This is a genomic window from Paenibacillus sp. SEL3 (assembly GCF_054602585.1).
Genome location: NZ_CM137725.1, coordinates 1,903,871 through 2,090,000 on the forward strand (window position 1 = coordinate 1,903,871; position 186,130 = coordinate 2,090,000).

Sequence of the window (186,130 nt, forward strand, 5' to 3'; positions counted from 1 at the left end):
GACCGGATACGCTAGACTACACAGCACTAATATGAGCAACATGCCCAACGACGCCAAAAATTTACCCACGATCATTTCCGTCACACTCACAGGTGAGGTAAGCAGCAGTTCATCCGTACCTTGCCTGAATTCCTCCGCAACCAGCCTCATCGTGAGTAATGGGACGACGAACACCAGCATGGACAAGGTGTCGCCGAGTACCAGCCGATAGTCCAGAATGCTAGGCTGATACATCACAAAATTGGTATAAAAAAGTAACCCCGTCAGCAGCATGTACACTGCAAGCGCAAAATACGTTGTTGGTGTCCACAGATAGGCTTGCAGCTCTTTTTGACAGACCGCGAACAAACGCCTCATGACCGATTACCTCCTGTATGCTTATCTTCTTCAGTCTTATCGTTGCTGGACGCAGCTTCTCCATGCTCCACCGTGATGGCCGTAGGTGCTGCATCCTCCGAGGAATGTAGGTCTTGTACTGCTGGATCGCCGACCTGACCTTCTTCCGTCTCGCGGGTCGTTAACTGCTGGAAGATATTTTCCAAGCTAAGGCTTTCTTTTTTCATCTCTAAAATCGGAAGCTTCGCATCAGACAGCACATAAAATAGTTCTTCGCGAAAATCCTCACCGGAGGCTCCTGTGAGTAGCAATCCGGTCAGTTCTGGCTCTGCGGCAGTCAGCTTCGTGTTCGCTGGAGGCTGCGTGGTCGCCATAGATTCAACCTCTACTTTTCCCCAAGTACGCAGGACATCCAGCACCTGCTCACGCTTGCCTTTAACCTCCACCTTCACCTTAAATCCATCTTCCATCGAACCGCCGAGCGCGTCAGGGCGCCCATCCATGACCAGTTTCCCTTCATGGATGATGAGAACACGATTGCACAAAGCATCTACCTCAGGCAATATATGCGTGCTGAGCAATACCGTATGATTTTCGCCAATCTCCTGAATGAGCTGACGAATCTCCAAAATTTGATTGGGGTCCAACCCCGAGGTCGGTTCATCTAGCACCAGTAAATCCGGGTTATGAATAATCGCACCTGCCAGTCCCAAGCGCTGTTTATACCCTTTTGACAAACTGCGGACTAATTGTTTTTCCCGCCCATTCAGTCCCAGCCTGGACATCATCTCTGAAATACGCAGCTTCTGCTCTCTCGCAGGCACATCCCGAATACTAGCTACAAACTTTAAATAGGATCTTACGGACATATCCTCATATAAAGGGGGCGTCTCCGGCAAATAACCGATTTTGGAACGAGCTTGTCTGCCCTTATCCTGAATCGGGATACCATCAATCGTAATCACTCCCTCGTTGGGTTGAAGATACCCTGTAATCATGCGCATCGTTGTCGTTTTACCCGCGCCATTCGGCCCCAGGAAACCAACAATTTCACCGCGCTGCATTTCAAAATCCAGCTTATGTACACCCCGGTTGCCCTCATACCACTTGCTTACCTGCTGCACTTTGAGCACATGTTCCACCCTTTCCTTTATCGTAATCTTCTCCCTGCTGCTCCCCTACTTCCCTCCCACCTAAAATGTTGCATGAGTAGCGGAGCGGTCTCCTCCCTGCTGTTCCCCCCCAAAAATGTTGCATGGGAAGCAGGTAGCAGCGAAGCGGAGGATTTGGAGCTGGAGAAGCGCCAGCGTTCGCCTTTGCCTTGGGATTTTCACCTTTATATGTCTTATTTGATCATAGAAAAATCCCACGGCAACAGCGATCGGAAGCCCAAAGCCTTCGCGAAGCGGTCTCCTCCCTGCTGTTACCCTCCCCCAAAATGTTGCATGGGAAGCAGGTAGCAGCGAAGCGAAGGATTTGAAGCTGGAGAAGCGCTAGCGTTCGCCTTTGCTGTAGGATTCTTACCTTTATATGTCTTATCTAATCAAAGAAGAATCCTACTGCAACAGCGATCGGAAGCTCAAAGCCTTCACGGAGCGGTCTCCTCGCACTTCATGCTACACTTTTAAATTCTAATGATACCCCCCCACATATAACTCCAGCTTAACGTCACTTAAATAGAAGCTTAAAATAATGTGTCTAAAATGTGAACATGGAAATGCGCATCTGCCCTCGTAAACTTGTACGGTTCGCCACGGCGTGGATTCGCATCTACTATCATTACAACGTGTGAAGGGAGTGTATAAAAAACGATGACCGTACTATTTACCAATCTAGTTAATAACGGCGACTTCGAGACTGGATCTACCCTTTTTTGGAACGCTGCAAATGTGACCGTCACTAACTTATCCGTAAAAAAGACAAACTTTTATAGTGCGATCCTGACAGGAGGCGCAGTAGATGCATCTCTTTCCCAGGTCGTTTTTGCTGCACCAGGCGAAAGCTATACATTAAGCCTCTCAGCTGCAAAAATAGGAAGCCTGTCCAGTCCTCAAGTTAACATTTTTCTGTATTACTATGACGCAACCTTTAGCTTCCTTAGCACGGGGCTGACTACCTATTTGAGCGCAGGCACATTGCCAGACGCTGTGAACGGAACATGGCAAAGCCTGTATGAAGTAACAGCTCCTGTTCCAGCCAACGCAGCCTTTGCCTTTTTGGTTATTAGTAAAAATGCCTTGGCTAACACTGCTGATGTAGCCATTGATTCTATTGCTCTTGTTAAAGCAAGTGCAGCTGGAGCTGTGGGCCCAGCCGGACCTGCCGGGCCTACGGGTGCTACAGGGCCTGCGGGTGCCACAGGCGCTACAGGCGTTAGCGGACCTGTCGGACCTACGGGTGCCACGGGTGACACTGGTGTTACCGGACCTGTTGGGCCTACGGGTGCCACGGGCGACACCGGTGTTACCGGACCTGTTGGGCCTACGGGTGCCACGGGCGATACAGGTGCTACTGGACCTGTCGGACCTACAGGCGCCACGGGTGATACAGGTGCTACTGGACCTGTCGGACCTACAGGCGCCACGGGTGACACTGGTGTTACCGGACCTGTCGGGCCTACGGGTGCCACGGGCGACACCGGTGTTACCGGACCTGTTGGGCCTACGGGTGCCACGGGCGATACAGGTGCTACTGGACCTGTCGGACCTACAGGCGCCACGGGTGATACAGGTGCTACTGGACCTGTCGGACCTACAGGCGCCACGGGTGACACAGGTGTTACCGGACCTGTCGGGTCTACGGGTGCCACCGGCTTTACCGGACCTGCTGGACCTATCGGGCCTGTCGGACCTATTGGCGACACAGGCGCTACGGGACCCGCTGGACCAACAGGGCCGACTGGACCTACCGGACCGTTTGGCCTTGGATTTACTGGCCCGATTGGACCAACAGGAGACACTGGTCCACAAGGACCGATTGGACCTACCGGACCTACGGGGCCGACTGGACCTACAGGGCCTACCGGACTCTAACGTTCTTTTTTCTACCACATTATATTTAAGCGACGTACCATACCTTATCGACAAAGCCGCACAGCCCGTTTAGGCTTTGTCATCCTTGCCCTGCCGCGATTGCGGCAGGGCTTCTATAATCAGACCTCTTGATAAATAAAGCTTTATGTTCGACCTGAATCCTTAGAAGGTTCCCAAAGGAGTGGTACTCAATTGATCAGTATCAGCCTGTGCATGATCGTCAAAAATGATCAAAATACTATTGGCCGTTGCCTGGAATCGATCCATCCTATTATGGATGAAATCAACATCGTGGACACGGGTTCACAGGATCAGACCATTGACATATGTCGCAACTTTACAGATCGAATTTTTCCATTTGAATGGGTAGATCATTTTGCCCTTGCACGTAACTATTCGTTTGAACAAGCTACGCAGGAATACATTCTCTGGCTGGATGCCGATGATATTTTGAAGGAACAGGACGCCGTCAAGCTGCTTGAGCTGAAGCAAACCCTTGATTCCTCAGCCACACCAATCGTGGATTCCGTGTCTATGAATTATCATTATGCCTTTGATGATCACGGCAATGTCACCCTACATTTTCGTCGAAACCGCTTAGTTAGAAGGTCAGCCGGGTTCCGTTGGCACGGAGCCGTGCATGAGTACCTCGCCGTAAACGGGAATATTCAACATGCCGATATCGCCATAACTCACACTAGAACACACACGGTCTCTCCAGGACGAAACCTGCGAATCTATGAGAAATTGCTCGCCCAAGGTCATGCCTTCTCTCCTCGTGACCTCTACTATTACGCTAACGAGTTAAGAGACAATAAAAGATATGAGCAGGCTGTGCAGGGTTACCAGGATTTTCTGGATACTGGACAATGCTGGGCAGAGGACGCGATTAGTGCATGTAGCAAAATGGCTGATTGTCTACAACAGCTTGGCAAGCTGGAGCAAAGCATTACGGCGGCTCTCCATAGTTTGACCTTCGATACGCCCAGGGCTGATCTGTGCTGTCGGATGGGTCATTATTTTTTGCATAAAAATGAGATCTCCAAAGCTATTTACTGGTACGACATGGCTACCACTCTGAATCCTCCCGACACGATGGGCCCGGTACAAGACGCGTACCAAACGTGGTTTCCTCATATCCAGCTATGCATTTGCCATTTTCGGATGAAGGATTACACACGTGCGAATTGGCACAACGAGCAAGCTGCCATTTACATTCCCAACGACCCGTACGTCCTGCATAATCGACAGTTCTTCAGCTCAATCCTGAATCCTCCCCAATAAAAATGTCCCCCACACTCACCCCTTAATCTTTAAGTAAGTCAAAGGAGGAGCAAGCGGAATGCAACAATCGAATCGGTACAAAATAGCTGTCTATGCCATTAGCAAAAATGAAGCCCGATTCGCCAAACGCTGGATGCACACCATGCGTGAAGCCGATGTTGTCATTGTAGCGGACACCGGCTCTACAGACGATACTGTTTCCCTGCTACACGAAGCGGGTGCAGAGGTGCATCGTATAGAGGTAACTCCTTGGCGTTTTGACAAAGCTCGCAATGAGTCCCTACGGCTGGTCCCTGATGATATAGATATTTGTGTCTGTACGGATCTGGACGAAGTCTGGGAGGAGGGTTGGCGGTCGCGGCTGGAACGCAACTGGAAGGAAGGAACTACCCGGATGCTATATGCCTTTACACATGGACAGCCTGGGCAAGATACCGTTTATACATGGTTCTGGAAAGAAAAAATACACACTCGTCACGGGTACCGCTGGGTACGCCCAGTTCACGAGGTGCTTGAATATATCGGAGAGGGTAAAGAACGCAACATCCGATCAGACCAGCTCCGCTTGTATCATGATCCCGATCCGCACAAGTCCCGCAGCCAATACCTTCCACTGCTGGAGCAGTCTGTGCGCGAGTTTCCCGAGGATGACCGCAACATGCATTACTTGGGGCGGGAATATATGTATCATGGCCGTTGGGACGAGTGCATTGCTACGCTGCAACAACATCTTGCCATGCCGCAGGCACGCTGGGCAGATGAACGCAGTGCTTCGATGCGCTTTATTTCTAGAGCCTATAAAGCAAGTGAACAATGGCAAGAGGCAACACGTTGGTTATACCGGGCTATTGCGGAAGCACCGTATTTACGTGAACCTTACACGGAAATGGCTCAGCTGGCCTATCATACGCGGAACTGGCCCGCCGTCTATCATATGGTTGAAGAAGCGCTGCAAATTTCTACACGACCGGATACGTACATGCAAGAGGATTTTTGCTGGGACGCCACGCTGTATGATCTTGGTGCCCTCGCTTGCTACGAGTTAGGCCTTTTACACAAAGCATGTGAATTTGCGAAAGAAGCAACAGAACGCTCCCCGGAAGATTCTCGCCTCAGTCATAATTATGCGCTAATTCAATCCAGGCTTCCATAGAAACCCACACCCCGTCCTGTTGGTTGAATAACTTGGTATTAGAGCTTGTGGTTGGCAAAGGAGGTTATTGAGATCAAAGTTCTATTTACTTTTTATATACCCAGCGGCGGCGTAGAAACCTTGAATCGCCAGCGTTGTAAAGCGCTCATTCAGGACGGGATCGAATGTCATCTTCTCTATTATCAGCAGGGTACAGGGATGCAGAACCTGCACGGCGATATTCCAGTGTTCACGACTTCCTCTGAAGAAGAAATTCGAAAGCTGGTGGAGACTCATCGCTACGATGCAATTATCGTCTCTTCGGACTACCCTATGCTCCCCAGATTGCGAATGTTGGGCTATCAGGGGATATTGATCTATGAATCGCAGGGCTTTGGCCCTCACGAAGAAGCGGCTTGGGTTGTTGCAGATGCAGTTCCGTATCTTCAAAATTACGCCGATGCAGTGCTCCTACCAGATACGACTCATTTAGTGAATCTTTTCTCCACCATGTGTCCATGGCTTAATCGCTATGTGTTTCCAAACGTGCTGGATACCAGCGTATTTAATTATGTACCTAACACTCCTCCAGCTAATCCGGTTATTGCCTGGGTTGGACGGCTAGAGCCCAACAAGAACTGGAGGCATTTTGTCGATATTTCTTACTGGATGCTGCAAAACCGTGCGGATCTTCGAATCTGGATGTTTTATGATGAAACATTGTCACAGCCGGAGGATAAAATACAATTCGAAAAAATGCTTACTCAGCTTGGCATGTCCTCCATTATCGAACGTTTTAAAAGCGTACCTCATGCCAATATGCCCCTGTATTACTCCATGATTGGCGACTCAGGCGGCTACTTGCTATCGACCTCATTGGTGGAGGGATTCGGCTATGCAGTTGCTGAGGCGATGGCCTGTCGTTGCCCGGTATTAAGCTCTGATTCAGACGGAGTACGAGCATTCATTGACCACAACGAAACCGGTAAATTTTATCAGCAGGGAGACATCTTGCAGGCGATACTGCAAGGACTAGACCTGATGAACAACGTACCTCAACGCGAATCTATTCGCAAGAAAGGACTGGCGCGAATCGTTAACCTGTTGGCACCGGATAAATATGTGCGTTCCTTCAGACAGATGATGAACACGCTAGGTGTGAGGTAATTAAAAAAATAGCTGACGACAACCCTTTTTATATACGGGGCATCGTCAGCTTTATCTTGCCTTTTTTATTATTGAATATTGGAATCTACCTGATCTTCCATATTGGACATTTCCAATTTCTCGTCATTCGTTGAAATCTTCCTCTGTTAAATCCATATTTACGCTCGCAGCGGTTCGACTGCCGTCGGCCGCAGCAAAAATCAACTGAGAAGGCATGAAGTACGATGAATCCCCGGCAGCATATACACCAGGTATGGAGGTTCTCCCCGCTTCATCCGTCTTGACCCCGCCCGACTCCGTTCTTTCACAGCCCAAATGTTCTCCAAACGGTGCACTTTGTACAAACTGGGGAGTCACGAAGCCGCCGATCCTCGGGACTTGAGTGCCATCCGTAAAGCGCACGTGCTCAAGCTTTCCATTGTGACCGATGAACGCCGCAACAGGTTGCTCTATTACTACTATCCCCTTGGATTGAAGCCGTTCTTTTTGCTCGTCCGACAGGGATGCATGACCGTTCGTACAGACGATCAAATCCTTGCTCCAATTAAGGAGTAGTTTGGCTGTATGAAATATAGCCGCCGATTCAGAGACGAGGACCAGCGGTTGATCCCGCAGCTCCCAGCCGTCGCAATAAGGGCAATTAAACAAACTTTTCCCGTATAACGGATAAAAACCTTCGATCTCAGGGAATATCTCCTTTACGCCCGTCGCTAATATCAATTTTCGCGCTTGAACGCGGAGGCCTGACGAATCAAGCACCTCAAATCCGGATACGTTTTTCATAATCGAAACAACCTCGGTTTGCAGATGATGGACAGACGGATAACGCAGCACTTCCTCATAAGCTACACGGCGGAACTCGGCTGGCGTTACGCCGTCTCTTGTAATAAAACCATGCGACGCATGCGTAACCGCATTTCTGGGCCGATTATTATCAATCAAGGCCACACTTCTCCTTGCCCTGCCCAGCACGAGGGCTGCATTCAACCCAGCAGGCCCTCCGCCAATAATAGCGCAATCGTATAGCATAACACCCAACTCCTTTTAAAAGATATTAAAGACTCTTTATGTCTTCGATATAACCAAAAAAACACCGTTTTACATAACTGGCAACCACCCTCTTTCTATATAAAATCGCTCACTTTACACTTGTGCTTGCTTTTGCGCCAAATCGACCAATTTCGTATTTTTTAGATGTCGTTCCATTTTCTCCTCTGCTTCCCTCATTACAGCTTGAATCAGGCACTCAGAACCGTGGACGAAATCACATTCAAACAAAGAATTCGTACCTTCAATGGCATGGATAATATCCAAAAAGGTAATGTCATCTTTATGACGGGATAGGCGATAGCCTCCATTGGCTCCAGAAACGGATTCGATCATTCCAGCCTTCACAAGCCTCGTCAAAATTTTTGAAAGATAAGTTGGTGAAACATTTTGGGATTCAGCCAGTTGCTGAACACCTACCGGCTTAACCGACGAATCAGTAACGAGCATGAGCATAGTGTGCAGAGCATAATTCGTTGCTTTTGTAAATTTCATAACTACACCTCAATCAAAGACTTATTGTATCTACTATATCGCCGAATCTGCGAGTGTGTCAAGATCATCTAGGATTCACGCTGTTGTCAACCCTTCTTTTGGTTACGCTCTAACCGTTGTATACTGTTCATCAGAAACAGCTAAGAAAGGGGGCTCGTTGTGCGTATTTTTGATATTCTTCGTATATTGGTTGCTGAACAGATGGTCAAAGGAGAACACTTGGCAAATGCATTGAAGGTATCTTCTCGAACGATACGAACGGATTTAAAGGAATTGGGTGCGCTGTTGTCAAAGCATGGAGCAGCAGTTAAACCCCTTAAAGGAACAGGCTACAAGTTAGAGATTCGGGACGAACAAGCATTTCATCATCTGCTGAAGCAATTAAAGGATGATGAAAATAATGGGCCCTATCCATTAGCGAGTTCTTCTGAAGCTAGAAATCGTTTTTTAATGAAAAAGCTATTGCTTACCAATGCATATGTCAAACTTGATGATTTAGCCGAGATCCTGTATGTTAGTCGATCCACTTTACAGAATGACCTCAAAGAACTGCGCAAGCTGCTGGCAACTTACGGACTATCTCTGGAGAATAAACCCTATCATGGTATTCGAGTCAAAGGGAATGAGGCCAAGCTGCGTTATTGCATTTCCGACTATATATTCAGTAGGACAGATGAAATAGGCGAGCAGCAGATGTCCCACCCTCCTCTGATCTCTAACGAAGAGATGGAATTCATAAGAGAAGTGATTCTGGATCGTATTGAGATCCATGATATTCAGTTATCGGACATTGCCCTGAACAATCTGGTCATTCATATTGCTATAGCATGTAAGCGAATTCGTGAAGAAAGGTATGTGTCGTATTATCCGCAAGAGATGAAAAAAATCGAAGCGCAAAAAGAGTTTAGGGTGGCGACTGAGATCGTATCCGCCTTGGAACAAAACATGAAGCCCTCCTTTCCACTTGTTGAAGTTGCGTACATTGCTGTTCACCTGTTGGGTGTAAGGACCGTCGTTAGTGTCCGTATGGATGAGATGGAGATTAAAAAGATCATTGATAAAGATATCTACGAACTGACTATCGAAATACTAGACCAAATTGATCAGCAGTTGAAGATGAACATTCATAACGATCAAGAATTGCTGATTGCATTTTGCCTTCACCTCAAACCAGTGATCAACCGTTATCAATACGGAATGAATTTGCGTAATCCTATGCTGGATGAAATCAAAGCCAATTACCCGCTTGCCTTTGAAGCAGGTATCATTGCTGCGGAGGTCATCAAGCAGCGGCTTCATATACACATCGAGGAAAATGAAATTGGATATTTAGCCATTCATATCGGAGTCGCGATGGAAAGAAAGAAAATGGAGGGCGCACCCAAAAGATGTATGATCGTATGTGCTTCTGGACTCGGCAGTGCTAAGCTGCTGTATTACAAGCTTCAATCGGTCTTCGGTTCCAGGTTGGATATCGTGGGAACCACTGAACTTTATAAGCTGAAACAAATGCCGTTGGATACACTGGACTTTGTCATTAGCACGATCCCCATTTCAGAACCGCTTTCTATCCCCATGATCCATGTGAATACATTTTTGGGCAGTTCCGATATTACGAAAATTGAGCAAGCCATTTCTGAAGCCAGACTTCCTGCTGTGCAGTATGTACGAAAAAAATTGGTCTTCCTTCAGCAGAAGTTTGAGAACAAACTCCAAGTGCTTAAATTTATAGCCGGAAAAATACACGAAGCAGATCTTATAAAAGGCCCCCTGCTGCAATCGGTGATAGAGCGTGAAGCCGTTTCCCCCACTTCATTTGGCAACTTGGTCGCGATCCCGCATCCGATGGAACCTTTCGCAGATTCTACGTTCTGGGCCATCTGTACATTACAAAAAGCAATCGATTGGGATGGTAAGCCGGTACAGTTTATTTGTATGCTCTGTGTACAGCGCACCAAATCAGAAGATTTACAGACTATGTATCATATTTTGCTTGAAATTTTAAATAATGAACAGCTCGTCCAGCAGCTTATTCGCTGCAAAACGTATACAGAATTCATAGAAGTGTTGCATAAAAATAGTTGAACATAAGGAGTATGAAGAACGATTGATTTCCGTTAAGAAGAGGAAATAATGTGTGTTATGTTGAAAGCGATTCCAAATTATAATAGCCATACGAACGAGATGATTGAAAGGAGAGAGGATCACGTGAATCATGATGAATCTACAGAACACGACGTGAACATGGAGGACATGGATGATACAGAGATTGTATTCCAAATTATATTATACGCAGGGAATGCACGCAGCTCCGCCATGGAGGCGATTGAGCTTGCAAAGGCGGGGAAATTTCGTGAAGCCAAAGAAGAATTAGCCTCAGCAAAAAAAGAACTGGTGTCCTCCCACAAGATTCAAACCAGAATCATCCGTAAGGAAGCAGCGGGTGAAAAAACAGAGATGTCTGTCATGATGGTACATGCTCAAGATCATTTGATGAATGCACTCACCATTCGCGATATGGCCTCAGAGTTTGTAGACCTGTATGAACGCATGGATCAATTCGTACCGAAATCGTAGAGGGAGGGACGCTATCCCATGGCATTCAAAGACAAACTGGTTGACGGCCTCACATCGGTAGCAAATGCAATCAACAATTTTAAATATATTATAGCGATCAAATCAGCTTTTATCACATTGATGCCCGTTATTATTGTCGGTGCCTTTGCTGTACTGATTTCCAATATGGTCATGGACCCAGTCAATGGTTTGGCCCATTTTAGGCCATTCTCATTCCTGGCTGAGTACAAACCGATTTTCTCAGGCATTAACTATGCCAGCTTGAATATCCTTACCATTCTGGCTGTTTTCATGATTGGTCTGGAGCTAGGAAAAATTAATGGTGAGAAAAATCTTTTCCCCGGTTTGCTTGCTTTAATCTGTTTTATCTCTGTGACACCAACCACGATAGAGTTGATGGTTAACGGTGACATGCAAAAAGTAACAGACGTCATAGCCCGTCAATTTACGGATACCAAGAGCTTGTTTTTAGGGATTTTCATAAGCATCCTGTCCGTCGAGCTATACAGCAAACTGGGTAAGTCCGACAAGCTAAAAATCAAAATGCCTGAAAGTGTTCCCAGCAATGTGGCCGTTTCATTCTCCGCACTCATTCCTACCATTATTACGGTGACTGTCTTCTCCATGTTTGGATTCTTTTTTCATAAGTTTACGGGACTCTATCTGTACGATGCTGTCTATAATGTGGTGCAAAAACCTCTGGAGGCCGTAGTACAGGGACTGCCAGGTATACTGGTGCTGATGCTGGTTGCGCAAATCTTCTGGGTGATCGGTATTCACGGAAACCAAATGGTAAAGCCCATTCGTGAACCCCTGCTGCTTGGCGCGATTACTGTCAACATGACTGCTTATGAGCAAGGACTGCCCATTCCGAACATTATTACGATGCCTTTCTGGGACGTATACATGAGTATTGGTGGTTCAGGGATTACGCTGGCCCTCTTGATTTGTATTATGATCGCTTCCAAGCGTGAAGATATGAAGGAAATAACAAAGCTTTCGCTCGGCCCAGGTCTGTTTAATATTAATGAGCCTGTCATTTTCGGACTTCCGATTATGTTGAATCCATTGATGGCTATCCCTTTCATTATTACTCCGCTCATCACAGGAACGATTGGTTACTTCTCGACATTACTTGGATTTGCAGGTAAAGCCGTCGTCATGGTTCCATGGACTACTCCGCCTATTATTAATGCCTACCTGTCTACAGGTGGAAGCATTGGAGCCGTCGTCACTCAGATCGTTTGCATTGTGGTAGCGATTATCATTTATTTCCCGTTCGTCAAAATTGCCAACAAGCGAACGACTGAATAATGCGCTACTATAGAAATACACTAATTAATTGAAAACGCATTCTTTATACAATGAAAAGGAGAAACATGTCATGGCTAAACATACGATACAAATTCCATCGAATTTCATCATGGGTGCAGCGGCTTCCGCCTGGCAGACAGAGGGATGGAGCGGTAAAAAAGAAGGTCAGGACTCATTCCTGGACCAATGGTACAAAAATGACCGCTATGTCTGGCACAATGGATATGGACCCGCGGTTGCAACCGACTTTTATAATCGCTATACCGAAGATATTGCGCTGATGAAGCAGATTGGCTTAACCCATTATCGTACTTCTATTAATTGGTCCCGCTTCTTAACGGATTATGAGAATGTAGTGGTGGATGAAACGTATGCGGATTATATGGACCGGGTCATTGATGAGCTGATTGCGAGTGGAGTCGAGCCGATGATTTGTCTGGAACACTATGAGGTCCCTGCCTATCTGCTGGATAAATATGAGGGCTGGTCTTCCAAGCATGTAGTGGAGTTATTTGTAAAATATGCGGAAAAAGTGTTTGAACGGTACGGCGATCGGGTCAAGCACTGGTTTACGTTTAATGAGCCCATTGTTGTACAGACTCGCGTCTATCTGGATGCCCTTCGCTATCCCTATGAACAAAATACGCGGAAGTGGATGCAATGGAACTATAACAAAACGCTGGCTACCGCAAAGTGCGTACAGCTTTTCAAAGCAAAAAACTATAGTCAGCACGGGGCTAAAATAGGCGTTATTCTGAATCCTGAAGTCACTTATGCCCGATCAAGCGCCCCTCATGACCAGTATGCGGCACATGTGTATGATTTATTTTACAATCGAGTATTTCTGGACCCGCTTATTAAAGGCGAATACCCGCAAGAATTGTTCGATCTCATGGGCAAGCATGATATTGCATTTGAAGCTACAACGGAAGAACTGACCGTAATTAAGGAAAATACCGTTGACTACGTCGGAATCAATCTCTATTATCCCCATCGGGTCAAAGCGCAGAGTAAAGCGTGGAACGAAAACACCCCCTTCCACCCCTCTTACTACTATGAGCATTTTGATCTTCCGGGTAAAAGAATGAACAAGTCACGGGGCTGGGAAATTTATCCTAAAATCATTTACGATATGGGAATGCGCATTAAGAACGAATATCACAATATCGAGTGGTTTGTCGCAGAAAATGGTATGGGCATTGAGAATGAAGTTGCTTTCAAAAATGAGGAACACATTATTCAGGACGACTATCGTATTGACTTTATAACTGAGCATTTATACTACACATTACAAGCTGTAGAAGCAGGCTCCAACTGTACAGGTTATATGCTGTGGGCCTTTACAGACAACGTTTCTCCCATGAATGCTTTTAAAAATCGCTACGGACTGGTGGAAATTAACCTAGACAATGATCGAAGTCGGCATTTGAAGAAATCCGGCTACTGGTATCAAGCCGCTATCAAGGAACGCTCGTTTGTTGCTGATCTGGATGAAGAGTATAAGTAGTTAAAAATGAATTTCTGGAGGCGCTCAACGATGAAAAAAATTATTCTGGCATGTGCTGCAGGTATGTCCACATCTATTTTGGTTTCTAAAATGAAAAAAGAAGCAGCAGCAAGATCCATAGAGCTGAACATCGAAGCCATCCCCGAAAGCACCATTAAGGAAGAACTGGAAGGTATTACAGATTCTGTGATTGCTATTTTGCTCGGACCTCAAGTACGGATGCGTAAAAAGGCAGTCACCGAAATTGCTGCTCCCTATAGCATTCCTGTAGATGTCATTGACACGTTGGCTTATGGTAGAGGAAACGGTGCAGCTGTCCTAGATCAAGCCTTGAAGCTGGCTGGCGAGAACATCTAATTGCTATTCAAATGAAAAAGAGGCTGAGAATTCCCTCAGTCTCTTTCTTGAGTTGCGCGCTCTTTATCACGACATATCTTCTTTGCCTGAGCCCATACTACTCACATACGTTTCCTGTAAACCGGCAGAAATGCCATATAGCGGTTCCCAACGAAGCCAATGTCTGGCGACTGCGTTACTAAGACAGCTATGGTGAATGTCTCCAGCTCGCGCTGGTGAATACACAGGGCGGACAGACGAACCATGCAGCTTCAGTAAATCGTAGGCCAGTCGATTGATGGACGTCGTTCGTCCCGTACTTACATGTACTGTGCGTTGGTCCGCTGCATGGATAGCCGCCATATTCGCTCGGACTACATCCTTGACGTACACAAAGTCACGAGTTTGTGTCCCATCACCGTGAATGAGCAAGGGGCTTCCTTTTTTCAGCCGCTCCATAAAAAGAGCGACAACACCACCCTCTCCCTTCGCGGCCTGACCGGGACCGTACACATTTCCATAACGCAAAATCGTGTAGTTCAACCCGTACAGCCGATAAAAAAGTCGAATATACGATTCTGCGGTCAGCTTGGACAGTCCGTAGCCTGAAATGGGCTCCACGGGATCGTCTTCCTGTATACATTGCTTTTGCAGCTCTCCGTATACGCCAGATGTGGAAGCAAATATGAATTTTGACACACCGGCTTCATGACAAGCCTGCAACAAATGAATCGTCCCCAGCACGTTCACATCCGCGTCCTCATCGGGTTGATGGATGGATTGCTGCACATCAGCCTGTGCGGCCAAGTGAAACACAATATCCGGGCTTTCCCGAATCAGCAACGTCCTAGCTTCAGAGCTGCGAATATCCGCAATATGCATGACCGCGCGCGGGTCCACATTTGCCATATTTCCGGTCGTCAGATTATCCAGCACATGTACTCTGATGTCCGAATCAGCAAGCGCACGTACCAGCTGAGAACCAATAAATCCAGCTCCCCCGGTGACCAAAGCCTTCACTAGCTCACCCTCCTTTTGAACCGAAGCATATGACTTCCCTTCGCATCATGTTATGCGACTCCCTATAGCTTGGCGCAGGCACACGCACAGTCCGAAGACAATCTATAATGTGTCTCTAGAATCTCAGCACCTCAGACATACAGTCTCACATTTTCCAGCATATAACGCCACATCCCATCCTGACCGTTCCATATATCCTCAGGCGGCAGCTCCACTGAAACCAGCCGCTCCAATCCCCAATCCAGCTCCGTCACACCATCAGTCCCTGTATAATCCACGTATAACAAGCGAAAATCATGTGTAATCCTCTGCAATAACACATCATGTAGTTCCACCGCTTGCTCCCGACTGCCCCCGAGACGAATCAGTAGCAGACGGGACGCAAGCGTGAATTGATCCAGTAGACGTGCGATGCGGCGATCAAGCGTCGTTTTGAATGCAGGATAGGAAGTCAGCTGCTCCGATGTATTCTCGCTAACCGGAAAATGGTGTGCCGCCGTAATCTCATAGTTTGCATCCTCGACCATGAAGTTATGCTCGCCGTAATCGTGCCCCGTGACACGCAGACTATCAACATCCATAAAACCGGCAAAACGGGCGTCCAGCAAGCGACTGATCTGTGACAAGTTACCGGAAATCATCCAGTCCAGCGGACCCGCATAGGGACGCAGTCCGTTTTTATCCAGCTGAATGGAAGGCAAGCAATGTCCACCCAGACTGAATACAGCATCATAATCCCCCTGCAACCGTTCAAGCACGACGCCCTCCCCTTTCCGAAGACAAGGTCATCCCTTTAAAAAGAGTACGCCAATGCGGATCACTCTTGTAATTCCATACATCGGCAAAAGGCATTTCCACCGCGCATACATGCGGAAGCTGCCAATCCACCTCCGTCAACTCCGTTACGCCGGAACAATTCACTACCAACAAACAAAATTCATTCGCTACCATGCCTGACAAAATACGTTCCAGTTCCTCTACTTCTTCATAGGTTCCCAGCATACGGACGAACAAGCTGCGCTTCGCCATCTGTGTTTTTGCAAAAAAACGTTCAATACGACGGTCTATCTTTTCCTTGAACTCGGGATAGGTCACCAGATCTGAGGACGTATTGCGCTCCTGCGGAAAATCATGTACCGAGATCACATTATAAGCGATATCTCTGACCATATAATTCAGTTGGCTCGTACCAACGACACTCAAATTGGGCAATTCCATAAATCCGGCAAACCGATTTTCAAGCAAGCGGTTCACATCGGACAGCGTGTCAGACATCATCCAATCCAGTACCCCGGCAAACGGCCGCAAACGGTTCTTTTCCAATTGAATGGCAGGTGTACAGTTTTGCCCCAGACTGAAGACCGCTTCATATTCCCCTGCCAGCTGTGCGAGTCTCATAGCCGTGCCTCCTTTTTTAATACGACCCTTCTCTCAGTTCCTACTCTATCCTTCTTCTGTAGTCGAAAAAGGGACTTCAGGCCGTAGTTTGTTCCACTCTACATTACATGCACAGCACGGCGAAAAGGGTTGGACACCGATACGATTTTTGTCAAAGAGGCGTACAACTATCCAGTCCAAACCCGTCTATTTTTCATATCATGTTAAGGCTGGTAACCTAACGGAATTCAAGGAGGCATCATCATATGTCCGTGTTTCTTTTAACCGTCGACCACCATTTCGCTTACCCCAGCGCCCATATACAAAGCTGCCATATGACCTTATTCAATCGTGAAAAGAGAGCCGTCGATGTGTTGCTGGAAATGGGAAATGACAGTGGTGTTTTCCGTCGGCAGCTCCTTCGATTGAGCCCTTCTCCCGAAGCTGGCTCCGTGCTAGAACTCAAGGATATGGAGGCAGCCCAAAATCCGTTTTATCTGCGAGTGATCACGAATATTTACAATCCAGAAACGCTGTTTATCCTGGCTGAATTTTTGGAAAATGGGAACGTTGTCGCTAAGCGTACAGCCAGTCATTTTACCGTGACACCCTAATGAACGGGCAGAGGAGGAAGAAGGTATGTTGAAATATTCAGTTCAAAACAAAGCTGAGCCAGGCACATATGCACTGCCTTTTCAGGTCACCGAACAGGAGAGCGTGCTCTCTACATTGATCATTCCTGCAAGTGAAGCTGAAGGACGTATTGTCATTGAAGTCTCTTTGGCATGGGAAAATCCGCTGCTCAACTGGGATATCGGGGAGCTGGATATTCGATTGCGTCGCAACGATGAGCGGGGACCTATGCTGGACTGGTTGCAGGATTCCTGTTATCAGGAGGGATTTGCCGAGTTAATCTATGAGGAAACGGGAACACAGGGAGAGCCTTATGTATACTGCCTGACCGTACAATCAGCCGACCGCCGTGCTGTTGTTACAGGACCACTCATGGTTCGAGGCTCTGTGTATGTAGATTCGATGGACGAAAACCCGGATGGACAATGAGCTGAAATAACTAAAGGCAGGTGGGAGTTTTAAGCCCAACCTGCCTTTTATAGGGTCTGTATTCTCATGGCGCGGATTGCTTCAGACATTCTAAAATGTCAGCGTCCGGCAGCGTATAATCTTCTGGCAACGAAGTGTTAATTCGGTTCCATATTGCGTAATCGACCTTCAAATCCGGGTGTGACTGCTGGATTTCAAAAATACGGTTGTACAAGTCTCCAACGACAGGAAAAGTCATGCTCTCCCTCCTAACTATTGAATCAACGTATTCAACGTACTTGATTCAGCGCTTGCCCATAAATATTCACGAGTCGTTCAATCATAACATCCAGAGACCAATGCGCGATCCCCCATGCTTTGGCACGATTTCCCATGACTATCCGCACTTTATCCTGAGCCAGCAAATGCTGCAAATGAGCTGCCAGTGCCTCCACATCGCCAACCGGGGAGACCAGTCCGGTGTATTCATGCTTCACCATTTCCGGCAGTCCGCCTGCATCCGATACCACTGCCGGAAGCCCCATAATCTGCGCCTCCATGACCGAAAACGGCTGATTGTCCTGTATGCTTGGATGAACAAAAAGGTCCGCCAGTTGTAAAAGAGCAGGTACATCTTCACGATGCCCCAGAAAAACCACGTCTTCTTCCAGCCCTAGCTCCTTCGCCTGTGTTTGAAGCTCTTCCCTTTTATCTCCCTCCCCGACAATCCAGCAAACCCAATCCGTACGACTTGCTTTCAGCAAGCCAAGAGCACTCATTAAATAATGCAGTCCTTTGATATAGACCAGCCGTGAAGGACAAATGATAACTTTTTTCCCCTCAGGTCGTATCATGTCCGTTCCCCGGGCGTGGACTTCCCAGAAGTGCTCGGTATCCAATCCGTATTGGAAAGTAGCAATCTGCTGCTCAGGCACTTCGAACTCACGCACAAGCGTCTGTTTCATCCATTCTGTAGACGTAATGGTAATATCCGCGGATAGAGCGCCATAGTGCTCTAGCGCCCAATAATACTTCCACATCAGCGTCTCACGGTAACCCTCCTCATGATCCCGCTCCAAAGCCATCATAACTTCACGAGCCAGCGAGCCATGAATATTCGCTACCAACGCGCTATCTTTGCGTTTGACCCGACTTAGCGCACGCGTCGCAATGACATCTTGCGTGTGAATCACATCATACTGCTCGACCCCGAAATACGCCGCTGCCAGCTCCATACAGTATCGATCCTTTTCCACCGTCTGCACCCATGAATCCAAATGTAATACAGGGACAGCCGATTCATTCAGCTTCGTATCCAGCAGGGGCAGCAGTTGATCCTTCAGTAGCTCCCTATCTTCAAAAACAATATGGTATTTAGGTGTATCCGGTCCGTTCCCCATCAAGTCTACCGTGTGGCCCAGTAGCTCCAGTCTCCGTTTAATTTGCATCATAAAGGGCCATACGCCACCCAAATGAGGAATCGGCCAGTACGTAGCCAACAAAATTTTCAAAACAGCCTCACCTCCTCTGTCTCGTACGCTGAGCTACATTCCGTTGCTTCCGTAAATTTGCTGGAAACCCGATAACGCATCTGTCCAGACCGCAAAAAAACCATTATTCGGCACGATCGTTACATCAATAAAATTACCGATTGTAACGACTGGAACCGGACTAATCCCGTTAGGATTAAAGGAGCTGTCTGTTACTCTGAGGTTCGTAAATGTACTTCCTCCGTCCGTTGATTCGGCCACAAATACGTCTAATAAAGAGGTCGTTATTTGATTGGTATAATATACGATCTTGATCACGCCGGTCACAGGCGAAACATCAATAGCCGGGAAAAAATGCTGTGCCCCTGCACTGGCCCCTGTCACCGATTGCGGTGCAGTCCAGCTTAATCCACCATTCACCGACCTGGCAAGCAGCACATCCGCATACCCTGCCCGATTATCCTGCCAGACCGCATAAAGTGTTCCCTGATTCGGGCTCGTAGAGCGATCCACGGCAATGTTAGCTGCCGGCAGCACATTGAAACCAAAGCCGGCCACGGGCAACGGACTCGGAACCGGGACCACAGAAGATACAGGTAGCGAGGAACTAAATGCTGTCCCTCCATTGAAGGACACAATGACCTGATATTGGTTAACCGGATTTGTGACAATGTACCCGACATAAATCACCCCTGTAATGCTCACAGTGATTTCCCCCCGCGTAATCTGATTGGAGCCAGCGGTGAGCACCACGGGTGTCCCCCATGTGATCCCTCCATCCTGCGAACGTTGGAAGAACATGACTGATCCGCCGAAAAAGTCAGGATTGTACTGATGCGTATAACATAAATAGATATTTCCGGTATAGGAGCTGACCTGAGAAGTATCGAATTTCACGCTGACCTCAACATTATTGACAAATGTCCCATACCCTCGCTGGGCAATCACAGGCGGATCAAATGTATTGCCGTTGTCTCTCGACACATAAGTGGCGATGGTACCGCTCAAACCGTCTGCGGTAAATACGTGACAGGCTATGACAAACAAGTTGGGAAAACCGTAGCTGACGCTATGGGATTCCGCCCCTACATAGCCGGCTGGTAGCGGTAAAATCTGCTGTGTGAAAGAGGCACCGCCGTTACCTGAACGGTATACCGCCGTCAACGGCGGTCCTGTCGTAAAATCGATAGCCGCAGACACAATGGTACCGTCGAGCAGGTTGAAAGCTACACTCGGCTCCTGGGCCAGCCTTCCGTTAGGCGTAAGCTGTACGTTCGGCATCAGGCTCCACCTCCTGGCACACCGGCAAATATCGTCAAACTGCCTGTGCGCGTATCTGTCCAGACGGAAATATAGCTGTTCGGCGGTACATTGGCGACATCAATATAATCGCCGATCAGCTCTGATTCGCCTCCACCGACATTCGGGTTAAAGGAGGTCGTCGTGAGACGACTGTTCGTAAAGGTGTTACCTCCATCGGACGACTCTGCGGCGAACACATCCAGATTAAAGCCGTCCACGCGATTGGTATAGTACACGACAACGACCAGTCCCGTCTTGGGCGACACTGAAATTGCAGGGAAAAAATTTTGCGAGCCGGGCGGGCTGTCTGTCACAATGACCGGAGCACTCCAGGTACCGCCAAAATCGCTTGATTTGGACAACAAAATATTGCTGTATCCCTGACCAAAGTCCTGCCACACGGCATATAGCGTATTTGTTGTGGAAGGCACACCCGAGCAGTCCGCGGCCAAGCTGGGGAAATTCAATATCCGAAAGTCATAACCAGGAACGGGCAAAGGATTGGGCACAAGCGTTATATTGGATACGAGAATATCCCCGCTGAAGGTTGCCCCGCCATCAAAGGAGCGTCGGATAAAAAAAGCTGGTGTTTGCGGTCCCGTACGAATCCAACTGACATATACGCTTCCATATTTGTCGACCGCAGGCTCAGGCCGCTCCGTTGAGGATTGGATATTGGAGAGCATTAACGGTCGGTCCCAAGTTAGTCCTCCATCGGTGGAACGCTGGTAGAAGGCCGCAGATTGAGCATTAAAATCCACATTATATTGGCGGTTATACGTGACATAGACGTGCCCGAGATAGGGACTTGCCCCCGCATTATCCGTCGTAATATTAGTCCAGTCATTATTAATGTAATCTCCATAGCCCGGGTTAATGACCACGGGAGGAGCAAAAGAGGCTCCATCGTCCGTAGAGCGATAGATCACGATAGCCCCGTTTTCATTGCCCGGAAATACATGCGCGGATACGATAAAAATATTGGGGAACAGATAGGCTACCATTCCTGCCTCGGCTCCTGTATAACCCGGCGGAATCGGCAATAAAGTATCCGTCCAGTTCGCTCCGGCATCCAATGAGCGATACAGTCCAATCAAGGGAGGCCCACTGCTAAAATCAACAGCTACAGCTATAACAATATTCGGATTCAGTAAATTAACAGCAACACTAGGCTCAAATTTGGGCAGGCCGCTGGGTGTCACCTGAAAATTCAAAGGCATCGCGAGCATTCCCTTCATTATATAAATAGATACGCCTGAAGTATTTCTATCAAAATGTACTTTTTTCAGCACAGCCTAGAGACAACCATACAAGCTTTCTTTTCAATAGATTCATAGTATAAAAGCATCCCTTCAAGGGTTATCCAATATTCTGTTTTTTTGAGAGGATGATTCGATTGGCTTTTACAACCGGTTATATGACGAACACTAGAGATTTTGGTACTGCCTGCTCCAATGTTGTTGTGAACTTGGTCAATGAGGACACAGTAAATGCGGCAACCGTGACCATCCAAATTTTTTTCTCGCTGGTACCGGATACCAAGACACCACTGTATGTGACATCGGTTAACTTGCCTGCAAACTCCATTGCCCGCCGTACCTTCTTTATACAAGGGGTTCTTGCCTATGAGGTACAATACAACGTGGCCTCCGCTGCTCCAGCGAATGTCGTGCTCTCCAACTTTGGACTGGATCAGTTTGGTAATGTTGTACAGGAGCACCGTGTTCTCCAGTCCGAGCTGACCACAATCCCTGCACTGTCCCCTGTTATTTAAAAGCCACCCTGTTCCAGTGCCTGATGCAATCTGTGGGTGTAATACACGTAATTCCATTCTGGCGGTACGGACTGAACCCCTCGTCCGCTGCCGATGGTGGAATGGTCATCTGTATAGTAGGAAAAGGCATGTGTATCCTGTAACGGGCGCAACAAATCCGTGAGATACAGTAGATCCGTCACGGCAATATAAGGTTTGACACCGAAGCATACAACAAAGCGAGTCGTGGTTTCACCAATAGCCTGAACCAGTGCTTCCTGGATCGAATAATGCTGCCGTGATGTTACGATTAACCGAGGGTCGAGCATCATCGACAGGAAAGCGCTAGCTTCCTGTTCTGGCGTTAAATCCAGCAGCCGTACCACGCAATTGCTGTAGTGCTGCTCCAGCAGATTATCCAGCAATGATTCAGCTTGAGCCATATCCGTGACAGGCATTAAAATCGTCATTTCAAGTGGGATGCCCCGGCGTGCTCTCGCCTCATACTTGGCGATTTGGAATGCGCGCCGCCAGCGTCGGTGCTCCTTTTGGCTGTGTAGGCCGGCCGATACACTAAATGTGGAATTCACCCGGTAATCCATCAGGATCTCCGGGATGAATTTCATATTGCACGTCTCGGTCAGCCGCAGCCAGTAATCATAATCCTCAACGGGTTGCAGCCGATAGCCGCCAATCTGGAGGGCATATTTGCTTTTGTACATAAATGAAACCCCAACAATGCTGGCGTTCAGCAATTCGTGATGTGGCTGACTTTGGTACCGGATCAACGCCTGTTGATGCTGCTCGTCATACAACGGGTTCCCATATGCGTCAACCTGGCGGAAGGTAGAAAACACAAGACCGAGTGAGTCTGGCCCCTGCTTCAGCTCTTGCCGCAATCGTTCAATAAAGGAAGCATTATAAACATTGTCGCTGGAGACCCAGGTCACATACTTGATCCCAGGATCTTTAAACAACTCATCGAATCCCCGGTTTAGGGCGTGGGATACTCCTTGGTTCTGAGGGAGTGTAACCAACTGAACGCGCGGGTCTCCCATTGCTGCATAGAGCGCTGGCCCCACCATTTCCGGCGCTCCGTCAATAACAATGATGAAGCGAAATCCCCTGTAGCTCTGGGCTAGTACGGATGAGATTGCAGCTTGCAGATAGCCGATATCCTGTTTGTACAGTGGCATAACAATCCCCGTATCTACCATATCAATCCCCCCTGACAGACTTTCGGCTTCATGAGGATAAACCACTCAATACCTGACTGAAGCGATCTCGATAACGTGCTTGGGTGATGTTGTACTCCCGCTCCACAGCGGGCCAATATTTTTTGGTTCCCATTTCATCATGCCAACGGTAGTTAACCAAGGACTCGTTCAGAAAAGGAAATGGATATCCCGCCAGTATCACTCGGTACCACATATCCAGATCATGTGTGTACGGCAGCAATTCATCAAACAAACCGATATGTGCAAACAGCTCCTTTTTAAACATAACCGTGCATCCATTGACCGGATTTCCTTGTTGAAAAAAACGGTAAAACTCCGTCATAGACGGAAACACGGCGGCTGCCTGGTAGCTTGTGACTTGGCTATATTGATTGATGAAATTGAAGTTGGTATGGGAGATGTACGCACCGTTTTCCACCATAAAAGAAACCTGATTATTAATTTTGTCCCTATGATAGGTATCGTCGGAGCTGAGCCATGCAATATATTCGCCGCTGGCATGTCGGATACCATGATTCAGAGCGCTGGCTGTTCCACCATTGGATTTACCTAAATAATGTATATAAGGAAGATAGGCCTGAAGCATATCAACATGTTCCGTGGAGCCGTCATCGACGACAATAATCTCGAGTGGGCCATAAGTTTGCTCTAGTGCACTTTGCAAAGCCTGATCCACATATGCACAGTTATAAAAGGGAATGACGATCGTTACTTTCGGTCTCATATCGTTCCTTCCTTTCCGGCTCGGCGGTATTGAATCATATCCTCCAGAGATTGCCTCAGCTGTATGGTCGGCTTCCAGCCCATGTCCTCCAGCTCTTTCGCACGGTATGCCTCGGTAGATGCTGACTCTGCCACATCCCCCCATTGTATGGGAATAGATGTTTTGGCCAGCGCAACCATACGTTCCACGATATTGCCCAGTTCCACAATGCGGCCTGTGCAGACCGAGTACACTCGGCCTGGCACACCCTGTTCCAATAGCACACCGTATGCGCGAACGGCATCACGAACGTCGAGAAAATCACGTTGCGCATGTCGGGAAGATACCCGGAACGGGACAGTTTCAGTTGCGGACTGCCCCTCCCTACGTTCCGTCTGAACGATATACCCCGCGAGTAATGCACAAAATCCGGTAGATGGACCCGGACCGATCAAGTTGCAAGGCTCTGCCAGCATGACGGATTGTTCGAACAGCGCGCCCCACGAGAGCGCGACTGCCTCTTGAAGGCTTTTGCTAAGGCTGTATGGATGTGTTGGATGATACGGAGCCTGCAAAGCCGTCTTTAGCCGAGAACCCGCCACGACAATTCTGGCTTTGGGGAAAGGTCGCAGTACATCGAGCAGATACAGGGTGGACAGTACATTGGATTCCATGTATAGCAGGGGACTCTCCCAAGATTCAGGGACGGAATTTTTACCACCCAGGTGAAGCACATAATCCGGAGCAATCTGTCTAATTACTTCGCCCAGACGTTTCTTGTCGAGCAAGTCACACACATAAGGCGTAATACAGTTGCGAGTCTCCGCCTCTGGGCTGTTATTTTCATCATCGCGAGCCAGTAAGATCAGTTCTGAGACGGAAGCGGCAGTGCGAGTCAGCGCCGCTACCTCCCAGCCGAGCTTTGCAAAATGGCGGCAGGCATGCATCCCGGTATAGCCCGCCGCTCCGGTAATGACTATGACAGGCCGACGTTGTTCCGCTGTGCTTCCGTCCATTCCAGCAGCTCCTTCAGCATGATGCTGTAGTGAGGAACATCGTAGAGCAGATCGGCCCGGGTAGAACGAAGCGTCCGGTCCTGCACCGGCTCATCTTTCGGCACGATCCGAATATCCTCCCTATTCCAGATGTCTTTGAACAGCAGCAGCAAATCGTGCTTGCTGATCGGTTCAGGGTGAACCAGATGAATGAGTCCGTCCAGCGGCTCATTCATCTGCACCTGTATCGCCTTTGCTAATTCCAGCGTCGTAACCCCGTTCCAAAAGACCCGGCGATACCCGTTAACGTCTCCGCTCTGCTGCAAGAACCAGTGCAGCAGACCAATGCCACTGGGCCGAATTTCCGGCCCGATAATGGAGGTACGGATAGTCAGATGCCCTGCGGCCTTTACTTCTCCGAGTATTTTCGTCAAAGCATAGGCACTTGTCCCATCGGGTTGATCCGTCTCCTTATATAAACCAGGTACCCGATTTCCCTCGAATACGCAATCCGTGCTGATATGAACCAATCGGGCACCGATACTGTCCGCTGTCCGCCGGAGAAGATGTGGCAGCAACCCATTAATTTGGTATGCTGCAATTTGATCCTCCCCGGCATGCTGATTCAGTACACCTACCGCGTTAATAATAACGTCTGGCCGTACACTCCGTACCAGCTGCTCCACCATAAAGCTGTCCTTTACATCCAGCAGCAGACCACCTTTATTTTCGGGATCACGGGTGGTGTAGAACACGTTATACCCGCTCTGGTTTTGGAAATACTTCACCAGAACATGGCCCGCCATGCCGTTACCACCCAAAATAAGCAGCTTCATTTGATGAACCCCCCGCTTTGGAGAATGCTGCGAATCTCCTCTTTCGACATCAAATTAAACTCCGAACTAAAGCTGCTGAATGACACGGGAGGGCACTGATTATAGCGGTCCTTTAATTGAGGAATATTCAGCGTTGGGAGAATGACCAAATATTGCTCGTCATAGACTACCGTCGTCAGGCTTTCAAAATCGCTCATCAAAATCTCATGAATTTTCTCACCGGGACGCACACCTTTTTCTACAATTTCTACGTTTTCCACACCTGAATCCTCAATGAGCACCTCAGCCAAGTCCAAAATACGGCAGGTTGGCATGGTCATGATAAAAATTTCCCCGCCTACACTTTCCACCGAGGCTTTGAACAGGAGACTGATCGCATCACGCAAGGTTAGGAAGAAGCGCGTCATGTTCATATCTGTGATCGAAACCTTGCCCTTTTGGCGAATCTGGCTTTGGAACAGATGCACCACGCTTCCGTTTGTGCCCAAAACATTACCGCCGCGCACCGTCACGAAACGTGTATCGCTATTCAGCAGATTGGCGTAAACAATCAGTTTTTCTCCTATTGCCTTCGTCATGCCGTAAAAATTGGACGGATTCGCGGCCTTGTCGGTCGATATATAAATGACTTTCTTGACCTGATTAACGACAGCGGCCTCGATTACGTTTTGAGTGCCTACGACATTGGTTTTGAGTGCCTCGTAGGGCTGATCCTCACAGACGGGCACGTGCTTGAGCGCTGCCAAATGAAATACATAGTCCACTCCTTGACAAGCGGTAGTCAGCGCATCCTTATCCCGAATATCTCCAATACAGAAGCTGAGTCGTTCATCCTCAAACTGCCTGTTCATGGCAACCTGACTGGATTCTCCGCGTGAAAAGATAATGACCTCTTTGGGGTTACGCGGCAGTAACTGGGCAACCAGCTCATGCCCCCAGGAGCCGGTACCGCCGGTAACCAAGATACGTTGGTTTTCAAACATGCCGTTTCCCTCCAAGCAGAAATTTAACTACCTTATCCGACACATCTTCCACCAGATAGCCCGCGGGACATTGCCACTTATGGGTCATCCCGGTCATTATGGCTACCGCGTTTGCTATAACCTCGCCATCAAGGCCGGACACGATATTGCTGCCGCAATCTACCGTTTCCGGCCGTTCAGTCGTCCGGCGCATCGTAACCGTCGGCACCCCCATGACACAGCATTCTTCCTGTACGGTACCACTGTCCGTCAAAGCGCAGCGGGCATGCCGCTCCAGCAGAACGAAGTCAAAAAAACCGAACGGTTCGTGAAATTCCACTAGCGGATCAAGCTGGATCGGCGGATGGCTTGCGATCCGGGCGGCAGTCCGGGGATGAATACTGCAAATGACCCGCTGCCCGAACTGCTGGGCTACCCGGTTAAGACCATCTAAAATAGCCAGCAAATGCGGTGGATGGTCGACATTTTCGGCTCTGTGGGCAGTGACCAGGAAATATTCTCCCGGCGACAGTCCCAACTTTTTCAAAATCCCACTACCGGTTACCTCTTTCTCATAGTGCTGCATTACTTCGTAGATCGGATTTCCAGTCAGTATGATTCGTTGGCTTGGGAAGCCTTCGCGTAGTAGGTGCTGCTTGCTTTGCTCCGTATAAGGCATATTAATGGTAGATATCGCATCAATGACACGCCGGTTCTTCTCCTCCGGCACATCCAGATCATAACAGCGGTTCCCCGCCTCCATATGCACGACCGGATAACCCATACGTTCCGCAAGTAAGGCACATAGAGCGCTGTTCGTATCACCGAGCAATAGCACATGATCGGGGCGTTCCTTGTTTAAAATATCCTCCATCTGCGAGTACATGGCGGACAACTGTTTGCCCAGTGTCCCCGCTTTCTCCTGAAGTACATAATCCGGGGCACGCAGTCCCAGTTCGCGAAAGAACTGCCCGCTCAGGCTTTCGGTGTAATTTTGGCCCGTATGCACAAGCACATGTTCATCTGCATGGCGGTCTAGCTTCGGAATGATCAGGCTGAGCCGTATAATCTCCGGTCTTGTGCCGAGCACGGTCAATATTTTCATGGTTTTGGAACCCACCTTTGCTGTCGTTGTTTCATTGAATTGTGGCGTTCAATGAAGGATAGCCATCCAGCAGACTGGCTGTGCTCCAGCTTAACGTTCATCTCAAAGGTCCGGCGTAGGTTCACCCGGACCGTTGTTTTGTATGCTGTCCAGCCTTGAGTGTGACTCGCTTCGGTTTGTGCGCGTTGTGTCGCCGTGACCGGTGCTTGATTTTCCGCTTGAGCTTCTGTCTGGACTTGGTTTTCGGATAAAGTCCCTTCGACAACGGGAACCCGTGAATTTTCTTAAGGCGACTCTTGCCGCCGCTTCTCTTATACCTGCGATTCCGAAGTCTGGTACGCTTGCGGCCCTTTGGCCATCTCGCCCGAATACTACGCTTGCCGCGGGGCAATTCGGGTGGTGAATCAGGTAGAGGGGGTGCTGGTTGTGGCAAGCCCTGAATGGCTGCATATTCGATTGGCGGCAGACCCAGCACAGGCAGCTGACACACCACCGATTCAGGAAATTCTCGAATCGTGCTGGTATAACCCTCCGGTATAGCGGTAACCTGGCGCAGCCCTTCGCCTTCCCTCGTCCATACAGGTCCACCCGGCTGCTGAATCAACGGGAACCAATGCGGATGATGACATACCCATTGACTGACCATGAGGTGCATACTGCTTCGGTAGGAATCAGGTCCGTATACACGTGTAGCTGCACTGTTGTTACGGACACCAATCCGTTCCAATTCCTCGGGATGATCGAGCAGATAACCCACTTTTTGCGCCAGCATGTCGCTGTTGCCCGGCTCTACCAAAAAATCTGTATTTCCGGTAGCCTCCATCAATTCCACAAGTCCACCCTGCGCAAAGGCTACTACGGGCTTACCGTAAACTAGCCCTTCCAGGGCTGTCAGACCAAAGCCTTCTTCCACCATACTTGGGATCACAACAATATCCATTGCGCTATAGGCCGTTGACACGGATTCCTCGAATGAATTGAACTGGAAGCGGCGGCTATAACGAGATTGGCGGATTAAAGAGACACATTTTACGTAATATTCCGAGTCCACCGAGCTGCCGATGATCCAGAAACGACACCGCGAATTGGTTTCGCACAGCTTTAGAGCCATTTGGACAAAAGGTAACAGCCCTTTGGCTTCGTAGATAAAGGAAGAAATATAACCAATGCAAATATGAAAATCCCGCAGCCCCAGTTTTTCACGTTTCCTTTTCCGTTCCAGCACATGCTCTCTGGGAGACGGCATATCCATATCCCGGCAGGGAGACAACACCGTATGCGGACGTGTCAGTCCCCCACCATGCAAAGGACGCATTACAGCTTGAGAAATGCCGATGACCCATTGGCTATAGCGCTCAATGATAGAAACAGAAACTGGCGTATGCGCATTCTGGTTAATGACCTCGGTAATTTTCCAGATCACCGGAATATTAAGCTCATGGGCAGCCATTGCAGGCATGACGTTCACACAGGTATTAACCAGCACCACATCAGGCCGAGCATGCCGAAGCATCTGGAACAACGGCGCATATGCCACATGGGTCCGCAAATTCTCCGCATCCTGCGCCAATCCCTCATATGGGGTATACATGCCATGCAGCATGAACAAATTCTGTGTCAGAACGGTGATTCCGCGCTTGCGGGCCATTGAGGTCAGCCGCCCTTCACCAGGCGTTACGAGAATACAATCGAAGTACGTACGCATATCTAGACAAAATTGCAATAGCAGCTTCTCTGCCCCCGTAATACTGCGGACGTTGCTAACATGGCTGAATAACATCATTTTCGGCTTGATCGGAGTTCACCTCCTTTAAAATAGCAACCACCGGACGTGTGAATCACCTTATGGAAATATGACCGACAACAGTTGGTCAATCCGGTGACCATACGTGTGCTCCCGCAGGGTTCGTTCCAGAGCACGCAGAGCAATCTCACGACGCTCCTTTTCATGCGTCAAATAAAACTCAACCTTCTCCAGCAGTTCCTGCTGAGAACTGTAAGTTTCAATCTCTTCCCCTGGCTTGTAAAAACGAGCCAGATCATCTCTTGTATCCGTCAGTTGCAACGTGCCACTGGCGGAAATTTCAAACGTACGCGGATTGGGCGAAGCCCCCGGAATTTTCAGTGAGTTGTTGTTCACCGAATCATCCTGATGGGAACGATGAAGATTAATTACGATTTTGCTGCCGTTGTACGAATCATTGGTCTCGCCCGGAGACATCCAGCGACCCAGCTCAATTTTGTCACCATACGACTGATAATCTGGGAGACGATCCCACCAGATTCCGTTGATTTTAATGTTACGAGCCATGAGTTGCGGCATAATCGGATTAAAGAAATAGATGCGGTTCCAGTAGGCTGAGCCTGTAAACCCAATCTCACGTCGTACCGAAGCGGGCGAGCTGAGGGGGAAATAGTGAGTCAGAAATGCTCCAAAGGGCAAATAGTGCACAGACGTGCAACCCAACTGACGGTACAGCTCCAGGCAGTTCATTTCTAACGTGAACACATAATCATAATTCGTAACGATTTTGGTCGTCGTGTCGGTGTAATATGGATCGTCCGTTAGCCAGATGGCGGTGGGGATGCCCAACTGGCGTACCGCAGTAACCTGCTCCAACGGAAGATCCATTCCATCCAGTGCCAGCATCAGATTCGGACGGAGCTGAGCGGCAATATCTCCTACCGGCTGACGTGGGTCTGTTACGGTAACCTGAGCCGTCATGCTCTGCAATGTGGTAATGACCGCCTCATCCAGCGGAGAATACGGAAGGCCTTTGCCTGAGACGACATACAGTACATGGATTTGTCGAAAAGGGAAAACTGCTTTCATCCGCGCAACAATTGCGTTAGCACGGCCGCGCAGATATCCTTCGTCGTATCCGTCATGCAATCCCGCAGTTCTCCCCTTTTCCCAGGAGGCTGCCGCCGTCTGGTGAACAGCCGGGTCATACGGTCCTGTCGTAGATATCGTCATCACTTTCACTCCTCACTGTTTATGGTGTTTACTTTAGGCCATCGCCTTGTCCAGCAGTTCTTCCATGCGATTGGAGTACATATGCTTTTGCATAGTCGTGTACAATGCGCGCCAGGCCATGCGTTCGCGTTCCCAATCATGCTTGAGATAGTAGTCCAGCTTCACTTTCAATTCATCTGCTCCAGAGAAAGTTTCAATATCATAGCCTGGTCGGTAATAACGGCTCAAATCCTTCCGAACATCCGTCATTTGAAGCGTGCCGCAAGCAGAAATTTCATATGTCCGAGGATTGATGGACTCCGCTGAAAGCTGGTGTGTATTCCGATTATCCAGTCCGGGGTCTGTCGGGCGGTGCATATTGATGACAATTTTGGAGCCGTTATAATATTGAGCGGTCTCTTCCGGTTCCATAAAACCCGGACGGATAAAGCGTTCCAGCACATCCCGCCGGTTCAGCCGATCCCAGTGCCCACCTACGATCAGCACTCTTTTGTCCGCCAAGAAGGGAGCTAGGTGGTCGAATAGCTTCACACGGTTCCAGAAGGCATTTCCAATGAAGCAAATATCATGCTGATGCTCCCGCTCTACCCGCCGAGGATAAAAGATACGAGCTGACGCAGCCAGCGGCAAATAGTGAACCCTCGTTACTCCCTGATCGCGATAAAACGGCAGGCAAGAAATTTCGTGCGTAAATACGACATCGTAGGATTGACAGATCAACGCCGTATCCTCCGTAAAGTAAGGATCATCTACAAACCATATGGCCGTCCGAATGCCTAGGGCTCGTATTTGCTGTACCTGCTCCAGATGATCCGCCGGAAAAACATGCAGCCCGTTCATGACCAGCACGAGGTCTGGACGTTGAGCCTCGGCGTCAGCTAGCATCGTAGCAGGCGTACCGATGGCGCATGAGCTGCATATTTGGCCTAATGCTTCTTGCACACCTGTGTCTATAGCTGCGAAACCTTGCGGAATATACAACACTTTCAAATGACGAACAGCAGGCTGTATGGCCACGACCTGTGACAGAGCAGCCGTGCAACCGCCCATTCTGCGTCCTTCCCGATAGCCGCATCGGTACGCTTCGCGTTCATTTCCGCTTTGTTGATCGTTCACATCCTTCACCCTGTCCTGTTGTAGGATAAACTTCTGTCACTCCTAAACTATATGCGGAGGGGTCAAACGCATCATGGACGACTGCCACTGCCCGGACAAAATTGGCGTTTGCCCGTCCAACTGCCGAACCGCAAATAACCCCGAAGCTGTGTAGCTTCGGGGGGTTAGCTGTCATGGATGTTCTGCATAGTTTACTGAGCCTTGTAAGCGACCTGGTGTCCATCTTCATAACCTTTGGCAAAGCCTGAATTGAAACCCTCGTTGTAAGCTGCATCATACCCCTGCTGAAATGCCTGCGGATCATGCTCCAATGCAACAGTCCCGGGCTGTGGATTCTCCGCAGAAGGGACTGCCACCGGGTTAGCTTGAGGTTTTTTTCGCCGCCGCAAAAGAGGATGTCTTCTACGTGCAGAATGATGTCCTCTTTTACGGCGTCTTAGAGCAAGCAGACGTCTTCTTCTCCGTTTTAATCTGCGAATGCTGGAACGCCGGGCATCTTTACGTCTTTTGCGGGCTTTTTCCCGAGTGGCGCGTTCCCACCTTGTGCTCATTTTCATTCCTCCTTTGCTTTCTCGTGGTGGTTTCATTTTTCTGAACAGGCACATGGAGCCACGGCTTCGTCGGTTTTCCATATACCTGTCGTCTTAATGGAATACCCGCCAACATTTGCGTGATTTCGCCCTGGTAGTTGCTGAGTATACGAATGGTTTCTTCCAGACGGGTAGCCGACATATCCGCATGGGGCGTCAAGTCCGCAAGACTGGTCAGCATCCGGGCAACGGCGTGCTGGCTGGCAGCAATAGACTCCATTATATCCAGCTTGATCTCACGTTCACGCCTCATGCTCATTAGTTCATATCCCCCGAGCCCATGCCTCCCATCATCCCTTCCATGCCGCCACCCTGCTGCTCATCCTGATCCAGCAATGCTTTGAGATTGCTGCAAAGACCAGTCTGAAGCCGCGTTAATCCCTCCAGCATTTCCACCATTTGCTCGTGAATCTCCAAAGGTCGCCCCAGCTGTTCTTCATCGGTGTCAAAGGCGTGGGGCGCCAGATGGTTCAGCGCCCAATTACGCACTTTTTCTGCTTCGACCGCCTTGGCCTCCAGGATCATAGACACATTCCGCTGCATTTTGGAGGCTGCGTCCAGCATGTGAATCATTGCTTGTTCCCTACTCATGTGTTCACTCCCTGCCCTCGGTTGTTACGTTACTCCTCTTCCGGGTATGCCGTTTCCTTCACGACACGAACGAGCATTTCAGCCATTGCTTCCTGAAGATCGGCAATGCCGTTCAGATAGGCCACAATGCTTTTGTTTACTTGTCCCGAGCTGTCGAGAATGCCCGGAATTCCGTCAAAACGCGGCTCCTCATCTGGCAGTTCATGTATGATCTGCGCCATGCGCACAACCACCTGCCGTTCCGCATCCAACAACCTTGACATCTGCTGCTGCGAGTGCGAAATGTGGATCAGCAAATCATCTAACTCGTTATGCATAAGCCCCTCCTTTATGTGCTCCGCCGTGCGGAACGCACGAATTACCTACGGGCTTTCCGCTACTACAGCGTATGCCGCAGCGAGTAGTCGGTTCCGCCTAAAAGCGCCTATTCAGATCATTACAGATGCCCGTGCAGCACCGGTGGAGCAATAATAGGCTGCTTCTCCGGCAATGCCGACAATTCTTCGGAGGACAAAAATTGAATTGGATAGTCCTCAGCCCGCCAACTCATCACAGCGTAGAGGGTAAGGAATGGTCTTTTCCAACCGTTGCCGATTTGGTACAGTTGCCCACCTTCAGCATACAGTAACTCGATCCATCGCCTACGTTGGGCCGGGATATGAAGTGTGGGAAGCATGGACATGTTCCCCAGCTCAGGAGCCGCCAGCACAGGCAAGGGTTCCTCTGGCGACTCAGCTACAGGTGCATCAGTGCTGCCGGAAACTGTGACCTCCGGCTTCCCTACCAAGGGAAGTGCCAACAAGTCCAGCTGAGACAATCTGACAGGGCGCACGTTTTCACCTCCCGCAGCACTGACTCCATGCAAATACCGCCTTCTTCCCGACTCTAACCGAAATACTACACCGGACGGTCCCTGAACAACCGCTCCGATGGGGTAAAAGCTTGCCGCTGATACGTGTGTTTCCTTACCTGTTGAGATCTGGCCGTCCGTCTCCGCTGTACTGAATTTCAGGTTGTGGAACAGCTTATCCGCGTCCCCCCACTTTTGTACAAAAAAGGATCGGTTCCGGCTGCTTTCCTCCATTGAACCGCTTGTTTCGGTCGTTAGAGGAAAACCATACACCGTATCCCGATCTCTTTCTTCATAATGGATAAAAGCATCTCCGGCAATTGCCATACGTATCCCCAACAAACGCACACGCAGTAGCCAATCTGCATGGGCCTCCTCAATACTGTGGCAGCCTTCGTCCCAGTAGCCCGTTTTTTTCAGTGTCTCTCTGCGCAGCAATAAACAAAATCCAGCCAAGCTTTCGGTCTCTCGCCATGCATCCGGTTTGGGAACATTGAAGGTCATGGCAAATTGACGTGCTCCATTTTCGTTCATATCAGGAACCTCGATCTGCTGTTCTTTGAATGGACCATTCGTTACAGGCCCAACAACACCCATACACGGATCGCTGTGTAAACACCCTAACAACCGATCCAACCAGCCGGGGGTCACCATGGAGTTTTGATCCAGTACCACAATAGTAGTGCCTTTTGCCATCATCAGCCCCTGATTCAGGCTACCTATCATTTGCACATCCTTTTTTAACAGCGCATAACGCACAGCGATGCTTTTACGGAGCAAATAGGTGGATGTCCCGTCCGTCGAGCCGCAGTCCACTACAATAATTTCGTGAGGATGGCTCGTATTCTCCTCAATACGGTGAATGCATGCACGGAGCTGTTGAAGCTGATTGCAGGACGGAATGATAATACTGACGCCTTCAAATACTTTGCCGAACGAAGCCTGACCCAACCTGTTACCTTGCTCCTGGCCCCTTTTATATCCTGACCAATAGCCTTTCTTTCCGAGCCGCTTGCTGTGTTTCCTTTGCATATTCAGGCGTTTCATGCCGTTCACTCCTCCGGGTGGCATTATGCCTATACTATATGCCTGGCCCGGTAGGATGGTGTTTCATTGAGATCAAGGTAGAAGTCCTTTCATTTTCAATCCAGCTTCCTGAAGGGAATCGAAGGTTCCTGCGTCGCTCCAATAACGCCGTAAAATATCATATTCCAGCTTGCCTTCAGCGGCATAACAGTTGTTAACATCCGTGATCTCAAGCTCACCACGTGCCGAAGGTGTAATTTGCCGGATTTTATCGAACACGGCAGTATCGTACATATAGATACCCGTAACGCAATATTTGGATTGGGGATGCTGCGGCTTTTCTTCAATCCGCGTAATGCTCTCCGGGCGCTCAGGATCAAACACGGGTACCCCGTAACGACGGGCATCTGCCACCTTTTTCAACAACACTCTGGCGCTCCCCGGGGGCTGTTGCTTGAATCGTTCGATCACAGGTCCCAAGTCTTCCTTGAACAAATTATCACCTAACAAAACAGTGAATTTCTCTTCTGCCTGCATATAGCTTCTTGCCAGTTCGAGTGCTTCTGCAATGCCGCCCGCCTTTTCTTGAATCCGGTATGTCAGTTGGACACCATAATCACTGCCACTGCCCAAAAAATCGGTATACAGTCCGGCCGATTGTTTACCAATAATAATAAGCATATCCGTGATCCCGGCCTGTCGCAGCCTCTCGATACCATATACGATCATGGGATACTTGCCGACCGGAAGCAGATGCTTGTTGAGTAATGTAGTCAACGGATGAAGGCGCGATCCGGTTCCTCCTGCGAGAATAACCCCTTTCATATCTTCCTTCCTCCTTCGACAGCATGTTCAGTGCATACAACCCCAGCGTTTCCAGTTTCGATGAACATTCTGGGATCTATGCTCCATTTCTCTATAAACAAACGATAGTTCCGCTCGATCAGCTCTTCAATCCAGGAAGTTTCCGAGCGTGAGAAGCTCGCATTCCCCTCGTGATAGACAAAACAGTCGTTGCACATGAGTAGCTTGTAGCCATGCACGCGTGCGCGCAGACAATAATCGTCATCCTCATAATGTCCGGGGCTGAACCGTTCATCCAGCAATCCGATCCGTTCCATCAGATCACGCCGGAATAACAAACAAAACCCGACCAACCGCTTAACCTCCTGCCATCTGGAGGGATTACTTGCATTATTCTGCTCCGCATATCTCAGACAGCTGGCCAAATCTCCTTCTAATCCGTGAATCTGCTGAATACCGCTGACGCAATTCGTCACCGGCCCCACTAATCCCACGATGCTTTCGCTCTGCAATGCAGCTAACATATTCGATAGCCATCGCCGCGTAACCGTCACATCATTGTTTAAAATAACGAACTGGTCACCTGAAGCCAGCCGGAGCCCCGTGTTACATGCTGCTGGAAAGCCTTTGTTTTCAGGAAGACGTATACTGATCAGCCGCTCGGATGCACAAAAATCATCCGTTCCGTCATTCGAAGCGTTGTCCACAACAATGATTTCATACGGTACATCTATCGTATGTGTCCGAATCGCCTCAATGCACGGCTTTAACAGATGCAGGCCGTTATAAGTCGGAATAATGATGCTCGTCAGACTCATAGCTTATTCCTCCCTTTGGCAACGTCTACCCGTGTTGGAACAGGCCCGAGCGGGGAGTACCCGGCTACCTGAAACACCGCCGTCAGTGCCTCTGCATGGTCACCGACGATCAACTGTTCCATAGCGTTCCCTTTGCCAACATTGAAGGTCCGCTTACGGTTCGTTTTAATGACATCAACAGCATGTACTGCCGCCACGATCATGCCATACAGAATTGCCATGGCGTGGGCTTTTGGCGGTACGGCAAGCACGGCTGAGCCAAGCTGATCCAGTAAACGCCGAGATAATGCATGCGGTACCGCGGTCAATGAGCTTGCTCCCAAATCCGGTCTGCGCAGTACGCGATTCAGGAATGCTTTGCACCGTGTCACGCTGTCTTGCTGGGCATAGGGGGGCAAATGTCTGCCCAGATCATTAAGCGCGACATCCGTTCCCTGATCCACCGCGTGGAGAAAAGGCAGCAAATCAGATGCTGGAATCGGCAAATCTCCGTCCACGAACAGCACAATATCAGCCTGCGTCATACGCGCGCCTACTGCACGGCCAACATCATGCCCCAGTCGATCGGGCACGTTGACGAGAGTCACATTAGGATGATGTTTGGCTACGATGGAGCGCGTGCCGTCCGTGCAGCCGTTCAATACGACAATGATATCCGTAAGCGGAAGTTTTTCCAGCTCGCTCAGCACCCGTTCAATCGTAGCCTCTTCATTACAGGCGCTGACCACGGCCGCTGCGGTTCCCTGTAATACAATATCTCCCGGAACTTCGCGTTCCACAGGCGGAGTCACTTTGGTCATTCCTGTTGCCCGAGGTGTGGGCTTTCTCACCCTACGGCTATGCATTGAAGTCGTCGTTCCTCGTTTTCGCTGAACACGTCTGATCCCCCAGCTCGGTTCTTCACGCTTCCCTCTGCGATACGGTCTACTCACAGTTTCACCTCGTCTCTGATCCGTTTGCGCTCCAAATCCGTAAAGCCCGCACGCGTTCCCAGATGCGATGTAAGCCAGGCAATGGCATCCAGATGATCCTGAACAATTACACCTGCCAGCGGGTCCTTGCCGTTCTGTTTTTTACGTGTCGCATTTATTTTACCGACAGCTATTCCATATACAGTCACCACTCGTAACCCGGAAGCGATGGACATAGCTTGAAATAAAGGAGGTTTCTCCAAGGGCTTTGGACCTATTTTATTTAGAGCCTTTTGACTAATGGCGTGTGGAATGCCAGTCATAGATGCCCCCCCTAAATCAGCACGATTCGACAAGATATTCAATACATGCTTTGCCTCCACTACAGGATGTACGGGCGTATGATTCACAGGTCCATGGTAATCATTCAGCACCACATCCGCTCCTGCACATATGGCGTGTATAAACGGCCGGAGTCTAACGCAGGGAATGACGATATCCCCATCCAGGAAAAGCAGGATCTGTCCGGATGCCGCCTCCGCTCCAACACGACGGCCAACATCATGTCCGAGCGGTTCCGGGAAAGAAAGTACACGAGCTCCCGCCGCTGCTGCCACCTTCGCCGTTCTATCGTGTGATCCGTTCTCAACGACGATAACCTCTGTATGTGGATGGACACGGCGCGCCTCGCGAATCACAGCTCCGATTGTTTTTTGCTCATTCATGGCCGGAATAATGACAGATACGAAAAACTTTCCCACTGATGACGGTCCAGATGGTCGCTCTTCGCCGATCTGTGCCCCTCTCTCCGTGTCGAGTACCTCCCTCATGGCAGGGGTCTTATGCATGTTCGGCATTCGTAACGGCAGCCACATCTTAGAATGATAGTATGCGCCGGAATGCCGCCTCCGTTTGATCTTGTATCCAGCTCTTCCCTGCTTCTTCATGCTCCCGTCTCACCTCCCTTCCTGCTGTATAGATGGACAGCATGATTAGGACAGTTCAACATAACCTATGCGGTCCAAAAGCCGTGTGTAACGGCAAGCGTGGAGTCTTTTCGACATAGCAATTTTCGACTTTATTTTACATAACTTATTAATCCTATTAAATAAGTGAGTTATTAGGGTCTAAAGATTCATTTTGGATAAATTTGTGACATAGATCTTCTCGTCTGTCATTCTCTGTGCTAATATCAGAGCCAGATGATGGGAGTTCAAAAAATCAACATTAGTTTTTTTTGCATAAGTCATTCTTTTCCATTATCCACCATTATTCTATTTTCTTTATATACGACAGGAAAGGAGGAGTTTGTCACCTTTTTAGGCCACATGCTTCATACTGCAGTACCCTCTTTTCACGTACGCTTCATGAAAAACACTTCGGTATTTCTCTTCATGTTCCATTTTCTTCTATTCCAGACGACAACACGACCTACATAAATGGCGCAATGCCTTATTCAAGACAGGATGATTCATCCTGACATTAATCGAGGAGAGTGAATTTTTAATGAAAAAAGTATGGGTTTCGCTTCTTGGAGGAGCTATGTTGTTAGGGTCTGTCGCGTCTGGTGCATCAGCGGAGAGTTCCGTTTCGGGGCCAACTCAGCTTACACCGACCTTTCACGCCGAGCAATGGAAAGCCCCTTCCTCGGTATCGGGTGACGACATTGTATGGAGCTATTTGAATCGGCAAAAGAAATCGTTATTGGGTGCGGACGACTCTAGTGTACGTGAACAATTCCGAATCGTTGATCGCACAAGCGACAAGTCCGGTGTGAGCCATTATCGGCTGAAACAGTATGTAAACGGGATTCCCGTATATGGAGCTGAACAGACTATTCATGTGGGCAAATCTGGTGAGGTCACCTCTTACTTAGGAGCGGTGGTTACTGAGGATCAGCAAGCTGAAGCTACACAAGGTACAACTCCAAAAATCAGCGCTTCTGAAGCGGTCTACACTGCATATAAAGAAGCAGCTGCACGGATTGAAGCCCTCCCTACCTCCGACGATACGATTTCTAAAGATGCTGAGGAACAAAGCAGTGTAAGCAAAGACACTTACGCCGAAGCAGCTAACAACGAAAAAACGCTATCCATTGATAAAGACGAGCTGAGTCTTGATAAAGCGTCTGCCTTGAAAGATAGCAAAATTGAAGCGGTGGAGACAGAAAAAAGTTCCATTGCCAAAATCGCTAATCTGCAGCCAGAAGTAGATCCTAAAGCCGATCTGTACTTCTATCCTAAAGGGGATGACCTGCAGCTGGTTTATGTAACAGAAGTCAATGTTTTAGAACCTGCCCCACTGCGTACTCGCTACATTATTGATGCCAATGATGGCAGCATCGTATTCCAGTATGACATCATTAATGAAGCGACAGGCACAGGTAAAGGTGTGCTTGGTGATAGCAAATCATTCAACACGACGGCTTCCGGTAGTAGCTACCAGTTAAAAGATACAACACGCGGTAATGGTATCGTGACTTACACGGCCTCCAACCGCCAAAGCATCCCAGGTACCCTTCTGACCGATGCCGATAATGTATGGAATGATCCAGCCGGCGTGGATGCCCATGCATATGCTGCCAAAACATATGATTACTATAAGTCTAAATTTGGACGCAACAGCATTGACGGACGCGGACTGCAACTCCGTTCGACAGTCCATTACGGTAGCCGCTACAACAACGCCTTCTGGAATGGCTCCCAAATGACTTATGGAGACGGGGATGGTAGCACATTTATCGCCTTCAGCGGGGACCCCGATGTAGTGGGACATGAACTTACGCACGGTGTCACAGAGTATACTTCGAATTTGGAATATTACGGAGAGTCCGGTGCATTGAATGAAGCTTTCTCGGACGTTATCGGCAATGACATTCAGCGTAAAAACTGGCTTGTAGGCGATGATATTTATACGCCAAACATTGCAGGCGATGCCCTTCGCTCTATGTCAAATCCTACGCTGTATGATCAACCAGATCACTATTCCGACTTGTATAAAGGCAGCTCCGATAACGGTGGCGTTCATACGAACAGCGGCATTATTAATAAAGCCTACTATTTATTGGCACAAGGTGGTACTTTCCATGGGGTAGCTGTAAATGGAATTGGCCGCGATGCAGCGGTCCAAATTTACTATAGTGCCTTTACGAACTACCTGACTTCTTCTTCTGACTTCTCCAACGCACGCGCTGCTGTGATCCAAGCGGCAAAAGATCTGTACGGTGCGAACTCGGCACAAGCAACTGCAGCTGCCAAATCTTTTGATGCTGTAGGTGTAAACTAAATCATATACGCTATAATCCTCATATTCTCGTCCATAGACCGTTGCCGTTGTGCAACTGTCATGTGGCCCTACTCATACAATGGACGAAAAAATAGGGGTGCAGTGTACAAGTCTGCGCCCCTTCCCCCCTTATTTATGGCGTCCCCTCAAAGGGGCGCCCTTTTCATATTCATAGAGTCCCTCCGATCATTTTCGACTAAATAAGACAAATAAACCGTAAATCAGGGACTAAAGATTCATTTTGGGGTATTTTGTAAAATTAATCTTCTCGTTCGACAACCTCTGTGCTAATATCAGAGCCGAGACGATGAAATTGCAAAAAAAATAAACCTTAATATTTTACATAAGGTCATTTTTATCCAGCCTCTTCACGTTTCAAAGGAGCAACAAGACTTACATATATGACGCTAGGCTTCTGCAAACAGGGTGTTTTTTACCCCAACATTAATTAAGGAGAGTGAGTATGAATTGAAAAAAGTATGGGTTTCACTTCTAGGAGGAGCTATGTTATTAGGAGCCATTGCGCCTGGAGCCTCCGCAGCTGAAAATTCTGTTCCCGATCCGACTCAGTTTACGCCAACATTCCAAACGGTGAACTGGAAGTCTCCTTCAACGGTAACAGGCGACAATCTGGTCTGGAGCTTTTTAAATCGACAACAAAAAACATTATTGAGTCTGGACGATACTCACATCGGTTCCCATGTGCGCGAGCAATTTCGTATCGTGGATCGTACCAGTGACAAATTTGGTACAAAGCATTATCGGTTAAAACAATATGTAGACGGAATTCCCGTATTTGGAGCCGAACAGACCATCCATGTGAACAAGTCTGGTCAAATCACCTCTTATTTGGGAGCTGTCATTTCAGAAGATCAACAAGCCGATGCTAAAGAAAATACAACTCCAAAAATCAGTGCTACTGAGGCTGTATATACCGCTTATGAAGATGCAGCTATACGGGTTCAATCTCTCACTTCCTCCGTCCCAATCGTTCCTGAACCTTACGAGGGTACAAGTAGTGTAAGTAAAGACACTTACGGAACAGCATCTAACAATGAACTTTCAATCTCTGTTGATAAGGACTCCTTGGATTTGGATAAAGCAGCTGAACTGGAGAACAGTACATTGGAAGTGGTAGAGCCTGCATCCTCTATTCCCAAGATTGCCAATCTGGAACCAAGCGTGGACCCTACAGCAGAACTGTACATCTATCCCGATGGAGACTCCACACGTCTCGTCTATGTAACCGAAGTTAATACTCTACAGCCCACTCTGCTGCGCACACGTTACTTTATTGACGCTAATGACGGAAAAATCGTATTCAAGTATGACATTCTTAACGAAGTAATCGGCACAGGGCGCGGTGTATTCGGCGATACCAAAACATTTGAAACCACAGCCTCGGGCAAGAAGTATCAACTAAAGGATACGACTCGTGGTAAAGGAATCCTAACTTATAACGTCCACAACACCGAGACGCTCCCCGGCACCCTGTATACAGATTCCGATAACGCATGGGAAGATCCTGCTGCGGTGGATGCCCACGCTTACGCTATTCGCACTTACGATTATTACAAGGATAGATTTGGACGCGACAGCATTGACGGGCATGGCATGGCCATCGCTTCGGCAGTCCATTACGGCGCAAAGAACTACAATAATGCCCACTGGGGTGGCACTCACATGCTTTACGGAGACGGAGACGGCACGTTATTTGCCCCTTTTAGCAGCGACCTTGAAATTGTTGCCCATGAGCTGACACACGGTGTGACCGAGCATTCATCAGGGCTCGTGTATTTCGCTGAATCTGGTGCATTAAGTGAAGCCATCTCAGATATTATAGGCAACGACATTGAGCGTACCAATTGGGATTTCGGCAAAGTCGCTTATACCCCTAATATTAAGGGCGATGCCATTCGCTCCCTTTCCGATCCTGTCAAATACGGTCAAGTCGATCACTACAGCAATCTCTATCCTGATCCTAACAACGAGGATTATGGTGGAGCCCATATTAATAGCGGTATTATTAATAAAGCCTACTATCTACTGGCACAAGGTGGCACTTTTCATGGTGTCAAGGTAGATGGAATCGGACGTGATGCAGCCGTATATATTTATTATAATGCCTTCACCAATTATCTGACTTCCACGTCTAACTTCTCCACCGCACGTGCTGCTGTTATCCAAACAGCCAAAGACAGTTATGGTGAAAATTCAATAGCCGTAACCTCTGCTATTAAGTCTTTTGATGCCGTAGGTGTGAAATAAGTGTAATAATATAAACTTCCCCGATATTACAAGTCTACCCCCTTCTCTCTTATGTATACGGCGTCCCACTATGGGACGCCTTTTTTCTAGTATAAAGTTGATTATGGACACTTATATTCCTGGCTTCTTATTATTGCCCCATCGCAATCCAAAGGACCAACCCTTCACATATCGGTCCCGAGTGTATGCGTTCCACAGTAAGTACTACCGAATGCCTCTGACGTTGTGTGACGGATACCATCACTCCCGGTATACTCGCATTGGCAGTGATTACATATTGTGTATCTATAAATGGCTTCTCAAATACAACGCTCACTTCGCCCCTATCTGCCCGTGCGGGTAGGTGAAAAGAAATGCTCCCATATTGTGGTGAAGCTATATGATCGTCAGAAGCCTCGTCACTGGTCGCTGATCCATCGTGAATGGCATTCAAGTCTAATTCTTCTTTCTCCGTATCGAAGGCTAGATCGATATCTTGCTCAGGCAAGATCACACGCTGCTTTGGGCGGTGTCTTCCTTCCGCAATGTGAATACTGGTTATGGAACATTCCAGTAATGAATCTTGCTCTGCCTGATCTTCCGTCGTAATAGACGGTTTATCGTTATCCATCCTGCATTCCGTATCTGACTCAGGCACAGACAACAGCAGTACAGATGCTCGATTCATCTGCATCGCTTCCTCTAGCGTTTTGGGAAGCTTATGCTTCTTCCACGCCGCTTCCTCTACAGCTTGAACGGAGGTATCCTTCTCTACAGGGGCAGGAACCGTTGCCGTCCCGCGCTGGCTCTGTCTAGGACTGCCGGAAGTCGAAGCCGCTTTTTCCTTGTTAACACGGCGGGAGGGAACCGCATTGGAAGGGTTACGTCGCGCTGTTCTTTTATCCTTAGGGCTATGGTTCGTACGATGGTTCATGGTGACCGCTCCTTTGGCACAGGAGTGAACCAGCGGTCGCTCCGCTTCATTCACCCGGCTGGGTATCATGGCTAATGCCTATAAGATAACCTATGCGCGTAACAGCGCCTGCGTCACTCCGTTGCGCAGTCCGTTATGATTTGTGCCCAGCGTTGTGCTGAGTGCTGCCACAAAAATCGTCTCCGTACCTCGCCAAGTCCGGCTTCTCCCATCCGTCGTCGCAAGTCAGGTTGCTGGAGCAGCCTGATGATGGCATCGGCCATTTCCTGCTCACCGTGAGACGGATACACAAGCCAGCCTGTCTCGCCGTGTTGTACTACCTCTGGAATACCGCCGATTCGTGAAGCGACCACCGGCACTCCTGCCGCCATAGCTTCCAGATTGACCAGCCCGAAGGCCTCATCCTTCACTGAAGGAACAACAGTCACATCGGCTAGCTGATATAGCGAGGCCAATGCTGGATGCGGAACATAGTCTAGGAATTGCACATGCTTCCCCAACCTTAGTTTACGCACCTGCCGATGCAACGACGCCGTATACGGCGTGAGGCGGTCATGCCCGTAATAGGCACTACCTGCAATGAGCAGCAGTACGCCCGGGCAGGCGCGGACGACATGCCGCAGGGCCTTGAGCAGCCGGTGAACGCCCTTCCCTGGCATCAGTCTGCCCGCAAATAATACGATTTGGCGGCCTGACCAGCCGAAATCGTCCAATCGCGCCGACCTGGCCGCTTCTGCTGCTGGAGTCCACCGTGGCAGGAAATCGCCAGGATGGATACCCAGCTTGTTTACGACGATGCGTTTCCTGACTGCTTCGGAACAGTCAGAAGCTACGATTGCTCCCAAATACGCACTGTTCACAATAATGCGATCCATTGATGCCAGTAGCCTACCCATGTCCTTCCGTTCAAGGTGAGGCTCCCGGATGAACGTGGTCGAATGCAAGGTCAGCACAACTCGGCTATTGGGCAAAGCCTCGCGAATGGCATACGCAACTGCCGGGCGGTTGTGTACATCTACTACCGCTGGTGACCATCTCTTTAAATCGGCAATCACCTCAGAAATATAACCTGCTCCCCGCGTAAAACGCATACAGGGAATTCCGTCGACATCGCCATGATCCGATGCCTCTGCTCCCTTTATGCCATAGATCTGCGCCTGAAGCTCATGACTAGCCAGCGGTACCATGCGGGCAATTACCCGCTCCACAGAACTGCTGCGGGGCGAAGGTATAACAAAGGAGCCCGGTGTAACAACTGCTACCTTCGGCCTCTGCATCACCACACCTACTTTCTGACCTTATTCCAACACTCTGCAACACTCATCTTGTATCATATCGTCTGCCTCCCTGAAAGGTGCCTCGCTTCTAACTTTGGGCTTACCGCAAGGCTAGCGTCCATGCCTGGCCGATCTTTGATACATATGATGGACTACAATCACAGTATGATCAGTTGGAGTGCTACAAGGAGGGCGGACATACTCATGTTGCATGTCGGCGTCATGCTCAACCCGGCAACCTACCGGGGCATTCCCGCCATGAGGACGCGATATGAATCCATCGCCAATTACGAGGACGCCGGGTTAAGCTACGAGCTCATCCCCTGCTTTCTTCGTCTGGAGGATATTCATATAGCGACCGGAACATGCCGGGCTTTTGTTAAACACGGCAACGAGTATCGGCAAATGACTCTTCCGTTGCCGCCGGTCATCCACAATCGGACTCTCTATCGGCAAAATGAAAATGCTAGAGATATCAACAAGCTTGTACAAAAGGGATACTATATTTTTAATGAACAAAACCGTTTCCCCAAAGACCATATACATGCAATTCTGCAGGAAGACCCTCTGCTACGCATCCACCTCCCCAAAACCTTGCAAGGCAACCTTTCCTCCATCCATACCTTAATGGAGGAAACCGGAGATGTTGTCATTAAACCCAGTAGCGGTAGCGTGGGTAGAGGAATTATGCGTCTGCGGCATTCCCGCGGAGGCTGGACTTTGCAATGTGCACATCCTTCTATACCTGAGCGTTGGTCCACACTACGTTTGCATGTCGGAGAACTCCCGTTATTTCTACACAAACGACTGCTGCATGTGCCTCATATCGTACAGGAAACCATACCGCTTGCTTTGTACAACAATCGTCCGTTTGATATCCGTGTGACGGTTCAGCGCGGATATGGCGGTATCTGGGGTGTGACAGGCATGTTCGCTAAAATTGCTCCTTCCCACACCTTTGTCTCCAATGTGGCACAGGGGGGGACGGCCCGTTCCTTACTGGAGGTGTTATCACAAACAGAGACGGTTCAGACTTCGAACGCAGTCCGGTTAATGAATGAACTAGAGCGGCTCTCGTTACAAATCGTGCACCGACTGGCACAAACCCTTCCTCGTCTCGCCGATGTCGGTCTGGATCTGGGAATTACCCGTGAAGGCAAGATTGTTTTTATCGAATGCAACGGTCGTGACCAGCGCTATGGCTTCAGCCAGGCTGGCATGCACAATGTCTGGAAAGAAACATACACTCAGCCGATGGCTTACGCTCGTTGGCTTCTCGAACGGATGCCTTCGTCAGATACCGAACGTTCACCAGGCCGTCCACTGTATTGATTTACGTCACATTCTGTGTCAATATAGTTCAGAGCGGCCGGACAGGTTCCGGCCAAGACGGCTCGGAAATGAACAAGGGGGATCTGTAATGGCAAAACAGTGGCTGCGGCTCATGACGGAGCTATCATCGCGCAAGTGGGTGTGCCGGATTGTGGGCTCCTTCGCGCAAAGCGGTGCAAGCCGACTTTTTATCCCCACCTTTATACGTACGTACCAGATCCAGACGCATGAGGCTGAACAGGAATGGAAGGAATACCGTTCTCTGAACGCCTATTTTACACGCAAATTAAAAGCGGGCATGCGCCCGATTGATACGAACGCCGAGGTGATGACCAGTCCGGTGGATGCACGGATTACTTTCACTGGCCCAATTACGTCCGGCACTCTTTTGAATGTCAAAGGGCAGGACTATACGCTGGAAGAGCTTCTTAACCGCTCTCCGCGTCTTGAAAAATACACACACGGCTATGCTTTTGTACTCTATCTCAGCCCGACGGATTATCATCGCATTCATGCACCAGTATCCGGTACGCTGGTAGAAAAAGAGCATCTGCGCGGCAAGGTATACCCAGTGAATGACTTCGGCTTGCAGCATATGCGAGCAGTTCTTAGCCGCAATGAACGACAGATTACGTACATCGCCCACGAATACGGTGAGGTGGCGGTCGTTAAGGTTGGCGCAATGAATGTGAGTAGCATCAAATATACGGATGATAAAGCCGTCTCATGGACAAAAGGAGACGATCTCGCCTATTTCGAATTTGGGTCAACCGTCGTTTTGCTAACTGAGAACGGTACGTTTGAGCCAGACCCCGCATTGAAGCTGGGGGATGTGGTGAAAATGGGACAACGTCTGGGTTGCTTTCGACATGATCCCAAAGCATAAGTGAATATATCATAACAGGATTATAGCTACACATATGAGCATTGGGATCGAATGATATAAATTGCTCATATAAAAAAGGACCCGGCGTAATGGCTCGGGTCCTTTTTTTGGAATTTATCCTTTATATTTGTCATGCGTTACTCCCATTATGCCTAAATCCGAAACAGCTTGTCCACCGTCTATAACATTACCGGATCTCAGACGGACTTTTCCCCGTGTATTGCTTGAATTGGCGGCTGAAAAAAAAGATGTCACGATACCCCAAAGCCTCTGCCACCTCGGTCACATTCATTCCCGCATGCAGCAGTAGATGCTGTGCACGCTCAATCCGCATGCTGATAATATGAGATTGCGCGGAAACACCTAGCAGCTCCTTGAATTTAATCGAAAAATAACGCGGTGACAGCCCTGCCCGTGCAGCTAAATCCTCGACGCGATGAGGAAGTCCCGGATGCTGACGCACGTAGTTGGCCGTTTCCCGAATGACCTCGGTGAGCTGGTTACTGGCCTGTTGCTCCTGCGGCTCCTTACGGTCCGCACGCAGCAGATGAATCATCAGTTGTTTTAGAATCAGCTTGCCTTCCTCGTCAGCTCCGTAAGCACGCTCCAGGCGCAGTCGAACGTACCTGGCAAGCATATGCTCTACCTCGAACGTTTCCTCCAGCATACGGTAGCTTGCAGGGACTAGCTCTGGTTGTTCGATGAGATCAAAATGAATATAGGTAAGTATGAGCGGCTTTTGCGGGTTATGTGTGGCACGGGTATCATCCCCCGGCTTGAACAGGAAGCAACTCCCCTTGCTCACCGGATACGATGTTCCGTTTAAGACCACTGTTCCTTCTCCGCTCCATACATAGAATAAATCATAGTTTGGCATCGGCTTCTCGCGTACCTGCCATTTCCAGCCCGGCTCGCACACAATTTTGGCGAAGGCCGACAACAGGATAAACGATGACGCAGATGTATCCAGCAAAATCTGCACCTCCTCTTGTTAATCTTTGGTTGTCCTCTATCCCGTTAATTTATAATATAAGCTCAGCGCCTTCATTAAGCAAAAAAATGCGTTTTTATGCTCCCAGATGCTTTTGCGTGACGCTTACCGTGTGTGATGCTATAATATGTAATCAAAATGACTTGGAAGGATGAAACGGGAATGAATCCACTGGCAGCGCAGTTAAACCAAAACATTCAGACAGGCAACGAGCATGTATATCAAATGCTTTCTCTTTTAGGGAAAGAAATTTATTTCCCAAAAGAGGGGATTTTGAGTCAATCCGCAGAAGCCGGGAAGCTTGCTAAAAAGTACAACGCCACGATTGGTATTGCTACGGAAGGTAACGGTCCTATGCATTTGGAGGTCATTCAGGAGAAGCTGTCCGCTTACAATCCCAAGGATTTATACCCTTACGCACCCCCTGCGGGCAAACCTGAACTTCGTAGTGTATGGCGTGACAAAATGCTGAAGGAAAACCCTTCATTGGCTGGAAAAGGTTATGGCCTTCCCGTAGTTACGAACGCGCTGACCCATGGTTTGAGCATCGTTGCCGACCTGTTCACGGATGAAGGGGACGCTGTCATTTACCCAGACAAAAACTGGGAAAACTATGAGCTGACTTTCGGTATTCGCCGTCATGGACGTTTGGTGAATTTCCCGTTGTTCACAGAGGATCAACGTTTTAATAGTGAAGGATTACGCGAGGCGCTACTGGCACAGAAAGAATACGGCAAAGCAATCGTTGTGCTGAACTTCCCGAATAACCCGACGGGCTACACACCGGGAGTCGAAGAGGGTAAAGCGATTGTTGCTGCCATTCAGGAAGCCGCAGAAGCAGGCATCAATGTCGTAGTTGTGACGGATGACGCTTATTTTGGTCTGTTCTTCGAGGACTCCCTGCATGAATCACTATTCGGTCAGTTAGCTGGACTTCATCCGAGAATTCTACCCGTCAAAATTGACGGAGCTACCAAAGAAGAATTCGTTTGGGGCTTCCGTGTCGGATTTATTACCTTTGCTTCGGAACATCAGGATGTACTGAGCGCACTGGAACAAAAAACATTAGGGATTATTCGGGCAACGATTTCGAGCGGTCCTCACCCATCTCAAACCTTCGTCCTGGATGCCCTCAAATCACCCGATTTTGCACAACAGAAAAATGAAAAGTTCCAAATTATGAAGGGGCGGGCTAATAAAGTCAAAGCGTTGCTCGATAGTGGAAAATACGGAGATGTATGGAGCTACTATCCTTTCAATTCGGGTTATTTTATGTGCCTTAAGCTGAACGGCTTGTCCGCTGAACGACTGCGCACACATTTGCTGGAACAATATGGGGTAGGAACAATTGCGCTGGGTGAATATGATCTCCGAATCGCATTCTCATGTATCGAGGAAGAGTATCTGGAAGACCTGTATGACATTGTTTACCGTGGCGCACAAGATTTGTTGAACGCATAATATGTAACAGATTCAATATAGCATCATTAGCGGTATGCCGGATGTTGTGGCATACCGCTTTTTAATGGGCTGAACCATTGTAAGTCACACTTCGAAACAAACTATCCTTCAGCAGCGAGCATTGATTCTTGTGCGAGTGGCAGCAGGATGACTACCTCCGTTCCGACTCCGGGCTCACTCTCATAGTGTATACTTCCGTTCATGGCTTCAATGATTCGAAAGGAGACGACCGTTCCCAGTCCCGTTCCTACCTCTTTGGTTGAAAAAAACAAAGTACCCACTCGCTCCAGATGCTCCTGACTCATGCCTTTTCCTGTATCCCTAATATGCAGACATGCCTTCTCTTCCTGAATCGCCAGCTTTATGTATACCCTGCCTCCATCATCCGCAGCTTCGATCGCATTTTTCGTCACATGTATTAACGCCTGTAACAGCTGATTACGATCCATATGTACGTATATTTCATTCCTTAGCTCAGTATACAGTCTTACGCCTTGCTTGGTCGCCATCGGTTTCAAAAGCAAAACAATCTGTTGAACCATGCCAGACAGATCCATCAGCTCTGTGTTCCCAATCTGCGGTCTGGATAAGTTCAGATAGTCGCTAATAATTCTTTCAGCCCGATCGACCTCTGCTAGTGCCAAAGCAATATATCTGCGATTTTTCCCTTCTAGCCCTGACTGAACCATTTGCAAGAACCCTTTAATAACGGTCAATGGATTCCGTACTTCATGAGCCATAGAGGCAGCCAGTTCACCTAACGTATTCAGATGCTCAGCATATTTAATCTTTCTTCTCATTTCTTCCCGTTCCAAACTAAACTCCATCCAGAAAGAGGAGGCTCCAATGCTTAGGAATTGAATCATACCGAACCAGAGTATTGCCCGGATCAGCTCGATCTCATCCTTATCTAGCCTTCCATTGACCCAGGAATGTATTAACAGAAATATAAACATGGCAATACTGGTCCATATACTCATTAGCATATTCATGCCCACCCGAAGCAATATACTATTGAGCTGCATAAACTTTTTTCTCACCAAGAGAGGCCCCAAATAACACAACATCATGCTGGGAAAACTCACCACTATAGACTCAGGATCTATATACATACGAGCCATCACCATCAACGTTATATTCAGAAGCCCTGCCTTAGGACCAAAATATAAAACAGAAAGGATCAGAGGAACATATCGAAGATCCCAAAATAGTCCATACCAAATATACGAAAACATAAGGCAAAGCACAGAAGACACACCCAGCACCCCTCCCATAAGCAACGGGGTATGTTTCATATGCCGATGATCTGACAAAGCGCTATATACCAATAACGGTACAAACACAAGAAATATGTTCACGAGCAGCTTATCTATCAGCATCTCGTCTTTCCCACTTTCCAAGTGATAATGATTACGTACTTCTTCTATTCTCGACAATACGTGTCTTTTCCTCTCTCCTCCCCTACATCTGATGAAAAATATAAGGCGATTCAGCAACATACCTGAGCAATGGCCCACGCAATCTGAAAATCCACTTCATAAGATACGATGTATCCTTTATCACAATGACCGAGAGGAGAATGAGCATGGGAGCAGAAGAAACAAGAGGCGGTTACGGTGGTTACGGCGCATTCACAAGCACAGGAACAATTCTGGTACTGTTCATTTTATTAGTTATCATCAGCAAAACGATCTTTATATAAGCTGACGGATATCTGCACCCACGGCTATGATAGCAGTACAAAAAAAGGCTAATTCGCAAGCAGCAAGTGCTGCCTGCGAATTAGCCTTTACTTTATTCACATAGATACAAATCACACTTCTTCTTCATCCTGACCGTCCAAACGCCATTTTTTGGCTTGAGCGCCTCGTAGCAGGAACACTACTGCAACTCCCCCAAGCAACGTGAGCAGTGTAGACAGTAGATCTTCCGTTCCCTTTGCCAGAAAAGGAAGCCACAGAACCACAGCAGCCGGCAACGTCAACCGAACAACAAAGTCGAGAAAAGACGCACGACGACTATGCGCAGGAATCGGATACAACTGAAGCCATAACGAATCCTTGTGATACTGCCTTAGTGAAGTGACCTGTACACCAATGAGGAATATGAAAAATAAATATACTGCAATACCAATCCAACTAGCATGGGTGATATATATAATTAACAACCCCAGAATCCCGAGCCGAATGACAATACCTGCTGGCTCTGTGCGCAGGAACGTCTTAAACAGCAGATAACGATACGCTCCCCTTCTGTTCCAAGGTATGTTACCTCCCAACCAGGATAGCCAACGGCGCGGCGTCACTCTCTGCGTAAGGGCGGGCACATCGACAAACCAGCCCAAAGTGCGCATCACCCGAGCAGCCTGCATACCCTCTGTACGAATCAGCTTTTCCCAAGCCACTAGCAGCTTGACCGGAAAACGCAGAACAAGCACGTACACCACACCGACCAATATGATAAATGGTACGCTGTGTAGTGGAGGCTGCCATAGCCATGCGGCTACCATCAGCACAGCCAACACCCACCGAAGCAGACGATAGCCTATACTCCCGCCAATCGATACCATACGAAGCTCTTGCCAGCCGCCGTAGCTGAATAGCAGCTTTAATAGCACGAACAGTAGCAGGGTCAGTAGCAACGGCTTAGGCGCGGAATCACTGCGAATATACAGCGGCCACACTATAATAGACAGCAATAGCAAACCGAATATTTTATACACCACACCCCGAATCCGGCTGGCCTTAAAATAATAGTGCATTGCGTGCTCCTGTGGACGGAGAAAAACAATATCCGCTGCGTTTAAATACGTACGAAAGCTCGCATGAGCAATCGGAATAGCCACAATAAGCATGATCCAGCGGATGGGCAAATCCGGTGGAGTATGCATTAGTAGCGACGTGTACCATGCGGCAAAGGCAATCAGTGCAAAGCCGAACACCACCGCCAGACCGCTCTGAATGACATAGCCCAGATAAGGCAACACCTGTCCCCAGAACGCTACACGTCTTTCTTTATGCAGACGTTGCAAATCCATGCTCATTCCCTGCCCTGTACCAGCTCATAAAATGCATCTTCCAGCGGCATGCCCGGCTTACCCGCCTGTGCTGTCACTTCGTCCAGCGTACCCTGCGCAATGATGGCACCCTGATGAAGTACAATGAAACGATCGCAATAATTTTCAATCGTGGACAAAATATGAGAACTGAGTAGAATGGACGAACCCGAACGCTTCATCTCTAACATAAAGTCAAGCAGGGAACGAATACCAAGCGGGTCCAAACCCAAAAAAGGTTCATCTATGACATACAACGGCGGTCCCGCTAAAAATGCACACATAATCATCACTTTCTGGCGCATCCCTTTAGACAGGTGCATCGACATACTTCCACTTTTATCCCGCATACGGAACAAGTCCAGCATTTGATCACTGCGTGTGCGGAAATCTGCTTCGCTAACTCCGTACGCTCTGGCCGTGAATTCCATATGCTCCATCACCGTCATTTCAGGATACAGCTCTGGAGATTCAGGTACAAAAGCAATGGCTCCCTGATATTCCTCGGGATTTTCATCCTGCTTATGCCCCTGCACACGAATTTCTCCGGCCTGCGGTGTCATCAGGCCCAAAATATGCTTCATGGTCGTACTTTTCCCGGCCCCGTTCAGACCAATCAGTCCTACCATTTCGCCCGGTTTCACATCCAGCGAAATCTGATGCAACACCGGGCGCTTGGCGCTATATCCGCCGGTCAGTCCGTTAATTTGCAACACAGGCTGTTGTTCCATGGCTCCCCCTCTTCTCCCTTACTCGTTCGGTTTTGATCCTTTTTCCTTCAGCCATCTTGGTGCACCCTTGTTTTTGCGATCACGCTCGCGCTGTGCTTTTCCTGCTTTGGACAAGGCTGCACCTTTGCTCTTGCCTGGAGCTGAACCGTTCGCGGAATTCCTGCCAGGACGTCCGTTTTCGGCACGAACAGGTGCCTTTCGGTCCTCCGCCGATGCTCCGTTAGATAAGGATCTAGCCTCGGAGGGTCTTACAGGTGCACGCTTGGCATCCGCCGGACGCGGCACAACTACTCGACCTCCATGCAACGCACGCTCTGCGATGTCAATGCCCAGTTCACGGGAGAACTTACGCATGATGAACGTTTCACGGTCAGTGACAACCGATGCCACCAATCCTTTGCGTCCCATCCGTCCTGTCCGTCCTGCACGGTGAACATAAGCTTGACTATCCGTAGCCGGATCAAAATGAATAACCATTTCAAGGCCCTCAATATCCAGACCACGGGCTGCCACATCCGAAGCGACCAGCACTTTGAGCTTGTCCTCACGGAATCGGGCCAACACATTGCTACGCGTGACTTTATCCGCATCTCCATACAAGGATGCCGTAGTCAGCCCCATATGCTTGAGCTTGGCCTCAATCTCCCCGATGGCATTGGTTGTATTCACGAACACCAGCGCTTTTCTCGGATTAAAATGACGTACCAGACGGCGCAGCATATCCACCTTATCCCGTTCTTCAGATACAAAGTAATAGTGTTCCAGTCCACTGGCCGTCTTCTGGTCGGGATCAATCCCAATTTCTACGTATTCACGCATCTCCCGTTTCGCCAGCGACTGAATCTCGTCGTTCAGCGTTGCGGACAAGAATACCAATTGACGATCGCGTTGGGCGGTGCCCAATATATTGGTTACATCGCCTGCTCCGCCGAGCTGGAACATCTGATCCACCTCATCGATAACAATGGCTGTAATATTGTGCATTTTCAACTTTTTTGAAGCGATGAGTTCCCGTACACGTCCTGGTGTGCCCACGACAAGCTGTGGATGATCCTTGAGCTTTTCGATTTGACGTTTGATAGCCGCCCCACCAATCAGACCGAGTACACGGATTCCGCGATGCTCACCGTAGCGCTGACCCTCACGTACAATTTGCATGGCCAGTTCCTGGCTTGGAGCTAGTATCAGCTTTTGCGTAGCCTTTTTCTGCGGATCAATCGCTTGCAACAGCGGCAGCAAATAAGCCAGTGTCTTGCCTGTGCCAGTTTGTGAGCGCGCCAATACATGCTTTCCCTTCATTATTTCCGGTATAGCCTCTGCCTGAACTGGCGAAGGCTGTGTAATTTCATGCTCAGTCAGTTTGTCCAACAGATCTTGTTCAACGCCGAGCGATTCAAAATTCAATGTCATGAAAAGGTCCAACCCCTATACGTAAATTCGTTACTCTCCATTATATGCGAAAATAGCCCTGTTACCAAATCACAAAAATAAAAGATGTCCCTCACCATAGCTAATGGCTTACGGGACATCTTTTATTTCTTATTCATCACCCCATGACCCAGCCTGTCGGTCAGTCTGGGAGCTAACTGATACAGCTTGAGAAAAGGAGATACCCACCGTGGCAGATTAACCTCCTCCTTGCGAAGCTCCATCGCTCTTACGATATGCCGTGCTACCTTATCTGGTTGTAGCATAAACCAGCTTACATTTCGAACATATCCTCCTGAAGGATCTGCCAACTCAAAAAACGGTGTGTCGATCGGCCCCGGATTAATCGTCGTTACAGTCACTCCACTCCCGCGCAGCTCTTGCCGGAGCGCATTGCTGAAACCGAGCAAAGCATGCTTCGTCGCCGTGTAAGAAGACGATTTGGCTGTCCCGATTTTCCCGGCCATTGATGCTACATTGACAATCTGTCCAAGGCCCCGCTCTGTCATTTGTGGCAGAAACGCCTTGATGCAGCGAACAACACCCATGTAGTTCACGTCCATCATTTGTTCAAACTCCGTCAGGTCGGTTTCATTAAAATACTCAAACTTTCCGTAGCCTGCATTGTTAAGTAATATATCGACCCGTCCGTACTGTCCCAATACTCGTGCTGCAACAGCCTCTACCTGCTCCTGGCGGGTGACGTCCAGTTGGATAAGCTCATGTCTGCCGCTGATTCCCGCAGATACTTGCTTCAGTCGCTCCTGCGAGCGTGCTGTTAAAATAGGAATCGCGCCCTTTTCGCTTAACAACTGAGCGCAAAGGGCGCCAATCCCACTAGATGCACCTGTAATCACAACTATCTTGTCCTGTAGTATACTCACGCTCATCCCTCCACATTAAAGAAACTTGCTCCTTTAATATTAAGAGATCATCACCTGAATATCCAGCTCACCGATTCCTTCCACCGTGAGCGGAATATAAAGGGCACGCTGAGGCACAAAAGTGGTCAAGTTTTCTGATTTCATGACCTGCGGAGGCGTAATATCCACGACAATTCCCTGACTGGACAAAATCGTACTGGCATTACCACTAATCATATTGCCCAATTCTGAAATTGCGCTTTTTCCCATCTCATCAATTTCAGTCAACACAAATCCGCCCATCATCGCTGATACCATACGTAGCGCCACCTGTTCATTCAGGCCGAACACAATATTTCCGCTAAGCTGTCCGGTCATCCCGATCATAATCCAGATGTGGTCGTCCACCAGCTCGACATTTTTCACACCAAGATTTCCGGATGAAGGAGATACTTGGATCAATTGTTCAATGACCCGTCGCGCCGACTCCAAAAAAGGATTTATCACTTCTGCCTTCACGATCAAAGCGCCCCTTTACGATGGGCTTTTAGACACACAACAAAAGTCCCATTTAAATTAGAATTTTTTAATTAAATATTACTGTAAAACGAATCGATCCTCATTAAAATGCTCTCTATATCACTTATCGACAGCTACCCGGTAATTTTTTATAGCTAAACCACAAAAAATGTGAATAATGTCCTATATCTTTACTTCTTACCGGTTTTAGATTGATTATTTTTGAAGGATATCAGGACTTTAGTCTTTATTTCCCAATATACCACACTTTAAGGTGCTCTGCTTCGATTCATTGCCCTTCCTGCTCGAATAACCTATAATTTAATGAAATAAAGCATAACGACGGTTTTACATATGAACCTATGGATTGGCTAAAAATATTCATTCTATACAGCTGCGATAAGATTAAGAAAAGAGAGGAGGAACTTCATGAACATCAGTCAACTCGAAACACTTATCATGATTTCCAAAACGATGAGCTTCCGCAAAGCCGGAGAACTTCTCAATTTGACGCAGCCGGCGGTGTCCGCCCAAATTAAAAGTCTAGAGGATGAGTTCAAAACCATCCTGATTGACCGCAACCAGCCTGTCACCCTGACCGACCGGGGAGCTGTTTTTTTGGAACATGCCGAGCGCATATTAGAGGTTGTTGAGGAATTAAGACAAAAATTGTACGATCTAAACGAAACACCACAGGGTCACATTGCGCTGGGTACCACAACATCCATCGCTATTCAAATTTTACCGCGCGTGCTTTCCTACTTTCAGGATCAGTTCCCTCTCATCAAAACCTCCATTCAATCCATGGCTTCCTCCATGATTTATCAGCAGGTGGAGAACGGACTTATTGATGTTGGCATCGGCTATCTGATCGAACGTAATCCTAATTTAAGCACTTCGGTTCTGTATTACGATTCCTTTGAGCTAGTCGTGTCTCCTACTCATCCGCTGGCTTCACAACCACATGCTACCATTGAAGCCCTTCGGGAAATTCCGCTGATTCTGCTCTCTCCTGATACGGTGGGACGAAAATTCGTAGACGATGTATTTAAAAAGCACCAAATCGTGCCTCATGTCGTGATTGAGTTGTCCAGCAGTGAGGAAGTCAAACGGATGGTCGAAATTAATCTCGGTGCGGCCATTATTTCCAGACTATCGGTCACTTCTGAACTGCGTGCAGGCACATTAAAAATGATCCATATTCCTGAGCTGGAAGTTAGTCATCCGGTAGGAGTGATTTATAAATCCGGCCGATATCTAAACTCAGCCATGCAGCAATTTTTAAGTGATCTGAAGGGGATGCCGGAGACGAATTTCACCAGTTCTGAATAACGTAATTCGCTATGAACAACATACGCAATATAAACCCTGATTACGAAAGGAAGACAGGCTATGAAATTTGATCTGCACACCCATCATTTCCGCTGCGGTCATGCAGACGGAAACATTCGAGATTACATTGAAGCAGGCATTCAGTCGGGCTTACAAGCGATTGGTATTTCGGACCATTCCCCTTTCCTGGGCAGCGAACAGGATCAGGCTTTTCCTAAAATTTATATGGCCAAATCACAGCTTGCTGAATACGTAGAAGAGGTACAACAGCTTAAAAAAGAATACGAAGGCCGTATTGACGTGCTCCTCGGATTGGAAACGGATTATTTTCCTGATTTTGCTGAATTATATCGTTCCACTCTGGCTCCTTATCCATTTGATTATCTCATTGGGTCGATTCACAATGTCGAAGGGGACAGCATTTTTAACCGTAACCGTTGGAACAAATTAAGCGACGCTCGTAAAATCGAGGTCAAACAAGCCTACTATGCGCTCATTCAGGAATCTGCGCGAAGCGGCATGTTTCAGATTTTAGGCCATATTGACGCAATGAAGGGGAACTTTCCAGCCTTTTCAGACATTCCTGCTGATGAAGCCATTGATGAAACCTTGCAGGTAATTGCGGAATCCAATGTGGCGATTGAAATTAACACTTCGGGTAAAACCAAACTGAGTGGCGGATGGTACCCGTCTGCTTCTATTTTAGAAAGAGCGCACCATTTTGGTGTGGAGGTTACTTTTGGTTCGGATGCCCATAAACCTTCGCGGGTAGGCGATGACTGGGAAGAAGTAAAGGCAATGCTGAAGGATATCGGCTTCCGGGAATGGGTCTATTTTAAAGAAAAACGTAAAATTTCTGTGGCGCTTTAAAATTCAAGGTGGGAATTGCCTCTCCGCAAATCATTTGATCTTACGAACGCTGCTGCAATGGAATTGTTGGGGATTGTAATTTATAAGGTAATAATTCCATTGCAAAGGCGAATGCTTAGCAAGATTATGACATCTATGTGTGAGGAGAATTACATATGCACTTGGAAGATCCTATGGACAAATTTAAAAAGCTAAAGCATGACATCACGCGATTTATGCTAATCTATAAATTTGCGCTCGACGAAATGGAAACCAAGATTGAAATATTAAAGCAGGAATTTCAGGCATTACACGATTACAGCCCTATTGAGCATACCAAATCACGCCTTAAATCTCCTGAGAGCATCATGAATAAAATGATTCGTAAACATAGTGAGTTATCGCTGGATGCTATCAAAGATCATATCAAGGATATCGCCGGCTTGCGTATTACTTGCTCTTTTATTTCTGATATTTATGATGTCAGTAACATGCTTCAGAGACAAAGTGACTTGAAGGTGCTGGAAATTAAGGATTACATCAAGAACCCCAAGCCGAACGGTTACCAGAGCCTGCATTTGCTGGTTCAAGTTCCTGTATTCATGTCGGATTGTGAGGAGCTAGTCTGCGTAGAGGTGCAAATTCGAACCATTGCGATGGATTTCTGGGCCAGCCTGGAGCATAAAATATTTTATAAGTACAACCAGTCCGTTCCCGAAAGTCTGACACGTGAATTAAAGAACGCAGCAGACTCCGCTAATGCGCTAGATCTCCAAATGGAGCGACTGCATCGTGAAATTAAGGAGATTAAAGACGCTAGAGGTGAAGAGGACTCCATGGAGGAGCTTCGGAAGATTATGATTAATAATCAGCAAATTACGGTGCCGGCCAATTTCTTGAAGCTTCTAGGAGAGTAGGATTAGGCAGTGCTCCACCGCTATGCGAATGATTGGTTCAACGAATCGCATGTTTGTTCAAAAATGAAAGAATAGAATCATTGATTAAGATCGGCTTCTCTCTAAGCATGTGCGGTCGATGACTACAACTGGAGCAATTAGATAACGTGAGTCTTGAACCCATGAGCATAATTCTAAAAGCTGCTCTTCTGTGACGAAATCGTCATGTTCTCCCGCGATAAATAATGCAGGGCACGTAATGCTACTTAACTCACTACGTGTCAATTGCGGATATTGGCGCCAATCCTGTGCGCTCTGACGCATAATCAAATTCATCTGCCCCCTCAGGACAGGCGACTCCACTACAGCCTATGGTTGTAACGGTGGCGAACATTTGAGGGTGCTTCACCGCACAGTATAAAGCCCCATTGCCTCGCAGCTGTACCCATTTTTCGTAATACATTTCTAAATCCTGAATCTCTACGTATGGCATATGATCCTCCTCTTTTTCATTACGTCCTGTATCTTTTACATTCATTAGTCCGTCTATCTTAATATAAATGAAAACCATTTCAGAAGGAGTGATGTAAATATGAAAAAGGTACTTGTTTTGGGTGGAACCCGTTTTTTTGGCAAGAGACTGGTGGAACGTCTGCTGGAGAGTTCCGAGAACTCCGTTACCATCCTCACACGAGGCCAAACAAGCGATTCGTTCGGTGACCGCGTTCAGCGGATCTGTGCAGATCGTACCGACCAGCAAGCGCTCGCTAAGGCAGTAGGCGAGCAAGTGTGGGACGTTGTTTATGATAATATTTGCTTTTCTCCTGATGAAGCCAGCGAAGCCTGCCGCATTTTTGATGCTACAGCCAAAAGGTATATTGTGACCTCCAGCCTATCCGTCTATGATTCGAGCCCGGAAGTGCTGACAGAGAGCATCTTTGACCCTCAGGCTTACCCGGTTCGCAAGGGCGGGAAGGACGATTTTACATATCAGGAGGCTAAACGGCAGGCAGAAGCAGTTTTTATGCAGCAAGCTACATTTCCTGTAGTTGCTGTTCGTTTTCCGATTGTATTGGGGACAGACGATTATACGAAAAGACTTCATTTTCATATCGAACATGTTCGTGAAGGAATAGAATTCGGAGTACCTAATGCCGCAGCACAAATCTCATTTATTCGTTCCGATGAAGCCGCAGATTTTCTGTTTTGGCTTGGTCACACTCCTTTTACAGGTCCTGTAAATGCTTGCTCCAACGGTACAGTGAGGATTGGGGAGATCATTTCGATCATTGAGCAGGTAACTGGAAAACAAGCTGTGATGAAAGAAAAAACAGCAGACGAGCACATGTCTCCATTTGGTATTACACAATCGTGGTACATGGATACGTCCAAAGCCCAGTCAGAGGGGTACTCATTTCTCTCCCTAAATGAATGGCTTCCGGAGCTGATAACCAGCCTGACCCGTTCCTAAAAACCATAAAAAAAAGGGGACCCGAAGCTTCGGGTCCCAGCAATATATATATGATTCAAAGGGGGTCATGTTTATGTTGTACCCACTCTATGTTAAAGTAACTTTGCAGTTATATTTCATTTTGTAACAAATTGAAATATAACTGAGCACAGCCAAGGCAAGAAGGCTACTCGCTTCCGCAGAAATAGAGAAGGCACTACTATAGGATAACAAAAAAAGAGGACCCGAATGATCGGGTCCCAGCAACATATATTATTCAAAAGGGGGTCATGTCTGTATTGTACCCGTCCTGTGTTAGAGTTGTTTTGCAGTTATATTTCATCTTTGTAACAAAATATTCCAATGTTATTTCTACGCATAATCCCCTTGGGTCAGCGAAAATACCAATACACTCGGCACCTCTCCTGAGGGATCATAGGCACCAATGGTACGCAGCAGACGCATCTTATTTTTAATAAGCACGCGCATGGAAGCCTGATTATCCGCTTGGCAACGACTTTCGATCCGCTGGAGCTTCAAAGATCCGAAACCAAAATTCAGCATTTCTCCTACCACTTCTGTAGCCAGCCCCTGTCCCCAAAAAGGACGATCCAGAATATAGCCCAATTGCGCCTCACCCGTTCTTTCATTCCATTGCTGAAAAGAGACGATACCGAGCAACGGTGAAGAGGTAAGCTCATTGGATTCACTAAGTAGATTGCTTTCTTCTGTATTTCTCGGATGCCATTCCACCGCAAAATGCAGGGAATCTAGTGAATCGGAAGAAATTTTAATTTGCGCAACCAGACGCCGCATTCGTGCATAGACTGGCTTGCGAATTCGATTCACATATTGGATCACCAATGGATCGGATAGGATCCGTTCCAGCGCGGGATAATCCTCCGTTCTTAGCTGGCGCAATCGGACTCGACGGGTGTAAAGCTCTGGTAGCCCAAGACGAAGCATTTCTCTGGTCAGCACAATGTTCCCTCCTGCGGATGGATTGGCTTTTAGAAATGAATGTTTCCATACTTAATCCATGTCCTGAATCCCGCGGTAAATTCCTGTACGCAGCTCTCGAATATAATACGGCAAAGAAGGCACATCAGCTTCCTCCGCTTGTTTTACCGCCAGTTCTATATCATAAGGTACACGTACAAAATGAATGGAGAAGGACGTAGGCTGCTCCTCTCCCATCTCCCCCTCTAAAATGCAGTAGGAAGCCTGCGTAACATCCAACGGATTCCCGACACTGCCGACGTTAAAAAGTGTTTTCCCCTGAAAATGCTGGATAAAAGCATTGTGCACATCACCATATCCCACAACATCCGGAGCAAAAGCAACTTTTCCATTTTCTTCTGCTAACGGATCGAACATGGCAAGCCGTTTTTCCGGCTCATCCCATGGCTGCACACGGTGATACACACTTTGCGGCGAGGCATGCACCAGACGGATACGGCGTCCGCTCATTCTGAAATCATAATGAAACGGTAACTGTGCCAAATACTGCACTCGTTCTGCCCCCAAGCGCTCGGCTTGCCAGCTAAAATTGAGATCATCCGTAATACTGACCAGCTCATCCCAATTCCCCCGCACTACCACTTCACAACGTTGACGGACAGCATCCAGTACCTCGCTCGGGCTAGGCCCTTTGCCGATCAGATCCCCCAAACAAAACACACGGCTAATGCCTCGGGAAGCAATATCCTCCAGCACCGCCTCACAGGCAGGCCAATTGCCATGAATATCTGAAATGACAGCAATACGATCCATCTGAACCTCACTCCTTTGTCCGAAACGACTACATCTCTACACTACATTCAAGCCATCTTTATGTAGTTCCAAACTATATGACGAAGATGAAAAAAAATCATGGCCTATTGGCCAGATTTTAGCGTAATGACACTAAGCTCCGGCCTGCACAGCACGCGAATCGGCAAATGTGTCATGCCAATGCCTCGGCTAACATATAGCGGCATTCTCTCCGTTCCCACATGAAATAATCCCTGGATGTACTTGCGTCCACCCGGAGGCGGCATTGGCGCTCCAATGACCGGCAAGCGTACCTGTCCTCCATGCGTATGCCCCGACAATTGAAGATCAAAGGACATTTGCGCCGCCACATCTGCATAGTCCGGCTCATGCATCAGCAGGAGCTTGCACATCTCATCAGGTAGTCCGTGGATGGCACGCTGCGGATTGGGCTTGCCCATAATGTTATCCTCTAAACCGACCATGGCTACACGCTGCCCCGCGCGCTCTACAATCGCATGCTCGTTTCTCAGCAACGTAAACCCGGTTTTCGGATACAATTCCTGTACTCCGGCGGGTAAGCCTCTATAATCATGATTGCCCAGAATAGCAAACTTACCAAGGGTAGCGTGCATGGAAGCCATAACTGGAACAGCAGCCTTCATGGATACTGCATAGTCATCCACAATATCGCCTGTAAAACAGAGCAAATCTGGCTTCAGACCTGCTATCCGGTCCGCAAGCTCGCGTAGATCCTGCTCATCCATATGAAAACCCAAGTGCACATCACTAAAATGTACGACCCTGATTCCGTCAAAAGCAGACGGAAGACGAGGGATAGACAAGTTGAAGCGTGTAATTTCCAAATGATTAGGCTCCCATAAGGAAGCATATCCTCCAGCCAGAAGCGCGGTTCCGGCTGTGGCTAAAGCCGCTTTTTTCAAAAAATGGCGGCGCGAAGGATTGGCTGGTTCATTTGAAACGGAACGCCGCGAAGAACCGGGAGGGATAGCGGCCCCCTGATGCGGGCCATCCTGACTCTCGCGGCGGGTGTGCGGCGTCTTCTCCATATGCGTTCCCCCTTGCGATCTATTCCTTGATCTTACTTATTCGAATTCTTACCGTCCAAAAGCTTTAGCGATGGGTGGACAACCACTGCTCCGCATAGTCTACCAAATCACGTTGCCTCGCGAAAAAACATGAAGCCTCCCCAATGTTCACCCGCGTAAAAGCTGAGGGACAGTCCCGTTCAAAATCAAGTCCCAGCTTCTCAAAGTCATCTGAGGTAATATTAAAATCCTGAAAAGATACCCACGCTTTTGCTCCATCCACCATCATAGGAGCTTGATGAGTGATCACTTCACGTCCATTGTAGGCTGTTCGATATTCCGCCAAATGCAAGGACGTGTTGCTGTCATGTCCGCAGCCCAACAGCACTACATAGGCATCTGCCTCGTACAGCTTCGCCAAGGGCGAATGCTCACCCAGTCCAAAGTCGAGCTCATGAGCTGCCAGTAATTCCGAAGCTGTGGGTCCACGTGCCGCCAGAGAAACATGCGGATGCCCGCTGCGCTTGGTTCCCGGCAGGCCCCGGAACGTTTCTACAATGATGCCCATCCCTCCGGTCAGCGTCCAGGCCGGATCATAAGCGGGCATTTCCTCGCGCACCAGTTCCCACCATGACTCACCCAGAGGCGGGTTCATCCAAGTCGAGGGATCAGTCAAGTCATGTGACTGTGTCGGCATCACCAGCGTCCCTTCCGGGCCAACTGCTTCGGTTAGTGCGGCAAGAATGACCGAGGCCCCGCCTGGAACAAAGCGTCCAAAGCTGCGCATCGACGAGTGAACAAGCAATGTCATGCCGCTCCGAACCCCCAGATCCTCTAATCCCTTCAATACATCCGACCTAGTGACAGGTCGATTCGTTATCGGTTGCACAGTCACCTGTCCAGCCTCCTTTTCTCCAAAAACGATACACAATACCATAATTATACCATAACTGCTATCCCGCGCTCCTTCCTCCATGTTACCCTCCATCATTCCTGAGCGCAAAAAACAGGCTTTCTCCAGTTTGAGAAAAAGCCTGTTTGGGCATAACCTATTCGCTGTCTAGTGCTATACAGTCAGCCAGCGCTTGAACATATGCTTGGTCGTTTCCTTGTTCATTTCGGCAATAGAAGTGGTCAACGGAATACCTTTCGGACAAGAGCGTACGCAGTTTTGCGAGTTCCCGCACCCTTCCAGCCCGTCGTCTGTCATCAACGCCTCTAGCCGCTCTTCCTGATTCATTTCCCCTGTCGGATGGCTGTTAAACAGGCGAACCTGAGATATCGCCGCAGGTCCGATGAACGTCGTCTTCTCGTTGACGTTCGGACAAGCTTCCAGACAGACACCACAGGTCATGCACTTGGACAGCTCATACGCCCACTGACGCTTTTTCTCAGCCATTCTAGGACCAGGGCCCAGATCGTAGGTACCGTCAATCGGAATCCACGCTTTGACCTTCTTGAGCGCATTAAACATCCGGCTGCGGTCGATGACCAAATCCCGAACTACCGGGAATGTGTTCATCGGCGCGATCGTAATCGGCTGCTCCAGCTTATCGACGAGCGCTGCACAGGCCTGACGCGGCTTGCCGTTAATCACCATGGAGCATGCTCCGCATACTTCCTCCAGGCAATTCGACTCCCAGCACACCGGAGCCGTCTCTTTACCGTGGCTGTCCACCGGATTACGCTGAATTTCCATCAGCGCGCTAATCACATTCATTCCCGGACGATAAGCCAATTCGAATTCTTCCGTATAGGGACTGGCTTTAGGATCAGCTTGACGGGTCACAACGAACTTCACTGTTTTATTCGACTTCACTGCTTGCTCCGACATCTAATACACTCCCTTCCGTTATTTGTTCTTGGAATAATCCCGAATGCGTGGCTTGATCAGCGAAACATCCACCGCTTCATACGAGATTTGTGGTCCTTCCGGTGTCCAGTCCGCAATCGTCGTTTTCAGGAAATCCTCATCGTTGCGATCCGGGAAATCTGGTTTGTAATGGGCCCCACGGCTTTCGTTGCGCAGCAGCGCACCTTTGGTCATCGCTTCAGCCAGCTCCATCATATTCCACAGTTGCCGTGTAAACGCCGCACCCGCATTGTTCCAGCGCGAAGCGTCATTGATGTTAATGTTAGAATAACGCTCCTTCAGCTCCTTGATCTTGTGGATCGTAGCTTCCAGCTTGTCATTATAACGAACCACAGTCATGTTGTTCGTCATCCACTCGCCCAGCTCTTTATGAAGAACATAGGCATTTTCTTTTCCGTCCATATGCAAAATACGCTCATACTTCTCCGTCTGCTGATTGACTGCGGCATCAAATACGGAGGACGCTGTATCCTGTGCAGATTTTCTCAAGCCTTTGATATATTCCACAGCCTTAGGTCCAGCCACCATCCCGCCGTAAATGGCTGACAGCAACGAGTTCGCACCCAAACGGTTCGCTCCGTGGTATTGGAATTCACACTCACCAGCCGCGAACAGGCCTGGTATATTGGTCATCTGATTGTAATCGACCCACATGCCGCCCATTGAATAATGAACAGCCGGGAATATTTTCATCGGAATTTTGCGCGGATCATCACCGACGAATTTTTCATAAATTTCAATAATGCCGCCCAGTTTTACATCCAGCTCTTTCGGGTCCTTGTGGGACAGATCGAGGTAGACCATATTCTCGCCATTAATACCCAGTCCATCATCAACGCATACACTGAATATTTCACGTGTCGCAATATCGCGAGGGACCAAATTTCCGTAAGCTGGATACTTTTCTTCGAGGAAATACCATGGCTTACCATCCTTATACGTCCAAATACGACCGCCCTCTCCCCGTGCCGACTCGGACATGAGACGCAACTTGTCATCACCGGGTATAGCCGTCGGATGAATCTGGATAAACTCACCGTTCGCATAGCGTACGCCTTGCTGATACACCGCACCGGCAGCTGTGCCCGTATTAATGACGGAATTCGTGGTTTTACCGAAAATAATCCCGGGCCCACCAGATGCCAAAATAACTGCATCCGCCGCAAAAGTCTTCACTTCCATCGTACGCAAATCCTGCCCGCAAATCCCTCGACAGATGCCTTCATCATCCAGTACAGCCTGTAAAAACTCCCAGTTTTCATACTTGGTCACCAAACCCGCAGATTCCCAGCGCCGTACCTGCTCATCGAGAGCGTACAGAAGCTGCTGTCCTGTCGTCGCACCAGCAAAGGCGGTCCGATGATGCTGGGTACCGCCGAAGCGGCGGAAGTCCAGCAGTCCTTCCGGTGTCCGGTTAAACATGACGCCCATGCGGTCCATGAGATGAATGATCCCCGGAGCCGCTTCGCACATCGCTTTTACCGGAGGCTGGTTGGCCAGAAAATCCCCGCCATAGACCGAATCATCAAAGTGAATCCAGGGGGAGTCTCCCTCACCCTTGGTATTTACCGCACCATTGATGCCACCTTGAGCACAAACGGAGTGGGACCTTTTGACCGGAACCAAAGAAAATAAATGAACGTGAACTCCCGCCTCTGCCGCCTTGATCGTAGCCATTAGACCTGCCAGACCGCCGCCCACGACAATAATGTTGGATGCTGCCATTTCTGCTCACTCCTTTTTTTCAGGATTTTTAACCAAATCCCCTTTTACGTTTGAAAATAGAATTTCAACACAATGTATAATGGATATGACTCATTTACAGTAGTTGTTTAAAAGTACTGCATTGCACCAAGGCAGTTGCTGTTTCCTGAAATTCCGCGCTGCGGAATGCAAGCAGGGAGGCGATGAAGCCGATAGACACCACCACGAACAGGGTCATACAGATATAAGAAGATACTTTTTGCGCACGTGGTCCCACAGTAATCCCCCAACTGACCATAAATGCCCACAGTCCGTTAGCAAAGTGAAAGGATGCCGAAACGACACTGATTAGATACAAAATGAAATAAACCGGGTTCGTCACGATGCCATGCATGACCCCGCCTAGCTCCTCATGAGTTACATTACCCAGAGCCACCTGAAAGCGTGTGTCGTATACGTGCCAGATAATAAATACAAACGTAATGACGCCGGAAATACGCTGGAACAGAAAGCGCCAGTTACGTGAATAGCCGAACCTTTTGACATTCGGATCAGCTTGATAAGCGATATACAAGCCATAAATTCCGTGGAACAGTAATGGCAAGTAGATGAATAACGTTTCTAGTACAATAACCAGCGGCAAACCATTCAGGAAGGCCACGCTGCGATTAAATCCTTCCTTGCCACCCTCCACCGCTGTGAAGTTCGTCACCAAATGCTCAACAAAAAATAGAGCCAACGGAATGACGCCAAGAAGCGAATGCAGCTTTCTGGAATAAAATCCTCTCATCTAGGTCATGCTCCCTTCTCCCAATAATAGCGTTTTCAATAGTAATATAACATATAAAATGACAGTTCCCGACAGGAAATGTCCAACAAGGTGTCCCTTATTAGGAAAAACAAAAGTGTGAACATCTTGTGTCGCTTTCATGTTACTCCTTTTCGGCTTATAATGGAATTGCAATATACGTATTAATTATTATGTCTTTTTTGCATAAGAGAGGAAGTGGATGATTTGTTTGAGGATTTGAACGCTTTTGCCGTCATTGTCGAGCAGTCCAGCCTGAATAAAGCCTCCAAACTGCTGAATCTGTCCCAACCCGCCCTGTCCCGCAAAATTGCCAAGCTAGAGGAAGAGCTGGGTGTAAATCTCTTTGATCGTCGGGGCAAACGACTCGAAATTACGTCCACCGGCCGATTTGTTTATACATTCGCACTAGAGCAACGGCAACGACAGCTTCGCTTCTTACAAAAGCTCTCCCAGCACAAAAATGAAGCCCAGAGTATGCTTACACTCGGCGCAAGTCTCACGACACTCCAGACAACGCTGCCTACCCTTGTCGAAGCTTTTATGAGCAAGCATCCTCAAACCGAGCTGAAGCTGCTCACCGGTAAAACCCATGAAATCGTCGCCTTTGTACGTGACAAAAAAGCAGACGCCGGTATTGTCGGGTCTGCCATTCATGAAGTCGGACTGCGTTGCATTCCGCTATTTGACGATCATTTGGAGCTCGTTGTTCCCATTGGACATGAATTAACCGTTAAGACAGGAACGGCCTCGATGAAAGATCTGCAAGGATTGCCGATGATTATTTTCTCCAAAGGAACCTGGTACCGCAGTCTGACGGATGACTTGTTCCAGCGTAGCGGCATCATGCCGGATATCCGCATGGAAATCGACTCCTTCGAGGCGATTGTACGCCTGCTTCCAACCTGTAAGGCTTCCGCCTTGCTACCCAAATCCTATTTGCGTAGCGAACTGCTGCGGGATAATGGACTCACTGCATTGTACTTGCCCGATTTGAAGGAGACACGCCGAACGACCTCCCTCATTTACTCGGAGACGACCGATCTCGGTCCGACAGCACGACGCTGGATTAGCGAGACACGTGCGTCGTTTGCAGGCTACCGTATGGTGTAAAGGGTTTAGCCCTCTTCATTAACATTAACAACCTCATCCTCAAAGCGGCCGATATTATCATTCGAGCCGATGATGACCATAATATCGTCGGCTTTTAATCGATCCATAGCCGTCGGTGCGATCAGGATACCATTCGCCGTATGAAGCGCCACGACGCTACAACCAAAGCGGGTACGGGCATTTAGCTCTGCTAGCGTTTTGCCATTCAGACATGCAGGTACATTGAGTTCCACAATACTATATTCCTTAGACAACTCCAAATAATCGAGCAAATTAGGCGTGACTAGCTGGTGAGCCACCCGGATACCCATATCCCGTTCTGGATAAATAATCCGGTCCACACCGAGCTTTTCTAACGCACGCCCGTGCAGCACAGATATGGCTTTGGCTACGACTTTTTTCACACCCAGCTCCTTCAGCAAAATGGCGGTGAGGATGCTTACCTGAATGTCATCACCAATAGCAACAATGCCACAATCGAAATTACGGATGCCCAGTGATCGCAACGAGTCTTCATCGGTAGCGTCCGCCACGACAGTATGTGTCAACATCTCACTCATACTGTCCACAACATCCTCATTCCGGTCAATGCCTAGCACCTCGCACCCCATATCCACCAATTGCAAAGCCAGGCTTGAGCCAAACCGCCCCAAGCCAATAACTACAAACTGCTGCGTCTTCATATCTACTCGAAAACTCCCTTATCCTATAATCATTTTACCTTCCGGATGACGATATAATTCTTTACCCTTTTTCGGCCCCAGTGCATAAGCTAGCGTGAGTGGCCCCAGTCTACCTGCAAACATCGTCAGGGTAATCACCAGCTTGCCTATGACTGTCAAATCAGGTGTAAGCCCCATCGACAGCCCCACCGTACCAAACGCAGATACCGTCTCGAACAAGATCATCAGAAAATGATGATCTTCGGTTGCCGACAAAATCATCGTCACCCCGATCACGAACAGCAACCCCAGCAGTGTAATGGTCAAAGCCTTGTAAATTCGTCCCTGCGCAAGTCGGTACTTGAACAGTACAATATCTTCTCGCCCCCGCAGCATCGAAATCACCGCTCCAATGAGCAGGGCGAATGTTGTGGTCTTAATCCCGCCTCCAGTAGAGCCAGGAGAAGCCCCGATAAACATGAATATGATGATAAAAAACTGCGTAGCCTGCCGCAAGCCTGCAATGTCCAAGGTATTGGCACCTGCGGTACGGGGAGTAACGGACTGGAATAAAGATCCCAATAGCTTACCACCCCAATCAAGCGAGCCGAGAGTCTTCGGATTCGTAAACTCAAATACAAAAATCACGAGCGTGCCGACTACAATCATAGCGCCCGTCATGCTGAGTACCACCTTGGTATGCAAGGACAGTCTCTTGCGCTTGCGATATTCTGCCAGGTCTGACATCACTACAAAACCAATGCCGCCTGAAATAATCAAAAACATGGCTGTAAAATTAACAATCGGATCATATACATAACCTGTCAAGCTGCGAAATTCACCGAATAAATCAAAACCAGCATTGTTAAACATGGAGATGGCATGCCAGATTCCAAAATAAATCGCCCTGCCTACGGGCATATCAAAGGACCAGCGAACCGAGAATATCGTAGCGCATACGCCTTCAATAACCAGTGAGTACAGTAATACCTTACGGATTAACCCGACAATTCCCTCTACAGAAGTCTGATTCATCGCTTCCTGCAAAATGAGACGCTCCCGCAGGGAAATCCGACGCTTGAACACCAGTGCAATCAAGGTAGCCATGGTCATAAAGCCTAGGCCGCCGATCTGAATGAGCGCCACGATAACAACTTGACCAAAGGTTGTAAAAAAGGTCCCCGTATCCTTTACGACAAGCCCTGTAACACAGGTCGCGGAAGCGGCAGTAAACAAAGCGTCTACAAACGCAAGTGGCTTTCCTGTTGTATTGGAGATCGGCAGCATTAACAATAAACTACCTATTAGAATGATAATGGCAAAGCCCGCAACGAATATCTGCGGTGGAGAAAGCCGGAGCCAGCTTGCATTGGGATTCATCTATTCATCACTTCTCTCCTAATCCTTAAAACTATAAAAACAGTGATTTAATACGGTGTAAGCTCGCTACGCGTTCCATTTGATCTTCCGATCGTCGTTGCCCCTGAATTTTTTGATTTTTCCAAACCTTAGTTAACTATAATTAGCATTCCCTGAATACAGGAAGAATGCATGTCAAGCACTACTCGGTCCCCTGTGCTATTGGCGGGCAGTAGCGAAGGGGGCAGAATTGTTCTGAAGAAGCGAAGCGTTTGCCTTTATCTCCGGATTTTAACCATTAAAGGGGGTATACAATCAAAAAATCCGGGGATAACAGCAATCGGAAGAATAATCTGCACCCGCAGCGGTCTATCTAACCAATCCAAACACTTTTATACGCACAAAAAAAGACACCGGAAAACCGAGTGCCTGACTTGGTTCCTGCTCATAGCCTACGAGGTTAGCTGACGGATTCGGGCAGCACAGTATGCCCTATTTACACTTCCGATCCACCAGTGATCGGCTGTAAAATTCACCCCAGTAACATGGTTCCCCCGTTTTCCCATAGAAATTCGGCTCAACTGTATATCATTACCTATGTATTTTATAGGCATTGCCTCAAGATTATAATCCTTCTATATCCAGATCACAAAACCGATTTCGTCGAAAAAACGTGAAATTGGCTTTATTTTGCGAATGGGCATCGTTTAATCGCAGCTTATCTTATTTTATTGGAACTTTAAAGTGCTTTCACTCTATTTTCATGAATATCGCTGGTCTGTTGGCGGGAACCTGTGCAGTATGATATCTTTAATGGATGTTCTTATTTACAGATTAAGGAGGAAACTCATGAATCCTATCGGGAAACCGGTCGTGCTCACGGCCAACTTCAAAAAATTAGGCTTGCTGGGCGGGATTGGCCTGATTTGCTTTTTTATCTTTCAATTGCTTATTCCCTCGCTTAGCAATCCGAGTCCAGAATCAGTAATGAATGCAAAGGTCATCAGCAAACAAGAAGCGGTCATACACGCATTGGACTTCGCCCGCTCCGAGCTGGGATATACTGAATCACAGCCAGAGGAGCCTCTGGTGACCTATCAGGCCGAAACAGATTTGTACGGTTATTTATCTAGAGAAAAACTGCTTCAACAGTACGACCGTACATGGAAGAAAAATTACCCTTACGAAACCTTTCGGGTCGATCTGCCTGAATCCTCAGCGAAGAGCAAGCTGCAAATTCATGTAGATTTATCCACTGGGAAGGTCGTTAGTTTTAAACGGATCACCTCCAGCACCAATTACACGCAGGCTGATATTTCTACGGATGAACAAGCACGTAACAGGCTTGTACGTGTGGCTGAGGACGGCATGACGCTTGAAGCCAAGGAGCAGGCGGCCGCTGTATGGGTGAAGCGCTTTGGCTTTAAGCCGTCGGACTTGAAGCTCGCGACCACTGAACAAGAAGGCGGATTAAAGTATACCGTAGACGATAAAAAAATTGGCGCCTCGGTACTTACACTGGCTTTTACTTTTGAAGACGGTGATGTTCGCTCCTTCACTCAAAGCTTTTCGGCCCCGTCATCCTATACCGATTATATCGAAAAGCAAACATTTTGGGCGAATTGGATGACCTATGCGGGTTATGCCCTATTTAGCTTTGTGCTGGGTGTACTTGCCATTGTGTATGCGTCACTCACCCGACGACATACTTCATTTGTACGCGGCATTGTTCTATCCGTTATATACTTTATTGCTAGTATAGCTGGGACCATGAACATGCTGCCTTTATTGCAAGCAGAAGCAGGCGGTAAGGGCATGCTTATATTTCTTATGGTTTTCCAGATTGGTGTTACCTTCTTCATGGCTGTAGCGCTCTACTTCTCCTTGGTCGGCGGTGACGGACTTATGCGTCAGGTTGGACTGAATGCATGGCCGCGTGCAAAAGAGCCGGGCTACGGGCTGTATGTGCTTCGCAGTATGTATGTTGGCTACTTGTGGGCCTTTATTTTACTCGGGGTACAATCCATCTTGTTCTTTATACTGGAGCGGACATTTAATACATTCTCCACCACAGATGCCACGCAATCCCCTTACAATATGGCTTATCCATGGCTACTGCCGATTATGGCCTGGATGGCAGGTATTGGAGAAGAGACTGTCTACCGTCTGTTTGGTATTCCGATGGTCAAAAAAATAGTGAAAAATACTTTTGTTGCTTGTCTGATCACCACGCTGATTTGGGCACTGGGACATACACTTTATCCGATCTATCCAGTGATTTCCAGACCTATTGAGCTGACTTTTCTTGGTTTGCTGTTCAGTTTTGTGTTCCTGCGTTACGGCTTTATTGCCGCTATGTTCAGCCACGTTATTTTTGACAGCATTCTAATGGGACTTAGTGTGATGAGTCTGGGAGACACTGTGAATGTGAGCGCTGGTCTATTCTGGATCTTACTTCCAGCCATCGTGGGTTACATCATTTATTGGTTTAGTCCTAAAAAACCAAATCGAATGATGTTTGAACCTATACAAAAAGAGGAGCCGTATTCTACGACTCCTCCTCCCGAAGGGCAGCTATAATCTGACGCGCAAGCTTATCCCCAATAGAGAGAGGCCGGAAGTCTTCGACACTGGCCTCTCTTATTTTTTTGAGCGATCCAAAATGCTTAAGCAGTAACTTACGCCGTTTCTCGCCGATGCCTGGAATAGAGTCCAGCCGGGAAGTTACCATAGATTTGCCGCGTTGCTCGCGGTGGAACGTAATGGCAAAACGGTGAACCTCGTCCTGAATCCGTTGCAGCAGATAAAATTCTTCGCTATTGCGTGCAAGTGTCACGGCCTCAGAGGACTCTCCCACTAATAGTTGGGAAGTTCTATGTTTGGCATCCTTCACCAGACCACACACAGGAATGAACAAACCCAGCTCATTTTGCAATACATCGGTCGCCGCCTTAATTTGTCCACGTCCACCATCGACAACGATCAAGTCGGGACGTTCCAAATTTTCCTTAAGCACACGTTCATATCTACGTCGGATAACCTCACGCATTGTTTCATAATCATCGGGTCCCTGCACAGAACGGATTTTATATTTACGATACTCCTTCTTGGCAGGTTTGCCATCAATAAACACGATCATGGCTGAGACTGGATCGGAACCCTGGATGTTGGAGTTATCAAATGCCTCCACCCGGTGCAAGCTATCCAGCCCAATGGCACGTCCGAGATTGCTTGCAGCTTTGGATGTTCGTTCCTCATCCCGCTCGATCAGCTTAAACTTCTCATCCAAAGCTACACGTGCATTTTCCGTCGCCATGCCTGTCATTTGCTTTTTCAGTCCACGCTGCGGTACAAGTACCTTTACATCCAACCATTCAGCCAGAGCGAGAGCCGCCGTACTCGGGTCCTCCAGTCCACCGGATAGTTGAGTTTCTATTTCCTTTATCTCGGCATCTTGGTCACCAGCTTGATCTTGATTCGTTGCCGCTGCATAAGTTGCCCGTTCTTCAGCCACCAGCAGTGAGTCAGCAGAATGCTCTGTCTCCGTTTGTATCGCATTCTCATCTGTCTGTCCGGTAACATCGGCTGTAGCTGCACTGTGGAGTGCAGTTTCAGCCGCAACCGGTTGATCGACATTGACCTGTTCCGCCTGCATCAGCTTAGGAGAATCCGGCAGCAATATTTCCTGCGGCACTGCTGGGTTGTCACTATAATATTGCGTCACATAGGACATAAAATCACTGTAAGCCTCACCGTAGAAAGGAAAAGTCGACATATGGCGCTCGATCATTTTACCTTTGCGGACATATAGGATCTGTACACACATCCAGCCCTTATCTACTGAAAAACCGAATACATCTCGATCTTTCGCATCCGATGTGGTGATTTTCTGCTTTTCCATCATCGCGTCGATGCTGATAATCTGATCTCGCAACTCCTTGGCCCGCTCAAAGTACAATTCCTCTGCGGCCTCCTGCATTTTATGCTGAAGATCCTTTTTAATTTCCTCATGTCCCCCGCTCAAAAAGGAACCAATTTCCTGACCAATCTGGTCATACGTTTCCTTCTCGACCTCTTTCACACAAGGCCCCAAACATTGATGCATGTGATAATACAGACACACTTCCTTGGGCATCACACCACACTTGCGTAACGGATACATACGGTCCAGCAACTTCTTCGTCTGATGTGCCGCGTAGGAATTGGGGTACGGTCCAAAATATTTTGCTTTATCTTTCAGAACGCGACGGGTCACCTCCAGCTTGGGGTGTGCCTCGTTCGTAATTTTCAAATACGGAAAGGTTTTATCATCCTTCAATAGCACGTTATAGCGTGGCTGGTACTTTTTAATGAGATTGCACTCCAAAATGAGCGCCTCCATATTACTGCCTGTAACGATATATTCAAAATCACGGATATCGGAAACCAGTCGCTGCGTCTTGCCGTTATGGCTACCTGTAAAATAGGAACGGACCCGGTTTTTCAACACTTTGGCCTTGCCGACATAAATAATGGTGCCTTCGCTATTCTTCATCAGATAACAGCCTGATGCATCCGGCAGTAACGCTAATTTGTGCCGTATGTTCTCCAGCGCCTTTTCCTGATTCTGCAAGTCCTCCGCATAAGGTTTCATTTGCCCGGTTCCTCCTTCCATTCTTAATGACTACTCAACTAACTACTTATAATATATAGGAATAATACACAAAAACGCCCCCGGTATTTACAACCGGAGGCATTGACCTTTCATGGCCGCTCCACCAAGCCCCCGCGGGAGCATGGGTCACATGCGATGATTATTGGTGCTTAGTAAGCATGCTTTTCAGCGCTTCTTTGGAGTTCAGACCTACCACTTTATCAACAGGCTGTCCGTCTTTGAAAACGATCAGGGTCGGAATACTCATCACGCCGAAACGGGAAGCAGACTCTGGATTTTCATCCACGTTCACCTTCGCGATTTTGACGCTGTCGCCAACTTCTGTGGACAGATCCTCCAGAATAGGAGCGATCATTTTGCAAGGACCGCACCATGGCGCCCAAAAATCAACCAAAACGGTTCCTGTGCCTTCGACTTCTGCGTTGAAGGATTGATCGGACACGTTAACAATTGCCATTGTATGTTCCTCCTTTATAGAAAAGTCAAGATTATTATAACCTGTAATGTCTGTTTCGACACCTTTTAATTATATCACAATAGTCTTTTAATTGTAAGATATCGAAATAGCAGACGGATAAACGCTTACCCCCGCTGATTTTTTCCCTTTACGGTAATGACATCTACAAAAGGACGAATCCGGTCCATCAAGCGTTGTCCTTTATACATTTCCTCTCCATCCTTGCTCGTAAAGCTGAGATGCTTCTCCAGTCCCTGCAAAGAATAATTGGAAGTATAAAAAGTAGGTTTGCGGTTCATTCGGTAATTCAAAATAGAGCCCATCACGTGGTCCCGTACCCACGGGCTTAAATTTTCGGCACCAATATCGTCAAATACAAGCAGATCACAATTTTTGAGCATTTCGGTCGTTTCCTTAAGCTTCTGCCCATCCTGGATCATGGACTTTAAGTCCTCCACAAAATCAGGCATATACACGATCACACCGTTCAGACCCGACAGGGCCAACTCGTGCAATAAATAGCCCATCAAAAAAGTTTTACCCGTACCAAACGTACCTTCCAGATACAGTCCTTTTTTGGATAGACCCTGACTTTTCGTTTCTTCAATGTAACGGAATAGCTGTGTGACGGCAGGCATGCGTTGTGAATCTTTACGCGCAATTTCAAGGGCGTTATATCCCTCCAGAAGTGCGCGTTCATCCACATAGAAGCTTTTAATTCGCTCACGCACCCGTTGCTCATGTTGGGAAGCAATCTGCTTCGCACATGGGGTCCGAATGTCTACAATTTCAGCAGTTCCATTCGGATATTCCACGCCCAGCTTGCAAAAGTGGCCCTGAAAATCGTTAGGACACCGTTCCAGTCCCGGACAATTGTCGCAATTTCGACGATCTCGGGCATACTGAAAGAGCATGCTCATGTTGAGTCGCAATTGTGTTTCGTCCACATCAGGATGCGCAGCACAAAACTCCTGCACGAGCGGATCATTTAGAACCTGATCGGCTACATTGCGAGTGCGCTGGCGAAACGAAGGGTTCTGCATCTGCTGCAGCAAATCGCCCAGTGATTCCAAGAACGCTCCTCCTTTCTTAAAAAGTGCAGAGTTATGGATACCTTAAAATCTACCTACACCTTTTTCTGTTTACCGGATTGCATTCGTTCGGCCAGACGCAGCAGTTCATCCAATTCTTCCTCAGATACAGACTCCTCGGAAGGTTGATCTTGAACGATTGGAATGGATGGCTTGGCTGGCCCGTTATTTTTGGCATACGCGCGGGATCGGCCGCCGGAAGGAGAAGCAGAGGACTGTTTTCCTTTTACCTTAGCTTGATCCCTTATATATTGAACGGCTTTCTCGTAAGTGTTTACCTGCTTAAGCAGCATATTGGAAGCAACGGCCTCGACAAAGTTGCGGTTAATCCGCTGATCGCTCCCGGATACGAGCAGTGACATCAAATAATGGATCAGCACGTTGATGACTTCGCCTGGCAGCTTATAGCTGATATCAATTTTCTCGAATATATCCAGCAGGTTACCGGGAACCGTGCCGGGGAAAAAGGTTTGCAGCAAACGACGATAAGGCTCGTTGCGCAACATCATATTATATTGGTGAATGTCACACTTGGCTGTGAATTGTGGGGGAACCTCCACATAAAATTCCATTTCCACAGCTTGCTCTGCAGGCGGCTCTTCAGATGTGGAAGCTTCCCTTTGGCGCAAAGCAACTACCTTGGCGGCTTGAACCTGCTGCTCCTCCTGACGCTTGCGATCCTGTCTGGAGTGCTGGCTAGCCCGAAGCTGAAGCTCGTCGAGCAACAAGTCGCCTGCTTCGGTAAAAATACCATCCTCATCCAGCAAGCGGCTAATATCCTGTACAGAAAGATCAAATTTGCGAACAACGTAATTGACCATGCCTAACTGCTCGTGCTCAAACCGAAGACGCTCCACGTGCTTACGATTGGCAGATTCACGCGGAAAACGGAGAATAATATCTGCATAATTCAATGCTTCCTCCGATTCTGACGCAAGTGGTCCAGTCTGACGGCTAGTAGACACCTCGGACAACGCCTGCTCCAATTCATAATCTATAACATGGGTATTCAGTTCAAATAACTCATAAAATGGAATCGAAATATTCTCTTTATTATAGGAAGATTGCGACCATTCGCTAGATTCTCTGCTCCACAATGATTCTCTCAGAGAAAGCACTGCAAACTTACCGATTTTGTCTCTCAACAAAAGGGTGAGATGCTGTGTTCTGAAAAATTCAGCAGGTGCGAGCGGCGGCTGCATCTCATATTCATACATATAGTCGTCCGTTTCGGGTGCATACAGCCTGGACGTCTGTAACAGACCGACGGCCTCCAGTTTGGAGGTCTGTTCAATCAAATACTTGCGTCCCTTCTCACTCGGCTCCAGTCCCAGTGTCAGAAAAAGGCGACGCTGCTGTTCCAACGGCGAATAACCGATTTGTCCGACTGGCACATGCTGGAACAACAGTCGATACAGACTGACCGCAAATGCGCCTACCATCGGCTGATAGACGCTTCCCAGCATCAATTCATCCAGTGCGCTCAAGCCAAATTCCCGATAAACGCAGTAGCGGTGGTTCTCAGTATAGTGCAGCAGGTTTTTCATCCGCATTCCAACATTCTTCCTTTCCTGACATAACGGTCTCCAAGATGTTTTTCTATTCTATCATACTTGCCTTCTGGTGGGACCAACAAAATAAGGGCAATTGTTCTCCTTTTTGGCAGCCGTATTCGTCTGAGTTCTACTTTTTTCGAGAATACTAACTATTTTATGACTTTGTGACCTGCATCATGGTAAAAATAAAATTCTTCACACTTCTTTCATTGGTGAAAAGCTTTACTTTGAGCTACAATATAATGGTTAAGTATCACGTATTGGATACAGGAATGATATTAGGAAGTACACATATTTCGGCTAAGCCGATTACCATTTACAGATCGTAAAGGAGTGTAGATCGTGAGTCAACATCAACCTCAACAAACCCCAGCAACACCTAACGAAGTAGCCTCCACACTGGAAGGCTGGTATGCGCTTCACGATTTTCGGTCCATCAACTGGACAGCATGGAAGACAGCAGACGATGAAGAGCGCGCCGGAGCACTGGACGAGCTTCAAGAGTTTATGAAGGAATGGAACGTTACCGAGGAAGCGGGTCTGGGCAGCTCAGCTGTCTATACTGTAGTCGGACAAAAGGCTGATTTTGTCATGATGCACCTGCGCGAAACGCTGGAAGACCTCAATAAACTGGAAAATGATTTTAACAAAACAACCTTCGCCAAATATACAACTAAAACCTACTCTTATGTGAGTGTGGTGGAACTGAGCAATTATTTGAGCAAAGATGAAGATCCTATGCAAAATCCACAAATTGTCGCACGCTTGAAGCCTGTATTAAACAAGGCCCGTTATATTTGTTTCTATCCAATGAACAAAAAACGTGATCTAGATGACAACTGGTACATGCTTTCAATGGACGAGCGTCGCACCTTGATGCGCAGCCACGGTTTAATTGGACGCAGCTATGCTGGCAAAGTAAAGCAAATCATTTCCGGTTCTGTCGGCTTTGACGATTGGGAATGGGGCGTAACACTGTTCTCCGATGACGCACTTCAGTTCAAGAAGCTAATCTACGAAATGCGTTTTGATGAAGTCAGTGCCCGTTACGGTGAATTCGGCTCCTTCTATGTCGGCAGCGTGTTGAATGAAGAGACATTTGAAGACATGTTGAAGCTGTAAAGCACAACCGTTAGTACCATATCGCAGCATACAATTAAGGATTCCGCGAACTCCCACTTTCGGGACGACGGAATCCTTTTTTTATTGCATCACAGGCTCACCACGACGGACGAATCCTCACTTTTCGCCAGCTTTCTTTTCTCCAAAGCGATCTGAATAAAGATAACAAGCAGCAGACCACTTAATAGGATCAAAAAGCCGCCAAGCTCAGGAATAAAATACTTCAGGCTCCCACCTTTGAAGCCCATCCCTCTCAAAAACTTGAAATGCCAGGTCAATGGAAGAATATTACTAATATATTACAGCGATGTAGGCAGCATAGCTACTGGCAATTGAGCGCCGCTCAGTAAAAACGAAGGCAGTATAATTAGCATGAGGCGTGGGGAAGCTTTTCCCGGATTCGCCGCATTCCACCCTAAAGCCATCGCAAACAAACTCAACGTAATCGTGTACAGGAGAAATGGGATACTGAGCTGCCATACATTCGCTTCAAAGCGCAGTCCGCCAATTTGCTTAAGTAAACCAATGGACAGGTAAAAGGAAACACATCCTACTAACGCATACGGCAACACCCTAAGAATCAAACCATACGAAAACTGAAGCTCCTCTTTTAATCTTCCTTGCTCCCGCAATCGCGGGACAATTGTCAGTACAGTAGCACCCATCAGTGAAATCATGACCGTATTAATGAACCCCATAACTGAGGTCATCAAAGTAGCATTGGTAGGATTATATAACAGGCGCTGCTGAAGCAGCATATTGGAAGTAAGCCCTGTAACCTGGCTGTCACTCATTCCCATACCCTTTAATCCACCACCAGCCAGCATCGCATTTTCCGTCGCCATGATCTCTGTGACTGCCGAGCGTAGATTTCCAGTAGCCTGACCTACCGTATTATCTACATAGAAACCGATGTTGCTCTGAACTCCTTTGATCCTATTTTCCTCCAACCCAGCTGGAAGGTAAATCACCGCAAAAAACTTTTCATTATATAAAAGTAAATTCGGATCGGCTTCATTCTCTTGCACATGGCGTACATCAATATACTGCGATGCATCCAATTTATTAATAAGCTGTCGGCTATAACTGCTATGATCTAAATCGACTACAGCTACAGAGGCATCGTTAAGCTGATTATTTTTAAAAACAAATCCAAAGGCTACAGCTACTACGATAGGAACGAGCAGCATGATAAAAACCATCTTACCACTGATCATCAGCTTCCATTCTTCTATAAACGCCTTCATTTCGTCACAACCTCTACCGTCATTCCAGGTAATAATTCAGATGTTCGCTGGACATCCACCCGCACTTGGAAAGAGCTTATATCCGACAGACCTTTGTCCCGACTCATTCTCATGTTGGTATACTGAGGGGCAGAAGTAATGTACCTCACCTTGCCTTGGACATCTTTATCTAAAGCTACGACGTGCGTATTCACATTTCCCCCAGCTTTAAACTGTGACATGGAATCCTCGCCCACATAAATATCGTAGTATAGCTGATTGGTTTCAATAACGACGCCCGTTGCCCCCGTAGAAACGATCTCTCCCATTTTAGGTACAATACGCGACACCTTACCATCTGCGGATGCCTTCAGCACCATACGTCCGCGCTGCAATTCCAAAGTTTTGAGTTGAACACTTAATGCCTGCTTTTGTTGAGCCAGAAGATCCACATTGTATTCGCTATTCTTAACATCTTTTCGTGTTTGCGAGGTTTGAGTCAAGGCTTCCTTGGCTTTTTCTGTTTTGATACGAGCCTGCTGGCGTTCCTCAGCCGTTGCGCCTGCCTCCATTTTATCCAAAGCGGTTTGCTGCTGAGCGATCCCATTTTTAGCAATATCCGATTGTTTGCTAGCCGCTATAATCTGGTTTTTGGCAATTTCAACCTGATCTGTAGCTGTATCTAACGCGATTTGGGCATTATCCAGTTGGTTTTTGGCGTTATCCAGTTCTGCTTTAGTTCCAGCTCCAGCATCATATAACGCTTTGATACGGTTGTAATTCACATTAGCCAAGTCCAGAGCCTGTTGTCTGGATGATACTGTTTTTTGCGCGATTTCCGCATTCCTTTTGGCTGTCTCTACTCCTGTCAGAGCTGCGTCCAACGATTGCTGTGCTGCTTCAATAGCCAGCTTTTGTCTTAGAATATCCTCCGCACGTGTTCCTTGATTTAATAAGGACTCTCCTGCTTGCGCGGCTTGAATGTCCAATTGTCCCTGTTTTTCTGAAGTTGAAATTTTCTCCGACTGATTTTGCAGCCCGTCTTTAGCCTGTTTTATTTTCACATCAGCCTGTGCGATATCCGTTTTTAATTTCTCAATTTGCAAATCAAGGTCTACAGGATCGAGGGTCATGAGCACATCCCCTTTTTTCACCTGTTGTTCTTCCTTCACCTCAATCGTGTTTACTCTTCCCCCTACGCCCTGAAAAGCAACATTTACGGTATCTGCCGTAAGCAGTGTGTTTTTTTGTTGGGCTGCCATACTCACAGCATCCTTGCCGCTCATTGCCATCAGCGTACCTCCGGTACCTAATGCAACAACAAGTAGCACGTACACAATGACCTTTTTATTCATTGCAATAAACTCTCCTTCATGATGATTTAGCCAATGATAGTTAAAAAATAATAGTCAAAAACAAATAAGGAATCTGATAGTACGGCATCTAACTATTTAAGCCGGGAAATTTGATTACTCCCGTTTTATCCGTTCAAGTCCTGAGGAAAACTTATTTAATAACGTAGCAAATAGAATATGATCTTCCTTTGTAAATTCATTCATTAAATCCGAAAAAAGCTGGATGAACATCGGAATTTTTTCCGTCATTAACTGTTTTCCTTCATCAGTCAAGGAGATCGCGGTCATACGTCGATCCGTCAGCGTACTTCTTCGGATGATGCCGTCCCGTTCCAGCTTATCAATTACGCTGGTTACTGTTGAACGAGTAACCCCTGAATATTCAGCCAGCTCTGATGGAGTCAATGCACGTTCATGTAAAAACAATGGCATTAAAATTTTCAGGTTGCCTACAGATAGCCCATATTCCGAGAGTCTGGAAGACACTCCATTGTACACTTCATGTGCTGCCTGCACGAAAAGTACCCACGTATTCAACGATTGGGAGTCCACATTTGGAAACTTTTCAGTCAATAAATGTATTCTACTGGGATCGGCATTGATTTTAAAATCAGAATTCAATGTGAAGCTCCCCCTCTGTAATTAGTAATCATACTATACGACGTCAAATAGTTATGGGTCAATATCTTTTTTTGTCCACCTAAATAAAAAAGGTCTCCAAGCTCTTTTCAAGGAGTCATGGAAACCTTCTGGCCTTAGAAAAACCGTCCTTTTTTCAGTACCAGTGGAATTCCGCCAATGATGAACAGATAGCGGAGATCCACAATTTTTTTCAATTGTGCGGCCACCCAACCTTTTATTTTGCGCTTACCCACCACAGCGACGGCTTCGCCTTTTCCAAGAGAAGCAACCGTCCCTTTGTTGGAAAATACGAACTTGTGCAGTTCCTTTTTGCGAAGAGTAGCGGCCAGATTCTTGGCACAAAGGACCCCTTGCTGCATCGCAATTTGGGCCGTCGGTGGATAAGGGCGTCCTTCGGGATTAAACATCAAGGAGCTGTCCCCGATAATAAAAATGTCATCATGTTCCGGTGCACGCAGAAAATCGTCGATTTTCACCCTTCCGCGCATCACTTCGAATCCAGCTTTCTCGATTAATCCGTTCCCACGGATTCCTCCCGTCCAGACCACGGTGCAGGCTTCGATTTTCTCACCCTCACCAACGATTACACCATCCTGTAAGCATTCCTTAATCGGAATTCCAATGCGGAAGGTGACCCCTTTTCGCTTAAGGACATCCATCGCATACTCCACCAGCTCAGGATCGAACCCTGGCAGTGCCGTTGGAGCCGCCTCGACGTTAATGATTTGAATTCGGTTAAAATCGATGTCATACGCTCTAGCCAGCTGTGGCAAACGATCCGCTAACTCCGCTACAAACTCAATACCGCTAAAACCAGCGCCCCCTACGACGAAATTGAGGCGACCTGGTTTACCGTCGTTTTTATACAAGGCCAGCTGGTATTCAATATGCTCACGAATCAGGCGAACCGAGTTAATACTGCGAATCGTCAGCGCGAACTTATCCATTCCCGGAATACCGAATGTTTCTGGCTCCCCGCCTAGTCCAATGACCAAATAATCATAGGAGAGCGAACCATCCTCCAGCAAGATTTTTTTCTCCTTCGGTATGATTTCCTTAACCGTTCCTTTGACTAAATCCACCTTGAACTCATCGATCAGTTGGGCAATCGGAATCCTTGAATGCTCAATCGTATCCGTACCTGCCGCAGGCATATGAAGATGTGTCGTAATATAGTGGTAATCATGACGGTTGATCAGCGTGACATCCGCCTCATTGTGCTTGAGCTCCTTTTGCAATTGCTGAGCCGTCAATATACCGCCATATCCGGCGCCCACAATGACAATTTTGGGAATACTGCTCATGCTTCTACCCCTTCCGATATACATAATTATTCAAAGCTGTTCTCTCAAAACGGTTAATTTACACTCACAAAAAAGTCTTCATCAAATATTAATAGCTTTAACTTTGCAAGCGGAACCTGGCAGTTTATAATGATAAACAGTGAATCATGCGTTCGGCGGCTATCTGAACCTCTATGCGGCTGATTCAATAATTACAAATTCCATACTATCCCTTTCGGAGGTGTTTTTAGAGTGACAACTCAATCCACAGGCGCGGAGATCCGCGATCTGATCATTATTGGAGGCGGTCCAGCCGGTATTTTCGCCGCTTTTTACGGAGGAATGCGTCAGGCATCCGTCACCTTAATTGAAAGTATGCCCCAACTGGGCGGCCAGCTTGCAGCCCTTTATCCTGAAAAATATATTTATGACGTTGCTGGCTTTCCTAAAGTAACTGCACAGGAACTGGTCAACAATTTGGTTCAACAAATGAACCACTTTAATCCAGAAGTGCAGCTAGAAGAGAAAGTCGTATCGTTAGAGAAAAAAGAAGAACGCCACTTCATCGTAAAAACAGACAAAGGTGGCGAGTATCATGGTAAGGCGGTTATTATTACCGCTGGTGTTGGTGCTTTCGAGCCGCGCAGACTGGAGCTTCCAGGTGCCGAACATTTTGAAAAAACGAACCTGCATTACTTTGTTAGCGACCTGAGCAAATTTGCAGGCCGAAAAGTGCTAATCAGTGGTGGCGGTGACTCTGCCGTAGACTGGGCACTCATGCTGGAACCAATTGCAGAACAGGTTACATTGATTCACCGCCGCGACAAATTCCGTGCGCATGAACACAGTGTCGAAAACCTCCTCGCATCCAAAGTAAATGTTATTACACCAACGGAAATTACAGAATTGCATGGAGAAGACACGATTACGAAAGTCACTCTTGCTCATGTAAAAACCAAAGAAACACAGGAAATCGAAGTGGACGATGTGATCGTTAACTTTGGATTTGTATCCACACTTGGCCCGATTGCTGAATGGGGAATTGAAATCGAAAGTAATTCCATCGTGGTCGATTCTCGCCAGGAAACCAATATTCCCGGCATTTTCGCCGCAGGGGATATTACAACCTATCCAGGCAAGCTCAAGCTGATTGCGGTCGGCTTTGGTGAAGCCCCTACGGCAGTCAACAACGCCAAGGTCTATGTAGATCCAGATGCCAAGTTGTCTCCTGGTCACAGCAGTAACATGAAAATGTAGTTTAGTTTAGACTATGACAAAAAAGGGTATTTTACTCCAAATTTGAATGTTTGGAGTGAAATACCCTTTTTTACGGTGTGCCTATTCGTTGCAGTGATTGTCCGTAAAGCCATTCGAACCCTGAATGACTTTACAGTCGCAGTACGAGAGCTTGTCCGGTCTAATGAAGGACTACGGCTGTATTCATCTCTAGATTTCTTTTGTGAATTTCAGCCAGCAACAGTGCAATGAAGTCACATTCAAGTTTAAGCTCGATTGCCATCTGATAGGAATCCAAAAGCATCTCATCCGTCAGCATAGCCATCCTCGACACAACCTTTCCTTTTATTTCAAAATCTATTCTATCAAAATACCAAAAACGGAACAAGCGTTCTGTTATCCACAGCCAATTGTGGAAATCCTGTGTATAAATTGTTGGTAAGTGTCGTTAACCCTTATATGTGACAGGGGATAATGTGGACAATATTTATACACAGAATTTTGAAGCTTGAACACAAAAAAAATATTTTTATTATTTATACAAATATATTATATTTAGCGTCTTGTTAATAGATTAAATTGGGATTTTATTGAAGAAAACAGAAATTTATTGAGGTCTTGTATTAACCTCTAAAATCCATACCCTTCCATTCTGATCAAGCCCGTAATCAAATCCTAGTTGTCCAATCCCAGGAAACCTTTTTTCCAGCACAGGAATACAGCGCTGTGTAAGTTCAATGATCTCTCGCCGCTTTCGCGTAGCAAGCCGCCGGGGATATATCATTCGAAGCGCATCTGTTCCCTTCAGCAAAGTTCCCCCTCTGCACAGATTCGTAATGACCAGTCCGGGACGAGCATGACGTGCAACTACCGCACGAAAATCCCATCTCTGCCCTTCCTTCACAACTTTGACTCGATAGTCGACAGGTCTACCTTGAATACTTGCCAGTTGGATCCCTTGTTGAATGAGATATGGGCGTTGGATTCGGAGCTTATGGATTCCGATTACAAGTGCTCTAAAATGACTGAACCGGTGCGTGTGCTCCATACGCGTGCAGGTGTATCCCCTACGCTCCTTTGCCACACGCATGACTCCGATTCCTCCGCCTCCTTTTACAGGTTTTATAAACACAAAAGCATGCCGCCGCAGCATCATGCGCAATTGATCTTCACTATATAGACAGGTTTCCGGTATATAAACGGCGGTATGTGGATGGTGGAGCAGCGCCTTCGTCTTTAGCCATTTGCTTGCAAGTTGTCTCATCTAACCCTCTCCTTTCGCCGTCAGGTATACTTATACATACTCAACAGGAATATTCTATTCTTGGATGATTGTCCGCGGCATGTGTCTATTTCGACAAGATCATGGCGAACGGTAGCATGCACCGAATATCACTGGTACAATGACAATAATCTACTACCATTTGCACGGAACAGCGGAAATTACCGCCAAATCGTTTTTCAACAAGGAGGTCAACTCATGAATAGCAAAATTGGCATCATGGACATTGGCTCAAACTCCATACGTCTGGTGATCTATGAAATGACAGAGACAGGAGCCTATCGCATTGTGCAGGAATGCAAAGAAGCTGCCCGACTGAGCGAAAAGGTTGGGGCCAACGGCCGTATGGAACGGGAGGCGATTCGAAGCATCGCTCCATTGTTGCGCCAATTTATGGCGGTATGCCATATGCACGGGGTTGTCCGTATGCGTGCAGCAGCAACAGCAGCCATCCGCAATGCCACGAATTCGGACGAAATCGTCCAATGGATTGCGGAGGAGACAAATTTAACACTGGAAATACTGAGCGGAGAGCAAGAAGGCTATGCCGGTTTTCTGGGTGTAGTGAACACTATGAATGTGAGTGATGGAATCATCATTGACATCGGGGGTGGCAGTACCGAAATTACGCTGTTCCGCGATCGAAAGCGACTGCATACGGTGTCATTTCCCTTTGGCGCCGTCAATATGAACTGGCGCTTTGGACGTGAGGTCAAGAATGGCGAATGGTCTCCTCAGCAGATTGAGGAAATGGAGAGCTTTGTCCGTTCTTCACTGCAAAATCATGATTGGATCTTCTCCAATCCGGATCTGCCATTCATCGGGCTAGGTGGGACCCTGCGTACTTTGGCTAAAATCAATCAGAAGCGGCAGGATTACTCACTTCCTGTGACGCACCATTACGAAATGACGATAGAAGATGTCGATTACTTCTATGGCAGTCTGCCCCATCTTCCCTATGAAAAACGCAAAAAAACAGCCGGCCTGTCCAAGGACAGAGCCGACATCATTGTACCGGGTCTTATTATATTGAAAACGATATTTGAAGCTGCTCAAGGCTCCGCGTATCTGGTCAGTGGAGCGGGTCTGCGAGACGGCCTATTTCATGAGCTGGTCAACGCTGAACAGCCCGTGGTAGCTAATCCGCTTATCACATCCATTCGCAATATCCTTTCGTTTGCTGTCCCGGTTAGCGAAGCGCATGTCAAGCGGGTTAACGAGTACGCCGTCCGGCTCTATGACACATTAGCTAGCGGAACCTCAGCTGCTATGGACAAACGTTTGTTACTGACCGCAGCAACTCTTTACAAAACGGGAGCTGCCTTGAATTACTATCATTTTCGCCAGAATTCCGTGTTCTGGATCTTACATGCAGGCATTGGCGGTCTATCCCATAGGGAAACGGTACTAGCCGCGTTGATCGCGGATTACCATCCCAAGAACCGGACCCCCCGTTTGCTACGCACACATGCGGATATTTTGGAGCCTTCCGACGAGGAACGTGTACATCGGCTCGGCTCGCTGCTCCAGCTCGCGATTGGCATGGATCGGAGTGAGTCCGGAATGATTACCAGCATCAATCCTACTACAGGGGATGACGCAATGCATCTTCGTTTGGAAAGCAAGAGTGAACCCATATTAGAACAACGAGAACTAGAATCCGTTGCGAAAGATTTCCAAAAGGCGTGGAACCTCACATTGTCGTGGTCCATTCTACCTTCTTCCAATTTCTAACCTTCATCGCTTCAGATTGGCTCCTGATGGGAGCCTCTTTGTCGTTTCTGGACACAAATTGATAGCTGCCATTAGGCAAAAGCTGGCGCGCCTTCACATTATCCCTTAACGATAAATGCAGAATATCTGCCAGCATTTCTTTGATCCCGTCATCATAAATCGGGCACATCAGTTCAATTCGGCGGGTCAAATTGCGCGTCATCCAATCCGCACTGGACAGAAATAACTCGGATTTCCCTCCATTTTCAAAATAAAACAATCTGGAATGCTCCAGAAAGCGGTCTACAATACTGATGACACGTATATTCTCGCTGAATCCTTCCACACCGGGACGCAAACAGCAGACCCCTCTGATGATAAGATCAATCTTCACACCTGCTTGGGAAGCCGCATATAGTTCATCGATCATCTCCTGATTGGATAAGGAGTTGATCTTGGCAATAATCCGGGCGGGCTTACCTGCCAATGCTTGCTCTGCTTCCCTACGGATGAGTTCAAACAGCTTGTTCTTCATTCCCGTTGGAGCCACCGTAAAAGCTTGCAAAGTCTTGAGCGCAGAGAATCCCGTGATTTCATTAAACAGTTCGGAGGCATCCTCACCAAGTACTGGATCCGACGTAAACAATCCGATATCCGTATACACACGCGCCGTGCTTTCATTATAATTGCCTGTACCTACATGCACATATCGTTTGAGTGCGTTGCGCTCATGGCGTATGACAAGAATGATTTTGGCGTGCGTCTTCAAGCCAACCAACCCATACACTACGTGACAGCCTGCTTTTTCAAGCGTACGCGCCCAGGCAATATTACGTTCCTCGTCAAAACGGGCTTTCAGCTCCACCACCACTGTTACCTGCTTGCCCGATTCGGCCGCACGTGCCAATGCCGGAATCAGCTTCGATTCCCCGTTGACACGGTACAGGGTCATTTTGATTGCCATCACATCTGGGTCCTCTGATGCCTCAATGATAAAATCAGTTACCGCATCGAATGATTCATACGGGTGGTACACGAGCACGTCCCGTTTGCGAAGTACGTTGAAAATATCCTCTTGCGGGGGCAGTTCTTCCGGATACAGTGGTTTGATTGCCGGAAATTTCAAATGTGAATACCCCTCCAAATGATCGGCAAAAGACGATAAAAATGTCAGATCCAACGGCCCGTCCACCTCAAACACATGGTCGAACAGCTTGAATTCGCGTTGAAGCTCCATCAGGGCATAGGGATGAATCCCTTTTTCTACTTCCAGTCTTACTGGCGCGCCCCGTCGTCTTCGACGCAGCTCTTTTTCAATCTCTTCGAGCAAATCTTCGATTTCTTCTTCATTAATGGATAAATCGGAGTTACGTGTCACACGAAAAGCATGAACGGCCTCTGGGATATACCCAGTGAACAGCGTTTGGATATGATGCTTGATCAGTTCCTCAATTAAAATAAATGATTTCTTCTTGCTATTGGAACGTAACGGCACTGTAACCACACGTGGAATATTCGAAGGCACCTGCACAATGGCAAAAAGCGGTTTATCCTCCTCCGTATCCCCCGGACGTCTCAAAACGACCGCTAAATATACGTATTTATTGTGAACGAGTGGAAAAGGACGGCTCTGATCGACCGCCATCGGCGTGAGCACCGGAAATATAATTTCATGAAAATATGCATCCAGCGACTTGCGCTGTGTCGTATTTAAGTCTTCATATTCGAGCAGTAAAAGACCTTTTTTCGTCAAGAGGCGAGAAATATCACGATAGGTCCGGTATTGTTCCGATACCATCGAGACAGTACGCTTGATCAGGCGTTTGTACAAACCGGAGGGGGTATATCCCGTAAAATCCTTTTGCATAAAACCCGCCTTGATTTTCTCGCGCGTCTCTGCAACACGAACAGCCATAAACTCATCCAAATTGCTAGATACAATCGCCAAAAATTTGGCTCTCTCCAGCAACGGTGTATCTGCATCCTGAGCTTCCTGAAGCACACGGCGATTAAATTCAATCCAGCTTAAATCTCGGTTAAAGTAACGTTCTGACCCGGCTTTATCCTTATTCTGACTCTCTATCAACATATGGCCTCCATCAATTCATGCAGTATAGTTACCCTTTATTGTACTATTAGATGAAACGCACTAGCATCACAGTAGTGTAAACGCAATGTAAAATGTGTGTAAACACAAACTGGATATTTGAAAAGGTCATTCGGATGCTTTACAAAAATAGCATTAAGCGGTACAGTGTTTACGTCTGTTTCATAGAGTAGATTGAAGAACCGTTTCTTTTTCAGTTGTTTATGTTCGTTATGATGTGTAGTAACCACTTAGAAGCCACATTCAATTGCTGATTTTCAAATGGCATGATATAGGGAGGATTTACGTTATGGAACCCAAGAAAACGCCACGCGTACTGCAAAAAAACATCGAATTTTTCACCGCAGCGCTGTCTCAACACCTCGTTACGGTCTGGCAAGAGGACCCTACAGGTGTATACTGTGAGATTGGCTGTGGATATATCGAGTTATTCAGTAGCGAGATGATTCGGGTGCGCAATCAAGATGGAACCCCAAGCCATTATGACCGCAATATTACCATGTTTCAGCTAATCACAAAGGATCAGCCGATATAATTATTATATGCTATGCCTGCGCTGTTCTTCCAGATTAGAATTGCTTTATGTTTACAACTACCGATTTTCATATCTGCTGAATCTTGCAGTTTTTTCAAAAAGCGCCTCAGAGCGCTTTTTTTGTCGACCTTTTTTGAACATCGTTTCGAAAAGCAGTATGATAAGGGAGCATATTACCTAAATTTAAAGGGGAATCAACCGATGGAGCATACAACATCAGATGAGCGCATCCTGGTTATGACCGCGGTTGAAGGCGAACGGGAAGCTGTACTGCGGGGCCTGAAAGGCGACACCCGTTTTGTGGTCGAGCTAGCTGGCGTGGGCGCACCGTCCGCGGCGGCTTCAACCGCGCTAGCACTGGCGGCGGCTGGTGACTACCGTCTGGTCATCAGCGCCGGAATTGGTGGCGGCTTCGCGGAGGTCGCTGCATTGGGGAGCGTCGTTGTTGCTGACGCGATCATTGCCGCCGACCTGGGGGCCGAGACGGCAGAGGGCTTCAGCAGCGTGGACGAGCTGGGGTTCGGCTCAAGCCGAATTGCCGTGAACGTTGCCATCGCGCAGCGATTGGTTCAGGCGTTGCGTGCCGCCGGACAGACGGCTGTCGCGGGGCCGATCCTGACCGTCTCTACGGCCACCGGTACGGCGGCAACAGCGGAACGGCTGGCCAAACGCGTTCCTGGAGCTGCTGCCGAAGCGATGGAAGGCTACGGCGTGGCCGTGGCGGCAAATAGGCTAGAACTGCCGACGATGGAAATCCGCACGATTTCCAATGCTGTCGGTCCACGTGACCGTGCAGCTTGGCGAATCAAAGAGGCTTTGCAAGCGTTGGAAGCCGCATTTTCTACATTAACGGAGGTTATATAGATGCAAATTGCTTTTTCACCTTGTCCCAACGACACTTTTGTCTTCCATGCCCTGGCGCATGGTTTGATTCCGGGCGCACCCGCGCTGGACATTACATTCGCCGATATCGACATCACCAACAATCTGGCGATCACACCAGACGGACTGGATATTATGAAAATTTCGTATGCTGCACTCCCTTGGGTACTGGATGAATATGCCCTGCTGCCTTGCGGGGGCGCACTGGGCCGGGGTTGTGGGCCACTCGTGCTGACCAAGGAAGGTTCCACCGTCGAAGGCCCGGAAGCCCTGTCCGGCAAGCGTGTAGCCGTTCCGAGTGAACGTTCCACTGCCTATCTGCTGTTCCGCCTGTGGGCAGCCAAGCATGTGCCTGGGGGTGTCGGCGAGATCGTCGTGATGCCGTTCGACCAAATTATGCCTGCTGTCCGTGACGGGAAGATAGATGCCGGACTAGTTATTCATGAAGCACGGTTCACGTATCCGTCCTACGGGCTTAGTAAGCAAGTCGATCTGGGGAACTGGTGGGAAGAAGATACAGGGCTGCCGATCCCGCTCGGAGCTATTATTGCCCGCCGTACGCTGGATCTGGATGCGATCACAAACTGGATACGCGCCTCTGTCGAATACGCTTGGCAGCATCCCGAAGCTTCGCGTGAATATGTATTGTCTCATGCACAGGAGCTTTCACCCGATGTTGCCCAATCGCATATCGACCTGTACGTTAACGATTTTACCGCCAATCTGGGCGACAGCGGATATGCCGCCATCGAAGCTTTGCTCGGTCGTGCCGCGCAGGAAGGGCTGGTACCTTCGTTTGATTTAACCCAACTGCGTCCTACATCCACAACAACACGTTAAAAGGGATAGACATGCCTTGCATGTTTTCCTACTGAATAGAGTAGTTTAAACATATAAAACCTCCCGAACGAGCACATGGCCTAGCCATGCGCCCCATTCGGGAGGTTTTATCATTTCATATGGCGAATCTTCATTCGACTCGCTTGATCCCTATCCTTAGTTCTGTTCCTGCTCGACAACCTCGGTCTTAAATACGTTATCCAGTTTGGTACCCAATCTTTTGACCAGCGGCACCTTGATATCCCGGCTCAGCTCCTTGAAAAAAGCGTCCATGTCACAATTAATCTTATCCAACACGACCTTCACGGTACCCTCTTCCAAGATCTGCTCATTCAGATCCTCCGGTACGGTAACCGAGATATCATACTTCTTGCTTAACGTTTTAATGTAGCGGGTAAAGATTTCGATAAGCTCCTCATTGTTGAACTTCTCAACTGCAACTTGCCCTTTGTTGGTAAATTTCAAATTCACTCTCACGTTAGCATTTCCCCTTTTCCTTTTGACCATTTATTTTGGATAAACGTTGAACCTTTCAGAGGCTCTTCAAAGAAAGGGCCTTACCGGTCGTTTTAGACTCTTGTCCTTTGATATACTAAGTATAACACATTAAGGCCGTTTTCATTTCCCAACTTGTCGTTTTATGATAAAAAATGATAAAATTTGCGCATTTTCAGCATAAATTCTTTCTTTTCATGCCAATCATTAGGAATATCCCCTACACAAATACACAAAAAAACGCCTATCTCGCAAAAGAAAGACGTTTCCGTATAGATGCCTAAGTGGTATGCATTTACAGAGGTTTCGTACATTCCCAACCATGTGAACGATACTCACGCACAGCGTCTCGTATATCCTCAATATCATCAGAATGCAGCAAAACGGCAGGTAGAATAACCCAATATTCATTCTCCGCTAGATCAATAAATACGTCCTCGACATCGTAATATTGCATATCGCCAAATGCCGTGTCTCTGATCTTCTGTCCAACTAAAGGTGTAAACGGAGAATCAAATGTTTTCATCACCTTCGTATATTCCTTCACGCCCGTTGCCGAGATTTGCTGTGAAATAATGACGCTCAATGCTGTTACCTCCCTGACCTAATAATGCTCATTATACCCTTCTCTCAGACCCTCTACAAAACCTTGCGTAAAAAAAATCATAAAAATCAATAGACCGATGCCAATAGCAACGGAGCTGATTACAATAATGAAGATGCCCTGCGTGTTTCTTTGTTCCATTCGTTTCGTCAAAATTCCAAAAACCAAACCTAAGACACCCAACAATCCTCCAAAGACAAAAAAACTAAATATGAACCCCAAACCTGCAAAAATCCAGCCAAAGAAAGCGAGCAGCCATCCCTGCTGCTGCGGCTCGCTCTGTTTCATCTGCCAGCGTTCCCTCGCTGTAGGTGTGTATCTGTCCATTCCTTAACTCCCCCGCTTCATCTGCAAAACCCAACATCGGAATACATTAGGTTCCCCCTATTGCTGACCGGTGAGTTTAAAAGTGCCGCCTTCCCGCTTCCCAAGCGGATAATTTTGAACCGTCATTTCCACCCTCGTATTCTTATCCCATACCGGAAGCTTGTCAGATGTACCGTACTCTTTCATAGCTATGTTTATGACTTCCTCCGCCTTCTTCGTCAATACAGCTGAGGACATATTATATTTACCATAACCTTGATAAGCACCGCCAAAACCAAGATTAGGTTGATTGTTCACATTCAGTAGCACACCCTTCAACGTGCCATCCTCTGTTACATCAAAAGTCACTTTTTCCAATACAAAATCATCGGTAACGACAGATGTCTGCTCTAACATATGCGTTATAGCTGACAGGTTAGCTGTTAATCTAACTCGTCCCAGTAGCGCCTCTGTATCGTTGTGTTGCTTCGTTAACGCTTGTGTTGTTTTATTTAGTGAAGCGTTCGCACTAGTTAAAGTATTGACCTTCGTATTCAGATTATAATTCCACACCGCCAAGGCTATACATCCTAGTACAGCTACTCCTGAAATGACTGTTGCTACACTTGCGAGCTTACGAACAGAATGTGCTTGCGGCTCCACAGACTGAGCATGACTGCTTAATTCTCCCATACCAAACTTCCTCTCTACTTATATAGTCATATTTTACTATTCCCTCCTCTGATAATCTAGTATATTTTTCCTAATTCCATATTTCTATGCATTTGTACAGGAATTCGTTTCATCAGCCCTGGAGTTTCGGTTCTTTCGTTTTCTAGGAGATGCTGTATTTACCAGATACACACTGCCTGCAATCAGCACCAGCCCCACAACAAACGTCAAAGTAAGCGATTCCTTGAGCATTACCATACTAAAGACTGTGGACAACACCGGAATCATAAACGTATATGAGCCGACGGTTCCTGCATCTCCATTGTCGATCAGTTTAAAATAAATTATCCAGCCCATCGCAATCACGAATATCGAAATAAACAATAGAATTGCGATAAAGGAGGTCGTCCAGTGAATATCGCTCCATTTCTCGGTCGTAAATCCAATCCCATTGAGTATAATCCCTCCCAATACGAGCTGCATCGTCACCGCCCAAATGGAGTCCAGCTGCTGACTTTTTTTCTTCATATAAATCGTTCCGAGCGCCCAGCACAATCCTGAAGCTAGCCCCAACACAATACCCAGTACCGATAAATGCCCTGCCATTCCACCAGAGCTAATCACGATCACCCCGCCAAAACCCAGTACCAGTCCAATGACCTTCAGGGGAAACATGCGCTCCCCTAACCACATCCAGGAGAATAATCCCAACAGGATCGGCTGAAGGAATACTAAAGTGGAAAATAACCCAGCAGGCAAATAACGCAGCCCTACCGTCTGCAAGCCATAGTAGCCTGCAATATTAAATATGGACAGCACAAGATAAGTCCACGCATTCTGTCTAAAACGCAAGGTTTCCCGGTGACGTATAGCGAACAATAGCAGAATCACACCACCCAGCAGGGTACGGATTCCTGAAAAAAATATCGGCGGCGTATCTGGCAAAGCCAGCTTGGTCAACGGCCAGTTGATCCCCCATACCATCACTAATATCAAGACAAGCCACAACGTAGCTTTAGGTGTTAATTTTTTCATAGATGTCTTCTCTCCCTTAGATTTTTCATCGCTCATTGCTACCGACTAAAATCTGAATAGCCGTTTGCAAAGTTTTGCTTTACTAGCGTATACTGTGGTCACTAATAAATAAAATGAATGTTTTCAATAAGGGAGATAACTTTTCACTTATGACCATTACTCAGATTATGATCTTCGTTCGTGTAGCTGAAACGCTAAACTTCACCCAAACTGCCCATGAGCTGCATATGACGCAGCCCGCGGTCAGCCATGCCATCGCCAGCATCGAAAACGAGCTGGGTGTCCAGCTATTGCTGCGCGACCGAAAAAAAGGAGTGCTGCTGACAAATATCGGGCACAAGGTACTGCTGCAATTCCGTATGATGCTGCAAAGCATGGAAAAGGTACAGCAGCAGGTGGCTGCTGAAAAAGGTCTAGACGTGGGCACGATCACGATCGGTGCCTTTCCTTCTGCCTCAGCCTATTTTCTGCCCCCGATTATTCATCATATTCGTCAGCATTATCCGAACCTTGTTTTCGATCTACATGAAGGCTCCACGAATGAAGTCAAGGAGTGGGTGCATACCAGAGAAATCGAAGTCGGTATCATCCTGTTACCAGACCCTCAGGTAGATATCATCCCATTATGTCAGGATGACATGGTTATTCTCCTGCCAGACGGTCACCCTCTACAATCGCACAATAAAATTGCCATCCGTGACTTGAATGAGCAGGATATGATCTTTTGTAAAGGTGGACATGAGGTCGCCATTATGGAAGGTTTTGAACGGGAACAAAGTCAGTTGCAGGCACAATTCATTACTCACAATGTCAGCACCTTGGTCAGCATGGTTCGACAAGGACTGGGTATGGGCATTGTTTCTTCACTCGCCTTGTCCACGTTCCCCCATGATCTGACCGTCAAGGAGACTTCACCTCTGATCACACGTCAAATCGGTATCGCTGTACCATCCCTGCACAATGCTTCTCTGGCTGTACAGTTATTTGTGCGTACTGCGCAGGAGCTGTTTACGGATATGAAGCAGTAGAAGCATTGGATTATGAACATAAGGAGGTCTATTCATATGCAGAGAAATCAAATCATTCGACCAAATAGCTAAATTTCTAACCTATAAGCTTATACATCACATATAATGCATTAATTACATTGGTATATTATCCCATCCCAGCGGGTAACCTATATGCTGAATACCTGCAATTTTCAAACTAGGAGGGTTTTGCATGGATCATCTCGTTATTTTGATCAGAAGTTTTTCTGCATTCGTTATCCTCATGCTAATTGGGAGAATATTGGGGAAGCAAACCCTTTCCAATATGAACTTTCACGAATTCGTAACGGCAGTTATATTAGGAGCTATGGCTGCTAATTTTGCATTTAACCAAAAAATAGAAGTTGTCCACCTATTAATAGCCCTGTCTGTTTTTACAATTACTTCTTATGTTTTATCCAAGTTTTTTTTGAAATTCAGAAACTTTAAGATGTGGACAGAGGGAGCACCCACCGTTCTCATAGAAGGAGGGTTCATTCTCGAAGATAACCTAAAAAAAATAATATGACATTGGATTCTTTAAACCAACAACTTCGCCAGAAAGAAATTTTTAATATAGAAGAAGTGCAGTACGCCCTCCTTGAGATTAACGGAAAACTATCTGTTCAAAAGAAAAAGGAACTGCAAGCCGTGACATTAAAAGACCTGCAGTTGAATGCAGGTAATGCCACACAGTTCCCAATTGAGCTTGTAATCGACGGACAGCTTTTGCATGGCAATTTAAACTCCAATCATATTCCCGAATCATGGCTGCTGTCTCAACTGAAGGCCCGCGACAAAAAGTTAGAGGACGTATTCTATGCCGTTAAAGGCAGCAACGGCCAACTCTATGTGGATGAATATAAGGATAAAATCCAGCATCCAATTGATGTGGAGTAGTATTGACTTTCGGTCAATAGTTACCTGAGATTCAACGTAATCAGATAATTGTATTTGGCAGCGTGCTTAAGCTCATCCAAAATGATACCGTACACCGTGTCCTTATAGATACCGGCAGGCAAACCAAACCAGATGTTGCGATATCGTTCCACCGCACCCAACTCTCCCATCAAGGCGCGCTGTAGACCTTCTGTATAAGATTGCACCCTCTCATATTGCTCACTACTGATGCCTGCAATTTCCTGTCCTGTCAAAGCCCGATACATCTCTCTGAACATTTTATTGTGACCGCGCTCATCATTACGGATGCTTTCAATAATAGCCACCTGCTCTTGTGAGGGTGCCAAATTGATCAATTCATCGTAGAACAACTCATCGTTACGCTCCCCTTGTACCGCTTCCTTTATCATTTGTACTGCTTTCGGAAATCCTGTGTTCCAGATCGGTACAAAATCGGCCCGCATATAGTATGAATTTCCCCAGTAAGAAGGTACTTGATACAAGTTTATTCCTCCTAATGTTAGTTTTTAGAAAGTATATGCGCATCTGCCCATGTCGGTTCCTAACATTAGGAGAATATACTGATGATAGCTATCCTTCAATGTCGGATCAAACCTCCAGCTATATCATCCCAACGCCAAGAAACCTCATGTCCATGGAGATGCAGCCCCCCAAACCACTCATCGATCCCTTGAACTGCAATGCGGTCCGCTGATCCATTCAGTACCTCTTTACCCAACTCTGTCAGAATTACCTTTCGGTTCAGAAAATCCGGAATTTGTCTAAAACCCAAGCCAGCCTCATCCCCGTCAATCATCAGCAAAGGATGTTCGCCTTGCGCCAAAGCACGAATAAATTTCCAGTATTCAAGATCACCCATGCCAAGCACATGCAGAACGTCAGTTACCTGACGAAACAATTCCAATGACGTATCCACTCCATGATGAACAGCCTGAAGCGTGGTCTGTTCCACAACGCCAAGACCATTCCGTTCCGAGGGCAACCGCTTGAGATGCGCTGTGAAGGCTTCATAGGCAAAAGTCAGGCCGGATGCTGCCAATTCTGTCTTCTTGTTTTCCAGCAGATTAGCCATTTGTACAGGATCAGGAGAAGCATACGCCTGCCAAAGCTCGCTTCCGAGTTCCATTTCTTGCCGCCCAATAGTCCGCCAGGTACCGGATAATGTCTGAAGCTGTGCCGGAGTGAGCTGTCCCAAGCCATGAAAGCGTTCGATTCCCGGAAACTCCCCAATGCAGAGCAGGCTCAGCTTCGTGCGGCCCAGTTTCTGTCTTTTGAACCAGTGGAGCAGATAGGCGAGCATGCTCTGATCAAACAGGTCATGCTCAAACCACAATACGACTTCATCATACTTAATAAACTCACGAAGTTTCTGCTCCTGTTCCTCACAACCCGTAATATATTCGCTGGTCGGAATACCCATCGATTCTTCTAGGACCCTGGCCCGCAATGCCCGTTCTTTCGCCCCCGCTGGATTTAAAAATATCGGTCCTGCCGGATATACCTCTCTCCATACAAGCACATCACCCTGTACAACACCCTGCTTCAACATCTCGCCTACAACATCACCGTTAACAATATGTAGCATGTTTTGCCCTCCCTCATACAAATGATTGAACACAGAAACGAGATCAGCTACCGGGAGTGTACCTTTCAGCTTTCGACGAGCATCGTGCAGCCGCTTCTTAAGCGTCGGGACCGGAGTGCCCAGATAATCGGAAATTTCCTGAAGAGAATAGCCGTAAAAATAAAACAGCAGCAGAGGCACGCGCAGCTTGGCAGACAGTGCCTTCACCGATTGTTGCAGAACTTGGCTCTCCTCCCTACGCTCCGCAATTTCTGCTACACCCGGTACTCCTCCCGATATCTGCATAGCCTCATCCAGAGGAAGCATCGAATGATGCTTGCGCCGCAGCATCCGCTGGCACTGTCTTACGACAATGGTCTTGAACCAGCCTGGAAAAGTGGACGCGTTCTGCAGCTTCTCCAGATTCTGATAAGCTTCTATGAGCGCATCCTGCACGGCATCTTCCGCGAGATGGACATCCTTCAGCATGTCATAGGACACCGCATAGGCCATCCCGCGAAAATGCAGCATCAGCTGCCCAAACGCTTCTGCATCTCCTAGCCGCGCCTTTTCAACCCACTCCCTCATACGTCCCTAGCCTCTTTTCTTTCGTGTTCTTATTCTTAAGTGCCAACTCCGTGGAGGAAGGTTACAAACCAGCTAGTTTCCAACAGAAATATATCATCCTTTATTTTTTACGAGGTTAAGTTCAATATGACTTCGACCATGTAGCCATAGCAGTTCATCCAGTAAAAACGTCAATCCATCCTTACTACGCAAACGCTCGATCAGTTCTGTAACGACTTCCATAATCCCACGCTGTACATTCTTCGCTAGTTGGAGGCCCCCACTTTCCCCATCCACATAAAGATGTGGATGGTCCGGTTGTTCTACCTTTCGTACATGTCGCAGACACAATATCCCATGTTCAAGATAAAAGAAATAACTACGATCATACAGAACTCCCTCAATTAATTCATACATATGAGGATCATCATCAGGTCCATATGTCATGGTAGCCCTTTTTAAACTAACTGGATTGTTCATATATTCTTTCACTCCCTCAGAATTTAAATTGTAAGTTCCTATACTGAAATTCTAGTGAAGTAAAACTCTAATTAAAATAATGTGAATTTTTTATTTGATAAGTCCTGAATGTTTGTATGCAATACTGTAATTTATGTATAAGAAGTCGTTCATTAAATACATTCGCAATATGGTATATATACCAAGTTAACTTCTATTTTGTTAATGAGGTACTTATACTATATGTTTTGAATTCTTATAATCAAATTGGAGAGTGATACAATGAATTTTATAAAATCTATTTATACAAAACAAAACGTAAATAGCTCAGTACTCTTTTTTGCATTTTTAGTTCTATATAGTGTTTTTTCTAAGATTGAAATTAAACCCGTAGCTCTTTTGCTTTTTACAGTTGCATTTGCCTTTTTTAATGCCCTGAGTAAATTTGTCCAATCCACACGTAGTGATAATGATCCTAAGTAAGTAATCTCTACATATTAAAAAAGACCTCCAGGACGAATATAGTACGTGACTATACCGTTCTGGAGGTCTTGATTTACATTTTCGAATTGTTAACACCCCATCATGCAGGTTTGCAGACAATTCATTTCATTGTACCCTTTTAAACTACCTTAACAAGGCTCTTCGTTCGGTTTCCCGGCATCTGTAGCTGTACGGAAGCTTGAACCGCAGCCGCATGTAGCTACGGCATTCGGGTTATGAATCGTGAAGCCGCCTGACATTCCAGACTCTTCAAAGTCGATTTCCAGACCGTCCAGGTAGCGGATGCTTTCCTTTTCCACTACAATCTTCATATCCTGTACGTTCATATATATATCCTGATCCGTCTCGTTGTCGTCAAAGCCCATTGCATACGAGAATCCGGTGCAACCACCTGGCGTAACACCCAGACGTAAAAACATATTCGGCGTTTCCTGCTGCTCCAGCATATCCTTCAAACGCTCAGCAGCGGAATCGGTGATGTTAATCATAGCTCCATCCTCCTCTTTTACTTCATGTTCTCCTTCAGTATACTCCACTATTTGCAGGTGCTCAAGTCATGGAATGTCCTTCCCTTACAGGCTTCAAGACCTGTTTTTCTATTCGTTTGTATTGAACACCGGTGGTGTGAGGTTTATAATAGGTGAAGAGTGTGTAAAAGAAACTGTCGGAAATTTGTCATTTCAAAGGCGATATTTTGAGATATTCATCATTGTAGCCTGGCATTGTAACATTTTTCACATATCGTATATCCGCGCTGCCGGATTTTACCGACGGAACGGGACATCCTGTGCGCATCAAGCGCTTGTGCCGCTGATTTGGCGGACAGCCTCGCACAGAGCAACTTGAAGGAGGAATAGGCATGTCCACATTAGTTACACCTTTTACAGACCGCAGAATGGCGGAAATTGTAGAAAAGGTACAGAACGGGATTCGTTTGAACCTCGAAGATGGTATATATTTGTATGAAACTGACGATATCCTCACACTGGGTCAGTTGGCTAACGAAGCTAATTTACGCAAGAACGGAAAAAAGGTTTATTTTATCGAAAACATGAGCCTGTACTTCACCAATGTATGCGAAGCGCGCTGCGCGTTCTGCAATTTCCGCAAGGATCAGGGGGAGGACGGCTCTTATACGTTGTCCGGGCAGGAAATGATTGATTATGTAGAGCAACACATCCATCCGGGGGTAAGAGAATTTCATATCGTCGGTGGTCATAATAATCATGTGCCTTTCCAATACTATGTAGACTCATTGAAGGCGCTGAATGAAAAATATCCCCACGTTACACTGAAAGCCTACACAGCAGCGGAAATTGACTTTTTCACACGCATAAGCGGCTTGAGTATTAAAGAAGTGCTTGAGGAGCTGCAAAAGGCTGGACTTCAATCCCTGACTGGTGGTGGCGCAGAAATCTTGTCCGACGAATATCGCAAGAAGATGCGTGTTACCAAAGCCAACGTGGACCGCTATCTCGAAGTACATCGCACGGCCCACAATCTCGGTATGAAAACTCATACGACTATGCTGTACGGTTCGGTCGAATCGTATCAGGATCGTATTGAACATATGCTGCAAATTCGCGAATTGCAGGACGAAACGAACGGATTTATGGTATTTATTCCACTGTCCATGCAGCCGAAAAGCAAAAACGCCAACATTATGCGTCGTAACTCCGCTTACGAAGATCTCAAAACCATTGCGATCAGCCGCCTGATGCTGGACAATATCGACCATGTCAAAGCTTACTTCATTAATATTGGCCCGCAATTGACGCAGGTCGCTCTCACCTTTGGCGCATCAGACGTCCATGGCACGATTGTGCGCGAGCAGATCAGCCATGCCGCAGGTGCGTTGACCCCTGCCGGATTGACCCGTAAAGAGCTGATCTGGCTGGTCAAAGGTGCAGGACGCATACCTGTAGAACGAGACACCTTCTATAACGAAATTGAAGTTTTCGAATAAATGTAATATCGGATTCAGATTTCCCGCGAGCATATCATCCCCATTACTCACATCATGCAGCATCATGCTGCCCCGGAATACGCTGGTCTGTCTGCCACAGGCAGGCCCGATTCTCGGGTTTTATAACAACAAAAACTTGTGTTAGATCGACGAGACACCAGACCATTTGCCGGGGACACGGTAGCGAAAGGAAGGCGGATTTTGATGAAAAATTTCGTTATTCTGGGGGGCGGCTATGGCGGCCTTACCATTGCCAAAGAATTGCTGGATAAACACATTCCCGACGATGTTCAAGTTATTTTAGTGGATCGAATGCCCTTTCAGGGCTTGAAAACAGAGTACTATGCCCTCGCAGCAGGTACGGTTTCTGATTTTGATTTGCGGGTGCATTTTCCAGATGAGCAACGTCTTATTCGCAAATACGGAGAGGTCACCTCGATGGATCTGGAGAATAAAATGGTCCATTTTCAAGACGGTGAACCCTTGCCCTATGATCAGCTTGTCATTGCGTTGGGTTGTACCGACCGCTTTCACAATACACCGGGGGCTGAAGAACACAGCTGTACGATCCAGTCGTTTAACCATACCCGCCAAACCTATCTGCGCTTGAACGAAATCAAGCCATATGGACATGTCCATATTGTAGGCGGCGGTCTTAGCGGTGTTGAGATTGCAGCGGAGTTACGTGAAAGCCGCACGGATTTGAATATTACCATTATGGATCGGGGCGAGCGGGTGCTGTCAGCATTCCCGCAACGTTTGTCTGCCTATGTACATGCTTGGTTCAAGGAGCATCAGGTTAATGCCCTGAACCATGTTGCGGTTTCTCGTATTGAGCCGGGGGCTATTTATAACCGTGACGAGCAAATTGTAACGGATGCAGTGGTATGGACGGCCGGGATTCAGCCAGTAAAAATCGTGCAGGATTTAGCTGTCCCTAAAGACCCTCAGGGTCGTATCGTGCTCAACGATTACTACCAAATACCAGATCATCCAGAGGTATATGTGGTCGGAGACTGTGCGAGCCTTCCCTACTCTCCAAGCGCTCAGGCAGCAGAGGTGCAAGGGGAACAAATCGCACATATTGTACGTGATCTATGGAAAGGTCAAACGCCTCACCCGCATCCTTTAAAGCTGCGCGGTACATTAGGCGCACTTGGCAAGAAGGCCGGGTTCGGCTATGGCTTTATGGGCAGCACTTCATTGCGCGGCCGTGTACCACGCCTGCTTAAAAGCGGTGTGCTCTGGAAGTCCAAACGCCATTTTGGCTGATCATGCTAAACAAACAAAGAAGACCCGCTCCCAAAGCAGGTCTTCTTTGTATATTGCGTGTATGGGCTAACAGAGCATTATATTTCAATCCAAGTCTAGGTTATCCCATGCTTCAGCTTCCTTAATTTTGTTCATAATCACTTCGTACAGAAGCTCTGCTGAATCTGCGGATACAATCTCACCATTGACCATCGCATAGGGTTCCGCGTTACACTGACCGCAATTACTTAGGCAGCCGTATTCAATCACATCATAATCTGGATTCTGTTCCAGCTTGGACATGATTTCATCAGTGCCCCAATGCATATTACTGGTGCAAAACTCAATAATAGGTCTTAACATTTTTTCACCTGCTTTGGATGACGGGCATTTTAATTTGGCCCGCTTTGTAATATAATAATAAAGGTATAGGAAAGGAGTTGAATTCTAATGAGCGAAACACAAAGCGTTCAAATGTATGATGAAGTAGCAGATGTACTGGATAAGCTCCGTCCGTTCCTGCAACGCGATGGCGGCGACGTTGAGCTGGTTGACGTTGAAGACGGCATCGTTAAGCTGAAGCTGGTAGGCGCTTGCGGCAGTTGCCCAAGTTCCACAATCACGCTGAAAGCAGGGATTGAACGCGCTCTTCTCGAAGAAGTCGACGGCGTCCAAGAAGTGGTACAAGTATTTTAATGCTTGATGCATAATGATCATGAGAGTCTTGACTTCGGTAACGAAGCTCAAGACTCTTTTTTGTGTTACAGCGTCTGAGAGATCACTCAAGCTTATATGGTTGGCCGAATGGGGTCCAATCCTCCCGATACATCCATAATATTGCCTGTTATAAAATCCGAATGCTCCTCACACAAATAGGCGATCACTCGCGCAATGTCCTCTCCGCTCCCCGGACGCCCACGCGGTGTCTCTTTATCCTGCATGCCGATGACATCGGCGATTGACATTTCCTTATTTGCTCCTCGAATATCCCCTGGACAGATCATATTGACCGTGATGCCATAAGGAGCCTCCTCCACAGCCAGTGACTTCGTAAAAGACACCAGCCCCACCTTGGCGGCTGCGTAGACGGCGCGATGCGGCCAAGCCCTCGCTTCTCCAGCATGACCAAAGCCAAAATGAATAATACGTCCCCATTGCTGGCTACGCATGTGAGGCAATACCAAATGATCCAGCAACATGGTACCGACCAGATTCCCTTGTATCATGGTATGAATCTCAGCTACACTGTAATCCGCAAACAGGCGGCGTTCCCGGATGAACGGTCCAGCATTGTTCACCATAATATCGACTCCGCCTAGCCGATCCTGGACTTCACCAATCAGCCTCGTGATATCTTTCTGAACAGTGATATCCCCTTGTAAAGACAGGCAGCGTACTCCCTTAGACTCAATCACCCGCTTAAGCGCTTCGGCTTCTGCTTGGCTATGCACATAATTCAGCGCAATATTACAGCCTTCATTCGCCAGACGCAGAGCGGTCGTTTTACCTAAACCTTTGGCACTACCCGTTATGAATGCGACTTTATCTCTCAACAATTTTCCTCCTGTTCACAGAGAACGGTCACCCCCAAGTATAAAATATTTAAGCTTCCCCTACAACTCTATCCAAAAGAAACCCCAGTCCTCTTGTTCAAGAGAATCTGGGGTTTGCGTGCAATGTGTTCTCGTTCCCTACTTAAAATGCCGGGATAATTGCGCCTTGGTATTTATCTTCAATGAATTTTTTAGTTTCTGGGGATTGCAAAGCTTTAAGCAGCTTCTGAATCGCTTCAGAATCTTTATTATCAGGACGAGCTACCAGAACGTTAGCATATGGAGAATCTTTATCTTCCAGTGCCAGTGCATCTTTCGTCGGGTTCAGCTTAGCTTCCAGAGCGTAGTTCGTGTTGATCAACGCAATGTCCACTTCAGGCAACTGACGTGGCAGCATAGCCGCTTCCAGCTCCTTGAATTTCAGGTTTTTCTTATTTTCAGTAATATCTTTTACGGTAGCTTCAATGTTGCTTGCGTCTTTCAGCTTGATCAGACCTTGTTTTTCCAACAACAACAATGCACGGCCTCCGTTTGTTGCATCGTTCGGAATGGCTACCGTTGCGCCATCTGGGAGTTCATCAAGCTTTTTATATTTTTGGGAGTAGATGCCGAAAGGCTCCAGGTGAACCGCGCCCACAGAAACCAAATTCATTTTGCGCTCTTTGTTCATAACATTCAAGTAAGGTACATGTTGATAGAAGTTAGCATCCAACTGCTTGTCAAACAATTGAACGTTCGGCTGTACATAGTCGTTAAACTGAACGACTTGAAGACGAACCCCTTCCTTTTCCAACTGAGGTTTGATTGCTTCCAAAATTTCCGCATGCGGCACAGGAGAAGCTCCAACTTTCAGCTCCACTTCACGTGGTGATCCGCCTGTATTTTCGGCCGCATTATTTGTATCCGATGTTGTGCTCTTTGTGCCGCAAGCAGCCAGCACCGCAATTAATGTCAAGCTTAATACAGCCAATACCCATTTCTTCATGTTATTACCCCTCCAATAATTTGTAATATTCAGGAGCAGACGTCCTGATCAATAAGGATATCTATATGTTTTCCCTATTTTCGAGTATAATGCCGCACGAGACGGTCTCCCGCCATTTGCAGCAATTGAACCAATACGACCATCAGCACGACCGCAACGATCATTACAGCCGTTTCATAACGATAATAGCCGTAGTTGATAGCCAGTGTACCCAGTCCACCGCCCCCGATCATCCCGGACATTGCCGTGTAGGATACGAGTGTAACGACGGTAATGGTTAATGCGGCTAGCAGTCCCGGAAGTGCCTCACGTAACAGCACACGCCGGATAATTTGTCCTGTCGAGGCCCCCATTGCTTGTGCGGCTTCAATGACACCCTTGTCCACTTCACGCAGAGACGTTTCGACAAGACGTGCGAAGAATGGGGCAGCCCCGATAACCAATGGTGGGATGGTTCCCAACACCCCGGTCGAGGTACCTACCAGCGATCGTGTAAAAGGAATAAGTGCAACGATCAAAATGATAAATGGCACGGAACGTAAAATGTTAACGATGAATGATAATACAATGTATATCACCTTCATCAGAGTCAACGAGGAGCGGCTCGCCAGAAACAATAATATGCCGAGCGGCAAACCAATAATGAGGGTGAACAATGCGGATGCACCGAGCATCTGAAGGGTTTCCATAGTAGAATTCCCTAGCTCTTCCCAACTCACTTGTGAAAAATCAAGTTCGCTCATTGTCCGATCACCTCCACATCAAGTCCTTGCCCAGACACTTCGCGCAGCGTATGCTCTATATCCTCATGATTTCCTTCAAAACGAACGATTAGCTGACCATAGGGTACATTTTTAATCGTAGATATGGTTCCCTGCAAGATCGCAAAATCAACCCCAGTGCTTCGAGCCGTACGCGACAGAATCGCATCATATGTTTTGCTGCCCAAGAAGGAGATACGTACCACCTGCGCCGACTCGCCCTCACCTGCTGCCGCAATCGCTGCTTGCAACTCCTCGGGATGTTCTGACTCCCGCTGGATAAAGTCCTTGGTTACCTGGTGCTGCGGCTTCAAAAATACTTCCGCCACCGGACCTTGCTCCACGATGTCGCCCTGATGAATGACGCCAACTTTATCACAAATGCTTTGAATGACATGCATTTCATGTGTAATCAACACGATGGTTAAATTAAAACGCTGATTAATATCCAGCAGCAATTTCAGGATAGACCCCGTCGTCTGCGGATCAAGCGCCGAAGTCGCTTCGTCACACAGCAATACATGAGGATCACTAGCCAGCGCCCGTGCAATTCCTACCCGCTGTTTCTGTCCACCTGAGAGCTGTGACGGATATTTTCCACTGTGTTCTTCGAGACCCACCAATTCCAGCAGTTCACGAACCTTCTGGTCCAACTTCTGCTTGGGCGTGTTTACCAGCCGCAACGGAAATGCAATATTGTCATATACCGTCGCCGAAGACAACAAATTAAAATGCTGAAAAATCATTCCGATTTTTCGGCGCTGCATTTGTAACTGGGATTGACTCACAGTAGTGAGGTTTACCCCGTCTACCCATACTTCACCTGAAGTAGGGCGTTCCAATAAATTAATACAGCGGATCAATGTACTTTTCCCTGCCCCGGAGTGACCAATCACTCCGAATATTTCTCCACGCTGTATAGAAAGATTCAACCCAGACAGCGCATTAACGCGTCGGTTGCCTTTGCCATAATGCTTGGTTAACTGCTTAAGCTCTATCAACGTGCTGCGACCCCCTTCACTTCTTCCTTACCCTTTTTACCAGTTGTCATCTCTCAGGATTGTATAAAATCGCTATTTATTTATACAAAAAAGAGCCCCTTTCACAGAATGAAAAGGGCCCCACCTTGCGATCCTTTTCTCATCTGCCAAAATCGCTATAACTCTAGCGGTTTTGTAGGAATTAGCACCATCATGTTCCCTCCCAGTGTATTACACCGGGAAAGAACGGGTTGCCGGGCTTCATCGGGCCAGTCCCTCCACCTCTCTGGATAAGAAAAATATGTTAAACTCCAGCTTTAGCTGTCCGTTAAGTTTATATAAAAAAACATAATTCAAGCATTTTTCTGAAACTAGGTTTCAGTATAGATAGTTTACATTGCTTTGTCAAAGGATATTTTCTATCATATTTTTGGGCGTACTGCCCGGTTCTCCCATTGTTTCGCAGTATAAGTAAAGGCGATTGACAACGACCGACACACCATTTCCAAGCCCTGCTGCAAATCTTCCAAATGGTGATCGAGGTCCTCCAATTGGATTTTTCCATACAAAGCTCGGTGTCGTTGCCAGAGATCATCCTGCATTTCCGTATTCATATAGTGTATCTCCGTATTCCGCCGCTTACGCAGCCGATTGATGGCATCGTTGTATGTATCCTTGATATCATTTAAATTATCGGTCAATACAGGATGCATTTTGAGATACTTGAGTTGCCGCAACACGGTAAAATACGAATAATGCGCCTTATACTGCCCTGTTTTTAAATCATACAGATCATTCAGCCAGTTGCCCAGCTTATCCAAAATGGAAAATACCCTCACAAACCCATCCTTATAAAAGAAAACATACAATGCATAGTCGGATTTTTCATCCTCACTCATATCTTCAGCATATCCGGCTTTCACTTTCATACGGAAAAAGGCGGCAGCATGATGGCTCTGCTCCAGTTCATCCAGAGATGACATTAGACCACGTGTCAAAATATCCGCCTTCCGAAAATCGTGGGTCGGATCTCCACCAGCCTGAATTTGCCGCTCCAGCAGGTTTAACATATCTGACATGCTATTCATGGCATCCAGCAAGATGCCCTTGTTCACACGTGGCGGCTCACCCAGTAGCTTGCGTATCATGCTTACGCCTCCTTATAAATGTAAAATCCGGCTGTAGGTTTAATTAGGGCGTCAAGCGAAATAACTCGTCCATCGTTGATCTACAAGCTTAACAATATCCTCACGCGGTAACACCTCATCCGGATACCCCGGCTTCATACGCGCATCCACTACAATCGGCAGCTTATAGTTCAGATGATGCAAACGCACTTCGCTGTCCGCGTACATATCCGTAGCCGGGTTAAAGCGAGTGAATACCGTCCATAGGAACGAGGCTTGAGAGCGAACGACTTCTTTGGCATCGTCCACAATGAAAACGAGCGGCCACTCTTGCTCACCCGCAGCTAATCGCTCCAAAACACGTGCCGCCAGCTCAGGATCTTGCTCAAAAGACGCACCCGATACGACGAGGCAACCTCCGCAATAGGGTTCAATTTCACGAATCCCCGGCAGATCGCTTCCCTCATAAGCACGAGGCAATTCACGTACAGGCTCACCTATTCCCATCAGGATCGCCTTACTGCCATGATTCAGCTTGCGGCCTGTGTAATCGAGTGTATCGTGTGACGTGTGATTGAAAATAAATAAATCCCTTGCTGGATTAAATCGCTCCAGAATGGTTTCCAGCAGCAGGTTAAAGTCAGATAAATCAATGACTCGATCTGTCAGCATCAGGAACTTGGTCAATGACAATTGACCTTGACCCAAAATGGTAAAACCGGATACAAGCGCTTCACGGGAGTAGCTTTCACGTACGACTGCCGCTGCCAGCGCATGTACGCCCGTTTCCGCATACGCCCACAGGGACTTGACGGAAGGCATCACAAGCGGATAGGCAGGCGACAGCAGACGTTGCAAAAACTCACCGAGGTAGTAGTCTTCTTGCCGAGGCTTACCTACAATGGTTGCCGGATAAATGGCATCCTTGCGGTGATGCATATGTTTGACATGAAATACAGGGAAATCATGCTGTAATGAATAATATCCAAAATGATCGCCAAACGGGCCTTCCGGACGGCGTTCATGAGGTGGCACATAACCGCTGATTGCAAATTCTGCTTCTGCTGGAATCCGATGACCCCCAAGCGGGTCCTCTGTCATGGGCAGCTTGCCTCCCATAATAAGCGAAGCCAGCAACAGCTCAGGCAAGTTTTCCGGTGCTGGAGCAATGGCAGACGCAATCAGAGCAGGCGGGCCACCGATGATAATCGTCGTAGGCAACGGCTCATTACGCAGCTCCGCTTCATGATAATGGAAACCGCCGCCTTTATGAATTTGCCAGTGAATGCCCGTCGTCTGATCATCATAAATCTGAATGCGGTACATCCCCAGATTATGATCCTTGGGCTGACCTGGCTTCTCGGTATACACGAGTGGAAGGGTAATAAACGGTCCTCCATCCTCATGCCAACTGGTCACTTTAGGCAGTGGTGCCAGCGGAGCCTCTGTACGGCGAACTCCCAATACAGGAGCCTCGCTATGAGATACTGTTTTTAGGCCTACTTTTAGCATGTCCTTAATCAGGCCACGTTCATTCCACAATGCTTTGGGTGTAGGTGGAAACAATGTTTTGGTTGCTCCTACAATCGCATCCATCAGTTGCTCTGGGCGCGGGCCAAAAGCCATGTCCACACGGCGATTCGTGCCAAACAGATTACTGGCTACAGGAAACGGAGTTCCTTTTACATTCGTGAACAGCAGTGCCGGCCCTTCTTCCTCAATGACTCTTCGATGAATCTCAGCCAGCTCCAAGTAAGGATCGACAGGTGCCTCTATAATTTTAAGATGATTTTCTTTACGCAGTGCTTCAATAAATTGGCGCAAATTCTGGTAGATCAACTGGACGATTCCTCCTAAGCAAATCAAGCCCTCGAGAAACTCGTGGGCCTGGTTTGTTTCTTATATGCTATTATACGTGTTTAAACGCCACTTGGGCAAAAATCCGCTTCACTATGATCTATGAAATGCTTAGGTACGTTGTGCTTGGGTCGGAACAAGCTTGCGATCCGGTGACAATTGCCATACACGATAGCTCAGATAAGCCAAGATGGAGAACAACGATGCAATCACCAGCATATGCCCCAGCACGATAAACATGTAGATTTCAGGTCTGTTGACGTACAGCAAGATAATTCCAATCACCACTTGAAGCAGGATTAACAAGACCGATACAACACCCAATATACGGATGTCCCGGTGATTCGGGTGATAACGGTATGCGTAGTGACCCACAGCCAAGATAATGACGAACAGCAGACCGGCTGAAATCTGATGAAGCAACAGTGGAGATATGAAGCCTCCAATATTTACAACCTTCTGGATGACCGAGTGACTAAGCAACGCCCCTGAATAGACAGCAATATAGGTATAGATCGTCGATAGCCATATAAAATTACGAAAGCCCCGACTGACAGGCCCAGGAATCAGACGCGGAGTGTGGCGTGAGTCCGCATGCTCCTGCCAGGCCCCCAGCGTCATCATAGTCGCACTGGCAAAAGCGATAAGCGCAAAGCCAAAATGCAGTCCCATGACCGCAGCTGATTGGGAGAATATGACAGCCAACGCCCCCATTGCACCTTGTATGATCACAAACAAGAGCGTGAGCAGCGAGAATAGCTGTAAATCCTTTCGATGCTTCATAAACAGCAAAAAGCCAACAAATGAGGCGATAGAAAGAATCCCGGCCATGGCACTGACGGAGCGGTGAGAGAACTCAATAAGGGATGCGATCGTATGTGCCGGAACCAGCTTACCATTGCATAGCGGGAATTCCCGGCCACAGCCCAGACCCGAATCCGTCCGCGTCACAACACCTCCACCGAAGGTAGCCAAAAACATGACAATACATGTTACGAGTGCCAGCCATTTTAATATTCTAATTTTGTTATTCAAATTCACCCGTATCCTTCCAAATATAATATTTATTCACTTTATATGTTGTGAAATGATCACTTATAGTAATTATAACTGATATATCGTTCCTTGACATACGAGCTTTGTTGACAAAATGTGAACGTGTTCGTGAGAAAGCCGCCCCCTTGAAAGGAAGCGGCTTTCTGAATGTCTTGATGTTTAAAATTCAATTTGGAACCTTCATGTATGCATGTACAGCATTCATTATTTTGCCAAGCTCGCATGGACTTCAACAGCCCGATCCAAAAATTGCTCAATCTCCTCGCGGGATTTGCGCAGTCTGTTCACCAGACGTACCAGTTCTCGCCCTTCACTGTAAGCGATAAAGCTAGGAATCCCCAATACATTCTGCTCTTGACTGACGCTTTCGGCCTGTTCTACATCAATCTCAATTAATGTAAGCTTATCTGCATATTGTTGTTCCACATCAGGCATGAACGGATCAATGAAATGACAATCCCCACACCAGTCCGCCTTAAATACAGCCACCGTTACGCCCGGAGTGGATATTGCCTTATTAAAGTCTTCATGAGAGACGATTTTTTGCATGGATGATTCCTCCTTAAATTCTTTTTATACTGAAAAGATTGCACTTTCTATTGTAACGCCAAGTGAAGCTTTTGCACACTCCCCCATTCTGCTCACATGCCGATTGGAAGCCCTCTCATTGAGGCATACTAAAGATATACTTAAGAATCCACCACATAAACGACGACATCCTAACAGCATACCCAACTTACTTGGCAGGATACGGGGATGCTTGCAGTTGGAAAGGAGGTTATTTAGTCATGTCTCTTACCGAATGGCTCCATACGGCATCTCGACAGCTTCAGGGAGGGCTAAAGTTACTGGGTTCCGTTCCCCGTGTTGCTGAGGAAGCTTGGGAAGGCAAACGGGCAGCCTGGACCGAATCCCGCAAATTACGCTACCCCTTGCGTGAACTAGCGTGGGATTATCATACAGCACAGGCCGCTATGAATGAAGCTGAAGCGTTAATGTTGGTGAACGGACCCGCTACGCGTCCCTCTTCTCTGAATATGCCCTTATGCGAAACAGACTGTGAGCTGCTGGAGCGGATCAAGAACGATACAGCACAGGAGAATCGCAGCAACGTTACCCGCACTGCTGCTTACCTTGAATGCTATCGTGGCTACCCGGAGTTACACTGGGCATTACTGGCCCACCTGGTTTCTCGTAATGGCGGCTATCATATGACCGATCTGAAAGGGGGACTGATTGACAACCTATTCGGCGAGCAGGAAAAGGAATGGCTGTATCGGCTACTGGAGCGCTGTAACGCCCTTATTTTTCAAGACGCTTATCCGCAGTTGCAACTTTACATGCACAGCCGTCATTTAGGTCGGAGTTGCTTTCATTTGTTGCCTTATTTTCACGTTTCGCCATTCATGAAGCCCTTTTGGGAACGTTTCTGGGCATGGCGTGATAGCTCTCTGTTGACTGTGGCGCTCATCATTAATGAACAAAACTATATTGAAGGACGTGTGGTAAAAGATCCGTATTTTCAAAAATTTGTGACACACAAGCCGGGCTTTTATTTGCATGACTGGCTCCAGCTTAATCAGGTTATATTTCCACTTGGGCTAAACGGTGGGCTTGCTGGACTAGTGATGGAGCGTTTCGGCCATTTGGACGAGCGGATCGGCTTTGGCAAAAGTCTCTATGCTATGCTCTTCGGCCATCAGCAGGTGCTGGACCAGGCATCAGCATTCGCTAACAGTGTGCCGCATACGGGTTCACGCAGCGACTATTGGCCTGGACTATTCACCCCGAATGAACAAAAAGCGTTGCACTCTCCAGATGAAAGTGCAACGCTTTTAGCACATGAATGGCTACCGCCAGGACAACGTCTGTACAGCCCGGAGCTGAACGCCGTCTGGTCCGATACAACTTATGATCCAATCCCCCGGTATGACTGGTTTCAGGACGGCTCCACACTTGGGCATCTAAGCGAACCAAGGCGACCGCTGTTATTTGCCATGCGCCACGAGCATCGCCATGGCATACAAAAAACAGCAATGGCCCACGTTGCCCATAACAGCTTGCAACCTTTCCACTGAAAGACTGGAGAGCTCTTTTAGCCTCGCTGTCCTGTGGACTCACGCTGTAGGCGCATTAACGGACGTAGTACCTTTTGCAACATACGTGGGTAGTTGCCCAGCTCGTCCCTGCGCAATACGCGCAATACAACCAGCAACACCAAGTAGCATACCAGTACAGTCGCTCCGGCAATGCAGCATGCGATGAAGAAGGCTACACGCGCAGGCATCAGATGCACCAGCAGAATACAGGCTTCATTTACACCGTATCCGATAGCTCCTGAGACGACGACTGCGGTTAAGAAACCTGCCCAGCGACGGCCCATGATGGAAAAGGAGACGATCCCTTTAAGCACACGCAAATTCAGCAACGTGATCACGAGGAAACATAATCCGGTTGCGGCAATGATCCCGTAAATCCCAAGCCAACCAGCCAGCAGCCAGCTCGCTGCAAACTTGACGACGATCCCGACCATGACATTAACCATTGAAATACGCGGCTTGCCCATACCGATCAATATCGAATTAGAAGTCATCATCGTAATCTGGAATATCGTTCCGAGTGTCAGAACAGCGATGATACCACTGCCTCCAAGCGAGCTGAACAGTAAACCATTAATAGAATAGGCGGTCACACATAAAGCCAGCACAATCGGCATTCCAGTCAAAATAGAGATACGCAAAGCCAGCGTCATCTGATTTTGTAAATGCTGCTCATCCTTACGAGCAAATGCCGCTGAAATGATCGGAATGAGCGATTGGCTGAGCGCAATGGCCAAAATCGGCGGAATTCCCGCCACACTCTGTGCCCGAGAGCCTAGATAACCCAACTGAGTAGTCGCCTGATCCAACCCCACTTGACCAGACAGCAGTCTCACCACAATCGAGGTATCAATAAAGTTGACCGCCGGAACGGTCAGAGACGACAATACAATCGGAATGGAAAGCTTAAAAATATCTTTGTAAATGCGCATCATCGGTAGCGCGGAGCTTTCCTCTTGGAATTGATCTTGACGATCCTGTCGATCCTGACGACGCAATTTTACCGTGTAGTACAACATGACCGCCAGAGCGCCAAGACTTCCCATGACACCCCCAAAGGAGGCCCCAGCTGCAACCTCGCGATCTCCATAACCCAGCTTCAAAATAATAAAAGCGAGTATAATAGCGGTCGCTACCCGTGCAACCTGCTCCACGATTTGTGAAATACCGCCTGCGGTCATATTACCGCGCCCTTGGAAGTATCCACGCATCATAGCAATGGCAGGGAACAGCAGTAATGCTGGTGCCAAAGCCTGAATGGCCAAAGCGGATTGCGGAACCCCTGCTACATGCTCGGCAAAATAAGGCGCTCCAAAATACAGCAGCGCTGTAATGATAATGCCTGCCGCAGCCGCGAATATTAAAGCTGCACGATACACACGTCGCGCTTCCGAAGGCCGATCCAGTGCATAACGTTCTGAAACCATTTTGCTCAACGTGCTTGGAATGCCGGCCGTAGCCACCGTGAGCAGCATCAAGTAAGCGTTGTTCGCAATGGTAAACGAGGCGTTCCCGACGGAACCGAGCAGATGCTCCAGTGGAACACGCTGTACCAGACCAAGCACTCTGGCCACCAAGGCGGCAGCGGCTAAAATAAGCGTACCTTTAAGGAATGTTTCTTTATTGGACAAAATGCGTTCCCTTCTTTCTTGCTGTTCACACGCATGCAAAAGCCCCGCACAAACTGTCATGGCCTGAGCCATCACCGGTGCGGAGCCGCATGTCGATTCTGTCTCTGCAAATCATAATAAATGATAACGAATCTCGGGTTATAACACCCAAATTAAGAATACAATAATCATGGCAAGCTGCAAAATCACTTTCATCACGGTGCTGGTAAAAAGGCCTAACACAGAGCCAAAGCCCACTTTAATAGCTCGGTCCAGCGGGGCTTTGCTTATCAGCTCACCTAGCACAGCGCCAATAAATGGTCCCAAAATCAGGCCAAATGCCGGAATAACAAAGGGGCCAATAATAATCCCGATAGTACTCAGTATCGCTGACAGGCGCGAGCCACCAAATCGCTTAACTCCCCACGCATTCACAGCATAATCCGCAACAAAAAGGGCAACGACGATTAGTGTTTGTATAATCCAAAACAGTGCATTGTATGGAGCAAACGAGAAAAACCAGCCGTATACAAAAAATGCAAAATAGATGGCGAGCGCCCCCGGCAATACGGGATATACCGCCCCGGCCATGCCCACAATGAATAGCACAATAACAACAATCCAGCCTACAACGTCCATGGGCCTCCTCCTTCTCGTCCATTCATCCTGCTAGCTGCATCATTCGTTTTATTACACAAGCACATAATCACGGATCACTTCTACAATGCCGTCGTCATTGTTCGAAGCCACGACCACATCAGCGGCTTCTTTAACCGTATCCTGAGCATTCCCCATGGCTACGCCCAGTCCAACCGCTTGAATCACAGCCAGGTCATTCAGACTGTCGCCAACGGCAACCACCTGCTCCAGAGTAATGCCAAGCAGGTCGCACACTTCAGCGATTCCACTGGCCTTGGATATACCAGCTGGGTTAATTTCCAGATTCGTCATTGAAGAATTGGAGATTTCAAGTCCACCCATGTCCTGAAGCTTCAGCAAAATTTGGTGGCGAATTTCGTCATTTTCCGTATTATAACCGAATTTAAGCCATTCCTGTGTGTCCAATGTATTCGGCCAACGATCTCTGTTATATAATTCCTCCGTTGAGTAAGCCCAGAACCAGGAGCCTGTTTCTACAGCAATCTGGTGCATCTTACGAACGAGCTCCTTATCAAGTAAATAACGACGCCACAACTCGTGGGGTGATTTCCACACCTCACTGCCGTTTACGGTTACCATTGGCGTCTCCAGGCCGAGTTGCTGACCGTAAGGCAGAGCATGCATCGCTGCACGTCCGGTGGACAAGCATACATGGATCCCTTCCTGTATCGCCTTGTTAATCCAGTTAATCGTTTCCAAGGAAATTTCATGATTATCATTCAGTAAAGTTCCATCCATGTCGAGCGCAAGCAGTTTGTATTTATATTGGTTCTCTCCCATAGTGTCTCTTCCTCCTGTATGTCCCTTATGTCCAACGACATTTTACCATGAAAAAGAGAAGCCCACAAAAAAATTCAAGTCCTCACTTTGCTGCCAGAGGCTTTTTAGGAGTACCATCTAGCCCATATACTTCGTCATACGCATCAAATATTTTACGCGCAACCGGTCCCGCGCTCGTCGCACCAAAGCCCCCTTCAGGAATGATGACCGCTACTGCCAGCTTCGGATTTTGACGGGGAGCAAAAGCGATGAACACCCCGTTATCTTTAACCGTACGTCCCACCACCTGCTCGGAAGTCCCCGTTTTACGGGCATAATCGTAGGGAAATCCGTTAAAAGCTTTAACATCCGTAGCCATACCCCGAATCACTGTATTCCAGTACGTATCTGAAAAAGCGACCTCATTCAGTACCTTCGGCTTAAATTCACGTACAAGATTCCCCTGATCATCTACAATTTTGCTGACCAAATGAGGTTGCATACGCTTGCCCTTTGTTGCCAGTACAGTCGTATACTGGGCTAGTTGCATGGCTGTATACTTTCCCTGCTGACCAAAGGATGCCTGTACCAAACGTGTCAACGCACTTTCCTTTTTGCTCGTATACTCGAGTCTGCCTGCCCACTCGCCCGGCAGATCAACTTCAGTCGGTACGCCTAATCCAAATTCCTTCATATACTTGTCCCATACGTCAATTCCCTGATGCACCCCTGCATTACTTCCGTATTTGCCATATAGCGGCTTGCCGATCATATCCACCATAAACGTATTTGACGAGACCTCAATTGCCCTGCTAGGTGTCAAAGAACCATACACATGTCCGCTAGAGTTCCCAACCCGGCTGGAGCGATTTTTGCCGTAGTACGCACTTCCCGTATCCAGATAAGTTTGTCCGGGAGAAAAAAAGTTTTCCTTCAACCCGATCAGCACGGTCAGTGGTTTAATGGTTGAACCCAGAAGAACCGAGGATTCTGGATGTGGACCCGCTTTTCCGCTAGGTACAGATTTAATGGTCCCATTTCCCATTTTATGCTGGATTTCGTCATATACCGAAGGCGAGGTACTCCCACTTTTCCATACATTAGAGTCATAATCCGGCATACTGGCCATTGCTACGATATTTCCGGTCTCTACCTCCATCGCTACAGCGAAGCCAGTGGTCGCGTCTTGATGAAGCTTCCCCGATACGGCATGAGTATGAAGCCAGCGAAGCTGATCCATAATGGCCTGTTCGGTTTTCTGCTGAATTTCCTTGTTGAGGGTGGAATATAGATGATGTCCTTTTTCCGGTGGAGTAATGGATTCAATGCCCTCCGGCATGCTGCGCGGATTGACCTCTACCGTTTTATATCCGTTTTTTCCTCTCAGCTCGTCCTGATACTGAAGCTCCAAGCCATCATATCCAACCGTTTCACTTTCCGAATACACCTGTTCCGGTCTTAGGACCTCCGAATTCGCTTCATAGAGCTCTTTATATTTGGGTCGGTTCGTTCGAGCTCCTTTGAACTTGTACATATATCCAATCGTTTGTACCGCCACCCGATCCGGGTCATAATGGCGTACACTTTCTTCTACAACCTCTACACCAGGGAATTCTGTCCGATGCTCCAGAAAATAAGCGATTTCCTCCCGACTCAAGTCGGATTTGACCAATCGCGGGGTAAATCCCCTAAATTGATTATAGTCCGGGTCCAGTCGCTTTTTTATTTCCTCTGCATTAAGTTGCTCCCCTTCGGTATGACCCAGTTCGTTTAATTTGGCAGCAAGTTTGGTAGCAAAAGCATCGAGCTCAGGGAGCAGCTTTCCCCCCGGCTTGCGGTCTTTCTCCGTACGTTTGCTATAATCCTTAGATAAAGTTACATACAAGGACTGTACTGAAGTCGAATACGCCAGCTTAACCGTACCTGTAGAGTCATAAATCGTGCCGCGACTCGGGGCTAACGGGACATTTTTCGTATTTACGGATTGCTGCTGCCCTTTCAGCTCCTCCGATTGTACAAACTGCAATACAGCCAGTCTGGTAATGATCAGGGCAAACAGCACAAAAGCACCAAAAAACAGTAGGTTGGTTCGTAAAACCGTCTGTTTTTTTCGCGACCCTTCATTCTCTTCAACATTTTTCTTTTTAAATGAAAACTTTTTATCCAAACTTCCTCTGTCCATATTAGCTGGTCATTACTCCTTTCAGTTAGGTTTTTATATTCCTGATCCTACCATATCCAAAGCAATAAACGATGAATTCCCAGATGACAATTTTGTAAGAAAACGTAGAAAAAGCATAAAAAGCTTCCCGCAGCCTAAAGGCTAAGAGAAGCTTTCATGAAATGATATCGTATAAAATGATTATGGCTGTTTGGTAGTGTTAGGATCGGTTGCTGTGGCATCCTTTTTCTTAGGTACCCCATCCAATCCATAAACTTCATCGTAGGCATCAAAGATTTTACGTGCCACAGGTCCGGCGCTCCAAGCCCCGAAGCCTCCTTCCGGTATGACAACGGCTACGGCCAGCTTAGGATTCTGACGTGGTGCAAAGGCGATAAATACTCCATTATCTTTCAATTCTCTGCCTACACTTTGCTGCGATGTCCCCGTTTTGCGAGCAAAGTCGTAAGGGAAACCTTTAAATGCGCTGACATCTGTTGCCATCCCGCGTATGACTTCATTCCAGTAGGCATCCGGAAATTTTACTTCATTTAGTACTTTCGGCTTAAACGTTTGAACTACATTGCCGTTGGTATCTTTAATTTGACTGACCAAATGCGGCTCCATCCGTTTACCCTTGGTAGCCAATACTGCTGTATATTGTGCAAGCTGAAGCGTTGTATATTTACCCTGCTGACCAAAAGAAGCATATGCAAGTTTAGATAATGAAGACTCTTTCGAATTATGAGCATACTCTCTGCGTCCAGACCATTCACTTGGTAAATCTACACCCGTAGAAACACCTAGTCCAAATTCCTTCATGTAGCGGTCCCATACATTCACACCTTGATCTTCCTTGGCATTATTAATGTATTTGTTGTACAATCTTTTGCCCACCATATCGACCATAAATGCATTGGAGGAATGCCGAATGGCAGAAGCTGGGTCCAACCCGCCGTACACATGACCCGAGGAATTCCGAACTCGTGACGAATTATTACGCCCAAAGTAAGCCGCTCCTGTATCCTGGTAATACGATGAGGTACTGAATAGATTTTCCTCCAGTCCTACTAACACAGAAAGCGGCTTAATGGTGGAGCCAAGTAGGACAACCGACTCTGGATGTTGACCTGATTGGCCCGATCCAAAGGAGCGAATAGTACCATTCAAGTATACATTTTGTATTTTTTTATAATTATCGCTAGATATATTTCCGGTCTGCCAGTAATTAGCATCATAATCCGGCATACTAGCCATCGCCACCACATTTCCTGTATCCACTTCCATAGCCACAGCAAAGCCTGTTTTAGCATAAGGATGGGTCTTGCCAGATACAGCGTGTGAATGGAGCCATCTCAATTGATCCATAATAGCATCTTCCGTTTTAACCTGAATTTCTTTGTTAATCGTAGAATATACATTATTTCCTTTTTGCGGAGGAGTAACAGAATCTACACCTTCCGGCATATTGCGTGGATCAATCGGAACCGTTTTATAGCCATTTTTCCCTCGTAACTGTTCCTGATATTGATATTCCAGTCCATCAAAGCCAACAGATTCGTTATCCATATAAATGAGGCCCGGATCATTTTCAGCTGACATGGATTTTTGAATATTCTTATATTTATCCAACGTTTCACGCGCACTTTTATAGCTTTTAATGTAGCCAACCGTTTGGACAGCTACCGTATCTGGATCGTAATGACGTACCGTTTCCTCTACGACATCTATGCCCGGGAACTCACTCTTATGCTGCATAAAATAGGCCACTTCATCTTTGTTAAGATTCGTTTTAATCAGACGCGGCGTAAAACCGCTAAATCGCTGATAGTTACGGTCCATAGCGTCCATAATTTGCTCTGCCGTCATTTTCGGCTCATCTTTATTCCCATATTCAGCAAAGCGATTCGCCAGCTTCTGTGTCATTTTCTCCAGCTCAGGCAATAGCTTTTTGTCATTATCACGCTTTTCTTCCATACCATCACTGTAGTTCTTGGAGAGCGTGATATACAGCGATTGTACAGGTGTAGAATACGCTAGTCTGTTCTGCCCGGTGGAATCATAAATCGTTCCGCGAATCGGCGTAAGTGGTACATTTTTGGTAACATTACTGGCCTCCTGCTGCTTGAGCTGAGGTCCATCCACGAATTGAAGTATCGCCAATCTTACAATGATGACTGTAAATATAATGAACGAGCTGAAAAAGAACAGATTGATCCGAAAGCTGAATCTTTTTCGATCAGACGTCCCATTGTCTGTTCCCTGCTCGTTGTCTATCTTTCTCATGTGCCCTTTTCCACTCCTTATTAAATCACTTTATCCTTGATATGTGTTTGGGCAAAACCAGGCGGATTAAACCAGTCCCCACTTTGCGCCCAGGTCGGGTCTAGCGGTACCCACTGATTCTGTCCGCTCAAATATACCTCATTCCAGGCATGGGACCCGTATCCTCCCTGTCCGTTGTACCCAAGGCCTGTCACCACCTTGACCTGTAGCCCCTGCGAACGAGCCATCATTGAGTACAGGCGGGCATAATCAATGCACACTCCTTTACGTGTATCAAACGTATCTCTAGGAGTCTGTTCATGCCAGTCACCACGTTGCTCATAGGCTTCCACCTTACTGTAATCATAGCTAATACGGGTGCCTACCCATTCATACAACGCTCTAGCTTTTTGCTCGTCACCGCTAGCCCCTTCTGTAATCTTGGCCGCTGCCTGAACGATATCGCTTGGAATGTCCCGGTCGATTATTTCATATTTGCGCTGCATGATGCCATTCAGTTCCTTGGTAACAGCCTGCGTAAATACGGGCAGCTTATCCTTAATCAGAGTCCCGGACAACGGTTCAATAACCGATTGCGCACCTTGCTTATAAATCGGTGAAGCTTGTACGTAGCTGCTAAACCCGCTGTCTGGGTACAGACTAACGCCTATGAACAGCAGGGCTATGATCATCATGGCGCGAGCTCCACCAATAAGGGTACCTATTCCGGCCCCTGCCACCCTGCTGAAAAAGCCCGATTTTTTTGGATGCTCATGGAGGGAGGAATCTGATTTTCCACCTACCATCAACACATAAATGGCACGCAGTATAAACTGGGCAATAGCATAACTGAGCATGAACAATACGGCGAATCGCAGCAGCGGAAAACCCTCTATCCCCGCCACAAGCGTATAATAAAATTGCTCAATCCCGCTTAGTTTTCGCTGTGGCAAATGCTCCATGTAAGCTGCCAGCCATTGTTGCACCTTCGGTGAAAGCCACATGGCTAATCCTAGCGAGCACAAAATACCCGCTACAGTCAGTATGCCATCCACAATAAGACTAAACAGCGCCCCTACAGATCTGGAAGCTCCTCGTCTCCAGCCCTGAATCAACGACAGCAGTACAATGACAATTAAAAACACCGTCACGCCATTCCAATGAAGAATAGGCTCCAGCCAGGATGGTTTCATTGTGTTCCTCCTGTCTCTACGGCGACTGTGGCGACTGTGTTACAGCCGAGCCTTTCGCACCTTCGATATATTTCTTGACGGTATCGCCCATACTCCACTCGCCCAGCGACATCCCCTGAAACCATACCTTGACCTTGTCACCATCAAATGGACCTTTCACTTCCAAGTTGGAGCTGGTTACCGAAAACGTACCATCCGCGTTGGATGTGTATTGGGCATCCCGTCCCTCTTTGATCATCATGTTCAAGGCCTCGCTCTGAACCTTGTTAATCGCATCATCCTTTGCCTGAGTAACGACCTTGCCGACCTGTTCAAAGGAAATGCCACTGTAGATAAGCAAGCCTGCAATTACGACGATGACAATCAGCCATTTTATGAGAGTTCTTACAACCTTCAATATGACTAACAATAGGACAAGCCCAATTAATATATACAGCCAATTATCTTGAACAATCTGCCAATTATGTTCCAAAAACTCTCTCCAGACGCCCTTATCCATTTCGCTACACTCCCGTTTTCAACTACATGATTCGAATTGCAAAATTGTCTCTGTAATTATACATGATTACGCAATGTCCTGTCAGCTTAGGTCTTATACATACCTTGTCTTTCAATTCTTGTCCATACAAAGTGGTCTATGTTCGTCTAATCCAGCGTACAACTTAGGAAGGGCCAATACGAAGTAACATGAAAGTTTACATTAGGGAAAGGGGGTCATTCACATGAAAACAGCCCTCTGGCTGTATCTCTTTTTGTTCATTGCCTTTTTTGATCTGCATGCGCAATATCCTATTTTGACGCCATTCGCCATCTCTCTGGGGGCAGCTCCTACCTTTATCGGTTGGATGATGGGGATTTACTCTCTGACTCACCTGCCTGGCAATTTGATGGCAGGTCCCAAAGTCGACAAACACGGCAGTCGCCGATATATTATGTTCAGCCTGACAGCTGCAGGCCTGATCCTGATCATTCAATCGTACATCCATACACCGTGGGAATTACTTTTTCTGCGTGCGATTAGTGGCTATGTGTTGGCTTTTTTATCTCCAGCCTGTCTGGCCATGCTGGCGCAACTGTCTGATCATCCGGTTACGCAGGGTAAATATATGTCGGGGCATGGTGTCGTCCATACGTTGGCCTCTGTTCTGTCTCCAGCCGCAGGCGCATTTATCGTAGCCAGTTTTGGCTTTAGCGAGACATTTAGTTCCCTTGGCATCATTCTCGTAATCACGGGGCTTATGGCTTATTTCACCTTACCCAAAAAAGCACCCGCTCCGCAGGCCCAATTATCTGATGGTCATACGACACCTGCTCCACTCTCGGCAGCACAGACGCGGTTACCATTCAATTGGCGCTACCTGCTTTTACCTTTTGTTTTGGCGTGCGCACAAGGCATTTTATTTTATGAGATCCCATTACGAAATAACGGTTCTGCGTCCATGATGTCCACCGGATTGCTTTTTTCCATCATCAGTTTGGGAGCACTCTGTACGCTTAGTTTGCTTTTTCTGAACAAATATTCACCGATGGTCAGGCTACTTTGTGGCATTATTCTGATGTCTTTAAGCTTCTATGCACTCGCCACCACGCCCGAAGCGACAATAGGCATCATCCTGTTTATTTTGGGAACAGCCAAAGGCATCATTTTTCCAGCGCTGGCCTCTCTCTTCATACGAATTGGAGGTGCTCGATTGGGCAAAACCTTTGCCCTGCAATCCATTGCAACGTCAATCGGCTCCTTTGCCGGGCCTGTACTGGCGGGTCAGCTTCCGGATCACATATCCCCTTTTTTTATCGCATTTCTGATTCTGATGGCTGGCCTGCTATTCGTTCCCGTTAAGCACATATCTCCGACGCCGCCACTGTCTGCCACAGGACCTTATCATTCCTAGCTAGTCTGAGGCAGTGGGTATGCTAAAATGCTATCTTTAAAGCCCAAAATGCCGTTCCAGAGGGCAGATGCACAGTACACTATACCCCTATCCACATAGACTATTTTGACTGAACATTCACTAATAAAGGGAGGTGCAGCCTGTGAGCCACTGTCATCCTGTAAGCCCTTGCCCTGTTTTTGGAACTTCAACTGGCACCATTCTTGTTCTTTATATTCTGCTCGTCATCATTCTCCGTACTTGCTGGTTTTAATGTCTAAATTGCCCTAACATGTTGTCCCTTGTACCCATGCCTGCCACTTCTGGCAGGCTATTTTGTTATTTTTTGCATGAGAACCCTATTTGGAGCTACACTATACTCATATTCTTCATTTCCCGGGGAATTTCGAGCATATGTATCAGACAAGGGGTGAGCTTAAATGGCGATAACCGTGATCGTCGAAGGGAAAAATGACCGCAGCAAACTTCGCCGATTACTTGACCCGGAGGTTCACATTTTATGCACCTTCGGCACACTAAACTCTATAAAACTGGAATCCCTCCACAAGCGAGCCAAGCACGACGAAATATATTTATTTATGGACAATGACAGCTCAGGGAAAAAAATAAGGGGTGTGCTTGCAGACTCTTTTCCAGATGCCTACCATATGTATACCCGCAAAGGATACGCTGGCGTAGAAGGGACTCCAGACGAATATGTGATCGCTCAATTGGAAAAAGCAGGATTGGAAGAATACATTATATACCCGCCACCTGTTCTTTAGTCTTGAATAACAAAAAAGGCTGTCCTCAGGCCGCTTTCATGCCTGTTGGACAGCTATATGGTGTACTATAAAATGCCTCTAAAATGACATTAGAATTTATGAACCGTATCGACGATCATCAGCAAGAAGCTGAGTGTCAGATGGTTAATGGAAAAGAAAAATACTTTTTTGGCCCAGGAATCCGTTTCTTCTTCCTTAATCGTAAAACCTTTAAAGGCATAGAATGCCCACAGCACGGACAGTAACACGGACACGATCATAAAAATCATACCGGCATATCCATAAGCATACATAAGGATGGGTACCGGAATCAGCAATACAATATAAGGAATCATCTGAATCTTTGTCCGATGGATACCTTTTACGACTGGCAACAACGGAAATCCTGCTGCGCGATATTCCTCAACTCTGCGAATAGCAAGTGCCCAGAAGTGAGGCGGCTGCCATAAGAACAGGAGAGCGAATAAAAGCCAAGCGCCCATATCAATACGACCCGAAGCGGCCACATAACCAATTACAGGAGGCATTGCACCAGAAATACCGCCGATGGATGTACTCCATGTAGATGAACGTTTTAACCAAAGTGTATAAATACCGACGTAGACGAACATACCAAGTAATCCCAGTAATCCTGCCTTTACACCAGAGAAGAAGAATAGAACAGCTAACCCGACAACACCCAAAATAATAGCGTATGACAACACCGTTGTAGGGGTCAGACGCCCTGTTGGCAGTGAGCGATTACGTGTACGTTCCATTTTCAAATCCAGCTCACGGTCAAAATAGTTGTTAAAAACACATGAAGATGCCATAACCAGCATTGTACCTAAAAGTGTAAGAATTAGCTTTATATAGTCAACGTCCCATTGCGATGCTAACCAAAAACCACCAAAGGCTGCAACCAGATTGGTACGAAGGATGCCTGGCTTGGTAACTGTAATAAAATCTTTCCAAGTGCCCGCTTTGCCGGGTGGTTTAGATTTTACAGAATAGGTAGCCGCATCCGAAGAAGTCTTATAACTTATATTATCCATTGTGAGTAACTCCCCCTTAGAGATGTATGAATTCGGGAGTAAGTTGAACTCCGATATAAATTTTATCATATACCTACCCTAAAAAGTTTGACAGAAAACGCACAAAACGTTCACAATTCCGATGGCAAATCGCCCCTGCTGATCGTTTACAGTAAATTTGGGTAGTAATAAGTACAGGAAACAATACAAAAGGAGCGACAGATATGGATACAGCCACACACTTTGTCATGGGAATCGGATTGGCCGGTCTGGCCTACACTGACCCTGTCGTCGCCGGAGATCCAAAGTTGGCCGCAGTGGTGCTGCTCGCTACAGTTGTAGGGTCACAAGCTCCGGATTTTGACACTTTGCTTCGGTTGAAAAATAATGCAGCCTACATTCGCAATCACCGTGGACTGTCGCATTCAATTCCCTTCTGGTTGATATGGATCTTGTCCATAACAGGGCTAATTTGCCTGATCTTCAGAGATGTGCCCCCAGGTCATGTAGCATTATGGGTAACGATTGCCGTCTGCCTGCATGTATTCACAGATTTATTTAATACGTACGGAACACAGGCATTCCGGCCGTTTACAAACAAGTGGATATCTTGGAATATCATCCATATTTTCGATCCCTTTATTTTTGGCACCCATGTTGCTGCGATTATGCTGTGGATCACCGGATTGATTCCACCCGCTCCCTTATTTATTACGCTGTACGTCATTATTGGCCTGTATTACATTTGGCGAACCTGGAGTCATTTTATAACCAGAAAAGCGGTACGTAATATGGACAACGAGCGTCAGGAGGGCGACAATTATTATATCATTCCCACCGTATCATGGAACCGGTGGCATGTGGTAAAAGCTCATCAGAATGGAAGTTATGACATTGGCGGATTAAATGGCTCGCACTTATTTTGGACGAAACACGCAATTCCATCCACACATCCTGCCGTAGAAGCATCCAAATCCTATCGCGATGTGCAGGCATTTCGCTATTTCTCCTCCTTTGCTGTTGCCGAGGTGGAAGAACTGGAATGGGGCTACATTGTGCGATGGGGAGACGTGAGGTATCGACACCGGAGGCAATATCCATTCGTGGCTGTGGTCGCGATGGATAAGCAGTTCGGGCTGATCAACAGTTATATCGGATGGCTCAGTGACGAAAAGATGCAAAAACGCCTTTCCCTGCATACGAATTAAAACTGCTTACAAGCTAACAACCAGCCTTATGAACAAGAGACAGCAAGTTCCCCCTTAATCTGGGAGCTTGCTGTTTTTTTGGCCATTCGCGCCAAAAATCACATCTCATGAAAGCGCCCTCTTGACGAAGCGGACTTGCGTGATTCACAATGGTCATAAGCCATGCGTAAAAAAAATCCGGAGCATGATCGCTCCGGATTTTCTTCATGACAGTTGCTCATAATACAGCTTCCAAGATGGAGTGTTTATGTGTATTACTGCAAACGGCTGCTGCCCGACAAGGATTGTTCTGCTTGTTGGACTAGCTTTTTCGTAATATATCCCCCAAGAGAACCTGTTTCGCGGGAAACAACATTACCGAAGTAACCGTCCTGAGGGATGGTGATGCCAAGTTCTTGAGCTGCCTCATATTTTAATTGTTGTAAAGCGGCGTTGGCCTGCGGTACTTGCAGGTTGTTTGAACGACGTCTGCTCATATTTGAATCTCCTTTCAGTTCTTTGTGAGTGAGGTTCATTGCAAGCTTGCAAGATTATTATGGCTCGCTTACAACTACTTATTCCTGAAATTCAACATTCGAACACTGGAGGTTTTTACCAATGAGCAAAGGTTTATCCCTATGGTTCGCCGTTTCATCCATTGTCCTGCTGACCGCAGCCGCTATATCCATCAGTTATTCCGCATGGCTTGCCATTCTACTGGGGCTATTATCTGTCGGCAATATTGGCTGGGGTTTCGTGGTCAAAGCCCGACAACGCCGCTCCTAATCCAATCCTATAAAAGGCCTAATTCGTTTCGCCTCAATATGCTTTAGCGTAGACGTGGCAGAAAGCCCATGCGCTCTTTGACCGCAGACAGCGTGACTTCAGCAGCTTCTTGAGCACGCTCTGCGGATTGGGCCAAAATATGTCCAATTTCACCGGATTCCCGGATATCGCGATAGCGCTGCTGAATCGGTTCAAGCATAGCCACAACCGTCTCTGCCAGTTCTTTTTTAAATGTCCCGTACATTTGGCCTTCATAACGATCCTGCACTTCTTGGAGCGACAAACCGGAACACTGGCTGTAAATGCTCATTAGATTACTAATTTCAGGTTTATTGGCCAGATCATATATAACCTCACTGCCAGAATCGGTCGTAGCGCGGCTGATTTTCTTGCGTATGACTTTCGGTTCGTCCAGTAGCGCAATAAAACTGCCTGCATTCGGATTACTCTTGCTCATTTTTTTGGATGCATCATCCAGGGACATAATTCTTGCCCCTACTTCAGGGATATACGGCTCGGGAATTGTAAAATAATCTCCATAACGATGATTAAAGCGGCCAGCCAAATCCCGTGTCAGTTCCAGATGCTGTTTCTGATCTTCGCCCACCGGGACGAGATCCGCGTTGTAGAGCAAAATGTCAGCTGCCATCAACGACGGATATACGAACAACCCTGCTCCTACGGAATCCTTGCCAGCAGCCTTGTCCTTAAACTGAGTCATACGTTCCAGCTCGCCCATATTCGTCAGTGTTGTCATCAACCATCCCAGCTCAGCGTGCTGAGGAACATGGGATTGTAAAAAGACGTTGGATTTCTCTGGGTTAATACCCGCTGCAATAAATAATGCCGCTACCGCCTCCGACTGCTCGCGTAATTGAGCTGGTTCCTGCGGTACGGTAATCGCATGAAGATCTGGAACCATAAAGTAACATTGGTGATCCTCTTGCAATTTGACAAAGTTTTTCATTGCACCAATGTAGTTGCCCAAAGTAAGTTGTCCGCTAGGCTGAATACCTGAAAGTACAGTTTTCATATTCTTCCTCCTCCGATTATTTCAATATTTTAGAACGCAAAAAGGCCCCGCATCCTCAAGGGACGCGAGACCGTGGTACCACCCTTATTCATTGCCGTCAGCCTTTGCTTGTCGGAGCTATGCCCCATGACTGATTGCAATCTTAAAGCTCCGTTAACGGGGAGCAATCGGCCGTCATACTGAGGACTGTAAAATCCTGTTCTGTGCGGCACTCCAAGGTCCATTCAGCAATGCAGGCTCACCGGTTCCCATCCACCACCGGCTTTCTGAAGAGCTTATGCGAAAGCTTACTTGTCCTCATCATCGCGTTATCCATGTCATTACTTTCTAAACTACATTAATGATAATTCCGCATAATGTTATTGTCAAATGACGATTGTGCCCTACGATCAAAAATCTGTTATCATAATGACACGAAGCTTCAACCGATTATAGTGGACAAAGGAGCATGGATATGAAACAAGTGACCAAAGAACACTGGAACGGTTACGACACGTATGTTTTACATAGTGGTGAACTGGAAGTTACGATGATCCCTCGCCTCGGGAATAATATTATCTCAGTGCGTGATCTGAAGCTCGACAGGGATATCGTACGTCGGCCCGGTGAGGAAGAATTGGCTTTTTATTTACAAAAGCCTTATCATTTTGGCTTGCCCATTTTGATTCCTCCTGGCCGAATTCGCAAAGGACAATTTGAGTTTGACGGTGTTCCTTACCAGTTCGACCGAAATACAGCCAATGACAACCATATACACGGTCTGCATCGTAATCAATCCTGGCGCTGCAGTGATATTGAAGAGGATGAAGAAGGTTGCAGTGTCACTACCGAGCTTTTGACAGAAAGTGATCCGCACTGGATGGAACAATTCCCCATTCCTTTGCGTCTGGAGATGACGTATCGCTTGCAGGGTGCTATATTAAGTCAAACGCTGCGCGTAACCAATTTGGGTGAAAAAGCAGCCCCATTTGGCTTGGGATATCACACTTGGTTTATGGTGGACGGAGAACCTGAGCGCTGGCGCCTAAAGCTACCTGTGAACGGCGTATATGAGCAGGATGCTGAACAGCTACCTACAGGTATGATTACTTCGTTGAATGACTTGGAACAGCTCTCTTCGGGTCTTTCACTGAAAGGAACAAATCTAGACACGCTGCTGCGGGCAACGGAAGGCCCTGCTGTAGCTCTTTTGACTCGTGATGATGGTTATCAAATCCGCTACACAGCAGATGAGCAATACTTTAAGTATTGGGTGTTATACACCAAAGGTGAATGCGATCAGTATCTTTGCATTGAGCCTTATACCTGGCTGTCAGATGCTCCTAATTTACCTGATCCTGTTGAAGGAGGCGGGCTGATCCGTCTGGAGCCTAAGCAATCCATCGATCTCAAAACTCAGATTCATATCATATATCCGTAATTTCCCTCTAGTCACTTTCCTTCCTTCGGCGCATATTTTCATAACTCTGTCGCATACTAACCTCATCACAGCCGAAGGAGGTGACTACACATGAATGAAGCTAATCAAGGCAGAAGTCGTCGCAGTAACAACCTTGTTGTTCCTCAAGCCAACAACGCACTGCAACAATTGAAATATGAAGCTGCACAAGAGCTGGGCATCACCATTCCGGCAGACGGTTACTACGGTGACATGCCATCCCGTGAAGCTGGTTCTCTGGGAGGCTATATCACTAAACGCTTGGTACAGCTGGCCGAACAGCAATTATCAGGACGTTCAGGTCAATAAGCGTCATTATTCCACATGAGCATTCCGTTCATCGTAATTTACCAAAATGCGTTATAACGGGCATATAACATAGGCGGTCTTCCCAAGGAAGGCCGCCTTTTCTCTTTTTTAAATTAGGATTTTGCAAAATTCTCATATTGATGATTATTCCGAATTAGCCGCTCGGTATGTAGGCTTGTTGTAGCGGATCATGAGATTCGCCATGTTGTAGTTGGACTCCAGTGTTGCATCTACCAAAATCGTTCCTTGTCTGATGGCGAAATCAAAAGCAATCTCACCATGAGTCCAGCTACGCTTATGATTTAGCGTTTCTAGGGCCATACGCCGAAAATCCTCCCGATGCTTTGCTGATAACCCCGGTTCTACTGCTGCTAACGTGCCACCTTTACCTGCAAGCGGATTATGGCGAATCCCAAACTTCCCAACTACATTGTTACGTATTTGTACAAATACGATGCCTGACGACAAACCCGCCAGTTCATTATCCAGTTCTTTTAAAACGATATCCATCTGCCTTGCCAACGACAATTGACCTACTTCATCCATTACAAAAACCCTCCTATGTACCTTATTCAAAAATAATTAATAGGTCTTACGGCTCAATTATATGCGAAGATTTTTAACCTTACAATCAAAACCAACATAATTGGGTATTTATAACTATTTTCTAAGTATATCCATCATTTTAAATTTCGCCAACAGGTAATGTTAATTACACTTCGACATTTTGCGACTTTGTTCATCATCTTCTGCAAAAATTACAAAAAAGGCCTCCCTTATAGGAGACCTTTCAAAAGTGTAAATCCGTTATTTTGTCATTTGTAAAAATTGCTCAATATCCTGAACAGTAACTTGCGCAGCATTACGCCAGAAGTCAGCCTGTGTTAAATCGGTACCTAAGTGCTTGGAAGCCAATTCTTCGACTGTCATGCGACCTGTATCACGCAGCAAGGCATCATATTGGTCGGCGAAGCCGTCAGGGTTTTCCTTCGCAAAAGCGTAAATTCCTGCACTGAACATATACCCGAATGTGTACGGGAAGTTGTAGAAAGGAGTGTCCGTAATATAGAAATGCAGCTTGGATGCCCAAAAATGAGGATGAGCCTCATCCAGGATACCACTAAACGCTTCACGCTGCGCTTGTTCCATCAACTCGCTTAATTGTTGTGCTCCTACGACTCCTTTTTTCCGCAACTCGTAAAAACGGGTTTCAAATAGGAAACGGGCATGAATGTTCATAAAGAAGGCTACACCACGCTGAATTTTATCCTCCAGCAAAGCTACCTTCTCCTGACCCTCGGCAGCTTCCAGCAAAGCATCTGATACAATAAGTTCTGCCAGCGTCGACGCCGTCTCAGCTACGTTCATGGCATAATTCTGATTCAATGGGTGCAATTCATTCATCACATGCTGGTGATAACCGTGTCCGAGCTCATGGGCCAGTGTCGAAACGTTGGATGGCGATCCGGCATAGGTCATAAAAATACGGGTCTCTTTGCTTAGACGCAGAGATGTACAGAAACCACCCGGACGTTTGCCAGGACGATCCTCTGCTTCAATCCAACTTTTCTCAAAAGCCATTTGGGCAAAGTCAGCCATTCTCGAGCTAAACTTACCAAATTGCTCAACAATCGTTACAGCAGCATCGTCGTAAGGGATTTTAGTGGTTGATGTTCCCAGCGGAGCTTCAACGTCATGCCAGGACAGCTTCTCTAAGCCCAGCAGCTTTGCTTTCCGCTCCAAGTATTTAACTACAATAGGCTTCGTTTCATTAATAACCTGCCACATCGTATCCAGCGTTTGTGCGGACATACGGCTGATTTCCAGCGGTTCCTTAAGCACATCTGTCCAGCCTCGTTTTTCATATAGCTTCAGACGGAAGCCTGCCAAATGATTCAATGTATCCGCGCAATAGTCCTCTACCTGAGTCCATGCCTCTTCCCAACGTGCAAACACATCTTTACGTACGCTGCGATCTGCTTCATCCAGCTTATTAGCCGCCTGACCTACAGACAGGTTTACGATCTCGCCATTTTCCGGTACAGGGATCGTCATATTTTTGACAATGGTATCATAGAAGTCGCCCCATCCATGGTAGCCATCCACTGCCAGATCCAATGCAAGGCTTTCCAGCTCAGGAGCCATTTTTTCACGTGCTTCGTTCCGATATTCGTTCAGGACAAAAGAAATCGGCTGGATAGCTTCGCGCTCCATCCATTTCTGCCAAATGTCTTCACTGGTTTGTGCCAGCAAGTTCTGGAAAGATACTAAAGCACTTTTCCCTTGGGCATACAGCGTGTTGACACGCGCTCCCAGTTGAACAGCCAGCTTGTCGTGCTGGTTTTGAGCAGTTAGACAAGAGACAAAGGAACCCGCCTGCGACGCGCCATTAAACAGCTCCTGGATGCTACTCAATACACTATCCAGACGCTCGGTATCCAATACCGTTTGTGGTACTTTAGCTGCTTTAAGCTGGGACTGCAGCTGTTGGACCTTGCTTTCCAATTCTTCCAAAAATGCATGGAATGAGGCAGAGGAAGACCCTCCGCTAAAAATAGATTCCAGATCCCATGTTTGCTTTAACGGTGTTTTCATAATAGTTCCACCTTTCTTTTTTGGCGAATTCATGTGGTTTCATATACAATAAAGCTACATCGTGATAGTAAATCACTACAATTGGGAGGAAAACAGAATGAGACCCTTACAAATTTCGCCGGAAACGGCTGTGAAATTATCCGAAAAGCTCGGTATTCCGCTGGAACACCTTATGCATACACCCCAGCACATTTTGATGCAAAAGCTGGCCGAACTGGCTAAAGAAGAAACCGCTGACCCGAACGGCGGAGAATCGGACAAATCATGATCCCTTTTCATAAAACCTGGCCTTATGACATCGTCATGGGAGACGTTTATGTACAGTCTTGTCCGTTTTGCGACCAGGATAATGTATTGCTGCCCCTGAAGCCTAAAGAACTTAAGCTCATACACGAAGGTATGAAAAAGCTGCTTGTGTTTCCATGTTGCCATAACAAGGTTACTTTAGTGGATTGTGATGACGATTATTTGCTGTCAGATACCACATTGCGTCATCATTAATTCATGAGTTGTAAGAGAATATAACCCGTTTTACAAACAAGGTGTGAACCATGAGCCTAAATCGGCCATAGTGCACACCTTTATTTCTTCAGGAGGAGCTTGCGTCTTGCATTTCCTCCGGCAGTTGGAAATTTTTAGCCATCATTTGTTCTCGCAGTACAGACCACTGTTCGCGGGAAGCCCGGATCATGGCTGCATCCATAATCTTTTTGTCATTAATGACACGCGAAAACCAGCGTACCGCTTCGTTAAAGTTCCCTGTACGTCGATGCAATTCACCAATCAGATACAGCAGTTTGGCATTATTCGCCCCGACACCCTCCAGTTCATAAACCCGAACGTAAGAATCCAGACTAAATTTGAGAAAGCGAAGCTCCTGCTCCTCATTTCCCTGGTATCTGTACATCCATGCGATATGCTGTAATAGACTGGCTACTACGCGTTCCTTTTCTCCGATGACCTGGGCACAGAGTAAACCCAGTTTATACGTTTCTAATGCCTCTTCCCAGCTACGATGCCCGCCATATTCGCGAGACTGCCAGCGATTACCGATTTTATCTCTAAAAATCTTGGTTTGCTGATCGCTTAACTGAACGGTAGAGTGCTCTGTCGAGGTAAACCCACAATGAGGACAGACCCTTACGACATAAAAATCCGGATTTTCATTCTTATAATAAGCGCAAAAATCTGAATCTGTACGAATGGCCTTCTTTAGGCTTGGTCTGACACGAGATGTCTGAAATTCTTCTTCACAATGTGTGCAGGTGATTTTAATCTGATATAACGGTTCAAGTTCCAATGTTTTTACAACCCTCTCCAAAATTCGGCAATCCCCGCAAGCTTACGGGGTATTTACAAAATGATGCGCAGGACCAGACAAACGGTTAAGTATGATGGAACGAAGCGGCTCCTCAATGCCCGTATCCGTTAACGCACCTGCCATACAAGACAACCATGCCTCTGCTCGCTCCTCCGTAACGGGAAACTTCATATGTCTCGCACGTAACATCGGATGACCATATGCATCAGAAAAAAGGGACGGTCCTCCAAAAAACTGGCTCAGGAACATAAACTGCTTTTCCTTAACCGGTTCCATGTCTTTAGGAAACAGGGGACTTAACAACGGATCTTTATAAACTCTCGGGTAGAAGGCCTCAATAATAGCACGAATACCTTCCGCGCCCCCAAGGTTGTCATAAATGCTCAGGCTAGGGTTCACTTTTCCTCCAACTTTCTGTGCTATGGTAATAAATATACACCCGTATTATAACAAAAAACAAAAAATGACGCTAAAAATAAGCGTCATTTTATCAATTTAACATATGAAGAGGATGTGCTTCGTTGCACATAGCTTCGTCATTCTATAAATACAATTAATAACTCCGCCAATCCTCTTCACCGGAATGGACGAGAGAGGCACGAATAACATACACAAAAGCACATACGAACAGACCGGCAACGATACTCATCCTGATCACTCCATCCTTAAGGTTATGGATCGTTGTTTTCCTATTTTAACATACTATTTACAAAAATACAGCAACAAATGTAACCGTTTTCTTTGTTTTTTTTGTACTCTTTGTCCATCCCCGACATAGGTATAATAGTACAACTCCAAAGGAGGGGCCTCTATGTCGCTATACCGTCGTTACTCGCTTCCTCTGCTCATCCTTTCACTGCTATTCCTATTTATACTTATGGCTGTATACCCGCAATCTTCTCTGAATGCCGGGCTTCGGGGGCTTGCCATCTGGTGGGACGTGCTGTTTCCATCTTTATTCCCGTTTTTCGTTATTTCCGAGCTTCTCCTCGGTTTCGGAATTGTTCATTTCATAGGTGCGCTGTTGGATCCGCTGATGCAGCCTCTATTCCGTGTACCTGGCTGTGGAGGTTTTGTCGCTGCGGTCAGCTGTGCATCCGGTTACCCGATTGGAGCTAAACTAACAGCCAAGCTGTGGGAGCAAAAATGGATCACACGCATTGAAGGAGAGCGTTTGGTCGCATTTACGACTTCCTCTGATCCGATATTCTTGATCGGTGCGGTTTCCGTTGGCTTCTTCCATCAACCAGAAATTGCACTCGTACTGGGCGCGGCTCATTATGGTGGTGTGCTCATCATCGGGCTACTTATGCGCTTCCACGGTTCTCGTTCAGGGGAAACAGATACTCGCAGCGACCGCCCTCAACCTACTCCAAAAGCCTGGTCGAAGTCCACAAATACAAAAGCTGCTGGTCGCAATAGACAGCCTGGACCCCTACGCCAAGCATTATATGCCATGCATACAGCTCGTTTGGAAGATGGTCGTCCATTGGGTGAGTTACTCCGTCAGGCGATTACTTCCTCCCTACGCCTTATTATTGTCGTAGGAGGGCTAGTTGTATTCTTCTGCGTCATTTTAGAAGCTTTGACGAACTCCGGTTTAATGAGCGGGCTTCATCTGCTTACGGCAAACCTCTTGACTGCATGTGGTCTTCCTCCTACGTTAACGGAGTCCATCGTAGGTGGTATTTTCGAAGTCACTTTAGGAGCGCAGGCCGCAGGTAAAGCCACGGCAGCGATACCATTCAAGGTAGCCGCAGCCGCTTTTGTGCTCTCCTGGGGCGGGCTATCGGTTCATGCGCAGGTTGCAAGTATTTTAAATATGACGGATCTTCGTTATATGCCATTTTTGTTGGCCCGGGCTGCGCACGGCTTCATCTCGGCACTGCTCGCTCTCGTGTTATGGCAGCCTCTGATGGGACAGGGAAGCTCTCCAGTCTTTTTTCCAATATACGACATCGTATGGTCCCCTGGCTTCTCGTCCGCCATGCTGTTGCAAAGTCTGCTGTTTCTTGGCTTTATACTGGCTGGAATGCTTAGTCTCTCATGGTTGAGTGTGGGTACCCGTCGCTTATACGTACGTTTGAGAAGAACACACAGGCAATGAACGATTGTGTTCTTGCTCATAATTGATTATGATCGATATATACCCATGACAAAGGAGCTTTTCATCTTGAGATATTATGTTCTGGATCGCGGGGATCAGCACTCCATGGACTTGAGTCAGCAATTTCACCGTCTTGCCCAAGAAAAGAATTTCAAGCTGGATGCCGAATCGCCGGAAATCGTCGTGTCTATTGGAGGCGATGGTACAATGCTTCATGCGTTTCATACCTTCATCGACCGCATTCCGGATATTGCCTTTGTTGGTGTACATACCGGTCATCTAGGCTTTTACGCCGATTGGCGTGCGGACGAGCTGGAGGAGCTAATCCACCTGATGAGCCAAAGCGGATCTGAGGGACCGCTTAACCCGAGAATCGTTAAGTATCCACTGATTGAGTTGGAAATTCACAAGAAATCAGGCAATGCTTCTTTTATTGCCTTGAATGAGTTTACGTTAAAAGGGGTGGATGGCACTGTCGTTGCCCAAGTAGATATTAACGATATCACCTTTGAAATGTTTCGCGGTGACGGTATATGTGTTTCTACCCCCTCAGGGACGACCGCCTATAATAAAGCACTTGGCGGAGCTATGGTTCATCCCACCATTGAAGCATTGCAATTGACTGAGATCGCTTCCATTAATAACCGCGTGTATCGGACACTAGGATCGCCATTGCTACTGCCCAAACATCATCATTGTGATATTTTTTCACGGAAAGATCAGCGTCTTTTATTGACAGTAGATCACCTGAACTTTCCTGTGGATGACTTAATCTCTGTTCGATGTCAGGTCGCAAGTCAGAAGATCAGCTTCGCTCGTTACCGTCCTTTCCCATTTTGGGATCGAGTACGCAACGCCTTTCTTAATTAGAACCTATAAAAGAGCCGACTCTGGCTCTTTTTTTACAAACAAAACGGTTCCTGAAAATTCAGGAACCGTTTTGTTGTGGAGCAGTAAATGTTTTATTCTTTTTACTACCCTCAGTTTTTTCGGCTTTAGCAGCTGGATGGGTCTGACGCTGGCCCTCAGGTTCACGTGAGACACGAACTTGCCGTCCCTCCCGATTTTCCTTTGGTTGACGCTCATAGCGTGGTCCACGCGATTCCTTTTTATCGAAATTCCCTTGCTGATTGCGCTGTCTACGCGGTTCTCGAGTTTGCTGCCCTTCACCCGGATTGCGTCCATCCTTTGCTTCACGTGGTTCTCTTGGCTGGCGCGAATCACGTGCTTCACGTGGCTCACGTTGCCGATTTCCTTCACGTCCTTCTCTGGATGAACGACTTTCGCGAGCTTCACGCGGCTGTCGCTCACGTACTTCCTGGGCATCCTTCGGTTCCCGACGTTGCAACTCGCGTGGTTCTCGGAATTCTCGAGGCTGCTCCACTAGCGATTCCTCCGTAGCTGTGGAATCCTGTTGTGGTTGCGGCCACTCCTGTTCTCCAGCTATATGTTGCAATACTTCTTGCTGCTCTTCGGTTTCTAACGTTCCCGCTTGTTCCCTTTGAGCATCTACCAACTGCTGAATATCTGGAGCAACGATTTCATCATTGACGCCGTTTTTATTAACCACTTCACGGCTTTTTTGCAGCACAAAATAGGCACAGCCAAAATTGCAGTATTCATTAATGTAATCGTCCAGTACCCCTATAGATGTATCCTTATTTGCTTTGGGATGGCCGTCTCGATAAAAGCCCTTCAGACGCAGCTGATTGTAACCCCAATCACCAATAATGTAATCATAGCGATCCAGCACTTCACTATACCGATCACGAAACGCTTCGGGATTCCATCCGTTCTTGTGATCCTGCAACAATTCATAGTTTTTACCACCGATTTGAAACAAGCTATTCTGACCGCCTTTCCCGGATCAAGCCTGCGAAAGGGCGCTTTCTTCCTTATGCTGAGCGGCTGACTTCACCTGCTCATGCGCTTGGTAGGAGCTGCGGACCAACGGTCCAGATTCGACGTGGCTGAATCCCCGCTGTAATCCCTCTTCCTTTAACTTCGCAAAATCTTCCGGTGGATAATATTTTTGCACATATAAATGTTTCTCGGACGGCTGCAAATACTGACCAATTGTCAGAATGTCACAATCGACTTTACGCAGATCATCCATGGCTTGTAAGATCTCGTCCCACTCTTCTCCGACACCTAGCATGATGCTTGATTTCGTTGGAATAGCCGGATTTAATTGCTTCGCACGTTGAAGCAGCTCCAGAGAGCGACGGTATTTCGCTTTAGCCCGAACCTTGTCGGACATGCGCTCCACCGTTTCAATATTATGATTCAGAATATCTGGTTTGGCATCCATGACGATTCGCAGCGATTCAATATCGCCCATAAAATCGGGAATCAATACTTCTACACTGCACAAAGGTAACCGGCCGCGAATCGCACGAACCGTTTCTGCAAATATAGTAGCGCCCCCATCTTTTAAATCGTCGCGAGCCACACTGGTTACGACACAGTGCTTCAAATTCATGTTCCCAGCCGCTTCCGCGACGCGATCAGGCTCCTGCAAGTCAAGTTCCGTAGGCAATCCCGTATTTACTGCGCAAAAACGACACGCACGCGTACAAATATCACCCAAAATCATAAATGTAGCTGTCCTATTGGCCCAGCATTCATATATATTAGGGCATCGTGCCTCCTCACATACGGTATGTAATGTCTTGGAACGCATCATGCTCTTGATTTCTTGATAGTTATCGCCTGTCGTAAGTTTAATACGAATCCAGTCGGGCTTAGCTTCCTTCTCTTTTCTAGACAATGGCATAGACCTTCTTTCTGATAAGCTTAAGCTGTCATTGTCATACATTATAACATGAAAGCCATGGAAAAACCTCCATTCATTGTTCCCTTTTTGATATGACATTGATGCCGAAAAAAGTAAACTTTTTATATGGATAAAAGCGGCGGATATGGCTCAATCTAAACAAAAGCGCCCTATTCACGCTATTGAATAGGGTCTAGAATTTACTGGGCGGTTAAGCCCTTCTATAGGAGGTCGGTTCACGTGCCTTACCCTACGCGGACAGCCCGCGCTGTTCGTCTGTTATCGCTGCTGATATGCGCTGCTACACTGACAACGGCCTGTCCGCTTCCTGCCCATGCCTTTGCCAATCACTTACAATCCTCGTCCGCCGGAAGCAGCCTGACAGTTAATGTAGATGCTGAACATGCACAGTCTTCAATGTATATTTCCAGGCTTGCTTTATATCGTTCCATCGAAGCCCTGACAGGAGTCCCTTGGTACAGGCTGGCCGCCATCGACCAGTATGAACGTACACTTACGGTGGCTCATCCCAAAGATCGCAAGCATGCAGAACGGACCATAGGTATTTTCGTTACGGGACCGATCTGGTCCGGCTTGATGAACCCTGATTCGGAGGATCAAAATCCACGTTCCATAGAACTATTTTCCGGGCTGGGACAAGACGGTTCGGGTGATGGAATTGCTGACCGTAATAATGACAAGGATCTGCTGTTCAGCATCGCATCTTATCTCGGAAAGTATGGAAACAACGAGGATGAATTTGGTATTGCTGTTTGGGAATATTACCATAACAGCCGCGCAGTTCAAAGAGTTCAGCAGTTTGCCAAGCTGTATCGGACGTATGGCAAGCTGGATCTGGTCAGTCAAGCTTTCCCCCTTCCTTTAGGCAGCATTTATAGCTACCGCAGCACATGGGGAAGCCGTCGCAGCTGGGGGGGCTACCGTATACATGAAGGAACTGACCTGTTTGCTGGCTACGGAGTTCCAGTTCGCAGTACCTGCTACGGTGTAGTTGAAATGAAGGGCTGGAATCCCTTTGGAGGATGGCGCATCGGAATCCGAGATCTCAACAACCGCTATCACTACTATGCGCACCTTTCCGGCTTTGACAAAACCGTTCACAACGGAGACGTCGTTACACCTGGCCAGACGGTTGGCTGGGTCGGAAGCTCGGGCTATGGAAAACCTGGTACCCAAGGCAAGTTTCCACCGCATCTGCACTATGGTATATATCGGGACAATGGCTGGGCAGATTGGTCCTTTGACCCGTATCCATTATTAAGACAGTGGGAGCAGTCCGAACGCAAAGCGCTCAAAACAGGAAAGACAAAAGGGACCTCCTCATAGGGTCCCTTTTATTTTTCCAGAGCAACTCACGTCACTCCATTCTGCTCTATGGCGTTGGGGGCTGACTAGAGGAGTTTGGGTCTTCCTGTACCTCTGGAACACTTACTATGCTGGAATCTATAGCGCCGCTACTCTCTATGGAATGGGGAGGCAACGCCAACTGCGGAGCGGCTGCACCATTTTTACCTACTGGTTTTCCCTGATTGTCATAGTAGTACATCGGAACGTTGCCCACCACCAGCAAATAAGAAACGGGGATTTCCGTCTCCACAATCTGAGGTTGCATCTCAAACGGTATAACCACAGACACTTCCGTCGTAATCCGAATATACACTTCAACCAAGATCATGTTTATGCCCGCATCCTGTTGCCGCGTATTTAAATCCACCTTGATCGCTCCATGCGGCTCCACCTTTAGAGGAATCTTGGGGCCATAAGCTGCCAACAATGGACTGCCCAATGCCTGACCAATCGGAACGCTCTCATCAAAATGGCTCATGCTGTCCATCGTTGCCTTAACTGCTTTGAGCGTGTCTGACGTAATTTTCATATGCTCTGCATAATTCAGAACAAAGCCGGAGGTTCTTCCTTGTGCATCCGTTCTCCATTCGATCAAATTATCAGCTGTCTTCCCCTGCTCTACCTGTGCTGTAATTGCTGAATTAATAGCCTCCGTCGCCATTTGTTTGACCCGCACTTTTGCCAGATGCATCATAGGCGGCTTCAAATGCTGCTCCACATAAGCAGCCACCTGTATGATTCCTACCAGCAGCGCCAGTACCACAATCAAAAATACTCTACGTCTGCCGCGTCGCCTTCTGTTGGGCGCGCTGTGCCATTGCGGTCTTCTCATCATCCGATCCCCCCGCAGCGTTGAACTTACCCTACAAGGATATGCAAGGAAGGGACGAAAAAGAAGCCGCCCGTCCGGCAGCTCCTCTAGATGGAACAAATATATAATTGCAAATATAAGGTGCACTCATTATTTGAAAATATGGTCAATCTTTTCGATATCAGCCTGACTCAATTGGACATTTAGCGTCTTCAGATTCGCCAGCACCTGCTCCGGCCCCTTCGCCCCTGGAATGAGGGCATCAATCGAATCGCGGGTCAAATACCATGCGAGCACTACGTGAGCAACCTCTGCATTCAACGCATTGGCAATCTCCCGTACCTGCTCCACTTTGTCCAAATTAAGAGCAAATGTATCTCCCTGAAACAGTGGATTATTCGCTCTAATGTCCGTGAAGGTCATGTCTTTCGTATACTTACCACCCAGCAATCCTGAAGCTAGCGGGAAATAAGGCACAAACGAAATGCCATTTTCCTTAGTATAAGGCAGCAGATCCTTCTCAGCTTCCCGTTGAAACAAATTATATTGGGATTGGAGCACATCTACATAACCGTCGCTATTCGCATCCTTAAGTTGTTCAATGGAAAAGTTAGATACGCCAATAGCCTTGATTTTGCCTTCGTCCTTAAGCTTCTTCAGTTCTCCGACTGCTTCTGCCTTCGGCGTAGCTTCATCGGGGAAATGGATATAGAACAGATCGATATAATCGGTCTGCAATCTTTTCAGACTAGATTCGACGGATTCTCGTAAAAAAGCAGGCGAGTTGTCAAAAACAATCTCTCCGTTCACAAATTTGTGTGCACCCTTCGTGGCAATAACAGCTTTATCACGCTGACCACGCTCTTTCAATACCTCACCAATTAATCGTTCCGAGTGCTCAGGTCCATAAATAAAAGCCGTATCCAGAAAGTTGATGCCATTGTCCAAAGCTGTGCGAACGACTTCTTTGCCCGTTTCATTGTTCAAATCGGAAAAGAGATTATGTCCTCCCACCTTATTTGCACCCAAACCGATTGGTTTTACATATAAATCTGTTTTACCAAGACGCACTTGCTCTGCCAATTCACGTCATCTCCTTTTCGAAAGTTACTTCCATTTTATTATTAAATTCCAAAAAAGGCAAAGTGCGTACCTGGCTGCTGAGCCCCATCCTATTTTCTTTTTCGCTTCATACTACGAATGGTCGTTTTCGTTGCCTGATCCACCCGGTATGATTCTGTAATTTTCTGCAGAGCTTTATTGAAAGTAAAATCATCCAATGTATTATGACTTAAATACGCCATCGTTGCCTCAGGCAGCTTGATATAACAGATCGATATCGCCCATGCTACCGCCATTTGTACATAATAATCCTCACGATGGGTCTGATCTAGCAGAGCAAACACCCGGTTCATATACTGTTCCTCAATATAAAAATTCAGAAGCATAACTACACCAAACCGAATTTCATATTCTTTCTTGGAGAGCAAGTAGGGTTGAATAAACTCCCACACCCGTTCTTTATGATGTTTGGTGATTTTCAATCCGGCACAGAAACTATCACATACGGACCAATTATCAATTTTAGGAACAAACTTGGCGGTATAACTCAAAACTTCCTCTATATCAGTTTTTACAGAACCAATCACCATGCCTTGCAGCATGACTTCTTCGAAGTGATCACTTTCAGCAGTCTCCAGATAGAGACGCCAATCCCCTTTGGCGATATTTTGAGCTAGCTTACGCAGCATTGGCAGACGTACACCCAGCACATTATTAATCGTCGGAAGCAATGCAGCCGTGAATTTCTGAAAATCCGCATCCACATATGACAGTATTTGTTCTCTGATTGTTTTCTCCATCGTTTCCACTCCCTGATTTTTAACGAAATGAAATACTCCACAAATAAATGGAGGCCACCGAACCATAAGGCGAATAGACTCGGCGGTACTCCTCGAATTGCTGCTTGGTCAATGTATCCAGATGGTACAACTTCATCATTCCCCGTCGAATAGCCATATCACCCCAACTGACGACATCTGGACGCTCCATGCAATTCATCAGCATCATTTCAGCCGTCCAAGGTCCTATCCCTTGCAGCGAGGACAATTTCTCGATCACCTGTGCATCGGAAAGCTCATATAATTTCTGTAAATCCAACAGGCCCTGCTCGATCGACTGGGCTATATTAAGGATACATGTGGCCTTTTTCATGGTGATGCCACAGCTTTGAATATCTAAAGCCGTCTGAACAGCTATATTTTGTGGAATGATCACGCCTAACTTCTCCTGCATCCTTGCCCATATGGTCTGAACCGCCTTGGCCGATATAAGCTGTCCCACAATTGCATGAACGAGCGCCGCAAACAGGTCAGGAATGATCACCCGTTCTACCTTGCCCATTTGCGTCATCGCTGCACCAAGTACGGTGTCTACGTTTTTTAGATAATTGATTTCCTTGTCCCCATAATCAAAGTTTTTGGTCATTACGGTTTGCATTCGTTCTCCCGCTGCCCCCTTATATGGTTCACTCTTGGTTCAATGGCATAGACTTCTGTTCCATCAAGGTTCGAATCCTTCTTTGCTCACGTAGAGCTGTTCTTTCGGGAAAACATGGAGAAAACGTTCATAAACCGTCTTATAGGCAGCAGGATGATACCATTCTTCCAGCCCCAATGACTCGTACAGCGCACCTATTTTTAAGCTACGCGTTCGTCTCCCCCCACTGCCATCTCCCATAAAATAATCATCAATACAGACACGGTTGACCAGAGGCACGAGCTTGTCTGCAAAATGTTCACTGCTTGGAAGCATCGGAGCAATCGTAGCTTGCGTCGGTACACCTGCCTCCTTTAAGAGATGCAGCGTTTGGAGACGAGCCTGGATGGGAGGAGCTTCCGGGGTAAAATGTTTGCGTATATCTTCTCGATCTGTTTCTACAGTCATACTTACACGAACACGATCCCCCAATCGGAGCAGTAAATCGGTATCCCGCCGTACCAGTGGACTGCGCGTCTGTAAAAAGAGAAAATCTGGTGGCTCATCCACCATCACCTCCAGCAGAGACCGGGTCACCTCTTCCTTGTACTCAGCAGGCTGATAAGGATCTGTGCTTGACGACATGAAAATCGTGACTTTACCTTTGGATTTGGCTCTACGAAGTTCCTTGCGAAGAATATCTGCCGCCTGATTTTTAATATCAACCCATGTCCCCCACGCTTCCTTCCGAAATGTGGAGACTGGCAATTGGCGTACATAGCAATACGAGCAACCAAAGGTACAACCTGTATACGGGTTCAACGAGTGTGTATACCCTGACAAGAAGCCGGTCCCTTTATTCAGAAGTGTCTTTGGGGATTTGTAATACTCATTTTTCATACTGAACCAACGCCACTCTTTCCTTTTCGAGCTGCAAAAGCTTAACCTTCATGTCCAAACCACCACGATATCCGGTCATAGCTCCATTTTTACCAATGACCCGATGACAAGGGACCGTAACCAAAATCGGATTAGCACCGATGGCGGCCCCCACCGCACGAACAGAGGCTGGTTTTTGAATAGCGTTGGCAATATCTGAATAGGATAGTGTTTCCCCATACGGAATATCACACAACGCATTCCAAACCGCCAGCTGGAATGCAGTCCCCTGAAAGTCAAAGGGCAATGTAAATTGGGTGCGCTCCCCTTGGAAATATTCAATCAGCTCCTTGGCATAGGGCTGTAAAGCGGCATCCTCTTCAACTAAAGGGCTACCGGGAAATCGACTTCCTGCCCATGAAAACAATTCCTCTACAGGATGATTGGGCGAGCCCACATAACATAATCCTTCCGATGTAGCTGCAATATATAAATTCCAATCCTCATGTGTCAACAATGACCAATAGATCGTTTTATTTATTTGATGTGCCATGCTGTGTACCTCCATTTTATGTTGCTTTCGATTTGAGTTGGCGATATTGCAATGGGGTGTAGCCTGTATTCTTTTTAAATAACGTAATAAAGTAAGGTGCATTGGACAGACCTACGTTCTCCCCCACTTCCGCAACAGATATATCTGAGCAGATGAGCAGCTCCTTCGCTTGTTCCAACCTGGTCTGCTGTATATATTCCATCGGGGTTAGATGCATGACCCGCTTGAAGGTACGATGTAAATGATACGGACTTCCATGACTTATCTCAGCTAGGATGTGCAATGTTAAGTCCTTCATATAGTTAGAATTCACGTATTCTGTAACCCGTGCGATCCATTCATGATCAGGCAATCGTTGTCCTGTCGGTTTACACCTTTTGCATGGACGGAAATGCTCAGCCAATGCCTGTTCCGCTGTTTTAAATATACGGATGTTCTCTCTTTTGGGAGGTCTGGATTTGCAGGAGGGGCGACAAAATATTCCCGTTGTCTTCACAGCGTACAAAAATATCCCGTCATAAGACTTGTCGTTTTCTACGATAGCTCTCCACTTGTCGTCAGTTATGGATAAATCGGATGTACTCATTCAAATCCCCTCTCTGATGCAAATGTGGCTCCCCACATACCATGGCAGGATTATTCAAAATCCCTCTGTCTAAATTATAAACTAAATAGTGAACATATGTACCCTTCTTGGAATGTAAAGGCAAGATAACGAAAAAAAGATGACTCCCCGCGGAGCCACCTTTGATCTTACTTATCTATCTTATTTAGGCTTAAAGCTTGCTCGGTTTAGCGGTGATCGTCAACTCATCTGAAAGAGGCTGATATTCCTTTGACCAGTACTCGGTATTTGAAATACCTGCCTTCTCCGGGTCAAACACCGGGTCAAGCCCTTGCCTCCGCTGCTGTTCGTAATCCTTAAGCACCAGAAGAGCAGGCTTGGCCAACAGAATCATAGCAATCAGATTCACCCAAAGCATAATGCCGACACCCATATCCCCCAGTGTCCACGCCAGAGCCGATTCCTTGACGACCGTTCCATAGAACGTCGAACCCAGAATAACCAGCTTTAACAGGAACATAGGCCATTTGGCTTTACGATCGGCAATCAGGTAGGCCATATTCGTTTCAGCGATATAATAATAGGCGATAATGGTGGTAAAGGCGAAAAAGAACAATGTAATGGACAAAAGACTCGACCCAAAACCCGGAAATACCGATTCGATGGCAGCCTGTGTATATTGAGTTCCTTCTTCAACACCCGGAAGATGCTGCACAATATAGCCCCCACCTGGTCCCTTCACATTGTACATCCCTGTAAACAAGACCATGAAAGCCGTAGACGTACAGACTAAAAAGGTATCTACATATACAGAAAATGCTTGAACCAGTCCTTGCTTTGCGGGATGAGACACTTCTGCGGCGGCGGCTGGATGGGCACCAGAGCCTTGTCCTGCTTCATTCGAATAAATGCCTCGTTTTACCCCCCAGGCAATGGCTGTCCCTGCTATACCACCGAACACTGAATCGATACCGAAGGCACTGCGAAAAATAAGGGCAAATACATCGGGAAGCGCAGTAATGTTCGTCATCATAATATAGAAAGAGACAAGGATGTAGCCAAGTGCCATAAAGGGTATGACTACCTGTGCCACATTGGCAATTCTTTTTACACCACCAAATATGATAAGCGCCAGCAACACGACAACTACTATCCCGGAAACCTTCATATCCATACCAAACGAACTATGAAAAGCTACCGCAATCGAATTCGATTGAGTTCCCGGCAACAGTAAACACATAGCGACCAACGCTACAACTGCGAAAATAACCGCAAACCATTTTAAGCCTGTCCCTTTTTCAATATAAAAGGCTGGACCGCCCCGGTACTGACCATCGCGCTTTACCTTATATACCTGAGCCAGTGTGGATTCCACAAACGCAGTAGCTGATCCGATAAAAGCCATGATCCACATCCAAAATATCGCCCCGGGTCCACCCATACCGACTGCCAATGCAATCCCCGCAATATTTCCCGTCCCTACACGCCCTGATAAAGCCATCGTAAAGGCCTGAAAGGAGGATACACCTGCCTCGGAACTTTTCCCTTTAAATACGAGACGAATCATCTCTTTGAAATGCCTGATTTGTAGGAATCGAGTCATGATCGAAAATAATAGCCCCACGCCCAAACAGATATATACCACAGGATTGCTCCAAATGACGCCGTTTACTGCCTCTGCCCACTGCTCTAACATTCCTTGTATTTCCCCCTGATCAATCAATTAATTTTCTTATCTATGTTTTCAGAAAATTTGCATAATTACAAAAAAATTATAGATTAGTTTTTACCCCCATACAAGTTAATTTAATTGACATATTGTCAATTACAAGTGGGCTTACCAGCTACATAAAATGACGACAAAAAAGCTCTGATGATCCGGGAATATGGATCATCAGAGCCTTGTCCTTAAGACATTTAGGCAATGCTTTCTTTCTCATTCAGAGCGCTAGACAGTTTCAACAGCGGGGCCTGCTCCGTTACCTCTCCTTGAGCGATTGGAAGGACTTCAGTATATTCGGAAGAATTCGTAATGATAACTGGCGTAATCGTAGGATAACCCTCTGCCCTGATTTGCTCAACATCAAACTCAAGCAGTAGGTCCCCAGCTTTCACCTGATCGCCTTCTTTGATATGGGACGTAAAATGTTTACCGTCCAGCTTGACCGTATCTACTCCGACGTGAATCAGAACTTCTGCGCCATGATGCGAAACAACTGCAAGCGCATGTTTTTTCTTGAACGCCACGGTGATGGTTCCATCGAACGGGGCTACGACTCTGCCCGTTGTCGGTTGGATGGCGATACCTTTACCCATAGCTTCCGAAGCAAATGCTGGATCGGGAACCTCCGACAGAGCGACCACCGTTCCTTCAATCGGGCTTAGTACCTCTTCATTAGAAACTGCAACTGTAGATGTCGATTCTTTAGCCGAATTGTTAGTAGTTTCCTCTTCTTCAACTGGATCTTCAAAACCTAAAATATAAGTCAAGATGGCCGACACCAGGAATGAAACGGTAATCCCTAAAATCAATCCCGGGAAGCCTTGTCCACCAGGACCGTAAAAGATCGGCAAGGTCAGCAAGCCAGGTGCGCCAGAGGCAAATGCTTGCGTCCCAGCTTGGCCAATAATGGCACCACCGACAGCACCGCCGATAACACCGGCAATAAACGGGCGCTTCAGCGGCAGCGTAACCCCATAGACCGCTGGCTCTGTGATTCCGAACAACGCAGTAAGTGTAGCAGAACCTGCTAGCGTTTTCAGCTTTTTATTTTTCGTTTTCAGCATGACACCAAACGCTGCGCCGGTTTGAGCAAAGATGGAAGCCGCAGCGGAAGGCTTGATCCCGTCTCTGCCATTAACAGCAATATTATTAATGAATACAGGTACAAGACCCCAGTGAACACCGAAAATAACGAGCAACTGCCAGCAAGCACCAAGAATTGCTCCAGCCAGCAGCGGACTAAAGCTGAACGCAGCAACGAGCGCGGTAGCGATTGCGTTGCCCACATACACCCCAACTGGACCAAAAACCATCAGGGTCAGAGGAAGCATAATTACAAGTAGAATCAAAGGTGTAATAAAGTTTTTGACACTCTCATGGATCACGCGATTGCACCATTTTTCCAGCTTACTCATGACGATAACGGCTAAAATAATCGGAATAACGGTAGATGAATAACTCATCATCACAATAGGAATACCGAAAAAGTCTGTAGGTGTACCTTCTGTTTTCAACGTGACAATGGTCGGGTAAAGCAGCCCTCCGGCGATGGTCAGAGCAACGAAGATATTACCTCCAAATTTCCGTGCCGTTGTAACCGCTAACAAGAGCGGCAGGAAATAAAACAAGCTGTCAGCCGCAGCATACAAAATCATATAGGTAGTGTCTTTCGGAACCAACCAGCCGAGGTTACTCGCAATCAGCAGTAGACCTTTCAAAATACCGGACCCCGCCATAACTCCGAGCAACGGTGCAAAAATACTGGAAATTACGTCGATTACAGCGCCAAACCCTTTCTTGCCTTTAGCTGAATGATCTTCTTTTCCAGTTTCATTTAAAATGTTGGATACTTGGCCGATGGCATTATACACTTCTGGTACTTTGTTGCCGACCACAACCTGGAACTGGCCACCGCTCTGCTTGACCGTAATAATTCCATCAGTTTTCTCCAGCTTTGCCTTGTCTGCTTTCGCCTCATCTTTTAGTACAAAACGCAGGCGCGTGGCGCAGTGTACGAGCGATACTACATTTTTTTCGCCGCCTACCAGGTGCACAATTTCTTTAGCCAGTTGTTCATAACTCATGATGGACACCTCCATGTTCTAAGGGGCTTTTTACCATATTTAGGCACACAAAAAACCTAAGCCTTGAAAAATGGTGGGCACTTGAGTCCCGCAATTTTTCATGACTTAGGTTTTGCCTGCATAACCAGTAACAATCCCAGTTAAAAATTATTAAATTCCTGTTACTCACATAATACATTTAATCTACCATATTTGTCAACAAAAACATTTTAAATATATTTTTGATTCTTTTTTACTAAAAAAGTTCAACTTATCTGTTCACCACTCGTTCAATATGCACAGTCAAATACAGCTTTTCTTCGTTCGTCAATTCGTGATTGTATTCTTTTTTTACAAAGGTTCCGATTTTCTCAGTACAAGCAGCTGCTTCCTTGTGCTTTTCCTTAATCATGTCATACAAATGGTCATAGTTATTTTCATAGTGATTTCCCTTAAATACGCGCTGGGCAAAAAATTTCAGATGCGTAATAAAGCGGAAATAACTCAAAGAATCCTCGTCAAAATCAACCTTAAAATGGTACTTTGCGATATTGATAATTTGCTGGATAAACTTCGTGATACTCATGGTTGTAATGACTTCCTCGTTCATTTCAGCATTCACGATGTGAAGGGCAATATAAGCTGCTTCATCTACAGGCAGTTCAATATCGAGCTTTTGTTTGATTTGTTCCAGCGTTTTCAGACCTATCGCAAATTCTTCTTTGTATAGCTGTTTGATTTCCCACAACAACGCGTTTTTGATTTCCAATCCTTCCCGGTATCTTTCAACAGCGAAATTGATATGATCGGTCAGCGAAACATAAATATTTTCGTTCAGCTTTCTATTCAGATTATGCTTGGCGTCATTTATGACTTCCTCTACAATCATGATCAAATCAAGCGGTACCTCACGTAACAGCATTTTAAAGTTATCGGACGTCTGTTTGTTTTTCAGAGCAAATACCTTCTGAATTCTGGTTTCGTCTACTTTGTCTCCAGGCTTTTTCTTAAAAGCAATCCCCCGCCCCATCACCACGAGTTCGGTACCGTCCGTCTGGTAGACGCTGATTACATTGTTGTTGATGACCTTTGCTATGTTCATCTTGATCCCCCGTTCCATATGCCAGCAAGAGCCACACTTGCTCCATCCTATTTATTGTAAACAGAAAAAAACCGAAGCACGCCAAATAAACAAGACTGTAACATCTTCTTATTTGTGGCTTAGGTTTTGCCTGCTACGCAGTAACAATCCTAAAAATGATGGAATTGCGTCAAGTATAGCCCGAAGAGGAACGATTGTCAACGCTTTCAATGAAGAAACGAAGATCGGAAATCCCCGTGGGCCCGGGATGTCCGATCCTATTACTTGTGGTACGATTATTCGCCCAGATTTTCTCCGTCGGAATGAATTACGTTTTTGTACCAGTGGAAGCTTTTCTTTTTAATCCGTTTCAACGAACCTTCGCCTTCGTTGTCGCGGTCCACATAAATATAACCGTAACGTTTTTTCATCTCTCCTGAGGAAGCGCTGACAATGTCAATAGGTCCCCAACTTGTGTAACCGATAATTTCGACTCCGTCTTGAAGAGCCTCACCCATTTCGGCAATATGCCGCTTGAGATAGTCGATCCGGTAATCGTCGTTAACTTCTCCTTCAGGCGAAACCACATCATTGGCACCAAAACCGTTTTCCACTACGAACAGAGGCTTTTGGTAACGATCATGCAATTGGTTGGCTGTGATGCGAAATCCTTTGGGATCGATCGTCCAGCCCCATTCGGACTTATCCAAATATGGATTGGCTACGGAGCCGAATACATTACCACTGGTCATATTCTTGACGATTTCCGGGTCTGTGCTGGTCGTCCGGCTTGAATAATAGCTGAATCCGATATAGTCAACGGTGTGATCTTTCAGAATGGCTGCGTCGCCTGATTCCATCTCAATGTTTAATCCATGATCCTTAAAGAAGCGCTTCGCATAACCAGGATATTCGCCGCGTGACTGAACATCAATGAAGAAGTAGGACTCGCGGTCTTTTTCCATGCCCTGATATACATCTTCGGGATTACACGTATACGGATAGAAGCTGCCGGCAGCAAGCATACAGCCAATCTTCGCATCTGGGATAATCTCGTGACACGCTTTTACAGCCAGCGCACTTGCAACAAGCTGATGATGTGCAGCCTGGTACTGAATTTGTTTAACGTTTTCACCTTCTTGAAAAACAAGACCGGCGCCGAGAAACGGCAAATGGAGAAGCATGTTAATCTCGTTAAATGTCATCCAGTACTTCACTTTATCCTTATAGCGGGTGAATACTGTTTTGGCATAGGTTTCAAACAGACCTACCAGCTTCCGGCTCCGCCAGCTTCCATACTTCTCGACCAGATCCACTGGCACGTCAAAATGAGCGAGAGTAACGACTGGCTGAATGCCATGTTTATGCAACTCGTCGAACAAATCATCGTAGAATTGCAAACCTGCTTCATTAGGAGTAACGTCTTCTCCTGTTGGAAAAATACGAGCCCAGGCAATGGAAACACGCAGCGCCTTAAATCCCATTTCTGCAAATAGCGCGATATCCTCACGATAGTGATGATAGAAATCAATGGCTTGGTGGGAAGGATAGAATTCGCTTTCAAGTGGAGTCAGTGAAGGAACATTCCCTTTCATTATGCTTCTTCTCTTCTCTCCGGTAGGCAGCAGATCCACCAGACTCAATCCTTTACCGTCCTCCAAATAAGCACCCTCGGCCTGATTGGCAGCAAGAGCACCGCCCCATAAAAAGTCTTTAGGAAAAATATAACTGGACATAAACATTCTCCTTCCAAATGTGTAATAAAAGGGGTAGCGAAGGGTGACAGACAATAAAAAAAACCCAAACCAGCCTGTGTACACTTACAGTGTAAACAAGCCAATTCAGGTTATGCCCTATCGGTAACATCCCATGAAAAGGTTATACGTATTTGTTTGAAACTCTAACAAAGATTTGGGAACCTGTCAAATTCATTTGATAAATAACACGCAGCCCCTGTGGGTTATATCATACAACAGCATTAATTCAAATGCCTATTGGGTAATGAATTGAACCATGAAGGAAACCCCAGATAAACGACTTTACGAAAGATACCTGGCTGTTCGTCTTTGTCTGGAAGGGCACGTGTTTTCGAAGATCGCTGATCTACTCAGTCGCTATTTTAAGATATTTTGTTGCAAGAAATTTAGGAAATCCCTTTGCATAGAGCCAAGAGGAATAATTTTTTTGATTATCTTGAACCTCCAATGCTGTCCTTTAATGTTAAATGACCATATTGCAGAAGACAGATATATGGAATGATATTTTTGTTCTTGTAAATCAGCTACTTCAAATTCAACTTTCTGTACTACTTTAGTGGGAAATAGATTGAGGAAAAGGATAATAATTTTATCATTATTTAGGAGTAATATAGCTCGACTTGTCCAAGCCGAAAGGCTTTGAGGAGTTTGTTAATGAATATCATAATCAAATACCTTTCTATTTGGATGTTCAAATGAAATAACATTTTAAAGAGTATCTTCCGAAATATTCAAAACTCGAATTGTTTCCAGTTGTTAATCCGTTTCATAAACTGGCCGACATGAAGCTTAGTCTTATAAAACCTCTAAAAAAACACGTTATTCGCCACATTGGATTTAAGCCACAGCCATAGCCCCTCTACTGGATTTAGGTTGGGACTATAGGGCGGAAGAAAGACCAGGTGCAGGTGTAGATGTTCCTATCTCATTTGACAATATAATTAGTCTCATTTAATGTTATGAACCACATCTGGTGCCTCTTTTATCTGATATAACAAAGGAGGATAACCATTTCGAAATACCAGAACATCAGGCACATGTAACCAAAATTTTTTCTCTAATTTTTTTGTTTTATATGGGATGGGGACTTCAACGGGTTGAACATAGTAATATAATGTTGAAATATCCATCTCTAGAAAATAATAAAATAAACACTCATTCAATGAGTGGTACTCGACAGTACGCTTCATCTTTCTACTGTGAAAACTTCCGATGATGTGAGGCCTTTGCCAGCTGATTTTATTATCTACTCTCCGTTTTGGTGAGAATTCTTGGTCTTCTTGTAGCCAGTTTTTATTATTCTACATTATAGATTCCATGTAGAAAACCTCCCTTCCTGGTAATCAATATTACCAACCTCCAAAGCGTAAATCACTCGGCTATAATACAATGCTAAGTTTGACTTCTGGCCCACAGTCCGTTATCAGATACGGTTGCTCGACAAGAAACACCGTGCTGAAAATGCGGTTTTCCTCTTTAGGAATATATCCCCTTCTCCTTTCGGGTAACAAATTAATTAGCTGATCTAGTTTTTATCTTTTCATAAATAAAATTAAGAATAGAGATTTTCACATGTAACCTCTAAAAAAGCGACACTACATATTTTCTGCAGCGTCGTCTCGTTAGTGTTATTTTTAATTGTTGTTTCAAAGTGTCTTATGGCAGTTATTAACCACATATAGCTTGAATTAAAAACGTCCTCAGAATATCTAAAGTAATTTAACGATACGGATTCAATTCAGACAATAATCTTTCTTATCTTTTAATAATTCATGCCTTTTATTTTCTTATAGAGCACAGTGTAAATGTATCCGGTAGATATATTTTTAGCTTCGCGGTATTGATCAATTTCTGTCATGAAGAACAAGTCCTTGTACTTCTCCGAGTATTCTACGAATCGTGTAGGTCCCGCCATAGCTCTAATGAACTTCTTTGCCCATTAGACGTCCTTGCATTTTTTTCAGCCGCTCCAGAGCTCCTTCTTCATCAATGGCCATGTCGTACATTTGGTGGGCAAGCTGGAACCCTTGATCACTGACCAGGGCTTGTTTCCATGGACGGGATATAATGGAGTGGGACAGATGTCTCGTTGAACGCGGTGCCTGCATGATCATCTCCGCAAGCTCCCATGCGCGAGGAAGAAGCTTTTCCCGGGGCAGGACTTCACTAACGATGCCCAGGTCCAAGGCGGTTTGACCATTGATATTCTTGCCGGTGTATGCGTAATATGCTGCTTTCTTGAAACCGATCATGTTCTGCAGTGTGAGCAGCATTCCATCTCCGGGAGGTGTGCCTCCCAGATAATGAGGATCAAAAAAGTCCGCGTCTTCAGCACAAATGGTAATATCGCAGAGAGTTGCGAGTTCACAGTGCGTTCCCGGCCCGTTGATCGCCCCGATGGTGGGGATGTCAATGCAGAATATCAAATTTTCAAGCAGTCTCAGCGATTCATGATACTGTTCGAGCTTCTTTTGCTTCGGCCAGTCCATAAATTTTGTATTCCAGACCTCAGGGTCCCCTATTACCCATTTATCCCCTGTTCCTGAAATAATCATTACCTCGTTCTCAGGGTCGCGGCCAATATCTGACCATGCATGGGACCATGCCGTATGGGCTTCCCAAGAATGCTTGTACGGCCCTCCGTCGGTATGCAACCGTACTTCGATGATTCCGTCACGGCGGGTCATTAATAGAAATTCCTTGTATTTCTCCGAGTACTCTTCAAATTTGGTTGGTCCAATCATACGTCTCTCTGTCATTTCAATTCCTCCTGGTTTTGTTGAGATATTATCTATTACTTTCAAGCCAATCTCTGGCGAAAGCAGCGTAAGCCGCAGCCCCTTTGTACAGCACCTCATCCGAGAACATCGTCTTTGGATGATGCACAGGGTAACCATAGCCTTCCTCGGTATTGCCTGCGTTAAGAAATACTGAGGTACTTGGCACCGCTTGTGAGACAAATGCGAAGTCTTCCGATCCCATTAATTTCCCGCCGGGTATCAATTGGGTTATACCGATTAAGGAACTGGCGCCAAAAGTGTTTGCAATCGTAGTTCTCATTTGACGGTTAAGCCCGCTGTCCGTTTTCACCTCAGGACATCCCCTGGTATAGATCACATCCACCTTTGCCTGAAAAGTTTCTCCGATACCTGCAGAAATGTCGTGGATACGGGTTTCCATTTTGTCCCGCAATGCGGCGTTAAATGTGCGTACGCTTCCTTTCATTCTGGCCGTATCGGGAATCACGTTGTTTGTACTTCCGCCTTCCATCACGCCAATGGTAAGGACGGCACTCTCAACTGGCGGAATTTCACGGCTGAGAATACCCTGCAGCGCCAGATGAAGATGAGCAGCCACATTTAACGGATCGACCGCGGCACTCGGCATTGCTCCATGTGCACCCCTTCCGCGGATGATGATTTCGAACCAATCAGAGGAAGCTGAGATAGCTCCACCGGCCTCAGGCACTACAAATTGCCCGATAGGAATTGGCATTCCGGTCAACACATGAAGCATCATGGCTGCATCCACCTTAGGATTATCAAGAATCCCATTCTCAAGCATCATCTTTGCCCCGTGCAGAGTCTCTTCACCCGGCTGAAACATAAGCTTAACCGTCCCGCGAAGCTGCTCTTCGTTGGCCTTCAGGATCTCCGCAGCTCCGAGCAGCATGGAAGTATGCAAGTCATGACCGCATGCATGCATGTTTCCGTTCAACGACGCAAAAGAAAGCTCCGTTTCTTCTTGAATGGGCAGCCCATCCATATCCGCACGGATAAGGATCACCTTCCCGGCATGTTGTCCGCCGATCGTAACCATTAGACCTGACTCTCCTACGGGAGTAGGCTCAAGCCCCATCGACTCCAACACCTCTTTTACGTAGGCAGTTGTCCTCGGCAAACTTAAATCAAGTTCCGGAACCGCATGAAGATGATGCCTGTGCTTGACCAATTTGTCCTGCAGCTGGTGGGCCATACTCAAAAAATCTCCAGCTTCTTCAATCACAATAAACATCTCCCAAAGCACAAATTGAATGAACGTAAGAACAGAGTAAACATTCCCCCCTTCATATTTTAAGACTTTTTAAGAACGCTTTTATCGTACTTTTAAATCCATTCGCTGTCAAGAGAAAATAAGACATTTTAAGAACATTATTTTAGAGGCTGCCGGAACATTGAAATATCACATTTATTGTGATATAACTCTTTTGATTGAACTGTTTATGAAAGGAATCTATCATGAAAATCAAGCTGGGTATTATCACGCCTGAGACCCATATGGACTATTTCCGCGCCATTGAAGAAGAAATGCGGCCCTTATGTCAGTTCAGGTTTCTTACAATCAGTAACTTCCGGGAAACAACAGACATCTATCTCAAAAACTTAGATTCGGTGGATGGATTTGTGATCAGTGGCAGGATGCTTTACGAGTCAATCGATAAGGAATGCCTGGATGAAAAAGTACCTGTTCACATTTTGCAGGATGATGAAAACCTGCTTTACAGGGAACTTTTCCGGCTGCTGGTTACAGAACCTGGGCTTGATATATCCCGGATCTATGTGGATTATGCGTATATAATCAAGTCTTTCAGCGAATTCCAGCAATACCTGACTCATGAGGGAAAGCCCATTGACAGCGGTGATCTGCTCGAACGGGTGGAGACAATGCTGGAGAACCATATCACTCTATGGGAAGACAAGAAAATAGACTTGTCCATCACCGCGTTCGGCCACTTTGTTCCAGAACTCAAAAAGCACGGAGTCAGATATATCTTAATCCGGCCCACTTTGGAAAACGTTAAAGAGACCATAAGAGAGATCATCAACGAGATTACTATCCTCAAGCTTAAGAGTCAGAGGGCAGTTGTCGCATGCTTATCGACCAGAACGGCGGATCCGCTATCTGAAGAGCAGCTTCATGAGCTAAAGGTCCTTGTCGGCAGGTTTCTGCGCAGCGTGAATCTGGCAGACACGGCCCAAATTTCGGAAGGCTTTGTCAGACTATACACCACCTACGGAAATTTCATGAAAATCACCACTAACGCGCATAACTGCACCCTACTGGAGTATCTGGAAGAGCGCATAAGCGACAAGGTGAAGATCGGGTGGGGCTCGGGACATGAATATTTTCAAGCTAACATTAACGCCACCAAAGCTCACAGACAGGCGGAAGCCTTTACGGGCAGCTGCAGCTTTTTTATAAACGAGGATCAGAAGGTTATCGGCCCAATGCGGAGCATGAATGTCATACAGTTCTCTGAACAGGGGGACCCGGAAATCATCGCGTTAGCCAAAACTATCGGAATAAACAACATCAACTTGCAAAAAATCATGTCCTATGCAGAAATCATGAGAACAAATAAATTATCCTCTGAGGATGTTGCTGGCTGCCTGTCCATGACCGTCAGAGGTGCAAACCGTATCCTTAACAAAATTGAAGAAAGTAAATACGTACAAACGGTATTTGAAAAACGAGACAACAGTAAAGGGCGACCCAAAAAATACTACGAACTGTTGTTTCTTGACAAAGAAGGGCGCAAATTAAGCAGATGACACTCATTGTTACGCTTGCCATTTCGACTTTAAATTAATGGCAAAAAAGGCACATTTTCAAAACTGAAAACGTGCCTTTTTTTTTGAGCTTGATTTACCAAGCCAAATCACTTCCTGGCCGGACGACCAGCTCTGCATATGCTGCCCCCTCATCTGCGAACAGCCTAAAAACATTATTTAACTCGAATTTGTTTCTTTAACAACATGATTTGTCCGATATGATATGCATTATGAATACTTAAATTAGAAACAACTCCCCACCAAGGAGCATTAAAATATTCTGAAAGTTGTTTTGTGAGCTTTGATTCATCTGTTTCTTCTAAAATAACTCTCCAATTGCTAAATACATTCTCAAGTCTATTTAATGTTTCCTTCCAGCCTAAATCATTCAATTGATCTTGAGTCAAAGAAAATGTCTCATCATTGTTAATAGCATTATTTAATATAAATTCTCCTGCCTTAAAACGCTCAAGCCATGTTTCATTCCAATAAATAAGATGATTCACTATAGACCATATGGTTTGTTTATTGTCATTCTCAGTAACTGCTTCCGTTGCTGTTAGATCATCCAGTATATCCGCAAGAGGAATGAACCAACTCTTTTCGTTATAACATGCAGTTAATTGATCTATTAAAATTGATTTATAGGTCATCAAATGCTCCTCATCTCTTAATCGATTTAGGGTTCTTTCGGATAACGTTCCTATATTCACGACTCAGCGAATGCCGGACCCAGGACGAAAGTCCGCAGCATGAATATTATGTTAGATGTAACGGCCTACTTTGAATTACCTTCAGTCGTTCTTACAAAAAAAGAACACCAAGCCACTTCTACTTGGGTTTTCGGGGACTGACTGTCTCATTTAGATGGTATAAACAGTCTCATTCGATAATATAATTAGTCTCAATTGATGTTATAACCCACAGCCCCGTGTTCACTCTCTTAGTTTCGTTGTCTCATGGCCTCAAATAACAGCACCGTAGAAGCCATCGCCGCGTTCAGTGATTCCGCTTGCCCCTGCATCGGAATGAATATCGACTCATCCACCATGCGCGCGGTAGCATCAGAAATACCTTGGCCTTCGTTTCCGATCACAAGCCAAGTGGAAACACGCAAATCTATGGTATAGCATGACAAGCTCGCATCCAACGAGGTGCTGAGCAAGCGGGCACCTTTACTTTTGGCCTGCGGCAAAAGCTCCTCCAGACTGCCTTCAATCACCGGCAGGTGAAACAACGATCCCATCGTGGAGCGAATCGTTTTGGGATTGTACAGGTCGGCGCAGCCATGACCCAATATTACGCCTGCGGCTCCAGCAGCGTCCGCGCTGCGGATGATGGTGCCTACATTGCCGGGGTCCTGCACCCCGTCCAGCACCATTACCAGTGCATCCGGCTGCTCCAGCAATGCCGGGAATGCGCTGCGCTCCTCCTTACGCACGATGGCAAAGACCGACTGCGGCGTCTTCGTATCGGTGCATTTTGCAATGACCGCCGCTGACACGGGAACCCATTCCACCGGCTGGTCGACTGGATCCAGGCCATTCAGCTCGGCGGGAATGCCCTTGTCCAAATCATAGGCGACGGTTTCGACAGCCGCGTCCGAACGCAGCGCTTCCTGCACCAGATGAATACCCTCGACAATATATTTATGCTGCCGTGTGCGATGCTTTTTCTCCAGCAGTTGCGCCCACTCTTTTACACGCGCATTATTCGGTGAAATGATTTCCATTCGTTTAACCTTCCGTTTCTTTGTCCGTTTCAATAAAAATAAATAATGTATCACTTCACTTGTACTCGAACATCAAACCCTCATTAGGCTGCAAATGCCAGCTCCAGCTTGGTCAGATCATCCTTGTGGCCCACAATAACCAGTACATCACCCGGCTCCAGACGATCTTCGGCATAAGGTGAAATATTCATTTCCTGATTTCTGCGAATTGCCATCACATTGCAGCCGAAGCGTGCACGTATGTCTAGCTCCTTCAGGTTTTTGCCAATCATGGAATCGGCGGCTCGCATCTCCAAAATACTGTAGTCCTTGGACAGCTCGATATAATCCAAAATGTTGGGAGATGTCAAATGATGGGCTACCCGTAACCCCATATCCCGTTCAGGATAAACGACCTTATCTGCACCTATCTTTTGCAGCACTTTCCCATGCAGTTCATTTTGTGCCTTGACCACAAGAGCTGGTACGCCCATGTCCTTGAGAATCAATGTCGTCAGAATACTGGCCTGTATATCTTTACCAATCGCAACTACGATGACGTCAAAATTACGGATACCCAACGCTCGCAGCGCTTCCTCATCCGTCGAGTCGGCAGACACCGCATGCGTCACAGTATTCGACATTTCCTGTGTACGCTGCTCGTCCGAGTCAATAGCCAGCACATCAAAACCCATCTCACTCAGCGCACTGGCAACACTGGAACCAAAACGGCCCATACCAATGACCGCATACTGTTTTTTTGCCATTCCTTCTTTACCTCCCGATCACCATACTGTCCGTCATAGTATAGCATATCATGCTACAAACATAAATTTTGACATACTTATGCCAAATGCTTCTCCATGTATACTGGACAACAGCCCAAGCCATAATACATTCGATCACTACTACAACATACGGGAGGTACACATGCCCATCACAATGGATTTACGACAAGCAATTGTTCACAAAGTACACGGCAAATCAGAAGCTGATCTTACGGATATGATCATTGGGTCAGTGGACGGACCTGAGGCCGCTCTGCCTGGACTGGGTGTCATTCTTGAAATCGCTTGGAAGCATATGAGCCCAAACCAACAGCACGATTTCGTCCATTTGGCACATGAACAAATCGATAAAATCAAACCTGTACCCTTAACCTAGCTCTAGCTATTTAAGTTCTTGTTCCAATTTAATTGTGCTCATTATTTTACCCGTATTTGAAAATGAGAATAGTCCACTCGCATTCACATCGAGTGGACTATTCGTTGTATACATCAAATGACTGAGACCAAACTGTTCTGCTTACTCAATCTTATGGGGCCATTTCCAAAAACTTAGCTGTCGGATTTTTCTCCATAGCCGTACGCATGGCATACTCGTTTTCGAACAAGGCGACATAATTGCCCTTCTTATCCTTTACCAGCGTAGAGTTAATACGGAACTTGCTCGGGTCAATCTGCTCATCCACAATCCAACGTGCAAATTGGAATGGCATACGCTGAAGCTGTACATCAACCCCATACTCACCCTTCATGCGGTACTCAAATACTTCAAATTGCAGTTGGCCGACAACACCTAATAGCGTATCGTCAAAGCTTACCGTACGGAAAACCTGAATCATACCTTCCTCGGTCAACTGGTCAATACCCTTCAGATACTGTTTGTGCTTCAAGGCATTTTTCACCGTGACCTTGGCAAAAATCTCAGGCGAGAAGGTCGGCAGTTCATCAAACACAACCTCGCTACCTTGGCTGAGTGAATCACCAATACGGAAAATACCCGGGTCAAACAATCCTATAATATCGCCAGGAAAAGCCTCCTCGACAATATCACGGTCCTGTGCCAGGAACTGCTGTGGCTGAGACAGCTTAATCTCCTTGCCCATCCGTACATGCTTAACACTCATCCCGCGTTGAAATTTACCAGACACAATACGCAAAAATGCAATACGGTCACGGTGAGCCGGGTTCATGTTCGCCTGAATTTTAAATACATAGCCAGTAAACTTTTCGTTTGTTGGTTCAATTTCCCCAGCTGTACTACGGCGCGGCTCCGGTTTAGGAGCAAGCTGAAGGAAGTTTTCCAAAAATGTTTGTACACCAAAATTATTAATCGCACTGCCGAAGAATACCGGTGTTAATTCTCCGCGCTGTACTTTCTCCATGTCAAAAGGGTCACCCGCGACATCAAGCAACTCCAAGTCTTGGCATAATTGGTCATGCAAATATTCGCCCGCCATCTCACGAATGATCGGATCATTGTAATCTTCCACTTTTTGTACTTTAATCGTGGAATGGTCATCACCCTGAAACAGCTCGACCTGGTTTTTGACACGGTCATAGACACCGCACAGCTCGCGTCCTGTACCAATCGGCCAATTCATAGGCACCGAACGGATGCCAAGTACCTGCTCCAACTCCTCCATCAAATCAAAAGGACTGCGTCCCTCACGATCCAGTTTGTTAATGAAGGTGAAAATCGGAATTCCACGCTTCGCACAAACTTGAAACAGCTTAATCGTTTGCGCTTCCACACCTTTCGCTACGTCAATCAGCATGACTGCACTATCTGCTGCTGTTAATGTACGATACGTGTCTTCACTGAAATCCTGGTGACCTGGCGTGTCCAGAATGTTGATGCGGTGACCATTATAATCAAATTGCATCACTGAGGATGTTACAGAGATCCCCCGCTGTTTTTCAATCTCCATCCAGTCACTCGTGGCGTGTTTGCTTGCTTTACGCGCTTTAACTGAACCAGCAAGACGAATCGCGCCCCCGAACAGCAGCAGCTTTTCCGTTAGTGTCGTTTTACCCGCATCCGGGTGAGAAATAATCGCAAACGTACGCCGTTTGTCGACTTCCTGTTGAAGTATATCTGTTGTTTTACTCATTTCACATATCCCTTCATGATCAAATCCATTGCATTCCTGCTCAAGCTATTCATAAAAAGGCCATGATGCACGCCTGTTTTCATAAAATCATCGGCTCTATCGGCTCATTGCCGTTAGCCCCATTATTCGGCGTACCCCGTTACCATATTCATTATAAATACGATCTATTTACATGTTTTAGCCTGCCTTTAACTTATAATCAGTTGCAAACTGAAAACCTGAGACTAAGCTATTATAGCACACTCCGAACGCAAAGCATCCCCTTACGTCCTAAACAGGACATAGGGGGATGCAGGACAAAACGGGATTACTGAACGCCGCCTACTCGCCAGATGACATTATCTTCATCCTGACCGCTAACCGGCCACCACTTGAAGCCATCCTGCTCCAATAGCTTGTGAGCACCTTCCGGTCCCCATGAGCCTGCAGCATAGGTTTCCAGCGTATCCGGGGTCTGCTGCCATGCTTTGGCGATTCGATCGACGAATCCCCATGCCGTGGCAACCTCATCCCAACGCGTGAAGTACGTCGAATCACCCTCAATCGCATCCATCAGCAACCGTTCATAAGCCTCCGGTGAGTTGATGCCCACCATACAGCTTTGGCAAAAATCCATAGCCAATGGCTCAATATCTGATTCCGAGCCAGGTTTCTTGGCATTAATTTTAATGTAAATGCCCTCCATTGGATTGACCCGAATTACGAGCAAGTTCGGTTCCAGCTTATGCTTTTGACCGAGGTACACGTTCGTTGGCATGCTCTTAAATTCCACAACAATCTCCGTTGTTTTTACAGGGAGACGTTTGCCCGTACGAATATAGAACGGTACGCCAGCCCAACGGAAATTATCAACAAACACGCGTGAAGCAAAATAAGTCTCTGTGTTTGACTGCGGATCAACCTTGTCTTCTTGGCGATATCCCGGCAACTGCTGACCGCGATAACTGCCTTCGATGTATTGACCACGCACCACATTGGTTTTCACATCGTCAGACGTTTCAAAAGGGCGCAGCGAACGCAGCACTTTCACCTTTTCATCACGGATATCCTCAGGCAACAAACGACTAGGTGGCTCCATCGCAATCATCGTTAGCATTTGAAGCATATGGTTCTGTCCCATATCCCGCAAGGCGCCGGAATGATCGTAGTAACCTCCGCGTTCCTCCACCCCTACCGTTTCACTAAGCGTAATTTGCACATTGGCAATATGCTTATTATTCCACAGTGGTTCAAAGAAGGCGTTCGCGAAGCGGATCACCTCAATATTTTGTACCATTTCCTTGCCAAGATAGTGATCAATCCGATAAATTTCTTCTTCGGCAAATACTTCTCGTATTTCAACGTTCAATTCTTGTGCAGATTCGAGGTTATAACCGAATGGCTTCTCAATGACAAGACGATTCCACCCTTTGCCATCCATCATGCCGCCATCTTTCAAACTCTTAGACACGCTTCCGAATAATTCAGGAGCCAAGGCCAAATAAAACAACCGATTTCCCGGTATGTTAAACTTGCTTTCTATAGACTCCGTCTGCTGTCTCAACTCATGGAACCCTTCGACATTGTTGATATCAAGCGATTTATATTCAAAATGCTCGGCAAATGCCTGCCAATCTTGATCATTTTCTGCTTTGTAGCGACTAAACTCCTGTATGGAAGCGTACAGGTCATTACGGAATTCTTCCTCTGTGCGAGGACGCCTTGCTACACCAATAACGGCAAAATCCTCAGCAAGCTTGCCTTCGCGGTACAAGCTGTAAATAGCAGGAAAAAGCTTGCGACGAGCCAAATCGCCCGTAGCGCCAAAAATAAACAGAACTGCGCCTTGCGTCACAACAGATTCTTTAGCAGGTATGTCAGCCATGTAGTACCTCATTCTTCCCATGTCAAGATTCCGCAATCCACAATCCCCGAAATCCGCATGTAGTATTGTGTATATTTATACAAGATCATACTTGATTTTCGAAAAACATGGAACTAAAGATTTGATGATATTTTAGCATATCCTACATGGATAAGCTATCCGATGAATCATCAATTTACCTTATAAGTCAGTATTCAATCGTGATGAGCGGAAAACCGAGCGTTATACGTGTATCCTGTTGCTCCTTATCTTCATGTACAGCCATCTGCATCTGGACCTGATGCTCACCGCTTTGAATCATTAACGGCAGCTCTGGAGCTTCATAGGATATAGCCACAGTAGTCGCATCCGTATATCTTTCTTTGGCCTGCATGGAGATGTTCCCTGTTAAGCTCGCTTCTGTCAGTTTCAACAGTTGATCTTTGGATTCCTTTGTATGCAGCGAACGCTGAAGGGCCGTGTTCCACTGCGCTTGAATCCCCATAGACTTTAATTGCTCAGCACAGAGTTTATGAAGCTGAATCAACTGCTCACGTCCTGCATCGTTGCTCTCCAGTTGAACGACTACATACCATTGCCCAGTTTGCCGTTCCATTACATTTAAGCGGATTTTTAGATCCTCACTATTACGAACAGAACGATAAACCGTGTGTCCATTTTCCACGAGTTTGTTTACTGTGGGTATATTCAGTTGATCAGCTATCTGTGCCGCCATATCTGCCGGCTCTTCATGGTTAGAAATCCAATCACCTTGCCACTTCACAACCAGCTTATCCAGCGTACCCGGGGCCTGGTCCGAGATGGTTAACAATGAGCGTAAAGCCGTTTCTGCCTCGCGGGAATCATATCGGTTTGTCTGAAGGGTTCCGTAACGCCAGCCAGCCAGTATCAGCACCGTTCCTAATACCAAAATCGTAATAATCCCTTTTTTAATCAACTCTGCTTTTAGCATTATCGTTCCTCCCGCTCCACAACCATCCGATTCCCACACCTACGCTCTGGATACTTTCTTTTTCGGCTGGTTTGAAATCTATGAATCTATCAATAGCATTCCCGTTGTCAGAGGTTTTATACACACAGCAATACGGCAAAGCAATTCTAAAATATTCATCTGCCTATTGGGTGTTCGACCATACATCGTAGGCACCGTAAGAATAGACTATGATCACAATGCATCTTACACCAAAAGAGGTGAAATCATGTTTCCGATTTATCCTGTAAATGAAGCCAGTGTGGCACCTCATGGTGGACGTCTGGTCTGTGCCGTTATGCGTGATGGTACACGACACATCGGCATCTTAAGTGGGTGTAGCAAAGGCAAGCTGATGTTGAACGGATATCCACCCTCCTTTCCTGGCAGTCTCTATGCCGGGAGCTACAGTAACAAAGGAAAACAAACCCCTAAAAAGATTTCCTCTAAAAAGAAAAAAAGGATTCCTAAAAACAAAGTTCGTACCTCTGCCAAACTAAATGCATTAATTAAGCCGCCCAATGCACCTCTGAGTCCATCCTTTCCTTATGACGCAGGCGGATTTGCTGGAAATGGCTATAGTAGTTATGGAAATGGCAGAGCAGGCTATCGCGGTGGGTACGGCGGATATGGATACGGTGCAGGGCTTGCACTAGATCTGGCTTTAATCGCCTTTTTATTCCTCCTGATCTAAACACCTTGTTATAGAACACAAAAAACCGGAGAGCTATTATCGTCTCCGGTTCTTTGTATTCGTTTATTCTACATTCTACTCTGCTAATCCGTTCTTATAGGCATAGATCGCCGCCTGTGTACGGTCTTCCACTCCTAATTTAGCGAGAAGGTTCGTGACATGGAATTTTACCGTCTTAATCCCAATAATCAGCTCATCTGCGATGTCCTGGTTAGACTTCCCTTGTGCCAACAGGCGGAGCACCTCCATCTCACGATCAGTCAGCTCCGTATGCGCGGGCGCTTCAGCCTGTGGCTGGCGGAATCGATTCATCATCTTGGAGGCCACCTGTGACTCTAGTACGGACTGTCCACGTGCAGCTGCACGGATCGCATCCGCTATTTCGGAAGCGCGAGACGTTTTAAGCAAATAGCTGAATGCCCCTGCCTCAATGACCGGATACATTTTCTCATCGTCCAAATAACTCGTCAGCACAATCACCTTTGTCTCTGGAAGCAGACGAGTTACTTGGCGTGTCGTTTCGATGCCATCCATGCCATCCATGACCAGATCCATCAAAATCACATTTGGCTTGTATTCAGAAGCCAACCGTATGCCTTCTTCTCCGCTTCCGGCCTCGCCGACCACTTCAATACCTTCTTCCGTCCCCAGCACCGCCGCAAGACCAATCCGTACCATTTCATGGTCGTCTACCAGCAGTACGCTAATCGGTAATTCCGTTTCCATGATCATCGTTCCTTCCGCTTTCATCATTAATAACTGGCACGGACACCTCAATCCGTGTACCTTTTCCAGGAGCCGTTATATACTGAATAGCCCCTCCAATTTCACTGACCCGCTCCTGCATGGTGGATAATCCATATGAAGTCTGCTTTTTCTCATCCAGTTCAAAACCAATACCGTTATCCCGAATCGTCAGCCTGATGGAATCCGGGCGTTGCACGATACGAATTTCCATGCGGGTTGCTTTGGCATGGCGCAATGTATTAGACATCGCTTCCTGAACAATACGAAACAAGTGGTTCTCAATGCCTTTAACCAACTGTACTCCGCTTTCAATCTCAAAATCAATCTCCATCGGTACCTTTGCCTGCAACTCCTGTACCAAATCACGCAACCCCTGCTCAAGCCTTTTCCCTTCCAGATAGACAGGCCGTAGATGAAGTAGTAACGCCCGCATTTCAGATTGTGCCACAGAAGACATTTCTTCAATTAGTGCAACTTGACGCTGTGCTTTATCAAAATCCTTATCCAGCGTCCTCCCCACAGCCGTCGCGGTCATTGAAATAGCAAATAATTGCTGTGATACGGCATCATGCAACTCTCTGGCCAGCCGCTGCCGCTCCTCCACAATCGCAGTCATCCGTGCCTGTTCCGCCAACTGAGCATTATCCGTGGATAAGCGTTGTAAAGACGTAACTTGTTCCTGCCATTTACGTCCAATCCGTTCCAGCTGCTCTCCCAGTCTACCAAGTTCATCATGCCCTAGGGGCGGCAACTCACGTGCAGGGGTTCCCTTTTCCCACATCAGCAACGTCTCTCTCAACATTTCCAGTCTGCTTTTGAAGCGGTAGCTCTCATAAAATCCGTACATTGCCCCTGTACCAATCAACACCAGTATAACGGCTCCTGCAACTTTCAATATCATTCCCCAGGTTGCAAACGACTTCACATATCCATATGTATACAGCATATAAAAGACAACTACGCCTACAACAACACACAGGAGGATACCTTGACCCATACTGCGGGTTACCATGTTGGACGTTTTTTTATGATTCATCCCGGCTCCTCCTGATTCAATAAAATCGGACGCGGACATCGCCCGCCAAGTACGAAACGACAAACTTCACTTTATATTCACTCTGCTCAAAATGGGGAGACTTCCAAACCAGTCGATTGAGCATCCCCGCCTCATGATCCCGGTCAAACTGAATCTGTCCGAACAGGACGAACATCTCCACCTCTACACCGTAATTATCCGGTAGGGTGATATCAATGTCACCGAAGATCCCTTGTAAAAATATGACGGACTCACGTTCCTCTGGTAGAGCCAACGTCAGATCGGCATCCACATCGCCAACCACATGCCATATGCTTGTGCTACGCAGGCTCCACGGCACTTCATCCCATTTATGATTCGATATAAAATTGTGCTTGAATATGGAGCTTTGACCTTTATGCAGCTTCCTTGAACGTGAATAGAATATAGCTAATGATGCTAGTGTAACTACCACAAACAGGAACAAATGATCCAGCACTAGCAATCCAGCACCAATCGCGAGCATCGTGTAACCCTTTTTGATTTTGGAATTGCGGATCTTATATATTCCGGCCAACATTAGAATCAGTGCAACCACGGAGAGGAACCCAATCCACTGACCGAATAAAATGATAATCCCGATGCCAATCCCTGCCAGTGCCAAGGCTGATTTTCTTCTCTCCATGCTGCACCCCCTTTTTGTTTATACAGGACGGAAAAGCCATAGTGGCGCAACATTCCGCCATATGGCTTTCCCGAACCATACAGATTAGGCACGATCATCGACCAATGTCCATTCCATACAGCATATCATAATGTCTTGTTTCCGAGTAGTCAGTCCTTCTTCATATCGACTGGTTTAGCACCTGTCTGAATTTTGGACTTAAGCTGTTGAAGCTGCTCATCCACTTTAAACTGTTTTTCAGCCTCAGCCGGATTAGTATATGCTTCTCCTGGAGCTTGACGGTATGGAGCACGCAGTACGTCAGCTTCAGCTTCCATTTGCATAATTTTTTCTTCCATACGGTGGAAGCCCAATGAAGCAGATCCACTTTCAATCGTATGCAAACTATTGATTTGAGACATTTGCTTTTTGGCTTTCGCCATTTGAGCACGGGATACTAACTCATTGCGCTTGTTGCGCATTTTATAGAACTCATCTTTCATGTCGTGAAGCTGTTGTACTAATTCTTTTGCTTGAAGCTCAGCTTGTGTATGCAAGTCGCGGTATTCGTCCTGCTTTTGCACAAAATAAATCTTCTCTCCCAACAGCTTGCGCGCTACTTCTTCCTGACCATTTCGCAATGCGGATTCGGCTTGCTTCTCACGCTCATTGGATACACGTACCGCTTCCTCTAAACGCTGTTTCATACGTCGTTCATTCGCCATTTGCTTGGCAACCGTTACCTCAGCCTCGTGAATTTCCGCCTCCATATCGCGCAGATATTGATTCAACATAATAATCGGATCTTCCACTTTATCCAACACTTCATTCACCGATGCTCTTGTCATATCCTTCATTCTTTTAAAGATCCCCATTATTTACGATCTCCCTTCTCAAATTGCTCTACTTTTTTGCGTAACTCTGCCAATTCTTTTTTCATTGCCTTTTTCTCAATATCTTCCATCATGGAATCCAAGTCATTGTTCTGACCTGTGTTAAATTTGGATGAGTTGCGGGCATCTTGACCAAAAAACGGGTTCGAATTGCCATATGCACCGCCCTGGTTGTAACCAGTTCCCTGCCCATACTGCGATCTTGTATTGTGACTGCCATAATAGCGTGGATCCTGTTGATGGTAGGGCCCGCTGTTAGGGCCAAATCCTCCATCGAAAGGAGATCTCGGCTCCTTGGAGATAACCAGTGCCGCAATCACATAAATCATAAATGTGGTTCCTGCTGTAATAAAGAAACTGATCACAACCAGAATACGAATCCATGTTGAGTCCATTCCTGTTGCGTCAGAAAGACCGCCACATACACCTGTTATTACTCTATCCCGGCTTGATCTGTAAATTCGGGTCATTATCAAATTACTCCTTCCCGCTGTTGTTCAGCTTGCTTTTCAGTCTCGCCCACTCTTGTTCGAGCAGCGATCCACCGCCTTGGGCATCCTGTGCATGGTCGCCCTCACCCCGACGTAAATCACGCAGACTCATCGTTTCTGCTTCCATATCGGCTACCCGGTCTTCCAAGCGGTTGAACATTCGGGGAACATTTCGTCCGCCGTATGTACCAGCCCGTTCGTTCATTTGCTGCTGGAGTCTCAACGTCTGTACCCGTGCCGCATAATACTGACGCTTGCTGTGTACCGTTTGATATTCTGTCTTTAACGTATCTAGCTGTTGTTCTAGCTCACGTAGTGATTCACGGCTCTGCTCCCACAGTTCTCTATACTGCTCTTCTTTTTCTGCATATAGCATTTTCTCCTGTAGGGCCAGCTTCGCAATATGTTCTTCATCAGCCTTCAAAGCCAGTAGCGCCTGTTCCTCCCGTTTGGTCTGCATGGACAATGCATGATCCAACTGCTGCTTCATCTGTCTTGTATGCATCGCATACTGTTGATGGAGTTTTTCCGCTTCGGCAATTTCCTGGCGGGTATTATACAAGAACTGGTCAATCAGTTGCACTGGGTCTTGGCTTTGTTCCAAATGCTCATTGAAGGTTGCTACTGTGATATCGCGCATTCTTCGAAAAACACTCATTTGCGTCTGCTCCTTTCACAATTCGTATCCCCATAATCAAAACTTCGTTACTGCAATATTTCTTCATTCGCTAAACTGCTAAAATCAGTAACGTCTTCTGCGGTCACTCAGCAGGGAAACACCAAATATGATCAACCCGATTGCCAGTAGTGGTCCCAGAAGCCAGGACAGTTTGCCGAGCAAAATCAGTACCCCAAGTACAAGTACGATCCAGCCGAAGAGCGCATTTCCTTTTTTCACACCGTAGTAGCCTAGCATAACCATAGCTATCGGAATTAAGTAACCAATCAGATGTCCTAAAAAGTGACCGAAAAACGGAGTAAACTTACCGAGCAGCATAATCGAACCCAACACGATCAGTACAATGGCTAACCCATTCCCTTTGTTAACTCTCATCATCTCTCACCGCCTTTCACTGTGTCTTGCTTATGTCCTTATTGTACGCTGAACAAGCGTTTGACAAAACGGACCCCAGACGGTTTTTGAACCTAGACCTAAGTCGGGGATGAGTATAGACCTGCGGCTATCCTCCTTTATGCTGTTCTGCTGCACGGGCTATCGAATGTTGCTCACCCGCTTGCTTGGAACGTAGTGAAAGGACGAGACAAGCCAGTAACGCTATAGCTGCAACCATATAAGGCAGATTAATATGAACATCGAACAACAGTCCTGCAATTAATGGTCCAATCACATTACCCAAGCTGGTATAGGATGAGTTCATGCCTGCCACAAAGCCTTGCTCATCTCCGGCCTGCCGCGATAGAGAAGTACTTACTGCCGGGCGAAGGATATCCATAGCCAGAAAAATGATGAAGGTCGTCAGCATAATCATCATGTACTGTTCAGCAAATAGGGTTAGGAAGATGAACAGGCCCCCAATAGCCAAGCAGAGATGAATTACTTTTTTCTCTCCAAAACGATTAATGATCCATCCAAATATAGTTGCTTGGACAACTGCTCCCAAAATGGAGCCTGTCGTTATGATGATGGCAATATCCATCGGTGTGAAACCATATTTATGGTCAACAAACAGTCCAAATACGGTTTCGAAGTTCGCTAACCCAAAAGCAACGACAAATACAATGAGTAAACCCATGAAATATGGAGATTGATATGACTTGGCAAATTGCTGCAAAAGATTTTCTTTTTGACGTGGAAGCTCTCTATTATATTGTTGCTTTTCCTTGCTTAAAGACTCAGGCAGCACTAACAGAGACAAGATAGCTGCTATTCCCGCAGCTCCAGCTGCCGCAAAGAAGGGAATGCGTATTCCATATGTGGCAAGCAATCCGCCAATCCCTGGCCCGATTATGAAGCCTGTGTTGATCGCCGCATTGATCATGCCCATTCCCTTGCCTCTTTCTTCGAACGAGGTCACGTCAGCGACATAGGCCATTATAGAAGGAGTCAGCAACGCTGCCCCTGCTCCACCCATGATTCGTGCTATGAACAGGGTAGGAATGGAATGAGCCAGTCCAAAAACAAGCTCTGATAACATGAAGATGAACATCCCAGAAACAATCAATTTTTTACGTCCATAACGATCAGACAACTTTCCTGACAATGGTGATAATAAAAGCTGAGTCAACGCAAAAGCTGCAACCATCAGTCCCATCGAAGAACCATTCATCCCTAGCTCACTTATAAATTTAGGTAATACAGGGACAACTAAGCCAATCCCCATGAACGCCAAAAAAATGTTAAGCATCAATAACAGCATTGCTCCTCGATTTCTTGTGAGTATAGACATATTTCCACCCTTCCTTTTCCGTATCTCTTTATTCGATATCAGGTAAACTTCATTATCCCTTTTCAAAAAACAATTGAAACTAAAAATGTTTTCTTAGTTTTCATATAAAAAAGTGGCCTCTTCAAATATGCAGCATATTGTTGAGGCTATTTTTTAATTCTCGACCAAACCGAACAACAAAATATCTACAATAGAATAAGTAGCTTCCTCTACCGTCACACTGTTATCCAGAAAGAAACGCTGATCAAGCGTTAAATTTACAGATTCAATAATAAGCTTCATGATCAGAGCCTCATTTTTGTTCACAATAATTCCTTCTCGGATGCCTTCCTGAATTAATGTTCTAATCGGAGACCAATCATTTAAATCGGCATGTACCCTTTTCCATTGTTCAGGATAATACTTTTTCATCTGGTCCAATATCCTTAAATCGTAAAACTTATAATACAGAGGCATGACCCTAATCGACTGCTTAATCTTGTCTAACAAAGATAACTCATTATTTTGGATAATCTGCTCCGTTTTTCGAATCATATCATCATTTGTACGCTCAATAAGTGTTTCTAAAATAAGCGTCTTAGACGAAAAGTTTTCATACAACGTACGCTTGCTAATAGCGAGTCTTTTCGCAAGATCATCCATCGTAAATTTCAATCCATTTTCATGAACTTCATCTACAAAAGCCTCCAATATTCTTTCCTGCATATTCTTCCTCATTTCTTTCGCGCTCGGTAAACTAGAAAAGTTTTTTCAGTACCATCATCTTACGATAAGATCAAAGCGCTGGTCAAATCCATGTTAACCTTGTTGCCAAAATCATGAATATATAATAAAAAGGATGATAAAATGCCTTTAAGCATTTTATCACCCTTTTGTGTATGGGCGAGAGGACTAGAACCTCCACGGTTTCCCACTCGATACCGAATATAATATTGATAATACCTTGTTTAATGAAGGGAGATAAGCGCTGCTCGTCGATTTCGACCCGCAAGGTAATCTGTCAATGTACTTTGGTATTGAGCAGCGGGATCAACTTCCGTAGCTATGGTCTGCGACAGGACTAACTCAGTTGCTCAGTATCAAGGAATTTAGAACACTTGTACAACTTCTTTAATATCATCAATTTCCTCAAGAATTGCGCGCTCAATAGCAACCTTTAACGTAATCGTAGCACTTGGGCAACCATTGCAAGCTCCCAAAAATCTTAATTTTGCTATACCGTTCTCAACTTCGACCAGTTCAGCATCTCCACCGTCACGCAGTAAGAAAGGACGTAGTTTGAGAAGAACTTCCGATACTTCATCGAATAAAACTCCATTTTCATCCATTATGTCAATTCCTCCCATTTTCTTTACCAACCGTCATTCATACCTTTTTTCACCCTAGATCGTCTGAGTGATCCTTTGCTTTTTGCCTAAGAGTGACCTCTTGATCCGAAAGTTCCCTTATAAGCGTAAGAATAGAGTCTAAAGGTATCATCACACCACAACTTGCGCTCAATCCTGACAGCATATTGAAGCAGAACTGAAGTTTTCGTATCTCTCGGGTAATTTGAGCTAGTTCTGAATCGTCCGAATTATTTTTCTTCATTACTAGCACCTCTTTAAAGAATGATAAAGGTTTGATCTATTAAATTAATGAATCAACCGATGCTTCCTTCCATCTCAAATTGAATCAACCGATTCATTTCAACGGCATATTCCATTGGCAATTCTTTGGTAAACGGTTCAATAAAGCCCATTACAATCATTTGTGTAGCATCTTGTTCTGTAAGCCCGCGGCTCATTAAGTAAAACAATTGTTCCTCGGACACTTTGGATACTGTTGCCTCGTGCTCCAAAGTAATCTGATCGTTTTTAATTTCATTGTACGGAATCGTATCTGATGTTGACATGTTGTCCAATATCAACGTATCGCACTTAATATTGGACTTGGACCCTGCGGAATCGCGGCTGAAGCTGGACAACCCTCGGTAGTTTACTTTTCCGCCCTGCTTGCTGATGGATTTGGATATAATCGTAGATGTTGTCTCGGGAGCAAGGTGAATTACCTTCGCGCCAGCATCTTGATGCTGATCTTTACCGGCTACGGCAATAGACAGGATGGACCCCTTGGCTCCCCGTCCTTTCAATAATACTGCCGGATACTTCATTGTTACCTTGGAGCCGATGTTGCCGTCCACCCATTCCATTGTGGCATTTTCTTCTGCCACAGCCCTTTGGGTTACCAAGTTGTAGATATTAGGAGCCCAATTCTGAATGGTCGTGTAACGGACACGGGAATCTTTCCGGCAAATAATTTCAATAACTCCACTATGCAGAGAACTGGTACTATAAATAGGTGCTGTACATCCTTCAACATAATGGACAAAGCTGCCCTCTTCGGCAATAATTAATGTCCGCTCGAATTGACCCATATTTTCAGAATTAATACGGAAATAACCTTGTATAGGAACCTCGCACTGAACCCCCTTCGGAATGTATACAAAGCTACCGCCTGACCAAACCGCACTATTAAGCGCCGCAAATTTATTGTCGGCGGGAGGGATGATCGTCCCAAAATGTTGCTTAAACACTTCGGGGTATTGCTTTAATGCACTATCCGTATCAAGGAAAATAACGCCCTGATCCTCCAGTTCTTTCCGCATGCTGTGATAAACTACTTCCGACTCATATTGAGCGGATACGCCCGCCAGGAACTTTTGCTCCGCTTCAGGGATTCCCAGCTTGTCAAAGGTTGCTTTGATCTCGGAAGGAACCTCCTCCCAGGTCTTTCCCTGTTTTTCAGAAGGGCGAACGTAATACTGGATGTCATCAAGATTTAGCTCGGTCAAATCCGCTCCCCATTCAGGCATCGGCATTTTGTAGAATTGATTCAAAGCTTTCAACCGAAAATTGAGCATCCACTCCGGCTCTTCCTTGATCCGGGAAATTTCCCGGACAATCTCTTCCGTCAGACCTTTTCCAGATTGAAAAATAGACTGGTGCTTGTCGCGAAACCCATATTTATATTCGCCCATATCTGGTGCTTTTTTAGCCATTGGTATCACTCCTTTTTAACCTTTCAAGATTCATTTTGATTTGCTATGATCTGCCGAGCTTGCTTTCCACTAAATCTTTTAGGCGACTGCGAACACCTTCCAGCGGGATCTCCGAAATGACAGGAGCGAGAAATCCGAAAATAACAAGATGTTCGGCTTCACTCCGTGATATCCCGCGCGACATCAGATAATAGATTTGCTCTGCATTTACTTGCCCCACGGATGCAGCATGACCCGCGGTTACATCATCCTCATCTATCAGCAGGATCGGATTGGCATCGCCGCGAGCTTTAGGACTTAACATAAGCACGCGTTCTGTTTGCTGACCATCACAATGGGTTGCACCTTTTTCAATCTTTGTAATGCCGTTGATAATGGCCGTAGCTTCTTCAAGCATGACTGCACGCGTAATCATCTGGCTTACCGAGCTTCTGCCAAAATGCTGAGCTTGAGTTGTATAGCTCGATTTTTGATTGCCCGTGCCAATAGCAATCACCTTATTGTCGGAGACCGCCCCGTTGCCTTGTAGCAAAGTCTTGGTATCGCTCACGGTATAACCATTGTTCATCTCACCGATAATCCATTCCACACCCCCATCAGCAAGAACGACCGCCCGTCGCTGGGTGAAATCTGTTGTAGTTACAGCAAGTTGATGAACCGAAGCTACTTGCACCTTTGAGCCCGCCCCCGCGAAGACCTCTGTCACACCGTTATGCAATACCTTGACATCATCACCACTCGATACACAATTATCCACATAAGTGATCTTGCTGTTGCTCCCTGCCACAATTAAGACGTGAGGAGCAAAACACACACCGCTTGTATCGTTAAGAAAGATCGCTTGAATAGGTGCTTCAACCTCTACACCGTCTGGGACATATAGAAAAACGCCACCACTCCATAAGGCACTGTGTGCAGCAGATAAACGATGTTCTTCTGGCTTTACTGCCTGAAAGAGATAACGTTGAACCAGCTCCTCATGCTCTTTTGCCGCAGTATGCAGATCCGTTAAAATGACTCCCTGGGCGGCTAAGCTCTCGGACAATTTCGTATACACTACATCCGAGTTGAACTGAACGATTAGTCCGCCTTTCACCGGAGAAGCAACCAAACCTCGAACAACCTCCGGCGCTTCCTCCAAACTAGACCACGCATTCTCAGCTTTGTAATCTCCACTTTCGTAGATATCCCATTTTTCAAGATTGATTTTCTCCACTTTAGGCAACTCCAGCGTCCCTGCCAGTTCGAGGGCGTGAACGCGGCGTTCAATCAGCCAACGAGGTTCATCCTTAGCGCTTGACCATGCGCGTAAATCGTCCACATTCATTGAAACTCTAGCTTGTATATCCACGTGCTGTTCCTCCTCTCCGGCTTTTAAGCTTCCCTTACCGTCTCATCCGTAATCCCAAGTTCCTCCTTCACCCAATCGTACCCTTCAGCCTCCAAACGGTGGGCAAGCTCCGGACCGCCAGATTTAACTATCCGGCCTTGCATCATGACATGCACAAAATCCGGGGTAATATAATTCAACAGTCGTTGATAATGGGTGATGATTAAAAAGCCTCTATCCGGGCTGCGCATCTCATTTACGCCATTGGCCACAATACGCAGTGCATCAATATCAAGCCCTGAGTCCACTTCATCCAGGATCACAAACTTGGGTTCAAGTAGCATCATTTGCAAAATCTCATTCCGCTTTTTTTCACCGCCAGAGAATCCCTCATTCAAATAACGATGCACAAATTCCGGGTTCATCTCCAGCCCCTTCATTTTGCTCTCCATTTCACGGATAAAACGGATTAAGGATATCTCATCGCCTTCTTCACGCCGTGCATTGATGGCACTTCTGAGAAAATCCGAGTTGGTCACGCCAGCAATTTCACTTGGGTATTGCATTGCGAGGAACAAGCCTGCCTGGGCACGCTCATCCACCTCCATCTCCAGAAGGTCTTCATTGTCCAATGTCACCTTACCGCCAGTAACCTCATATTTGGGATGGCCCATTAAAGCTGAAGCCAATGTACTTTTTCCCGTCCCATTAGGCCCCATAATCGCATGAATCTCTCCGCCATGAATCTCCAGTGTGAGCCCTTTTAAAATTTCTTTCCCTTCAATCTTGGATCTTAATTCCTCAATCTTTAATGTCGTCATTTATCGTAAACTTCCCTTCGGAGTATTCTTCGGCACGCGCCACCAAATCACTCATAAATTTTCCAATAGTCTGCAGCTCAACCTCTGAATAGGATTCAATGAATTGGTAAAACCTTTCTTCTTTTTCTTTGTGCATTTCTTTATGCAAATGATAAACGTGTCTTCCCTTATCCGTTAAACTAAAGTAAATCTCCTTACGATTGCTGTTCAGTTGACTTCTCATAATGAAGCCCATTTCCAGCAGCTTTGCACTAATTTTAGTAATGCTAGCTTTGGACAACCCCATCTTCTCCACAATCCCGGTATGATTTATCGGTTCATAATCACCAATGCAATCAATAACATGCACACTAGTAATATTGTTGGAGAGCATGTCAATCTGGTACTTTTTGGCCTGTTGCCGAAACGAGTTAAATTCTTGTTCAGTATACAGCTCATTCAGATGTAGCATTTTAATATATTGCTCGTAAAGGTGACCTTTAAAATGATTTTGAAACTCCAATTTCCCAATCTCCCCTCTCTTGTAGTAGTTGCAGACCAAGTTCAGTGTCCCCATTAGATTTTTTTGTTCACTAGTAAACAAAATTATATTAACACAATTGATATTGATAATCAATATCAATTGTGTTAAATGTGACGTAATTTTGAAGTCGCATTTCACGGGTTTGTTGTCATTGTCATAGGCCTCATGCTGTGTTTTTACTAGGGCACGTCCCGGAAATAGTTTTAAATACCTCTGATCAATCCTGCTTTGCGGGGGTTGAACAATGGAACCAATTCGGCAGCACCTGGATGGATCTGGTAACCGGAGCCAAGTCCAATACCGTTGCCTATGTACGTCATGGTACACCTGCCACAGACCGGGGTCGCTACCGTAAAAAGAGGACAAAGGTGGTGCTTGGCCGAGCTGTTTTAAAGCCGTATCGCCGCGTTTGAGTACGCTATCGTGAGCATGTATGGCAATGAATAATCCGTCAGTTACCTGTGTCTAGATATATTATGGGGCCAAAGAGTATACCAAAAACTGTGGTTTTTGCTGGTGAATCCGAACAGGCGATGCTCCATTCTAGCCAGCACCGATCTGACACTGGAGGCGACCTAGATCATCGGACATTATACCGCCCGGTTCAAAATCAAATGCACCTTCTGGGCGCTAAAGCAATCCATCGGCGGATTCGGCTACCACTTTTGTAGCAAATCCATTCCGAAGCTCAACCGGTATTTGAAAAAGGATCGGGTTCACCCTCTGGAGGTGTTGGAAGAGGAGAAAGCGCAACGGGACATCCGCCTAACTGTAAAGATGAGAATGGTAAACGATAACCAAAATGGATCCCTACGGGGCTTAAGATAAAAGGAACCAAGAAAAGAGCCGAAATCTTGCTTCAGGAAGCCAGGAAGAATTCTCATATGGAAGGACAAGCACTCGCGGTTGAATACGAAGATATGCTGTAAGAGTAAAAGCGGCTACTCCATCCGGTAATCTGCCACTGGTGGACACGTTCTATGAGCTTCTGATTCGTATGAAGGAATAACAGGAATCCTATCGCTTATCTTCTGACAATTCTTATTGTCTTGAGTACCTGGAGTATATTTATGTAGATGTATTAGGGGTAAGTATGAAAGAAGTTCAGGAATGGTTAGGCCACAGCGATTATGCAACAACGGCAAATATTTATTCGCATTTGGAATACAACTCAAAGGTGTCTTCAGCTCAAGCAATGAGTGGGGTACTAAAGCTCAAATAAAAAAAGCTCACTAGAGAATGTCTCTAATGAACTCTTTTAGTTAATACCGGCGAGAGGACTCGAACCTCCACGGTTTCCCACTCGATTTTGAGTCGAGCGCGTCTGCCATTCCGCCACGCCGGCGTATTCAATTATGGAGGCGCCACCCAGATTTGAACTGGGGAATAAAGCTTTTGCAGAGCTTTGCCTTACCACTTGGCTATGGCGCCAGAGTGTAACAAAGCGGACGACGGGAATCGAACCCGCGACCCTCGCCTTGGCAAGGCGATGCTCTACCGCTGAGCCACGTCCGCATAAAGATGGCTGGGGATATAGGATTTGAACCTATGCATGACGGAGTCAAAGTCCGTTGCCTTACCGCTTGGCTAATCCCCAATAAGTAAAGGGCGGCCGATGGGGCTTGAACCCACGAATGCCGGAGTCACAGTCCGGTGCGTTAACCACTTCGCCACGACCGCCGCAAGTAATGAATAATTGGCAGGGGCAGCAGGAATTGAACCCACACCAACGGTTTTGGAGACCGTTGTTCTACCTTTAAACTATGCCCCTATAAAACTGGTGGAGGATGATGGATTCGAACCACCGAACCCGTAAGGGAGCAGATTTACAGTCTGATGCGTTTGGCCACTTCGCTAATCCTCCAAAAATGGTGCCGGCGAGAGGACTTGAACCCCCAACCTACTGATTACAAGTCAGTTGCTCTACCAGTTGAGCTACACCGGCACATAAAATATTCAATTAAAAGTGGCTCGGGACGGAATCGAACCGCCGACACGAGGATTTTCAGTCCTCTGCTCTACCGACTGAGCTACCGAGCCTTAGAATAAGGCTCTTCATTACACGTTATAATACTAATGGCGGAACTGACGGGATTCGAACCCGCGATCTCCTGCGTGACAGGCAGGCATGTTAGGCCTCTACACCACAGTTCCATAATAATTTTTAATTGGTTGCGGGGGCAGGATTTGAACCTGCGACCTTCGGGTTATGAGCCCGACGAGCTACCGAACTGCTCCACCCCGCGACAATAATAAATATTAAATTTTCAAATGGTGGAGGCTGAGGGGCTCGAACCCCCGACCCTCTGCTTGTAAGGCAGATGCTCTCCCAGCTGAGCTAAGCCTCCACACCGAAACACTTTTCATATTATACCATAATAAAATTTTTATTGCAAGTTTTTTTTATGATATTTTTATGACCCGTAGGGGATTCGAACCCCTGTTACCTCCGTGAAAGGGAGGTGTCTTAACCCCTTGACCAACGGGCCATGCTACAAATGAATTATGGCGGAGAGAGAGGGATTCGAACCCTCGAGACGCTTTTGGCGCCTACACGATTTCCAATCGTGCTCCTTCGGCCAACTCGGACACCTCTCCATATGGCTCCCCGAACAGGACTCGAACCTGTGACAACTCGATTAACAGTCGAGTGCTCTACCAACTGAGCTATCAGGGAATATTAAGCATTTGTTTCAAGGTTACACCCTGAAAACTGGATCCGAAACTCATTTGCGTTTTATCTTTAGGATAAGCCCTCGACCGATTAGTATTGGTCAGCTCCATGCATTACTGCACTTCCACCCCCAACCTATCTACCTCGTCGTCTTCAAGGGGTCTTACTAATTGGGAAATCTCATCTTGAGGGGGGCTTCACGCTTAGATGCTTTCAGCGCTTATCCCTTCCGTACATAGCTACCCAGCGGTGCTCCTGGCGGAACAACTGGTACACCAGCGGTACGTCCATCCCGGTCCTCTCGTACTAAGGACAGCTCCTCTCAAATTTCCTACGCCCACGACAGATAGGGACCGAACTGTCTCACGACGTTCTGAACCCAGCTCGCGTACCGCTTTAATGGGCGAACAGCCCAACCCTTGGGACCTACTTCAGCCCCAGGATGCGATGAGCCGACATCGAGGTGCCAAACCTCCCCGTCGATGTGGACTCTTGGGGGAGATAAGCCTGTTATCCCCAGGGTAGCTTTTATCCGTTGAGCGATGGCCCTTCCATGCGGTACCACCGGATCACTAAGCCCGACTTTCGTCCCTGCTCGACTTGTAGGTCTCGCAGTCAAGCTCCCTTCTGCCTTTGCACTCTTCGAATGATTTCCAACCATTCTGAGGGAACCTTGGGGCGCCTCCGTTACTCTTTAGGAGGCGACCGCCCCAGTCAAACTGCCCACCTGACACTGTCCTCGCACCGGTTTACGGTACCAAGTTAGAACCTAGATACGATCAGGGTGGTATCCCAAGGATGCCTCCCTTCAAGCTGGCGCTCAAAGTTCGACGGCTCCCACCTATCCTGTACAGATCGTACCCAAATTCAATATCAAGCTGCAGTAAAGCTCCATGGGGTCTTTCCGTCTTGTCGCGGGTAACCTGCATCTTCACAGGTATTAAAATTTCACCGGATCTCTCGTTGAGACAGCGCCCAAGTCGTTACGCCATTCGTGCGGGTCAGAATTTACCTGACAAGGAATTTCGCTACCTTAGGACCGTTATAGTTACGGCCGCCGTTTACTGGGGCTTCGGTTCATAGCTTCGCCCCGAAGGGCTTACCACTCCCCTTAACCTTCCAGCACCGGGCAGGCGTCAGCCCGTATACTTCGCCTTGCGGCTTCGCACAGACCTGTGTTTTTGCTAAACAGTCGCTTGGGCCTTTTCACTGCGGCCCCCTCGGGCTATTCACCCTACCGAGGCACCCCTTCTCCCGAAGTTACGGGGTCATTTTGCCGAGTTCCTTAACGAGAGTTCTTCCGCGCGCCTTAGAATTCTCTTCTCGCCTACCTGTGTCGGTTTGCGGTACGGGCACCTTCTCCTGACTAGAGGCTTTTCTTGGCAGTCTGAGATCATGACCTTCGCTACTACAATTTTCGCTCCCCATCACAGCCCAGCCTTAACGATGTGCGGATTTGCCTACACATCAGCCTCACTGCTTAGACGGACATCCATCAGTCCGCGTCACTACCCTACTGCGTCACCCCATCGCTCATAGCGGATTACGGTGGTACAGGAATTTCGACCTGTTGTCCTTCGACTACGCCTATCGGCCTCGCCTTAGGTCCCGACTTACCCTGAGCGGACGAACCTTCCTCAGGAACCCTTAGGCTTTCGGCGGATCTGATTCTCACAGATCTTTTCGTTACTCATACCGGCATTCTCACTTGAATGCAGTCCAGCGCTCCTTACGGTACACCTTCAACCCGCATTCAACGCTCCCCTACCCCTGATGCAATGCATCAAGCCATAGCTTCGGTGGTGTGTTTAGCCCCGTTACATTTTCGGCGCAGAGTCACTCGACCAGTGAGCTATTACGCACTCTTTCAATGGTGGCTGCTTCTAAGCCAACATCCTGGTTGTCTGTGCAACTCCACATCCTTTCCCACTTAACACACACTTGGGGACCTTAGCTGATGGTCTGGGCTGTTTCCCTTTCGACAATGGATCTTAGCACTCACTGTCTGACTCCCGGAACTAAATCTATGGCATTCGGAGTTTGACTGAGCTTGGTAACCCTTGCGGGCCCCGCACCCAATCAGTGCTCTACCTCCACGATTCTTCTTTCCGAGGCTAGCCCTAAAGCTATTTCGGGGAGAACCAGCTATCTCCGGGTTCGATTGGAATTTCTCCGCTACCCCCACCTCATCCCCGCATTTTTCAACATGCGTGGGTTCGGGCCTCCAGTGCGTGTTACCGCACCTTCACCCTGGACAGGGGTAGATCACCCGGTTTCGGGTCTACGTCCACGTACTAAAGATCGCCCTATTCAGACTCGCTTTCGCTGCGGCTTCAGCTCTTCACCTTAACCTTGCACGGGAACGTAACTCGCCGGTTCATTCTACAAAAGGCACGCCATCACCCATAGATCGGGCTCTGACTTCTTGTAAGCACACGGTTTCAGGATCTATTTCACTCCCCTTCCGGGGTGCTTTTCACCTTTCCCTCACGGTACTGCTTCACTATCGGTCGCCAGGGAGTATTTAGCCTTGGCAGATGGTCCTGCCGGATTCATACGGGGTTTCACGTGCCCCGCACTACTCGGGATCCGTCTCGGAGAGAACAAGTTTTGAACTACAGGGCTTTTACCTTCTCTGGCGGGCCTTTCCAGACCTCTTCATCTAACCGGTTCCTTTGTAACTCCACGTGAGACGTCCCACAACCCCAAGGAGCAAGCTCCTTGGTTTGGGCTAATCCGCGTTCGCTCGCCGCTACTGACGGAATCACTATTGTTTTCTCTTCCTCAGGGTACTTAGATGTTTCAGTTCCCCTGGTCTGCCTCTATTCTGCCTATGTATTCAGCAGAAAGTGACTGTCGATGAAGACAGCCGGGTTTCCCCATTCGGACATCCCCGGATCAAAGCTTGCTTACAGCTCCCCGAGGCTTTATCGTTGTTCGCCACGTCCTTCGTCGGCTCCTGGCGCCTAGGCATCCTCCGTGTGCTCTTTGTAGCTTAACCTAGACTTTTCTTTGATAAAAGAAAATGTCGATGTTCGATAAAGAATGATTTTTGCCAAAGGCAAAAGATCTTTCCCTACCTGCTACCTTTATTTCACTTGTTTACACAAGATCAGCTTAAAGGAATATTCTAAAACGCAATTTCGTTTCGGTATCCAGTTTTCAAGGTGCAATTCGCTTCATCGAAGCGAAACCCGATGAATATTTCGGTTCCACACGGATGTGTGAACGAAGTATTCGTCGAAACTTGAGAGTTTGAGCTCTCAAAACTGAGCAACGAGTGAGTAAGTTCAGGATATTCATTTCATTCACACGAATGTGATGAACCGAA

At 46.9% G+C, this 186,130-nt stretch carries 180 protein-coding genes, 15 tRNA genes, 1 rRNA gene, 2 pseudogenes and 2 riboswitches (1 of these 200 only partly in view); of the genes and pseudogenes, 54 read left to right on the plus strand and 144 right to left on the minus strand.

All coding sequences use genetic code 11. The annotated features are described in order from the left end of the window. Positions 1-357, minus strand: the start of a protein-coding gene (locus tag ACYCS5_RS08890) for an ABC transporter permease (RefSeq protein ID WP_029518315.1). 366 nt of this gene lie to the left of the window's left edge; the window shows 357 of its 723 coding nt (coding positions 1-357); it begins with the start codon at positions 355-357; the stop codon falls past the left edge of the window. Further along, on the minus strand, positions 354-1,469 hold the full coding sequence (locus ACYCS5_RS08895) for an ABC transporter ATP-binding protein (RefSeq protein ID WP_459761303.1): 1,116 nt from the start codon (positions 1,467-1,469) through the stop codon (positions 354-356). Before ACYCS5_RS08895 ends, ACYCS5_RS08890 begins: the two co-directional genes overlap by 4 nt. A gap of 678 nt (positions 1,470-2,147) precedes the next feature. On the opposite strand from ACYCS5_RS08895, the gene ACYCS5_RS08900 reads away from it, so the two are divergent. The 4 genes from ACYCS5_RS08900 to ACYCS5_RS08915 all read left to right on the plus strand — a co-directional run bounded on the left by ACYCS5_RS08900 (position 2,148) and on the right by ACYCS5_RS08915 (position 6,951). After that, the gene (locus tag ACYCS5_RS08900) at positions 2,148-3,368 is read left to right on the plus strand and encodes an NTTRR-F1 domain (protein WP_459761062.1); all 1,221 of its coding nucleotides are present in this window, start codon (positions 2,148-2,150) and stop codon (positions 3,366-3,368) included. A 192-nt stretch (positions 3,369-3,560) separates the two neighbouring features. After that, positions 3,561-4,652: a glycosyltransferase family 2 protein gene (locus ACYCS5_RS08905; protein ID WP_459760948.1), complete on the plus strand. Its 1,092-nt coding sequence runs from the start codon at positions 3,561-3,563 to the stop codon at positions 4,650-4,652. A gap of 58 nt (positions 4,653-4,710) precedes the next feature. Continuing rightward, positions 4,711-5,805: a tetratricopeptide repeat-containing glycosyltransferase gene (locus ACYCS5_RS08910; RefSeq protein WP_069012658.1), complete on the plus strand. Its 1,095-nt coding sequence runs from the start codon at positions 4,711-4,713 to the stop codon at positions 5,803-5,805. 51 nt (positions 5,806-5,856) lie between these two features. After that, a complete protein-coding gene (locus ACYCS5_RS08915; protein WP_039272645.1) occupies positions 5,857-6,951 on the plus strand; it encodes a glycosyltransferase family 4 protein in 1,095 nt (364 codons plus the stop codon). Between the two features lie 123 nt (positions 6,952-7,074). On the opposite strand, the gene ACYCS5_RS08920 is transcribed toward ACYCS5_RS08915, so the two are convergent. Beyond that, entirely contained in the window at positions 7,075-7,980 is a 906-nt protein-coding gene (locus ACYCS5_RS08920; RefSeq protein WP_459760949.1) for an NAD(P)/FAD-dependent oxidoreductase, read from the minus strand. 114 nt (positions 7,981-8,094) lie between these two features. Then, on the minus strand, positions 8,095-8,493 hold the full coding sequence (locus ACYCS5_RS08925) for an Rrf2 family transcriptional regulator (protein WP_029518303.1): 399 nt from the start codon (positions 8,491-8,493) through the stop codon (positions 8,095-8,097). A gap of 159 nt (positions 8,494-8,652) precedes the next feature. Between ACYCS5_RS08925 and ACYCS5_RS08930 the strand changes: the two genes are divergently transcribed. The 5 genes from ACYCS5_RS08930 (at position 8,653) to ACYCS5_RS08950 (ending at position 14,248) form a co-directional block, all read left to right on the plus strand. Further along, the gene (locus ACYCS5_RS08930; protein ID WP_459760950.1) at positions 8,653-10,578 is read left to right on the plus strand and encodes a BglG family transcription antiterminator; all 1,926 of its coding nucleotides are present in this window, start codon (positions 8,653-8,655) and stop codon (positions 10,576-10,578) included. 123 nt (positions 10,579-10,701) lie between these two features. Beyond that, positions 10,702-11,070: a PTS lactose/cellobiose transporter subunit IIA gene (locus ACYCS5_RS08935; protein ID WP_029518301.1), complete on the plus strand. Its 369-nt coding sequence runs from the start codon at positions 10,702-10,704 to the stop codon at positions 11,068-11,070. Positions 11,071-11,088: 18 nt separating this feature from the next. After that, positions 11,089-12,384, plus strand: a complete 1,296-nt coding sequence (locus tag ACYCS5_RS08940) for a PTS sugar transporter subunit IIC (protein ID WP_029518300.1) — start codon at positions 11,089-11,091, stop codon at positions 12,382-12,384. Positions 12,385-12,454: 70 nt separating this feature from the next. Further along, complete coding sequence (locus ACYCS5_RS08945; protein ID WP_165148606.1) at positions 12,455-13,891, plus strand: glycoside hydrolase family 1 protein; 1,437 nt, start codon at positions 12,455-12,457, stop codon at positions 13,889-13,891. 30 nt (positions 13,892-13,921) lie between these two features. Beyond that, entirely contained in the window at positions 13,922-14,248 is a 327-nt protein-coding gene (locus ACYCS5_RS08950) for a PTS sugar transporter subunit IIB (RefSeq protein WP_061830059.1), read from the plus strand. Between the two features lie 66 nt (positions 14,249-14,314). Here ACYCS5_RS08950 and ACYCS5_RS08955 read toward each other — a convergent pair whose 3' ends face one another. From ACYCS5_RS08955 to ACYCS5_RS08965, 3 genes are all read right to left on the minus strand, one after another. Continuing rightward, complete coding sequence (locus ACYCS5_RS08955) at positions 14,315-15,247, minus strand: NAD-dependent epimerase/dehydratase family protein (RefSeq protein ID WP_165148603.1); 933 nt, start codon at positions 15,245-15,247, stop codon at positions 14,315-14,317. A gap of 131 nt (positions 15,248-15,378) precedes the next feature. Then, positions 15,379-16,005 (minus strand): DUF1796 family putative cysteine peptidase, encoded by a 627-nt coding sequence (locus tag ACYCS5_RS08960; RefSeq protein WP_165148600.1) that lies wholly within the window; start codon positions 16,003-16,005, stop codon positions 15,379-15,381. Continuing rightward, on the minus strand, positions 15,998-16,645 hold the full coding sequence (locus ACYCS5_RS08965) for a DUF1796 family putative cysteine peptidase (protein WP_029518295.1): 648 nt from the start codon (positions 16,643-16,645) through the stop codon (positions 15,998-16,000). Before ACYCS5_RS08965 ends, ACYCS5_RS08960 begins: the two co-directional genes overlap by 8 nt. A 245-nt stretch (positions 16,646-16,890) precedes the next feature. Here ACYCS5_RS08965 and ACYCS5_RS08970 point away from each other — a divergent pair, with 245 nt between their 5' ends. Then, positions 16,891-17,238: a hypothetical protein gene (locus ACYCS5_RS08970; RefSeq protein ID WP_459760951.1), complete on the plus strand. Its 348-nt coding sequence runs from the start codon at positions 16,891-16,893 to the stop codon at positions 17,236-17,238. Positions 17,239-17,263: 25 nt separating this feature from the next. Next, positions 17,264-17,686, plus strand: a complete 423-nt coding sequence (locus tag ACYCS5_RS08975; RefSeq protein ID WP_459760952.1) for a hypothetical protein — start codon at positions 17,264-17,266, stop codon at positions 17,684-17,686. Positions 17,687-17,750: 64 nt separating this feature from the next. Here ACYCS5_RS08975 and ACYCS5_RS08980 read toward each other — a convergent pair whose 3' ends face one another. Genes ACYCS5_RS08980 through ACYCS5_RS08995 form a run of 4 tightly spaced genes read right to left on the minus strand, consistent with a single transcriptional unit; the run spans position 17,751 to position 21,659 of the window. Next, positions 17,751-17,924: a hypothetical protein gene (locus ACYCS5_RS08980; RefSeq protein WP_165148594.1), complete on the minus strand. Its 174-nt coding sequence runs from the start codon at positions 17,922-17,924 to the stop codon at positions 17,751-17,753. 31 nt (positions 17,925-17,955) lie between these two features. Continuing rightward, positions 17,956-19,176, minus strand: a complete 1,221-nt coding sequence (locus ACYCS5_RS08985; protein WP_459760953.1) for a glycosyltransferase family 4 protein — start codon at positions 19,174-19,176, stop codon at positions 17,956-17,958. A 33-nt stretch (positions 19,177-19,209) separates the two neighbouring features. Further along, complete coding sequence (locus tag ACYCS5_RS08990) at positions 19,210-20,436, minus strand: sialidase family protein (RefSeq protein ID WP_165148588.1); 1,227 nt, start codon at positions 20,434-20,436, stop codon at positions 19,210-19,212. Next, positions 20,436-21,659: a sialidase family protein gene (locus tag ACYCS5_RS08995; protein ID WP_459760954.1), complete on the minus strand. Its 1,224-nt coding sequence runs from the start codon at positions 21,657-21,659 to the stop codon at positions 20,436-20,438. The genes ACYCS5_RS08990 and ACYCS5_RS08995 overlap by 1 nt, the downstream gene beginning before the upstream one ends. Before the next feature lie 215 nt (positions 21,660-21,874). Between ACYCS5_RS08995 and ACYCS5_RS09000 the strand changes: the two genes are divergently transcribed. After that, positions 21,875-22,231, plus strand: coding sequence for a hypothetical protein (locus ACYCS5_RS09000; protein WP_239645229.1), 357 nt, complete (start codon positions 21,875-21,877; stop codon positions 22,229-22,231). On the opposite strand, the gene ACYCS5_RS09005 is transcribed toward ACYCS5_RS09000, so the two are convergent. The 18 genes from ACYCS5_RS09005 to ACYCS5_RS09090 form a co-directional block, all read right to left on the minus strand. Next, positions 22,228-23,427, minus strand: a complete 1,200-nt coding sequence (locus ACYCS5_RS09005) for a glycosyltransferase (protein ID WP_069012648.1) — start codon at positions 23,425-23,427, stop codon at positions 22,228-22,230. The genes ACYCS5_RS09000 and ACYCS5_RS09005 overlap by 4 nt on opposite strands. A gap of 28 nt (positions 23,428-23,455) precedes the next feature. Then, on the minus strand, positions 23,456-24,172 hold the full coding sequence (locus ACYCS5_RS09010) for a glycosyltransferase (protein WP_459760955.1): 717 nt from the start codon (positions 24,170-24,172) through the stop codon (positions 23,456-23,458). Beyond that, positions 24,169-25,167: an NAD-dependent epimerase/dehydratase family protein gene (locus tag ACYCS5_RS09015; RefSeq protein ID WP_029518286.1), complete on the minus strand. Its 999-nt coding sequence runs from the start codon at positions 25,165-25,167 to the stop codon at positions 24,169-24,171. The genes ACYCS5_RS09010 and ACYCS5_RS09015 overlap by 4 nt, the downstream gene beginning before the upstream one ends. Continuing rightward, on the minus strand, positions 25,128-25,982 hold the full coding sequence (locus tag ACYCS5_RS09020; protein ID WP_069012647.1) for a dTDP-4-dehydrorhamnose reductase family protein: 855 nt from the start codon (positions 25,980-25,982) through the stop codon (positions 25,128-25,130). Before ACYCS5_RS09020 ends, ACYCS5_RS09015 begins: the two co-directional genes overlap by 40 nt. Further along, a complete protein-coding gene (locus tag ACYCS5_RS09025; RefSeq protein WP_029518284.1) occupies positions 25,979-26,965 on the minus strand; it encodes a polysaccharide biosynthesis protein in 987 nt (328 codons plus the stop codon). The genes ACYCS5_RS09020 and ACYCS5_RS09025 overlap by 4 nt, the downstream gene beginning before the upstream one ends. Next, positions 26,958-28,049 carry a non-hydrolyzing UDP-N-acetylglucosamine 2-epimerase gene (gene wecB, locus ACYCS5_RS09030; RefSeq protein WP_209949724.1) on the minus strand — a complete coding sequence of 364 codons (1,092 nt, stop codon included), beginning with the start codon at positions 28,047-28,049 and terminating at the stop codon, positions 26,958-26,960. The genes ACYCS5_RS09025 and wecB overlap by 8 nt, the downstream gene beginning before the upstream one ends. Before the next feature lie 121 nt (positions 28,050-28,170). Further along, on the minus strand, positions 28,171-29,832 hold the full coding sequence (locus ACYCS5_RS09035; RefSeq protein WP_459760956.1) for a glycosyltransferase: 1,662 nt from the start codon (positions 29,830-29,832) through the stop codon (positions 28,171-28,173). A gap of 60 nt (positions 29,833-29,892) precedes the next feature. After that, a complete protein-coding gene (locus ACYCS5_RS09040; RefSeq protein WP_459760957.1) occupies positions 29,893-31,026 on the minus strand; it encodes a CgeB family protein in 1,134 nt (377 codons plus the stop codon). 33 nt (positions 31,027-31,059) lie between these two features. Next, positions 31,060-32,151: a CgeB family protein gene (locus ACYCS5_RS09045; protein ID WP_459760958.1), complete on the minus strand. Its 1,092-nt coding sequence runs from the start codon at positions 32,149-32,151 to the stop codon at positions 31,060-31,062. A gap of 182 nt (positions 32,152-32,333) precedes the next feature. Continuing rightward, positions 32,334-32,693, minus strand: coding sequence for a FliH/SctL family protein (locus ACYCS5_RS09050; protein ID WP_039272662.1), 360 nt, complete (start codon positions 32,691-32,693; stop codon positions 32,334-32,336). Then, complete coding sequence (locus tag ACYCS5_RS09055) at positions 32,641-32,991, minus strand: hypothetical protein (protein ID WP_039272663.1); 351 nt, start codon at positions 32,989-32,991, stop codon at positions 32,641-32,643. Before ACYCS5_RS09055 ends, ACYCS5_RS09050 begins: the two co-directional genes overlap by 53 nt. Further along, the gene (locus ACYCS5_RS09060) at positions 32,991-33,323 is read right to left on the minus strand and encodes a hypothetical protein (protein ID WP_029518277.1); all 333 of its coding nucleotides are present in this window, start codon (positions 33,321-33,323) and stop codon (positions 32,991-32,993) included. The genes ACYCS5_RS09055 and ACYCS5_RS09060 overlap by 1 nt, the downstream gene beginning before the upstream one ends. A 29-nt stretch (positions 33,324-33,352) precedes the next feature. Then, positions 33,353-33,640, minus strand: a complete 288-nt coding sequence (locus tag ACYCS5_RS09065; protein WP_013311765.1) for a hypothetical protein — start codon at positions 33,638-33,640, stop codon at positions 33,353-33,355. 119 nt (positions 33,641-33,759) lie between these two features. Continuing rightward, on the minus strand, positions 33,760-35,220 hold the full coding sequence (locus ACYCS5_RS09070) for a glycosyltransferase family 2 protein (protein WP_459760959.1): 1,461 nt from the start codon (positions 35,218-35,220) through the stop codon (positions 33,760-33,762). Between the two features lie 72 nt (positions 35,221-35,292). Further along, on the minus strand, positions 35,293-36,024 hold the full coding sequence (locus tag ACYCS5_RS09075) for a sugar phosphate nucleotidyltransferase (protein WP_029518275.1): 732 nt from the start codon (positions 36,022-36,024) through the stop codon (positions 35,293-35,295). Further along, complete coding sequence (locus tag ACYCS5_RS09080; protein ID WP_459760960.1) at positions 36,021-36,821, minus strand: glycosyltransferase family 2 protein; 801 nt, start codon at positions 36,819-36,821, stop codon at positions 36,021-36,023. Before ACYCS5_RS09080 ends, ACYCS5_RS09075 begins: the two co-directional genes overlap by 4 nt. Beyond that, positions 36,818-37,753 (minus strand): glycosyltransferase family 2 protein, encoded by a 936-nt coding sequence (locus tag ACYCS5_RS09085; RefSeq protein ID WP_459760961.1) that lies wholly within the window; start codon positions 37,751-37,753, stop codon positions 36,818-36,820. Before ACYCS5_RS09085 ends, ACYCS5_RS09080 begins: the two co-directional genes overlap by 4 nt. Next, positions 37,750-38,679, minus strand: a complete 930-nt coding sequence (locus ACYCS5_RS09090; RefSeq protein ID WP_069012640.1) for a glycosyltransferase family 2 protein — start codon at positions 38,677-38,679, stop codon at positions 37,750-37,752. The genes ACYCS5_RS09085 and ACYCS5_RS09090 overlap by 4 nt, the downstream gene beginning before the upstream one ends. Before the next feature lie 559 nt (positions 38,680-39,238). Here ACYCS5_RS09090 and ACYCS5_RS09095 point away from each other — a divergent pair. After that, positions 39,239-41,017 (plus strand): M4 family metallopeptidase, encoded by a 1,779-nt coding sequence (locus tag ACYCS5_RS09095; RefSeq protein WP_322252305.1) that lies wholly within the window; start codon positions 39,239-39,241, stop codon positions 41,015-41,017. Between the two features lie 468 nt (positions 41,018-41,485). Further along, positions 41,486-43,285 carry a M4 family metallopeptidase gene (locus ACYCS5_RS09100; RefSeq protein WP_459760962.1) on the plus strand — a complete coding sequence of 600 codons (1,800 nt, stop codon included), beginning with the start codon at positions 41,486-41,488 and terminating at the stop codon, positions 43,283-43,285. Between the two features lie 130 nt (positions 43,286-43,415). Here ACYCS5_RS09100 and ACYCS5_RS09105 read toward each other — a convergent pair whose 3' ends face one another. Together ACYCS5_RS09105 and ACYCS5_RS09110 are read right to left on the minus strand one after the other, a co-directional pair. Continuing rightward, positions 43,416-44,198: a WIAG-tail domain gene (locus tag ACYCS5_RS09105; RefSeq protein ID WP_459761304.1), complete on the minus strand. Its 783-nt coding sequence runs from the start codon at positions 44,196-44,198 to the stop codon at positions 43,416-43,418. Between the two features lie 113 nt (positions 44,199-44,311). Continuing rightward, entirely contained in the window at positions 44,312-45,475 is a 1,164-nt protein-coding gene (locus ACYCS5_RS09110; protein ID WP_029518269.1) for a glycosyltransferase family 4 protein, read from the minus strand. A gap of 204 nt (positions 45,476-45,679) precedes the next feature. Between ACYCS5_RS09110 and ACYCS5_RS09115 the strand changes: the two genes are divergently transcribed. Both ACYCS5_RS09115 and asd read left to right on the plus strand, forming a co-directional pair. Continuing rightward, the gene (locus ACYCS5_RS09115; protein ID WP_029518268.1) at positions 45,680-46,807 is read left to right on the plus strand and encodes a YheC/YheD family endospore coat-associated protein; all 1,128 of its coding nucleotides are present in this window, start codon (positions 45,680-45,682) and stop codon (positions 46,805-46,807) included. Positions 46,808-46,895: 88 nt separating this feature from the next. Continuing rightward, the gene (asd, locus tag ACYCS5_RS09120; RefSeq protein ID WP_029518267.1) at positions 46,896-47,693 is read left to right on the plus strand and encodes an archaetidylserine decarboxylase; all 798 of its coding nucleotides are present in this window, start codon (positions 46,896-46,898) and stop codon (positions 47,691-47,693) included. Between the two features lie 187 nt (positions 47,694-47,880). On the opposite strand, the gene ACYCS5_RS09125 is transcribed toward asd, so the two are convergent. Further along, positions 47,881-48,666, minus strand: a complete 786-nt coding sequence (locus tag ACYCS5_RS09125) for a helix-turn-helix domain-containing protein (RefSeq protein ID WP_069012637.1) — start codon at positions 48,664-48,666, stop codon at positions 47,881-47,883. A gap of 180 nt (positions 48,667-48,846) precedes the next feature. Between ACYCS5_RS09125 and ACYCS5_RS09130 the strand changes: the two genes are divergently transcribed. Further along, positions 48,847-50,145 carry an aminotransferase class I/II-fold pyridoxal phosphate-dependent enzyme gene (locus ACYCS5_RS09130; RefSeq protein WP_069012636.1) on the plus strand — a complete coding sequence of 433 codons (1,299 nt, stop codon included), beginning with the start codon at positions 48,847-48,849 and terminating at the stop codon, positions 50,143-50,145. A gap of 101 nt (positions 50,146-50,246) precedes the next feature. Here ACYCS5_RS09130 and ACYCS5_RS09135 read toward each other — a convergent pair whose 3' ends face one another. Further along, complete coding sequence (locus ACYCS5_RS09135; RefSeq protein ID WP_029518264.1) at positions 50,247-51,524, minus strand: sensor histidine kinase; 1,278 nt, start codon at positions 51,522-51,524, stop codon at positions 50,247-50,249. Positions 51,525-51,730: 206 nt separating this feature from the next. Between ACYCS5_RS09135 and ACYCS5_RS09140 the strand changes: the two genes are divergently transcribed. After that, positions 51,731-51,847 (plus strand): hypothetical protein, encoded by a 117-nt coding sequence (locus ACYCS5_RS09140; RefSeq protein WP_023990126.1) that lies wholly within the window; start codon positions 51,731-51,733, stop codon positions 51,845-51,847. Between the two features lie 111 nt (positions 51,848-51,958). On the opposite strand, the gene ACYCS5_RS09145 is transcribed toward ACYCS5_RS09140, so the two are convergent. From ACYCS5_RS09145 to ACYCS5_RS09165, 5 genes are all read right to left on the minus strand, one after another. Further along, positions 51,959-53,182 carry an ABC transporter permease gene (locus tag ACYCS5_RS09145; protein ID WP_039272674.1) on the minus strand — a complete coding sequence of 408 codons (1,224 nt, stop codon included), beginning with the start codon at positions 53,180-53,182 and terminating at the stop codon, positions 51,959-51,961. Positions 53,183-53,184: 2 nt separating this feature from the next. Further along, positions 53,185-53,931, minus strand: a complete 747-nt coding sequence (locus tag ACYCS5_RS09150) for an ABC transporter ATP-binding protein (protein ID WP_013311782.1) — start codon at positions 53,929-53,931, stop codon at positions 53,185-53,187. Positions 53,932-53,949: 18 nt separating this feature from the next. Beyond that, positions 53,950-55,341, minus strand: coding sequence for a DEAD/DEAH box helicase (locus ACYCS5_RS09155; RefSeq protein ID WP_029518262.1), 1,392 nt, complete (start codon positions 55,339-55,341; stop codon positions 53,950-53,952). A gap of 122 nt (positions 55,342-55,463) precedes the next feature. Further along, positions 55,464-56,243 carry an SDR family NAD(P)-dependent oxidoreductase gene (locus ACYCS5_RS09160; protein ID WP_029518261.1) on the minus strand — a complete coding sequence of 260 codons (780 nt, stop codon included), beginning with the start codon at positions 56,241-56,243 and terminating at the stop codon, positions 55,464-55,466. 39 nt (positions 56,244-56,282) lie between these two features. Beyond that, the gene (locus ACYCS5_RS09165; RefSeq protein ID WP_029518260.1) at positions 56,283-56,741 is read right to left on the minus strand and encodes a chemotaxis protein CheX; all 459 of its coding nucleotides are present in this window, start codon (positions 56,739-56,741) and stop codon (positions 56,283-56,285) included. 429 nt (positions 56,742-57,170) lie between these two features. On the opposite strand from ACYCS5_RS09165, the gene ACYCS5_RS09170 reads away from it, so the two are divergent. The 3 genes from ACYCS5_RS09170 to ACYCS5_RS09180 all read left to right on the plus strand — a co-directional run bounded on the left by ACYCS5_RS09170 (position 57,171) and on the right by ACYCS5_RS09180 (position 59,839). Further along, on the plus strand, positions 57,171-58,073 hold the full coding sequence (locus ACYCS5_RS09170) for a LysR family transcriptional regulator (protein WP_023990132.1): 903 nt from the start codon (positions 57,171-57,173) through the stop codon (positions 58,071-58,073). A gap of 60 nt (positions 58,074-58,133) precedes the next feature. After that, complete coding sequence (locus tag ACYCS5_RS09175; protein ID WP_029518259.1) at positions 58,134-58,943, plus strand: histidinol-phosphatase; 810 nt, start codon at positions 58,134-58,136, stop codon at positions 58,941-58,943. A 155-nt stretch (positions 58,944-59,098) separates the two neighbouring features. Then, positions 59,099-59,839, plus strand: coding sequence for a GTP pyrophosphokinase (locus ACYCS5_RS09180; protein ID WP_165148567.1), 741 nt, complete (start codon positions 59,099-59,101; stop codon positions 59,837-59,839). A gap of 253 nt (positions 59,840-60,092) precedes the next feature. Here the strand turns inward: ACYCS5_RS09180 and ACYCS5_RS09185 are convergent, their stop codons facing one another. Next, positions 60,093-60,311 (minus strand): hypothetical protein, encoded by a 219-nt coding sequence (locus ACYCS5_RS09185; protein WP_340933066.1) that lies wholly within the window; start codon positions 60,309-60,311, stop codon positions 60,093-60,095. A gap of 99 nt (positions 60,312-60,410) precedes the next feature. On the opposite strand from ACYCS5_RS09185, the gene ACYCS5_RS09190 reads away from it, so the two are divergent. Beyond that, on the plus strand, positions 60,411-61,289 hold the full coding sequence (locus ACYCS5_RS09190) for an NAD-dependent epimerase/dehydratase family protein (protein WP_459760963.1): 879 nt from the start codon (positions 60,411-60,413) through the stop codon (positions 61,287-61,289). 351 nt (positions 61,290-61,640) lie between these two features. On the opposite strand, the gene ACYCS5_RS09195 is transcribed toward ACYCS5_RS09190, so the two are convergent. The 7 genes from ACYCS5_RS09195 to ACYCS5_RS09225 form a co-directional block, all read right to left on the minus strand. Next, positions 61,641-62,249 carry a GNAT family N-acetyltransferase gene (locus tag ACYCS5_RS09195; protein ID WP_069012630.1) on the minus strand — a complete coding sequence of 203 codons (609 nt, stop codon included), beginning with the start codon at positions 62,247-62,249 and terminating at the stop codon, positions 61,641-61,643. 51 nt (positions 62,250-62,300) lie between these two features. Further along, positions 62,301-63,041: a metallophosphoesterase family protein gene (locus tag ACYCS5_RS09200; RefSeq protein ID WP_069012629.1), complete on the minus strand. Its 741-nt coding sequence runs from the start codon at positions 63,039-63,041 to the stop codon at positions 62,301-62,303. 104 nt (positions 63,042-63,145) lie between these two features. Further along, the gene (locus ACYCS5_RS09205; protein WP_069012628.1) at positions 63,146-64,090 is read right to left on the minus strand and encodes a metallophosphoesterase; all 945 of its coding nucleotides are present in this window, start codon (positions 64,088-64,090) and stop codon (positions 63,146-63,148) included. Between the two features lie 64 nt (positions 64,091-64,154). Next, positions 64,155-64,964 (minus strand): AAC(3) family N-acetyltransferase, encoded by an 810-nt coding sequence (locus ACYCS5_RS09210; RefSeq protein ID WP_459761305.1) that lies wholly within the window; start codon positions 64,962-64,964, stop codon positions 64,155-64,157. Between the two features lie 171 nt (positions 64,965-65,135). Beyond that, positions 65,136-65,903 carry a succinate dehydrogenase iron-sulfur subunit gene (sdhB, locus tag ACYCS5_RS09215; protein WP_039272681.1) on the minus strand — a complete coding sequence of 256 codons (768 nt, stop codon included), beginning with the start codon at positions 65,901-65,903 and terminating at the stop codon, positions 65,136-65,138. A gap of 18 nt (positions 65,904-65,921) precedes the next feature. Continuing rightward, positions 65,922-67,667, minus strand: coding sequence for a succinate dehydrogenase flavoprotein subunit (gene sdhA / locus ACYCS5_RS09220; protein ID WP_459760964.1), 1,746 nt, complete (start codon positions 67,665-67,667; stop codon positions 65,922-65,924). Positions 67,668-67,761: 94 nt separating this feature from the next. Beyond that, positions 67,762-68,436, minus strand: coding sequence for a succinate dehydrogenase cytochrome b558 subunit (locus ACYCS5_RS09225; RefSeq protein ID WP_069012627.1), 675 nt, complete (start codon positions 68,434-68,436; stop codon positions 67,762-67,764). Between the two features lie 225 nt (positions 68,437-68,661). Between ACYCS5_RS09225 and ACYCS5_RS09230 the strand changes: the two genes are divergently transcribed. Beyond that, positions 68,662-69,567 carry a LysR family transcriptional regulator gene (locus ACYCS5_RS09230; protein ID WP_029518250.1) on the plus strand — a complete coding sequence of 302 codons (906 nt, stop codon included), beginning with the start codon at positions 68,662-68,664 and terminating at the stop codon, positions 69,565-69,567. Between the two features lie 5 nt (positions 69,568-69,572). Here the strand turns inward: ACYCS5_RS09230 and ACYCS5_RS09235 are convergent, their stop codons facing one another. After that, positions 69,573-70,250 (minus strand): potassium channel family protein, encoded by a 678-nt coding sequence (locus ACYCS5_RS09235; protein WP_023990146.1) that lies wholly within the window; start codon positions 70,248-70,250, stop codon positions 69,573-69,575. Positions 70,251-70,268: 18 nt separating this feature from the next. Beyond that, positions 70,269-71,609: a TrkH family potassium uptake protein gene (locus tag ACYCS5_RS09240; protein WP_459760965.1), complete on the minus strand. Its 1,341-nt coding sequence runs from the start codon at positions 71,607-71,609 to the stop codon at positions 70,269-70,271. A gap of 413 nt (positions 71,610-72,022) precedes the next feature. Next, positions 72,023-72,176: riboswitch (cyclic di-AMP (ydaO/yuaA leader) on the minus strand. 261 nt (positions 72,177-72,437) lie between these two features. Between ACYCS5_RS09240 and ACYCS5_RS09245 the strand changes: the two genes are divergently transcribed. After that, positions 72,438-74,168: a CPBP family intramembrane glutamic endopeptidase gene (locus ACYCS5_RS09245; RefSeq protein WP_459760966.1), complete on the plus strand. Its 1,731-nt coding sequence runs from the start codon at positions 72,438-72,440 to the stop codon at positions 74,166-74,168. Here the strand turns inward: ACYCS5_RS09245 and uvrC are convergent. From uvrC to ACYCS5_RS09265, 4 genes are all read right to left on the minus strand, one after another. Then, the gene (gene uvrC / locus ACYCS5_RS09250; protein WP_459760967.1) at positions 74,137-76,221 is read right to left on the minus strand and encodes an excinuclease ABC subunit UvrC; all 2,085 of its coding nucleotides are present in this window, start codon (positions 76,219-76,221) and stop codon (positions 74,137-74,139) included. The genes ACYCS5_RS09245 and uvrC overlap by 32 nt on opposite strands. A gap of 160 nt (positions 76,222-76,381) precedes the next feature. Then, the gene (trxA, locus tag ACYCS5_RS09255) at positions 76,382-76,699 is read right to left on the minus strand and encodes a thioredoxin (RefSeq protein ID WP_010347861.1); all 318 of its coding nucleotides are present in this window, start codon (positions 76,697-76,699) and stop codon (positions 76,382-76,384) included. A gap of 125 nt (positions 76,700-76,824) precedes the next feature. Further along, a complete protein-coding gene (dnaI, locus tag ACYCS5_RS09260; RefSeq protein WP_029518246.1) occupies positions 76,825-77,772 on the minus strand; it encodes a primosomal protein DnaI in 948 nt (315 codons plus the stop codon). Between the two features lie 53 nt (positions 77,773-77,825). After that, entirely contained in the window at positions 77,826-79,343 is a 1,518-nt protein-coding gene (locus ACYCS5_RS09265; protein ID WP_069012623.1) for a replication initiation and membrane attachment family protein, read from the minus strand. A gap of 345 nt (positions 79,344-79,688) precedes the next feature. Here ACYCS5_RS09265 and hemQ point away from each other — a divergent pair, with 345 nt between their 5' ends. Beyond that, positions 79,689-80,468, plus strand: coding sequence for a hydrogen peroxide-dependent heme synthase (gene hemQ / locus ACYCS5_RS09270; RefSeq protein ID WP_023990152.1), 780 nt, complete (start codon positions 79,689-79,691; stop codon positions 80,466-80,468). Positions 80,469-80,557: 89 nt separating this feature from the next. Here the strand turns inward: hemQ and ACYCS5_RS09275 are convergent, their stop codons facing one another. From ACYCS5_RS09275 to ACYCS5_RS09295, 5 genes are all read right to left on the minus strand, one after another. Continuing rightward, a complete protein-coding gene (locus ACYCS5_RS09275) occupies positions 80,558-80,716 on the minus strand; it encodes a hypothetical protein (RefSeq protein ID WP_459760968.1) in 159 nt (52 codons plus the stop codon). 51 nt (positions 80,717-80,767) lie between these two features. Next, on the minus strand, positions 80,768-81,715 hold the full coding sequence (locus ACYCS5_RS09280; protein ID WP_459760969.1) for an ABC transporter permease: 948 nt from the start codon (positions 81,713-81,715) through the stop codon (positions 80,768-80,770). Next, the gene (locus ACYCS5_RS09285) at positions 81,712-83,049 is read right to left on the minus strand and encodes an HlyD family secretion protein (RefSeq protein WP_459760970.1); all 1,338 of its coding nucleotides are present in this window, start codon (positions 83,047-83,049) and stop codon (positions 81,712-81,714) included. Before ACYCS5_RS09285 ends, ACYCS5_RS09280 begins: the two co-directional genes overlap by 4 nt. Positions 83,050-83,163: 114 nt before the next feature. Beyond that, on the minus strand, positions 83,164-83,670 hold the full coding sequence (locus ACYCS5_RS09290) for a MarR family winged helix-turn-helix transcriptional regulator (protein WP_013372886.1): 507 nt from the start codon (positions 83,668-83,670) through the stop codon (positions 83,164-83,166). Positions 83,671-83,804: 134 nt separating this feature from the next. Beyond that, on the minus strand, positions 83,805-84,995 hold the full coding sequence (locus ACYCS5_RS09295; protein ID WP_340886326.1) for an NAD(P)/FAD-dependent oxidoreductase: 1,191 nt from the start codon (positions 84,993-84,995) through the stop codon (positions 83,805-83,807). A gap of 231 nt (positions 84,996-85,226) precedes the next feature. Between ACYCS5_RS09295 and ACYCS5_RS09300 the strand changes: the two genes are divergently transcribed. Further along, positions 85,227-86,231 carry an NAD(P)/FAD-dependent oxidoreductase gene (locus ACYCS5_RS09300; protein WP_165148522.1) on the plus strand — a complete coding sequence of 335 codons (1,005 nt, stop codon included), beginning with the start codon at positions 85,227-85,229 and terminating at the stop codon, positions 86,229-86,231. 160 nt (positions 86,232-86,391) lie between these two features. Here the strand turns inward: ACYCS5_RS09300 and sda are convergent, their stop codons facing one another. Then, a complete protein-coding gene (gene sda / locus ACYCS5_RS09305; RefSeq protein ID WP_007431918.1) occupies positions 86,392-86,535 on the minus strand; it encodes a sporulation histidine kinase inhibitor Sda in 144 nt (47 codons plus the stop codon). Positions 86,536-86,817: 282 nt separating this feature from the next. Next, entirely contained in the window at positions 86,818-87,474 is a 657-nt protein-coding gene (locus ACYCS5_RS09310; RefSeq protein WP_165148519.1) for a YheC/YheD family protein, read from the minus strand. A 216-nt stretch (positions 87,475-87,690) separates the two neighbouring features. On the opposite strand from ACYCS5_RS09310, the gene ACYCS5_RS09315 reads away from it, so the two are divergent. Beyond that, the gene (locus ACYCS5_RS09315) at positions 87,691-89,226 is read left to right on the plus strand and encodes a Ppx/GppA phosphatase family protein (protein WP_029518238.1); all 1,536 of its coding nucleotides are present in this window, start codon (positions 87,691-87,693) and stop codon (positions 89,224-89,226) included. Here the strand turns inward: ACYCS5_RS09315 and ppk1 are convergent. Continuing rightward, positions 89,186-91,294, minus strand: a complete 2,109-nt coding sequence (gene ppk1 / locus ACYCS5_RS09320) for a polyphosphate kinase 1 (protein ID WP_029518237.1) — start codon at positions 91,292-91,294, stop codon at positions 89,186-89,188. The two genes, ACYCS5_RS09315 and ppk1, sit on opposite strands and share 41 nt — an antisense overlap. 307 nt (positions 91,295-91,601) lie before the next feature. Here ppk1 and ACYCS5_RS09325 point away from each other — a divergent pair, with 307 nt between their 5' ends. From ACYCS5_RS09325 to ACYCS5_RS09335, 3 genes are all read left to right on the plus strand, one after another. Continuing rightward, positions 91,602-91,847 carry a hypothetical protein gene (locus ACYCS5_RS09325; RefSeq protein WP_029518236.1) on the plus strand — a complete coding sequence of 82 codons (246 nt, stop codon included), beginning with the start codon at positions 91,602-91,604 and terminating at the stop codon, positions 91,845-91,847. Positions 91,848-92,048: 201 nt separating this feature from the next. Next, a complete protein-coding gene (locus ACYCS5_RS09330) occupies positions 92,049-92,711 on the plus strand; it encodes a futalosine hydrolase (protein ID WP_340956752.1) in 663 nt (220 codons plus the stop codon). Further along, positions 92,712-93,569: a 1,4-dihydroxy-6-naphthoate synthase gene (locus tag ACYCS5_RS09335; RefSeq protein WP_459760971.1), complete on the plus strand. Its 858-nt coding sequence runs from the start codon at positions 92,712-92,714 to the stop codon at positions 93,567-93,569. It abuts the gene before it with no gap. 156 nt (positions 93,570-93,725) lie between these two features. Here ACYCS5_RS09335 and ACYCS5_RS09340 read toward each other — a convergent pair whose 3' ends face one another. The 5 genes from ACYCS5_RS09340 to ACYCS5_RS09360 all read right to left on the minus strand — a co-directional run bounded on the left by ACYCS5_RS09340 (position 93,726) and on the right by ACYCS5_RS09360 (position 96,681). After that, positions 93,726-94,046: a hypothetical protein gene (locus tag ACYCS5_RS09340; protein ID WP_023990165.1), complete on the minus strand. Its 321-nt coding sequence runs from the start codon at positions 94,044-94,046 to the stop codon at positions 93,726-93,728. Positions 94,047-94,359: 313 nt separating this feature from the next. Next, entirely contained in the window at positions 94,360-94,650 is a 291-nt protein-coding gene (locus ACYCS5_RS09345; RefSeq protein WP_029518233.1) for a hypothetical protein, read from the minus strand. A gap of 18 nt (positions 94,651-94,668) precedes the next feature. Next, complete coding sequence (locus ACYCS5_RS09350; protein WP_039272696.1) at positions 94,669-94,995, minus strand: hypothetical protein; 327 nt, start codon at positions 94,993-94,995, stop codon at positions 94,669-94,671. A gap of 57 nt (positions 94,996-95,052) precedes the next feature. Then, positions 95,053-95,667: a hypothetical protein gene (locus tag ACYCS5_RS09355; protein WP_459760972.1), complete on the minus strand. Its 615-nt coding sequence runs from the start codon at positions 95,665-95,667 to the stop codon at positions 95,053-95,055. Positions 95,668-95,751: 84 nt separating this feature from the next. Continuing rightward, on the minus strand, positions 95,752-96,681 hold the full coding sequence (locus ACYCS5_RS09360) for a DMT family transporter (RefSeq protein ID WP_069012614.1): 930 nt from the start codon (positions 96,679-96,681) through the stop codon (positions 95,752-95,754). Between the two features lie 149 nt (positions 96,682-96,830). On the opposite strand from ACYCS5_RS09360, the gene ACYCS5_RS09365 reads away from it, so the two are divergent. From ACYCS5_RS09365 to ACYCS5_RS09375, 3 genes are all read left to right on the plus strand, one after another. Continuing rightward, entirely contained in the window at positions 96,831-97,709 is an 879-nt protein-coding gene (locus ACYCS5_RS09365; protein WP_029518230.1) for a LysR family transcriptional regulator, read from the plus strand. 193 nt (positions 97,710-97,902) lie between these two features. Next, positions 97,903-98,238: a DUF421 domain-containing protein gene (locus ACYCS5_RS09370; protein ID WP_459760973.1), complete on the plus strand. Its 336-nt coding sequence runs from the start codon at positions 97,903-97,905 to the stop codon at positions 98,236-98,238. Further along, positions 98,235-98,609 carry a DUF421 domain-containing protein gene (locus ACYCS5_RS09375; RefSeq protein WP_459760974.1) on the plus strand — a complete coding sequence of 125 codons (375 nt, stop codon included), beginning with the start codon at positions 98,235-98,237 and terminating at the stop codon, positions 98,607-98,609. The genes ACYCS5_RS09370 and ACYCS5_RS09375 overlap by 4 nt, the downstream gene beginning before the upstream one ends. A gap of 20 nt (positions 98,610-98,629) precedes the next feature. On the opposite strand, the gene ACYCS5_RS09380 is transcribed toward ACYCS5_RS09375, so the two are convergent. The 3 genes from ACYCS5_RS09380 to ACYCS5_RS09390 form a co-directional block, all read right to left on the minus strand. Continuing rightward, on the minus strand, positions 98,630-99,073 hold the full coding sequence (locus ACYCS5_RS09380) for a ferritin-like domain-containing protein (RefSeq protein WP_069012664.1): 444 nt from the start codon (positions 99,071-99,073) through the stop codon (positions 98,630-98,632). Positions 99,074-99,207: 134 nt separating this feature from the next. Further along, entirely contained in the window at positions 99,208-100,782 is a 1,575-nt protein-coding gene (locus ACYCS5_RS09385) for a sigma-70 family RNA polymerase sigma factor (RefSeq protein ID WP_459760975.1), read from the minus strand. A gap of 93 nt (positions 100,783-100,875) precedes the next feature. Further along, on the minus strand, positions 100,876-101,241 hold the full coding sequence (locus ACYCS5_RS09390) for a hypothetical protein (RefSeq protein WP_340886337.1): 366 nt from the start codon (positions 101,239-101,241) through the stop codon (positions 100,876-100,878). A 261-nt stretch (positions 101,242-101,502) separates the two neighbouring features. Between ACYCS5_RS09390 and ACYCS5_RS09395 the strand changes: the two genes are divergently transcribed. Then, the gene (locus ACYCS5_RS09395; RefSeq protein ID WP_029518226.1) at positions 101,503-101,703 is read left to right on the plus strand and encodes a hypothetical protein; all 201 of its coding nucleotides are present in this window, start codon (positions 101,503-101,505) and stop codon (positions 101,701-101,703) included. Positions 101,704-101,852: 149 nt separating this feature from the next. Here the strand turns inward: ACYCS5_RS09395 and ACYCS5_RS09400 are convergent, their stop codons facing one another. Continuing rightward, entirely contained in the window at positions 101,853-102,212 is a 360-nt protein-coding gene (locus ACYCS5_RS09400) for a HesB/IscA family protein (protein WP_013311832.1), read from the minus strand. A gap of 371 nt (positions 102,213-102,583) precedes the next feature. Here ACYCS5_RS09400 and mqnE point away from each other — a divergent pair, with 371 nt between their 5' ends. Both mqnE and ACYCS5_RS09410 read left to right on the plus strand, forming a co-directional pair. Then, entirely contained in the window at positions 102,584-103,690 is a 1,107-nt protein-coding gene (gene mqnE, locus ACYCS5_RS09405) for an aminofutalosine synthase MqnE (RefSeq protein ID WP_029518225.1), read from the plus strand. Between the two features lie 204 nt (positions 103,691-103,894). Beyond that, the gene (locus ACYCS5_RS09410) at positions 103,895-104,962 is read left to right on the plus strand and encodes an NAD(P)/FAD-dependent oxidoreductase (RefSeq protein ID WP_029518224.1); all 1,068 of its coding nucleotides are present in this window, start codon (positions 103,895-103,897) and stop codon (positions 104,960-104,962) included. A gap of 84 nt (positions 104,963-105,046) precedes the next feature. On the opposite strand, the gene ACYCS5_RS09415 is transcribed toward ACYCS5_RS09410, so the two are convergent. Continuing rightward, on the minus strand, positions 105,047-105,304 hold the full coding sequence (locus ACYCS5_RS09415) for a YuzB family protein (RefSeq protein WP_023990179.1): 258 nt from the start codon (positions 105,302-105,304) through the stop codon (positions 105,047-105,049). Between the two features lie 87 nt (positions 105,305-105,391). Here ACYCS5_RS09415 and ACYCS5_RS09420 point away from each other — a divergent pair, with 87 nt between their 5' ends. Next, complete coding sequence (locus tag ACYCS5_RS09420; protein ID WP_013311836.1) at positions 105,392-105,637, plus strand: NifU family protein; 246 nt, start codon at positions 105,392-105,394, stop codon at positions 105,635-105,637. Positions 105,638-105,729: 92 nt separating this feature from the next. Here the strand turns inward: ACYCS5_RS09420 and ACYCS5_RS09425 are convergent, their stop codons facing one another. From ACYCS5_RS09425 to ACYCS5_RS09460, 8 genes are all read right to left on the minus strand, one after another. Continuing rightward, positions 105,730-106,494 carry an SDR family oxidoreductase gene (locus ACYCS5_RS09425; protein WP_029518222.1) on the minus strand — a complete coding sequence of 255 codons (765 nt, stop codon included), beginning with the start codon at positions 106,492-106,494 and terminating at the stop codon, positions 105,730-105,732. Positions 106,495-106,636: 142 nt separating this feature from the next. Then, positions 106,637-107,479: a MetQ/NlpA family ABC transporter substrate-binding protein gene (locus ACYCS5_RS09430; RefSeq protein WP_029518221.1), complete on the minus strand. Its 843-nt coding sequence runs from the start codon at positions 107,477-107,479 to the stop codon at positions 106,637-106,639. A 74-nt stretch (positions 107,480-107,553) separates the two neighbouring features. Beyond that, positions 107,554-108,222: a methionine ABC transporter permease gene (locus ACYCS5_RS09435; protein WP_069012611.1), complete on the minus strand. Its 669-nt coding sequence runs from the start codon at positions 108,220-108,222 to the stop codon at positions 107,554-107,556. Beyond that, entirely contained in the window at positions 108,219-109,241 is a 1,023-nt protein-coding gene (locus tag ACYCS5_RS09440) for a methionine ABC transporter ATP-binding protein (RefSeq protein ID WP_340886339.1), read from the minus strand. Before ACYCS5_RS09440 ends, ACYCS5_RS09435 begins: the two co-directional genes overlap by 4 nt. A gap of 136 nt (positions 109,242-109,377) precedes the next feature. Continuing rightward, positions 109,378-109,517: riboswitch (SAM riboswitch) on the minus strand. A 125-nt stretch (positions 109,518-109,642) separates the two neighbouring features. After that, positions 109,643-110,368 (minus strand): Cthe_2314 family HEPN domain-containing protein, encoded by a 726-nt coding sequence (locus ACYCS5_RS09445; RefSeq protein WP_069012609.1) that lies wholly within the window; start codon positions 110,366-110,368, stop codon positions 109,643-109,645. 51 nt (positions 110,369-110,419) lie between these two features. After that, on the minus strand, positions 110,420-112,186 hold the full coding sequence (locus ACYCS5_RS09450) for a UbiD family decarboxylase (protein WP_459760976.1): 1,767 nt from the start codon (positions 112,184-112,186) through the stop codon (positions 110,420-110,422). Positions 112,187-112,315: 129 nt separating this feature from the next. Beyond that, entirely contained in the window at positions 112,316-113,185 is an 870-nt protein-coding gene (locus ACYCS5_RS09455; RefSeq protein WP_230585119.1) for a COX15/CtaA family protein, read from the minus strand. A gap of 279 nt (positions 113,186-113,464) precedes the next feature. Next, entirely contained in the window at positions 113,465-113,809 is a 345-nt protein-coding gene (locus ACYCS5_RS09460) for a thioredoxin family protein (RefSeq protein WP_025723593.1), read from the minus strand. Positions 113,810-114,048: 239 nt separating this feature from the next. On the opposite strand from ACYCS5_RS09460, the gene ACYCS5_RS09465 reads away from it, so the two are divergent. Further along, a complete protein-coding gene (locus ACYCS5_RS09465; RefSeq protein WP_029518215.1) occupies positions 114,049-115,338 on the plus strand; it encodes a DUF2515 family protein in 1,290 nt (429 codons plus the stop codon). 17 nt (positions 115,339-115,355) lie between these two features. Here the strand turns inward: ACYCS5_RS09465 and ACYCS5_RS09470 are convergent, their stop codons facing one another. The 7 genes from ACYCS5_RS09470 to ACYCS5_RS09500 form a co-directional block, all read right to left on the minus strand. Next, positions 115,356-116,990: a putative polysaccharide biosynthesis protein gene (locus tag ACYCS5_RS09470; RefSeq protein WP_029518214.1), complete on the minus strand. Its 1,635-nt coding sequence runs from the start codon at positions 116,988-116,990 to the stop codon at positions 115,356-115,358. 138 nt (positions 116,991-117,128) lie between these two features. Further along, positions 117,129-117,608, minus strand: coding sequence for a DUF456 domain-containing protein (locus ACYCS5_RS09475; protein ID WP_023990190.1), 480 nt, complete (start codon positions 117,606-117,608; stop codon positions 117,129-117,131). Between the two features lie 51 nt (positions 117,609-117,659). Further along, complete coding sequence (locus ACYCS5_RS09480) at positions 117,660-118,409, minus strand: Cof-type HAD-IIB family hydrolase (protein ID WP_029518213.1); 750 nt, start codon at positions 118,407-118,409, stop codon at positions 117,660-117,662. 82 nt (positions 118,410-118,491) lie between these two features. After that, positions 118,492-120,570: a peptidoglycan D,D-transpeptidase FtsI family protein gene (locus ACYCS5_RS09485; RefSeq protein WP_459760977.1), complete on the minus strand. Its 2,079-nt coding sequence runs from the start codon at positions 120,568-120,570 to the stop codon at positions 118,492-118,494. Positions 120,571-120,750: 180 nt separating this feature from the next. Continuing rightward, positions 120,751-122,835 (minus strand): peptidoglycan D,D-transpeptidase FtsI family protein, encoded by a 2,085-nt coding sequence (locus ACYCS5_RS09490; RefSeq protein WP_341039981.1) that lies wholly within the window; start codon positions 122,833-122,835, stop codon positions 120,751-120,753. 20 nt (positions 122,836-122,855) lie between these two features. Further along, positions 122,856-124,007 (minus strand): transglutaminase domain-containing protein, encoded by a 1,152-nt coding sequence (locus tag ACYCS5_RS09495; RefSeq protein WP_264217538.1) that lies wholly within the window; start codon positions 124,005-124,007, stop codon positions 122,856-122,858. Positions 124,008-124,023: 16 nt separating this feature from the next. Continuing rightward, complete coding sequence (locus ACYCS5_RS09500; RefSeq protein ID WP_029518209.1) at positions 124,024-124,506, minus strand: hypothetical protein; 483 nt, start codon at positions 124,504-124,506, stop codon at positions 124,024-124,026. Between the two features lie 223 nt (positions 124,507-124,729). Between ACYCS5_RS09500 and ACYCS5_RS09505 the strand changes: the two genes are divergently transcribed. The 3 genes and pseudogenes from ACYCS5_RS09505 (at position 124,730) to ACYCS5_RS09515 (ending at position 126,663) form a co-directional block, all read left to right on the plus strand. Then, complete coding sequence (locus ACYCS5_RS09505) at positions 124,730-125,899, plus strand: MFS transporter (RefSeq protein ID WP_459760978.1); 1,170 nt, start codon at positions 124,730-124,732, stop codon at positions 125,897-125,899. Between the two features lie 184 nt (positions 125,900-126,083). Beyond that, a pseudogene (locus ACYCS5_RS09510) lies at positions 126,084-126,152 on the plus strand (YjcZ family sporulation protein); the annotation flags it as partial. 166 nt (positions 126,153-126,318) lie between these two features. Next, a complete protein-coding gene (locus ACYCS5_RS09515; protein ID WP_029518206.1) occupies positions 126,319-126,663 on the plus strand; it encodes a toprim domain-containing protein in 345 nt (114 codons plus the stop codon). An 89-nt stretch (positions 126,664-126,752) separates the two neighbouring features. On the opposite strand, the gene cyoE is transcribed toward ACYCS5_RS09515, so the two are convergent. Continuing rightward, a complete protein-coding gene (gene cyoE / locus ACYCS5_RS09520; RefSeq protein ID WP_013311855.1) occupies positions 126,753-127,697 on the minus strand; it encodes a heme o synthase in 945 nt (314 codons plus the stop codon). 203 nt (positions 127,698-127,900) lie between these two features. Here cyoE and ACYCS5_RS09525 point away from each other — a divergent pair, with 203 nt between their 5' ends. Then, complete coding sequence (locus tag ACYCS5_RS09525) at positions 127,901-128,884, plus strand: metal-dependent hydrolase (RefSeq protein ID WP_039272715.1); 984 nt, start codon at positions 127,901-127,903, stop codon at positions 128,882-128,884. Between the two features lie 254 nt (positions 128,885-129,138). Here ACYCS5_RS09525 and ACYCS5_RS09530 read toward each other — a convergent pair whose 3' ends face one another. Continuing rightward, positions 129,139-129,360 carry an alpha/beta-type small acid-soluble spore protein gene (locus tag ACYCS5_RS09530; protein WP_013311857.1) on the minus strand — a complete coding sequence of 74 codons (222 nt, stop codon included), beginning with the start codon at positions 129,358-129,360 and terminating at the stop codon, positions 129,139-129,141. A gap of 121 nt (positions 129,361-129,481) precedes the next feature. Here ACYCS5_RS09530 and ACYCS5_RS09535 point away from each other — a divergent pair, with 121 nt between their 5' ends. After that, the gene (locus tag ACYCS5_RS09535) at positions 129,482-129,649 is read left to right on the plus strand and encodes a hypothetical protein (protein WP_007431986.1); all 168 of its coding nucleotides are present in this window, start codon (positions 129,482-129,484) and stop codon (positions 129,647-129,649) included. A 43-nt stretch (positions 129,650-129,692) separates the two neighbouring features. On the opposite strand, the gene trpS is transcribed toward ACYCS5_RS09535, so the two are convergent. Further along, positions 129,693-130,682 (minus strand): tryptophan--tRNA ligase, encoded by a 990-nt coding sequence (gene trpS, locus ACYCS5_RS09540; RefSeq protein WP_459760979.1) that lies wholly within the window; start codon positions 130,680-130,682, stop codon positions 129,693-129,695. A gap of 454 nt (positions 130,683-131,136) precedes the next feature. On the opposite strand from trpS, the gene ACYCS5_RS09545 reads away from it, so the two are divergent. Then, positions 131,137-132,102: an aldose 1-epimerase gene (locus tag ACYCS5_RS09545; protein WP_165148483.1), complete on the plus strand. Its 966-nt coding sequence runs from the start codon at positions 131,137-131,139 to the stop codon at positions 132,100-132,102. Between the two features lie 90 nt (positions 132,103-132,192). After that, on the plus strand, positions 132,193-132,429 hold the full coding sequence (locus ACYCS5_RS09550) for an alpha/beta-type small acid-soluble spore protein (RefSeq protein WP_013311861.1): 237 nt from the start codon (positions 132,193-132,195) through the stop codon (positions 132,427-132,429). Between the two features lie 144 nt (positions 132,430-132,573). Here the strand turns inward: ACYCS5_RS09550 and ACYCS5_RS09555 are convergent, their stop codons facing one another. Together ACYCS5_RS09555 and ACYCS5_RS09560 are read right to left on the minus strand one after the other, a co-directional pair. Further along, positions 132,574-132,975 carry a hypothetical protein gene (locus ACYCS5_RS09555; protein ID WP_029518202.1) on the minus strand — a complete coding sequence of 134 codons (402 nt, stop codon included), beginning with the start codon at positions 132,973-132,975 and terminating at the stop codon, positions 132,574-132,576. A gap of 261 nt (positions 132,976-133,236) precedes the next feature. After that, a complete protein-coding gene (locus ACYCS5_RS09560; RefSeq protein ID WP_039272717.1) occupies positions 133,237-135,024 on the minus strand; it encodes a M3 family oligoendopeptidase in 1,788 nt (595 codons plus the stop codon). 97 nt (positions 135,025-135,121) lie between these two features. Between ACYCS5_RS09560 and ACYCS5_RS09565 the strand changes: the two genes are divergently transcribed. Further along, positions 135,122-135,292: a YycC family protein gene (locus ACYCS5_RS09565; protein WP_014277894.1), complete on the plus strand. Its 171-nt coding sequence runs from the start codon at positions 135,122-135,124 to the stop codon at positions 135,290-135,292. Beyond that, positions 135,289-135,525 carry a hypothetical protein gene (locus tag ACYCS5_RS09570; protein ID WP_029518200.1) on the plus strand — a complete coding sequence of 79 codons (237 nt, stop codon included), beginning with the start codon at positions 135,289-135,291 and terminating at the stop codon, positions 135,523-135,525. Before ACYCS5_RS09565 ends, ACYCS5_RS09570 begins: the two co-directional genes overlap by 4 nt. 88 nt (positions 135,526-135,613) lie before the next feature. Here the strand turns inward: ACYCS5_RS09570 and ACYCS5_RS09575 are convergent, their stop codons facing one another. Together ACYCS5_RS09575 and ACYCS5_RS09580 are read right to left on the minus strand one after the other, a co-directional pair. Next, entirely contained in the window at positions 135,614-136,345 is a 732-nt protein-coding gene (locus ACYCS5_RS09575; RefSeq protein WP_049817024.1) for a DUF2225 domain-containing protein, read from the minus strand. 21 nt (positions 136,346-136,366) lie between these two features. Further along, positions 136,367-136,744 carry a globin domain-containing protein gene (locus ACYCS5_RS09580; protein ID WP_029518198.1) on the minus strand — a complete coding sequence of 126 codons (378 nt, stop codon included), beginning with the start codon at positions 136,742-136,744 and terminating at the stop codon, positions 136,367-136,369. 412 nt (positions 136,745-137,156) lie between these two features. Between ACYCS5_RS09580 and ylbJ the strand changes: the two genes are divergently transcribed. Together ylbJ and ACYCS5_RS09590 are read left to right on the plus strand one after the other, a co-directional pair. After that, positions 137,157-138,452 (plus strand): sporulation integral membrane protein YlbJ, encoded by a 1,296-nt coding sequence (gene ylbJ, locus ACYCS5_RS09585; protein WP_165148480.1) that lies wholly within the window; start codon positions 137,157-137,159, stop codon positions 138,450-138,452. Positions 138,453-138,518: 66 nt separating this feature from the next. Beyond that, positions 138,519-139,322: an NAD kinase gene (locus ACYCS5_RS09590; protein ID WP_013372943.1), complete on the plus strand. Its 804-nt coding sequence runs from the start codon at positions 138,519-138,521 to the stop codon at positions 139,320-139,322. A gap of 58 nt (positions 139,323-139,380) precedes the next feature. Here the strand turns inward: ACYCS5_RS09590 and ACYCS5_RS09595 are convergent, their stop codons facing one another. Further along, a complete protein-coding gene (locus ACYCS5_RS09595) occupies positions 139,381-140,295 on the minus strand; it encodes a YutD family protein (protein ID WP_165148477.1) in 915 nt (304 codons plus the stop codon). 24 nt (positions 140,296-140,319) lie between these two features. Next, complete coding sequence (gene lipA, locus ACYCS5_RS09600) at positions 140,320-141,222, minus strand: lipoyl synthase (RefSeq protein ID WP_029518195.1); 903 nt, start codon at positions 141,220-141,222, stop codon at positions 140,320-140,322. A gap of 246 nt (positions 141,223-141,468) precedes the next feature. Here lipA and ACYCS5_RS09605 point away from each other — a divergent pair, with 246 nt between their 5' ends. After that, a complete protein-coding gene (locus tag ACYCS5_RS09605; protein ID WP_039272724.1) occupies positions 141,469-142,575 on the plus strand; it encodes a M23 family metallopeptidase in 1,107 nt (368 codons plus the stop codon). A gap of 46 nt (positions 142,576-142,621) precedes the next feature. On the opposite strand, the gene yunB is transcribed toward ACYCS5_RS09605, so the two are convergent. The 14 genes and pseudogenes from yunB to ACYCS5_RS09675 form a co-directional block, all read right to left on the minus strand. Next, positions 142,622-143,431, minus strand: coding sequence for a sporulation protein YunB (gene yunB, locus ACYCS5_RS09610; RefSeq protein ID WP_165148474.1), 810 nt, complete (start codon positions 143,429-143,431; stop codon positions 142,622-142,624). A 126-nt stretch (positions 143,432-143,557) separates the two neighbouring features. Continuing rightward, positions 143,558-144,490 (minus strand): aldo/keto reductase, encoded by a 933-nt coding sequence (locus ACYCS5_RS09615; protein WP_165148471.1) that lies wholly within the window; start codon positions 144,488-144,490, stop codon positions 143,558-143,560. 89 nt (positions 144,491-144,579) lie between these two features. Continuing rightward, the gene (locus ACYCS5_RS09620) at positions 144,580-145,269 is read right to left on the minus strand and encodes a DNA alkylation repair protein (RefSeq protein WP_318628419.1); all 690 of its coding nucleotides are present in this window, start codon (positions 145,267-145,269) and stop codon (positions 144,580-144,582) included. A 19-nt stretch (positions 145,270-145,288) separates the two neighbouring features. After that, a complete protein-coding gene (locus ACYCS5_RS09625; protein ID WP_459760980.1) occupies positions 145,289-145,906 on the minus strand; it encodes a DNA-3-methyladenine glycosylase family protein in 618 nt (205 codons plus the stop codon). Positions 145,907-145,969: 63 nt separating this feature from the next. Continuing rightward, entirely contained in the window at positions 145,970-146,785 is an 816-nt protein-coding gene (locus ACYCS5_RS09630; protein ID WP_165148462.1) for an SPL family radical SAM protein, read from the minus strand. After that, on the minus strand, positions 146,775-147,317 hold the full coding sequence (locus tag ACYCS5_RS09635) for a methylated-DNA--[protein]-cysteine S-methyltransferase (protein WP_029518188.1): 543 nt from the start codon (positions 147,315-147,317) through the stop codon (positions 146,775-146,777). The genes ACYCS5_RS09630 and ACYCS5_RS09635 overlap by 11 nt, the downstream gene beginning before the upstream one ends. 16 nt (positions 147,318-147,333) lie before the next feature. Next, a complete protein-coding gene (locus tag ACYCS5_RS09640; protein ID WP_039272725.1) occupies positions 147,334-147,903 on the minus strand; it encodes a bifunctional transcriptional activator/DNA repair enzyme AdaA in 570 nt (189 codons plus the stop codon). A 190-nt stretch (positions 147,904-148,093) separates the two neighbouring features. Then, a complete protein-coding gene (locus tag ACYCS5_RS09645; RefSeq protein WP_459760981.1) occupies positions 148,094-149,578 on the minus strand; it encodes an alanine/glycine:cation symporter family protein in 1,485 nt (494 codons plus the stop codon). Between the two features lie 221 nt (positions 149,579-149,799). Further along, positions 149,800-151,689: a beta-glucoside-specific PTS transporter subunit IIABC gene (locus ACYCS5_RS09650; RefSeq protein ID WP_459760982.1), complete on the minus strand. Its 1,890-nt coding sequence runs from the start codon at positions 151,687-151,689 to the stop codon at positions 149,800-149,802. A 250-nt stretch (positions 151,690-151,939) separates the two neighbouring features. Beyond that, a complete protein-coding gene (gene licT, locus ACYCS5_RS09655; protein WP_029518185.1) occupies positions 151,940-152,770 on the minus strand; it encodes a BglG family transcription antiterminator LicT in 831 nt (276 codons plus the stop codon). A 275-nt stretch (positions 152,771-153,045) separates the two neighbouring features. Continuing rightward, a complete protein-coding gene (locus ACYCS5_RS09660) occupies positions 153,046-154,485 on the minus strand; it encodes a 6-phospho-beta-glucosidase (RefSeq protein ID WP_069012595.1) in 1,440 nt (479 codons plus the stop codon). Positions 154,486-155,315: 830 nt separating this feature from the next. After that, positions 155,316-155,414: pseudogene (locus ACYCS5_RS09665) on the minus strand (transposase); the annotation flags it as partial. A gap of 1,011 nt (positions 155,415-156,425) precedes the next feature. Next, the gene (locus tag ACYCS5_RS09670; protein WP_459760983.1) at positions 156,426-157,265 is read right to left on the minus strand and encodes an enoyl-CoA hydratase/isomerase family protein; all 840 of its coding nucleotides are present in this window, start codon (positions 157,263-157,265) and stop codon (positions 156,426-156,428) included. 28 nt (positions 157,266-157,293) lie between these two features. Then, complete coding sequence (locus ACYCS5_RS09675) at positions 157,294-158,520, minus strand: M20 metallopeptidase family protein (RefSeq protein WP_340887109.1); 1,227 nt, start codon at positions 158,518-158,520, stop codon at positions 157,294-157,296. Between the two features lie 224 nt (positions 158,521-158,744). Here ACYCS5_RS09675 and ACYCS5_RS09680 point away from each other — a divergent pair, with 224 nt between their 5' ends. Next, positions 158,745-160,058, plus strand: a complete 1,314-nt coding sequence (locus ACYCS5_RS09680; protein WP_029518181.1) for a hypothetical protein — start codon at positions 158,745-158,747, stop codon at positions 160,056-160,058. A 173-nt stretch (positions 160,059-160,231) separates the two neighbouring features. Here ACYCS5_RS09680 and ACYCS5_RS09685 read toward each other — a convergent pair whose 3' ends face one another. The 3 genes from ACYCS5_RS09685 to ACYCS5_RS09695 all read right to left on the minus strand — a co-directional run bounded on the left by ACYCS5_RS09685 (position 160,232) and on the right by ACYCS5_RS09695 (position 162,536). Continuing rightward, entirely contained in the window at positions 160,232-160,711 is a 480-nt protein-coding gene (locus tag ACYCS5_RS09685; RefSeq protein WP_340886364.1) for a DinB family protein, read from the minus strand. A gap of 290 nt (positions 160,712-161,001) precedes the next feature. After that, positions 161,002-161,790 (minus strand): TrmH family RNA methyltransferase, encoded by a 789-nt coding sequence (locus ACYCS5_RS09690; protein ID WP_459760984.1) that lies wholly within the window; start codon positions 161,788-161,790, stop codon positions 161,002-161,004. An 83-nt stretch (positions 161,791-161,873) separates the two neighbouring features. Continuing rightward, positions 161,874-162,536: a potassium channel family protein gene (locus tag ACYCS5_RS09695; protein WP_459760985.1), complete on the minus strand. Its 663-nt coding sequence runs from the start codon at positions 162,534-162,536 to the stop codon at positions 161,874-161,876. A 163-nt stretch (positions 162,537-162,699) separates the two neighbouring features. On the opposite strand from ACYCS5_RS09695, the gene ACYCS5_RS09700 reads away from it, so the two are divergent. Beyond that, positions 162,700-162,933 carry a small acid-soluble spore protein SspI gene (locus tag ACYCS5_RS09700; RefSeq protein ID WP_016819939.1) on the plus strand — a complete coding sequence of 78 codons (234 nt, stop codon included), beginning with the start codon at positions 162,700-162,702 and terminating at the stop codon, positions 162,931-162,933. 151 nt (positions 162,934-163,084) lie between these two features. On the opposite strand, the gene ACYCS5_RS09705 is transcribed toward ACYCS5_RS09700, so the two are convergent. The 3 genes from ACYCS5_RS09705 to ACYCS5_RS09715 all read right to left on the minus strand — a co-directional run bounded on the left by ACYCS5_RS09705 (position 163,085) and on the right by ACYCS5_RS09715 (position 167,481). Beyond that, positions 163,085-164,665 (minus strand): peptide chain release factor 3, encoded by a 1,581-nt coding sequence (locus ACYCS5_RS09705; protein WP_029518174.1) that lies wholly within the window; start codon positions 164,663-164,665, stop codon positions 163,085-163,087. Between the two features lie 307 nt (positions 164,666-164,972). Beyond that, positions 164,973-166,529 carry a glucose-6-phosphate dehydrogenase gene (gene zwf, locus ACYCS5_RS09710; protein ID WP_029518173.1) on the minus strand — a complete coding sequence of 519 codons (1,557 nt, stop codon included), beginning with the start codon at positions 166,527-166,529 and terminating at the stop codon, positions 164,973-164,975. A gap of 187 nt (positions 166,530-166,716) precedes the next feature. Further along, positions 166,717-167,481 carry a YwmB family TATA-box binding protein gene (locus tag ACYCS5_RS09715; protein ID WP_322252334.1) on the minus strand — a complete coding sequence of 255 codons (765 nt, stop codon included), beginning with the start codon at positions 167,479-167,481 and terminating at the stop codon, positions 166,717-166,719. Between the two features lie 247 nt (positions 167,482-167,728). On the opposite strand from ACYCS5_RS09715, the gene ACYCS5_RS09720 reads away from it, so the two are divergent. Further along, entirely contained in the window at positions 167,729-168,193 is a 465-nt protein-coding gene (locus ACYCS5_RS09720) for a hypothetical protein (RefSeq protein WP_459760986.1), read from the plus strand. A gap of 75 nt (positions 168,194-168,268) precedes the next feature. On the opposite strand, the gene ACYCS5_RS09725 is transcribed toward ACYCS5_RS09720, so the two are convergent. From ACYCS5_RS09725 to ACYCS5_RS09790, 14 genes are all read right to left on the minus strand, one after another. Further along, complete coding sequence (locus ACYCS5_RS09725; RefSeq protein ID WP_013372995.1) at positions 168,269-168,919, minus strand: response regulator; 651 nt, start codon at positions 168,917-168,919, stop codon at positions 168,269-168,271. After that, positions 168,897-169,976, minus strand: coding sequence for a sensor histidine kinase (locus ACYCS5_RS09730; protein WP_459760987.1), 1,080 nt, complete (start codon positions 169,974-169,976; stop codon positions 168,897-168,899). Before ACYCS5_RS09730 ends, ACYCS5_RS09725 begins: the two co-directional genes overlap by 23 nt. 16 nt (positions 169,977-169,992) lie before the next feature. Beyond that, entirely contained in the window at positions 169,993-170,640 is a 648-nt protein-coding gene (gene liaF, locus ACYCS5_RS09735) for a cell wall-active antibiotics response protein LiaF (RefSeq protein ID WP_165148438.1), read from the minus strand. Positions 170,641-170,789: 149 nt separating this feature from the next. Next, positions 170,790-171,494 carry a PspA/IM30 family protein gene (locus ACYCS5_RS09740; protein WP_025718885.1) on the minus strand — a complete coding sequence of 235 codons (705 nt, stop codon included), beginning with the start codon at positions 171,492-171,494 and terminating at the stop codon, positions 170,790-170,792. Next, positions 171,494-171,982, minus strand: coding sequence for a PspC domain-containing protein (locus ACYCS5_RS09745; RefSeq protein ID WP_459760988.1), 489 nt, complete (start codon positions 171,980-171,982; stop codon positions 171,494-171,496). Before ACYCS5_RS09745 ends, ACYCS5_RS09740 begins: the two co-directional genes overlap by 1 nt. A gap of 7 nt (positions 171,983-171,989) precedes the next feature. Then, positions 171,990-172,661, minus strand: a complete 672-nt coding sequence (locus tag ACYCS5_RS09750) for a PspA/IM30 family protein (protein ID WP_013311897.1) — start codon at positions 172,659-172,661, stop codon at positions 171,990-171,992. Positions 172,662-172,745: 84 nt separating this feature from the next. Beyond that, positions 172,746-173,057 (minus strand): LiaF transmembrane domain-containing protein, encoded by a 312-nt coding sequence (locus ACYCS5_RS09755; RefSeq protein WP_013311898.1) that lies wholly within the window; start codon positions 173,055-173,057, stop codon positions 172,746-172,748. A 127-nt stretch (positions 173,058-173,184) separates the two neighbouring features. Beyond that, positions 173,185-174,411, minus strand: a complete 1,227-nt coding sequence (locus ACYCS5_RS09760; protein WP_459760989.1) for an MFS transporter — start codon at positions 174,409-174,411, stop codon at positions 173,185-173,187. Between the two features lie 153 nt (positions 174,412-174,564). Then, complete coding sequence (locus ACYCS5_RS09765) at positions 174,565-175,116, minus strand: TetR/AcrR family transcriptional regulator (RefSeq protein WP_029518165.1); 552 nt, start codon at positions 175,114-175,116, stop codon at positions 174,565-174,567. A gap of 383 nt (positions 175,117-175,499) precedes the next feature. Then, complete coding sequence (locus ACYCS5_RS09770; RefSeq protein WP_013373004.1) at positions 175,500-175,739, minus strand: NifU family protein; 240 nt, start codon at positions 175,737-175,739, stop codon at positions 175,500-175,502. A 314-nt stretch (positions 175,740-176,053) separates the two neighbouring features. Then, positions 176,054-177,451, minus strand: coding sequence for a Fe-S cluster assembly protein SufB (gene sufB, locus ACYCS5_RS09775; RefSeq protein WP_029518163.1), 1,398 nt, complete (start codon positions 177,449-177,451; stop codon positions 176,054-176,056). Positions 177,452-177,494: 43 nt separating this feature from the next. After that, a complete protein-coding gene (gene sufD / locus ACYCS5_RS09780) occupies positions 177,495-178,802 on the minus strand; it encodes a Fe-S cluster assembly protein SufD (protein ID WP_412178896.1) in 1,308 nt (435 codons plus the stop codon). A gap of 23 nt (positions 178,803-178,825) precedes the next feature. Then, positions 178,826-179,602, minus strand: a complete 777-nt coding sequence (sufC, locus tag ACYCS5_RS09785) for a Fe-S cluster assembly ATPase SufC (protein ID WP_023990247.1) — start codon at positions 179,600-179,602, stop codon at positions 178,826-178,828. Then, on the minus strand, positions 179,583-180,104 hold the full coding sequence (locus ACYCS5_RS09790) for a MarR family transcriptional regulator (RefSeq protein WP_069012661.1): 522 nt from the start codon (positions 180,102-180,104) through the stop codon (positions 179,583-179,585). Before ACYCS5_RS09790 ends, sufC begins: the two co-directional genes overlap by 20 nt. 290 nt (positions 180,105-180,394) lie before the next feature. Here ACYCS5_RS09790 and ACYCS5_RS09795 point away from each other — a divergent pair, with 290 nt between their 5' ends. Beyond that, on the plus strand, positions 180,395-180,538 hold the full coding sequence (locus tag ACYCS5_RS09795; RefSeq protein WP_459760990.1) for a hypothetical protein: 144 nt from the start codon (positions 180,395-180,397) through the stop codon (positions 180,536-180,538). Positions 180,539-181,391: 853 nt separating this feature from the next. Here ACYCS5_RS09795 and ACYCS5_RS09800 read toward each other — a convergent pair. The 16 genes from ACYCS5_RS09800 to ACYCS5_RS09875 form a co-directional block, all read right to left on the minus strand. Then, positions 181,392-181,470 (minus strand) — tRNA-Leu (locus ACYCS5_RS09800). 11 nt (positions 181,471-181,481) lie between these two features. After that, a tRNA-Cys gene (locus tag ACYCS5_RS09805) sits at positions 181,482-181,556 on the minus strand. 12 nt (positions 181,557-181,568) lie between these two features. Then, positions 181,569-181,640 (minus strand) — tRNA-Gly (locus ACYCS5_RS09810). A 7-nt stretch (positions 181,641-181,647) separates the two neighbouring features. After that, a tRNA-Gln gene (locus ACYCS5_RS09815) sits at positions 181,648-181,722 on the minus strand. Positions 181,723-181,732: 10 nt separating this feature from the next. Further along, a tRNA-His gene (locus ACYCS5_RS09820) sits at positions 181,733-181,805 on the minus strand. A gap of 17 nt (positions 181,806-181,822) precedes the next feature. Then, positions 181,823-181,896 (minus strand) — tRNA-Trp (locus tag ACYCS5_RS09825). 7 nt (positions 181,897-181,903) lie between these two features. After that, positions 181,904-181,989 (minus strand) — tRNA-Tyr (locus tag ACYCS5_RS09830). Between the two features lie 5 nt (positions 181,990-181,994). After that, positions 181,995-182,070: transfer RNA gene (locus ACYCS5_RS09835), tRNA-Thr, on the minus strand. A gap of 22 nt (positions 182,071-182,092) precedes the next feature. After that, positions 182,093-182,165, minus strand: a tRNA-Phe gene (locus ACYCS5_RS09840). Between the two features lie 37 nt (positions 182,166-182,202). Then, positions 182,203-182,279 (minus strand) — tRNA-Asp (locus ACYCS5_RS09845). Positions 182,280-182,294: 15 nt separating this feature from the next. Next, a tRNA-Met gene (locus ACYCS5_RS09850) sits at positions 182,295-182,371 on the minus strand. Between the two features lie 26 nt (positions 182,372-182,397). After that, a tRNA-Val gene (locus ACYCS5_RS09855) sits at positions 182,398-182,473 on the minus strand. Between the two features lie 69 nt (positions 182,474-182,542). Continuing rightward, positions 182,543-182,614: transfer RNA gene (locus tag ACYCS5_RS09860), tRNA-Glu, on the minus strand. A gap of 17 nt (positions 182,615-182,631) precedes the next feature. Continuing rightward, positions 182,632-182,723 (minus strand) — tRNA-Ser (locus ACYCS5_RS09865). Between the two features lie 3 nt (positions 182,724-182,726). Further along, positions 182,727-182,802, minus strand: a tRNA-Asn gene (locus ACYCS5_RS09870). Positions 182,803-182,869: 67 nt separating this feature from the next. Then, positions 182,870-185,800 (minus strand): 23S ribosomal RNA (locus ACYCS5_RS09875). Positions 185,801-186,130 lie beyond the last annotated feature (330 nt).

Bases quoted from the DNA above. Each gene is read 5' to 3' on its own strand.
- ACYCS5_RS08900 (WP_459761062.1), top strand. From the start codon at position 2,148: ATGACCGTACTATTTACCAATCTAGTTAATAACGGCGACTTCGAGACT.
- ACYCS5_RS08910 (WP_069012658.1), top strand. From the start codon at position 4,711: ATGCAACAATCGAATCGGTACAAAATAGCTGTCTATGCCATTAGCAAA.
- ACYCS5_RS08920 (WP_459760949.1), bottom strand. From the start codon at position 7,980: ATGCTATACGATTGCGCTATTATTGGCGGAGGGCCTGCTGGGTTGAAT.
- ACYCS5_RS08925 (WP_029518303.1), bottom strand. From the start codon at position 8,493: ATGAAATTTACAAAAGCAACGAATTATGCTCTGCACACTATGCTCATG.
- ACYCS5_RS08940 (WP_029518300.1), top strand. From the start codon at position 11,089: ATGGCATTCAAAGACAAACTGGTTGACGGCCTCACATCGGTAGCAAAT.
- ACYCS5_RS08945 (WP_165148606.1), top strand. From the start codon at position 12,455: ATGGCTAAACATACGATACAAATTCCATCGAATTTCATCATGGGTGCA.
- ACYCS5_RS08950 (WP_061830059.1), top strand. From the start codon at position 13,922: ATGAAAAAAATTATTCTGGCATGTGCTGCAGGTATGTCCACATCTATT.
- ACYCS5_RS08965 (WP_029518295.1), bottom strand. From the start codon at position 16,645: ATGAGACTCGCACAGCTGGCAGGGGAATATGAAGCGGTCTTCAGTCTG.
- ACYCS5_RS08970 (WP_459760951.1), top strand. From the start codon at position 16,891: ATGTCCGTGTTTCTTTTAACCGTCGACCACCATTTCGCTTACCCCAGC.
- ACYCS5_RS08975 (WP_459760952.1), top strand. From the start codon at position 17,264: ATGTTGAAATATTCAGTTCAAAACAAAGCTGAGCCAGGCACATATGCA.
- ACYCS5_RS08980 (WP_165148594.1), bottom strand. From the start codon at position 17,924: ATGACTTTTCCTGTCGTTGGAGACTTGTACAACCGTATTTTTGAAATC.
- ACYCS5_RS08990 (WP_165148588.1), bottom strand. From the start codon at position 20,436: ATGCCGAACGTACAGCTTACGCCTAACGGAAGGCTGGCCCAGGAGCCG.
- ACYCS5_RS09000 (WP_239645229.1), top strand. From the start codon at position 21,875: ATGACGAACACTAGAGATTTTGGTACTGCCTGCTCCAATGTTGTTGTG.
- ACYCS5_RS09005 (WP_069012648.1), bottom strand. From the start codon at position 23,427: ATGGTAGATACGGGGATTGTTATGCCACTGTACAAACAGGATATCGGC.
- ACYCS5_RS09010 (WP_459760955.1), bottom strand. From the start codon at position 24,172: ATGAGACCGAAAGTAACGATCGTCATTCCCTTTTATAACTGTGCATAT.
- ACYCS5_RS09015 (WP_029518286.1), bottom strand. From the start codon at position 25,167: ATGGACGGAAGCACAGCGGAACAACGTCGGCCTGTCATAGTCATTACC.
- ACYCS5_RS09020 (WP_069012647.1), bottom strand. From the start codon at position 25,982: ATGAAGCTGCTTATTTTGGGTGGTAACGGCATGGCGGGCCATGTTCTG.
- ACYCS5_RS09025 (WP_029518284.1), bottom strand. From the start codon at position 26,965: ATGTTTGAAAACCAACGTATCTTGGTTACCGGCGGTACCGGCTCCTGG.
- wecB (WP_209949724.1), bottom strand. From the start codon at position 28,049: ATGAAAATATTGACCGTGCTCGGCACAAGACCGGAGATTATACGGCTC.
- ACYCS5_RS09035 (WP_459760956.1), bottom strand. From the start codon at position 29,832: ATGATGTTATTCAGCCATGTTAGCAACGTCCGCAGTATTACGGGGGCA.
- ACYCS5_RS09040 (WP_459760957.1), bottom strand. From the start codon at position 31,026: ATGACGATATCTACGACAGGACCGTATGACCCGGCTGTTCACCAGACG.
- ACYCS5_RS09050 (WP_039272662.1), bottom strand. From the start codon at position 32,693: ATGAGCACAAGGTGGGAACGCGCCACTCGGGAAAAAGCCCGCAAAAGA.
- ACYCS5_RS09055 (WP_039272663.1), bottom strand. From the start codon at position 32,991: ATGAGCATGAGGCGTGAACGTGAGATCAAGCTGGATATAATGGAGTCT.
- ACYCS5_RS09060 (WP_029518277.1), bottom strand. From the start codon at position 33,323: ATGAGTAGGGAACAAGCAATGATTCACATGCTGGACGCAGCCTCCAAA.
- ACYCS5_RS09065 (WP_013311765.1), bottom strand. From the start codon at position 33,640: ATGCATAACGAGTTAGATGATTTGCTGATCCACATTTCGCACTCGCAG.
- ACYCS5_RS09070 (WP_459760959.1), bottom strand. From the start codon at position 35,220: ATGAAACGCCTGAATATGCAAAGGAAACACAGCAAGCGGCTCGGAAAG.
- ACYCS5_RS09075 (WP_029518275.1), bottom strand. From the start codon at position 36,024: ATGAAAGGGGTTATTCTCGCAGGAGGAACCGGATCGCGCCTTCATCCG.
- ACYCS5_RS09080 (WP_459760960.1), bottom strand. From the start codon at position 36,821: ATGAGTCTGACGAGCATCATTATTCCGACTTATAACGGCCTGCATCTG.
- ACYCS5_RS09090 (WP_069012640.1), bottom strand. From the start codon at position 38,679: ATGAAGAAGCAGGGAAGAGCTGGATACAAGATCAAACGGAGGCGGCAT.
- ACYCS5_RS09095 (WP_322252305.1), top strand. From the start codon at position 39,239: ATGAAAAAAGTATGGGTTTCGCTTCTTGGAGGAGCTATGTTGTTAGGG.
- ACYCS5_RS09105 (WP_459761304.1), bottom strand. From the start codon at position 44,198: ATGAACCATCGTACGAACCATAGCCCTAAGGATAAAAGAACAGCGCGA.
- ACYCS5_RS09110 (WP_029518269.1), bottom strand. From the start codon at position 45,475: ATGCAGAGGCCGAAGGTAGCAGTTGTTACACCGGGCTCCTTTGTTATA.
- ACYCS5_RS09115 (WP_029518268.1), top strand. From the start codon at position 45,680: ATGTTGCATGTCGGCGTCATGCTCAACCCGGCAACCTACCGGGGCATT.
- asd (WP_029518267.1), top strand. From the start codon at position 46,896: ATGGCAAAACAGTGGCTGCGGCTCATGACGGAGCTATCATCGCGCAAG.
- ACYCS5_RS09130 (WP_069012636.1), top strand. From the start codon at position 48,847: ATGAATCCACTGGCAGCGCAGTTAAACCAAAACATTCAGACAGGCAAC.
- ACYCS5_RS09135 (WP_029518264.1), bottom strand. From the start codon at position 51,524: ATGCTGATAGATAAGCTGCTCGTGAACATATTTCTTGTGTTTGTACCG.
- ACYCS5_RS09140 (WP_023990126.1), top strand. From the start codon at position 51,731: ATGGGAGCAGAAGAAACAAGAGGCGGTTACGGTGGTTACGGCGCATTC.
- ACYCS5_RS09145 (WP_039272674.1), bottom strand. From the start codon at position 53,182: ATGGATTTGCAACGTCTGCATAAAGAAAGACGTGTAGCGTTCTGGGGA.
- ACYCS5_RS09150 (WP_013311782.1), bottom strand. From the start codon at position 53,931: ATGGAACAACAGCCTGTGTTGCAAATTAACGGACTGACCGGCGGATAT.
- ACYCS5_RS09155 (WP_029518262.1), bottom strand. From the start codon at position 55,341: ATGACATTGAATTTTGAATCGCTCGGCGTTGAACAAGATCTGTTGGAC.
- ACYCS5_RS09170 (WP_023990132.1), top strand. From the start codon at position 57,171: ATGAACATCAGTCAACTCGAAACACTTATCATGATTTCCAAAACGATG.
- ACYCS5_RS09175 (WP_029518259.1), top strand. From the start codon at position 58,134: ATGAAATTTGATCTGCACACCCATCATTTCCGCTGCGGTCATGCAGAC.
- ACYCS5_RS09180 (WP_165148567.1), top strand. From the start codon at position 59,099: ATGCACTTGGAAGATCCTATGGACAAATTTAAAAAGCTAAAGCATGAC.
- ACYCS5_RS09185 (WP_340933066.1), bottom strand. From the start codon at position 60,311: ATGCCATACGTAGAGATTCAGGATTTAGAAATGTATTACGAAAAATGG.
- ACYCS5_RS09190 (WP_459760963.1), top strand. From the start codon at position 60,411: ATGAAAAAGGTACTTGTTTTGGGTGGAACCCGTTTTTTTGGCAAGAGA.
- ACYCS5_RS09200 (WP_069012629.1), bottom strand. From the start codon at position 63,041: ATGGATCGTATTGCTGTCATTTCAGATATTCATGGCAATTGGCCTGCC.
- ACYCS5_RS09205 (WP_069012628.1), bottom strand. From the start codon at position 64,090: ATGGAGAAGACGCCGCACACCCGCCGCGAGAGTCAGGATGGCCCGCAT.
- sdhB (WP_039272681.1), bottom strand. From the start codon at position 65,903: ATGTCGGAGCAAGCAGTGAAGTCGAATAAAACAGTGAAGTTCGTTGTG.
- sdhA (WP_459760964.1), bottom strand. From the start codon at position 67,667: ATGGCAGCATCCAACATTATTGTCGTGGGCGGCGGTCTGGCAGGTCTA.
- ACYCS5_RS09225 (WP_069012627.1), bottom strand. From the start codon at position 68,436: ATGAGAGGATTTTATTCCAGAAAGCTGCATTCGCTTCTTGGCGTCATT.
- ACYCS5_RS09235 (WP_023990146.1), bottom strand. From the start codon at position 70,250: ATGAAGACGCAGCAGTTTGTAGTTATTGGCTTGGGGCGGTTTGGCTCA.
- ACYCS5_RS09240 (WP_459760965.1), bottom strand. From the start codon at position 71,609: ATGAATCCCAATGCAAGCTGGCTCCGGCTTTCTCCACCGCAGATATTC.
- ACYCS5_RS09245 (WP_459760966.1), top strand. From the start codon at position 72,438: ATGAATCCTATCGGGAAACCGGTCGTGCTCACGGCCAACTTCAAAAAA.
- uvrC (WP_459760967.1), bottom strand. From the start codon at position 76,221: ATGAAACCTTATGCGGAGGACTTGCAGAATCAGGAAAAGGCGCTGGAG.
- trxA (WP_010347861.1), bottom strand. From the start codon at position 76,699: ATGGCAATTGTTAACGTGTCCGATCAATCCTTCAACGCAGAAGTCGAA.
- ACYCS5_RS09265 (WP_069012623.1), bottom strand. From the start codon at position 79,343: ATGCGGATGAAAAACCTGCTGCACTATACTGAGAACCACCGCTACTGC.
- ACYCS5_RS09275 (WP_459760968.1), bottom strand. From the start codon at position 80,716: ATGGGCTTCAAAGGTGGGAGCCTGAAGTATTTTATTCCTGAGCTTGGC.
- ACYCS5_RS09280 (WP_459760969.1), bottom strand. From the start codon at position 81,715: ATGAAGGCGTTTATAGAAGAATGGAAGCTGATGATCAGTGGTAAGATG.
- ACYCS5_RS09285 (WP_459760970.1), bottom strand. From the start codon at position 83,049: ATGAATAAAAAGGTCATTGTGTACGTGCTACTTGTTGTTGCATTAGGT.
- ACYCS5_RS09295 (WP_340886326.1), bottom strand. From the start codon at position 84,995: ATGAGCAGTATTCCCAAAATTGTCATTGTGGGCGCCGGATATGGCGGT.
- sda (WP_007431918.1), bottom strand. From the start codon at position 86,535: ATGGCTATGCTGACGGATGAGATGCTTTTGGATTCCTATCAGATGGCA.
- ACYCS5_RS09310 (WP_165148519.1), bottom strand. From the start codon at position 87,474: ATGAGACAACTTGCAAGCAAATGGCTAAAGACGAAGGCGCTGCTCCAC.
- ACYCS5_RS09315 (WP_029518238.1), top strand. From the start codon at position 87,691: ATGAATAGCAAAATTGGCATCATGGACATTGGCTCAAACTCCATACGT.
- ppk1 (WP_029518237.1), bottom strand. From the start codon at position 91,294: ATGTTGATAGAGAGTCAGAATAAGGATAAAGCCGGGTCAGAACGTTAC.
- ACYCS5_RS09325 (WP_029518236.1), top strand. From the start codon at position 91,602: ATGGAACCCAAGAAAACGCCACGCGTACTGCAAAAAAACATCGAATTT.
- ACYCS5_RS09330 (WP_340956752.1), top strand. From the start codon at position 92,049: ATGGAGCATACAACATCAGATGAGCGCATCCTGGTTATGACCGCGGTT.
- ACYCS5_RS09335 (WP_459760971.1), top strand. From the start codon at position 92,712: ATGCAAATTGCTTTTTCACCTTGTCCCAACGACACTTTTGTCTTCCAT.
- ACYCS5_RS09350 (WP_039272696.1), bottom strand. From the start codon at position 94,995: ATGGACAGATACACACCTACAGCGAGGGAACGCTGGCAGATGAAACAG.
- ACYCS5_RS09355 (WP_459760972.1), bottom strand. From the start codon at position 95,667: ATGGGAGAATTAAGCAGTCATGCTCAGTCTGTGGAGCCGCAAGCACAT.
- ACYCS5_RS09360 (WP_069012614.1), bottom strand. From the start codon at position 96,681: ATGAAAAAATTAACACCTAAAGCTACGTTGTGGCTTGTCTTGATATTA.
- ACYCS5_RS09365 (WP_029518230.1), top strand. From the start codon at position 96,831: ATGACCATTACTCAGATTATGATCTTCGTTCGTGTAGCTGAAACGCTA.
- ACYCS5_RS09370 (WP_459760973.1), top strand. From the start codon at position 97,903: ATGGATCATCTCGTTATTTTGATCAGAAGTTTTTCTGCATTCGTTATC.
- ACYCS5_RS09375 (WP_459760974.1), top strand. From the start codon at position 98,235: ATGACATTGGATTCTTTAAACCAACAACTTCGCCAGAAAGAAATTTTT.
- ACYCS5_RS09380 (WP_069012664.1), bottom strand. From the start codon at position 99,073: ATGCGGGCCGATTTTGTACCGATCTGGAACACAGGATTTCCGAAAGCA.
- ACYCS5_RS09385 (WP_459760975.1), bottom strand. From the start codon at position 100,782: ATGAGGGAGTGGGTTGAAAAGGCGCGGCTAGGAGATGCAGAAGCGTTT.
- ACYCS5_RS09390 (WP_340886337.1), bottom strand. From the start codon at position 101,241: ATGAACAATCCAGTTAGTTTAAAAAGGGCTACCATGACATATGGACCT.
- ACYCS5_RS09395 (WP_029518226.1), top strand. From the start codon at position 101,503: ATGAATTTTATAAAATCTATTTATACAAAACAAAACGTAAATAGCTCA.
- ACYCS5_RS09400 (WP_013311832.1), bottom strand. From the start codon at position 102,212: ATGATTAACATCACCGATTCCGCTGCTGAGCGTTTGAAGGATATGCTG.
- mqnE (WP_029518225.1), top strand. From the start codon at position 102,584: ATGTCCACATTAGTTACACCTTTTACAGACCGCAGAATGGCGGAAATT.
- ACYCS5_RS09410 (WP_029518224.1), top strand. From the start codon at position 103,895: ATGAAAAATTTCGTTATTCTGGGGGGCGGCTATGGCGGCCTTACCATT.
- ACYCS5_RS09415 (WP_023990179.1), bottom strand. From the start codon at position 105,304: ATGTTAAGACCTATTATTGAGTTTTGCACCAGTAATATGCATTGGGGC.
- ACYCS5_RS09420 (WP_013311836.1), top strand. From the start codon at position 105,392: ATGAGCGAAACACAAAGCGTTCAAATGTATGATGAAGTAGCAGATGTA.
- ACYCS5_RS09430 (WP_029518221.1), bottom strand. From the start codon at position 107,479: ATGAAGAAATGGGTATTGGCTGTATTAAGCTTGACATTAATTGCGGTG.
- ACYCS5_RS09435 (WP_069012611.1), bottom strand. From the start codon at position 108,222: ATGAGCGAACTTGATTTTTCACAAGTGAGTTGGGAAGAGCTAGGGAAT.
- ACYCS5_RS09445 (WP_069012609.1), bottom strand. From the start codon at position 110,368: ATGATACGCAAGCTACTGGGTGAGCCGCCACGTGTGAACAAGGGCATC.
- ACYCS5_RS09455 (WP_230585119.1), bottom strand. From the start codon at position 113,185: ATGTTTTTGGCTACCTTCGGTGGAGGTGTTGTGACGCGGACGGATTCG.
- ACYCS5_RS09460 (WP_025723593.1), bottom strand. From the start codon at position 113,809: ATGCAAAAAATCGTCTCTCATGAAGACTTTAATAAGGCAATATCCACT.
- ACYCS5_RS09465 (WP_029518215.1), top strand. From the start codon at position 114,049: ATGTCTCTTACCGAATGGCTCCATACGGCATCTCGACAGCTTCAGGGA.
- ACYCS5_RS09475 (WP_023990190.1), bottom strand. From the start codon at position 117,608: ATGGACGTTGTAGGCTGGATTGTTGTTATTGTGCTATTCATTGTGGGC.
- ACYCS5_RS09480 (WP_029518213.1), bottom strand. From the start codon at position 118,409: ATGGGAGAGAACCAATATAAATACAAACTGCTTGCGCTCGACATGGAT.
- ACYCS5_RS09485 (WP_459760977.1), bottom strand. From the start codon at position 120,570: ATGGACAGAGGAAGTTTGGATAAAAAGTTTTCATTTAAAAAGAAAAAT.
- ACYCS5_RS09490 (WP_341039981.1), bottom strand. From the start codon at position 122,835: ATGAGAAAGATAGACAACGAGCAGGGAACAGACAATGGGACGTCTGAT.
- ACYCS5_RS09495 (WP_264217538.1), bottom strand. From the start codon at position 124,007: ATGAAACCATCCTGGCTGGAGCCTATTCTTCATTGGAATGGCGTGACG.
- ACYCS5_RS09500 (WP_029518209.1), bottom strand. From the start codon at position 124,506: ATGGATAAGGGCGTCTGGAGAGAGTTTTTGGAACATAATTGGCAGATT.
- ACYCS5_RS09505 (WP_459760978.1), top strand. From the start codon at position 124,730: ATGAAAACAGCCCTCTGGCTGTATCTCTTTTTGTTCATTGCCTTTTTT.
- ACYCS5_RS09515 (WP_029518206.1), top strand. From the start codon at position 126,319: ATGGCGATAACCGTGATCGTCGAAGGGAAAAATGACCGCAGCAAACTT.
- cyoE (WP_013311855.1), bottom strand. From the start codon at position 127,697: ATGGATAATATAAGTTATAAGACTTCTTCGGATGCGGCTACCTATTCT.
- ACYCS5_RS09525 (WP_039272715.1), top strand. From the start codon at position 127,901: ATGGATACAGCCACACACTTTGTCATGGGAATCGGATTGGCCGGTCTG.
- ACYCS5_RS09530 (WP_013311857.1), bottom strand. From the start codon at position 129,360: ATGAGCAGACGTCGTTCAAACAACCTGCAAGTACCGCAGGCCAACGCC.
- ACYCS5_RS09535 (WP_007431986.1), top strand. From the start codon at position 129,482: ATGAGCAAAGGTTTATCCCTATGGTTCGCCGTTTCATCCATTGTCCTG.
- trpS (WP_459760979.1), bottom strand. From the start codon at position 130,682: ATGAAAACTGTACTTTCAGGTATTCAGCCTAGCGGACAACTTACTTTG.
- ACYCS5_RS09545 (WP_165148483.1), top strand. From the start codon at position 131,137: ATGAAACAAGTGACCAAAGAACACTGGAACGGTTACGACACGTATGTT.
- ACYCS5_RS09550 (WP_013311861.1), top strand. From the start codon at position 132,193: ATGAATGAAGCTAATCAAGGCAGAAGTCGTCGCAGTAACAACCTTGTT.
- ACYCS5_RS09555 (WP_029518202.1), bottom strand. From the start codon at position 132,975: ATGGATGAAGTAGGTCAATTGTCGTTGGCAAGGCAGATGGATATCGTT.
- ACYCS5_RS09560 (WP_039272717.1), bottom strand. From the start codon at position 135,024: ATGAAAACACCGTTAAAGCAAACATGGGATCTGGAATCTATTTTTAGC.
- ACYCS5_RS09565 (WP_014277894.1), top strand. From the start codon at position 135,122: ATGAGACCCTTACAAATTTCGCCGGAAACGGCTGTGAAATTATCCGAA.
- ACYCS5_RS09570 (WP_029518200.1), top strand. From the start codon at position 135,289: ATGATCCCTTTTCATAAAACCTGGCCTTATGACATCGTCATGGGAGAC.
- ylbJ (WP_165148480.1), top strand. From the start codon at position 137,157: ATGTCGCTATACCGTCGTTACTCGCTTCCTCTGCTCATCCTTTCACTG.
- yunB (WP_165148474.1), bottom strand. From the start codon at position 143,431: ATGATGAGAAGACCGCAATGGCACAGCGCGCCCAACAGAAGGCGACGC.
- ACYCS5_RS09620 (WP_318628419.1), bottom strand. From the start codon at position 145,269: ATGGAGAAAACAATCAGAGAACAAATACTGTCATATGTGGATGCGGAT.
- ACYCS5_RS09625 (WP_459760980.1), bottom strand. From the start codon at position 145,906: ATGCAAACCGTAATGACCAAAAACTTTGATTATGGGGACAAGGAAATC.
- ACYCS5_RS09630 (WP_165148462.1), bottom strand. From the start codon at position 146,785: ATGAAAAATGAGTATTACAAATCCCCAAAGACACTTCTGAATAAAGGG.
- ACYCS5_RS09635 (WP_029518188.1), bottom strand. From the start codon at position 147,317: ATGGCACATCAAATAAATAAAACGATCTATTGGTCATTGTTGACACAT.
- ACYCS5_RS09640 (WP_039272725.1), bottom strand. From the start codon at position 147,903: ATGAGTACATCCGATTTATCCATAACTGACGACAAGTGGAGAGCTATC.
- ACYCS5_RS09645 (WP_459760981.1), bottom strand. From the start codon at position 149,578: ATGTTAGAGCAGTGGGCAGAGGCAGTAAACGGCGTCATTTGGAGCAAT.
- ACYCS5_RS09650 (WP_459760982.1), bottom strand. From the start codon at position 151,689: ATGAGTTATGAACAACTGGCTAAAGAAATTGTGCACCTGGTAGGCGGC.
- licT (WP_029518185.1), bottom strand. From the start codon at position 152,770: ATGAACATAGCAAAGGTCATCAACAACAATGTAATCAGCGTCTACCAG.
- ACYCS5_RS09660 (WP_069012595.1), bottom strand. From the start codon at position 154,485: ATGTCCAGTTATATTTTTCCTAAAGACTTTTTATGGGGCGGTGCTCTT.
- ACYCS5_RS09670 (WP_459760983.1), bottom strand. From the start codon at position 157,265: ATGACAGAGAGACGTATGATTGGACCAACCAAATTTGAAGAGTACTCG.
- ACYCS5_RS09675 (WP_340887109.1), bottom strand. From the start codon at position 158,520: ATGTTTATTGTGATTGAAGAAGCTGGAGATTTTTTGAGTATGGCCCAC.
- ACYCS5_RS09680 (WP_029518181.1), top strand. From the start codon at position 158,745: ATGAAAATCAAGCTGGGTATTATCACGCCTGAGACCCATATGGACTAT.
- ACYCS5_RS09685 (WP_340886364.1), bottom strand. From the start codon at position 160,711: ATGACCTATAAATCAATTTTAATAGATCAATTAACTGCATGTTATAAC.
- ACYCS5_RS09690 (WP_459760984.1), bottom strand. From the start codon at position 161,790: ATGGAAATCATTTCACCGAATAATGCGCGTGTAAAAGAGTGGGCGCAA.
- ACYCS5_RS09695 (WP_459760985.1), bottom strand. From the start codon at position 162,536: ATGGCAAAAAAACAGTATGCGGTCATTGGTATGGGCCGTTTTGGTTCC.
- ACYCS5_RS09700 (WP_016819939.1), top strand. From the start codon at position 162,700: ATGCCCATCACAATGGATTTACGACAAGCAATTGTTCACAAAGTACAC.
- ACYCS5_RS09705 (WP_029518174.1), bottom strand. From the start codon at position 164,665: ATGAGTAAAACAACAGATATACTTCAACAGGAAGTCGACAAACGGCGT.
- zwf (WP_029518173.1), bottom strand. From the start codon at position 166,529: ATGGCTGACATACCTGCTAAAGAATCTGTTGTGACGCAAGGCGCAGTT.
- ACYCS5_RS09715 (WP_322252334.1), bottom strand. From the start codon at position 167,481: ATGCTAAAAGCAGAGTTGATTAAAAAAGGGATTATTACGATTTTGGTA.
- ACYCS5_RS09720 (WP_459760986.1), top strand. From the start codon at position 167,729: ATGTTTCCGATTTATCCTGTAAATGAAGCCAGTGTGGCACCTCATGGT.
- ACYCS5_RS09725 (WP_013372995.1), bottom strand. From the start codon at position 168,919: ATGGAAACGGAATTACCGATTAGCGTACTGCTGGTAGACGACCATGAA.
- ACYCS5_RS09730 (WP_459760987.1), bottom strand. From the start codon at position 169,976: ATGAATCATAAAAAAACGTCCAACATGGTAACCCGCAGTATGGGTCAA.
- liaF (WP_165148438.1), bottom strand. From the start codon at position 170,640: ATGGAGAGAAGAAAATCAGCCTTGGCACTGGCAGGGATTGGCATCGGG.
- ACYCS5_RS09740 (WP_025718885.1), bottom strand. From the start codon at position 171,494: ATGGGGATCTTTAAAAGAATGAAGGATATGACAAGAGCATCGGTGAAT.
- ACYCS5_RS09745 (WP_459760988.1), bottom strand. From the start codon at position 171,982: ATGACCCGAATTTACAGATCAAGCCGGGATAGAGTAATAACAGGTGTA.
- ACYCS5_RS09750 (WP_013311897.1), bottom strand. From the start codon at position 172,661: ATGAGTGTTTTTCGAAGAATGCGCGATATCACAGTAGCAACCTTCAAT.
- ACYCS5_RS09755 (WP_013311898.1), bottom strand. From the start codon at position 173,057: ATGAGAGTTAACAAAGGGAATGGGTTAGCCATTGTACTGATCGTGTTG.
- ACYCS5_RS09760 (WP_459760989.1), bottom strand. From the start codon at position 174,411: ATGTCTATACTCACAAGAAATCGAGGAGCAATGCTGTTATTGATGCTT.
- ACYCS5_RS09765 (WP_029518165.1), bottom strand. From the start codon at position 175,116: ATGCAGGAAAGAATATTGGAGGCTTTTGTAGATGAAGTTCATGAAAAT.
- ACYCS5_RS09770 (WP_013373004.1), bottom strand. From the start codon at position 175,739: ATGGATGAAAATGGAGTTTTATTCGATGAAGTATCGGAAGTTCTTCTC.
- sufB (WP_029518163.1), bottom strand. From the start codon at position 177,451: ATGGCTAAAAAAGCACCAGATATGGGCGAATATAAATATGGGTTTCGC.
- sufC (WP_023990247.1), bottom strand. From the start codon at position 179,602: ATGACGACATTAAAGATTGAGGAATTAAGATCCAAGATTGAAGGGAAA.
- ACYCS5_RS09795 (WP_459760990.1), top strand. From the start codon at position 180,395: ATGGATCTGGTAACCGGAGCCAAGTCCAATACCGTTGCCTATGTACGT.